Origin of the sequence: Serratia sp. FS14 (assembly GCF_000695995.1) — a bacterium.
GTDB lineage: Bacteria > Pseudomonadota > Gammaproteobacteria > Enterobacterales > Enterobacteriaceae > Serratia > Serratia nematodiphila.
This window is the reverse complement of record NZ_CP005927.1, coordinates 286,388-513,948: the sequence shown is the minus strand read 5'-3', so window position 1 is coordinate 513,948 and position 227,561 is coordinate 286,388. Positions and strand designations below refer to the sequence as shown.

213 protein-coding genes, 6 tRNA genes and 4 pseudogenes (2 of these 223 running past the window's edge) are annotated in these 227,561 nt (G+C 59.4%); 124 read left to right on the top strand and 99 right to left on the bottom strand.

From position 1 onward, the window contains the following. Nucleotides 1–928, bottom strand: the 5' portion of a protein-coding gene (locus tag L085_RS02375; protein WP_044029908.1) for an anaerobic C4-dicarboxylate transporter. The gene continues 374 nt to the left of window position 1, outside the view; 928 of the gene's 1,302 nt are visible here — the first part of the coding sequence; it begins with the start codon at nt 926–928; its stop codon lies beyond the left edge, outside the window. A 249-nt stretch (nt 929–1,177) separates the two neighbouring features. Next, the gene (aspA, locus tag L085_RS02370; protein ID WP_004929659.1) at nt 1,178–2,614 is read right to left on the bottom strand and encodes an aspartate ammonia-lyase; all 1,437 of its coding nucleotides are present in this window, start codon (nt 2,612–2,614) and stop codon (nt 1,178–1,180) included. Between the two features lie 369 nt (nt 2,615–2,983). On the opposite strand from aspA, the gene L085_RS02365 reads away from it, so the two are divergent. From L085_RS02365 to L085_RS02345, 5 genes are all read left to right on the top strand, one after another. After that, complete coding sequence (locus L085_RS02365) at nt 2,984–3,472, top strand: FxsA family protein (RefSeq protein WP_044029906.1); 489 nt, start codon at nt 2,984–2,986, stop codon at nt 3,470–3,472. A 189-nt stretch (nt 3,473–3,661) separates the two neighbouring features. After that, a complete protein-coding gene (locus L085_RS02360) occupies nt 3,662–3,955 on the top strand; it encodes a co-chaperone GroES (RefSeq protein WP_004929661.1) in 294 nt (97 codons plus the stop codon). Nucleotides 3,956–3,999: 44 nt separating this feature from the next. After that, nucleotides 4,000–5,646: a chaperonin GroEL gene (gene groL / locus L085_RS02355; RefSeq protein ID WP_004929662.1), complete on the top strand. Its 1,647-nt coding sequence runs from the start codon at nt 4,000–4,002 to the stop codon at nt 5,644–5,646. Between the two features lie 224 nt (nt 5,647–5,870). After that, the gene (locus tag L085_RS02350) at nt 5,871–7,496 is read left to right on the top strand and encodes a methyl-accepting chemotaxis protein (protein ID WP_044029904.1); all 1,626 of its coding nucleotides are present in this window, start codon (nt 5,871–5,873) and stop codon (nt 7,494–7,496) included. A 178-nt stretch (nt 7,497–7,674) separates the two neighbouring features. Further along, the gene (locus L085_RS02345) at nt 7,675–8,019 is read left to right on the top strand and encodes a DUF4156 domain-containing protein (RefSeq protein WP_025305007.1); all 345 of its coding nucleotides are present in this window, start codon (nt 7,675–7,677) and stop codon (nt 8,017–8,019) included. Nucleotides 8,020–8,107: 88 nt separating this feature from the next. On the opposite strand, the gene epmB is transcribed toward L085_RS02345, so the two are convergent. After that, nucleotides 8,108–9,136 carry an EF-P beta-lysylation protein EpmB gene (gene epmB, locus L085_RS02340; RefSeq protein ID WP_004929665.1) on the bottom strand — a complete coding sequence of 343 codons (1,029 nt, stop codon included), beginning with the start codon at nt 9,134–9,136 and terminating at the stop codon, nt 8,108–8,110. A gap of 42 nt (nt 9,137–9,178) precedes the next feature. On the opposite strand from epmB, the gene efp reads away from it, so the two are divergent. The 4 genes from efp to sugE all read left to right on the top strand — a co-directional run bounded on the left by efp (nt 9,179) and on the right by sugE (nt 10,709). Then, a complete protein-coding gene (gene efp, locus L085_RS02335) occupies nt 9,179–9,745 on the top strand; it encodes an elongation factor P (RefSeq protein WP_004929666.1) in 567 nt (188 codons plus the stop codon). A 70-nt stretch (nt 9,746–9,815) separates the two neighbouring features. After that, complete coding sequence (locus L085_RS02330; protein ID WP_004929667.1) at nt 9,816–9,947, top strand: entericidin A/B family lipoprotein; 132 nt, start codon at nt 9,816–9,818, stop codon at nt 9,945–9,947. Between the two features lie 120 nt (nt 9,948–10,067). Continuing rightward, a complete protein-coding gene (locus L085_RS02325) occupies nt 10,068–10,199 on the top strand; it encodes an entericidin A/B family lipoprotein (protein WP_004929668.1) in 132 nt (43 codons plus the stop codon). Nucleotides 10,200–10,391: 192 nt separating this feature from the next. After that, a complete protein-coding gene (gene sugE, locus L085_RS02320) occupies nt 10,392–10,709 on the top strand; it encodes a quaternary ammonium compound efflux SMR transporter SugE (protein ID WP_004929669.1) in 318 nt (105 codons plus the stop codon). Here the strand turns inward: sugE and blc are convergent. The 5 genes from blc to frdA form a co-directional block, all read right to left on the bottom strand. After that, nucleotides 10,703–11,236: an outer membrane lipoprotein Blc gene (blc, locus tag L085_RS02315; RefSeq protein ID WP_044029902.1), complete on the bottom strand. Its 534-nt coding sequence runs from the start codon at nt 11,234–11,236 to the stop codon at nt 10,703–10,705. The genes sugE and blc overlap by 7 nt on opposite strands. An 84-nt stretch (nt 11,237–11,320) precedes the next feature. Further along, complete coding sequence (gene frdD, locus L085_RS02310) at nt 11,321–11,680, bottom strand: fumarate reductase subunit FrdD (protein ID WP_004929672.1); 360 nt, start codon at nt 11,678–11,680, stop codon at nt 11,321–11,323. Between the two features lie 12 nt (nt 11,681–11,692). Beyond that, nucleotides 11,693–12,085 carry a fumarate reductase subunit FrdC gene (frdC, locus tag L085_RS02305; protein ID WP_044029900.1) on the bottom strand — a complete coding sequence of 131 codons (393 nt, stop codon included), beginning with the start codon at nt 12,083–12,085 and terminating at the stop codon, nt 11,693–11,695. A gap of 15 nt (nt 12,086–12,100) precedes the next feature. Beyond that, nucleotides 12,101–12,835 carry a succinate dehydrogenase/fumarate reductase iron-sulfur subunit gene (locus tag L085_RS02300; RefSeq protein ID WP_004929676.1) on the bottom strand — a complete coding sequence of 245 codons (735 nt, stop codon included), beginning with the start codon at nt 12,833–12,835 and terminating at the stop codon, nt 12,101–12,103. Then, nucleotides 12,828–14,624 (bottom strand): fumarate reductase (quinol) flavoprotein subunit, encoded by a 1,797-nt coding sequence (gene frdA / locus L085_RS02295; RefSeq protein WP_044029898.1) that lies wholly within the window; start codon nt 14,622–14,624, stop codon nt 12,828–12,830. Before frdA ends, L085_RS02300 begins: the two co-directional genes overlap by 8 nt. 385 nt (nt 14,625–15,009) lie before the next feature. Between frdA and epmA the strand changes: the two genes are divergently transcribed. Further along, nucleotides 15,010–15,987 carry an elongation factor P--(R)-beta-lysine ligase gene (gene epmA, locus L085_RS02290; protein ID WP_044029896.1) on the top strand — a complete coding sequence of 326 codons (978 nt, stop codon included), beginning with the start codon at nt 15,010–15,012 and terminating at the stop codon, nt 15,985–15,987. Between the two features lie 68 nt (nt 15,988–16,055). Here epmA and mscM read toward each other — a convergent pair whose 3' ends face one another. From mscM to rsgA, 3 genes are all read right to left on the bottom strand, one after another. Continuing rightward, nucleotides 16,056–19,403, bottom strand: coding sequence for a miniconductance mechanosensitive channel MscM (mscM, locus tag L085_RS02285; protein ID WP_044029894.1), 3,348 nt, complete (start codon nt 19,401–19,403; stop codon nt 16,056–16,058). 13 nt (nt 19,404–19,416) lie between these two features. Then, on the bottom strand, nt 19,417–20,310 hold the full coding sequence (asd, locus tag L085_RS02280) for an archaetidylserine decarboxylase (RefSeq protein ID WP_015376384.1): 894 nt from the start codon (nt 20,308–20,310) through the stop codon (nt 19,417–19,419). Nucleotides 20,311–20,386: 76 nt separating this feature from the next. Continuing rightward, nucleotides 20,387–21,436, bottom strand: a complete 1,050-nt coding sequence (gene rsgA, locus L085_RS02275) for a small ribosomal subunit biogenesis GTPase RsgA (RefSeq protein ID WP_021504946.1) — start codon at nt 21,434–21,436, stop codon at nt 20,387–20,389. Between the two features lie 244 nt (nt 21,437–21,680). Between rsgA and orn the strand changes: the two genes are divergently transcribed. From orn to L085_RS02255, 4 genes are all read left to right on the top strand, one after another. After that, nucleotides 21,681–22,226 carry an oligoribonuclease gene (gene orn / locus L085_RS02270; RefSeq protein WP_004929689.1) on the top strand — a complete coding sequence of 182 codons (546 nt, stop codon included), beginning with the start codon at nt 21,681–21,683 and terminating at the stop codon, nt 22,224–22,226. A 192-nt stretch (nt 22,227–22,418) separates the two neighbouring features. Next, nucleotides 22,419–22,494 (top strand) — tRNA-Gly (locus tag L085_RS02265). Between the two features lie 66 nt (nt 22,495–22,560). Then, nucleotides 22,561–22,636, top strand: a tRNA-Gly gene (locus tag L085_RS02260). A gap of 54 nt (nt 22,637–22,690) precedes the next feature. Further along, nucleotides 22,691–22,766, top strand: a tRNA-Gly gene (locus L085_RS02255). Nucleotides 22,767–23,077: 311 nt separating this feature from the next. Here L085_RS02255 and queG read toward each other — a convergent pair. Next, nucleotides 23,078–24,217, bottom strand: a complete 1,140-nt coding sequence (gene queG, locus L085_RS02250) for a tRNA epoxyqueuosine(34) reductase QueG (RefSeq protein WP_015376385.1) — start codon at nt 24,215–24,217, stop codon at nt 23,078–23,080. Between queG and nnr the strand changes: the two genes are divergently transcribed. The 16 genes and pseudogenes from nnr to L085_RS02170 all read left to right on the top strand — a co-directional run bounded on the left by nnr (nt 24,216) and on the right by L085_RS02170 (nt 42,843). After that, nucleotides 24,216–25,730 carry a bifunctional ADP-dependent NAD(P)H-hydrate dehydratase/NAD(P)H-hydrate epimerase gene (gene nnr, locus L085_RS02245; protein WP_044029889.1) on the top strand — a complete coding sequence of 505 codons (1,515 nt, stop codon included), beginning with the start codon at nt 24,216–24,218 and terminating at the stop codon, nt 25,728–25,730. The two genes, queG and nnr, sit on opposite strands and share 2 nt — an antisense overlap. A 10-nt stretch (nt 25,731–25,740) precedes the next feature. Next, a complete protein-coding gene (gene tsaE / locus L085_RS02240) occupies nt 25,741–26,211 on the top strand; it encodes a tRNA (adenosine(37)-N6)-threonylcarbamoyltransferase complex ATPase subunit type 1 TsaE (protein WP_015376387.1) in 471 nt (156 codons plus the stop codon). Nucleotides 26,212–26,218: 7 nt separating this feature from the next. After that, nucleotides 26,219–28,015 (top strand): N-acetylmuramoyl-L-alanine amidase AmiB, encoded by a 1,797-nt coding sequence (gene amiB / locus L085_RS02235; protein ID WP_044029887.1) that lies wholly within the window; start codon nt 26,219–26,221, stop codon nt 28,013–28,015. A 22-nt stretch (nt 28,016–28,037) separates the two neighbouring features. Then, entirely contained in the window at nt 28,038–29,921 is a 1,884-nt protein-coding gene (mutL, locus tag L085_RS02230; protein WP_044029886.1) for a DNA mismatch repair endonuclease MutL, read from the top strand. Next, a pseudogene (gene miaA, locus L085_RS02225) lies at nt 29,914–30,854 on the top strand (tRNA (adenosine(37)-N6)-dimethylallyltransferase MiaA). Before mutL ends, miaA begins: the two are co-directional and overlap by 8 nt. 114 nt (nt 30,855–30,968) lie before the next feature. Further along, the gene (gene hfq, locus L085_RS02220; RefSeq protein WP_004933678.1) at nt 30,969–31,277 is read left to right on the top strand and encodes an RNA chaperone Hfq; all 309 of its coding nucleotides are present in this window, start codon (nt 30,969–30,971) and stop codon (nt 31,275–31,277) included. 98 nt (nt 31,278–31,375) lie between these two features. Continuing rightward, nucleotides 31,376–32,656, top strand: a complete 1,281-nt coding sequence (gene hflX / locus L085_RS02215; protein ID WP_004933675.1) for a ribosome rescue GTPase HflX — start codon at nt 31,376–31,378, stop codon at nt 32,654–32,656. A 68-nt stretch (nt 32,657–32,724) separates the two neighbouring features. Then, complete coding sequence (hflK, locus tag L085_RS02210) at nt 32,725–33,978, top strand: FtsH protease activity modulator HflK (RefSeq protein WP_015376390.1); 1,254 nt, start codon at nt 32,725–32,727, stop codon at nt 33,976–33,978. Nucleotides 33,979–33,981: 3 nt separating this feature from the next. After that, complete coding sequence (gene hflC / locus L085_RS02205; RefSeq protein WP_004933669.1) at nt 33,982–34,986, top strand: protease modulator HflC; 1,005 nt, start codon at nt 33,982–33,984, stop codon at nt 34,984–34,986. Between the two features lie 63 nt (nt 34,987–35,049). Next, nucleotides 35,050–35,250, top strand: a complete 201-nt coding sequence (locus L085_RS02200; protein WP_004933666.1) for a DUF2065 domain-containing protein — start codon at nt 35,050–35,052, stop codon at nt 35,248–35,250. Nucleotides 35,251–35,348: 98 nt separating this feature from the next. Further along, nucleotides 35,349–36,647: an adenylosuccinate synthase gene (locus L085_RS02195; protein WP_025159583.1), complete on the top strand. Its 1,299-nt coding sequence runs from the start codon at nt 35,349–35,351 to the stop codon at nt 36,645–36,647. A gap of 233 nt (nt 36,648–36,880) precedes the next feature. Then, nucleotides 36,881–37,306 carry a nitric oxide-sensing transcriptional repressor NsrR gene (gene nsrR, locus L085_RS02190; RefSeq protein ID WP_004933660.1) on the top strand — a complete coding sequence of 142 codons (426 nt, stop codon included), beginning with the start codon at nt 36,881–36,883 and terminating at the stop codon, nt 37,304–37,306. A 59-nt stretch (nt 37,307–37,365) separates the two neighbouring features. Next, nucleotides 37,366–39,840, top strand: a complete 2,475-nt coding sequence (rnr, locus tag L085_RS02185; protein WP_015376392.1) for a ribonuclease R — start codon at nt 37,366–37,368, stop codon at nt 39,838–39,840. Nucleotides 39,841–39,901: 61 nt separating this feature from the next. Beyond that, a complete protein-coding gene (rlmB, locus tag L085_RS02180) occupies nt 39,902–40,633 on the top strand; it encodes a 23S rRNA (guanosine(2251)-2'-O)-methyltransferase RlmB (RefSeq protein WP_004933653.1) in 732 nt (243 codons plus the stop codon). Nucleotides 40,634–40,749: 116 nt separating this feature from the next. Further along, the gene (locus tag L085_RS02175) at nt 40,750–42,378 is read left to right on the top strand and encodes an isovaleryl-CoA dehydrogenase (protein WP_044029883.1); all 1,629 of its coding nucleotides are present in this window, start codon (nt 40,750–40,752) and stop codon (nt 42,376–42,378) included. Nucleotides 42,379–42,444: 66 nt separating this feature from the next. After that, nucleotides 42,445–42,843: a DUF350 domain-containing protein gene (locus tag L085_RS02170; protein ID WP_016929354.1), complete on the top strand. Its 399-nt coding sequence runs from the start codon at nt 42,445–42,447 to the stop codon at nt 42,841–42,843. Here L085_RS02170 and L085_RS02165 read toward each other — a convergent pair. After that, nucleotides 42,840–43,115 (bottom strand): DUF1471 domain-containing protein, encoded by a 276-nt coding sequence (locus tag L085_RS02165; RefSeq protein WP_028127568.1) that lies wholly within the window; start codon nt 43,113–43,115, stop codon nt 42,840–42,842. The genes L085_RS02170 and L085_RS02165 overlap by 4 nt on opposite strands. A gap of 122 nt (nt 43,116–43,237) precedes the next feature. Beyond that, nucleotides 43,238–43,546, bottom strand: a complete 309-nt coding sequence (bsmA, locus tag L085_RS02160; protein WP_004933642.1) for a biofilm peroxide resistance protein BsmA — start codon at nt 43,544–43,546, stop codon at nt 43,238–43,240. Nucleotides 43,547–43,673: 127 nt separating this feature from the next. Between bsmA and yjfP the strand changes: the two are divergent. Then, nucleotides 43,674–44,411 (top strand): annotated as a pseudogene (gene yjfP / locus L085_RS25925) (esterase); the annotation flags it as partial. Between the two features lie 597 nt (nt 44,412–45,008). Here yjfP and L085_RS02150 read toward each other — a convergent pair. After that, on the bottom strand, nt 45,009–45,275 hold the full coding sequence (locus tag L085_RS02150) for a DUF1471 domain-containing protein (protein ID WP_004933636.1): 267 nt from the start codon (nt 45,273–45,275) through the stop codon (nt 45,009–45,011). Nucleotides 45,276–45,728: 453 nt separating this feature from the next. On the opposite strand from L085_RS02150, the gene rpsF reads away from it, so the two are divergent. The 5 genes from rpsF to L085_RS02130 all read left to right on the top strand — a co-directional run bounded on the left by rpsF (nt 45,729) and on the right by L085_RS02130 (nt 47,641). Continuing rightward, the gene (gene rpsF, locus L085_RS02145) at nt 45,729–46,127 is read left to right on the top strand and encodes a 30S ribosomal protein S6 (RefSeq protein WP_004933634.1); all 399 of its coding nucleotides are present in this window, start codon (nt 45,729–45,731) and stop codon (nt 46,125–46,127) included. A gap of 8 nt (nt 46,128–46,135) precedes the next feature. Further along, entirely contained in the window at nt 46,136–46,453 is a 318-nt protein-coding gene (priB, locus tag L085_RS24285; protein ID WP_004933632.1) for a primosomal replication protein N, read from the top strand. A 4-nt stretch (nt 46,454–46,457) separates the two neighbouring features. Further along, nucleotides 46,458–46,685, top strand: coding sequence for a 30S ribosomal protein S18 (gene rpsR / locus L085_RS02140; protein WP_000135199.1), 228 nt, complete (start codon nt 46,458–46,460; stop codon nt 46,683–46,685). 39 nt (nt 46,686–46,724) lie between these two features. Continuing rightward, entirely contained in the window at nt 46,725–47,177 is a 453-nt protein-coding gene (rplI, locus tag L085_RS02135) for a 50S ribosomal protein L9 (protein ID WP_004933629.1), read from the top strand. Between the two features lie 110 nt (nt 47,178–47,287). Further along, nucleotides 47,288–47,641 carry a DUF488 family protein gene (locus tag L085_RS02130; RefSeq protein WP_015376398.1) on the top strand — a complete coding sequence of 118 codons (354 nt, stop codon included), beginning with the start codon at nt 47,288–47,290 and terminating at the stop codon, nt 47,639–47,641. Between the two features lie 3 nt (nt 47,642–47,644). Here the strand turns inward: L085_RS02130 and L085_RS02125 are convergent, their stop codons facing one another. Continuing rightward, complete coding sequence (locus L085_RS02125; protein ID WP_016929348.1) at nt 47,645–48,319, bottom strand: LysM-like peptidoglycan-binding domain-containing protein; 675 nt, start codon at nt 48,317–48,319, stop codon at nt 47,645–47,647. A gap of 267 nt (nt 48,320–48,586) precedes the next feature. Between L085_RS02125 and fklB the strand changes: the two genes are divergently transcribed. After that, nucleotides 48,587–49,207, top strand: coding sequence for an FKBP-type peptidyl-prolyl cis-trans isomerase (fklB, locus tag L085_RS02120; RefSeq protein WP_004933618.1), 621 nt, complete (start codon nt 48,587–48,589; stop codon nt 49,205–49,207). Nucleotides 49,208–49,305: 98 nt separating this feature from the next. Here the strand turns inward: fklB and L085_RS02115 are convergent, their stop codons facing one another. Beyond that, complete coding sequence (locus tag L085_RS02115; protein WP_044029881.1) at nt 49,306–51,258, bottom strand: bifunctional 2',3'-cyclic-nucleotide 2'-phosphodiesterase/3'-nucleotidase; 1,953 nt, start codon at nt 51,256–51,258, stop codon at nt 49,306–49,308. 255 nt (nt 51,259–51,513) lie between these two features. On the opposite strand from L085_RS02115, the gene cysQ reads away from it, so the two are divergent. Continuing rightward, complete coding sequence (gene cysQ, locus L085_RS02110; protein ID WP_031300142.1) at nt 51,514–52,254, top strand: 3'(2'),5'-bisphosphate nucleotidase CysQ; 741 nt, start codon at nt 51,514–51,516, stop codon at nt 52,252–52,254. Nucleotide 52,255: 1 nt separating this feature from the next. Here cysQ and L085_RS02105 read toward each other — a convergent pair whose 3' ends face one another. Continuing rightward, nucleotides 52,256–52,813, bottom strand: coding sequence for a YtfJ family protein (locus tag L085_RS02105; protein ID WP_025159587.1), 558 nt, complete (start codon nt 52,811–52,813; stop codon nt 52,256–52,258). Between the two features lie 330 nt (nt 52,814–53,143). Here L085_RS02105 and L085_RS02100 point away from each other — a divergent pair, with 330 nt between their 5' ends. After that, on the top strand, nt 53,144–53,350 hold the full coding sequence (locus L085_RS02100; protein WP_004933604.1) for a DUF1107 domain-containing protein: 207 nt from the start codon (nt 53,144–53,146) through the stop codon (nt 53,348–53,350). Nucleotides 53,351–53,420: 70 nt separating this feature from the next. On the opposite strand, the gene L085_RS02095 is transcribed toward L085_RS02100, so the two are convergent. Then, the gene (locus L085_RS02095; RefSeq protein WP_004933603.1) at nt 53,421–54,752 is read right to left on the bottom strand and encodes a hemolysin family protein; all 1,332 of its coding nucleotides are present in this window, start codon (nt 54,750–54,752) and stop codon (nt 53,421–53,423) included. Between the two features lie 180 nt (nt 54,753–54,932). Then, entirely contained in the window at nt 54,933–55,571 is a 639-nt protein-coding gene (gene msrA / locus L085_RS02090; protein ID WP_144240713.1) for a peptide-methionine (S)-S-oxide reductase MsrA, read from the bottom strand. A gap of 289 nt (nt 55,572–55,860) precedes the next feature. On the opposite strand from msrA, the gene L085_RS02085 reads away from it, so the two are divergent. The 3 genes from L085_RS02085 to L085_RS02075 are packed head-to-tail and all read left to right on the top strand — an operon-like array spanning nt 55,861 to nt 61,762. Then, complete coding sequence (locus L085_RS02085) at nt 55,861–57,597, top strand: autotransporter assembly complex family protein (RefSeq protein ID WP_028127570.1); 1,737 nt, start codon at nt 55,861–55,863, stop codon at nt 57,595–57,597. After that, entirely contained in the window at nt 57,594–61,412 is a 3,819-nt protein-coding gene (locus L085_RS02080; protein ID WP_044029877.1) for a translocation/assembly module TamB domain-containing protein, read from the top strand. The genes L085_RS02085 and L085_RS02080 overlap by 4 nt, the downstream gene beginning before the upstream one ends. Before the next feature lie 2 nt (nt 61,413–61,414). Continuing rightward, the gene (locus L085_RS02075; RefSeq protein ID WP_004933596.1) at nt 61,415–61,762 is read left to right on the top strand and encodes a gamma-glutamylcyclotransferase; all 348 of its coding nucleotides are present in this window, start codon (nt 61,415–61,417) and stop codon (nt 61,760–61,762) included. A 52-nt stretch (nt 61,763–61,814) separates the two neighbouring features. On the opposite strand, the gene ppa is transcribed toward L085_RS02075, so the two are convergent. Next, nucleotides 61,815–62,345, bottom strand: a complete 531-nt coding sequence (gene ppa, locus L085_RS02070) for an inorganic diphosphatase (RefSeq protein ID WP_004933594.1) — start codon at nt 62,343–62,345, stop codon at nt 61,815–61,817. Between the two features lie 260 nt (nt 62,346–62,605). On the opposite strand from ppa, the gene L085_RS02065 reads away from it, so the two are divergent. Further along, on the top strand, nt 62,606–64,159 hold the full coding sequence (locus L085_RS02065) for a methyl-accepting chemotaxis protein (RefSeq protein ID WP_021504930.1): 1,554 nt from the start codon (nt 62,606–62,608) through the stop codon (nt 64,157–64,159). 45 nt (nt 64,160–64,204) lie between these two features. Here the strand turns inward: L085_RS02065 and fbp are convergent, their stop codons facing one another. Next, nucleotides 64,205–65,209 (bottom strand): class 1 fructose-bisphosphatase, encoded by a 1,005-nt coding sequence (gene fbp / locus L085_RS02060; RefSeq protein ID WP_004933587.1) that lies wholly within the window; start codon nt 65,207–65,209, stop codon nt 64,205–64,207. A gap of 169 nt (nt 65,210–65,378) precedes the next feature. Here fbp and mpl point away from each other — a divergent pair, with 169 nt between their 5' ends. Then, a complete protein-coding gene (mpl, locus tag L085_RS02055) occupies nt 65,379–66,758 on the top strand; it encodes a UDP-N-acetylmuramate:L-alanyl-gamma-D-glutamyl-meso-diaminopimelate ligase (protein ID WP_044029874.1) in 1,380 nt (459 codons plus the stop codon). Between the two features lie 197 nt (nt 66,759–66,955). On the opposite strand, the gene yhcN (L085_RS02050) is transcribed toward mpl, so the two are convergent. The 3 genes from yhcN (L085_RS02050) to argR all read right to left on the bottom strand — a co-directional run bounded on the left by yhcN (L085_RS02050) (nt 66,956) and on the right by argR (nt 68,477). Next, complete coding sequence (gene yhcN / locus L085_RS02050) at nt 66,956–67,219, bottom strand: peroxide/acid stress response protein YhcN (protein ID WP_004933578.1); 264 nt, start codon at nt 67,217–67,219, stop codon at nt 66,956–66,958. Nucleotides 67,220–67,339: 120 nt separating this feature from the next. Further along, nucleotides 67,340–67,603 (bottom strand): peroxide/acid stress response protein YhcN, encoded by a 264-nt coding sequence (gene yhcN, locus L085_RS02045; RefSeq protein WP_004933574.1) that lies wholly within the window; start codon nt 67,601–67,603, stop codon nt 67,340–67,342. A 403-nt stretch (nt 67,604–68,006) separates the two neighbouring features. Beyond that, nucleotides 68,007–68,477 carry a transcriptional regulator ArgR gene (argR, locus tag L085_RS02040; protein ID WP_004933572.1) on the bottom strand — a complete coding sequence of 157 codons (471 nt, stop codon included), beginning with the start codon at nt 68,475–68,477 and terminating at the stop codon, nt 68,007–68,009. A 464-nt stretch (nt 68,478–68,941) separates the two neighbouring features. Here argR and mdh point away from each other — a divergent pair, with 464 nt between their 5' ends. Then, on the top strand, nt 68,942–69,880 hold the full coding sequence (mdh, locus tag L085_RS02035; protein ID WP_004933569.1) for a malate dehydrogenase: 939 nt from the start codon (nt 68,942–68,944) through the stop codon (nt 69,878–69,880). Between the two features lie 66 nt (nt 69,881–69,946). On the opposite strand, the gene L085_RS02030 is transcribed toward mdh, so the two are convergent. Further along, nucleotides 69,947–70,207, bottom strand: coding sequence for a helix-turn-helix transcriptional regulator (locus L085_RS02030; protein ID WP_004933567.1), 261 nt, complete (start codon nt 70,205–70,207; stop codon nt 69,947–69,949). A gap of 181 nt (nt 70,208–70,388) precedes the next feature. Between L085_RS02030 and L085_RS02025 the strand changes: the two genes are divergently transcribed. Then, the gene (locus L085_RS02025; protein WP_015376406.1) at nt 70,389–70,745 is read left to right on the top strand and encodes a DNA-binding protein; all 357 of its coding nucleotides are present in this window, start codon (nt 70,389–70,391) and stop codon (nt 70,743–70,745) included. 50 nt (nt 70,746–70,795) lie between these two features. Here the strand turns inward: L085_RS02025 and ispB are convergent, their stop codons facing one another. Further along, nucleotides 70,796–71,767, bottom strand: coding sequence for an octaprenyl diphosphate synthase (gene ispB, locus L085_RS02020; RefSeq protein ID WP_016929331.1), 972 nt, complete (start codon nt 71,765–71,767; stop codon nt 70,796–70,798). 269 nt (nt 71,768–72,036) lie between these two features. On the opposite strand from ispB, the gene rplU reads away from it, so the two are divergent. The 4 genes from rplU (at nt 72,037) to cgtA (ending at nt 74,889) form a co-directional block, all read left to right on the top strand. Beyond that, entirely contained in the window at nt 72,037–72,348 is a 312-nt protein-coding gene (gene rplU / locus L085_RS02015; RefSeq protein WP_004933561.1) for a 50S ribosomal protein L21, read from the top strand. Between the two features lie 17 nt (nt 72,349–72,365). Further along, a complete protein-coding gene (gene rpmA, locus L085_RS02010; RefSeq protein WP_004933559.1) occupies nt 72,366–72,623 on the top strand; it encodes a 50S ribosomal protein L27 in 258 nt (85 codons plus the stop codon). Nucleotides 72,624–72,728: 105 nt separating this feature from the next. Beyond that, complete coding sequence (locus tag L085_RS02005) at nt 72,729–73,700, top strand: DMT family transporter (protein ID WP_016929330.1); 972 nt, start codon at nt 72,729–72,731, stop codon at nt 73,698–73,700. 16 nt (nt 73,701–73,716) lie between these two features. After that, the gene (cgtA, locus tag L085_RS02000; protein WP_004933553.1) at nt 73,717–74,889 is read left to right on the top strand and encodes an Obg family GTPase CgtA; all 1,173 of its coding nucleotides are present in this window, start codon (nt 73,717–73,719) and stop codon (nt 74,887–74,889) included. A 36-nt stretch (nt 74,890–74,925) separates the two neighbouring features. Here the strand turns inward: cgtA and pmrB are convergent, their stop codons facing one another. Genes pmrB through dacB form a run of 3 tightly spaced genes read right to left on the bottom strand, consistent with a single transcriptional unit; the run spans nt 74,926 to nt 78,088 of the window. Beyond that, a complete protein-coding gene (gene pmrB / locus L085_RS01995; protein ID WP_021504259.1) occupies nt 74,926–75,987 on the bottom strand; it encodes a two-component system sensor histidine kinase PmrB in 1,062 nt (353 codons plus the stop codon). After that, nucleotides 75,984–76,646 carry a two-component system response regulator PmrA gene (pmrA, locus tag L085_RS01990; protein WP_019453348.1) on the bottom strand — a complete coding sequence of 221 codons (663 nt, stop codon included), beginning with the start codon at nt 76,644–76,646 and terminating at the stop codon, nt 75,984–75,986. Before pmrA ends, pmrB begins: the two co-directional genes overlap by 4 nt. Before the next feature lie 8 nt (nt 76,647–76,654). Next, complete coding sequence (gene dacB / locus L085_RS01985; protein ID WP_025159591.1) at nt 76,655–78,088, bottom strand: serine-type D-Ala-D-Ala carboxypeptidase; 1,434 nt, start codon at nt 78,086–78,088, stop codon at nt 76,655–76,657. 256 nt (nt 78,089–78,344) lie between these two features. Here dacB and greA point away from each other — a divergent pair, with 256 nt between their 5' ends. Continuing rightward, nucleotides 78,345–78,821, top strand: a complete 477-nt coding sequence (gene greA, locus L085_RS01980; RefSeq protein ID WP_004933539.1) for a transcription elongation factor GreA — start codon at nt 78,345–78,347, stop codon at nt 78,819–78,821. Nucleotides 78,822–78,933: 112 nt separating this feature from the next. On the opposite strand, the gene yhbY is transcribed toward greA, so the two are convergent. After that, nucleotides 78,934–79,227, bottom strand: a complete 294-nt coding sequence (gene yhbY / locus L085_RS01975) for a ribosome assembly RNA-binding protein YhbY (RefSeq protein ID WP_004933536.1) — start codon at nt 79,225–79,227, stop codon at nt 78,934–78,936. A gap of 143 nt (nt 79,228–79,370) precedes the next feature. Here yhbY and rlmE point away from each other — a divergent pair, with 143 nt between their 5' ends. The 18 genes and pseudogenes from rlmE (at nt 79,371) to yedF (ending at nt 98,921) form a co-directional block, all read left to right on the top strand. After that, complete coding sequence (rlmE, locus tag L085_RS01970) at nt 79,371–80,000, top strand: 23S rRNA (uridine(2552)-2'-O)-methyltransferase RlmE (protein WP_004933533.1); 630 nt, start codon at nt 79,371–79,373, stop codon at nt 79,998–80,000. A gap of 56 nt (nt 80,001–80,056) precedes the next feature. Beyond that, nucleotides 80,057–81,988, top strand: coding sequence for an ATP-dependent zinc metalloprotease FtsH (ftsH, locus tag L085_RS01965; RefSeq protein ID WP_004933529.1), 1,932 nt, complete (start codon nt 80,057–80,059; stop codon nt 81,986–81,988). 92 nt (nt 81,989–82,080) lie between these two features. Continuing rightward, nucleotides 82,081–82,917 carry a dihydropteroate synthase gene (gene folP / locus L085_RS01960; RefSeq protein ID WP_044029873.1) on the top strand — a complete coding sequence of 279 codons (837 nt, stop codon included), beginning with the start codon at nt 82,081–82,083 and terminating at the stop codon, nt 82,915–82,917. 4 nt (nt 82,918–82,921) lie between these two features. Next, entirely contained in the window at nt 82,922–84,259 is a 1,338-nt protein-coding gene (gene glmM / locus L085_RS01955; RefSeq protein ID WP_004933522.1) for a phosphoglucosamine mutase, read from the top strand. A gap of 220 nt (nt 84,260–84,479) precedes the next feature. Beyond that, entirely contained in the window at nt 84,480–84,815 is a 336-nt protein-coding gene (gene secG, locus L085_RS01950; RefSeq protein WP_004933519.1) for a preprotein translocase subunit SecG, read from the top strand. Nucleotides 84,816–84,884: 69 nt separating this feature from the next. Beyond that, a tRNA-Leu gene (locus tag L085_RS01945) sits at nt 84,885–84,971 on the top strand. A 60-nt stretch (nt 84,972–85,031) separates the two neighbouring features. Further along, nucleotides 85,032–85,108, top strand: a tRNA-Met gene (locus tag L085_RS01940). Between the two features lie 217 nt (nt 85,109–85,325). Further along, nucleotides 85,326–85,778, top strand: coding sequence for a ribosome maturation factor RimP (rimP, locus tag L085_RS01935; RefSeq protein WP_004933515.1), 453 nt, complete (start codon nt 85,326–85,328; stop codon nt 85,776–85,778). Nucleotides 85,779–85,799: 21 nt separating this feature from the next. Then, nucleotides 85,800–87,308 (top strand): transcription termination factor NusA, encoded by a 1,509-nt coding sequence (gene nusA, locus L085_RS01930; protein ID WP_004933514.1) that lies wholly within the window; start codon nt 85,800–85,802, stop codon nt 87,306–87,308. A 23-nt stretch (nt 87,309–87,331) separates the two neighbouring features. After that, nucleotides 87,332–90,018, top strand: a pseudogene (gene infB, locus L085_RS01925) (translation initiation factor IF-2). Nucleotides 90,019–90,088: 70 nt separating this feature from the next. Continuing rightward, on the top strand, nt 90,089–90,499 hold the full coding sequence (rbfA, locus tag L085_RS01920; RefSeq protein ID WP_004933508.1) for a 30S ribosome-binding factor RbfA: 411 nt from the start codon (nt 90,089–90,091) through the stop codon (nt 90,497–90,499). Beyond that, on the top strand, nt 90,499–91,443 hold the full coding sequence (truB, locus tag L085_RS01915) for a tRNA pseudouridine(55) synthase TruB (protein WP_044029872.1): 945 nt from the start codon (nt 90,499–90,501) through the stop codon (nt 91,441–91,443). Before rbfA ends, truB begins: the two co-directional genes overlap by 1 nt. 124 nt (nt 91,444–91,567) lie before the next feature. After that, complete coding sequence (gene rpsO, locus L085_RS01910; RefSeq protein WP_004933502.1) at nt 91,568–91,837, top strand: 30S ribosomal protein S15; 270 nt, start codon at nt 91,568–91,570, stop codon at nt 91,835–91,837. A gap of 256 nt (nt 91,838–92,093) precedes the next feature. Further along, nucleotides 92,094–94,211: a polyribonucleotide nucleotidyltransferase gene (gene pnp, locus L085_RS01905; RefSeq protein ID WP_016929321.1), complete on the top strand. Its 2,118-nt coding sequence runs from the start codon at nt 92,094–92,096 to the stop codon at nt 94,209–94,211. A 128-nt stretch (nt 94,212–94,339) separates the two neighbouring features. Further along, complete coding sequence (gene nlpI, locus L085_RS01900; protein ID WP_004933495.1) at nt 94,340–95,224, top strand: lipoprotein NlpI; 885 nt, start codon at nt 94,340–94,342, stop codon at nt 95,222–95,224. 186 nt (nt 95,225–95,410) lie between these two features. Further along, complete coding sequence (locus L085_RS01895) at nt 95,411–97,324, top strand: DEAD/DEAH family ATP-dependent RNA helicase (protein WP_033638901.1); 1,914 nt, start codon at nt 95,411–95,413, stop codon at nt 97,322–97,324. A 146-nt stretch (nt 97,325–97,470) separates the two neighbouring features. Then, nucleotides 97,471–98,685 carry a selenium metabolism membrane protein YedE/FdhT gene (yedE, locus tag L085_RS01890; RefSeq protein WP_004933488.1) on the top strand — a complete coding sequence of 405 codons (1,215 nt, stop codon included), beginning with the start codon at nt 97,471–97,473 and terminating at the stop codon, nt 98,683–98,685. After that, complete coding sequence (gene yedF, locus L085_RS01885) at nt 98,682–98,921, top strand: sulfurtransferase-like selenium metabolism protein YedF (RefSeq protein ID WP_004933486.1); 240 nt, start codon at nt 98,682–98,684, stop codon at nt 98,919–98,921. Before yedE ends, yedF begins: the two co-directional genes overlap by 4 nt. 37 nt (nt 98,922–98,958) lie before the next feature. On the opposite strand, the gene L085_RS01880 is transcribed toward yedF, so the two are convergent. After that, nucleotides 98,959–99,972 (bottom strand): LLM class flavin-dependent oxidoreductase, encoded by a 1,014-nt coding sequence (locus tag L085_RS01880; RefSeq protein WP_033633542.1) that lies wholly within the window; start codon nt 99,970–99,972, stop codon nt 98,959–98,961. A gap of 231 nt (nt 99,973–100,203) precedes the next feature. On the opposite strand from L085_RS01880, the gene L085_RS01875 reads away from it, so the two are divergent. From L085_RS01875 to L085_RS01860, 4 genes are all read left to right on the top strand, one after another. Continuing rightward, nucleotides 100,204–101,175 (top strand): efflux RND transporter periplasmic adaptor subunit, encoded by a 972-nt coding sequence (locus L085_RS01875; RefSeq protein WP_033638900.1) that lies wholly within the window; start codon nt 100,204–100,206, stop codon nt 101,173–101,175. Continuing rightward, nucleotides 101,157–102,311 carry an ABC transporter permease gene (locus L085_RS01870; protein WP_044029869.1) on the top strand — a complete coding sequence of 385 codons (1,155 nt, stop codon included), beginning with the start codon at nt 101,157–101,159 and terminating at the stop codon, nt 102,309–102,311. Before L085_RS01875 ends, L085_RS01870 begins: the two co-directional genes overlap by 19 nt. After that, entirely contained in the window at nt 102,308–103,447 is a 1,140-nt protein-coding gene (locus L085_RS01865) for an ABC transporter permease (protein ID WP_044029868.1), read from the top strand. The genes L085_RS01870 and L085_RS01865 overlap by 4 nt, the downstream gene beginning before the upstream one ends. A 109-nt stretch (nt 103,448–103,556) precedes the next feature. Continuing rightward, nucleotides 103,557–103,976, top strand: coding sequence for a hypothetical protein (locus tag L085_RS01860; RefSeq protein ID WP_044029867.1), 420 nt, complete (start codon nt 103,557–103,559; stop codon nt 103,974–103,976). Between the two features lie 307 nt (nt 103,977–104,283). Here the strand turns inward: L085_RS01860 and L085_RS01855 are convergent, their stop codons facing one another. Together L085_RS01855 and L085_RS01850 are read right to left on the bottom strand one after the other, a co-directional pair. Beyond that, nucleotides 104,284–105,162 carry a U32 family peptidase gene (locus L085_RS01855; RefSeq protein ID WP_044029866.1) on the bottom strand — a complete coding sequence of 293 codons (879 nt, stop codon included), beginning with the start codon at nt 105,160–105,162 and terminating at the stop codon, nt 104,284–104,286. An 11-nt stretch (nt 105,163–105,173) separates the two neighbouring features. Then, nucleotides 105,174–106,169, bottom strand: a complete 996-nt coding sequence (locus L085_RS01850; protein ID WP_015376422.1) for a peptidase U32 family protein — start codon at nt 106,167–106,169, stop codon at nt 105,174–105,176. A 252-nt stretch (nt 106,170–106,421) separates the two neighbouring features. On the opposite strand from L085_RS01850, the gene L085_RS01845 reads away from it, so the two are divergent. Both L085_RS01845 and L085_RS01840 read left to right on the top strand, forming a co-directional pair. Next, nucleotides 106,422–106,949 (top strand): SCP2 domain-containing protein, encoded by a 528-nt coding sequence (locus L085_RS01845; protein WP_193378775.1) that lies wholly within the window; start codon nt 106,422–106,424, stop codon nt 106,947–106,949. Continuing rightward, nucleotides 106,943–107,446 (top strand): N-acetyltransferase, encoded by a 504-nt coding sequence (locus tag L085_RS01840; RefSeq protein WP_033648656.1) that lies wholly within the window; start codon nt 106,943–106,945, stop codon nt 107,444–107,446. Before L085_RS01845 ends, L085_RS01840 begins: the two co-directional genes overlap by 7 nt. On the opposite strand, the gene L085_RS01835 is transcribed toward L085_RS01840, so the two are convergent. The 5 genes from L085_RS01835 to speFL form a co-directional block, all read right to left on the bottom strand. Beyond that, the gene (locus L085_RS01835; protein ID WP_044029861.1) at nt 107,433–107,729 is read right to left on the bottom strand and encodes a GIY-YIG nuclease family protein; all 297 of its coding nucleotides are present in this window, start codon (nt 107,727–107,729) and stop codon (nt 107,433–107,435) included. The two genes, L085_RS01840 and L085_RS01835, sit on opposite strands and share 14 nt — an antisense overlap. A 136-nt stretch (nt 107,730–107,865) precedes the next feature. After that, entirely contained in the window at nt 107,866–108,384 is a 519-nt protein-coding gene (locus tag L085_RS01830) for a nuclear transport factor 2 family protein (protein ID WP_004933453.1), read from the bottom strand. Nucleotides 108,385–108,886: 502 nt separating this feature from the next. After that, entirely contained in the window at nt 108,887–110,203 is a 1,317-nt protein-coding gene (gene potE / locus L085_RS01825; RefSeq protein ID WP_044031912.1) for a putrescine-ornithine antiporter, read from the bottom strand. Between the two features lie 62 nt (nt 110,204–110,265). Next, entirely contained in the window at nt 110,266–112,428 is a 2,163-nt protein-coding gene (gene speF / locus L085_RS01820; protein WP_044029859.1) for an ornithine decarboxylase SpeF, read from the bottom strand. A gap of 273 nt (nt 112,429–112,701) precedes the next feature. After that, nucleotides 112,702–112,806, bottom strand: coding sequence for a leader peptide SpeFL (gene speFL / locus L085_RS24975; protein ID WP_004933443.1), 105 nt, complete (start codon nt 112,804–112,806; stop codon nt 112,702–112,704). Between the two features lie 432 nt (nt 112,807–113,238). Here speFL and L085_RS01815 point away from each other — a divergent pair, with 432 nt between their 5' ends. Together L085_RS01815 and L085_RS01810 are read left to right on the top strand one after the other, a co-directional pair. Further along, a complete protein-coding gene (locus L085_RS01815) occupies nt 113,239–113,679 on the top strand; it encodes a YhbP family protein (RefSeq protein WP_044029857.1) in 441 nt (146 codons plus the stop codon). Between the two features lie 30 nt (nt 113,680–113,709). Next, nucleotides 113,710–114,342 (top strand): NAD(P)H-binding protein, encoded by a 633-nt coding sequence (locus tag L085_RS01810; protein ID WP_044029856.1) that lies wholly within the window; start codon nt 113,710–113,712, stop codon nt 114,340–114,342. Here L085_RS01810 and phnP read toward each other — a convergent pair. The 11 genes from phnP to phnF are packed head-to-tail and all read right to left on the bottom strand — an operon-like array spanning nt 114,299 to nt 122,603. Beyond that, nucleotides 114,299–115,081: a phosphonate metabolism protein PhnP gene (gene phnP, locus L085_RS01805; RefSeq protein WP_044029855.1), complete on the bottom strand. Its 783-nt coding sequence runs from the start codon at nt 115,079–115,081 to the stop codon at nt 114,299–114,301. The genes L085_RS01810 and phnP overlap by 44 nt on opposite strands. Nucleotides 115,082–115,094: 13 nt before the next feature. Further along, nucleotides 115,095–115,697, bottom strand: coding sequence for a DapH/DapD/GlmU-related protein (locus L085_RS01800; RefSeq protein WP_044029854.1), 603 nt, complete (start codon nt 115,695–115,697; stop codon nt 115,095–115,097). Then, complete coding sequence (gene phnN / locus L085_RS01795; protein ID WP_044029853.1) at nt 115,694–116,263, bottom strand: ribose 1,5-bisphosphokinase; 570 nt, start codon at nt 116,261–116,263, stop codon at nt 115,694–115,696. The genes L085_RS01800 and phnN overlap by 4 nt, the downstream gene beginning before the upstream one ends. Continuing rightward, entirely contained in the window at nt 116,263–117,399 is a 1,137-nt protein-coding gene (gene phnM, locus L085_RS01790) for an alpha-D-ribose 1-methylphosphonate 5-triphosphate diphosphatase (RefSeq protein ID WP_044029852.1), read from the bottom strand. Before phnM ends, phnN begins: the two co-directional genes overlap by 1 nt. After that, nucleotides 117,399–118,103: a phosphonate C-P lyase system protein PhnL gene (gene phnL / locus L085_RS01785; protein ID WP_019453319.1), complete on the bottom strand. Its 705-nt coding sequence runs from the start codon at nt 118,101–118,103 to the stop codon at nt 117,399–117,401. Before phnL ends, phnM begins: the two co-directional genes overlap by 1 nt. Before the next feature lie 16 nt (nt 118,104–118,119). Next, the gene (phnK, locus tag L085_RS01780) at nt 118,120–118,908 is read right to left on the bottom strand and encodes a phosphonate C-P lyase system protein PhnK (RefSeq protein ID WP_044029851.1); all 789 of its coding nucleotides are present in this window, start codon (nt 118,906–118,908) and stop codon (nt 118,120–118,122) included. Further along, the gene (locus L085_RS01775; RefSeq protein WP_044029850.1) at nt 118,908–119,768 is read right to left on the bottom strand and encodes an alpha-D-ribose 1-methylphosphonate 5-phosphate C-P-lyase PhnJ; all 861 of its coding nucleotides are present in this window, start codon (nt 119,766–119,768) and stop codon (nt 118,908–118,910) included. The genes phnK and L085_RS01775 overlap by 1 nt, the downstream gene beginning before the upstream one ends. Beyond that, nucleotides 119,761–120,846 (bottom strand): carbon-phosphorus lyase complex subunit PhnI, encoded by a 1,086-nt coding sequence (locus L085_RS01770; RefSeq protein WP_044029848.1) that lies wholly within the window; start codon nt 120,844–120,846, stop codon nt 119,761–119,763. Before L085_RS01770 ends, L085_RS01775 begins: the two co-directional genes overlap by 8 nt. Then, nucleotides 120,846–121,427, bottom strand: a complete 582-nt coding sequence (phnH, locus tag L085_RS01765) for a phosphonate C-P lyase system protein PhnH (RefSeq protein WP_044029847.1) — start codon at nt 121,425–121,427, stop codon at nt 120,846–120,848. The genes L085_RS01770 and phnH overlap by 1 nt, the downstream gene beginning before the upstream one ends. Before the next feature lie 3 nt (nt 121,428–121,430). Continuing rightward, complete coding sequence (gene phnG, locus L085_RS01760; protein WP_044029846.1) at nt 121,431–121,874, bottom strand: phosphonate C-P lyase system protein PhnG; 444 nt, start codon at nt 121,872–121,874, stop codon at nt 121,431–121,433. Next, the gene (phnF, locus tag L085_RS01755) at nt 121,875–122,603 is read right to left on the bottom strand and encodes a phosphonate metabolism transcriptional regulator PhnF (RefSeq protein WP_044029844.1); all 729 of its coding nucleotides are present in this window, start codon (nt 122,601–122,603) and stop codon (nt 121,875–121,877) included. A gap of 227 nt (nt 122,604–122,830) precedes the next feature. On the opposite strand from phnF, the gene L085_RS01750 reads away from it, so the two are divergent. The 3 genes from L085_RS01750 to L085_RS01745 all read left to right on the top strand — a co-directional run bounded on the left by L085_RS01750 (nt 122,831) and on the right by L085_RS01745 (nt 126,014). After that, entirely contained in the window at nt 122,831–123,886 is a 1,056-nt protein-coding gene (locus tag L085_RS01750) for a permease (RefSeq protein ID WP_044029843.1), read from the top strand. Between the two features lie 45 nt (nt 123,887–123,931). Continuing rightward, a complete protein-coding gene (locus L085_RS25495; protein WP_158499079.1) occupies nt 123,932–124,096 on the top strand; it encodes a hypothetical protein in 165 nt (54 codons plus the stop codon). Nucleotides 124,097–124,586: 490 nt separating this feature from the next. Further along, complete coding sequence (locus L085_RS01745; protein WP_044029842.1) at nt 124,587–126,014, top strand: hypothetical protein; 1,428 nt, start codon at nt 124,587–124,589, stop codon at nt 126,012–126,014. Nucleotides 126,015–126,467: 453 nt separating this feature from the next. Here L085_RS01745 and nrdG read toward each other — a convergent pair whose 3' ends face one another. The 3 genes from nrdG to L085_RS01730 all read right to left on the bottom strand — a co-directional run bounded on the left by nrdG (nt 126,468) and on the right by L085_RS01730 (nt 130,277). Beyond that, a complete protein-coding gene (gene nrdG, locus L085_RS01740; protein WP_033636852.1) occupies nt 126,468–126,932 on the bottom strand; it encodes an anaerobic ribonucleoside-triphosphate reductase-activating protein in 465 nt (154 codons plus the stop codon). A 47-nt stretch (nt 126,933–126,979) separates the two neighbouring features. After that, complete coding sequence (gene nrdD / locus L085_RS01735) at nt 126,980–129,118, bottom strand: anaerobic ribonucleoside-triphosphate reductase (protein WP_044029841.1); 2,139 nt, start codon at nt 129,116–129,118, stop codon at nt 126,980–126,982. Between the two features lie 244 nt (nt 129,119–129,362). Beyond that, the gene (locus L085_RS01730; protein ID WP_044029840.1) at nt 129,363–130,277 is read right to left on the bottom strand and encodes a LysR family transcriptional regulator; all 915 of its coding nucleotides are present in this window, start codon (nt 130,275–130,277) and stop codon (nt 129,363–129,365) included. Nucleotides 130,278–130,382: 105 nt separating this feature from the next. Here L085_RS01730 and L085_RS01725 point away from each other — a divergent pair, with 105 nt between their 5' ends. Further along, on the top strand, nt 130,383–130,907 hold the full coding sequence (locus L085_RS01725) for an NAD(P)H-dependent oxidoreductase (protein WP_044029839.1): 525 nt from the start codon (nt 130,383–130,385) through the stop codon (nt 130,905–130,907). Between the two features lie 28 nt (nt 130,908–130,935). Here L085_RS01725 and treC read toward each other — a convergent pair whose 3' ends face one another. The 3 genes from treC to treR all read right to left on the bottom strand — a co-directional run bounded on the left by treC (nt 130,936) and on the right by treR (nt 135,168). Then, nucleotides 130,936–132,600: an alpha,alpha-phosphotrehalase gene (gene treC, locus L085_RS01720; RefSeq protein WP_044029838.1), complete on the bottom strand. Its 1,665-nt coding sequence runs from the start codon at nt 132,598–132,600 to the stop codon at nt 130,936–130,938. Nucleotides 132,601–132,667: 67 nt separating this feature from the next. After that, nucleotides 132,668–134,083 carry a PTS trehalose transporter subunit IIBC gene (gene treB, locus L085_RS01715; RefSeq protein WP_019453304.1) on the bottom strand — a complete coding sequence of 472 codons (1,416 nt, stop codon included), beginning with the start codon at nt 134,081–134,083 and terminating at the stop codon, nt 132,668–132,670. Nucleotides 134,084–134,220: 137 nt separating this feature from the next. Then, the gene (gene treR, locus L085_RS01710; protein ID WP_015376450.1) at nt 134,221–135,168 is read right to left on the bottom strand and encodes a trehalose operon repressor TreR; all 948 of its coding nucleotides are present in this window, start codon (nt 135,166–135,168) and stop codon (nt 134,221–134,223) included. Nucleotides 135,169–135,592: 424 nt separating this feature from the next. On the opposite strand from treR, the gene mgtA reads away from it, so the two are divergent. Together mgtA and L085_RS01700 are read left to right on the top strand one after the other, a co-directional pair. Further along, nucleotides 135,593–138,301 (top strand): magnesium-translocating P-type ATPase, encoded by a 2,709-nt coding sequence (mgtA, locus tag L085_RS01705; protein WP_044029837.1) that lies wholly within the window; start codon nt 135,593–135,595, stop codon nt 138,299–138,301. Between the two features lie 266 nt (nt 138,302–138,567). Further along, the gene (locus L085_RS01700) at nt 138,568–140,958 is read left to right on the top strand and encodes a family 20 glycosylhydrolase (protein ID WP_044029836.1); all 2,391 of its coding nucleotides are present in this window, start codon (nt 138,568–138,570) and stop codon (nt 140,956–140,958) included. Between the two features lie 29 nt (nt 140,959–140,987). Here the strand turns inward: L085_RS01700 and L085_RS01695 are convergent, their stop codons facing one another. The 9 genes from L085_RS01695 to argF form a co-directional block, all read right to left on the bottom strand. Beyond that, nucleotides 140,988–141,716 (bottom strand): proteasome-type protease, encoded by a 729-nt coding sequence (locus L085_RS01695; RefSeq protein WP_015376453.1) that lies wholly within the window; start codon nt 141,714–141,716, stop codon nt 140,988–140,990. Nucleotides 141,717–141,791: 75 nt separating this feature from the next. Continuing rightward, a complete protein-coding gene (locus L085_RS01690; RefSeq protein WP_004933384.1) occupies nt 141,792–142,586 on the bottom strand; it encodes a transglutaminase family protein in 795 nt (264 codons plus the stop codon). Then, a complete protein-coding gene (locus L085_RS01685; RefSeq protein WP_004933382.1) occupies nt 142,583–143,509 on the bottom strand; it encodes an alpha-E domain-containing protein in 927 nt (308 codons plus the stop codon). Before L085_RS01685 ends, L085_RS01690 begins: the two co-directional genes overlap by 4 nt. Then, nucleotides 143,503–144,939: a circularly permuted type 2 ATP-grasp protein gene (locus tag L085_RS01680; RefSeq protein WP_044029835.1), complete on the bottom strand. Its 1,437-nt coding sequence runs from the start codon at nt 144,937–144,939 to the stop codon at nt 143,503–143,505. Before L085_RS01680 ends, L085_RS01685 begins: the two co-directional genes overlap by 7 nt. A 260-nt stretch (nt 144,940–145,199) precedes the next feature. Then, nucleotides 145,200–145,586: a 2-iminobutanoate/2-iminopropanoate deaminase gene (ridA, locus tag L085_RS01675; protein ID WP_015376455.1), complete on the bottom strand. Its 387-nt coding sequence runs from the start codon at nt 145,584–145,586 to the stop codon at nt 145,200–145,202. Nucleotides 145,587–145,684: 98 nt separating this feature from the next. Next, on the bottom strand, nt 145,685–146,149 hold the full coding sequence (gene pyrI, locus L085_RS01670; RefSeq protein ID WP_004933377.1) for an aspartate carbamoyltransferase regulatory subunit: 465 nt from the start codon (nt 146,147–146,149) through the stop codon (nt 145,685–145,687). A 12-nt stretch (nt 146,150–146,161) separates the two neighbouring features. Continuing rightward, nucleotides 146,162–147,097 (bottom strand): aspartate carbamoyltransferase, encoded by a 936-nt coding sequence (gene pyrB / locus L085_RS01665; RefSeq protein WP_019453297.1) that lies wholly within the window; start codon nt 147,095–147,097, stop codon nt 146,162–146,164. A 289-nt stretch (nt 147,098–147,386) separates the two neighbouring features. Continuing rightward, on the bottom strand, nt 147,387–148,955 hold the full coding sequence (locus L085_RS01660) for an ABC transporter substrate-binding protein (RefSeq protein ID WP_044029834.1): 1,569 nt from the start codon (nt 148,953–148,955) through the stop codon (nt 147,387–147,389). Between the two features lie 196 nt (nt 148,956–149,151). Next, nucleotides 149,152–150,171 (bottom strand): ornithine carbamoyltransferase, encoded by a 1,020-nt coding sequence (gene argF, locus L085_RS01655; RefSeq protein ID WP_044029833.1) that lies wholly within the window; start codon nt 150,169–150,171, stop codon nt 149,152–149,154. 162 nt (nt 150,172–150,333) lie between these two features. Here argF and rraB point away from each other — a divergent pair, with 162 nt between their 5' ends. Together rraB and miaE are read left to right on the top strand one after the other, a co-directional pair. Further along, nucleotides 150,334–150,759: a ribonuclease E inhibitor RraB gene (gene rraB / locus L085_RS01650; protein WP_004933365.1), complete on the top strand. Its 426-nt coding sequence runs from the start codon at nt 150,334–150,336 to the stop codon at nt 150,757–150,759. Between the two features lie 178 nt (nt 150,760–150,937). After that, on the top strand, nt 150,938–151,699 hold the full coding sequence (gene miaE, locus L085_RS01645; protein ID WP_044029832.1) for a tRNA isopentenyl-2-thiomethyl-A-37 hydroxylase MiaE: 762 nt from the start codon (nt 150,938–150,940) through the stop codon (nt 151,697–151,699). Nucleotides 151,700–151,714: 15 nt separating this feature from the next. Here miaE and L085_RS01640 read toward each other — a convergent pair whose 3' ends face one another. The 5 genes from L085_RS01640 to pepA all read right to left on the bottom strand — a co-directional run bounded on the left by L085_RS01640 (nt 151,715) and on the right by pepA (nt 159,336). Next, nucleotides 151,715–153,322 (bottom strand): GMC family oxidoreductase N-terminal domain-containing protein, encoded by a 1,608-nt coding sequence (locus L085_RS01640; protein WP_044029831.1) that lies wholly within the window; start codon nt 153,320–153,322, stop codon nt 151,715–151,717. A 228-nt stretch (nt 153,323–153,550) separates the two neighbouring features. Further along, on the bottom strand, nt 153,551–154,054 hold the full coding sequence (locus tag L085_RS01635; protein WP_033636872.1) for a GNAT family N-acetyltransferase: 504 nt from the start codon (nt 154,052–154,054) through the stop codon (nt 153,551–153,553). 200 nt (nt 154,055–154,254) lie between these two features. Then, complete coding sequence (locus tag L085_RS01630) at nt 154,255–157,131, bottom strand: valine--tRNA ligase (RefSeq protein ID WP_044029830.1); 2,877 nt, start codon at nt 157,129–157,131, stop codon at nt 154,255–154,257. Between the two features lie 12 nt (nt 157,132–157,143). After that, on the bottom strand, nt 157,144–157,593 hold the full coding sequence (locus tag L085_RS01625) for a DNA polymerase III subunit chi (protein WP_004933353.1): 450 nt from the start codon (nt 157,591–157,593) through the stop codon (nt 157,144–157,146). Between the two features lie 231 nt (nt 157,594–157,824). Beyond that, a complete protein-coding gene (pepA, locus tag L085_RS01620; RefSeq protein ID WP_004933352.1) occupies nt 157,825–159,336 on the bottom strand; it encodes a leucyl aminopeptidase in 1,512 nt (503 codons plus the stop codon). 282 nt (nt 159,337–159,618) lie between these two features. Between pepA and lptF the strand changes: the two genes are divergently transcribed. From lptF to L085_RS24970, 8 genes are all read left to right on the top strand, one after another. Then, nucleotides 159,619–160,713 carry an LPS export ABC transporter permease LptF gene (gene lptF, locus L085_RS01615; RefSeq protein ID WP_044029829.1) on the top strand — a complete coding sequence of 365 codons (1,095 nt, stop codon included), beginning with the start codon at nt 159,619–159,621 and terminating at the stop codon, nt 160,711–160,713. Beyond that, a complete protein-coding gene (gene lptG, locus L085_RS01610; RefSeq protein WP_004933350.1) occupies nt 160,713–161,783 on the top strand; it encodes an LPS export ABC transporter permease LptG in 1,071 nt (356 codons plus the stop codon). The genes lptF and lptG overlap by 1 nt, the downstream gene beginning before the upstream one ends. 124 nt (nt 161,784–161,907) lie before the next feature. Beyond that, on the top strand, nt 161,908–162,627 hold the full coding sequence (locus tag L085_RS01605) for a LuxR family transcriptional regulator (RefSeq protein ID WP_044029828.1): 720 nt from the start codon (nt 161,908–161,910) through the stop codon (nt 162,625–162,627). Between the two features lie 1,072 nt (nt 162,628–163,699). After that, nucleotides 163,700–163,784, top strand: a tRNA-Leu gene (locus tag L085_RS01595). Nucleotides 163,785–163,948: 164 nt separating this feature from the next. After that, nucleotides 163,949–165,226: an integrase arm-type DNA-binding domain-containing protein gene (locus L085_RS01590; RefSeq protein ID WP_044029826.1), complete on the top strand. Its 1,278-nt coding sequence runs from the start codon at nt 163,949–163,951 to the stop codon at nt 165,224–165,226. 170 nt (nt 165,227–165,396) lie between these two features. Continuing rightward, nucleotides 165,397–166,245: a sce7726 family protein gene (locus L085_RS01585; protein ID WP_044029825.1), complete on the top strand. Its 849-nt coding sequence runs from the start codon at nt 165,397–165,399 to the stop codon at nt 166,243–166,245. 18 nt (nt 166,246–166,263) lie between these two features. Beyond that, nucleotides 166,264–166,515 carry a sce7725 family protein gene (locus L085_RS25840; RefSeq protein WP_255347234.1) on the top strand — a complete coding sequence of 84 codons (252 nt, stop codon included), beginning with the start codon at nt 166,264–166,266 and terminating at the stop codon, nt 166,513–166,515. After that, complete coding sequence (locus L085_RS24970; RefSeq protein WP_343309676.1) at nt 166,491–167,174, top strand: sce7725 family protein; 684 nt, start codon at nt 166,491–166,493, stop codon at nt 167,172–167,174. The genes L085_RS25840 and L085_RS24970 overlap by 25 nt, the downstream gene beginning before the upstream one ends. A 506-nt stretch (nt 167,175–167,680) precedes the next feature. Here the strand turns inward: L085_RS24970 and L085_RS01580 are convergent. Continuing rightward, nucleotides 167,681–167,935, bottom strand: a complete 255-nt coding sequence (locus L085_RS01580; protein WP_044029824.1) for an ogr/Delta-like zinc finger family protein — start codon at nt 167,933–167,935, stop codon at nt 167,681–167,683. Continuing rightward, nucleotides 167,932–168,657, bottom strand: a complete 726-nt coding sequence (locus L085_RS01575; RefSeq protein ID WP_044031911.1) for a hypothetical protein — start codon at nt 168,655–168,657, stop codon at nt 167,932–167,934. Before L085_RS01575 ends, L085_RS01580 begins: the two co-directional genes overlap by 4 nt. Nucleotides 168,658–169,113: 456 nt before the next feature. Between L085_RS01575 and L085_RS25655 the strand changes: the two genes are divergently transcribed. Both L085_RS25655 and L085_RS25650 read left to right on the top strand, forming a co-directional pair. Then, nucleotides 169,114–169,509: a hypothetical protein gene (locus L085_RS25655; RefSeq protein ID WP_226988564.1), complete on the top strand. Its 396-nt coding sequence runs from the start codon at nt 169,114–169,116 to the stop codon at nt 169,507–169,509. 80 nt (nt 169,510–169,589) lie between these two features. Continuing rightward, nucleotides 169,590–169,973 (top strand): hypothetical protein, encoded by a 384-nt coding sequence (locus tag L085_RS25650; protein ID WP_226988563.1) that lies wholly within the window; start codon nt 169,590–169,592, stop codon nt 169,971–169,973. Nucleotides 169,974–170,219: 246 nt separating this feature from the next. Here the strand turns inward: L085_RS25650 and L085_RS01570 are convergent, their stop codons facing one another. The 4 genes from L085_RS01570 to L085_RS24275 all read right to left on the bottom strand — a co-directional run bounded on the left by L085_RS01570 (nt 170,220) and on the right by L085_RS24275 (nt 173,151). Beyond that, nucleotides 170,220–171,191: a 5'-nucleotidase gene (locus L085_RS01570; protein WP_044029823.1), complete on the bottom strand. Its 972-nt coding sequence runs from the start codon at nt 171,189–171,191 to the stop codon at nt 170,220–170,222. A gap of 166 nt (nt 171,192–171,357) precedes the next feature. Then, the gene (locus L085_RS01565) at nt 171,358–172,476 is read right to left on the bottom strand and encodes an HNH endonuclease signature motif containing protein (protein ID WP_044029822.1); all 1,119 of its coding nucleotides are present in this window, start codon (nt 172,474–172,476) and stop codon (nt 171,358–171,360) included. A 229-nt stretch (nt 172,477–172,705) separates the two neighbouring features. Continuing rightward, nucleotides 172,706–173,014 (bottom strand): hypothetical protein, encoded by a 309-nt coding sequence (locus L085_RS01560; RefSeq protein WP_044029821.1) that lies wholly within the window; start codon nt 173,012–173,014, stop codon nt 172,706–172,708. Further along, a complete protein-coding gene (locus tag L085_RS24275) occupies nt 172,909–173,151 on the bottom strand; it encodes an ash family protein (RefSeq protein WP_071841594.1) in 243 nt (80 codons plus the stop codon). Before L085_RS24275 ends, L085_RS01560 begins: the two co-directional genes overlap by 106 nt. Nucleotides 173,152–173,565: 414 nt before the next feature. Between L085_RS24275 and L085_RS01555 the strand changes: the two genes are divergently transcribed. Both L085_RS01555 and L085_RS01550 read left to right on the top strand, forming a co-directional pair. After that, a complete protein-coding gene (locus L085_RS01555; protein WP_044029820.1) occupies nt 173,566–174,123 on the top strand; it encodes a hypothetical protein in 558 nt (185 codons plus the stop codon). Between the two features lie 2 nt (nt 174,124–174,125). Continuing rightward, nucleotides 174,126–174,545, top strand: a complete 420-nt coding sequence (locus L085_RS01550) for a putative T6SS immunity periplasmic lipoprotein (RefSeq protein WP_044029819.1) — start codon at nt 174,126–174,128, stop codon at nt 174,543–174,545. A 15-nt stretch (nt 174,546–174,560) separates the two neighbouring features. Here the strand turns inward: L085_RS01550 and L085_RS01545 are convergent, their stop codons facing one another. Next, the gene (locus L085_RS01545; RefSeq protein ID WP_044029818.1) at nt 174,561–175,991 is read right to left on the bottom strand and encodes a 6-phospho-beta-glucosidase; all 1,431 of its coding nucleotides are present in this window, start codon (nt 175,989–175,991) and stop codon (nt 174,561–174,563) included. 144 nt (nt 175,992–176,135) lie between these two features. Continuing rightward, nucleotides 176,136–177,578, bottom strand: a complete 1,443-nt coding sequence (gene ascF, locus L085_RS01540) for a PTS cellobiose/arbutin/salicin transporter subunit IIBC (protein ID WP_044029817.1) — start codon at nt 177,576–177,578, stop codon at nt 176,136–176,138. Between the two features lie 284 nt (nt 177,579–177,862). Here ascF and L085_RS01535 point away from each other — a divergent pair, with 284 nt between their 5' ends. From L085_RS01535 to L085_RS01510, 6 genes are all read left to right on the top strand, one after another. After that, a complete protein-coding gene (locus tag L085_RS01535; protein WP_144240643.1) occupies nt 177,863–178,882 on the top strand; it encodes a LacI family DNA-binding transcriptional regulator in 1,020 nt (339 codons plus the stop codon). 642 nt (nt 178,883–179,524) lie between these two features. Next, nucleotides 179,525–180,589 carry a dTDP-glucose 4,6-dehydratase gene (gene rffG / locus L085_RS01530; RefSeq protein WP_015376481.1) on the top strand — a complete coding sequence of 355 codons (1,065 nt, stop codon included), beginning with the start codon at nt 179,525–179,527 and terminating at the stop codon, nt 180,587–180,589. Nucleotides 180,590–180,609: 20 nt separating this feature from the next. Beyond that, a complete protein-coding gene (gene rfbA / locus L085_RS01525) occupies nt 180,610–181,479 on the top strand; it encodes a glucose-1-phosphate thymidylyltransferase RfbA (RefSeq protein ID WP_015376482.1) in 870 nt (289 codons plus the stop codon). 70 nt (nt 181,480–181,549) lie between these two features. After that, nucleotides 181,550–182,599 carry a TDP-N-acetylfucosamine:lipid II N-acetylfucosaminyltransferase gene (locus tag L085_RS01520; RefSeq protein ID WP_081835495.1) on the top strand — a complete coding sequence of 350 codons (1,050 nt, stop codon included), beginning with the start codon at nt 181,550–181,552 and terminating at the stop codon, nt 182,597–182,599. A gap of 54 nt (nt 182,600–182,653) precedes the next feature. Then, the gene (rffA, locus tag L085_RS01515; RefSeq protein ID WP_015376484.1) at nt 182,654–183,784 is read left to right on the top strand and encodes a dTDP-4-amino-4,6-dideoxygalactose transaminase; all 1,131 of its coding nucleotides are present in this window, start codon (nt 182,654–182,656) and stop codon (nt 183,782–183,784) included. Beyond that, nucleotides 183,781–185,178 carry an oligosaccharide flippase family protein gene (locus L085_RS01510; protein ID WP_044029810.1) on the top strand — a complete coding sequence of 466 codons (1,398 nt, stop codon included), beginning with the start codon at nt 183,781–183,783 and terminating at the stop codon, nt 185,176–185,178. Before rffA ends, L085_RS01510 begins: the two co-directional genes overlap by 4 nt. A gap of 95 nt (nt 185,179–185,273) precedes the next feature. On the opposite strand, the gene yjiA is transcribed toward L085_RS01510, so the two are convergent. From yjiA to L085_RS01495, 3 genes are all read right to left on the bottom strand, one after another. Further along, nucleotides 185,274–186,227, bottom strand: coding sequence for a GTPase (gene yjiA, locus L085_RS01505; protein WP_044029808.1), 954 nt, complete (start codon nt 186,225–186,227; stop codon nt 185,274–185,276). 21 nt (nt 186,228–186,248) lie between these two features. Beyond that, nucleotides 186,249–186,452, bottom strand: coding sequence for a YbdD/YjiX family protein (locus L085_RS01500; RefSeq protein WP_004953088.1), 204 nt, complete (start codon nt 186,450–186,452; stop codon nt 186,249–186,251). A 214-nt stretch (nt 186,453–186,666) separates the two neighbouring features. Then, nucleotides 186,667–188,847, bottom strand: coding sequence for a carbon starvation CstA family protein (locus L085_RS01495; protein WP_044029804.1), 2,181 nt, complete (start codon nt 188,845–188,847; stop codon nt 186,667–186,669). 436 nt (nt 188,848–189,283) lie between these two features. On the opposite strand from L085_RS01495, the gene sfnG reads away from it, so the two are divergent. Next, a complete protein-coding gene (sfnG, locus tag L085_RS01490; protein ID WP_044029803.1) occupies nt 189,284–190,378 on the top strand; it encodes a dimethylsulfone monooxygenase SfnG in 1,095 nt (364 codons plus the stop codon). Nucleotides 190,379–190,381: 3 nt separating this feature from the next. Here sfnG and L085_RS01485 read toward each other — a convergent pair whose 3' ends face one another. From L085_RS01485 to L085_RS01445, 9 genes are all read right to left on the bottom strand, one after another. Then, a complete protein-coding gene (locus L085_RS01485) occupies nt 190,382–191,266 on the bottom strand; it encodes a LysR family transcriptional regulator (RefSeq protein WP_044029801.1) in 885 nt (294 codons plus the stop codon). Nucleotides 191,267–191,293: 27 nt separating this feature from the next. Beyond that, nucleotides 191,294–191,986, bottom strand: coding sequence for an MgtC/SapB family protein (locus L085_RS01480; RefSeq protein ID WP_019453282.1), 693 nt, complete (start codon nt 191,984–191,986; stop codon nt 191,294–191,296). Nucleotides 191,987–192,097: 111 nt separating this feature from the next. Next, nucleotides 192,098–192,877 (bottom strand): ABC transporter ATP-binding protein, encoded by a 780-nt coding sequence (locus tag L085_RS01475; protein WP_044029797.1) that lies wholly within the window; start codon nt 192,875–192,877, stop codon nt 192,098–192,100. Between the two features lie 583 nt (nt 192,878–193,460). Then, nucleotides 193,461–194,543, bottom strand: a complete 1,083-nt coding sequence (locus tag L085_RS01470; RefSeq protein ID WP_044029796.1) for a porin — start codon at nt 194,541–194,543, stop codon at nt 193,461–193,463. 31 nt (nt 194,544–194,574) lie between these two features. After that, nucleotides 194,575–195,366 (bottom strand): ABC transporter ATP-binding protein, encoded by a 792-nt coding sequence (locus L085_RS01465; RefSeq protein ID WP_044029794.1) that lies wholly within the window; start codon nt 195,364–195,366, stop codon nt 194,575–194,577. 15 nt (nt 195,367–195,381) lie between these two features. Next, the gene (locus tag L085_RS01460) at nt 195,382–197,103 is read right to left on the bottom strand and encodes an ABC transporter permease subunit (RefSeq protein ID WP_033641724.1); all 1,722 of its coding nucleotides are present in this window, start codon (nt 197,101–197,103) and stop codon (nt 195,382–195,384) included. Between the two features lie 484 nt (nt 197,104–197,587). Next, nucleotides 197,588–198,277, bottom strand: a complete 690-nt coding sequence (locus tag L085_RS01455) for a trehalose-6-phosphate synthase (protein WP_044029792.1) — start codon at nt 198,275–198,277, stop codon at nt 197,588–197,590. Nucleotides 198,278–198,290: 13 nt separating this feature from the next. Beyond that, complete coding sequence (locus L085_RS01450) at nt 198,291–198,701, bottom strand: GNAT family N-acetyltransferase (RefSeq protein WP_044029790.1); 411 nt, start codon at nt 198,699–198,701, stop codon at nt 198,291–198,293. Nucleotides 198,702–198,733: 32 nt separating this feature from the next. Next, nucleotides 198,734–200,104, bottom strand: coding sequence for a glutamine synthetase family protein (locus L085_RS01445; RefSeq protein ID WP_044029788.1), 1,371 nt, complete (start codon nt 200,102–200,104; stop codon nt 198,734–198,736). Nucleotides 200,105–200,340: 236 nt separating this feature from the next. Between L085_RS01445 and L085_RS01440 the strand changes: the two genes are divergently transcribed. Beyond that, on the top strand, nt 200,341–200,658 hold the full coding sequence (locus L085_RS01440; protein WP_044029786.1) for a hypothetical protein: 318 nt from the start codon (nt 200,341–200,343) through the stop codon (nt 200,656–200,658). 160 nt (nt 200,659–200,818) lie between these two features. Here L085_RS01440 and L085_RS25920 read toward each other — a convergent pair whose 3' ends face one another. The 3 genes from L085_RS25920 to L085_RS01425 form a co-directional block, all read right to left on the bottom strand. Continuing rightward, the gene (locus L085_RS25920) at nt 200,819–201,046 is read right to left on the bottom strand and encodes a hypothetical protein (RefSeq protein ID WP_331309266.1); all 228 of its coding nucleotides are present in this window, start codon (nt 201,044–201,046) and stop codon (nt 200,819–200,821) included. Continuing rightward, entirely contained in the window at nt 201,043–202,047 is a 1,005-nt protein-coding gene (locus L085_RS01430; RefSeq protein WP_044029785.1) for a hypothetical protein, read from the bottom strand. Before L085_RS01430 ends, L085_RS25920 begins: the two co-directional genes overlap by 4 nt. Before the next feature lie 108 nt (nt 202,048–202,155). Next, entirely contained in the window at nt 202,156–203,055 is a 900-nt protein-coding gene (locus L085_RS01425; protein WP_044029783.1) for a LysR family transcriptional regulator, read from the bottom strand. A 168-nt stretch (nt 203,056–203,223) separates the two neighbouring features. Between L085_RS01425 and L085_RS01420 the strand changes: the two genes are divergently transcribed. From L085_RS01420 to L085_RS01390, 7 genes are all read left to right on the top strand, one after another. Further along, the gene (locus L085_RS01420; protein ID WP_044029782.1) at nt 203,224–203,922 is read left to right on the top strand and encodes a CoA transferase subunit A; all 699 of its coding nucleotides are present in this window, start codon (nt 203,224–203,226) and stop codon (nt 203,920–203,922) included. Nucleotides 203,923–203,933: 11 nt separating this feature from the next. Beyond that, a complete protein-coding gene (locus L085_RS01415; protein WP_044029781.1) occupies nt 203,934–204,587 on the top strand; it encodes a CoA transferase subunit B in 654 nt (217 codons plus the stop codon). Between the two features lie 14 nt (nt 204,588–204,601). Next, complete coding sequence (locus L085_RS01410) at nt 204,602–205,786, top strand: acetyl-CoA C-acetyltransferase (RefSeq protein ID WP_044029779.1); 1,185 nt, start codon at nt 204,602–204,604, stop codon at nt 205,784–205,786. 18 nt (nt 205,787–205,804) lie between these two features. Next, a complete protein-coding gene (locus L085_RS01405; RefSeq protein ID WP_044029778.1) occupies nt 205,805–206,728 on the top strand; it encodes a 3-hydroxyacyl-CoA dehydrogenase family protein in 924 nt (307 codons plus the stop codon). Between the two features lie 45 nt (nt 206,729–206,773). Then, nucleotides 206,774–208,165, top strand: a complete 1,392-nt coding sequence (locus L085_RS01400) for a GntP family permease (protein ID WP_044029777.1) — start codon at nt 206,774–206,776, stop codon at nt 208,163–208,165. A gap of 12 nt (nt 208,166–208,177) precedes the next feature. Continuing rightward, nucleotides 208,178–208,948, top strand: a complete 771-nt coding sequence (locus tag L085_RS01395; RefSeq protein WP_021504185.1) for a 3-hydroxybutyrate dehydrogenase — start codon at nt 208,178–208,180, stop codon at nt 208,946–208,948. A 369-nt stretch (nt 208,949–209,317) separates the two neighbouring features. Next, complete coding sequence (locus L085_RS01390) at nt 209,318–210,454, top strand: porin (protein WP_044029772.1); 1,137 nt, start codon at nt 209,318–209,320, stop codon at nt 210,452–210,454. A gap of 38 nt (nt 210,455–210,492) precedes the next feature. Here L085_RS01390 and L085_RS01385 read toward each other — a convergent pair whose 3' ends face one another. Beyond that, complete coding sequence (locus L085_RS01385; protein ID WP_049870629.1) at nt 210,493–211,314, bottom strand: helix-turn-helix transcriptional regulator; 822 nt, start codon at nt 211,312–211,314, stop codon at nt 210,493–210,495. A gap of 120 nt (nt 211,315–211,434) precedes the next feature. Here L085_RS01385 and L085_RS01380 point away from each other — a divergent pair, with 120 nt between their 5' ends. The 3 genes and pseudogenes from L085_RS01380 to L085_RS01370 all read left to right on the top strand — a co-directional run. Then, entirely contained in the window at nt 211,435–211,812 is a 378-nt protein-coding gene (locus L085_RS01380; RefSeq protein ID WP_044029771.1) for a hypothetical protein, read from the top strand. 10 nt (nt 211,813–211,822) lie between these two features. Further along, nucleotides 211,823–212,698 (top strand): helix-turn-helix domain-containing protein, encoded by an 876-nt coding sequence (locus tag L085_RS01375; protein ID WP_033631697.1) that lies wholly within the window; start codon nt 211,823–211,825, stop codon nt 212,696–212,698. Between the two features lie 231 nt (nt 212,699–212,929). After that, nucleotides 212,930–213,847: pseudogene (locus L085_RS01370) on the top strand (L,D-transpeptidase family protein); the annotation flags it as partial. Between the two features lie 90 nt (nt 213,848–213,937). On the opposite strand, the gene L085_RS01365 reads toward L085_RS01370, so the two are convergent. Continuing rightward, the gene (locus L085_RS01365) at nt 213,938–214,354 is read right to left on the bottom strand and encodes a MarR family winged helix-turn-helix transcriptional regulator (protein WP_044029770.1); all 417 of its coding nucleotides are present in this window, start codon (nt 214,352–214,354) and stop codon (nt 213,938–213,940) included. A 181-nt stretch (nt 214,355–214,535) separates the two neighbouring features. Between L085_RS01365 and L085_RS01360 the strand changes: the two genes are divergently transcribed. From L085_RS01360 to idi, 4 genes are read left to right on the top strand one after another with little or no spacing between them, the layout of a single operon-like run. Further along, complete coding sequence (locus L085_RS01360) at nt 214,536–215,135, top strand: non-oxidative hydroxyarylic acid decarboxylases subunit B (protein ID WP_015376504.1); 600 nt, start codon at nt 214,536–214,538, stop codon at nt 215,133–215,135. Nucleotides 215,136–215,137: 2 nt separating this feature from the next. Then, the gene (locus L085_RS01355; RefSeq protein WP_015376505.1) at nt 215,138–216,565 is read left to right on the top strand and encodes a non-oxidative hydroxyarylic acid decarboxylases subunit C; all 1,428 of its coding nucleotides are present in this window, start codon (nt 215,138–215,140) and stop codon (nt 216,563–216,565) included. Between the two features lie 9 nt (nt 216,566–216,574). Continuing rightward, on the top strand, nt 216,575–216,802 hold the full coding sequence (locus L085_RS24270; RefSeq protein WP_071841592.1) for a non-oxidative hydroxyarylic acid decarboxylases subunit D: 228 nt from the start codon (nt 216,575–216,577) through the stop codon (nt 216,800–216,802). Nucleotides 216,803–216,844: 42 nt separating this feature from the next. Next, nucleotides 216,845–217,444: an isopentenyl-diphosphate Delta-isomerase gene (gene idi, locus L085_RS01350; RefSeq protein ID WP_015376506.1), complete on the top strand. Its 600-nt coding sequence runs from the start codon at nt 216,845–216,847 to the stop codon at nt 217,442–217,444. A 37-nt stretch (nt 217,445–217,481) separates the two neighbouring features. Here idi and L085_RS01345 read toward each other — a convergent pair whose 3' ends face one another. Further along, entirely contained in the window at nt 217,482–217,784 is a 303-nt protein-coding gene (locus L085_RS01345; RefSeq protein ID WP_004933246.1) for a hypothetical protein, read from the bottom strand. A 491-nt stretch (nt 217,785–218,275) separates the two neighbouring features. Between L085_RS01345 and L085_RS01340 the strand changes: the two genes are divergently transcribed. From L085_RS01340 to L085_RS01320, 5 genes are read left to right on the top strand one after another with little or no spacing between them, the layout of a single operon-like run. After that, entirely contained in the window at nt 218,276–218,683 is a 408-nt protein-coding gene (locus L085_RS01340) for a biopolymer transporter ExbD (RefSeq protein ID WP_004933244.1), read from the top strand. Between the two features lies 1 nt (nt 218,684). Then, on the top strand, nt 218,685–219,431 hold the full coding sequence (locus L085_RS01335) for an energy transducer TonB (RefSeq protein WP_044029768.1): 747 nt from the start codon (nt 218,685–218,687) through the stop codon (nt 219,429–219,431). A 39-nt stretch (nt 219,432–219,470) separates the two neighbouring features. Next, entirely contained in the window at nt 219,471–221,714 is a 2,244-nt protein-coding gene (locus L085_RS01330; RefSeq protein WP_044029767.1) for a TonB-dependent receptor, read from the top strand. A gap of 46 nt (nt 221,715–221,760) precedes the next feature. Beyond that, nucleotides 221,761–222,411: a MotA/TolQ/ExbB proton channel family protein gene (locus tag L085_RS01325; RefSeq protein ID WP_044029766.1), complete on the top strand. Its 651-nt coding sequence runs from the start codon at nt 221,761–221,763 to the stop codon at nt 222,409–222,411. Further along, nucleotides 222,404–223,654 carry a phospholipase D-like domain-containing protein gene (locus L085_RS01320; RefSeq protein WP_044029764.1) on the top strand — a complete coding sequence of 417 codons (1,251 nt, stop codon included), beginning with the start codon at nt 222,404–222,406 and terminating at the stop codon, nt 223,652–223,654. The genes L085_RS01325 and L085_RS01320 overlap by 8 nt, the downstream gene beginning before the upstream one ends. Nucleotides 223,655–223,688: 34 nt before the next feature. On the opposite strand, the gene L085_RS01315 is transcribed toward L085_RS01320, so the two are convergent. The 3 genes from L085_RS01315 to L085_RS01305 all read right to left on the bottom strand — a co-directional run. After that, entirely contained in the window at nt 223,689–224,798 is a 1,110-nt protein-coding gene (locus tag L085_RS01315) for a P1 family peptidase (protein ID WP_044029763.1), read from the bottom strand. Nucleotides 224,799–224,800: 2 nt separating this feature from the next. Then, nucleotides 224,801–226,177, bottom strand: coding sequence for an amino acid permease (locus L085_RS01310; protein ID WP_015376511.1), 1,377 nt, complete (start codon nt 226,175–226,177; stop codon nt 224,801–224,803). Between the two features lie 125 nt (nt 226,178–226,302). Then, nucleotides 226,303–227,561: the 3' portion of a CoA-acylating methylmalonate-semialdehyde dehydrogenase gene (locus L085_RS01305; RefSeq protein ID WP_044029762.1), read on the bottom strand. It continues 250 nt past the right edge of the window; only the last 1,259 of its 1,509 coding nucleotides appear in the window; its start codon lies beyond the right edge, outside the window; the stop codon is at nt 226,303–226,305.

Below are 227,561 nucleotides of genomic sequence, written 5' to 3'. Positions count from 1 at the left end.
AAGTATCGCCCAGCCAGGCGACGCCGAGGATACAGATACAGGCGCTCATGCCGGCCTTGAAGGTGCTGGAGTTCAGCACCATGTCGGTGTCGACGCGGCACAGCAGGGTGGTCAGCGTGGCGACGCTCAGCATGATGATCAGAATGGCGTTGGTGGTGTTCATCAGCGGCTTGGTCACCAGGCCCAGGCCCGGGCTGTTGATGATGGCGTAGGCGACCACGCACAGCACGCCGAGCAGGAACAGCAGCACCGAGGTTTTGGCGCGCGGTTTGATCGCCAGCGCGTTGTTGCCGCGCAGGGTAATCAGGCCCTCCTCCAGGCGTTTCAGGTACACCGGATCGTTAGACAGCCTGGAGTCGAACAGCCAGGTCACCAGCAGCGACATCAACAGCACCGCGCAGAAGGTGGACGGGATCACCACCATCAGCAGGTGCAGGTAGCTGACGCCGTGGCCTTCCATCACCGAAGACATGTACACCACCGCGGCGGAGATCGGCGAGGCGGTGATGGCGATCTGGGCGGAGACCACGGCGGTCGACAACGGGCGGCAAGGCTTGATGCCCTGCTCTTTCGCCACCTCGGCGATCACCGGCAGCGCCGAGAGCGAGATATTGCCGGTGCCGGCGAAGATGGTCAGAAAGTAGGTGACGATAGGGGCGAGAATGGTGATGTGCTTGGGGTTCTTGCGCAGCAGTTTTTCGGTCTGCTGCACCAGGTAGTCCATCCCCCCGGCGACCTGCATGGCGGAGATCGCCGCAATCACCGCCATGATGATGGAGATGACGTCGAAGGGAATGTTGCCCGGTTTGACGCCGATCAGCGCCAGCGCCAATACGCCCAGTCCCCCCGCGAACCCGATACCGATACCGCCCAATCTGGCCCCTAAAAAGATGGCCAGCAGAACGATAACCAATTCCAAGGCTAGCATAGTGTTTACTCCTTAAAATGAGATTTCCCGTCATCCTTGAAACTGCATCGGTGTTGGCTGCGAGCACTCACCCCAGTCACTTACTTGAGTAAGCTCCTGGGGACTTGCGCTCTTGCCGCCTTGATGCAGTCCCAATGATTTAGGGTGTAAATTGAAAATAAAACGTTAAAATTTTGTGGGCGCCTAAAAGTAAAAAGGCACGCTATCCAGAGGATTTAGCGTGCCTTTCAGGGCTACCGGGTAGGTCTGTTATTGTTCATTTTCATCCGTATAGCGTTTGGCTTTATAGGCCGGGTGCATCAGGTTCTCCACGGAGAAGATGTCATCCAGCTCAGCTTCGGTCAGCAGGCCGCGTTCCAGCACCACTTCGCGCACGCTCTTGCCGGTTTCGGCGCAGATCTTCCCGACGATGTCACCGTTATGGTGGCCGATGAACGGGTTCAGATAGGTGACGATACCGATCGAGTTGAAGACGTAGTGTTCGCAGACTTCTTTATTCGCGGTGATGCCGTTAATGCATTTTTCCAGCAGGTTGTAGCAGGCGTTGGTCAGGATGTGGATCGACTCGAACATCGCCTGGCCGATCACCGGCTCCATCACGTTCAGCTGCAGCTGGCCCGCTTCGGCCGCCATGGTAACGCAAGTGTCGTTGCCAATCACCTTGAAACACACCTGATTGACCACTTCCGGCACCACCGGGTTCACTTTGGCCGGCATGATGGACGATCCCGCCTGCAGCTCCGGCAGGTTGATTTCGTTCAGGCCGGCGCGCGGGCCGGAGGAGAGCAGGCGCAGGTCGTTACAGATTTTGGACAGTTTTACCGCCAGGCGTTTGAGCGCGCTGTGCACCATCACGTAGGCGCCGCAGTCGGAGGTGGCTTCGATCAGGTCTTCCGCCGGCACCACCGGCAGGCCGCTGACTTCCGCCAGTTTTTGCACCGCCAGCGGCTGGTAGCCTTCCGGGGTGTTGAGCGCGGTACCGATGGCGGTGGCGCCGAGGTTCACTTCCAGCAGCAGCTCCGCGGTGCGGTGCAGGTTGCGGGTCTCTTCGTTCAGCAGCACGCTGAAGGCGTGGAACTCCTGGCCGAGGGTCATTGGCACCGCGTCCTGCAGCTGGGTGCGGCCCATTTTCAGGATGGTTTCGAACTCTTTCGCCTTGCGATCGAAGCCTTCGCGCAGCTGGTTGATGGCGTCGATCAGTTTCTGGTTGGAGGCGTACACCGCGATGCGGAACCCGGTCGGGTAGGCGTCGTTGGTGGACTGACACTTATTGAGGTGATCGTTCGGGTTCAGGTACTGGTATTCGCCTTTTTGATGGCCCATCAGCTCCAGACCGATGTTCGCCAGCACTTCGTTGGTGTTCATGTTCAGCGAGGTGCCCGCGCCGCCCTGGAACACGTCCACCGGGAACTGATCCATGCACTTGCCTTTATCCAGCACCTCGTCGCAGGCCTGGATGATCACGTCTGCGATTTTGCGCGGGATGGTTTTGAGTTCTTTGTTGGCCATCGCCGCGGCCTTTTTCACCATCACCATGCCGCGAACGAACTCGGGGACATCGCTGATTTTGCTGTTGCTGATGTAGAAGTTTTCAATCGCACGCAGAGTGTGAACTCCGTAGTAAGCGTCTGCGGGGACTTCACGTGTTCCTAACAGGTCTTCTTCGATACGAATGTTGTTTGACATGAGAACCTTCTCTATGTGTTGCTGCCGAATTAATAATTTGTCAGGTCAAGGCTAGTAAGGGCGCAGCCTAAATTAATGTTGCCGAAGGCTTGGGGCGTGAAACGATTAACCAAATCACCCGTAGCTGCCCAGATCATATGCTGGTTGGTAAGAAATGACTGAATCCAGATCACCTTATGGTGTTTAAGGATATGCCCTTTTTCGGTTCTGTGACTTCTTTCACGTTTGCGAACTTTAGCAATTAAAACCGGCTCTCGGTTGAAATGGTGGGGGGATGCCCTCATTGTAATAGTGTCGGCCGTTTACGGCCTCTTTTTTCGCGCCGTCGCCCCGTGGCGGCCGTGCCTTACCTACCGATAGGAGAACCAGGTGCGCTGGTTACCGCTACTGCTGATATTTCTGCTGGCTTACATAGAAATATCCATCTTTATTAAAGTCGCCGCCGTGCTCGGCGTGGCTGTCACCCTGCTGCTGGTGGTGTTCAGCTCCTGCGTCGGCATTTCGCTGGTGCGCAATCAGGGCATGAAAACCTTCGTGCAGATGCAGCAAAAGCTGGCGGCCGGCGAAAGCCCGGCGGCGGAAATGGTGAAAAGCGTTTCGCTGGTGCTGGCGGGCTTCCTGCTGCTGATACCGGGCTTCTTCACCGATTTCCTCGGTCTGTTGCTGCTGCTGCCGCCGGTGCAAAAATCGCTGACGCTGAAGCTGATGCCGCACCTGTCGGTGTATCGCCCCGGCGGTTGGACGGGCGGCGACGCCGCCAACGGCAATACCTTCGACGGCGAATTCCAGCGCAAGGACGACGAACACCCGGTGCTGGAACACCGCCCGGACGAGGATCGCAAACCTCACGATCGTTAAGCAAACGCGGCTAAGGCCGCGTTTTTCATCTCTGCGGCACTCGTCGGACCAAAAATGCGAAATTTTTTTTGTTCGCCCCCTTGAAGGGGGCTGGAACGCCCCCATCTCAAATGCCACGAGGCCGGTAATAACAACCATCCGGTGTACAACCCTAAATCTGATAGAGACCTTCTTACAGGAGAGCGTTCAATGAGTATTCGTCCATTGCATGACCGCGTTATCGTCAAGCGCAAAGAAGTTGAATCAAAATCTGCTGGCGGCATCGTCCTGACTGGCTCTGCTGCGGGTAAATCCACTCGCGGTGAAGTGGTTGCAGTGGGTAAAGGGCGTGTGCTGGAAAACGGCAACATCCAACCGCTGGATGTGAAAGTTGGCGATATCGTGATTTTCAACGACGGCTACGGCGTGAAAGCAGAGAAGATCGACAATGAAGAAGTGTTGATCATGTCCGAAAGCGACATTCTGGCAATTGTTGAAGCGTAATTGCGCTTTATCTTCTGAACTGAACGAGTTGAAGGGAAATACCAATGGCAGCTAAAGACGTAAAATTCGGCAATGACGCTCGCGTGAAAATGCTCCGCGGCGTGAATGTTCTCGCTGATGCAGTAAAAGTGACCCTGGGCCCGAAAGGCCGCAACGTAGTGCTGGATAAATCTTTCGGCGCACCGACCATCACCAAAGATGGTGTTTCCGTTGCGCGTGAAATCGAACTGGAAGACAAGTTCGAGAACATGGGCGCGCAGATGGTGAAAGAAGTGGCTTCCAAAGCGAACGACGCGGCGGGCGACGGCACCACCACGGCAACCGTACTGGCTCAATCCATCATCACCGAAGGCCTGAAAGCGGTTGCTGCAGGCATGAACCCGATGGATCTGAAGCGCGGCATCGACAAAGCGGTTGTCGCTGCGGTTGAAGAACTGAAAAAACTGTCCGTACCTTGCTCTGACTCCAAAGCTATCGCTCAGGTCGGCACCATCTCCGCCAACTCCGACGAAACCGTGGGTAAACTGATCGCGGAAGCGATGGAGAAAGTGGGCAAAGAAGGCGTTATCACCGTTGAAGAAGGCACCGGCCTGCAAGACGAGCTGGACGTGGTTGAAGGTATGCAGTTCGACCGCGGTTACCTGTCCCCATACTTCATCAACAAGCCGGAAACCGGTTCTGTTGAGCTGGAAAGTCCGTTCATCCTGCTGGCTGACAAGAAGATCTCCAACATCCGCGAAATGCTGCCGGTGCTGGAAGCCGTTGCCAAAGCAGGCAAACCGCTGCTGATCATCGCTGAAGACGTTGAAGGTGAAGCGCTGGCGACCCTGGTGGTCAACACCATGCGCGGCATCGTGAAAGTGGCTGCCGTTAAGGCGCCTGGCTTCGGCGACCGTCGTAAAGCCATGCTGCAGGACATCGCGACCCTGACTGCCGGTACCGTTATCTCTGAAGAGATCGGTCTGGAGCTGGAAAAAGCCACCCTGGAAGACCTGGGTCAGGCGAAACGCGTTGTCATCAACAAAGACACCACCATCATCATCGATGGCGTGGGCGACGAAGCGACCATCCAGGGCCGCGTTGCTCAGATCCGTCAGCAGATCGAAGAAGCGACCTCTGACTACGATCGTGAAAAACTGCAGGAGCGCGTAGCGAAACTGGCCGGCGGCGTTGCCGTTATCAAGGTTGGCGCAGCGACTGAAGTTGAAATGAAAGAGAAGAAAGCCCGCGTTGAAGACGCCCTGCACGCCACCCGCGCTGCAGTGGAAGAAGGCGTGGTTGCCGGCGGCGGCGTCGCGCTGATCCGCGTTGCAGGCAAAATCGCCGCGCTGAAAGGCGACAACGAAGACCAGAACGTGGGTATCAAAGTTGCGCTGCGCGCAATGGAAGCCCCTCTGCGTCAGATCGTGGTTAACGCCGGTGAAGAAGCTTCCGTTATCGCCAACCAGGTGAAAGCGGGCGAAGGCAGCTACGGCTACAACGCTTACTCTGAAGAATACGGCGACATGATCGCGATGGGTATCCTGGATCCAACCAAAGTGACCCGTTCTGCTCTGCAGTACGCGGCTTCCGTGGCTGGCCTGATGATCACCACCGAATGCATGGTCACCGACCTGCCGAAGGCTGACGCACCGGATCTGGGCGCAGCAGGCGGCATGGGTGGCATGGGCGGTATGGGCGGCATGATGTAATCATCCCCCACACGCTTGTGTACTGAGAACCCCGGTCAAATGGCCGGGGTTTTTTTATCTTAAAAATCAATAAAAAGAATGTTTATTTAGCTTGTTATTAGTTAACTGAATGAATTATTGCATTATTTTGCTTTTACCCTAAACCGTTGCCGTTTCGTACCGATATAGCCCCTACCAGGCGGGGAATTTTCCCTCGCCGGTGTGACTGTCAACGGAGACGACTTATGCTGAAAAATATGAAAATAGCCACCTGGCTGATGTTGATGCTGTTGCTGTTGGGCTTGATGCCCATGGGAACCGGCGCCATCGCCTTCTATTTCATGCAGCAAAACGGCCACAGCATCGGCAGAATGAGCACTTTCTCCGACGAGGAAGCGGCGCTTAACCGCAGCTGGCGTTCCTTGCTGCAAACGCAGACGCTGATCGACAACATGGCGTTCGAGCGCTGGGCGCAGGTCAGCAGAGCCGATATTCAGCAGGGTATCGATGAGGCGCGCGGCGAGCTGCGCAGCGCCGATGTCGCTTTCAACCTGTTCTGGGATACGCCGGGCCTGACGGTATCGCGCCCGGAGCTGGGCGAGGCGATGAAAAAGGTCTACCTGGCGCAGCAGAGCGTGCTGAAGCAAGAGCTGACGCTGTTGGCCGACACGCCGCAGGCGGCGCTGATCGAGCGGCTGCACGCTATGGCGGCCGAGAAACGCCAGGTGCGCCAGCGGCTGGACAGCCAGTTTGCCGACTACATGCGGGCCACGGTCGCTGCCCACCGTCTGGCGGTGGAAGAGGCGGAGCAGACCCAAAAAGTCTTCGCACGCCTGCTGAGCGGCACCCTGGCGGCGATCTTGCTGCTGCTGGTCGCCGTGCAGCGTGATTTCCGTCGGCGCCTGATCCTGCCGTTGCGTCAGATTGCCGAGCATCTGAAAAAAGTCGGGCGCGGCGATCTGCGCAGCAAGATCGTGGCGCGCAGCAACGATGAGATCGGCATGCTGTTCGCCGGTCTGCGAACGATGCAGCAGGAGCTGGGAGCCACCGTGCAGCAGGTGCGTGACGGCGTGGAGTCGATCAACCACGGCACGCATGAGATCGCCGTCGGCAACGCCGATCTCTCCAGCCGCACCGAAGAACAAGCCAGCGCGCTGACGGAAACCGCCGCCAGCATGGAGCAGATCACCGCCACGGTGCGGCAAAACGCCGATAACGCCAATCAGGCCGCCGGAATGGTCAATCAGACCGCCGCCATCGCCCGCAACGGCGAAACGCTGATGGCCAGCGCGGTCGATAAGATGCGGGCGATCAGCGACAGTGCGCGTCAGGTGGGGGATATCACCAGCGTGATCGACGGCATCGCCTTCCAGACCAACATTCTGGCGCTGAACGCCGCCGTCGAGGCTGCGCGTGCCGGGGAGCAGGGGCGGGGTTTTGCGGTGGTGGCCGGCGAAGTGCGCAATCTGGCGCAGCGCTGCGCGACTTCGGCCAAGGAGATCAGCAGCCTGGTCGACGGCGTCACCTGCGATATCGCCGCCGGCGTGCGGCTGGTGGAACAGGCGGGCGAGACGATGAATGCCATCGTCGGCTCGGTGAACCAGGTGACGTCGCTGATGGATAACATCTCCTATGCGTCGGAAGAGCAAAGCAAAGGCGTCGAGCAGGTCGGGGTGGCGGTGACCCAGATGGATCAGGTGACTCAGCAGAACGCTGCGCTGGTGGAAGAGGTGGCCACCACCGCCGTCGGCGTGGAGGAACAGGCGGCCTTGCTGGCGCAGGCGGTGGCGGTATTCAAACTGGCGGAGGGGGAATCGCGCCAGGGCGACGTGGAGGCGCAGGCATCGGCGGCCGTTGCCGGTTGGGTATAACGCCGCCGCACTGTATTTGATGATATTTTTGCCGCCCGGGGCGATTTAGCTGGTAAACTGGTAAGTCATCAGCTGTCGCTCAAGACGTTGGCTCGCTCGCGCGGCAACGGATGCTTAAGAGATGGCATCGCTTTCTGATAAGCTTTTGCGTAATTCTCAACATCGAATGGGGAACAAGATGCGGATTAAAGCCTTACTGGGTCTTTCGGCAGCGATGCTGCTGGCGGGTTGCAGCACCACTCATGAACTGACCGCTGCGGGTCAGCAGATCAAGTTCACCGACAGCAAGCCGGCGGCGGAATGCCAGCTGCTGGGGGAAGTGACCGGCACCCAGAGCAACTGGCTGTCCGGCAACGGCGGTGAAGGCAGCTCCATGCGTGGTGCGGCCAACGATCTGCGCAACAAGGCAGCGGCGATGGGCGGCAACGTCATTTACGGCGCCAACAGCCCAAGCCAGAACCTGCTCTCCAGCTTCGCGCCGCTGGACAGCAAAATGGTCGGCCAGGTTTACAAGTGCCCGTAAGGCGCTGAGGCCAAACGCCGCACAGAGATAAAAAAAGAGGAATGCTACGGCATTCCTCTTTTCGTTCCATCAGGCCATGTGGCGCGCATCACTCCTGCATCAGACGCAGGTCGATCGGTGTTTTGCTCGGTTCGCCGCCCACTTCACGCGTCAGGCGCGGCACCAGATAACCGGACACCTTGCTCAGCAGCGCCTGCATGATGACGCGAGCTTCATCGTCGCTGACCATGAAGTGCGCCGCGCCCTGCACCTTGTCCAGCACGTGAATGTAGTAGGGCAGGATGCCGGCGTCGAACAGCGCGTTGCTGAGCGCGGCCAGTGTGTCGGCGTCATCGTTGACGTCGCGCAGCAGCACGCTTTGATTGAGCAGCGTGACGCCGGCGAGGCGCAGCTGAGCCATGGCACTCTGCAGCTCGCGGTCGATTTCGTTGGCGTGGTTGATATGCGTAACCATCAGCACCTGCAGGCGCGAGGCCGACAGCAGGCGGCACAGCGCCGGCGTAATGCGCGCCGGGATCACCACCGGCAGACGGGTGTGAATGCGCAGGCGTTTCAGGTGCGGGATGGTCTCCAGTTCGCCGACCAGCCACTCCAGCTCGCTGTCTTTGGCCATCAGCGGATCGCCGCCGGAAAAAATGATCTCGTCGAGTTCCGGGTGTTGGCGGATATAATCCAGCGCCTGCCGCCAGTTGTTCTTGTTGCCCTGATTATCCTGATAGGGGAAGTGGCGGCGGAAGCAGTAACGGCAGTTGACCGCACAGCCGCCTTTGACCAGCAGCAGCGCGCGATTGCGGTATTTGTGCAGCAGGCCCGGCACCACGCTGCGCTGCTCATCGAGCGGATCGGTGGTGAACCCTGGGGCGTTGATGAACTCCTCTCTGGCGGTCAGCACCTGGCGCAGCAATGGGTCGTTGGCATCGCCGGGGCGCATGCGCGCAGCGAAGGCGCGCGGCACGCGCAGGGCAAACAGCCGGCGGGCATCGCGCCCCTGCGGCAGTTCCGGGTGCGTATTCAGTGACAAAAGCTGCAGTAATTCATCGGGATCGGTAATAACATCGGCGAGTTGATGCAACCAATCTTCTCTATGTGCCGTACTTTGGGTTATAATGTGTGCCATTTTTTTGGCTAAGCTACCAGTTCAAATATTCAGAGGGCCATCATGGCGACTTATTCTAGCAACGATTTCCGTCCGGGTCTTAAAATCATGTTCGAGGGCGAACCTTACGCCGTTGAAGCCAGTGAGTTCGTTAAGCCGGGCAAAGGCCAGGCATTTGCGCGCGTGAAAATGCGCCGTCTGCTGACCGGCACCCGCGTGGAAAAAACCTTCAAGTCTACCGATTCTTGCGAAGGCGCAGACGTGATGGACACCAACATGAACTACCTGTACAGCGACGGTGAGTTCTACCACTTCATGCACCCTGAGTCTTTCGAACAGCATCAGGTTGACGGCAAAACCGTCGGCGACGCGGCCAAATGGCTGCAGGATAACGCAGAGTGCATCATCACCCTGTGGGATGGCCGTCCAATCGCCGTTCAGCCGCCGAACTTCATCGAAGCGGAAATCACCGATACCGATCCTGGCCTGAAAGGCGATACCGCAGGGACTGGCGGCAAGCCGGCGACCCTGAGCACCGGCGCCGTAGTAAAAGTGCCGTTGTTCGTCCAGATCGGCGAAGTGATCAAAGTTGACACTCGCTCTGGCGAATACGTCTCTCGCGTTAAGTAAGTTTCAAAACAGAGGAACCCCCGCGGTTCCTCTGTTTTATCCCATCCTCGTTCGTTGGCAGAAAATCCGCATGTTCAAGAAAACGCTGTTGGCCGTGCTCTCCCTGTTGTTCCTTTTCTCCCTCAGCAGTTGCAATACGTTTCGCGGTTTCGGCGAAGACGTTCAGCATCTCGGCGGCGCCATCTCCCGCACGGCCAGCTGATCCTGCCTTTAACCCGATGTATTTGCGCCACAAAGCCGGTCACGATCCCACACCCTCCGTCAATTTTGACTACGCTTAGAAAGCCGTACTTTTTCATCAACGACAAATAAGGACTTTCTTATGCTGAAGAAAAGTATTATCGCGATCTTCTCTTTGATGATTTTGAGCTCGCTGACCGCCTGCAATACCACCCGCGGTGTGGGTGAAGACATTCAGGCCGGCGGCAAGGCTATTCAGCGCAGCGCGGAATAATCCGCATTCCACCCGGCGGCGTTCCGGCTGCGGAGAGCCGCCACATTTCTATCCCTTGCCTGAGCGTTAACGCTGCTGCTATCCTGCCGCAGTGCGGGTGAGGTTACCCGTCATGCATCACCTCGCTGAACGGGACGACCCGTTTACGCGTCATTTTATCGGGGACGACCCCAGTGGTAGGGAGGCCGTCTCATGGCCTGGATTATTCTGCTTATCGCCGGTTTGCTCGAAGTGGTTTGGGCTATCGGTCTGAAATACACCCACGGTTTTACCCGGCTGACGCCGAGCATCATCACCATCGCCGCGATGGTGGTCAGCATGTTGCTGTTGGCCAACGCCATGAAAACGCTGCCCGCCGGCACCGCCTACGCGGTGTGGACCGGCATCGGCGCGGTGGGCGCGGCCATCATGGGCATGGTGCTGTTGGGCGAATCGACCAATATCGCGCGCATCATCAGCCTGTGCCTGATCGTGGTCGGCATACTCGGGCTGAAGTTCAGCAGTCACTGATCGGCGGACTGCTGCACCCAGATCAGCTTGTCGGTGGCGAAACCGTAGCCTTTGGCTGTCTGCAATAAACGGTCGCGCACGGCGGCGTCAAGCGTCGGCGTGCGCGACAGGATCCACAGATAGTCGCGGTTCGGGCCGCAAACCAGCGCGTAGCCATACGCCGGATCCAGGGCAATCACGTTGTAGCCGCCATAGAAAGGGCCGAAGAACGACACTTTCAGCGCCGCGACCTGCGGTGAACCGATAAAGTAGGCTTTGCCTTCGCTTTCTTGCCATTGCTGTTTTTGCGGATTGAAGCCGCGATTGATGACTTTCAGTCCGCCGTCGGCGCGCGGGCTGTAATGGGCGGTCACCTGCTGCAAACCGCGTTCAAAACGATGATCCAGACGTGCGATCTCATACCAGGTGCCGAGATAGCGCTGGCTGTCGAAATTGTTCACGACCTTGATGTCTTTAGGCGGAGAGACGCTGCAGGCGACGGAGAGCAGGGCGGAAAGCATGACGCAAAGCTTTGACCATAAACGCATCGGTGACTCCTGTTTACCGGGGGCGAGTAGACAGTGTAGCCGATGAGAAAAGGGCGGCCAACGGGCGTTGGCCACCCGAGCGGTTTACAGAGTGACGACGCCGATGACGGTGACGACGCTGAGGATTGCCGCCAGACCGTAGAACACCCACTTGCCGGCCGGCACGTGGATCTTCAGATCGTGCATCGCATGGTGGATGCGGTGCAGGCCGCACCACAGCGGCAGAATGATCATCAACAGCAGGAACAGGCGGCCGATCAGGCTCTGGCAGAACGCCAGCACGCGCTCGTAACCCAGCGCTTCACCGGGGAACAGCCCCAGCGGCAGCAGGATGCCGACCAGCAGCACGATAGCCGGCGCGACGATCGCGCCCCACATGCCGCCGGCGCCGAACAATCCCCAGAAAACCGGCTCATCGGAGCGTTTAGGTGCTTGATTTATCATGTTTCCTCCGGATTAGAACAGGGCCACGGCCAGGATGACCACGCTGACGACGATGGTGACGGCCCACAGCCCTTTCACGATGGGGCCCGGTCCCATTTTCTCGCTGTTGACCACGATATTGGCGGCCTTCGGCGCCAGATCGAACCAGGTTTTGGTGTGCAGCGCCGCCGCCAGCAATGCGACGACGTTGATGAACAGCACCAGCGGATTCTGCAAGAAACCGACGAAGCCGGCCCAGCTCTCGGCGCCGCCCTTCAGCGCGAACACGCCGTAGAGCAGCACGATGCTGAACCAGACCGCCAGCACCGAGGTGCCTTCGCGCAGCATGTAGAAACGGTAGAAGCCGAGCTTTTGCCACCAGGTGGGCGTCATGGTGCGCACATAGGGCTTACGTTGAGTTGTCATGGCAATTTTTCTCCCTTATTGCGGCTTCAGCATGGCGATCATGAAGTCTTTGGCGCTCTCCACCTTGCCCTGCTGGATGGCGGCGGCGGGATCGACGTGTTTCGGGCAGACTTCAGAGCAATAGCCGACGAAGGTGCAGCTCCAGACGCCGTTTTGGCCGTTGAGCTGCGGCATGCGCTGTTTCTTGCCGTGGTCGCGGTTGTCCAGGTTATAGCGGTGCGCCAACGTGATCGCCGCCGGGCCGATAAACTCGGGGTTGAGGCCGAACTGCGGGCACGCGGCGTAGCACAGGCCGCAGTTGATGCAGCCGGAGAACTGGTGGTATTTGGCCATCTGCGCCGGGGTCTGCACGTTCGGGCCATCCTCCGGTTTGCGATCGTTGCCGATGATGTACGGTTTGATCGCCTCCAGGCTTTCGATGAAGTGGGTCATGTCGACCACCAGATCGCGCTCGATCGGGAAGTTGCCCAGCGCTTCGACCTTCATGCCGCCGACGTAGTCGCGCAGGAAGGTTTTGCACGCCAGCTTCGGCACGCGGTTGACCATCATGCCGCAGGAGCCGCAGATCGCCATGCGGCACGACCAGCGGTAGGAGAGGTCCGGCGCCAGGTTATCCTTGATGTAGCCCAGCGCATCGAGCAGCGAGGTCTGTTCATCATAAGGCACGGCGTAAGTGACGAAATGCGGCTCGGCGTCACTTTCCGGGTTATAGCGCATGACGTCGATCTTCAGGGTTTGCATCTCAGCCATTTGCCTGCTCCTTATTCTTTTTCTCCTGCGCTTCGGCTTCTGCGCCGTAGACGCGTTTGGCCGGCGGCAGCTTGGTGATTTTCACGTCGCTGTATTCGAGACGCGGTGCGCCCTGCGGGTTGTGGAACGCCAGCGTATGCTTGAGGAAGTTGACGTCGTCACGCTCGGTGCAGCCTTCGTCCAGGCGCTGGTGGGCGCCGCGCGACTCTTTGCGGTTAAATGCGGAGTGCGCCATGCATTCGGCGACGTCCAGGCCGTAGCCCAGCTCGATGGTGTACAGCAGATCGGTATTGAACACGCTGGTGTTGTCGGTGATTTTGACGCGTTTGAAGCGCTCTTTCAGCTCGGCCAGCTTATCGATGGTTTTTTGCATCAGCTCCGGCGTGCGGTAGATGCCGCAGCCTTCTTCCATCGACAGCCCCATTTCGTCGCGGATCTTCGCCCAGTTTTCGTTGCCTTCCTGCTTCATCAGGTTGCCCAGGCGGGTTTCGACGTCGCGGGTTTGCGCATCCAGCACGGCGCCGTTGGCCGGCGCGGTTTCCAGCGCGCGGCGCGCCGCGTGCTCACCGGCGACGCGGCCGAATACCACCAGTTCCGCCAGCGAGTTGGAGCCGAGACGGTTGGCGCCGTGCAGGCCGACGGAGGAACATTCGCCGACCGCGAACAGCCCCTTGATGCGGGTTTCGCAGTTCTGGTCGGTTTCAATGCCGCCCATGGTGTAGTGCGCGGTAGGGCGCACCGGGATCGGATCCTTCACCGGATCGACGCCGACGTAGGCTTTGGCCAGTTCACAGATGAACGGCAGCCGCTCCAGCAGCTTTTTCTCGCCCAGATGGCGCAGATCGAGGTAGACCACGTCGCCGCGCGGGGTGGCGATGGTGCGGCCGGCGCGCCATTCGTGCCAGAAAGCCTGCGACACTTTATCGCGCGGGCCCAGCTCCATGTATTTGTTTTTCGGCTCGCCCAGCGGGGTTTCCGGGCCCATGCCGTAGTCTTGCAGGTAGCGGTAGCCATCCTTGTTCACCAGAATGCCGCCTTCGCCGCGGCAGCCCTCGGTCATCAGGATGCCGGAACCGGGCAGGCCGGTCGGGTGATACTGCACGAACTCCATGTCGCGCAGCGGTACGCCGTGGTGGAACGCCATGCCCATGCCGTCGCCGGTGACGATGCCGCCGTTGGTGTTGTAGCGGTAAACGCGCCCGGCGCCGCCGGTGGCCATCACCACCGCGTTGGCGCGGATCTGCACGCGGGTACCTTCCATCATGTTGAGCGCCACCAGGCCGCGCGCCTGGCCGTCATCCACCAGGATATCCAGTACGAAGTGCTCGTCGAAGCGTTGAATTTGCGGGTATTTCAGCGAGGTCTGGAACAGGGTGTGCAGCATGTGGAAGCCGGTCTTGTCGGCGGCGAACCAGGTGCGTTCGATCTTCATGCCGCCGAAACGCCGCACGTTGACCGAACCGTCCGGTTTGCGGCTCCACGGGCAGCCCCACTGCTCGAGCTGGGTCATCTCGCGCGGACACTGATGCACGAAGTGATCGACCACGTCCTGCTCGCACAGCCAGTCGCCGCCGGCGACGGTGTCGTGGAAGTGGTAGTCGAAGGTATCGTGATCCTGAGTGACGGCGGCGGAGCCCCCCTCGGCGGCGACCGTGTGGCTGCGCATCGGGTAGACCTTCGAGATCAGCGCGATTTTCAGTTGGGGATTGGCTTCCGCTGCGGCTATTGCTGCACGTAAACCAGCGCCCCCGGCCCCAATAATGGCAAGATCGGCGTTAAAGGTTTGCACTGCATTCCTCCAATGTTCTTGTTAAGAACGGCAAGTTAAATATCTATGCTTAAAATTTAGCGAACTCTTCGGGTGCTAACTAATTGAACCGATTAATGTTGCTTAAAGGTTAAGGATAGATATCTCCCACCAATAATGGGGAATTAACTATACCTAAAGTTAAGTAGTCGAAATTTGATGTGATCGATTGTTTTGTCGATTAACGCTTGCCCAACAGGCTTGCCTGCCTTTTCGCGCGTTCGGCGTGCTTTACCCTTTTTAACGCGCTTTTGCCGCCTATTTATCGGAAATTGGCGTTATGGCCGGTTGCGCATCGTGAAGAATTTGTTTGGCTGCAAGGATGCGAGTAGACTGCATCCCCTGTTTGATTTCGGAGTTAATTACCATGAGCGAAACGGCAAGCTGGCAGCCTACTGCACCCATCGCCAATTTGTTGAAACGCGCAGCGATTCTGGCTGAGATCCGGCGTTTCTTCGCCGATCGTGGCGTGCTGGAAGTTGAGACGCCCACCATGAGCCAGGCGACGGTCACCGACGTTCACCTGTTCCCGTTCGAGACGCGTTTCGTCGGGCCGGGGGCGGCAGAGGGCCTGACGCTATACATGATGACCAGCCCGGAATATCACATGAAGCGCCTGCTGGCGGCGGGCAGCGGCCCGATCTACCAAATGGGGCGCAGCTTCCGCAATGAAGAGGCCGGGCGGCACCATAACCCCGAATTCACCATGCTGGAGTGGTACCGTCCGCACTACGACATGTACCGCCTGATGAATGAGGTGGACGATCTGCTGCAACAGGTGCTGGACTGCGAGAGCGCGGAGACCCTGTCTTATCAGCAGGCGTTCCTGCGCCATCTGGACATCGATCCACTGTCGGCGGAGAAGACGCAGCTGCGCGAAGCGGCGGCCAAACTCGATCTGAGCAACATCGCCGATACCGAAGAAGATCGCGATACGCTGCTGCAGCTGCTGTTCACCGTGGGCGTGGAACCGCATATCGGCCGTGAAAAGCCGGCGTTCGTTTACCACTTCCCGGCCAGCCAGGCGGCGTTGGCGGAGATCAGCACCGAAGACCACCGCGTGGCGGAGCGTTTCGAGGTGTACTTCAAGGGCATCGAGCTGGCGAACGGTTTCCGCGAGCTGACCGACGGCCGTGAACAACAGCAGCGCTTCGAGCAGGACAACCGCAAACGCGCGGAGCGCGGTCTGCCGCAGCAGCCGATCGACTATCACCTGTTGGCGGCGTTGCAGCACGGCATGCCGGAATGTTCCGGCGTGGCGCTGGGCGTGGATCGTCTGGTGATGCTGGCGCTGGGCGCCGAGAGCCTGAGCGACGTGTTGGCCTTCCCGGTCGGGATCGCCTGACGTTTCAGGCGGTGAAAAAAGCAAAAAGGGTCGGCATTTGCCGACCCTTTTTTTATCGCGAGAAGCGCTTACAACCCCCCGGCGTCGCGTTTGGTGTTCGGCGCCGGCGTAGACGGCGGCGTACGGCCGTTGTTGGTCAACCGCGACAGCGTCTCGGTGCGCACCTGGAACGGCGGGTACGGCAGCGTGATGCCGTGCTCGCGATAGCCCGCCAGGATCAGCTGGTGGATCTCGTGGCGCAGCGGCATGCGGTGGCCCATCTCGGCGGCGTAAATACGCATCTCGAAGATCTGGATGCCCTGTTGCAGATCGACCAGGTAAACCTCCGGCGCCGGATTATCCAGCACCAGCGAGCAGCGTTCGGCGGCGTTCATCAGGATTTTGGTCACCTCCTCGCTGTTGGCTTCGCCCGGCGCCGGTACGGTCAGCACCACACGGGTCAGGGTGTCCGACAGCGACCAGTTGACGAACTGTTCGGTGATGAACGCTTTGTTCGGCACGATGATCTCTTTGCGGTCCCAGTCCGAGATGGTGGTGGCGCGGGTATTGATCTTGGTGACGGTGCCGGTCAGGTTGCGGATCGTCACGGTGTCGCCGATGCGGATCGGTTTCTCGAACAGGATGATCAGGCCGGAGATGAAGTTAGAGAAGATCTCCTGCATGCCGAAGCCCAACCCCAGACTGAGCGCGGTAACCACCCACTGCAGTTTTGACCATTCGATGCCGATCCAGGCGAAGCTGAGCACCGCACCGAACAGCAGCAGCAAGTACTTGGTGATGGTGGTGATGGCGTAGCCGGTGCCCGGCGACAGATCCAAGTGCTGCAGCACCGCCAGCTCCAGCAGCGCCGGCAGGTTGCGCACCAGCTGCATGGTGATGATCAGCACCAGAATAGCGATCAGAACCGCGCCGAGGGTGATCGGATGGGCGGTCTCTACGCCGTTGACCGTCGAAGTCACGTCCCACAGCGAGATGTTTTCCAGGAAGGCGAACGCGGAGTGGATCTCGGACCACAGCACGATCACCGACACCAGCGCGATCAGCGTCAGGATCGACCGCACCAGCCGCAGCGACTGGGCGCTGATGGTGTCCAGATCGAAGTCCGAATCGTCCGGATCGATGGCGCCTTCGGTGCTGTTCGGGGCGTGCGAGGTTTCGTCTTCGCCGCGGGCGCGCTGGGCCAGGATGTCGGCGCGGCGCTGTTTGGCGCGATCGAAGGCGATGCGCCGCCGTTGGATCAGCATCCAGCGGCGGATGATGTGGTAGATGACCAGCAACAGGAACCAGATCGCCACCGAGGTTTCCAGACGTGCCAACAGCGCCTGAGCGGTGGTGAGGTAACCGACGGTCGAGGCCAGCGCCGCCAGCAGCGGCGCCGACAGCAGCAGCCCCCAGAAGGCGCTGTTGAGCATGTTGTCGCCGGAGCCGTTTTTATCCAGATACAGCGGAATGCCGGCGCGTTTCAGGCTGTGGGTGACCAGCGCCAGCGCCAGACACAGCAGGATGAAGCACAGCCGTCCCAGCGTGTTGGCGAACTCACGTTCTTTCAGGCTATCGAAGGTGATCAGCGCCATGATCAGCGGCACGATCAGCCAGATCGACATCTTGTAGTAGCGCATGGCGCGCGAGACCTGCTTCGCCGGCCAGCGGAAGTGCACGATGAACAGCCCCTGCGGGTGGGCGAAGGCGGCGCAGATCATGCAGATCCACAGGATCGGCAGCGTGGCGGTCACCCCTTTGCCGATCGCTTCTGCCACCGGGTAGTTCCAGGCGCTCTGCAGGCCGTAACCGAGCGCGGCCCACAGCACCGGCAGCGGCATCGCCACCAGAATCGACCAGAACACGGTGCGCACCGTGAGGAAGAATTCGTCCTGCGTCACCTTGCCGACGCGGCTGCTGGCGCGCTCGAGGAAGGCGTGATAGTGCTTGCGTGAACTGATGCTGAAAATCACCAGCAGCAGGGCGCCGAAGATCGGGATCAGCGTTTCGCGGCTGGTCACCATCATCATGAAGGCGCCGCCGAGCTGCGACAGCGTGTCCAGCGACAGGACGCGCGTCAGATCGTGCGCCACGTTGAGCGGATAAGAGAAGTTGATCGGATTGACGTCCGGCACCCAGAACAGATAGCGGTGGGTGGCGTCGCGAATTTCGTTCAACGCTTCGATCAGTTGGGTGTTGGCCACCTTCAGCTTGGTCAGCTCGAGGATTTGGGTGTCGCAACCGGACAGCAGCGAGTTGAGCAGCTCGCGCTGGGTGCGCAGCTGGGCATCGACGATGCGCTGCTCCTGGCTGGTCAGCGCGCTGCCGTCGTCGCGCTTGAATTCGCGCTGCGACAGCTTTTCCAGCTGATTTTCAAACTGCAGGCGCTGCACGCGCAGCTGGGCCATGTCGCCGTCCAGCTGTTGCGGCTTGGGCATTTCCGGCAGCGTCGCCACTTGGGCGCGCAGGGTTTCCCCCAGCGCCGACGACGAGCCGAGCCACTGGGCCTGTTCGATGATGGTGCTCAGCGCCTGGCGCACCTGCAGCGTCTGCGCCGCCGCCTGCCGCTGCTGCGACGAAATCAGATCCATGCGCTGCGCCTGGCTGTTCAGCGCGGCGGACAGTTCGCGGTTGATCTGCAACTGCTGGCTGATGCTTTTTGGCAAATCGCCGTTCTGCTCGGCCAATTGCTCGGTTTTTTCCAGCGCCAGCTCCGCTTCGCGTTGGCGTTGGGCGTTGAGGTTGTTGCGCAGCGCCTGCAGCTGAACGTCTATTTTCTCGTGGCGCTTTTTATAGACCTCGGCGCGCATGCGCGCCAGCTCCTGCCGGTTGTTGGCCGACAGCTGCGCCAGCTCCAGCTCGTCCACTTTGGCTTTGCGCGCCGCCGCTTCGGTCTGCAGCAGGGCCAGGGCGGCCTGCGCGTACGGCGTGGTCGGGTTGGCGGGCTGCGCCTGCAGGCGGCGCTGCACTTCCGTCAGCGCACGGCGGGCGTCGGTCTGCTGCTGCGGCAACTGGCCGAGCGAATCGCTGATCTCCCGCGTGCGATCCTGTTCTTGCTGCAGCAGGCGCGCCTGTTCCAGCAGCAGGCTGCTGGTTTGCAGGATCTGCTGTTCCAGCTCGGCGGCCGGCAAATCGTCGCCGTTCGGCAGGATCTTGTTGCTTTCCAGCACCAACTGACGGCGCAGCTCCTGCGTCATCTTCGGAAAATCGTCGATCACCCTCTGATACTGCTCGGAGCGAGTCTGCGACTCTTTGCGCTCCGTCAGCCAGTTGAGGGCGCTTTGCAGCGCCTCGGTGGTTTCCGCCTGATTCGGCGCGTTTTTGCTGCTTTCCGCCTGCTTCAGCTCCTGTTTGAGCTGGCTCTCGGTTGGCACGGGGGCGGCCAGCGCCGGTTGCCACAACAGGCAACCGAGCAAAAGCGTGATGAAAAGGCGCACGGCGTCGATTCCTTTAGATCGGGGTCTGTGGTGTTTCAGCGGCGGCCGGGATTTCGGCGAAGGCTTCACCCATGCGGGTGACGGTGCCGTTATGCAGCTGCGGCGCAAACTGCACGCTGCCTGCGGTAAACAGGTTGATCACCGTGGAGCCGAGTTTGAAACGGCCCATCTCGGCGCCTTTTTCCAATGTGATGGCGCCTTCTTCGCCGGCGGCCGGGTAGGTCCAGCGCTTGATAATGCCTTCGCGCGGCGGCGTGACGGTGCCGGCCCAGACGGTTTCAATGCTGCCGACGATGGTGGCGCCGACCAGGATTTGCACCATCGGCCCGATGTCGGTGTCGAAGACGCAGATCACGCGCTCGTTGCGTGCGAACAGGTTAGGCACGTTGGCGGCGGTGAGCGGGTTGACCGAGAACAGATCGCCCGGCACATAGATCATTTCGCGCAGCACGCCGGCGCACGGCATGTGGACGCGGTGATAGTCGCGCGGCGCCAGGTAGGTGGTGGCGAACAGGCCGTTGCGGAACGGCTCGGCCAACAGATAGTTGCCGGCCAGCAGCGCTTCCAGGCTGTAGTGGTGGCCTTTGGCCTGGAAGATTTGATCCTCGCGGATCGGGCCGAGCTGGCTGATGGCGCCATCGGCGGGCAGCGCCAGCCAGTTGGCGTCGGCGATGATCGGGCGCGCACCATCGCGCAGCGGGCGCACGAAGAAGTCGTTGAAGGTGGCGTAAGACGCCAGGTCCGGGTTTTGCGCTTCCTGCATGTCCACGCGGTAGTAGCGAGCGAAGGTTTTGACCACCAGTTGGGTCAGCCAGCCGGCCCGTTTGTCGGCGCCCCAGCCCGCCAGGCGGGTCAGCGCCAGCTTCGGCAGCCAATATTGCAGTTTAATCTTGATGCTATCCAGCACGTTAACCTCGTGAATCAGGGTAAAGGGCGCGCATTGTAACGAGGGCTCCGCCGTCGTCAATGCCCGCTCGTCAGTGTCAGTCTGCGGCGTCCGTGAAGTTCTTGCGAACCTTCACCTGCGCCATGCTTTCCAGAATGCGGTGGTAGTTGTCGAAACGCTCTTGCGCGATATCGCCTTTCTCCATCGCCGCGCGGATAGCGCAGCCGGGATCGGTATCGTGGCGGCAGTCGCGGAATTTGCAACCGCCTAAATAATCACGGAATTCGACAAAGCCGCGGGTAATTTGTTCCGGCTCCAGGTGCCACAGGCCAAACTCGCGCACTCCGGGGGAGTCGATCACGTCGCCGCCGTGCTGGAAGTGGTACAGCCGCGCGGCGGTGGTGGTATGTTGCCCGAGGCCCGAGACGTCGGAAACCTGATTTACCAGAATTTGCTCTTCAGACGGCGGCAGCAGCGCGTTCAGCAGGCTGGATTTGCCGACCCCCGACTGGCCGGCGAAGATGCTGATGCGCCCGGCCAGCGCCTGTTCGAACTCCGCCATGCCTTCCCGCGTCTGGCTGGAGACTTCCAGCACCCGGTAGCCAATCTTGCGATAGATATCCATCATGCCGTCGACCAGCTTGCGCGCTTCGGCGTCCAGCAGGTCAATTTTGTTGAGCACGATCAGCGGCTCGACTTCGAGCGTTTCGCAGGCCACCAGATAGCGGTCGATGATGTTCAGCGACAGCTCGGGCAGGATCGCCGACACGATGACGATCTGATTGATATTGGCGGCGATCGGCTTCACGCCGTCGTAGAAGTCCGGGCGCGTCAGCACCGAGGTGCGCTCGTGCACCGCTTCCACGATGCCCTTCACCCCTTCATGGGTGCCCAGGCCGGGGCGCCACACCACGCGATCGCCGGTGACCAGCGAACGCAGCGTGCGGCGGATGTTGCAGCGGTGCTGAGTGCCATCCGGCGCCTCAACGTCGGCGTGCATGCCGAAACGGCTGATGACGACGCCTTCCTGCGGCTCGCCCAGTTGGGAATCATCCGGTTCCGGTTTGTTATCGGCGCGCTTCAAACGGCGCTGATGGTTCGCCTGCACGCGGCGTTGCTGACCTTTGGACAGTTTGTTCTTACTCACTGCGCCTCACTTGAATCGGTTTTATACCTTTACGTATATGCACAGCCGCGGCGGGGAGTTGCCCCCGGCGCAGCCTTGAACCCGTCAGGGTATATGTCGCCCAAGGCGACCAAAAAGACTATGATACACGCTATTTTATATTAAATAACCGTTGTTAGCCGCCGGCTGCGGCGCGTCGCCACCGGCGGCGCCCGTCGTCTCGTCCGCACAGCGTTTTTCTCTCGGCTTTTAGGCAGGAAACATCATGACAGGAAACGAAAATAACCTGATTTGGATCGATTTGGAGATGACTGGGCTGGATCCCGAGCGTGACCGCATTATCGAGATCGCCACGCTGGTCACCGACGCCAACCTGAACATCCTGGCCGAAGGGCCGGTGATCGCTGTGCACCAATCCGACGAGCAGCTGGCCTTGATGGACGAGTGGAACGTGCGCACCCATACCGGCAGCGGGCTGGTGGAGCGGGTGAAAGCCAGCCGCCAGGACGATCGCGCCGCCGAGCTGGAAACCATCGCCTTCCTGCAGCAATGGGTGCCGGCCGGCAAATCGCCGATCTGCGGCAACAGCGTGGGCCAGGATCGCCGTTTCCTGTTCCGCTACATGCCGGAGCTGGAGGCCTACTTCCATTACCGCTACCTGGACGTCAGCACGCTGAAGGAACTGGCACGCCGTTGGAAGCCGGAAATTCTCGGCGGCTTTAAGAAGCAGGGCACCCATCAGGCGCTGGATGACATCCGCGAATCGGTGGCCGAACTGGCTTATTACCGCGAACATTTCATTCAGCTTTAAGGCGATGGCGGCCCCTGCGGGGAAAAAACGCTGTTTTTAGCCGCTTAATTCGCCAATCTGGCGCTTTAATCGGCAATCAAACAAAAATCGCGTTTTTTTGCTTTCAGGGGCTTGCGGCAAAAAGGATTTCTCGTATAATGCGCACCCCGTACCGATGAAGAATTTCGTAACGTTCCACCATCGATACGCCGGGCGGGAATAGCTCAGTTGGTAGAGCACGACCTTGCCAAGGTCGGGGTCGCGAGTTCGAGTCTCGTTTCCCGCTCCAAATTCAACAATGTCGCGATGCGGCATGATGAATAAATAAAGCAGTATCAAGCAGTACCTATGCGACGCGGGAATAGCTCAGTTGGTAGAGCGCAACCTTGCCAAGGTTGAGGTCGCGAGTTCGAGCCTCGTTTCCCGCTCCAAAAATTCAAAGGTCACGCCAGTGTTTGGTGACCGGATGCCAAAAGCATCTCTATGCGGGAATAGCTCAGTTGGTAGAGCACGACCTTGCCAAGGTCGGGGTCGCGAGTTCGAGTCTCGTTTCCCGCTCCAATTTTCTCTTCGTTTCAAATTCAAGTCCAACGCCTTATCCGGCGCGGATTTTTGTCCCGTTTTACACGCCCGGTAAAAATGTTGTGAACAGAGTTATCCACAGCCTCTGCACATAAACTCGCCTGCCTGAAAAATCAACGTCATACAAATTAAATATTTATCTATTTGATTTATATGCTTATTTATTTATCCCAAAACGTTATGCCGATCACTTGCTCTTTTTGTTGCAGTTGAAAGACAACGTGTTTTTATTTTTATGCACAAATCCACAGAGTAAGGATGCCGGTGATGCGGCCGCGCGGCGCACGCCGTCAGGCGTCCCTCGGTAAACCTTTTTCCACAGCCCGTATCAGCCGTTTTTTCTGTGCCGTCTGCACCTCTATGCCCTGCGCTTCACGGCGAGCAAGCTGTTGCGCCAGCGCCCAGTGGATATGTTCGTCCAGCATGCTGTCCTGGCCCAAACGCGTGCGCAGCGCGAGCACGACGCCGTCCTCATAAGGCGCATTGCCCAGCGCCACGGCGATATTGCGCAACCAGCGCAGGTGGCCGATGCGGCGTATCGCCGAGCCTTCGGTGATGCGCAGGAATTTTTCTTCTGTCCAGTTGAACAGATCGATCAGCTGCGGCGCATGCAGTGCGGCGCGCGGGCTGAAATCGTCTTCGTCAGTGAGCTGCGAAAAGCGATTCCACGGGCAGATCAGCTGGCAGTCGTCGCAGCCGTAGATGCGGTTGCCGAGCAGCGGGCGAAATTCTTCCGGGATCGCGCCTTCCAGCTCGATGGTGAGGTAGGAGATGCAGCGCCGGGCGTCGACAGTATAGGGGGCGACGATGGCGCCGGTCGGGCAAGTGGTGATGCAGGCGACGCAGCGGCCGCACTGCTCTTCCTGCGGCCGATCCACCGGCAGCGGCAGATCGATCAGCAACTCGCCGAGGAAAAACCACGACCCGGCTTCACGGTTGAGAATTAGTGAGTGTTTACCAACCCAGCCGATGCCCGCCTTGGCGGCCAGCGCGCGCTCCATCACCGGCGCAGAATCGACAAAGGGGCGGAAATTCAACTCGCCGCAGTATTCCTGGATCTGATCGCCCAGTTTTTTCAGGCGCTGGCGCAACAGCTTGTGATAGTCACGCCCCAGAGCGTAGCGGCTGACGTAGCCCAGTTGCGAATTCTGCAAGGTGCTGGCGAACGCCGCCTTGGCCGGCAGGTAGTTCATGCGTACGCTGATCACTCGCAGCGTGCCCGGCAACAGTTCGTGAGGGCGTGCGCGCAACATGCCGTGGCGCGCCATCCATTCCATCTCGCCGTGGTACTGCTTGTCGAGCCAGGCCTGCAGCTTCGGCTCTTCAAGGCTCAGATCGGTATCGCAGATGCCAACCTGCTGGAATCCTAGCGATTGCCCCCATTGCTTGATATGTTGGGCGAGTTGATGAAGATCGAGGGGGTGCGTCATGACGGGCCACAGTGAAAAAGCATACGCTGACAGTTTACCACACTCTGTCTGGCCTGCGGATTGGATCCGTCGTTCGGAACCCGCGGCGGCGGCCTCGCTCGGTATTTCTCTTTACGATTTGATGCAGCGCGCCGGTCAGGCGGCCTACGCGCTGGCTCGCAACGCGTACCCCTCCCGTGACCACTGGCTGGTGCTGTGTGGCCACGGCAACAACGGCGGCGACGGCTATGTGGTGGCGCGCCTGGCGAAGGCGGCGGGCGTGCAGGTGACGCTGATCGCCTGCGAAGGCGCACGCCCTTTGCCACCGGAAGCCGCAGCGGCTCGCGAGGCCTGGCAAGCTGCAGGCGGCGACATTCTGCCGGCGAACAGCCGCTGGCCGGCGTCTGTTTCGCTCATTATCGACGGCTTGCTGGGCACTGGCCTGGGCAGCGCGCCGCGTGCGCCTTACGATGCGCTGATTGAGGCCGCCAACCGCCATTCGGCGCCGGTGGTGGCGCTCGATATCCCGTCCGGCCTGCTGGCGGAAAGCGGCGCGGCGCCGGGCGCGGTGGTGCGTGCCGCGCATACCGTCACGTTCATCGGCCTCAAGCCGGGTTTGCTGACCGGGCAGGCGCGCGACTGGGTCGGGCAACTTCATCAGAATGCGCTAGGCTTATCGGATTGGTTGGCGAAGCAACCGGAGCAGATTCAGCGGCTTACCGCCGAGGCGTTGCCGCGCTGGCTGCATCCGCGGCGCCCCTGCGCCCATAAGGGCGAACATGGTCGTCTGCTGCTGGTGGGCGGCGACCGCGGATTCGGCGGCGCCATTCGCATGGCGGCGGAAGCGGCGCTGCGCAGCGGGGCTGGATTGGTGCGAGTGCTTACTCACATTGATCATGTTGCGCCGCTGCTGGCGGCCAGGCCGGAGCTGATGGCGCAGGCGCTGGACGATGCGACGCTGCGGCAGGCGATGCAATGGGCGGATGTGCTGGTGATTGGCCCGGGGCTGGGCCAGGCTGAGTGGGGCAAAAACGCCTTGAGCGTGCTGCAAACCAGCGATAAACCGGCCTTGTGGGACGCCGATGCGCTGAACTTGCTGGCATTAAATCCCGAGAAACGGCAGAATCGCGTGATGACTCCGCATCCCGGAGAGGCGGCGCGGCTGTTGAGCTGCAGCACTGCCGACATCGAGAGTGATCGCTTACTTGCCGTGCGCAAGCTGACGGCGCGCTACGGCGGCGTGGCGGTGCTGAAAGGCGCCGGTACGCTGATCGCCGATGAGCAGGGGCAGATGGCGATCGCCGACGTCGGCAACGCCGGCATGGCCTCCGGCGGCATGGGTGATGTGCTGTCGGGCATCATCGGCGGTTTGCTGGCGCAAAAGCTCCCGCTGTATGATGCCGCCTGTGCGGGCTGCGTCGTGCATGGCGCGGCCGGCGATCGCGTAGCGGAAAGACAAGGAACAAGAGGCATGTTGGCGACCGATTTACTGCCGGACATCCTTCATTTCGTTAACCCTGAGTGGGCAAAATAGACTTTATCGAATGAAAGAACTCGTTTTACCTCTGCCGGACGAGGCAGCGACTGTCGCTTTGGGCACCACTTTGGCCAAGGCCTGCGATCGCGCCAGCGTCATCTATCTCTACGGCGACCTGGGCGCCGGTAAAACCACCTTCAGCCGTGGTTTCCTGCAGGCGTTGGGGCATCAGGGCAACGTCAAAAGCCCGACCTACACGCTGGTGGAACCCTATGCCTTGCAGCCGCTGGCGGTGTATCACTTCGATCTGTATCGCCTGGCCGATCCGGAAGAGCTTGAATTCATGGGCATTCGCGATTACTTCGCGCAAGACGCCATCTGCCTGGTCGAATGGCCGCAGCAGGGCACCGGCGTGCTGCCGGAGCCGGACCTGGCGCTGCACCTCGGCTATCAGGGCGAGGGACGAGAGGCGAAGATCGAGGCGATTTCTGCTTACGGCAGCCAGCTGTTAGACCGCATTCATGGATCACAGGGATGATGCTGCAATGACGCAGGTGTTGAAAAAATTTGCGGTCATCATGCTGATCGCCGTGCTGGGGCCGCTCGGCGCGTTGAACGCGCTGGCGGCGTCCTCGCTGTCCGATATCAAAGTGTCGAACGCCCAACGCGAAGCGACGGTGTCGGTGAGCTTCAATGGCCCGCCGGACTATGCGTTTTTCCCGCTGCACGGCCCGGAACGGGTGGTGCTGGACGTTAACCAGAAGGGCAAAGTCGGCGGCCTGCCGCTCAACTTTAGCGGGCAAAACCTGGTAAAGAGCATTCGCTCCAGCGCGCCGAAAGACGCTCAGAGCGTGCGTCTGGTGTTTGATCTGACCCAGCGCGCCAAAACCCGCGTTTCCACTCGCCAGAACGGCGGCGTGCATACCGTGGTGTTCACCATTTCGGCTGAAGGCGGCGCCAATATCGTGGCGCGTAAAGCGCCGGTGCAAACGCCTCCGCCGGTCGCCGTCAGTCAACCGCCGCGTCAGGCGCCGGTTGCGGTGCGTGAAGCGCCGGAGCCGCCGCTGCGCAAAGCGCCGACGGGATCGAATCCCTTTACCCAAAAACAGACTGTGGTCGCAGGCACCGCCACTGAGGTCACGCCGCGCAGCAGCCGCGTTTCCGCCGGTTCCGGCGATCGGGTGGTGGTGGCGATCGACGCCGGCCACGGCGGCCAGGATCCGGGCGCCATCGGCCCGAGCGGGTTGAAAGAAAAGAATGTCACCATCGCCATCGCGCGCCGCCTGCAGGCGATGCTGGACGCCGATCCGCAGTTCAAACCGGTGCTGACGCGTAACGGCGATTATTTTATCTCGGTGATGGGGCGTTCCGACGTTGCGCGCAAACAGGGCGCCAACGTGCTGGTCTCCATCCACGCCGATGCCGCGCCAAACCGCAGCGCCAGCGGCGCTTCCGTCTGGGTGCTGTCTAACCGCCGCGCCAACAGCGAAATGGCCGGCTGGCTGGAACAGCATGAGAAGCAGTCTGAGCTGCTCGGCGGCGCCGGCGATTTGCTGGCCAACAGCCAGGCCGACCCTTATCTGAGCCAGGCGGTGCTGGATCTGCAGTTCGGCCACTCGCAGCGCGTCGGGTACGATGTGGCGGTGAAGGTGCTGCAGCAGCTGCAGAGCGTCGGATCGTTGCATAAACGTCGGCCGGAACACGCCAGCCTGGGCGTGCTGCGTTCGCCGGATATTCCATCGCTGCTGGTGGAAACAGGATTTATCAGTAATAGCACGGAGGAGCGGCTGCTGGGCAGTAGCGCGTATCAGGAGAAGATTGCCAAGGCCATTCATAACGGCCTGCGCAGCTACTTCCTGGCGCATCCGCTGCAAGCCGACCCAAAGGTGGAAAACCGACCGCTGGACGTCGCAGCGGCGGTTAACACCTCAACACCAGACGTGCGCCAGCCGGAGCCTATCGTCAGCTCGGCCGGCGCGAGCCGCAGCGTTAGCGGCAAGACCCAGATCCACGTGGTGAAGCGGGCGGAGACGCTGTCCGGCATCGCCGACAGCTACGGCACCACCATGGCGGCCCTGCGGGATCTGAACAAACTGAAGAAAGACGGCGTGTGGGTCGGGCGACGCCTGAAGGTGCCGGCGGGGAAAACCGCCGCCGTCACCGCCGTCGCCAAGGCGAAAACGCCGGCGAAGAAGCCGTCTAAACATAAAGTGGCCCGTGGGGACACGCTGTCCTCTATCGCTTCTCGTTATGGGGTCAGCGTCGGCGATCTGAAACGGGTCAATAATCTGAAGTCGGACGTCGCGCCGCTGGATCGGACGCTGACCATTCCGCAGGCCTAGCGCCACCGCTACAGGAGTCAGCATGCCTATCCAGGTGTTACCGCCACAGCTCGCCAACCAGATCGCCGCCGGAGAGGTGGTTGAACGCCCCGCGTCGGTGGTCAAAGAGCTGGTGGAAAACAGTCTGGATGCCGGTGCGACGCGCATCGATATCGATATCGAACGCGGCGGTGCCAAGCTGATCCGCATTCGCGATAACGGCTGCGGCATCGGCAAGGACGATTTGGCGCTGGCGCTGGCGCGACACGCTACCAGTAAAATCAGCACGCTCGACGACCTGGAAGCGATCGTCAGCCTCGGTTTTCGCGGCGAAGCGCTGGCCAGTATCAGTTCGGTGTCCCGTTTGACCCTGACGTCGCGCACCGCCGAACAAAGCGAGGCGTGGCAAGCCTATGCCGAAGGGCGCGAGCAGGCGGTGACGGTCAAACCCGCTGCACACCCGGTCGGCAGCACGCTGGAAGTGCTGGATCTGTTTTACAACACGCCGGCGCGCCGCAAGTTCATGCGCACCGAGAAAACCGAATTTGGCCATATCGATGAAGTGGTGCGGCGCATCGCGCTGGCGCGTTTCGATGTGGCGATCAACCTCAGCCACAACGGCAAACTGATCCGTCAATACCGGGCGGCGAAGGAAGAGAGCCAGCACGAGCGCCGTTTGGGCAGCATCTGCGGCCCGGCGTTTTTACAGCATGCGCTGAGCATCGACTGGCAGCACGGCGATCTGAGCATCCGCGGTTGGGTGGCGGATCCGGCCGGGGCACGCCAACTGGGTGAAATGCAGTATTGTTACGTCAACTGTCGCATGATGCGCGATCGTTTGATCAATCACGCCATTCGTCAGGCCTATCAGGATCAGTTGAAGGACGATCAGCAGCCCGCTTACGTGCTGTATCTGGAGGTCGATCCGCACCAGGTGGATGTCAACGTTCATCCCGCCAAGCACGAGGTGCGTTTCCATCAGGCGCGGCTGGTGCACGATTTTATCTACCAGGCGGTGACCACCGTGCTGCAACAGGCCGGGCAGACGCCGTCGCTGCCGCTGGCGGAAACGCCGGACGAAGCGCCCGCGCCGGTCTGGCAGCAGGAAAACCGCGTCGCCGCCGGCGGCAACCATTTTTCTTTGCCGGCGTCGCGTCGTGAAACGCCGTCATCGCCCGGCGCCGCCCGCGAGCGCGCGCCGCAGCCCGGTTGGCAAACGGCGGGCGGTTACCAAAAACGCGAAGGCGAGCTGTACGGTAAACTGATGCAGCCCGCCGCCGAGCCGCCGGTCGAGGCCGCGCCGGAAACCCCGAGCAAGCCGCCGCTGTTCCCGCCGGCGAAAGCCGCAGCGGAAACACCGTTGGCGAGCGGGCAACACAGCTTTGGCCGGGTGCTGATGATCCATCCGCCGTGTTATGCGTTGATTGAACAGTGCCAGCAGCCGGCGTTGCTCAATCTGACGGTGGCGGAACGCTGGCTGCGCCAGGCGCAGCTCAACCCGCCGGCAGAAGGGCTGCGGCCGCAGCCGCTGCTGATCCCAGTCAAGCTGACGTTGGAGAAGAGCGAAGCGGCGGCCATCGCGCGGCATCAGGCGCTGCTGACGATGATGGGGCTGGATCTGCAGGCGGATCACGGCCGTGTGACGCTGCGCGCAGTGCCTTTACCATTACGCCAACAAAATTTACAAAAACTGATACCCGAACTGTTAGGCTATCTGGCCGAACATCAGGAGATGTCGCCCGCGGTGCTGGCTACCTGGCTCGCTCGTCGCCTTGGCAGCGAACATGAACAGTGGAACACCTCGCAAGCGATACAATTGCTGACCGACGTTGAACGACTTTGCCCGCAGCTGGTCAAATCGCCACCGAGCGGACTTTTACAACCCGTTGATTTACAGGCCGCACTGGCGGCCCTCAAGCATGACTGACACTGAAATGACACCACGTCCCCCGGCTATTTTCATCATGGGGCCAACCGCCTCGGGCAAGACCGCGCTGGCGATCGCGCTGCGCGAACGCCTGCCGGTGGAACTGATCAGCGTCGATTCCGCGCTGATTTACCGCGGCATGGATATCGGCACCGCCAAGCCGAGCGCCGAAGAATTGGCGCAGGCGCCGCACCGGCTGATCGATATCCGCGATCCCGCCGAAGCTTACTCGGCCGCGGAGTTTCGCGCCGATGCGTTGAAAGAGATGGCCGACATCACCGCCGCCGGTCGCATTCCGCTGTTGGTGGGCGGCACCATGTTGTATTTCAAGGCGTTACTGGAAGGATTGTCGCCGTTGCCGTCCGCCGATCCCGCGGTGCGCGAGCGCATCGAACGGCAAGCGGCGGAGCAGGGCTGGGAGGCGTTGCACCGTCAGTTACAGGCGATCGATCCGGTCGCGGCATTGAGAATTCATCCGAATGATCCGCAGAGACTGTCCAGAGCACTGGAAGTTTTTTTATTTCGGGTAAAACTTTAACGGAACTGACTAAAATTTCGGGTGAATCGTTGCCGTATCAAGTTCACCAATTTGCGATAGCGCCGACCAGCCGTGAGTTGATCCATCAACGCATCGAGCTGCGGTACCATCAAATGTTGGCGGCGGGTTTTGAGACGGAAGCGCGTGCACTTTTCGCACGGGGTGATTTGCATACGGACTTGCCCTCCATTCGCTGTGTCGGTTACCGCCAGATGTGGTCATACTTGTCTGGTGAAATTAGTTACGATGAGATGGTTTATCGTGGTATTTGCGCAACACGTCAGTTGGCTAAACGCCAGATGACCTGGTTACGGGGTTGGGAGTCGGTCCATTGGTTGGACAGTGAAAAGCCGGGAGAGGCTTTGGACTCGGTGACACAGGTTGTTAGTGCATAGGTTGGGTGATTGTGTACAATTGCTGAGTATTCAGCGCGCAAATTTTTTACGTCGTTTATTTTAGAGCCGACAGGTTCTTAGTTACAAACAACAAGCAAATAAGGAAAAGATAGAATGGCTAAGGGGCAATCTTTGCAAGATCCGTTCCTGAACGCATTGCGTCGTGAACGTGTTCCGGTTTCTATTTATTTGGTGAATGGTATTAAGCTGCAAGGCCAGATTGAGTCTTTTGACCAGTTTGTCATCCTGTTGAAGAACACGGTTAGCCAGATGGTGTACAAGCACGCTATCTCTACCGTTGTCCCGTCACGCCCGGTTTCGCATCACAGCAACAACCCGAGCGGCGGTTCAAGCAACTATCACCATGGCAACAATCCGTCTGCGCAGCAACAGCCGCAGCAGGAAAGCGATGACGCTGAATAAAGCGCGTTGCAAGTCAACCATGACGGGGAGCATAAGCAGCCGCGGGCTGTTTATGTCCCCCAAACTCACGGTGAGTGTCCGTTTGAGAGGTTGCACGCTTGTTTGACCGTTATGAAGCCGGTGAGCAGGCCGTACTGGTTCATATCTATTTCTCGCAAGACAAAGATACGGAAGACCTCAACGAGTTCGAATCGCTGGTCTCCTCAGCCGGTGTCGAAGCTTTGCAAGTGGTGACTGGTAGCCGCAAAGCCCCGCATCCGAAGTACTTTGTCGGCGAAGGAAAGGCCGAAGAAATTGCAGATGCGGTGAAAGCCAGCGGCGCGTCTGTTGTCCTGTTTGATCATTCCCTTTCCCCGGCGCAGGAAAGAAACCTCGAGCGCCTGTGCGAATGCCGGGTGATCGATCGCACCGGGTTGATTTTAGACATCTTTGCCCAGCGTGCCCGCACCCATGAAGGTAAGCTGCAGGTGGAGCTGGCGCAGTTGCGTCACATCGCCACGCGCCTGGTACGCGGCTGGACGCACCTGGAGCGGCAAAAAGGGGGGATTGGCCTGCGTGGGCCGGGGGAAACCCAGCTTGAGACCGACCGTCGCCTGTTGCGCGATCGCATCAGCTTGATTCTGCGCCGCCTGGAGCGGGTAGAAAAGCAGCGTGAACAAGGCCGACGCGCGCGGACCCGCGCCGATGTGCCGACCGTATCGCTGGTGGGCTACACCAACGCCGGCAAATCCACCCTGTTTAACCGAATAACGTCTGCCGAGGTGTATGCGGCGGACCAGCTATTTGCCACCCTGGATCCTACGTTGCGGCGCATTGACGTGCCGGACGTGGGGGATACCGTGTTGGCGGATACCGTAGGCTTTATCCGGCACCTGCCGCACGATCTGGTGGCCGCCTTCAAGGCGACGCTGCAGGAAACGCGCCAGGCATCTCTGCTGCTGCACGTCATCGATGCCGCAGATCCGCGCGTCGATGAGAACATCGAAGCGGTGAACACCGTGCTGGCGGAGATAGACTCGGATGAAATTCCTACACTGTTAGTGATGAACAAAATAGATATGCTGGACGATTTTGTGCCGCGTATCGACCGCAACGACGAAAACCTGCCGATCCGGGTGTGGCTGTCCGCCGCCAGCGGAGAGGGTATTCCGTTGCTGTATCAGGCGTTGACGGAGCGCTTATCGGGGGAGATCGCGCATTACGAATTGCGCTTACCGCCACGGGCAGGCCGTCTTCGCAGCCGTTTTTACCAGCTTCAGGCGATTGAAAAAGAGTGGAACGAAGAAGACGGCAGCATTGGCGTGGTGGTGCGAATGCCGATCGTCGAATGGCGTCGTCTCTGCAAGCAAGAACAGGACCTGATTGACTTTATCGTATGATCATATCCTGTTACATTTATGCTTCGCGAAAGCCTGAAGTACCCAATCACAGAATATGGAGCTAAAACATGGCGTGGAATCAGCCCGGTAATAACGGACAGGACCGCGACCCGTGGGGGAGCAGCAATAACAATGGCGGCAACTCTGGCGGTAACAACAAAGGCGGTCGTGATCAAGGGCCACCTGATTTGGACGATATCTTCCGCAAACTGAGCAAGAAATTGAGCGGTTTCGGCGGGGGCAAAGGCTCCAACAGCAATAGCGGCGGCACCGGCACCTCTGGTCCGGGCTTCAGCGGCCGCATTATCGGTATCGCGGCGGTCGCCGTGGTGGTGATCTGGGCCGCCAGCGGCTTCTACACCATCAAGGAAGCCGAGCGCGGCGTCGTGACGCGTTTCGGTAAGTTCAGCCATCTGGTGCAGCCGGGCCTGAACTGGAAGCCGACCTTCATCGACGACGTGCGTCCGGTGAACGTGGAGTCCGTGCGCGAATTGGCAGCGTCCGGCGTGATGCTGACCTCCGATGAAAACGTGGTGCGCGTGGAAATGAACGTGCAGTACCGCGTGACCAACCCGGAAGCGTACCTGTTCAGCGTCGTCAATGCCGACGACAGCCTGAGCCAGGCGACCGACAGCGCCCTGCGCGGCGTGATCGGCAAATACTCGATGGATCGCATCCTGACCGAAGGCCGTACCGTGGTGCGTAACGATACGCAGCGCATGCTGGAAGAGACCATTCGTCCTTACAACATGGGCATCACGCTGCTGGACGTCAACTTCCAGGCGGCGCGTCCGCCGGAAGAGGTGAAGGCGTCGTTCGACGATGCGATCGCCGCGCGTGAGAACGAGCAGCAATACATCCGTGAAGCGGAAGCTTACGCCAACGAAGTTCAGCCGCGTGCGAACGGCCAGGCGCAGCGTCTGCTGGAAGACTCCAAGGCTTATAAGGACCGCACCGTCCTGGAAGCTCAGGGTGAGGTGGCGCGCTTTGCCAAGCTGTTGCCGGAATACAAGTCCGCACCGCAGATCACCCGCGAGCGTCTGTATATCGAAACCATGGAAAAAGTGCTGGGCCATACCCGTAAGGTGTTGGTGAGCGACAAAGGCAACAACCTGATGGTGCTGCCGCTGGATCAGATGCTGCGCGGCCAAGGCGCGGCGACGGAGAGCGGCAATAATAAGGATACCAGCCTGATTCGCCTCAATCCGAATCCTGCGCCGGCTGCCAACAGCAGCACTCCGCGCACCAGCGGCGGATCGGTTATGGATCAGCGCCGGGCGAATGCGCAGCGTGACGACACCACTCGCGTAGGGAGAGAGTAATCAATGCGTAAGTCTTTTGTAGTTATTGTCCTCGCGGTGCTGGTGGTGCTGTACGCTTCGCTGTTCGTGGTGCAGGAAGGCCAGCGCGGCATCGTGCTGCGCTTCGGCAAGGTTCTGCGCGATGGCGAAAACAAGCCGCTGGTGTATGCGCCGGGTCTGCACCTCAAGATCCCGTTCATTGAGACCGTGAAGAACCTGGATGCGCGTATCCAGACCATGGACAACCAGGCCGATCGCTTCGTGACCAGCGAGAAGAAAGACCTGATCGTCGACTCCTATCTGAAATGGCGCATCAGCGATTTCAGCCGTTACTATCTGGCGACCGGCGGCGGCGACGTCTCCCAGGCCGAAGTGCTGCTGAAACGCAAGTTCAGCGACCGTCTGCGTTCCGAAATCGGCCGCCTGGACGTGAAAGACATCGTGACCGACTCGCGCGGCAAACTGATGTCTGACGTGCGTGACGCGCTGAACACCGGCACAGTGGGCGACGGCGAAGAAGTGGCGACCACCGAAGCCGATGACGCTATCGCCTCTGCGGCGGCGCGCGTTGAGCGGGAAACCACCGGCAAACAGCCGCAGGTGAACCCGAACAGCATGGCGGCGCTGGGCATCGAAGTGATCGACGTGCGTATCAAGCAGATCAACCTGCCAGCCGAAGTGTCCGACGCCATCTACCAGCGTATGCGCGCCGAGCGTGAAGCGGTAGCCCGTCGTCTGCGCTCGCAGGGCCAGGAAGAAGCCGAGAAGCTGCGCGCCAGCGCGGATTACGAAGTGACCCGTACCCTGGCGGAAGCAGAGCGTCAGGCGCGTATCACCCGCGGTGAAGGCGATGCCGAAGCAGCCAAGCTGTTCGCCAACGCGTTCAGCCAGGATCCGGACTTCTATGCCTTTATCCGCAGCCTGCGTGCCTATGAAGCCAGCTTCAAGGACAATCAGGACGTGCTGGTACTGAGCCCGGACAGCGATTTCTTCCGCTACATGAAGTCGCCTGATACCCTGCGCAAATAAGCGCGGGAGGCAATCTGATCGAGGGCCCGTTTACGCGGGCCCTTTCTCGTTTTTGGGGGATGCATGAACTCAACGATTTGGCTGGCGCTCGGGCTGGTTCTGGTGCTGGAAGGATTGGGGCCGATGCTGTTTCCGCAGGCCTGGCGCAAAATGATTGTGGCGATGTCGCAGTTGCCGGACGCGACGCTGCGGCGATTTGGCGGTGGAATAGTGGTTGCGGGCTGCGTGATCTACTACATGTTGAGCGGCCGCACGGGTCTTTAAAGTCTAGCCCAAAATTTATGCAATCGTATGCTAAAAGTGCTGAAAATCGAAAATTACGGTGGTAGAATCCATTTTTAAGCAATCGGTGATTTTGAAAAATGGGTAAGAACGTCGTCGTACTGGGCACCCAATGGGGTGACGAAGGTAAAGGCAAGGTTGTAGACCTGCTGACTGAACGGGCTCAATATGTTGTGCGCTACCAAGGTGGCCATAACGCTGGCCATACTCTGGTAATCAACGGTGAAAAAACCGTTCTTCATTTAATTCCTTCAGGTATTCTGCGTGAAAACGTCACCAGCATCATCGGCAACGGTGTTGTTCTGGCGCCGGACGCGTTGATGAAAGAAATGGGTGAACTCGAAGCGCGTGGCATCCCGGTACGCGAACGTCTGTTGCTCTCTGAAGCTTGCCCGTTGATCCTGCCTTACCACGTTGCGTTGGATAACGCGCGTGAGAAAGCGCGCGGCGCGAAAGCGATCGGCACCACCGGTCGCGGCATCGGCCCGGCTTACGAAGATAAAGTGGCTCGTCGCGGCCTGCGCGTCGGCGATCTGTTCAACAAAGAAACCTTCGCCGTTAAGCTGAAAGAGATCGTCGATTACCACAACTTCCAGCTGGTCAACTACTACAAAGTTGAAGCCGTCGATTATCAGGCGACGCTGGACTATGTGCTGTCTATCGCCGACATCCTGACCGCCATGGTGGTTGACGTTTCCGAACTGCTGGACGGCGCGCGCAAGCGTGGCGACCTGATCATGTTCGAAGGCGCTCAGGGCACCCTGCTGGATATCGACCACGGTACTTACCCGTACGTCACCTCTTCCAACACCACCGCCGGCGGCGTGGCTACCGGTTCCGGCATCGGCCCGCGTTATGTGGACTACGTGCTGGGCATCGTGAAAGCCTACTCCACTCGCGTGGGTGCAGGTCCGTTCCCAACCGAACTGTTCGATGAAACCGGCGAGTACCTGTGCAAGCAAGGTAACGAGTTCGGCGCCACCACCGGCCGTCGTCGTCGTACCGGCTGGCTGGACGCGGTAGCGGTGCGCCGCGCCGTGCAGATCAACTCCCTGTCCGGCTTCTGCCTGACCAAACTGGACGTCCTGGACGGCCTGAAAGAAGTGAAGATCTGCGTGGGCTACCGCATGCCGGACGGCCGCGAAGTGGACACCACTCCGCTGGCGGCTGAAGGCTGGGAAGGCATCGAGCCTATCTACGAAACCATGCCGGGCTGGAGCGAAACCACCTTTGGCGTGAAAGAGCACAGCAAGCTGCCTCAGGCTGCGCTGAACTACATCAAGCGCATCGAAGAAGTGACCGGCGTACCGGTAGACATCATCTCTACCGGCCCGGATCGCAGCGAAACCATGATCCTGCGCGACCCGTTCGACGCATAATCAGGCTTTGCGGCATTAAACAAACCGGGCGCGTCCCGGTTTGTTTTTATCCTGACTCCCTCCGATTGCGGTTTCACGTCAAAAAATCCTTTCATAAACCCGCCTTAGGGCGCGGGATTCGCTAAATAATTAGCGACGAACTCTCCGGCTGGTTTATTATCCAATGAGTAATCTTTTGAATAGCGCCGAAAAGCGGCGTATCAGACGGGTAAAGTGATACCCAGAGGTAAGATGTGCAGTTAACAAGTTTTACTGATTATGGCCTGCGGGCGTTGATCTACATGGCCTCGTTGCCGCAGGACAAGATGACCAGCATCTCGGAAGTGACCGAGGTTTATGGCGTGTCTCGCAACCATATGGTGAAGATCATCAATCAGTTGAGCCGGGTGGGTTTTGTCACGGCGGTGCGCGGCAAGCATGGCGGCATCCGTTTGGGCAAACCGGCCGAGAGCATTCGCCTCGGCGACGTGGTGCGGGCGCTGGAGCCGCTCGCGCTGGTTAACTGCAGCAGCGAGTTTTGCCACATCACCCCTGCCTGCCGATTGAAGCAGGTGCTCCACCAGGGCGTACAGAATTTCCTTGAAGAGCTGGATAAGCATACGTTGGCCGACATGGTCGAAGACAATCCGCCGCTCTACAAGCTATTGCTTGTCGAATAAAACGACGTTGAGAAGACAAGGCTCAACGTCATCCTGCTGATGACAACGGAGGAACCGCAATGTCACAAGATCCATTCCTGGAACGAGAAGCAGAAAAATACGAATCCCCTATCCCCAGCCGTGAATATATCCTGGCCCATTTGGCGAAAAGAGAAACGCCGGCCAGCCGCGAAGAACTGGGCAACGAATTGGGTCTCAGCGGTGAAGAACAGCTGGAAGCGCTGCGCCGCCGCCTGCGCGCCATGGAGCGCGATGGACAGTTAGTGTTTACCCGCCGCCAGTGCTACGCGCTGCCGGAACGTTTGGATCTGCTGCGCGGCACGGTGATCGGCCACCGTGACGGCTACGGCTTCCTGCGCGTTGAAGGCAGCAAAGACGACCTGTACCTGTCCGCCGAACAGATGAAAATGGCGATCCACGGTGACGTGGTGCTGGCGCAGGCGCTGGGCGCGGATCGCAAAGGGCGCCGCGAAGCGCGCATCGTGCGCGTGCTGGTGCCGAAAACCAGCCAGATCGTCGGCCGCTTCTTCATGGATGCCGGTACCGGCTTCGTGGTGCCGGACGACAGCCGTCTGAGCTTCGATATTCTGATCCCGGCGGACAGCGTCAGCGGCGCGCGCATGGGCTTTATGGTGGTGGTGGAGCTGACTCAGCGTCCGACCCGCCGCACCAAGGCGGTTGGCAAGATCGTTGAGATCCTCGGCGACAAGATGGGCACCAGCATGGCGGTGGACATCGCGCTGCGCACCCATGAGATCCCGCATACCTGGCCGCCGCAGGTGGAAAAACAGGTGGCCGATCTCAGCGAACAGGTGCCGGAAGCGGCCAAGAAGGGCCGCGTCGATCTGCGCAAGCTGCCGTTGGTCACCATCGATGGTGAAGACGCGCGCGACTTCGATGACGCCGTGTACTGCGAGAAAAAACGCGGCGGCGGTTGGCGCCTGTGGGTGGCGATCGCCGACGTCAGCTACTACGTGCGTCCGCGCACCGCGCTGGACGATGAAGCGCGCAGCCGCGGCAACTCGGTGTATTTCCCGTCGCAGGTGATCCCGATGCTGCCGGAAGTGCTGTCCAACGGGCTGTGCTCCCTGAACCCGCAGGTCGATCGCCTGTGCATGGTGTGCGAGATGACCATCTCCGCCCAGGGGCGCCTGTCCACGGCCAAGTTCTACGAGGCGGTAATGAGCTCTCACGCCCGCCTGACCTACAACAAGGTGTGGCACATTCTGCAGGGCGATCAGGAGCTGCGCGAGCATTACCATCCGCTGGTCAAGCACCTGGAAGAGCTGCACGCCATGTACAAGGTGCTGGATAAGGCGCGCGCCGAGCGCGGCGGCATCGCGTTCGAAACCGAAGAAGCCAAATTCATCTTCAACGCCGAGCGTCGCATCGAGCGCGTAGAGCCGACGGTGCGCAACGACGCCCACAAGCTGATCGAAGAGTGCATGATCATGGCCAACGTGGCGGCCGCGCGCTTCGTCGAGAAACGCAACGAGCCGGCGCTGTACCGCGTGCACGATCGTCCAAGCGACGATCACATCTCCGCACTGCGCAGCGTGCTGAGCGAACTGGGGCTGACGCTGGGCGGCGGCAATAAGCCGCAGCCGAAGGACTATGCGGTGCTGATGGATGAAGTGTCCGAGCGCCCTGACCACGAAATGCTGCAAACCATGTTGCTGCGCTCGATGAAACAGGCGATTTACGATCCGGAAAACCGCGGCCACTTCGGCCTGGCGCTGGCGTCTTACGGCCACTTCACCTCGCCGATCCGCCGTTATCCGGATCTGGCGCTGCACCGCGCGATCAAATATCAGCTGGCCAAAGAACACGGCGAGCCGAAAGAGCGCTGGACGCCGACCGGCGGCTGGCACAGCGAATTTGAAGAGATGCTGCAGCTGGGCGAACACTGCTCGATGACCGAGCGTCGCGCGGACGAAGCGACGCGCAACGTCGCCGACTGGCTGAAGTGCGACTTCATGCAGGATCACGTCGGTGAAGTGTTCAGCGGCATCATCTCCAGCGTGACCGGCTTCGGCTTCTTCGTGCGCCTGAACGATCTGTTTATCGACGGGCTGGTGCACGTATCAACGCTGGATAATGATTACTATCGCTACGATAATATCGGCCAGCGCCTGATCGGCGAGTCTTCCGGCACGGTCTATCGCCTGGGGGATACGGTGGAGATCCGCGTGGACGCGGTGCATATGGACGAGCGCAAGATCGACTTCGCGCTGGTGTCCAGCACCCGCAAAGCGCGCGGTGAAGGCAAAACCGAGCGCGATCGCGCCAAGAAAGGCGGCCAGCGTACGCTGCGCGACAACGGTAGCGCAGGGCGCGGCAAACGCCGCGGCGGCAAACCGCCGGCCAACTTCGAGCCGGACAGCGCCTTCCGCAAGCAGGATGACGCCAAGCCTGCGGACAACGTGAAGAAGGCGAAAAAGAAAGCCAAGAAAGCGTCCGACAAAACGCGGAAAATCGCGGCGGCGACCAAAGCCAAACGCGCAGCCAAGAAGAAAGGTGCCGAGCAGGCCTAACCTGCCGCACATCGTTATCATCGGCCGGTTATCGCCGGCCGCACGAATTTAAAAGAGCATCATGAGCGAAATTATTTACGGCATCCACGCCGTCAAAGCCCTGTTAGAGCGCGACCCGCAACGCTTCCTGGAAGTGTTTATCCTGAAAGGCCGCGAAGATCGCCGCCTGCAACCGCTGATCGCCGAGCTGGAAGCGACCGGCATCGTGATCCAGGTGGCGAACCGCCAATGGCTGGATGACAAGGTTGAAGGCGCGGTGCACCAGGGGATCATCGCCCGGGTGCGCGAAGGGCGTCAGTATCAGGAGAACGATCTGCCAGGCCTGCTGGAAAGCGTGGAGACGCCGTTCCTGCTGGTGCTGGACGGCGTGACCGACCCGCACAACCTCGGTGCCTGCCTGCGCAGCGCCGACGCTGCCGGCGTGCACGCGGTGATCGTGCCGCGCGACCGTTCCGCCCAGCTGAACGCCACCGCCAAGAAAGTGGCCTGCGGCGCGGCTGAAAACGTGCCGCTGATCCGCGTGACCAACCTGGCGCGTACGCTGCGTCTGCTGCAAGAGATGAATGTCTGGGTGGTGGGCACCGCCGGCGAAGCCGACCATACGCTGTATCAAAGCAAAATGACCGGCCCGATGGCGCTGGTGATGGGCGCGGAAGGCGAAGGCATGCGCCGCCTGACCCGCGAACACTGCGACGAGCTGATCAGCATCCCGATGGCCGGTACCGTCTCTTCGCTGAACGTGTCGGTCGCCACCGGCATCTGCCTGTTCGAAGCGGTGCGTCAGCGCGGCTGATTCTCCTGACGGGGGCGCAGTGCCCCCGTTAATTCCCCCTCTTGTGATCCCGCCTGCGGCAGAAATCCCTGCGCCGACCATACTTACTCCTGACGCTTTTTTCAGGGAGCACTCTCATGGTCTGGACTACGCACACCGTTTTTAACCAACCCAAGCCGCTGGGTAACAGCAACCTGTTTCTTTCCGATACGCCGCTGCGCGAAGCGTTGCAGCGCGAGCAAGGTGGTTGGGACGCCGAGGTATTGGCTTCGCTGGGCCAGCAGCTCGGCACGCAGGAGTCGCTGGAGCTGGGGCGGCTGGCCAACGCCAACCCGCCGGAGCTGCTGCGCTACGACGCCACCGGCCAGCGACTGGACGACGTCCGCTTTCACCCGGCCTGGCATATCCTGATGCAGGGGCTGATCGCCAACCGGGTGCACAACCTGCCCTGGCAGGAGGATGCGCGCATCGGTTCCTTCGTGGCGCGCGCCGCGCGCTTTATGCTGCATGCGCAGGTTGAGGCTGGCACGCTGTGCCCGGTGACCATGACCTTCGGCGCCACACCGCTGCTGCAGCAGGCGTTACCGGCCGAGTTTCGCTCCTGGCTGACGCCGCTGCTGTCGGATCGTTATGATGCTCACCTGCTGCCTGGCGGGCAAAAGCGCGGTCTGCTGATCGGCATGGGCATGACGGAGAAGCAGGGCGGCTCCGACGTATTGAGCAATACCACCACCGCCGTGCCGCTCGGCGCGCGTGGGCCGGGCGAAGCCTACCGGCTGGTGGGGCACAAGTGGTTCTTCTCGGTGCCGCAGAGCGATGCGCACCTGGTGCTGGCGCAGGCCGAAGGCGGGCTGTCCTGCTTCTTCCTGCCGCGCATTTTGCCGGACGGCAGCCGCAACGCCATTCGCCTGGAACGGCTGAAAGACAAGCTGGGCAACCGCTCCAACGCCAGCAGCGAGGTGGAGTTTCAGGATGCCACCGCCTGGCTGCTGGGCGATGAAGGCGACGGCGTGCGCCATATCCTGAAAATGGGCGGCCTGACCCGTTTCGACTGCTCGCTGGGCAGCCACGGCCTGATGCGCCGCGGGCTGTCGGTGGCGCTGTATCATGCGCTGCAGCGGCAGGCATTCGGTAAGCTGTTGATCGAACAACCGCTGATGCGTCAGGTTCTGGCGCGCATGGCGCTGCGGCTGGAAGGGCATACCGCGTTGCTGTTCCGGCTGGCCCGCGCCTGGGAAAGCCGCAGCAATGAGGGCGAGCTGATCTACAGCCGCCTGCTGACCCCGGCGGCCAAATACAGCATCTGCCGCCAGGGCATGCCGTTCATCGCCGAGGCGATGGAGGTGCTGGGCGGCATCGGCTACTGCGAAGAGAGCGAGCTGCCGCGCCTGTACCGTGAAATGCCGGTGAACAGCATCTGGGAAGGTTCCGGCAACATCATGTGCCTGGACGTGTTGCGCAGCCTGCACAAATTGCCGGGCGCGCTTGAAATGCTGCAGTTCGAGCTGCAGCCGGTGCGCGGCCAGAATCGGTTGTTCGATCGCGCCTGGCGGCAGTGGCAGCAGCGCGCCCGGCAACCGAGTGAGGAGATGGGGCGGCTGCTCACTCAACAGTTGTTCGACCTGTGCTGCGCCGCGCAGCTGCTGCAGCACGCCAGCCCGCAGATCGCCGATGCCTGGTGTCATCTGACGCTGGATCATCGCGGCGAGAGCCTGCTGTCGGCCGAGGTGTGCGAACTGCTGCTGAACCGCGCCATCGGCGGTTAGGGAAAAGGGTGGCGCGCGGCGGCGAAAACCTTTTTAATTCAGCCTCACTCTGACAGGAAAATGCACATGGATATTCTCAGCGCGTTGGCGGCGTTCGCCTCTTACTTCTTCAGCGGCTTCGCCATGATTTTGGTGTTTCTGTTCGTCTATACCCGCATCACCCCGCATGACGAATGGGCGTTGATCAAGGCCGATAATCAATCCGCCGCCTTTGCCTTTATCGGCGCTTGCCTGGGGTATGTGATCCCGCTGGCCAGCGCGGCGATCAACTCGATCAGCCTGCTGGATTACCTGCTGTGGGGCGTAGTGGCGCTGGTGGTGCAACTGCTGCTGTTCGCGGCCGTGAAGATCTACATGCCGCGCATCAGCGAAAAGATCGAAGCGAATCACCTGGCCGCCGGGATTTTCCTGGGGGGCGTCTCCGTTAGCGGCGGCGTGTTGAATGCGGCTTGCATGAGCTACTAAAGGTATAAGATGGCCGAGGCGCGCCAGCCAAGCGGGTGCGCCTGCTCTTCCATCCGCAGGATGCGGTAATAGCTGGCGCCGTGTTGGTCGGCGGTGCGGGCGATGGCCAGTTCCGCTTCCTGCGGCGAGCCGGGCAGATCGCTGAAGGTGATCTCGGCGATTTCACTGAGCGGCGTCACGCGATCGGCGGGCGCCAGCTCGGCGGACTGTGCGCCGGTGCTGAGCAACCCCATGGAAAGCAAGAGGGAGGTGAGTGCGGTGGAGCGTTTCATGGCGTTCCCCTTCGTCAGATCCTGAATCGCACCCGCAACATGCGGCATGCTGTCCCTCAGTGTGCAACACCCTGCTTCAGCCTGTGCAAAGCCAGTGTAAATCTGCTTAAAAAATCCCCGCCTTAGCGATACAGGATCGCCTGGGAATACCATTGGCCCGGCACGACGGTTTCGCTGTTCATGATGATCACATAATAACGGGCGCCGGCGGCGGTGGCCTTGCGCTGGATCTCCGCTTCCACGTCCATCGGGCTGCCGCGCACCACGGCGGTGACGGTGCCGATTTTCACCAGCTCGGCGGTCTGCGCGCGAACGATCTCCTGCGCCTGCGTGGTGGGCGGCGGCGGCGGTTTCGGCGTGGTGGTCATGATGCCGCAGGCGGAAAGCTGTGCGGCCAGCGTCAGGGCGATGAGTGTGCGGACAAACGTCATGGGAACCTCGAGAGAGCCGGTGCGATGGCTTCAGTGTAACGCAATATAAGCTGGAACAGATTGAGCTAACGCTGGCTGGCGCAAGTTTGTCATGATGAATGCCAACAGGTGAGTTGAGGATGAACGGATGATCGAAATTCATGACGAGCGGGCGGGCGATATTGCGGTGATCCATGCGGTGCCGGCGGGGCAGTATCATCGGCCGTTGCCGACGGTGTTCTTCTGCCATGGTTATACCTCGTCGAAAGAGGTTTACGCCTACTTCGCCTATGCGCTGGCGCGCGCCGGTTTTCGGGCGGTGCTGCCGGATGCCGATCGGCACGGCGAGCGGTTCGACGGCGATGAGACGCGGCGCCTGGCGGCGTTCTGGGAGATCCTGCGCAGCAATATCGACGAGCTGCCGCAGATCAAGGCACATTTTGAGCAGCTTGGCCTGATTGCCGACGGACGCATCGGCGTTGCCGGCGCCTCAATGGGCGGCATGACCGCGCTTGGCGCCTTCGCGCGCTTCCCGTGGATCCGGGCGGCCGCCAGTCTGATGGGCTCCGGCTATTACCGTTCACTGGCGCAAACGCTGTATCCGCCGTTGGGCGAAGAGGGCGAGGTGCTCTCGCCGGCGGCGTTTGCCGCGCGCACCGCCGTGCTGGCGGAATATGAGCTGGAAGGGCGTTTGGCGCAGATCTCCGGGCGGCCGTTGTTGCTGTGGCACGGCGAGACGGACGACGTGGTGCCGGCGGCGGACAGCCTGCGTTTGGCGGCCGAACTGCGGCGGCAAGGCGCGGATGGCCGTTTGACGTCGCTCGTCGAGCCGGGGGTGAAGCACCGCATCACGCCGTTGGCGCTGTCCGCCACGGCCGACTTTTTTCCGCCGCGAGCTGTGATGCGCCGCCGGGCACGATGCATGGAATTGCAGCGCTCTGTGCCTGCTGTTTCGGCCATCGTTTGGCCGAATGAAGGGGAGAATGTCAGCGTGAATTCTTTCTGGGGCAGCAAGGAGCAGGGCATGATAAAGGGTATCAGCAAGACGGCCGACGCCGATCGCAGTTTGATGGGAACGATGAAAGCGCGCGCCGAGCTTAACTCAGCGGCCTTCAGCGAGATGCTGGAGGCAGCCGACGGCAAGGTGCATCCGCTGTCGCGCATTACCGCGCATACGGTGCAAAACATGACGGCACTGTTCTCTTTCGCGCCGAAAGCGGCGGCCACTCACACTGCGGCGCCGGGAGCACTCTCGTTCGAACAGCGGGCGACCCTGGCGGAAAGTGCCGATCTGCTGCAAATGCGCACCCACTATCTGCGGATGGCGTTGCAGTTGCACAATCCGGGCAAGGCGCTCAATGCGCCGGCGTTGCTCAAGCTCTGATTGGCGGGGGAAGCGGAGCGCCCAACGGGCGGCGCTCCGGTGCGGACTGAACGGGCTTTCTGATGAAGCCCTGGGATTTCCCTGGCGTGGTGCGTCTCTTTAGCGGTACAGCTCGGCGCTGACGTGCATCGTGCTGTTGTCGCCCGGTTCGTGCAGGGCGATGATGCGATAAGAGCTTGCGCCGCGTTGGTCGGCGATTTTACTGACCTGGCTGCTGGCGTCGTCCGGCGAAACCACATTCTGGTTCAGGGTGACGAAGCCGACGCTTTGGCGTTGATCGGCCTGGTGCGAGGTGATCTCCGTCGCGGCCATCACATTGGCGGAGAACAGGGCGGCCAGCGCCGTCGCGAGAATAATGCGTTTCATAGTGCCTCTCTTACTTTTTGCCGTTACGGCCTGACAGCGAGTGTCGCTGCGGCAAAAAGTCATTTATCTGCATTGAATAACCTGGGATCTTTTTCGTCGCGCTGTCTGCGGCGGATATGGTTAATTTTAGTCCGTTGCCGGCGATTAAAAAGCGGGGTGTTTTGAAGGCGTCTTTCAAAAAAAGTGAAATAGATTTGTGACTCAACGCTGATTTCATTGAAAGATTTTTGAAACTGATGGATCGGCGTACATAGGTTCACTCACGAGCAAATCGTGCTATTTCCCATAGCGCCTCGCATTAACGCGAATAAAACCCACGCAGTCCTTGAGTTTCCCGCCCTGCGTCAGTATGATTACGCGTCATTTTTCAGCCGCACACTAAACACGTTCCTTGCTTCCATGGGCCGCGGTTGACCCTGACAGGAGGCTGAATAATCCGTAAGGAGCAATTCGATGCGTCATTACGAAATCGTTTTTATGGTCCATCCTGACCAAAGCGAACAGGTTCCGGGCATGATCGAGCGTTACAGTGCTACCATCACTAACGCGCAAGGTCAGATTCACCGTCTGGAAGACTGGGGCCGCCGTCAGCTGGCTTATCCGATCAACAAACTGCACAAAGCTCACTACGTTCTGCTGAACGTTGAAGCGCCGCAGGAAGCGATCGATGAGCTGGAAACTAACTTCCGCTTCAACGACGCCGTTATCCGCAGCATGGTTATGCGCGTTAAGCACGCGGTAACCGAAGCATCTCCGATGGTTAAAGCGAAAGACGAACGTCGTGGCGATCGCCGCGAAGACTTCGCTAACGAAACCGCAGATGATGCAGATGCTGGGGATTCTGAAGAGTAATTGCCGCCGTGACGGCTAATCGTCTGGTTTTGTCGGGCACTGTGTGCAAGGCGCCGGTTCGAAAAGTGAGTCCTTCCGGGATACCGCACTGCCAATTTGTGCTAGAGCACCGTTCGCAGCAGACGGAAGCCGGATTCAGCAGACAAGCATGGTGCCGAATGCCCGTGGTTGTCAGCGGACAACAGTCACAAGCACTAACTCAAAGATTAACGGTCGGCAGTCAGATTACCGTGCAAGGCTTTGTAAGCTGCCATCAAGGGCGCAACGGGTTGAGCAAATTGGTTCTGCATGCCGAGCAGATTGAATTGATAGATTCTGGAGACTAGCCAAATGGCACGTTATTTCCGTCGTCGCAAGTTCTGCCGTTTCACCGCGGAAGGCGTTCAAGAGATTGACTATAAAGACATCGCTACGCTGAAAAACTACATCACCGAAAGTGGTAAAATTGTACCGAGCCGTATCACCGGTACTCGTGCAAAATATCAGCGCCAGCTGGCCCGTGCTATCAAGCGCGCGCGCTACCTGTCTTTGTTGCCGTACACTGATCGTCATCAGTAATCGGCCACTGTCCATTAACGACTTTGAGAGGATAAGGTAATGCAAGTTATTCTGCTTGATAAAGTAGCAAACCTGGGCAGCCTGGGTGATCAAGTTAACGTTAAAGCGGGCTACGCTCGTAACTTCCTGGTACCACAGGGCAAAGCTGTTCCTGCTACCAAGAAAAACGTTGAGTTCTTCGAAGCACGCCGTGCTGAACTGGAAGCCAAACTGGCTGACGTTCTGGCTGCTGCTGAAGCTCGCGCAACCAAGATCAACGAACTGGGTTCAGTCACCATCGCTTCCAAATCTGGCGACGAAGGTAAACTGTTCGGCTCTATCGGCACCCGCGACATCGCTGACGCAGTGACTGCGGCAGGCGTTGAAGTTGCCAAGAGCGAAGTTCGTCTGCCGAACGGCGTTCTGCGTACCACTGGCGAGCACGAAGTGCACTTCCAGGTACACAGCGACGTGTTCGCACAGCTGAATGTAGTTGTGGTTGCAGAAGCGTAATTTACGCTGCTGTTAACCGGTTAAAACGCCAGCCTCGCGCTGGCGTTTTGCTTTTCTGCGTCCGGCAAAACGCGCTACGCTTGAAGACGGGATGAAAAGGAGAGCGTGCGATGGCAACGATTACGCTACAGCGGGTTTACGATTTCAGCGCGCCGGCGCCGGAACACTGTTATCTGATAGACCGGCTATGGCCGCGCGGCATCAGCAAAGAGCGGTTGACGGGCGTGCAGTGGTTGAAACAGGTGGCGCCGGATGACGAGCTGCGCAAGTGGTTCCATCAGCATACCGACCAGTGGGAAGCCTTTGAGACGCGCTATCGCCAACAGCTGGCGGCCAACGACGCCTGGCAGCCGCTGGTGGCGCTGTTACGGCAGGGGCAAACGCTGACGTTGCTGTATGGCAGCAAAGATACCGAGCACAATCAGGGCGTGGTGCTGCGCGAGTTTCTGCTGGCGCAGCTGTAGAGATTAGCGTTCCCGGCGGTAGCTGCCGTCGGCCTGGCGGCGGAACAGCGCCTGGCTGTTGTCTGCCGTGGTGACCGACAGCGCGCTAATCACACCGTTGGCGTCGCGTTCGATGCGCACTTCCTGGCCGGCTTTCATGTTGCTCAGCGGCTTGTCGCCGCCTTCCACCTGTGCCATGGCGAACACTTCATTCACCGGCAGATTGTTGTCGCGAAACAGTTGGGCCAGGGTCTGGCCGGGCTGGATCTGATAACGCTGCCAGTTGCCCGCCGGCGTCGGTTCGTTGGCAGGCGTGGCGGCGCTACCGCCGTTTTGCAGCTCGGCCTGCAGCGGCACGCTGGTTTCCTGCTGAGAGACCGGGAACGGCTGTCTTTCGGGCGAATAGGGCCACAGCAACGCCAGCAGCAGAATGATGCCGAAGATCAGCACCCAGCGGCGATGAAAGTAGGGCAGCGGTTCCATCCAATGGAAACCGTCCGGCAGATGCCAGACTTTAATCAGCAGCGCTTTGACCCGCTGCATTTTGTCGTTGGCCGACGGCGGCTCCGATGGCGGTTCCGCGCCTTCAGCCGTGGGTGCGGCGCCTGGTTTCAGGCGCTGGCTGATGTTCAGCCAGGTGCGCAGCAGCGGCTGGTAGATGCGGGTGGTTTTCCTTCTCCTGGGCGCGATTCTGCCCATGGTGACCTCTCTTCGACGGCGTAATAATCAGTGCGGCGCGGCAAACGCGTCGCCTGCCCGATATCCTGCTTTCAGTATAGTCCGCTAACTGATTGAAGTGAAAGGCGGCTGAGCGGCAGAGCCGGGGTTTGCGGCTGCGGGCGTTAACAGAAGGTTATTGTTTCTTTTTCTACGACAAAAGTCATCATTCTCCACACAAGATTTTACCCGGCATTGACGCGCTGTTATGCTGCGCTTTCGACTTTTTACAGACTTAAGGAAAACCCCATGACAACCCCTTCTTTTGACAGCGTTGAAGCGCAAGCAAGTTACGGGATTGGTTTACAGGTCGGCCAGCAGCTGCAAGAGTCCGGGCTGGAAGGTTTGCAACCGGAAGCTTTGCTGGCGGGTTTGCGTGACGCGCTGGAAGGGAATGCCCCGGCGGTTCCGGTAGACGTGGTGCACCGTGCGCTGCGTGAAATCCACGAGCGTGCGGATGCGGTGCGCCGCGAGCGCCAGCAGGCGATGGCGGTTGAAGGCCAGAAATTCCTGGACGACAACGCCAAGCGCGATGACGTGACGCTGACCGAGTCTGGCCTGCAGTTCTCCGTACTGGAGCAGGGCAACGGCCCAATTCCGTCCCGTCAGGATCGCGTGCGCGTGCACTACACCGGCCGTCTGATCAACGGCGACGTGTTCGACAGCTCGGTTGAACGCGGCCAGCCGGCGGAATTCCCGGTCAGCGGCGTGATCCCAGGCTGGATCGAAGCGCTGACCCTGATGCCGGTCGGCTCCAAATGGCAGCTGTATATCCCGCACAACCTGGCCTACGGCGAGCGTGGCGCAGGCGCGTCCATCCCGCCGTTCAGCGCGCTGGTGTTCGACGTCGAGCTGCTGGAAATCCTGTAATCCCACCGAGGATTGTTCTGGGCGCCCTCGTGGCGCCCTTATTTTATGCGCCGCGCAGACGGGCGATGAATGGCCGGGCGCGCCGGCCATAAACCGTGTTACTTACCGCTTAAATCGATGCGATAAACCGCGAAGCCGATGCTGTCGCTGCCTGCGGCGCTCATCGGATATTGGGCGTGCTCTTTGATAAACCTTGTCGCTTTGTCCGAAGGCGAGGTCTCGAAGCGGATATCCAGCGGCTGCTGGCTGCTGAAGTTCGCCAAACGCCAGTTGTTGTCCGCCTGCGGGCGCACCGCGCCATGCCGCTGGGTTTCGGCGCTGATGTAGGCCGCCAGCACCGAGCGGTTTTCATCCGGCGAAGCGAAGGCGATATGTTTGTCGCCGGTGCCGGCAAATTTGCCGCCGTAGGCGCGGTAGTTGTTGGTGGCGACCAGGAAGGTGGCGTTCGGATCGATCGGCTTGCCGTTGAAGGTCAGCTGCTTGATACGCTCCGCCTTGTCGTTGATCAGTTGGCATTCGCCGTCGTAGCGCGCCGGCTGGCTGACGTCGATCTGGTAGTTGACGCCGTCGATCACGTCGAAGTTATAGGTGCGGAAGCCGTCCCAGTTGATCAAGCCCTGCGGCTTGGCGCTGTTGACGTCGATCTGGTTGAACTGACCGGCGGAGCACTCCAGCCACTCTTTCACCTCTTTGCCGCTCGCCTTCACCACCACCAACGTATTGGGGTAGAGATAGAGATCGGCGGCGTTGCGGAAGGTGAGCTGGCCTTTTTCCACTTCGACGAAGCTGGCGGGATCGTTCTTGCGGCCGCCGACCTTGAACGGGGCCGCCGCCGACAGCACCGGCAGATCGGCCAGGTCCGGATCGCCCTGGATGTAATGTTCGACGTAGGCTTTCTGCGCATTGTTGACGATCTGCACCGTCGGATCGTCCTGCACCAGCGCCAGGTAGCTGTACATGTTGCCGTCGGATTTACCGATCGGCTGGCTGACGAACTCGCGCGTGCCCTTGTGATCGTCCGCCAACACTTTCACCAGCGCGGCGTCTTCCGCCGCCAGCGATTTCTTGTTCTCTTTGTCGTAGATCGGCCGTGCTTCCGCGTTGGCGGCGGTCACTTTCCAGCTGCCGCCATCGTTGTTGAGCTGCAGGTCGACCACGCCGAGATGATCGCCCCATTGGCCCGGCATCACCGCCGGCACGCCGTTCAGCAGGCCTTTGTCGATATCCGCGCCTTTGATGTTGGCAAAGTCCTTGCTCGGGAACACCGCATGGGCGTGGCCGAACATGATGGCGTCGATGCCCGGCACCTGGCTGAGGTAATAGACCGAGTTTTCCGCCATCGCCTTGTAAGGCTCGCTGGACAGCCCGGAATGCGGGATCGCCACCACCAGATCGGCGCCCTCTTTACGCATCTGCGGCACGTAGCGCTTGGCGGTGGCGGTGATGTCGTCCACCGTCACTTTGCCCTGCAGGTTGGCTTTGTCCCACACCAGGATCTGTGGCGGCACGAAGCCGATGTAGCCGATGCGCAGCGTATGCGCCTTGCCGTCGCGATCTTTCACCGGCGTATCGACGATGATGTACGGCGTGAACAGCGGTTTTTGCGTTTTGGCGTCGATGACGTTGGCGTTGATATACGGGAATTTGGCGCCCGCGATAGCGTTCTTCAGGTAGTCCAGCCCATAGTTGAACTCATGGTTGCCGATGTTGCCGACGACGTAGTCCAGCGTGTTCATCGCCTTATAGACCGGGTGCACGTCGCCCGGTTTCAGCCCCTTGGCCGCCATGTAGTCGCCGAGCGGGCTGCCCTGAATGATGTCACCGTTGTCCACCAACACCGCGTTGGCGGCCTGCTGGCGCGCCTGTTGGATCAGGCTGGCGGTGCGCACCAGGCCGAACTTGTCGGTCGGCGTGTCCTTGTAGTAATCGAAGTCCATCATGTTGCTGTGCAGATCGGTGGTTTCCAGCACGCGCAGATCGATGGTGGCCGCTTGCGCGGAGGCGCACACCAGCAGCGCAAGCGCGGACAGCGTCAGTGGATGCTTCATCATTTGGGATTCTCTCCATTCCATTATTCGAGTGTTATCGCAGAGGGAAATGTAATTAACATTGCTTGCCACAGTAAACTGTGAAGTGTGGCAGAAAATGGCGGCGGGTAACGCGGGGAAGTTCACAGTTGTGCCCAACAAGAAATGAGGAATTCCCGAGGCTTAGGCGGTTGAGATGGATATTCGGCGTAAAAAAAACTAGTCTGCTAGCAGAGACAGGGGGAAATTTCCCACGGAGATGCGGAGTTGAGGTGCATGATGTTAGAGCGAATTTGCCAACTGTCCCGCGAGGCGGGGGCGGCGATCATGGCGGTGTACGATGGTGAACAACCGCTTGATGTCGCACAGAAAAAAGATGATTCACCGGTGACGGCGGCCGATCTGGCGGCGCACCATATCATCAAGCGCGGCCTGGCGGCGCTGACGCCGGAGGTGCCGCTGCTGTCGGAAGAGGATCCGCCGGCGTGGGAAGAGCGCCGCGGCTGGACGCGCTACTGGCTGGTCGATCCGTTGGACGGCACCAAAGAGTTTTTACATCGCAATGGCGAGTTCACGGTCAATATCGCCCTGATTGAAGATGGGCAGGCGGTGATGGGGGTGGTGTATGCCCCGGCGATCGACGTGTTGTATCTGGCGGAGCGCGGTAAGGCCTGGAAAGAAGAGAAGGGCGTGCGGCAGGCGATCGGCGTCAGCAACGCGCATCCGCCGCTGGTGGTGGTGAGCCGCTCGCATATCGATGACGAACTGAAAGATTATTTGCAGCAGTTGGGCGAGCACCAGACCGTGTCAGTCGGTTCCTCGCTGAAGTTCTGTCTGGTGGCGGAAGGCAAGGCGCAGCTCTATCCGCGCTTCGGGCCGACCAACATTTGGGATACCGCCGCAGGGCATGCGGTGGCGGTGGCCGCCGGGGCGCAAATTCACGATTGGCAGGGTAAGCCATTGCTCTATACCCCGCGTGAATCTTTCCTCAACCCCGGCTTCCGGGTGTCGCTGTTCTGAATTAGTTCGCCAACAGCTGGTGCAGCTTGGACATCACCTGCTGCACCTCTTCCGGCGTCAGCGCGCCGTCTTTGGCGAACTGGATGCGCCCTTGCTTATCCAGCACCACGATGGCGGATCCTTTCGGCTGCAGATCCCAGGCTTTGCGAACGTTGCCGTCGCTGTCGACGATAAACTGCGACCATGGGAACTCCTTCTTGCTGTCTTCAATACTGCTGCGCACGAACATCGCGGTGCCCATCAGGGCATCGTCGGTGTTGACGATTGTCGTCGTTTGGTAACGATCGTGTGGTAGCTTCGCCTTCTTGATCGCTTCAATCAGTGGGTCGTTCATGTCTTTGGCGGAGCTGCGGCCGGCAATATGTTGTATCACTCGCACTTTTCCACTGAGCTGCGCGCTGTTCCAGTTCTGGTAGCTAAAATTACCGTCAGCGTAATTGAGCTCTCCTTTGTCGCTGACGCCGACCGGCGCCACGCGCTGCTGGAGCTGGAAGTTGTGCGCGGAAGCGAAAAGCGGGGCGAGCAGCAGGGATACCATCAGCATGCGACTTGTTTTCATGCTTTCTCCTTGTAATGGGGGGAATTTGTGCGACAGCACTTCGACAGCCTAAAGCATAGGATGTGATAAGAGGTCTGTCCTGTTAACCGGATCGCAGATTTTCCCTTGGTTCGCTAATCATCAGATTTTGAAGGGATATCCTGAAAACGTTATAAATTATCATATACAATTCTGTCAAAAAGTGTAAATCCAGCGTAGATATTCGGGCAGAAGTGAACGTTCTGGTCTTTACTGGGTCTACTACATGCAATCAAGTTGCGTTCTGAATTTCGAGGCTGCCACCTTTGGCGGCTCGCTGAGCGCATGGATCAACGGGAGGAGCGTAAAAGAATGAGAATCTTCCAGCGTTATAACCCTTTGAAAGTGGCAAAGTACGTTAAGACCCTGTTTCGCGGAAGGCTGTATATCAAGGACGTGGGCGCATTTGAATTCGACGAGGGGAAAATCCTGCCGCCGAAGATTCGCGACAAGCGCCATTTCAGCGTGATGTCTGAAGTGAACCGTCAGGTGCTGCTGTTGCAGACCGAGATGGGGTGAGCACCTCGCTGACAGCGGTAAAAAAAATGCGGCCCCGATGGGGCCGCTGATGTTTTTGTCCTTCGCGTCGTCAGGCCGCAGGCGTGTCGTCCGGCGCTTTCGGCAGCACCGCCGCCGGCTTGTCGCTCAGCCGGGTGACCAGCAGCTGGTCTATCTTGTAGCTGTCGATATCCACCACTTCGAACTTGTAGCCGGCGTATTTGACGAAGTCGGTGCGTTTCGGGATCTTGCGCAGCATATACATCATAAAGCCGCCGATGGTCTCGTAGTTGCCCGCCTGCGGGAACTCGTCGATATCCAGCACGCGCATCACGTCGTCGATCGGCGTGCCGCCTTCAATCAGCCATGAGCTTTCGTCGCGCGCCACGATCTGCTCTTCCTGGCCCTGGCCGACCAGATCGCCCATCAGCGTGGTCATCACGTCGTTAAGGGTGATGATGCCCACCACCAACGCATATTCATTGAGGATCACCGCGAAGTCTTCGCCGGCGGTTTTGAAGCTTTCCAGCGCTTCGGACAGCGTCAGCGTGTCCGGCACGATCAGCGCCGAGCGGATCTGCACGCCACTGCTCAGCACCAGGCTTTGGTTGCCCAGCACGCGGTTCAGCAGGTCTTTGGAATCGACGTAGCCGACCACCTGATCGATATGGCCGTCGCACACCAGGAACTTGGAGTGCGGGTGAGTCGAGACCTTCTCCTTGATGCTCTCTTCGCTTTCGCGCAGATCGAAGTACACCACGCTTTCGCGCGAGGTCATCGAAGACGGCACGGTGCGCGATTCCAGTTCGAACACGTTTTCAATCAGCTCGTGCTCCTGCTTGCGCAGCACGCCCGCCAGGGCGCCGGCTTCCACCACCGCATAGATGTCATCGGAGGTGATGTCGTCTTTACGCACCATCGGCAGCTTGAACATGCGGAAGATCAGGTTGGCCATGCCGTTGAAGAACCACACCAGCGGGCGGAAGATCATGATGGAGAAACGCATCGGGTTGATGATCCGGACGGCGACCGTCTCTGGTGCAATCATACCGATGCGCTTCGGGGTCAAATCGGCGAACAGGATAAACAGGCTGGTCACCAGCACGAAAGAGCAGATGAAACTGACCTGTTCCGCCAATTCGGGCGACAGGAAACGATCGAACAACACCTTGAAAGTGGGCGAGAAAGCCGCGTCGCCGACGATACCGCCGAGGATGGCCACGGCGTTCAGGCCGATCTGCACCACGGTGAAAAAGATGCCAGGGGTTTCTTGCAGCTTGAGCACTCTGGCGGCGTTGACGTTACCTTCGTCAGCCATCAGCTTCAGTTTGATCTTGCGCGAGGCGGCCAGAGAGATTTCCGACAGTGAGAAGAACGCACTCACCGCGATCAGAAAAAGAATCAGTAAAATACTGTTTAACATAATCTATCCATACGTGCCGACGGGATGCCGGCGCTCTTGAGGAAGGGTAGTACATAGTAAAAAAAGCAGCGATAACAACCAGAAGGGAAGCTATCGGGCCGCAGAAGCGGCCCGCATAGTATAGCAGTTGCCCCACAGGGGCCGCCAGCGGTTAAAAAAGTGCCGCCGGCCGGCATCAAATCAGCCCTGCGGCGGCAGGCAAACGCCGATGCCGCCCAGCCCGCAGTAGCCTTCCGGGTTTTTGAACAGGTACTGCTGGTGATCGTCTTCCGCATAGTAGAACGGCAGCGCCGGTGCGATCTCGGTGGTGATGGCGCGCTTATCGCCCGCCGCATCCATCGCCTGCTGGAAGCGTTGCAGGCTGCTTTCCGCCTCGGCCTGCTGCTCTGGGTTCAGCGTGTAAATCGCCGAGCGGTACTGCGTGCCGACGTCGCCGCCCTGGCGCATACCCTGCGCCGGATCGTGATTTTCCCAGAACACCTGCAGCAGCTGCTTGTAGCTGACGACCTGCGGATCGAACACCACGCGCACCACTTCGGCGTGGCCGGTCTGGCCGCTGCACACTTCGCGGTAGGTCGGGTTCGGCGTGTAGCCGCCGCTGTAGCCGGCGGCGGTGCTGTAGACGCCCGGCTGTTGCCAGAACAGACGCTCAACGCCCCAGAAACAGCCCATGGCGAAGATCGCCACTTCCATGCCGGCCGGCACCTGAGTCATCGAGTGTTCGGTGACGACGTTGAGCGTTGCGACAGGCATTGGCGTGGTGCGGCCAGGCAGCGCGCTTGCCTTATCGACGGTTTGTGATTTATCAAAAAATGGCACCACGGTTGACTCCTGTTGTCACAGTAAGAATTGACCCTACATGGCGGCGGTTCGGTTGTATCTCACCGCGTCTTTGCCCACAATAAGCGGCAAGTGGGATTTTGTATAAGCTTAACGCAGTATTTTGAGCGCCAAAAGTGAAGAATTCGCCTGTTGCGCGGCGGTGGCAAAGCGCGGCGGGCGGCGTCCGGAAGAAGGTTGAAGAGGGCTGCCGTCATGATAGCGCGGAGTCTGCCCTGGCCCCGGAGCGAACACCATAACAGGACAGTAAAATCAATAAGGAGAACACGTGCCAAAGTACCCGGTCATGTGCTTGATATCTGTGTTGCTTGCGGCACCTGCAGCCTATGCGGCGAACGTGCGGCTGCAGGTGGAGGGGTTAAGCGGAGAGTTGGAAAAAAACGTCCGGGTGCGGCTGTCGTCGATCACGCCTGAAGAGGTCGGCACCGACGGCCGCTTCCGCGCACGGGTGGACGAGGCGGTGCGCCAGGGGCTGCGCGCGCTCGGCTATTACCAGCCGACCATCGAGTTTACGCTGGACGATCGGCCGGGGATGTCGCGCCCGGTGCTGCATGCCAAGGTCAATCCGGGCGAGCCGGTGCGCATCGCCGGCGCCAACATCGTGCTGGAAGGCGGCGCAAAGACCGATGAGGACTACCTGACGCTGGTAAAGAAGGGACGGCCGACCATCGGCGAGATCCTCAACCACGGCAAGTATGACAGTTTCAAAGGCTCGCTGACCGGCCTGGCGCTGCGCAAAGGCTACTTCGACGCCGACATGACCAAAAGCCAGCTCGGCGTGGCCGAAGATCTGCACAAGGCATTTTGGGATATCGATTTCAACAGCGGCGAACGTTACCGCTTTGGCAAGGTGAAATTCACCGGTTCGCAAATCCGCGAAGACTATCTGCAAAATCTGGTGCCCTTTCATCAGGGGGATTACTACAGTTCGGAGGATTTGGCCGAGCTGAACCGCCGTTTGTCCGCCACCAACTGGTTCAACTCGGTGGTGGTGTCCCCTGATTTCAACGATGCCAAAGAGAACAAGATTTTGCCGTTGGACGCGCTGGTGACGCCGCGCACGCGCAACACCGTCGAAACCGGTATCGGTTATTCCACCGACGTCGGCCCGCGGGTGAAAGGCACCTGGAAAAAGCCCTGGCTCAACGATCGCGGGCATAGCCTGGAAACCAGCGCCAGCGTGTCGGCGCCGGAGCAGCAGCTGGATCTGACTTACAAGATCCCACTGCTCAAGAACCCGCTGGAGCAGTATTACCTGCTGCAGGGCGGGCTCAAGAACGTCGATCTTAACGACACCAAATCCGTGACCTCCAAAGTGGTGGCCTCGCGCAACTGGGATCTCTCCAGCGGCTGGCAGCGGGCGATCAACCTGACCTGGCGCTGGGATAACTTTACCCAGGGCAACGTCAGCAACACCACCATGCTGCTGTACCCCGGCGTCAGCTTCAACCGCACCCGTTCGCGCGGCGGGCTGATGCCGACCTGGGGCGACAGCCAACGCTATTCCATCGACGTGTCCGACACTTCCTGGGGCTCCGGCGTGGACTTCGCGCTGATGCAGGCGCAGAACGTCTGGATCCGCACCCTGGCCGACAAGCATCGCTTTGTAGCGCGCGGGCAGGTGGGCTGGATCGAAACCAACGACTTCGACAAGGTGCCGCCGGATCTGCGCTTCTTCGCCGGCGGTGACCGCAGCATTCGCGGCTACAAGTACAAAGACATTTCGCCGCGCGGCGACGACGGCAAGCTGACCGGCGCCTCCAAGATGCTGACCGGCTCGCTGGAGTATCAATACAACGTGACCGGCAAATGGTGGGGGGCGATGTTCGTCGATTCCGGTGAAGCGGTGAACGATATCAAGCAGAGCAACTTCAAGACCGGCGCCGGCGTAGGCGTGCGCTGGCAGTCGCCGGTGGGGCCGGTGAAGCTGGATATCGCCGCGCCCGTGGGGGACAAGGACACCCACGGGATGCAGTTCTACATCGGTTTGGGGCCTGAACTATGAGCCTGGTTAAAAAGATTTGCCTCGGATTTCTGGTCATTCTGCTGTTGCTGATCGGCGGCCTGGCCTTCCTGGTGGGGACCACCACCGGTTTGCATATGGTCATCAACGGCGCGGCGCGCTGGGTGCCGGGGCTGGAGATCGCCGGCGTCAGCGGCGGCTGGCGCGATCTGACGCTGAAGGGCGTGAAGTATCAGATGCCGGGCGTGACGGTCAACGCCGGGCAGTTCCATCTCTCCCTCGATCTCTCCTGCTTTAAACGCAGCTCGCTGTGCGTCAACGCCTTGACCGCTCAGGACGTGGACGTGGCGGTGAACACCAAAGAGATGGCGCCCTCCGCGCCGGTGGAGGAGAGCAGTGAACCGACCACCAATCTCAGCACCCCTTATCCGATCACCCTGCGCCTGTTGGCGCTGAATAACGTCAAGGTCACCGTCGACGACACCGCCATTTCTCTGGCCGAGTTCCGCACCGGCGCGCAGTGGCAAGAGCGCGCGCTGACGCTGATGCCGACCAAGATCGGCTCGTTGCTGATCGCCTTGCCGAAAACGCCGCAAAATCCGTTGCCGGAAGCGGTGCAACCGGCGGTCGAGGTGGCGAAAAAGGTCGGTGAGCAGGTTACCGACGCGGCGAAACTGGCGCCGCAGCCGGAGGAGAAGCCGCTCGGCGAAACGCTGAAGGAACTGTTCGCCAAACCGCTGTTGCCGGATCTGCCGGACATCCGCCTGCCGCTGGATATCACCGTGAAAGAGATCAGCGGCGAACAGCTGCGCTTGACCGGCGATACCGACGTGCTGATCACAAGCCTGTTGCTGCAGGCCAGCACGCAGGATCAGCATATCCAGCTGGACAACTTCGACGTGAAGTCGCCGCAGGGCACGCTGTCGGTGCAGGGGCAGGCGACCCTGACCGGCGACTGGCCGGTGGCCCTGACCGCCAACAGCGCGTTGAACATCGACCCGTTGAAGGGCGAGAAGGTGAAGCTGAACATCGGCGGCGGGTTGCGTGATGAGCTGAAGGTGGCGCTGAACCTGTCCGGCCCGGTCGGCGCCCAGCTCGATGTGCAAACCCGGCTGGCCGAAGCCGGCCTGCCGCTGGCGCTGACGCTGCAGAGCAAACAGCTGAAATGGCCGCTGAGCGGCGAGGCACAGTACCAGGTTAACGATTTCCGCCTGCGCTTTAACGGCAAGGCGACCGACTATGCGCTGTCGACGCGCGCCAATCTGAAAGGCCAGGATCTGCCGCCGGCGGTGCTGACGCTGGACGGCAAAGGCAACGTCGAGCAGTTCAAGCTGGAGCGCCTGCGGCTGGCGGCGCTGCAGGGCAATACCGATCTCACCGCGCTGGTGGACTGGAGCAAGGCCATCAGCTGGACCTCGCAATTGACGCTGAGCGGCATCAATACCGCCAAGCAGTGGCCGGAATGGCCGGCGAAACTCGACGGCAAGATCACCACGCGCGGCAGCCTGCACGGCGGCAGCTGGCAGCTGCAGGTGCCGGTGCTGCAGCTGGACGGCAACGTGAAGCAGAACAAGGTCACGGCGCGCGGCACGCTGAGCGGCAACGCCGCCGGGCAGTGGAAAATCCCCGGCATCGATCTGACGCTGGGGCGCAACCAGCTGAACGTCAAAGGACAGCTGGACGAGAAGAACTGGAACCTGGACGCCAATATCGACGCGCCGCGTCTGGACGGCGCGCTGCCGGGCCTCGGCGGCACCGCCAAAGGGCTGCTGAAGCTGCGCGGCAATCTGCAGGCGCCTCAGCTGCTGGCGGATTTGACCGCCTCCGGTTTGCAGTGGCAGGCGCTGCGCATCAACCGCGTGAAGATCGACGGCGACGTGCGCTCCACGGATCAGATCCAGGGGCAGCTGGCGGTACGCGTCGAGCAGCTGAAGCAGGACGCGCTGGAGGTCAGCCTGCTGACCCTCGACGCCAAAGGCAGCGAGAAGCAGCATCAGCTGCAGTTGAAGATCGACGGCAAACCGGTCTCCGGCCAGCTGGCGCTGCAGGGCAGCTTCGATCGTCAGCAGCAGCGCTGGCGCGGCAATCTGAACAATACCCGCTTCGATACGCCGGTGGGGGAGTGGCGCCTGACGCGCGCCATTGCGCTGGACTACCTGAACACCGCGCAGAAGATCAGCGTCGGGCCGCACTGCTGGCAGAACCCGAACGCCGAGCTGTGCGTGCCGAAGACCATCGAAGCCGGCCAGAGCGGCCAGGCCAGCGTGGTGCTCAACCGCTTCGATCTGGCGATGATCAAGCCGTTCCTCGGCCCGGAGACCGCCCTGAGCGGCGTGTTCACCGGCCGGGCCGACGTCAGCTGGAAACCGGGCGGCGCGCTGCCAGAGGCGAAGGTCACGTTGGCCGGCAACGGCGTCAAGGTGGTGCAGCAGGTGCAGGGCAACGCGCTGCCGATCGCCTTCGATACGCTGACCCTCAACGCCGGCCTGAACAACGGCCGCGCGCAGGCCGACTGGCGGATCAAACTGACCAACAACGGCCAGTTCGACGGCAATATCCAGGTGGCGGATCCGCAGGTGCGGCGCACCATCAGCGGCAACGTCAATATCACCAACATTTCGTTGGCGCTGATTAACCCGGCGCTGATGAAGGGCGAAAGCGCGGCGGGCATGCTGAACGCCAACCTGCGTCTGGGCGGCAGCGCGCAGAAGCCGCTGGTGTTCGGCCGTCTGGCGTTGGATCGGGCGAAGGTGCAGGGGCACTGGATGCCGTTCGATATGACCGACGCGCGGCTGGCGGTGAATTTCAACGGCATGACCTCGACGCTGGAAGGGCTGCTCAGCACCACGCGCGGCCAGCTGAATCTGGCGGGCGATGCCGACTGGCGTGACATCAACGCCTGGCGCGCGCGCATCGCCGCCAAGGGCGACAAGCTGCGGGTGACGGTGCCGCCGATGATCCGCATCGACGTGTCGCCGGATCTGGTGTTCGAAGCCACGCCGCAGCTGTTCTCGCTCAACGGCAAGGTCGACATCCCTTGGGCGCGCATCACGGTGCAGGAACTGCCGGAAAGCGCGGTGGGCGTCTCTTCCGACGAGGTGATGCTGGACGATCAGCTGAAGCCGATTCAACCGAAGACCGCCTCGATCCCGATCAACAGCAACCTGATGATCCACGTCGGCAACGACGTACGGCTGGACGCCTTCGGCCTGAAAGCCCGCCTGAAGGGCGATTTGAAAGTGGTGCAGGACAAGAAAGGGTTGGGCCTCAATGGCCAGATTGACATCCCTTCCGGTCGCTTCCATGCTTATGGTCAGGATTTGATCGTGCGTAAAGGGCAGCTGATGTTCTCCGGCCCGCCGGATCAGCCGCTGCTCAATATCGAGGCGATCCGCAACCCGGAATCCACCGAGGACGACGTGACCGCCGGCGTGCGCGTGACCGGCCTGGCGGATGCGCCGAAGCTGGAAGTGTTCTCCGATCCGGCCAAATCGCAACAGGAAGCCCTGTCTTATCTGCTGCGCGGTCAGGGCTTAAGCAGTTCCGGCGCCGACGGCAACGCCATGACGTCGATGTTAATCGGCATGGGGGTTGCACAAAGTGGTCAACTTGTGGGTAAAATCGGCGAGGCATTCGGCGTGAGTAATTTGGCTCTGGACACTCAAGGGGTTGGCGACAATTCCCAGGTTGTCGTGAGCGGCTATGTCCTCCCAGGCTTACAAGTAAAATATGGGGTGGGCATTTTCGACTCGCTGGCCACGCTGACGTTGCGTTATCGCCTGATGCCTAAGTTGTATCTTGAAGCGGTGTCTGGTCTCGACCAGGCATTAGATTTGCTCTATCAGTTTGAGTTTTAGCGATGCGAATAATTGTCTACGGCAGTTTACGGCGCAAACAGGGAAACAGCCATTGGATGACCAACGCCCAATGGCTCGGCGAGCACGAGCTCGAAGGCTATCAGATTTATAATCTGGGCCATTACCCGGCGGCGATCCCTGGAGAGGGCACGATACATTGCGAAGTGTATCGTATTAACTCATCGATTCTGGCAGAGCTGGACGAACTGAAAAGCAACACCAAGGACTATAAGCGCGAGCTGATTCAGACGCCTTATGGGAGTGCGTGGATCTACCTGTATAAACACAGCGTGGACGGTTACCCGCGAATTACCAGCGGTGACTGGCTGAAACGCCTCGAAGATCAGTAATAAAAAAACACCGCTCAATGAGCGGTGTTTTTTCATCGGACGGCGGCGAAAATTACTTCTTGGCGGCGCGTTCGAAGGAGGCGATGATTTCCGCTTTAGCTGCGGCAGCGTCTGCCCAGCCTTCCACTTTCACCCATTTGCCTTTTTCCAGATCTTTGTAGTGCTCGAAGAAGTGAGCGATCTGGGCTTTCAGCAGTTCCGGCAGGTCGTTCACGTCTTTCACGTGATCATACTCTTTGGTCAGCTTGCTGTGCGGTACCGCAACCAGCTTGGCGTCTTCACCGGCTTCGTCGGTCATTTTCAGCACGCCAACCGGACGGCAGCGGATCACGGAGCCCGGCTGCAGCGGATATGGGGTTGGGACCAGCACGTCAACCGGATCACCATCCAGAGACAGAGTGTGGTTGATGTAGCCGTAGTTGCATGGGTAGAACATCGCGGTGGACATGAAACGGTCAACGAACAGCGCGCCGGTTTCTTTGTCGATTTCGTATTTGATTGGATCGGCGTTGGCCGGGATTTCGATTACTACGTAGATGTCTTCCGGCAGGTCTTTGCCAGCTGGGACCAGATTCAAGCTCATGTCGGTTTCCTTTAATCATCAAACCAGAAATGGAGTGGCGGCTATTATAGCGGACTCTTTTGCGATTTCCTGCCCTTTTCATCGTCGAAAACCCAGTGTCTCTGCGCGCGGAGAATTTCCAGATTAATCCCGCCGCGGCATGAAGTTTTGCCTCCGCCTGCCGATAACTTCAACAAACAATAATGAGCCAGCAAAGCTGGCTCCGCGTTTTGCCACCCCTACTACGTCTGATCTCACTATTCTGAAGCCGGGAAGAACTCATGCTAAAAAAGATTACGGTGAAGGCTGGGCTGATCGCCCTGCTGAGCCTGATGACCATGCTGCTGATCATGGTCAGCGTTATTGGCGTCAACGCGATTAACGAAGGATCGCGCTCGATCCATACCTTGAACCAGATCCTCGGCGAAGAGCTGGGCTCGCTGGCCAACAGCTCCAACCTGACGCTGCGCGCCCGAACCGCCGCTTCGCTGGCGGTGCGCCAACGGGAGATCGGCCAAACTGATGTCTCCGACGCCACCGTCGGCCGCATCTACGGCTACCTCGAGCAGTCGAACAAGGAAATGGCGCGCTTTGTCGGCGTCGGCACCGTGACCGAGCGCGGCCGCGAACTCTCCAACCGCCTGCAAAACAGCTATCGCGCCTATCTGGAGCAGGGCGTGAAGCCGATGGCCGCCGCCATCAAGGCCGGCAAGATCGATGAGTACTACCATATTCAGGAGACCCGTATCTCTGCGTTGAGCATCGCGTTTGAAAAGGATCTCAGCGATTTCCGCAGCTTCGCCATGAAGCTCGGCGAGAAGCAGGTGTATGACGCGGAAAGCAACGCCAGCACCAAGATCTCGCTGATCGTGGTGGCGGGCCTGCTCAGCGTGCTGCTGGCGGTGCTGGCCTGGTTTGCGTTGCGGGTGATCATTTTGCGTCCGCTGGATGAGTCCATCGCGCAGCTGGAATACATCGCCGGCGGCGATCTGACCCATGAGATCCGCGGCGAGGGCGATACCGAAATGGGCCGCCTGGTGCGGGCGATGCAGCGCATGCAGCGGGCGCTGGCCAATTCGGTCAGCAAAGTGCGTGACGCCAGCAGCCAGATCGACACCGGTTCACGCGAACTGGCGGCCGGTAACCTGCATCTGGCGCAGCGCACCGAAGAATCGGCCGCTTCGCTGGAAGAGACTGCCGCCAGCATGGAACAGCTGACCTCGACGGTGAAAATGAACGCCGAGAACTGCGAGCAGGCCAATCAGCTGGCGCTGAGTGTGTCCGATATCGCCAACCAGGGCAGCGACGTGGTCAGTCAGGTCATGAGCAAGATGCAGGCGATCACCGACAGTTCACGCCGCATCGCCGATATCATCAGCGTGATGGACGGCATCGCCTTCCAGACCAATATCCTGGCGCTGAACGCGGCGGTGGAAGCGGCGCGCGCCGGTGAACAGGGCCGCGGTTTCGCGGTGGTGGCCGGCGAAGTACGCAATTTGGCGCAGCGTAGCGCCCAGTCGGCGAAAGAGATCAAAGGGTTGATCGAAGCGTCGCAGAACCGGGTGCAGGAAGGCGAGCAGATGGTGGAGTCGGCGGCGCAGACCATGAGCGGTATCACCGGTGAAGTGGGCCGGGTGACGGCGTTGATGCGTGAGATCTCGGCGGCGACGCGCGAACAAAGCAGCGGTATCGAACAGGTGAACCTGGCGGTGGCGCAGATGGATCAGGTGGCGCAGCAGAATGCGGCGCTGGTGGAAGAGTCGGCGGCGGCGACGCGCTCGCTGGAAGATCAGGCTCAGCTGCTGGCGCAGAGCATGGCGGCGTTCAAGCTGTAAGGCGATAAGGGTTCGGCGCGGCGCCGAACCCTTGCCAGTAACGCGTTACTCGTCCGGGTTTTCGGCGATGAAGCGTTCTGCGTCTTCTACCATCGACTTAGTGCCGACGAAGAATGGCGCGCGCTGGTGCAGTTTCACCGGCGTGATGTCCAGAATGCGATTTTTGCCGTCGCTGGCCTTACCGCCGGCCTGTTCGGCCAGGAACGCCATCGGGTTGCATTCGTACAGCAGGCGCAGCTTGCCTTGCGGGTGGCTGGCGGTGCTTGGGTAGATGTAGATGCCGCCTTTCAGCAGGTTGCGGTGGAAATCCGCCACCAGAGAACCGATGTAGCGCGAGGTATAAGGGCGCTGCGTCGCTTCGTCCTGCTCCTGGCAGTACTTGATGTATTTCTTCACGCCGAGAGGGAACTTGATGTAGTTGCCTTCGTTGATGGAATACATGTTGCCGCTCGCCGGGAAGCGCACTTTCTCGTGAGAGAGACAGAACACGCCCAGAGACGGATCGTACGTGAAGGCGTGGACGCCGTAACCGGTGGTGTACACCAGCATGGTGGACGAGCCGTAAACCACGTAACCCGCTGCGACCTGGGCGCTGCCCGGCTGCAGGAAGTCTTCTTCGGTCACCGGCGTGCCGACCGGCGTGATGCGACGATAGATAGAGAAAATCGTACCGACCGAGACGTTGACATCGATGTTGGACGAACCGTCCAACGGATCCATCAATACGACATACTTGGCATTTTCAGCTCGCTCGCCGTCGAATATCACGATTTCATCTTCTTCTTCGGAAGCGATACCCGCAACTTCACCACGCGCTTTCAACGCCGCTTTCAGTTTTTCGTTCGCGTACAGGTCCAGTTTCATCTGAACTTCGCCCTGTACGTTGGACACCCCGCTGGTCCCCAGAATATCAACCAGGCCGGCCTTGTTGATGTCGCGGTGGATGATTTTGGCGCCCAGTTTAATTGCAGAAAGTAACGCGGTCAGCTCGCCGGTGGCGTGAGAGAAGTCGTGCTGTTTCTCGACGATAAATTCGCCTAACGTTTTCATGACACAATCCCTGAATCTACGGATGGATAGCGGCCTGTTAACAAACCGCCAACGTTTTCGCGTGCAGTGTAGCCCAAAGATGCGCGCCATTCATAGGCAAATCCATTTCTTCTGGACGATTCTGAGCGTTAGAATATGCCGACATTCGATGCACTCACATGAGAAACCTATGCGCATTCACATTCTTGGGATCTGTGGCACCTTTATGGGCGGGCTGGCGATGCTGGCGCGCTCACTGGGGCATGACGTCACCGGTTCGGACGCCAACGTCTATCCGCCGATGAGCACGCTGCTGGAGAACCAGGGGATCGATCTGATTCAGGGTTATGATCCCGCCCAGCTGGATCCGGCGCCGGATCTGGTGATCATCGGCAACGCCATGACGCGCGGCAACCCGTGCGTGGAGGCGGTGCTGGAGCGCGGTATCCCTTACGTTTCCGGCCCGCAGTGGCTGCACGACGCCGTGTTGCGCGATCGCTGGGTACTGGCGGTCGCCGGCACCCACGGCAAAACCACCACCGCCGGCATGGCGACCTGGATCCTCGAAGCCTGCGGCTACCAGCCGGGCTTCGTCATCGGCGGCGTGCCGGGCAACTTCGACGTCTCGGCTCGCCTCGGCGGCAGCCCGTTCTTCGTGATCGAGGCCGACGAGTATGACTGCGCGTTCTTCGACAAGCGCTCCAAGTTCGTGCACTACAGCCCGCGCACGCTGATCATGAACAACCTGGAGTTCGACCACGCCGATATCTTCGACGATCTGAAAGCCATTCAGAAACAATTCCACCACCTGGTGCGTCTGGTGCCGGGCAAAGGCAAGATCATCCTGCCGGACAACGACAGCCACCTGAAGCAGGTGATGGCGATGGGCTGCTGGAGCGAGCAGGAGCTGGTGGGCGAAGAGGGCGCCTGGCGCGCGCAGAAGCTGACGCCGGACGCCAGCCATTACGCGGTGTTCCTCGACGGTGAGCAGGTCGGCGAAGTGAAGTGGGCGCTGGTGGGCGAGCACAACATGCATAACGGCCTGATGGCTATCGCCGCGACCCGTCACGTCGGCGTGCAGCCGGCGGACGCCTGCCGCGCGTTGGGCGATTTCATCAACGCCCGCCGCCGTCTGGAGCTGCGTGGCGAAGCCAACGGCGTCACGGTTTACGACGATTTCGCGCACCACCCGACGGCGATCCTGGCCACTCTGGCCGCGCTGCGCGGCAAGGTCGGCGGTACGGCGCGCATTCTGGCGGTGCTGGAACCGCGATCCAACACCATGAAAATGGGCATCAGCAAAAACGATCTGGCGCCTTCGCTCGGCCGTGCCGACGAAGTGTTCCTGTTCCAGCCGCACCACATTCCGTGGCAGGTCGCGGAAGTGGCGGATGCCTGCGTGCAGCCGGCGCATTGGAGCGCGGATCTCGACACGCTGGTGGAGATGGTGGTGAAAACCGCACAGCCGGGCGACCACATTCTGGTGATGAGCAACGGCGGTTTCGGCGGCATTCACGATCGCCTGTTGGACGCGCTGGCGAAAAAGCAGGAACCGAAGGTGACCTACTGATCGCTTAGCCGCATAAGCCAACCTAAGGGCCGCATTCGCGGCCTTTTTTACGCCCATAAAAAAGCCCTCGCGAGCGAGGGCAACGGGGTTCGTCGGATAGGACGACGAGAGGGTCTCTGGGAAATCGGCGTTTGCGTCAGAACTCGGCAGTGGCAGTGACGAGGGTAATCAGCTCTGCAAAGCCGTTCCCAGAGTTGTTATTTGTAAATCTCGGCGGTGGCGTGGTAGTTGCCTTCGTTACGGGCTTCGATCACGCGGTAGGCGGTCGCGCCTTTCGCGTCGGCTTTCTCCGACAACGCCTGGCGAATGTCGGTCGGCGCGCCGTCGATGCCGCTGACGGTAATGGTGCCGATAGATTGCAGATTGGCGGTCTGATCGTTAGTCACCAACTGGGCGGCAGACGCACCGAAGGAGATGACGGACAGCAAACCGAGTGCAGCAACAGTAGTTTTCATGTTCATGATAGCGATCCTTGGTCATAACAGCCTGGAAGGGCTTGGCAGCGATTTTTATTCTTGAAGGCCGTTATGACAGCGTTTGATTCCAGAGATGTATTGCCCGTTGCCGGGTAATGCCGTTACTTATTTGTAGATTTCAGCGGTCGCGTGGAAGTTGCCGTCGTTGCGCGCTTCGATCACGCGGTAAGCGGTCGCCCCTTTGGCGTCGGCTTTGTCGGACAGTGCCTGGCGAATGTCGGAAGGCGCAGCGGCGACGCCGCTCACGGTGATCACACCGGCGGGCTGCAGTTTTGCGGCCTGGGTTGCATCAACAGATTGTGCTGCGAATGCACCAAAGGAAAGCATGGACAGAACGCTCAGGGTTGCAACGGTAGCTTTAATTTTCATCATCTCACCTCATCGTATTCTTTTATCAGTTCCAACGAACTGTGATTCAGTTCACGAAAATGAGTATACAGCTAGTAACGCGAAAAATTAATAGTTCGCTAACAGTTGCTAGTGAAACTTTAACCTCATGATCCTTATTTTTTATAACCGTAAGGAATAAAAAACGCTCATAAAACGATCTTTTGATGTTAAATTTATGTAATTTCAATAAGGTAAGTGATTTTGACCAAAAGTGCGGAAGATCACAGTGGGTACTGCTGGTTACATGGAGATGTCATGGAAATGTGTTGTTGCGGGATAAAAAAGCAGTGTTAAACGCGGTTGAAGGCTGGGAAGGTAACGCGAGGGTTAAAGAAGCGCTAACAAAATGCGGTTTACAGCCGCACTTTGTTAGCGCCAGGTTTCACAGCTCTTGTTCGAACACGCCCAGGATCGCTTCATGCAGCTTCTGAGCGGTAAAGCCGTTGGACGGGGTGACGAAAATCGTGTCGTCGCCGGCAATTGTGCCGAGGATACCCTGGGATTTACCCAGTGAGTCGAGCAGGCGGGCGATCAGCTGTGCGGCGCCCGGGCTGGTGTGGATCACCACGACGGCATCGTTATGGTCGACGTCGAGCACCAGATTCTTCAATGGGCTGGTGGTGGTCGGCACGCCGAGTTCGGCAGGAAGGCAATACACCATTTCCATTTTGGCATTGCGCGTACGTACCGCGCCGAACTTGGTCAGCATGCGCGATACTTTGGATTGGTTAATGTTTTCGAAGCCTTCTTCTTGCAGCGCCAAAACGATCTCGCCTTGAGAACTGAATTTTTCTTCTTTCAATAACGCTTTGAACGTCTTGATCAGATCTTCCTGTTTTGCGGGATTACGCATTTTGCACCGTGGAATGTTGATAGTGGAAGTCATGATTATGCATATAGATGAATTTTTATGCAACAAAGGCCGCCCCAAAGAAAATAAAAATGACCGGACGGCGAGGAAAGGGCGGCATTTTAACAAAATCCGGCCGCGATGAATATGCCCTTTTGACGACGGAAAATCGGCCTGCGGTGGTAAATAAAATGTTATTAAAATGATGTTGTTCTGATGTTGCGTAAGGGTGTAATGTAACGGCCGGTTAACTTGCTCGTGAATAACCTCGCACTATTTTTGATTAGTGTGCGCTATGCCCTTCATGCGTAAGCGATTTAATCTAAAATGGGCGCGACAGCGGCCGTTTTATTATACCTGCAGGCAAGAATTGGCTAATTTATTGTTTTGAAAGGTGTAATAACGTAAGGTCCGTAACCAACACATTCACGGCGCTTTATATATTTAAGATAATAAAGGAGTATAGGATGAAAGTTGCAGTTCTCGGTGCTGCTGGCGGTATCGGCCAGGCCCTCGCCCTTCTACTCAAAACCCAGCTTCCTTCAGGTTCTGAACTCTCTCTCTACGACATTGCCCCTGTTACCCCAGGCGTTGCCGTCGACTTAAGCCACATCCCAACCGCAGTTAAAATCAAAGGCTTCAGCGGCGAAGACGCGACTCCGGCTCTGCACGGTGCGGACGTGGTGCTGATTTCCGCCGGCGTGGCCCGTAAGCCAGGCATGGATCGCTCTGACCTGTTCAACGTTAACGCCGGCATCGTGCGTAACCTGATTGAGCAAGTGGCGAAAACCTGCCCGAAAGCCTGCATCGGCATCATCACCAACCCGGTTAACACCACGGTCGCCATCGCGGCGGAAGTGCTGAAAAAAGCCGGCGTTTACGACAAGAACAAACTGTTCGGCGTGACTTCGCTGGATATCATCCGTTCCAATACCTTCGTGGCCGAGCTGAAAGGCAAGCAGCCTGAAGAACTGAACGTGCCGGTGATCGGCGGCCACTCTGGCGTGACCATCCTGCCTCTGCTGTCGCAGATCCCTGGCGTGAGCTTCACCGATCAGGAAGTGGCGGATCTGACCAAACGTATTCAGAACGCCGGCACTGAAGTGGTGGAAGCCAAAGCCGGCGGCGGGTCTGCAACGCTGTCCATGGGCCAGGCGGCCGCCCGTTTCGGTCTGTCTCTGGTGCGTGCGCTGCAGGGCGAGAAAGGCGTTGTGGAATGCGCTTACGTTGAAGGCGACGGCAAATACGCTCGCTTCTTCGCGCAGCCGCTGGTGCTGGGCAAGAACGGCGTTGAAGAACGCAAAGATATCGGCACCCTGAGCGCCTTCGAGCAGAAAGCACTGAACGAGATGCTGGACGTGCTGCATAAAGATATCGAACTGGGCGAGAAGTTCATCAATAACTGATCGACACCGATAGTCAGCCGATAAACGCCGCCGGACGCTGTTCCGGCGGTTTTTTTTGCTCCGCGTTCACGATTTGATGCGTGCTTTGCGATCCAGCAGGCAATCGCTGTGCGGATCGTAATAGCGGCTTGGCCAGATCTCCGAAGGGTGGATGCCTATCGCTTCGGCGATCAGCCATTCCCCCTTTGGCCACGGGCGCGACAGCGCATTGGCCAGCGTCGATGAGCTTAATCCGGCCTTGCGCGACACTGCCGCCAGCGTGGTGCCCTGCTTGCGTAGCGCCGCGATGATATCTGCCGGATGCCAATCTGGGTTCCTTGAATTCATGTTTACATTCCTTTTCTGATTAGCCAAAGTTGCGTTAGTGGTATAACTAACGGGTCATGGTTAAGCGTTTGAACAACGTGAAACGCTTATTCGGAAACAAGAATACCATTAAATTTCCTAAAAAATACCCAAGTAATTTCCAAAAACCGACATTGCCCACTATTGCCCAGAGATGATGGCTATGAAAAACGAGTGGTTTGCCGCCAAGGAACTGACAGGCATCGCAGGATTACCTTCCTCACCACAGGGAATCAATCTGATGGCCCGACGCGAAGGCTGGATCAGCCGCAGGCGTAAAGGCGTGCAGGGAAAAGCGTTGGAGTACCATATCGACAGCCTGCCTCCAGGCGTGCGTAACCTGCTGGCGCTGAAAGAAGACGGGGCGACATATGACGTAGAACGCCAGGATCCGTTGGCGGTCTGGATCGAGTATTACTACCATTTGACGGAGAGCGAGCGCGAGAAAATGGTGGCTTTCCTGATGCGGGAAGGGATTGGCGGCCTGCTGGCGCGTATCGACGAAGAGAGCAATACCTAGGCAGGCCCGCGTGGGCGGGCCTGATGAATGTATTGCGAAATTAAAATTTCTTAAAAATCGCGTTGTACCGCCAAATGGGCCAGGCCCTCCAGCGCTGTACGGTGCTCTGATGCCGGCAAGACCTGCAGCGCGGCGATCGCCTTGTCGGCTTCTTCCTCGGCGCGTTTGCGGGTGTATTCCAGCGAACCGCATTGCTGCATCGCCTGCAGCACCGGCTCCAGCAGGTGGCGGCCGTTGCCTTGCTCAATTGCGCCGCGGATCATGTCACGCTGGGCGTCGTCGCCGTTGTGCATCGCGTGCAGCAGCGGCAGGGTCGGTTTCCCTTCGTTCAGATCGTCGCCGGTGTTTTTGCCCAGCGTGCTGCCGTCGGCGCTGTAGTCGAGCAGATCGTCGATCAGCTGGAAAGCGGTGCCGAGGTAGCGGCCATAATCTTGCAGCGCCTGTTCTTGCTCAGCGCTGGCGCCGGACAGGATCGCCGACGATTGCGCCGCCGCTTCAAACAGACGGGCGGTTTTGCTGTAGATCACCCGCATATAACTTTCTTCGCTGATGTCGGGATCGTGCACGTTCATCAACTGCAGCACTTCACCTTCGGCGATGACGTTGACGGCCTCCGACATCAGCGCCAGCACGCGCAGGGATTCCAGGCTGGTCATCATCTGAAAGGCGCGGGTATAGATAAAGTCGCCGACCAGCACGCTGGCGGCGTTGCCGAACGCCGCGTTGGCGGTGGCTTTGCCGCGGCGCATGTCCGATTCGTCGACGACGTCGTCATGCAACAACGTGGCGGTATGAATGAATTCGATCAGGGCGGCTACGGTGACGTGCTTGTTGCCTTCGTAGCCCAACGCCCGCGCCGCCAGGACGGCGATCATCGGCCGGATGCGCTTACCGCCACCGCTGATAATGTAATAGCCAAGCTGATTGATGAGCGTGACATCGGAATTCAGCTGTTCGAGAATTGTTGCGTTCACGGCCGCCATATCTTGCGCGGTTAACTCGGTAATTTGCTCTAGGTTCATTGTGTTTTTTTCAGCTGTGTTTCTCTTCACCGCGTTGAGATCGCTGCTCACATCGGTACATGGCGGTAACTGTCCCTATGATTGTACTTGAAAAACGGTTCAGATAAACGCCACGAAAGAAACTGCGCTTTTTTCTTCTTTTTTCTCCTTCTGGTCTTATTCTGCTCTTGTCATGCGCCGCTTTTTTGCGTAGAATTCGCGCCCTATTGTGAATATTTATAGCGCGCTCTGAACTAACACAGTCGGGCACGCGGAAAGCGGAGTTTTATATGTACGCGGTTTTCCAAAGTGGTGGTAAACAACACCGAGTAAGCGAAGGTCAGACCGTTCGCTTGGAAAAGCTGGACATCGCAACTGGTGAAGCGGTTGAGTTTGACCAGATTCTGATGATCGCTAATGGCGAAGATATCAAAATCGGCGTTCCTTTCGTCGATGGCGGCAAGATCAAAGCTGAAGTCGTTGCTCACGGTCGTGGCGAGAAAATTAAAATCGTTAAGTTTCGTCGTCGTAAACACCACCGTAAGCAGCAGGGCCACCGTCAGTGGTTCACTGACGTTAAAATCACCGGCATCAGCGCTTAAGTTAGGAGAGCGGATTAATGGCACACAAAAAGGCTGGCGGCTCGACTCGTAACGGTCGCGATTCAGAAGCTAAACGTCTGGGCGTAAAACGCTTTGGCGGCGAAGCAGTACTGGCAGGCAGCATCATCGTTCGTCAGCGCGGCACCAAATTCCACGCTGGTACCAACGTGGGTTGCGGCAAAGACCACACTCTGTTTGCTTTGAAAGACGGTAAAGTCAAATTCGAAGTTAAAGGCCCGAGCAATCGTAAATTCATCAGCATCGAAGCTGAATAATTTTTCGAGCCTTACGAAATAGATGTAAGCCCCGCAATTCGTTGCGGGGCTTTTTACATTTATGGGTTGCCTGAGGGCAGGCCCGTCAGCGTTGGCGAAGGTGATATGGATACGAAGCAGCAGGTCGGCGTTGGTATTTCTTTGGCGTTAACCACGGCGGTTTGCTGGGGCGCGTTGCCGATCGCGATGAAAGAAGTGTTGGTGGTGATGGAGCCGTTTACCGTTGTCTGGTATCGCTTTACCATGGCCGCCATCGGTTTGGGCCTGATCCTTGCGGTGCGCGGCAAGCTGCCGCCGCTGACGATGTTCCGCCAGCCGCGTTGGCTGCTGCTGTTGGCGATCGCGACGGCGGGGCTGCTGGGCAACTTTGTGTTCTTCAGCTCCTCGCTGCAATACCTGAGCCCGACGGCGTCGCAGGTGATTGGCCAGCTGTCGCCAGTCGGTATGATGTTCGCCAGCGTGCTGATTTTAAAAGAGCGCATGCGCATCACCCAGGTCATTGGCGCCCTGATGCTGATTTGCGGGCTGATGCTGTTTTTCAACGTCAGTCTGATAGAGATCTTCACCCGGCTGACGGACTACACGCTGGGCGTCATGCTGGGCGTGTGTGCGGCGATGGTCTGGGTGAGCTATGGCGTGGCGCAGAAGGTGTTGCTGCGCCGGCTGGCTTCGCCGCAGATCCTGGTTATGTTGTACACTTTATGTGCGATTGCGTTGTTCCCTCTGGCCAAACCCGAGGTGATTTTCCAGCTTAGCGGCTGGCAATTGGCGTGCCTGCTGTTTTGCGGCGCCAACACGCTGATCGGCTATGGCGCGCTGGCAGAAGCGATGGCGCGCTGGCAGGCGGCGCAGGTGAGCGCGTTGGTTACGCTGACCCCGCTGTTTACCCTGCTGTTTTCAGATTTATTGGCGCTGGCTTGGCCCCAGGCATTCGCCATGCCGACGCTGAACATCGTCGGCTATGTCGGTGCGTTTGTGGTTGTGGCGGGCGCCATGTTTTCCGCAATTGGTCACCGGTGGTGGCCGCGACGGGCAGACCCCCCCCTGGTTGCTCCTTTGAAGCAGCCCGGTGAATGATTTACGGAGACGGTAAATGAAGTTTGTAGATGAAGCAGCGATTCTGGTCGTTGCAGGCGACGGCGGCAACGGGTGCGTCAGCTTCCGCCGCGAAAAATATATCCCGAACGGTGGGCCTGACGGCGGTGACGGCGGCGACGGCGGCGACGTCTACCTGCTGGCGGACGAGAACCTTAACACCCTGATCGACTACCGCTTTGAGAAGTCTTTCCGCGCCGAACGCGGCCAGAATGGTCAGAGCCGCGACTGTACCGGCAAACGCGGTAAAGACGTCATCATCAAGGTGCCGGTCGGCACGCGCGTGAAGGATCAGGGCACCGGCGAGATCCTCGGCGACATGACCCGCCACGAGCAGAAGCTGATGGTCGCCAAAGGCGGCTGGCACGGTCTGGGCAACACCCGTTTCAAATCTTCGGTCAACCGCGCGCCGCGTCAGAAGACGCTGGGTACCGCCGGCGAAGCGCGTGACCTGTTGCTGGAGCTGTTGCTGCTGGCCGATGTGGGCATGCTGGGGCTGCCGAACGCCGGCAAATCGACCTTCATCCGCGCGGTGTCCGCCGCCAAGCCGAAGGTGGCCGATTATCCGTTTACCACGCTGGTGCCGAGCCTGGGCGTGGTGCGCATGGATCACGAGCAGAGCTTTGTGGTCGCCGACATTCCGGGGCTGATCGAGGGCGCCTCCGAAGGCGCCGGCCTGGGTATTCGTTTCCTGAAACACCTGGAGCGTTGCCGCGTGCTGCTGCACCTGGTGGACATCGCGCCGATCGACGAATCCGATCCGGTGGAAAACGCCAAAGTCATCATTAACGAGTTGAACCAATACAGCGAAAATCTGGCGCAGAAGCCGCGCTGGCTGGTGTTCAACAAAATTGATGTGATTGGTGAGGAAGAAGCCGCCGAACGCGCCAAGGCGATTGTGGAAGGCATGGGCTGGGAAGGGAAGTACTACATGATCTCTGCCGCCAACCGCGAAGGCGTCAACGCGCTGTGCTGGGACGTGATGAACTTCATCAACACCCAGCCGAAAGCGATGGCGATCGAAGAAAGCGCACCGGAAAAAGTCGAATTCATGTGGGATGACTACCACCGCGAGCAAATCGCGGAAGTGGAAGCCGAAGCGGAAGATGACTGGGATGACGACTGGGACGAAGACGACGACGAAGGCGTCGAAATCATTTACCAGAAGTAATTCGGTGATAAAGGGCTCAGCAACGCTGGGCCCTTATTATTTGAGCGCCTTTTCCGGCAGCCAGCACTGGGCATTCAGGCCGCGCGCATCGCGGCGGTTTTCCAGCGTCAAACGCCCCTGGTGCAGTTGCGCGATGCGGATCACGATATTCAGGCCCAGTCCGCTGCCGCCGTAGCGTTGATCCATGCGGCGAAACGCCTGCGTCAGCTCCCCGACCATTTCTTCCTTGATTCCCGGGCCATCGTCGATGACCTGCAGCAGATAGCCGTTGTCTTGCGGCGTTAACCGCACCTGTATCGCGCCGCCTTCCGGGCCGTAACGGTGAGCGTTTTCGACCAGGTTGCGCAGCAGAAGCCGCAGCAGCACCGGATCGCCGTTCACTGTGGCAGCAGCCGGCAATTGCCAGCCCAGCGTCTGCCCGCGTTGGGCGGCCATTTCGTCGAGCTCTTCGCGCAGCGGCTGGATCACATCGGCCACCCAATCGAAATGCTGATAATGGCCGCTGGCGAAGTCTTGCCCGGCGCGCGACAGCATCAGCAACTGCTCGACGGTATGCATCAGCTGATCGATGCGGGCGATCAGCGCCTGGCTGCCCTTGACGCCTTGTTTTTCCATCAATTCCAGATGCAGGCGGATGCCGGCCAGCGGCGTGCGCAGTTCGTGGGCGGCGTCGGCGGTGAACAGGCGTTCCTGTTGAATGGTGTTGTCCAACCGTGAGAACAGCTGATTGAGCGCATTGGTGACGGCCACCATTTCCTGGCTATCGCTGGTGATCGGCAGCGGCGTCAGGTTATCGGCAGAGCGCTTTTCCAGCCGCTGTTGCAGTTGGTTGAGTGGGCGGATGATCCAGCTGATAGCCCAGAATGACGCCAACAGGGTGACGATCATCATGATCAGCGAAGGGGCCAACAGCGATGCGATGGCCTCGGCGATCTCGGTATCGACGCGTTCGGTACGCACTTTGGCGGACAGGGTTTCGTCCACCAGGAAGCTGATCTGCTCCTGGCTTTCGTGCCACAGCCAGAAGGCGCTGATGAGTTGCGTGACCAGCAGGATCAGCGCCAGCATCAGCAGCAGGCGGCGGCGCATGCTGATCATGACGAGGGTTCCAGGCGGTAGCCGATGCCGCGCACGGTGCGAATGCGATCCTTGCCCAGTTTGCGGCGCAGGTTGTGAATATGCACTTCCAGGGTGTTGGAACCTAAATCGTCTTGCCAGGTGTAGAGATCCTGCTGCAGGAGTTCGCGGTTGACCGTCTGCCCGGCACGCATGATCAGGCGCGCCAGAATGGCGAACTCTTTCGGCGTGACCTCCACCGGCTGCTGTTGCAGATAGACCTGCTGGCTGGAGAGATTCAACTGCAGGTCATCCACCTGCATCAGATTGTCGCTGTGGCCCTGGTAGCGCCGCAGGAGAGCGCGCACGCGCGCCTGCAGCTCAACCAGCGCGAAGGGTTTGACCAGGTAGTCGTCGGCGCCGGCGTCCAGCCCGTCGACGCGATCTTCCAGGGCGTCGCGGGCGGTCAGGATCAGCACCGGCAGATCGATCTGCTGGCGGCGCCACTGCCGCAGCAGCGCCGCGCCGTCCATGTCCGGCAGGCCGAGATCCAGGATCACCATGCTGTATTGGCTGGTGATGAGCAGGCTGTTGGCCTCCGCCGCCGTGGCGGCGCAGTCGCAGACGTAACCCTCGCCGGTCAGCGCCAACGCCAGCCCCTGTTGCAGCAGTTCATCATCTTCAACGACCAGCAGCTTCATGACGACCCTCAGTTGTTTTGGTAAATATCCCGATACAGGCGGCTTTCGAAGCGCACCAGCGGCGCGCGGCGCTGTTTCTGATCTTCCGGCGGCACGGCGTAGCCGGAGAGATACTGCACGAAGGCCATGCGCTGGCCGCTGGCGGTCGTGATGAAGCCTGCCAGGTTGTAGACGCCCTGCAGCGCGCCGGTCTTGGCCGACACCTTGCCGTCGACGCCGGCTTCATGCAGGCCGCCGCGGTAGCGCAGGGTGCCGTCATAGCCGGACAGCGGCAGCATCGAGATAAAGTTCAGCTCGTTGTCGTGCTGCGCGATGTACTGCAGTGCCTGCATCATGGTCGCCGGGGCCAGCAGGTTGTGGCGCGACAGGCCGGAACCGTCGGCGATGATGGTATTGCCCAGATCGATGCCGGCCTTTTGGCGCAGTACCTGGCGCACCGCATCGGAGCCCGCTCGCCAGGTGCCCGGCACGCCGAAGCGCTCATGGCCGATGGTGCGGAAGACGGTATCGGCAATCATGTTGTCCGACTTCTTCAGCATGATCTTCAACAGATCGTGCAGCGGTGCCGACTGGGTTTGCGCGATCACCGTGCCGGTAATGCCGGGACGCGTCTGGCGTTTCAAATGCCCGTCGATCTGGATGCCGGCCTGCGTCAGCTCGTCTTTCAAGATGGCGCCCGCATAGCTGGCGCCGTCCTGGATGGCGAAGGCCAGCGGCAACGGTTCGCTGCGCTGCGTCAGGCAGCCGGTCAGGGTAAAGCGGTTCAGCTCGCCCGGCACCACGTCCAGCTCGCAGTACTGCGCGTCTGCGGAGCCGCGCGCCAGGGTGCGCACCTGGCTAAACATATTAACCGGATAATAGGAGGCGACGCGGATAAACGCCATGTCGCCCGGATTCGGCGCGCTGTACAGCGAGACCGAGAAACAGTTGCGATCGACGATGGCGGCGGCCGGCGGCGCGCTGAAGCACTGCGTCAGATCGTTCCACGGCCAACCGGGCGCTTTGTCATGGCTGGCGAAGACTGAGGTATCGACCAGCACGTCGCCGCTGATTTGGCGCACGCCCTGCTTTTTCAGGACGGCCACCATATTGCGCAGGCTCTGGCGTTTGAAGGTCGGATCGCCGCTGAAGCGAGCGATCAGGTTGCCGCGCAGCACGCCGTCGCGGATATCGCCCTGGCTCTCCAGCGTGGTGGTGAAACGGTAATCGGGCCCGAGTTGCAGCAATGCCGCCAGCGCCGTCAGCACTTTTTGGGTACTGGCCGGCAGCGCCATTTGCTGAGAGTGGTAATCGATCGTCGGCGAGCCGGCGCCGATCTTCTGAACGACCAGGGCAAGGTTGGCCCCATCAGGCAGATATTGTGTGTACTCTTCAACCGGGGCCGCATTCGCATTCAGAACAAATGCGCAAGCCAATGCACTGACAATTCGTGAAAAACGCATAATCTCGGGATAACAGCTGGATAACGTGCCGTCATACTACGGTGCAATCAGGGAAAAAGTAAACGATGACCCTCAAGGAACTCTAGGCTAAAATGCGTATCAAAATGCAAAACCGATCTTGGCTTGGGCTCCGTTCCGAGTCAGGTTTCTTTTGTTTGTCGCCTGGAGGCGGGGGGCGGTATGCCAACCGTGTTTTCATACGAATACGTCAGGATGACGGTTATTTGAACAGGAAAGATTTAGAGGTATTTATACGATGAACCAAATTCCGATGACCTTGTTTGGCGCTGAAAAACTGCGCGAAGAGCTCGAATATCTTAAAAGCGTGCGCCGCCCGAAAATCATTGCGGATATCGCTGAAGCGCGTGAACACGGCGACTTGAAAGAAAATGCCGAGTACCATGCCGCCCGCGAACAGCAGGGTTTCTGTGAAGGCCGCATTCAGGAAATCGAAGCCAAGCTGTCCAATGCTCAGGTGATCGACATCACCAAGATGCCGAACACCGGTCGGGTGATCTTCGGCGCCACCGTATCGGTGATGAATCTGGATAGCGAAGAAGAAGTGACTTACCGCATCGTTGGCGACGATGAGGCCGATTTCAAGAAAAATCTGATTTCGGTAAACTCGCCGATGGCGCGCGGCCTGATCGGCAAAGAGCAAGACGATGTGGTGGTGATCAAAACCCCAGGCGGCGACGTGGAATACGAGATCCTGAAGGTCGAGTATCTCTGATCGGGACCGTTGGTCATTAATGCGCCAACGTTTTGTAAAGATAGGAAAAAGGCCGCAAGCGGCCTTTTATCTTGGTCAGGCGCATGGCACCTTTTCGTTAACCTGATGGTTATTAACGCGGTAGACTGATCTTGCGCTCTTTCGACGGGCGGTAAAGAATAAGCGTACTGCCGATAACTTGCACATTGCAGGCGCCCGTTTCACGCACGATAGCGTCGGCGATCAGGGTCTTGGTTTCGCGATCTTCAGCGGCGATTTTTACCTTGATCAGCTCATGATGCTCCAGAGCCTGTTCAATTTCAGCCAGCACCCCTTCGGTAAGACCGTTATTGCCCAGCATCACCACCGGTTTTAACGGATGCGCCAGGCCTTTCAGGTGCTGTTTTTGTTTATTATTCAGATTCATTGTCTTTTTTGCTTAAGTTGGGATTGAAAACGGTACATTCTACCGCCATCTCATGTATATCACCAAATCGGTCTTCACCGGTGTGAGTCTACGTGAGCAGCGACCCTGACATAAGACTCTTTTTATGATAGTTGGAAAACGAGATGGCTAATAAAAAGCGTTCGGCTAGCTCCAGTCGCTGGTTACAAGAACACTTTAGCGATAAATATGTACAGCAGGCGCAGAAAAAGGGACTGCGTTCCCGTGCCTGGTTTAAACTTGATGAAATACAGCAGAGCGACAAACTGTTCAAACCGGGCATGACCGTGGTTGACCTGGGCGCCGCACCGGGCGGCTGGTCGCAGTATGTGGTCACCCAAATCGGCGGTACCGGGCGCATCATCGCCTGTGATATTTTGCCAATGGATCCTATCGTTGGCGTCGATTTCCTTCAGGGCGATTTTCGTGATGAACTGGTGCTGAAGGCACTGTTGGAACGAGTAGGCGAGAGTAAGGTTCAGGTGGTCATGTCCGATATGGCCCCGAATATGAGTGGCACCCCGGCGGTCGATATTCCAAGGTCGATGTATCTGGTGGAGTTGGCGCTGGATATGTGTCGTGATGTCCTCGCACCAGGCGGAAGTTTCCTGGTGAAGGTGTTCCAGGGAGATGGCTTTGACGAGTACCTACGGGAAATTCGCTCCCTGTTTACGAAGGTTAAGATTCGTAAGCCAGACGCTTCCCGCGCCCGTTCGCGCGAAGTGTACATTGTAGCGACAGGGCGCAAACTGTAGTACCCTAACGCTGTTTGTTAACACAGTTGTAAGATGAGGTTAATCCCTTGAGTGACATGGCGAAAAACCTAATTCTCTGGTTAGTCATCGCGGTAGTGTTGATGTCTGTATTCCAGAGCTTTGGGCCCAGCGAGTCGAATGGCCGTAGGGTGGATTACTCTACCTTCATGTCCGAACTGACCCAGGACCAGGTTCGCGAAGCGCGAATCAACGGACGTGAAATTAACGTTACCAAGAAAGACAGTAACAAATACACGACCTACATCCCTGTCAACGATCCTAAGTTGCTGGATACGTTGTTAACGAAGAATGTGAAAGTTGTCGGCGAGCCGCCTGAAGAGCCGAGCCTGCTGGCTTCTATCTTTATCTCTTGGTTCCCGATGCTGTTGCTGATCGGGGTCTGGATCTTCTTTATGCGGCAAATGCAGGGCGGCGGCGGCAAGGGCGCGATGTCCTTCGGCAAGAGCAAGGCCCGCATGCTGACGGAAGACCAGATCAAGACCACTTTCGCCGATGTCGCCGGGTGTGACGAAGCGAAAGAAGAGGTGAGCGAACTGGTGGAATACCTGCGCGAACCGAGCCGTTTCCAGAAGCTGGGCGGCAAGATCCCGAAAGGCGTGCTGATGGTTGGCCCGCCGGGGACCGGTAAAACGCTGTTGGCGAAAGCGATCGCCGGCGAAGCGAAGGTACCGTTCTTCACAATTTCCGGTTCCGACTTCGTCGAAATGTTCGTCGGCGTGGGTGCATCCCGCGTGCGCGACATGTTCGAACAAGCGAAGAAAGCCGCGCCGTGCATCATCTTCATCGATGAAATCGACGCCGTCGGTCGCCAGCGTGGCGCCGGCCTGGGTGGCGGTCACGATGAGCGCGAGCAGACCCTGAACCAGATGCTGGTTGAGATGGACGGTTTCGAAGGCAACGAGGGCATCATCGTCATCGCGGCCACCAACCGTCCGGACGTGCTTGACCCCGCGCTGTTGCGCCCGGGCCGTTTCGACCGTCAGGTCGTGGTCGGGCTGCCGGATGTGCGTGGCCGTGAGCAGATCCTGAAGGTGCACATGCGCCGCGTGCCGTTGGCTGCCGACATCGACGCCTCCGTCATTGCGCGCGGTACGCCGGGCTTCTCCGGTGCCGATCTGGCCAACCTGGTCAACGAAGCGGCGCTGTTCGCCGCCCGCGGCAACAAGCGCGTGGTGTCGATGGTGGAGTTCGAGAAAGCCAAAGACAAGATCATGATGGGTGCGGAACGCCGCTCCATGGTAATGACCGAAGCGCAGAAAGAGTCGACCGCGTATCACGAAGCGGGCCACGCCATCATTGGCCGCCTGGTTCCTGAACATGATCCGGTACATAAAGTGACGATCATTCCTCGTGGCCGTGCGCTCGGCGTGACCTTCTTCCTGCCGGAAGGGGATGCGATCAGCGCCAGCCGTCAGAAGCTGGAGAGCCAAATCTCCACCCTGTACGGCGGCCGTCTGGCGGAAGAGATCATCTACGGGCCGGAAAAAGTCTCTACCGGTGCGTCGAACGACATCAAAGTGGCGACCTCCATCGCCCGCAACATGGTGACCCAATGGGGCTTCTCCGAGAAGCTGGGGCCGCTGCTGTATGCGGAAGAAGAGGGTGAAGTGTTCCTGGGCCGCTCCGTGGCCAAGGCGAAGCACATGTCGGATGAAACCGCGCGTATCATCGACCAGGAAGTGAAGTCGCTGATCGAACGCAACTACACGCGTGCTCGCTCGCTGCTGATGGAAAACATGGACATCCTGCACTCGATGAAGGATGCGCTGATGAAGTATGAAACCATCGATGCGCCGCAGATCGACGATCTGATGAACCGCAAAGACGTGCGTCCGCCGGCGGGCTGGGACGATGCGAACAAAGGCAACAGCTCCGACAACGGCGGCACCCCGAAAGCCCCGACGCCGGTAGATGAGCCGCGCACCCCAACGCCGGGCAACACCATGTCCGAACAGCTCGACAAGTAACAACGGCTGTGTAATAACATCAAACCCCGGTACGCCGGGGTTTTTTTTTGCCCGGCGGGCAGTGAACCAGGCAACAGTAAGGTGGACCAACCATGCAGTTAACCGTGCGCGACATGACGCTCAATCTCTCCCATCCACAGGTGATGGGCATCCTCAACGTGACACCGGATTCGTTTTCCGACGGCGGCCGCCACAACACCCTGAACCAGGCGCTGATGCATGCGCATGCGCTGATTTCGGCCGGCGCCACGATGATTGATATCGGCGGCGAATCGACAAGGCCGGGGGCGGCGGAGGTGAGTGAAGAGGAAGAATTGGAACGGGTCGTGCCGGTGGTGGAAGCGCTGGCGCAGCGCTTCGAGGTCTTTATCTCGGTCGATACCTCGAAGGCGGGCGTGATCCGCGAATCGGCGCAGGCCGGCGCCCATCTGATCAACGACATTCGTTCGCTGCAGGAGCCGGGTGCCCTGGCGGCGGCGGCGGAAAGCGGCCTGCCGGTCTGTCTGATGCACATGCAGGGGCAGCCGCGCACCATGCAGCAGGCGCCGCACTACGACGATCTGATCGCCGACGTTCAGGCGTTTTTCGAACACCATATCCGGCGCTGTAACGAGGCGGGGATAACAAATCAGAAATTGCTGCTCGACCCCGGCTTCGGTTTCGGTAAAAATTTGTCGCACAACTATCAGCTTCTGGCTCGGTTGTCGGAGTTTCATCGTTTTGGTTTGCCGCTGTTGGTCGGCATGTCGCGCAAATCGATGATTGGACAACTGCTGAACGTGCCGCCGGATCAACGGGTTATCGGCAGCGTGGCCTGCGCAGTGATCGCGGCGATGCAGGGTGCGCAGATTGTCAGAGTGCATGACGTTAAAGAAACCGTCGAGGCGATGCGTGTCGTCGAGGCAACACTTTCAGCTAAGGGACAGTAGAGACATGAGCGAGCGCAAATATTTTGGCACCGACGGCATCCGTGGCAAGGTCGGGGACAGCCCCATTACGCCGGACTTCGTGCTGAAGCTGGGCTGGGCGGCCGGTAAAGTGCTGGCGCGTCACGGTTCCCGCAAGATCATCATCGGTAAGGATACGCGCATCTCCGGCTATATGCTGGAGTCCGCTCTGGAAGCCGGTCTGGCGGCCGCCGGATTGTCCGCCTCTTTCACCGGGCCGATGCCCACGCCGGCGGTAGCCTATCTGACGCGCACCTTCCGCGCCGAAGCGGGCATTGTCATTTCCGCTTCGCATAACCCGTTCTATGACAACGGCATCAAGTTTTTCTCGATCGACGGCGCCAAGCTGCCGGACAATGTCGAAGAAGCGATCGAGGCCGAGATGGAAAAGCCGCTGACCTGCGTGGAGTCCTCGGAACTGGGTAAAGCCAGCCGCATCATCGACGCCGCCGGTCGCTATATCGAATTCTGCAAAGGCACCTTCCCGAGCGAGCTGAGCCTGAAAGGGCTGAAAATCGTGGTCGACTGCGCCAACGGCGCGACTTACCACATCGCGCCGAGCGTGCTGCGCGAGCTGGGCGCTACGGTGATCGCCATCGGCGTTGAGCCGGACGGCATGAACATCAACGAGAAATGCGGTGCTACCGATGTGCGTCAGTTGCAGGAGCGCGTGCTGCAGGAAAAAGCGCACGTTGGCCTGGCGTTCGACGGCGACGGCGACCGCGTGATGATGGTGGATCACCTGGGCAATAAGGTGGACGGCGATCAGATCCTGTACATCATCGCCCGCGAAGGCCTGCGCCAGGGTCAGCTGCGCGGCGGCGCGGTCGGCACCCTGATGAGCAATATGGGGCTGGAGCTGGCGCTGAAACAGCTGGGCATTCCGTTCGCTCGCGCCAAAGTGGGCGACCGTTACGTGCTGGAGAAGCTGCAGGAGCTGGGCTGGCGCATCGGTGCGGAAAACTCCGGCCATGTGATCTTGCTGGACAAAACCACCACCGGCGACGGCATCGTGGCCGGGTTGCAGGTGCTGACTGCCATGGTGCGTAACCACATGAGCCTGCATGACCTGTGCAGCGGCATGAAGCTGTTGCCGCAGATCCTGGTCAACGTGCGTTTCGCCGGCGATCACAATCCGCTGGAGTCCGAAGCGGTGCGCAAGGTCACCGAACAGGTGGAAGCCGAGCTGGCCGGTCGCGGCCGGGTGCTGCTGCGCAAATCGGGCACTGAACCGCTGATCCGCGTGATGGTGGAGGGTGAGGACGAGCAGCAGGTGACCGCGCTGGCGCATCGCATCGCCGATGCGGTGAAATCCGCAGGTTAAAACAGACAGTTAGCCGCCGGGCTTGGCATCGCTGAGCCCGAACAGGCGATTGTTGGCGTTTTTTTCCGCAAACGCGCCGACGGCTGCAAATTGCCCTTGCGCGGGTTGGCGGCTTTGGTTAGTATTCACACCCGCTTCAGTAGGCAGTTTATAAACACGCCTGCTTGATGAGTGTGAAGCATTTGGCATGCGGTGAGGCCGCAAGGATACGGGTACTACTATGTACGAAGCTCTTCTGGTAATTTTCCTGCTGATTTCAATCGGGCTGGTTGCTCTGATTATGTTGCAGCAAGGTAAAGGCGCTGATATGGGAGCCTCTTTCGGAGCAGGTGCATCAGGCACGTTGTTCGGTTCGAGTGGTTCCGGTAACTTTATGACCCGCATGACTGCTGTATTGGCGACGCTGTTCTTCGTCATCAGCCTGATTCTGGGCAACCTCAGCAGCAACCAAAGCAAGAAAGGCAGCGAGTGGGAAAACCTCGGTCAGCCGGTGAAAACTGAGCAGACAACCGCGCCGGCAGCACCTGCCAAGCCGAGCAGCGACATCCCGCAGTAAGTCGCAAAAAGTTTGTAAACGGTGGTTGTGAACTCGAAAGAACAACGGCCGTTAGCAGTAAGAATCAGTACCGAGGTGGTGGAATTGGTAGACACGCTACCTTGAGGTGGTAGTGCCCTAACGGGCTTGTGGGTTCGAGTCCCATCCTCGGTACCAAATCCCAGAGATAACTTGCAATTTTGCGATTATCGGCGTAGTATTTGCCACGTTTTCGGACGCGGGGTGGAGCAGCCTGGTAGCTCGTCGGGCTCATAACCCGAAGGTCGTCGGTTCAAATCCGGCCCCCGCAACCACTTTCCTTTAAGTGTTTATTTTCAAATACACTTTTCGATTGAAATCCGCTTTTCTCGATCAACATTTGAAAATGACACTTGCTCGAAAGTTGTACCGAGGCCGCCTAGCGGCAAACAGGGTCCAGTTGCATAAAGCCCCGATTTTTCGGGGTTTTTTGTTATTTGGCAACAGAATCACTGGGCTATTTAGCCCTTTTTTTATGTCTTGGGGGTGGGCTTGTCCACATTAGAGCAACAGTTAACAGAGATGCTTTCGGCACCCGTAGAAGCGTTGGGCTTTGAGCTTGTAGGCATCGAATTCATTCGTGCGCGCCAATCGACGCTCCGCATCTATATTGATAGTGACAACGGCATCAATGTTGATGATTGCGCTGATGTCAGCCACCAGGTCAGCGCTGTATTGGACGTCGAAGATCCAATCACGGTCGCTTACAACTTGGAAGTCTCCTCTCCTGGCCTTGATCGCCCGATGTTCACCGCAGAGCACTATACGCGTTACCTCGGTGAAGAAGTCAGCCTGGTCCTGCGCATGGCGGTACAGAACCGTCGCAAGTGGCAGGGTATTATCAAGTCTGTCGAAGGCGAGATGATCACGGTTACTGTGGAAGGGAAAGATGAAGTGTTCGCGCTGAGCAACATCCAGAAAGCGAACCTGGTACCCCACTTTTAAAGTTTGGAAGAGGCAACTAGGATGAACAAAGAGATTCTGGCTGTTGTTGAAGCAGTTTCCAATGAAAAATCCCTTCCGCGCGAGAAGATTTTCGAAGCGCTGGAAACTGCATTAGCCACCGCAACCAAGAAAAAATACGAGCAGGAAATCGACGTGCGCGTCAGCATTGACCGCAGAACCGGCGATTTCGATACCTTCCGCCGTTGGGTCGCCGTAGACGAAGTGACTCAGCCAACGCGTGAAATCACGCTGGAAGCCGCTCAGTTTGAAGATCCGAGCATCGAGCTCGGCGGCTACGTCGAAGATCAGATCGAATCCGTGACCTTCGACCGTATCACCACCCAAACCGCCAAGCAGGTTATCGTGCAGAAAGTGCGCGAGGCCGAGCGCGCGATGGTGGTTGACGCTTTCCGTGAACATGAAGGCGAGATCGTCACCGGCGTGGTGAAGAAAGTGAACCGTGACAGCATTGCGCTGGATCTGGGCAACAACGCCGAAGCGGTGATTGGCCGTGAAGACATGTTGCCGCGCGAAAACTTCCGTCCGGGCGACCGCATTCGCGGCGTACTGTACGCCGTGCGTCCTGAAGCCCGCGGCGCGCAGCTGTTCGTCAGCCGTTCCAGCCCGGAAATGCTGAAAGAACTGTTCCGCATCGAAGTGCCGGAAATCGGCGAAGAAGTGATTGAAATTAAAGCGGCAGCCCGCGATCCTGGCTCCCGTGCGAAAATTGCAGTGAAAACCAACGACAAGCGCATCGACCCGGTCGGCGCCTGCGTAGGTATGCGCGGTGCGCGCGTTCAGGCCGTGTCGAGCGAGCTCGGCGGCGAACGCATCGACATCATCCTGTGGGATGATAATCCAGCGCAATTCGTCATCAACGCCATGGCGCCGGCCGACGTCGCGTCGATCGTGGTAGATGAAGATAACTGCACCATGGATATCGCCGTTGAAGCCAGCAACCTGGCACAGGCGATCGGCCGTAACGGCCAAAACGTGCGTTTGGCTTCCCAGCTGCTGAAACAACACCGCGGCGACGATCGTTGGGAACTGAACGTGATGACGGCGGACGACCTGCAGGCCAAGCACCAGGCCGAGGCTCATGCCGCTATTGATACCTTCACCAAGTATCTTGATATCGACGAAGATTTCGCCACCGTACTGGTTGAAGAAGGCTTCTCCACGCTGGAAGAGCTGGCCTACGTGCCGATCAAAGAGCTGTTGGAAATCGACGGTCTGGATGAAGATACGGTTGAAGCATTGCGCGAACGCGCCAAAGCTGCATTGACCACGCTGGCCCTGGCACAAGAAGAAAGCCTGGGCGACAACAAACCGGCCGACGATTTGCTCAACCTGCCGGGTCTTGAGCGCAGCATGGCCTTTAAACTGGCCGCGCGTGGGGTTTGTACGCTGGAAGATCTTGCCGAGCAGGGTGTTGACGATCTGGCTGATATTGAAGGGCTTAGCGACGAGCAAGCCGGCGAGCTGATCATGGCTGCGCGCAATATCTGTTGGTTTGGCGACAACGCGTAATAACTGTAGCAGGAAGGAACAGCATGACGACAGATGTAACCGTAAAATCGCTGGCAGCAGAGATTCAGACTCCGGTTGATCGCCTGGTACAGCAGTTTGCTGATGCAGGGATCAACAAGTCCGAGTCGGACTCTGTTACCCAGCAAGAAAAAGAAACATTGCTGGCGCACCTGAACCGTGAACACGGCAGCGCGCCGGGTAAACTCACTTTGCAGCGCAAAACGCGCAGCACCTTGAATATCCCGAGCACCGGCGGTAAAAGTAAATCGGTGCAAATTGAGGTCCGCAAGAAACGCACTTATGTAAATCGCGATACGCAGGAAGCCCAGTTGGCTGAAGCGGCAGAGCAGGCACAGCGTGAAGCGGAAGAGCAGGCACGGCGCGAAGCGGAAGAGCTCGCAAAACGCGAAGCGGAAGCGAAGCGCGCAGCCGAAGAGCAAGCCAAACGTGAGGCCGCGGAGATTGCTAAGCGTAATTCAGCGGAAAAAGAAAAGTGACCAATCAACATACCGACGAAATGACCAAGCCAGCTCAGGCGGAAAAAGCACGCCGTGAAGCCGAAGCCGCTGAACTGAAACGCAAAGCGGAAGAGGAAGTGCGCCGCAAGGTTGAAGAGGAAGCCAAGCGCGTGGCGGAAGAAGCCCGTCGCATGGCCGAAGAGAACGGCGAGAAGTGGGCCCAGGCAGACGCGGCAAGCGCCGCGGTTGAAAGCGCCGACTATCACGTGACCACCTCTCAGCACGCCCGTGCCGCGGAAGATGAAAACGACGCCAAAGTTGAAGGCGATCGTCGCAGCCGCACCCGCGGCGGCAAAGCCACCAAGCAGAAGAAAGGCAACAAGCTGTCCGAATCCAAAGCGGATCGCGAAGAAGCGCGCGCCGTTACCCGTGGCGGTAAAGGCAAACGCAAGCCTAGCGCTCTGCAGCAGGGCTTCAACAAGCCGGCGCAGGTGGTTAACCGCGACGTGGTGATCGGTGAAACCATCACCGTGGCCGAGCTGGCCAACAAGATGGCGGTAAAAGGTTCTCAGGTCATCAAAGTGATGATGAAGCTGGGCGCCATGGCCACCATCAACCAGGTTATCGACCAGGAAACCGCGCAGCTGGTTGCCGAAGAGATGGGCCACAAAGTTATCCTGCGTCGTGAAAACGAGCTGGAAGAAGCGCTGATGAGCGACCGTGATACGGGTGCTGCGGCCGAGCCGCGCGCGCCGGTCGTGACCATCATGGGCCACGTTGACCACGGTAAAACCTCTCTGCTGGACTACATCCGCTCCACCAAAGTGGCGGCGGGCGAAGCCGGCGGCATTACCCAGCACATCGGTGCCTACCACGTAGAAACCGAGAACGGCATGATCACCTTCCTGGACACCCCGGGCCACGCCGCGTTTACCTCGATGCGTGCTCGCGGTGCTCAGGCGACTGACATCGTGGTTCTGGTGGTGGCGGCCGACGACGGCGTGATGCCACAAACCATCGAAGCTATCCAGCACGCGAAAGCGGCGCAGGTGCCATTGGTGGTTGCGGTGAACAAAATCGACAAACCGGAAGCCGATCCGGACCGCGTTAAGCAGGAACTGTCCCAGTACGGCGTGATGCCGGAAGAGTGGGGCGGCGAAGCGCAGTTCGTCCACGTGTCCGCGAAAGCCGGTACCGGTATCGACGAGCTGCTGCAGGCCATCCTGCTGCAGGCCGAAGTTCTGGAGCTGAAAGCGGTTCGCAGCGGCATGGCGAGCGGCGTAGTGATCGAGTCCTTCCTGGATAAAGGCCGTGGCCCGGTGGCTACCGTGCTGGTTCAGGAAGGTACGCTGAACAAGGGCGATATCGTCCTGTGCGGCTTCGAATACGGCCGCGTGCGTGCGATGCGTGACGAATTGGGCCGTGAAGTGACCTCCGCCGGTCCGTCCATCCCTGTGGAAATCCTGGGTCTGTCCAGCGTGCCTGCAGCGGGTGACGAAGCGACCGTGGTGCGTGACGAAAAGAAAGCGCGTGAAGTGGCGCTGTATCGTCAGGGCAAGTTCCGCGAAGTCAAACTGGCGCGTCAGCAGAAGTCCAAGCTGGAAAACATGTTCGCCAACATGACCGACGGCGAAGTGTCCGAGCTGAACATCGTACTGAAATCCGACGTACAGGGTTCTTGCGAAGCGATCAGCGACTCGCTGCTGAAACTCTCCACCGACGAAGTGAAGGTGAAGATTGTCGGCTCCGGCGTAGGTGGTATCACCGAAACCGACGCGACGCTGGCAGCGGCTTCCAACGCCATCATCCTGGGCTTCAACGTGCGTGCCGACGCTTCTGCGCGCCGCGTGATCGAAGCGGAAAGCCTGGATCTGCGTTACTACTCCGTGATCTATAACCTGATCGACGAAGTGAAGCAGGCGATGAGCGGCATGCTGGCGCCGGAATACAAGCAGCAGATCATCGGCCTGGCCGAAGTGCGCGACGTGTTCAAATCGCCTAAGTTCGGCGCTATCGCCGGCTGTATGGTTACCGAAGGGACCATCAAGCGTCACAACCCAATCCGCGTACTGCGCGACAACGTGGTTATCTATGAAGGCGAGCTGGAATCCCTGCGTCGCTTCAAAGATGACGTTAACGAAGTCCGTAACGGCATGGAATGTGGTATCGGCGTTAAGAACTATAACGACGTGCGCGTCGGCGACATGATCGAAGTGTTCGAAATCATTGAGATCCAACGCACCATCGCTTAACGATTGCACATCTGCTTATATCTGTTTACGGGGGGCCTTTGTGCCCCCCGATTTGTCTGGAGAATCCAAAATGGCAAAAGAATTCAGCCGCGGTCAACGCGTGGCGCAAGAGATGCAGAAAGAGATTGCGATCATTCTGCAGCGTGAAGTGAAAGATCCGCGCGTCGGCATGGCGACCGTTTCCGGCGTGGAAGTGTCCCGCGACCTGGCGTACGCCAAGGTTTACGTCACCTTCCTGAACGTGCTGACCGAGAACCACGATCCGGATCTGGTCACCAACGGCATCAAAGCGTTGCAGGACGCTTCCGGTTACATCCGCACTCTGCTGGGCAAAGCGATGCGTCTGCGCGTGGTGCCGGAGCTGACCTTCGCCTACGACAACTCCCTGGTGGAAGGCATGCGCATGTCCAACCTGGTGACCAACGTGGTGAAGAACGACGCCGAGCGCCGTTCCGCCTCAGGCGATGACAAGGAGGACTGATGAGTCGCCCTCGTCGCCGCGGCCGTGATATCCACGGCGTGCTGTTGCTGGACAAGCCGCAGGGTTTGTCGTCCAACGATGCGCTGCAAAAAGTAAAGCGCCTGTACAACGCCAACCGGGCGGGCCATACCGGCGCGCTCGATCCGTTGGCGACCGGCATGCTGCCTATCTGCCTGGGCGAAGCGACCAAGTTTTCGCAATATCTGCTCGATTCCGACAAGCGTTATCGGGTGATCGCCAAACTGGGGCAGCGTACCGATACCTCGGACGCCGACGGTCAGATCGTGCAGGAGCGCCCGGTGAACTTTACCCAGGCGCAGCTCGACGCGGCGCTGGACACCTTCCGCGGTGACATCCAGCAGGTGCCGTCGATGTATTCGGCGCTGAAATACCAGGGCAAGAAACTCTACGAGTATGCGCGCCAGGGGATTGAAGTGCCGCGCGAAGCGCGCAGCATCACGGTGTACGAGCTGCAGTTTATCCGCTGGGAAGGGGATGAGCTGGAGCTGGAGATCCACTGCTCGAAAGGTACCTACATCCGCACCATCACCGACGATCTCGGCGAGCTGCTGGGCTGCGGCGCGCACGTGATCTATCTGCGCCGCCTGCAGGTGGCGACTTACCCGATCGCGCGCATGGTGACGCTGGAACAGCTGAACGCCAAGCTGGCGCAGGCGCAGGAACAGGCGATCGCGCCCGGCGAGCTGCTCGATCCGCTGCTGATGCCGATGGACAGCCCGGTTGAGAACTATCCGGAAGTGAATTTGCTGCCGGTGGTGGCGGGCTACGTCAAGCAGGGGCAGCCGGTGCAGGTGGCCGGCGCGCCGGCTTCCGGCATGGTGCGTATCACCGAGGGTGAAGAGCGGAAATTCATCGGCGTTGGCGACATCGCCGAGGATGGTCGCGTGGCGCCGCGCCGCCTGGTGGTCGAACATTTCGACTGACGGCGGGGCACTGCGTCGCCTTGCGATCGCACTGCGCTAAGAGTAGAATGGCGCAGCTTATGCATTGGGTTGCTGAATTAGAGATCGGCGCCTGTTTTTATTATCTATAATCTGGAGTATTACAATGTCTCTAAGTGTTGAAGCTAAAGCTCAAATCGTAGCTGATTTCGGTCGTGGTACTAACGACAGCGGTTCTACCGAAGTTCAGGTTGCCCTGCTGACTGCGCAGATCAACCATCTGCAAGGCCACTTCTCCGAGCACAAAAAAGATCACCACAGCCGTCGTGGTCTGCTGCGTATGGTTTCTCAGCGTCGTAAGCTGCTGGACTACCTGAAGCGTAAAGATGTAGCACGTTACACCAGCCTGATCGAGCGTCTGGGTCTGCGTCGCTAATCTAGCAAGTTTCAGTGGAAAGGGGCCTATTTTGGCCCCTTTCTTCTAGGAAGCATAAGCAAATCAGGTTAATGTATTACTGATGTTTCCAAACAGGTTCTTCCGTTACAGAGGTTCGCGCGGCTAATGAGAGGCTTTATCTCCCGCCTGAGATAAGGATTGTCATTAGTCGCGAGGATGTAGTGAGAAGGCAAATCGAGTCACAGGCGTGTCGAGTCGTCAATGCGATTGCGCGCCGCTAATCAAGGATATAATTTTGCTGACACCGATCATTCGCAAATTCCAGTATGGCCAGCATACCGTCACCATCGAAACCGGTATGATGGCTCGTCAGGCCACTGCCGCCGTTATGGTGAGCATGGATGACACCGCCGTATTCGTTACCGTCGTTGGCCAGAAAAAAGCCAAGCCGGGCCAGAGCTTCTTCCCGCTGACCGTTAACTACCAAGAGCGTACCTACGCCGCCGGCCGCATCCCGGGCAGCTTCTTCCGTCGCGAAGGCCGTCCGAGCGAAGGCGAGACCCTGACTTCCCGTCTGATCGACCGCCCGATCCGCCCACTGTTCCCGGACAGCTTCCTGAACGAAGTTCAGGTGATCGCGACCGTGGTTTCCGTTAACCCGCAGGTGAACCCGGACATCGTTGCGATGATCGGTGCTTCCGCGGCCCTGAGCCTGTCCGGTATTCCGTTCAACGGCCCAATCGGCGCAGCGCGCGTAGGTTACATCAACGATCAGTATGTGCTGAACCCGACGACCGACGAGCTGAAAGAAAGCCGTCTGGATCTGGTGGTTGCCGGTACTGCCGGTGCGGTGCTGATGGTTGAATCCGAAGCGGACGTGCTGAGCGAAGATCAGATGCTGGGCGCCGTGGTGTTCGGCCACGACCAGCAGCAAGTGGTTATCGAAAATATCAACGCGCTGGTTGCCGAAGCGGGCAAACCGAAGTGGGATTGGCAGGCGCCTGCGGTCAACGAAGCGCTGCACGCGCGCGTGGCTGAACTGGCCGAAGCTCGCCTGGGCGACGCTTACCACATCACCGAAAAACAAGAGCGTTACGCTCAGGTTGACGCGATCAAAGACAGCGTGGTTGAAACCCTGCTGGCGCAGGACGAAACGCTGGACGCCGGTGAGATCCAGGACATCCTGGGCACCGTCGAGAAAAACGTGGTGCGCAGCCGCGTACTGCGTGGCGAGCCGCGTATCGACGGCCGTGAAAAAGACATGATCCGTGGCCTGGACGTGCGCACCGGCGTACTGCCGCGCACCCACGGTTCCGCGCTGTTCACCCGTGGCGAAACTCAGGCGCTGGTTACCGCGACCCTGGGCACCGCGCGCGACGCCCAGAACCTGGACGAGCTGATGGGCGAGAAGACCGACAGCTTCCTGTTCCACTACAACTTCCCTCCGTACTCCGTAGGCGAAACCGGCATGGTCGGTTCTCCTAAGCGTCGTGAAATCGGTCACGGTCGCCTGGCGAAACGCGGCGTATTGGCTATGATGCCTAAACCGGAAGATTTCCCGTACACGGTTCGCGTGGTGTCTGAAATCACCGAATCCAACGGTTCTTCTTCCATGGCTTCCGTGTGCGGCGCGTCTCTGGCGCTGATGGACGCCGGTGTGCCAATCAAGGCTGCCGTTGCGGGTATCGCGATGGGCCTGGTGAAAGAAGCCGACAACTACGTGGTTCTGTCCGACATTCTGGGTGACGAAGATCACCTGGGCGACATGGACTTCAAAGTGGCCGGTAGCCGCGACGGTATCACCGCGCTGCAGATGGACATCAAAATCGAAGGCATCACCCGCGAAATCATGCAGGTGGCTCTGAACCAGGCCAAGGGCGCGCGTCTGCACATCCTGGGCGTAATGGAACAGGCTATCAGCACTCCGCGAGGCGATATCTCCGAATTCGCACCGCGTATTCATACTATCCGCATCAACCCGGATAAAATCAAAGACGTGATCGGTAAGGGCGGTTCCGTTATCCGCGCGCTGACCGAAGAGACTGGCACTACCATCGAAATCGAAGATGATGGTACAGTTAAAATCGCTGCGACCGACGGTGAGAAAGCGAAATTCGCTATCCGTCGCATCGAAGAGATCACGGCAGAGATCGAAGTGGGCCGTATCTACCAGGGTAAAGTGACCCGTATCGTTGATTTCGGCGCATTCGTCGCTATCGGCGGTGGTAAAGAAGGTCTGGTGCACATTTCTCAGATCGCCGACAAGCGCGTTGAGAAAGTGACCGACTATCTGCAGATGGGTCAGGAAGTGCCGGTTAAGGTACTGGAAGTTGACCGTCAGGGCCGCGTGCGTCTGAGCATCAAAGAAGCGATGGCGCCGGAAGCGGGTTCACCTGCGCCTGAAGCAGAATAACTGTATAGATAGTTTTACAGCTCCCCGCCACGGGGTTGGGGGCTGTTCGTATCGCGCGGGTAGGATGCCCGCGTTTTAGCAAACGGAGGACAGGACGTTCATCCAATGTTTGTCTTCGGGAGTGGGAAATGAAGCCTTTCTTGCGCTGGTGTTACGTTGCGACAGCACTCATGCTGGCAGGATGCAGCAACCATGATTGGCGTAAAGACGAAGTTTTGGCAATCCCGTTGCAGCCTACGTTGCAGCAGGAAGTGATCCTGGCGCGCATGGAACAAATTCTTGCCAGCCGGGCACTGACGGATGACGAACGCGCACAGCTTTTATATGAGCGCGGTGTGCTGTATGATAGCCTCGGGTTACGTGCATTAGCGCGCAATGATTTCTCGCAGGCGCTGGCGATACGTCCCGACATGCCGGAAGTTTTCAACTACCTGGGCATTTACTTAACGCAGGCAGGCAATTTTGATGCTGCCTATGAAGCGTTTGATTCTGTACTAGAGCTTGATCCAACTTACAATTACGCGCGTTTAAACCGGGGCATCGCACTGTATTATGGCGGCCGCTTCCCGTTGGCGCAGGATGATCTGCAGGCGTTTTATCAAGACGACCCAAACGATCCCTTCCGTTCGTTATGGCTGTATCTGGTGGAGCGAGAAATCGATCCCAAGAAGGCCGAGGTAGCGCTTCAGCAGCGCTATGACAAAGCGGACAGAGGGCAATGGGGATGGAATATTGTCGAATTCTACCTGGGCAAGATCAGCGAAAAAACGCTGATGGAACGCCTCAAGGCAGATGCAACGGATAACACTTCGCTCGCTGAGCATCTCAGTGAAACTGACTTCTATTTGGGTAAACACTACCTGAGTCTGGGGGACAAGGACACCGCTTCGGCGCTGTTCAAACTGACGGTGTCTAACAACGTTCACAACTTCGTTGAGCACCGCTATGCATTGTTGGAATTGGCGCTTTTGGGCCAAGAGCAAGACGACCTATCGGAATCGGACCAGCAATAGCTGACGAACACCTATCAGCCTGATGGACATTGGTTTTTAACCAAAGTTATCGCCTTAACGGGCGAGGGCTTTTTTGTTCGTTTTATAATCTAATTTGAGCCGGTTCACACTTTTCAATGAAAATGACTGAAAATTTTCTCGACGAGTTATGTAGACTGGCTGCCATTATTAATGAGGCACGTGTACATGACGACTGAGTTTGAAACCTCTTTTGCCGATCTGGGGCTGTCTGCTCCAATCATTTCCGCCCTGAACGATCTGGGCTATGAAAAACCATCTCCGATCCAGGCTGAGTGTATTCCTCACCTGTTGAACGGCCGCGACGTGCTGGGCATGGCGCAGACCGGTAGTGGTAAAACTGCAGCGTTCTCGCTGCCGCTGCTGCACAACCTGCAGGCAGACCTGAAAGCACCTCAGATCCTGGTGCTGGCGCCGACCCGCGAACTGGCGGTTCAGGTTGCTGAAGCGATGACCGATTTCTCCAAACACATGAACGGCGTCAACGTGGTAGCCCTGTACGGCGGCCAGCGTTACGACGTACAGCTGCGCGCTCTGCGCCAGGGCCCGCAAATCGTTGTGGGCACCCCAGGCCGCCTGCTGGATCACCTGAAGCGCGGCACCCTGAACCTCTCTAACCTGAGCGGTCTGGTGCTGGATGAAGCCGACGAAATGCTGCGCATGGGCTTTATCGAAGACGTAGAAACCATCATGGCTGAGATCCCGGCTGAACATCAGACCGCGCTGTTCTCCGCCACCATGCCGGAAGCGATCCGTCGCATTACCCGCCGCTTCATGAAAGAGCCGCAGGAAGTGCGCATCCAATCCAGCGTCACCACCCGTCCGGACATCAGCCAGAGCTACTGGTCGGTCTACGGCATGCGTAAAAACGAAGCGCTGGTGCGTTTCCTGGAAGCCGAAGACTTTGACGCGGCGATCATCTTCGTCCGTACCAAGAACGCGACCCTGGAAGTGGCCGAAGCGCTGGAGCGCAGCGGTTACAGCAGCGCCGCGCTGAACGGCGACATGAACCAGGCGCTGCGTGAGCAGACTCTGGAGCGTCTGAAAGATGGTCGTCTGGATATCCTGATCGCGACCGACGTTGCGGCCCGTGGCCTGGACGTTGAGCGCATCAGCCTGGTTGTCAACTACGACATCCCGATGGACTCCGAGTCTTACGTTCACCGTATCGGCCGTACCGGTCGTGCGGGCCGCGCCGGCCGCGCGCTGCTGTTCGTGGAAAACCGCGAACGCCGCCTGCTGCGCAACATCGAACGCACCATGAAGCTGACCATCCCGGAAGTGGAGCTGCCGAACGCAGAACTGCTGGGCGAGCGTCGTCTGGCCAAGTTCGCCGCGAAAGTTCAGCAGCAGCTGGAAAGCAGCGATCTGGACCTGTACCGCGCACTGCTGACCAAACTGCAGCCGGAAGAAGAGCTGGATATGGAAACCCTGGCCGCCGCGCTGCTGAAAATGGCTCAGGGCGAACGTCCGCTGATCCTGCCGCCGGATCCGGTCTTCAAGCCGCGTCAGCGCCGCGAGTTCAACGACCGTGACGATCGTCGTGGCGACCGTCGTGACAGCCGTGACGGCGATCGTCCGCGTCGCGAACGTCGTGACGTTGGCGAAATGCAGCTGTACCGCATCGAAGTGGGTCGTGACGATGGCGTAGAAGTGCGTCACATCGTTGGCGCTATCGCTAACGAAGGCGACATCAGCAGCCGTTACATCGGCAACATCAAGCTGTTCGCTTCCCACTCCACCATCGAGCTGCCAAAAGGCATGCCGGGCGAGATCCTGAATCACTTCACTCGCACCCGCATCCTGAACAAGCCGATGAACATGCAGCTGCTGGGCGATGCACAGCCGTTCGAACGTCGCGAGCGTCGTGACGGTGGCAACGGTGGCGAGCGTCGCGGCAACGGTCGTCCGTTCAACGGCGAACGTCGCGAAGGCGGCCCACGTCGCTCCTTCGGCGAACGTCGTGAAGGCGGCAACGGCGGCGAGCGTCGTGGCGGTAACTACAACCGTGACGGCAAGCCGGCGCCACGCCGTGATGACGGCGCACCGGCGGCACCACGTCGTCGTTTCGGCGACGCGTAATCGCTGATTCGCCGTTCGCGGTGAAGCGCTCTGAAAAACCAGCCTGCGGGCTGGTTTTTTTATGCCTGAAAGTTGCCGTCAAACGCCCCTGAATGGCGTATCATTCATAAGGTTTTTTCTTACGAATGATATGCACGGGAGATGCCATGAGTTGGCAGCAGTTTAAATCTCAATACCTGGTGCGCTTTTGGGCGCCGCTGCCGGCGGTGATCGCCGCCGGGATCCTTTCTACCTACTACTTCGGCATGACCGGCACCTTCTGGGCGGTGACCGGCGAATTCACCCGCTGGGGCGGCCATGTGCTGCAGTGGTTCGGCCTGCACCCCGAGCAGTGGGGCTATTTCAAGGTCATCGGCCTGCAGGGCACGCCGCTGGAGCGCATCGACGGGCGCATGATCATCGGCATGTTCGCCGGCTGCATCGCCGCCGCGCTGTGGGCCAACAACATCAAACTGCGTCAACCGCAGCACCGCATTCGCATCGTGCAGGCGCTGCTGGGGGGCATCATCGCCGGCTTCGGCGCACGCCTGGCGATGGGCTGCAACCTGGCGGCGTTCTTCACCGGCATTCCGCAGTTCTCGTTGCACGCCTGGTTCTTCGCGCTGGCGACCGCCGCCGGCTCCTACTTCGGCGCCAAATTCACGCTGCTGCCGATGTTCCGCATTCCGGTCAAATTGCAAAAGGTGAAGGCCGCCGCGCCGCTGACGCAGAAGCCTGAGCAGGCGCGCCGCCGCTTCCGGTTGGGCATGGCGATCTTCGGCCTGGCGGTGGCCTGGTCGCTGTGGACGCTGTTCGATGCGCCGAAGCTCGGCATCGCCATGCTGTTCGGCATCGGCTTTGGCCTGCTGATCGAGCGCGCGCAGATCTGCTTCACTTCGGCGTTCCGCGATCTGTGGATCACCGGCCGCACCCACATGGCGAAAGCCATCATCATCGGCATGGCGGTGAGCGCCATCGGCATCTTCAGCTATGTGCAGCTCGGCGTGGCGCCGAAGATCATGTGGGCCGGCCCGAATGCGGTGCTGGGCGGTTTGCTGTTTGGCTTCGGCATCGTGCTGGCCGGCGGCTGCGAGACCGGTTGGATGTACCGCGCCGTGGAAGGGCAGGTGCACTACTGGTGGGTGGGGCTGGGCAATATCATCGGCGCTACGCTGCTGGCCTATTACTGGGACGACCTGGCGCCGGCGCTGGCGACCGACTACGACAAGATCAACCTGCTCGACACCTTCGGCCCGATCGGCGGCCTGCTGGTGACTTACCTGCTGCTTGCGCTGGCCTTCGCCGCCATGCTGTGGTGGGAGAAACGCTTTTTCCGCGCCCGGCCTGAGGCGCAGGTGGTGAATTTGAGGAGCATGCCATGAAAGAGACGACGATAGTGCCTGACTACCGGCTGGACATGCTGGGTGAGCCTTGCCCGTACCCGGCGGTGGCGACGCTGGAGGCGATGCCGCAGCTGAAGCCGGGGGAGATCCTGGAGGTGATCAGTGATTGCCCGCAGTCGATCAACAACATCCCGCTCGATGCGCGCAACCACGGCTACAAGGTGCTGGATATCCAGCAGGACGGGCCGACCATCCGCTATCTGATCCAGCGTTAATGCCGAGGCGGTGGGGTTCCCACCGCCTTTTCGCTTTTTAGCCCTTCACGATGTCGCCCTTCACGCCGGCGACGATCTCGAACGAACGCAGCCGCGCCTGATGATCGAAGATCTGGCCGTTGACCATGATCTCGTCGGCATCGGTTTCACGCAGCAGCGTTTGCAGCCCGTGACGCACCGTTTTTTCATCGCCGACGATCGACATCCGCAGCGCCTGTTCGACGCCGTATTGCTCACCGGCGGTCCACAGCGCGTGGATGTTATCCACCGGCGGCGGCAGCGGGCCGGGCGAACCGCGGCGCAGATTGATGAACTGCTGCTGCATCGAGCTGAACAGGAAGCGCGCGTCGCGGTCGCTGTCGGCGGCGATCACGTTGACGCACACCATGGCGTGCGGCTGCGCCAGCTGTTTGGAGGGTTTGAAGTTCTCGCGGTACAGCTGCAGCGCCTGAAACAGCATATCCGGAGCGAAGTGCGAAGCGAAGGCGAACGGCAGGCCGAGCTGCGCCGCCAGCTGCGCGCTGTAGAGGCTGGAGCCGAGCAGCCAGAGCGGCACATGCAGCCCCTGGCCCGGCACCGCCTGCACCGGCTGGCCGGGCTGCGCGTCGCAGAAGTAGTTTTGCAGTTCCTGCACGTCGCGCGGGAAGGTATCCACATCGCCGGACAGGTGGCGGCGCAGCGCCATCATGGTGCGCTGATCGGTGCCGGGCGCGCGGCCCAGCCCCAGATCGATGCGGCCGGGGTAGAGCGATTCCAGCGTGCCGAACTGCTCAGCGATCACCAGCGGCGCATGGTTCGGCAGCATTACGCCGCCGGAGCCGAGGCGAATGCTCTGGGTGCCGGCGGCCAGATAGCCCAGCAGCACCGAGGTGGCGGCGCTGCCGATGCCGGTCATATTGTGGTGCTCGGCCAGCCAGTAGCGCTGGTAGCCCCAGCGTTCGGCGTGTTGCGCCAGATCCAGCGAACAGTGGAAAGCGTCGCGCGCCTTGGCCCCTTGCGGGATTGGCGATAAATCCAGTACCGAAAGCGGTACGGCAGTGTGTTCAGTCATGACATCGTCCATCAGAGAGTGGATCGCTTAAAGGGCGATTGCAGGAATCTGCATACTAAAAGGCCGAAAAAAGATGCTTTTTAGTGTTAAAAGCATAATCCAATTTATAGTTATAAAAGAGGAGATATGTGCTTGTGATATCCTCATGAGTGCAATGGTGTTTTTTGGAGCAATTTGAAACATGGAAATGATGATCCCCGCCCGCCGCTTACCGTTCCGGGAGCCGATATAATGAAAAAAAAGACGCTGTTTACCCTGTTGCTGATGTTGGCGGCGATCGCATTGGCGATCCTGTTCCGCGCGCACAATCAGGATCTGTTACTGCAGGGTGAAGTGGATGCCCCCGAAGTGATCGTTGCATCCAAGGCGAAAGGCCGGGTCGTTGAACGCCTGATTGAACGCGGCGACGACGTGAAAAGCGGCCAGCTGATCATCCAACTCGACAGCCCCGAACTGATGGCGCAGCTGCGTTCCGCGCAGGCGACGCGCGACGAGGCCAAAGCGCAGCTCGAGCTGTCGCTGCACGGCACCCGTGAAGAGAGCATCCGCAACCTGCGCGCCAACCTGGCGCAGGCCGAGGCGCAGTACCGCAATGCGCAAAACGACTACAACCGTAACCTGAGCGTGGCCGGCAAGGGCTATATCTCGAAGTCCGAGCTGGACGCTTCGCGCCGGTCGCGCGACACCGCCTTCCAGCAGGTGCAGGCCGCCAAGGCCAACCTGGATGAAGGCATCAACGGCGACCGCGTCGAGCAGCGGCAGCAATATGCGGCGGCGCTGCGGGCGGCGGAAGAGAACCTGCTGCAGATCCAGGCGCAGAGCGACGATCTGCAGGTGAAAGCGCCGGTGGACGGCGAAGTGGGGCCGATCCCGGCCGAAGTGGGCGAATTGCTGAACGCCGGCAGCCCGCTGGTGACGTTGATCCGGGTGCCGGACGCTTACTTCGTGTTTAACCTGCGTGAAGACATCCTGGCCCACGTGCGCAAAGGCGACAAGGTCAAGCTGCGGGTGCCGGCGCTGAAGGACAAAATGATCGACACCGAGGTGCGTTACATCGCGCCGCTGGGGGACTACGCCACCAAACGCGCCACCCGCGCCACCGGCGACTTCGACCTGAAAACCTTCGAAGTGCGCCTGTATCCGTCACAGCCGGTGGACGGCCTGCGTCCGGGGATGAGCACCTTATGGCAATGGAAAGAGTAAGGGCCGGCTGGCGCTGCTTCAGTCACGCGTTCGACAAAGAGTGTCGCGTCGCCTTTCGCAGCCCGGTGGTGCACTGGCTGAGCTGGATCTTTCCGCTGATCCTGTTTGCGCTGATCAGCAGCAACTTCTCCGAAGGCACGCTGCTCGATCTGCCGGTCTCGGTGGTGGACAGCGATCACAGCCCGCTGTCCAAATCGCTGACGCGCCGGCTGGACGCCGGGTCGCACGCCCACGTCGAGGCATACGGCGGCGGGCTGCCGGAGTCGCTGAGCCGCCTGCGCAGCGCGCAGGATTACGCGTTGCTGTATATCCCGCCGGACTTTGAGGCCAATGCGCTGTCGGGCAAACAGCCGAGCGTGGTGATGTACTACAATGCGCTGTTTTACGGCGCCGGGCTGTACTCCACCCAGGACTTCGGCGGCCTGATGAACGAAATCAACGCCAGCACCCGCAGCATCATCGCCACCGAGATGGGCAAAACGTTGCCGCCGTTGGCGGACGTGACGCTCTCCTACGGCAGCCTGTTCAACGCCAGCGGCAGCTATATCTATTACCAGCAGTTCGCCGCCACCATCCACCTGCTGCAGCTGTTCGCGGTGACCTGCATGATCTATGTGCTGGCGCGCAGCAAGTCGCTGCTGCAGGCCAAGCCGTTCAGCCTGGCGCTGCTCGGCAAGCTGGCGCCATACACGCTGTGTTTCACCACCCTGCTGATGGTGGAGATCGCGGCGCTGGTGGGCATCTTTGACGCCCGCGTCAGCGGCAACCCGCTGTTTATGCTGATGATCGGCCTGTTCTATGTGATGGCGGCGCAGAGCATCGGCCTGCTGCTGTACACCTTTACCGGCAGCACCATCACCGCCTACAGCCTGATCGGTATTTTGGTCAGTATCGCGATGACCTTCTCCGGCATGGCGGTGCCTGAGCTGTCGATGCCGCTGCCGGCGCGCATCATTTCCAACATCGAACCGCTGACCCACGCGCTGTACGCGATGTTTGACGTGTTCCTGCGGCAGGTGCACGCCAGTGCCATCTTCAGCGTGTGCGCGCTGCTGGCGGTCTATCCGCTGGTGGCCGCGCTGCTGGTGCGCAATCGCCTGCCGGCGCGGCTGGCAAAAGAGGGGAACGCCGGATGAAGCTCTATTGGCAAACCTTCGTTAAAGTGTTGCTCGGCATGCTGGAGCGGCCGGTGTGGCTGATGCTGATCCTGTCGCTGTGCATCATGAGCCTGGTGTACGCCAACCGCACGGTGTGGGATCTGCCGGTGGGGGTGATAGATCAGGATCACAGCACCGCCAGTCGGCAGCTGATCCGCCAACTGGACGCTACCTCCAAGATCGCGATTGAAACCTACGACAGCCTGGAACAGGCACAGCGCGATCTCAGCTGGCGCAAGCTGTTTGCGGTGATCATCATGCCGGTGGATCTGGAGAAGAAAATTCTCAGCGGGCAGAACATCGTGGTGCCGATGTACGGCGACGCCACCAACCGCCTGGCCAACGGCCAGATCCAGCAGGACGTGGTGGCGGCCTATCAGCAGCTGCTGACGCAATACAACAACGGGCTGCTGCTGCGCAGCGGCTTCAGCGAACGGCAGGCGCAGATACTGCTGACGCCGATACTGGGGCAAACGCTGGACGTGTTCAACCCCGGCATCAGCTTTGCTGCGATCATCTTCCCCGGCCTGCTGGTGATGCTGTTGCAGCACTCGCTGCTGATCGCCTGTATCCGCGTCAATATCGCCATGAAGAGCATGCCCGGCGGCAAGGCGCCGCTGGCGGCGCACCTCGGCGGGCTGACGGCGCTGCTGCCGATCTGGCTGTTCCTGTCGATCGTGCTGTTCGTGCTGTGGCCGTGGGTATTGGGCTATAGGCAGACGGCGAACATCGCCGAACTGCTGCTGCTGACCTTCCCGTTCCTGCTGGCGGTATTGGGGCTGGGCAAGCTGGTGACAGAATGTCTGCGCAGCGTCGAGATGATCTACCTGACGCTGGCGTTCATCACCACGCCGATCTTCTACCTGTCCGGCACCATCTGGCCGCTGCAGTCGATGCCGGCCTGGGTGCGCGCCATCTCGTACAGCATTCCCTCCACCTGGGGCACCAAGGCGATCGCCGGCGTCAACCAGATGGGGCTGTCGCTGAATGAGGTGTGGGGCGACGTCGCCATGATGCTGGTGCTCGGCGTGGTCTATACCCTGCTGGGCTTCGGCGTCGGCTTCTTGCGCAACAGCGTGGCGCTGCGCGGGATGTTCAGGAGGCGGCGGGCGTAGGGGATAAATAAAGGCGCCATTTTCGGCGCCTTTATTATTTCGTATTATTGATATGTTTAAGGTGATTTATTTAGCGGGACGTCTACTCTTATTTTTAATTTGATTTGTTATGTTGATTTTGGTAGTTGTAATTATCGACCTGCTTAGGGAATTAATGGTTGGCGTTGACTTTATCTATAACATGTTATTTAAAGGATGGAATAACATGTCAACAATAAGATCGCTTGATTTTGATGAGATGAAATTGATTGGCGGTTGTGGCGATGGAAATAACGGCGGCGATCGTGACAGGCCAAGCAGAGGTGCGTCAAACTCTTGTGCCAATCAGGTTGGAATGGGCATTATCATTGGCGCATTTACCGGTTTTTCCGGCGACCCGCCAGGGATGATAGATATGACCGTTGCCGGTGGCTTAATGGGGGCGGTCTCTTGCGCAGATAACAGCCCTGCCGGGAATAATAAGAATAACGGTGGTGCCTTGGGTGGGAATAAAAACGCCAATAGCGCTAATGGGCAATGTCGCTGGTGATGAGTAAATCGCTTTTAGAGTGTCAAAAATAGAGGGTGGGTTATGGTTAACAGACGTCTTTTAAACCCGCTGTGTAATATGATTGCGCTAACGTTGAGTATGTTACTTGTCTCGCTCTCCTCACTGAGTATTATTTCATACGGAGAACATTTGGTAGATGCGGCCATCGCGGTTTTCACTTATTTTGGTATCAGAAGCTGCTGCCTGATGTGTGTAAGTTTATTCCATTGGTTCCACGGTGGAGATGAGCGCATTAATCTTGATAAATAAACAGTGCCGGCAGCGCCCGCTGCCGGCACTGTCCTCGTTAAGACACCAACTCCAGCCCCGCCACCCGGCGCCAGTAGCCGTTGCAGTCGGCGCGCTCAGTCAAGGCCAGCGGCTGCTCGCCGTGCTCATTGGCGCGGAAGGCGTCGATCTGCGCCAGCGTCTCGGCGCCCTGCGGCGACAGCCGCACGATGTCCACCAGCCCCTGCATGCTCGGCAGCTCGTTGCCGAGGTTGTAGCAGTAACCGCTCATGGTCTGGATGCCGTTGAGCACGAACACCTGCTGTTGTTCCTGAGAGCGCATCATGCGGCCCTGCGGATACTTGATGCAGCAGGTTTCGCACTCGTCCTTGCCGCGGTTCTCCGAGCGGGCGGTGAAGCAGCGCGCCGAATAGGCCAGCGGCAGGTGGCCGTAGCTCAACACCTCCACTTCGAAGTCGTGGCGGAAGCCCAGCTCGTCGCACTGCGTCAGCAGATTGGCCAGCCAGTCGCGCGACAGTTCGACCGGCATGCACCAACGCACCATGCCCTGGCGGCGCAGCAGGCGCAGGGTATAGGCGTTGTAGCAGTTCAGCGCATGGCCGGCGACGAACGGCAAACCGCGTTCCGCCGCCATGTTCACCGCGCCCAGATCGTTGGCTTCCAGCAGGAACTCGCCGTTCTCCACATAGCGTTTCAGCTCATTCAGCTCGGACGGCGCCTGCAGCAGCGCCAGCGTGGAGATCACCACCTGTTTGCCGCTGTGGGCGATCTCGCGCGCCAGAGCCAGCCAATCGCCAACCTTCATCTCGCGCCGTTTGGTGCAGACGCTCTCGCCGAGGTAAATGATGTCGGCGCTGCTCTCTACCGCCTGTTGATAGAACGCCGCGATGTCGGTTTTCGGCCAGTAGTAGAGTACCGGCCCCAGTGCGTATTTCATGTTTCCTCCGGCTACTGCCATTTGCGGTGATAGGCGCCCAGCGTGGTCTGGGTGCCTTCGGACATCGCGCCCAGCGTCTCCATCCAGGCGGCGTCGGCGCGATAGGCGGCCGGATCGGCCTGGCAACGGTCGATCGCCTGGCGCCAGACGCGCGCCACCTGGCTGACGTAAGCCGGGCTGCGCTGGCGGCCTTCGATCTTCACCGAGGCGATGTTGGCGGCCAGCAGCTCCGGCAGCAGCTCCAGCGTATTGAGGCTGGTGGGCTCTTCCAGCGCATGGTAGCGCACGTCGTCCACCAGATAGCGGCCCTTGCACAGCGTCGGGTAACCGGCGTTTTCGTGGTCCTGGTAGCGGTCGATCAGCACGTCGTTCAGGCGCGACTCCATGCCCTGCGGGGTTTGCTGCCAGCGCACGAAGCGCGCCGGCGAGCAGGCGCCGACGGTGTTCGGCGACTCGCCGGTCAGGTAGGAGGAGAGGTAGCAGCGTCCTTCGGCCATGATGCACAGGCTGCCGAAGGCGAACACTTCCAGCGGCACCGGGCTGGTACGCGCCAGCTGCTTCACCTGGTGCATCGACAGCACGCGCGGCAGCACCACCCGGCCCACCTCGAAGTTGCGCTGGTAGAAACGGATCGCTTCCTCGTTGGTGGCGGAAGCCTGCACCGAAACGTGGCGCTCCAGCTGTGGGTAGCGCTGGGCGGCGTATTCCAGCATCGCCAGATCCGCCAGAATCAGCGCGTCGGCGCCCAGCTGGGCAGCCATATCCACCGCGCGCTGCCAGCGGGCGTAGCCGTCGGGATGGGCGAAGGTGTTGATGGCGATATGCAGTTTGCGGCCGTGGCGATGCACGTAATCGACCGCTTCCTGCAGCTTTTTCTCGGTGAAGTTAAGGCCGGCGAAGTGGCGCGCGTTGGTATCGTCTTTCAGACCGATGTAAACGGCGTCGGCGCCGTTATCCACCGCGGCCTTCAGGGCCGGCAGGTTGCCGGCGGGGCAAAGCAGCTCCATAGATTTATCCTGGCTTAGCCGTGCGCCCGGCCGGGCGCACGCTGTCTTTAAAGATTGCCGGCGGCGGTGTTCCGCCGGCAAACGCGAATCGGGGAGGCCATTTTAGGCAAAGGGGCGCACACAGGTTTTGATTTGGGGCAGCTTATGGCGTATTGATAAACATGGCGGTGAAATGCACTATTTGTTGATATAGACCGCTGAAGCCGCGCGCCAGTGTGGCAAAATAGCGGTAGTCCGTATTGAAAGGAGTGGATGACCGTGTTGGAACAACTACGAGCACGCCTTGTGCGCCAGGGGCCGTCGCTGCTGCGCATCCCGCTGAAATTCACGCCGTTCGCCCTGCAGCGCCAGCTGCTGCAGCAGGTGCTGAGCTGGCAGTTCCGCCAGGCGTTGGCGGATGGCGAGCTGGAATTTCTCGAATCGCGCTGGTTAAAGATCGAAGTTCGCGATCTGGCGCTACACTGGTTTATGACGGTAGAAAACGACAAACTGGTGGTCAGCCAGCACGCCGAAGCGGACGTCAGCTTCAGCGGCGACGCCAACGATCTGATCCTGATCGCGGCGCGCAAGCAAGATCCGGATACGCTGTTCTTTCAGCGTCGGCTGCAGATTGAAGGGGATACCGAATTGGGCCTGTATGTGAAAAATTTGATGGACGCCATTGAGCTGGAAAGCATGCCTGCGCCGCTGCGCATGGGGCTGCTGCAGTTGGCTGATTTTGTCGAAGCAGGGCTGCAGGAGGGCACGGCGTCGGCTTCCCGTGTGGCGGCATCATGCTGATCCGCGTAGAGATCCCGGTAGACGCGGCGGGCATCGACGCCTTGCTGCGCCGCGCCTTTGGCCGCGACGACGAAGCCGACCTGGTGCAGCAGCTGCGCGAAGACGGCCTGCTGACGCTGGGCGTGGTCGCCACCGACGACGAAGGCGGGGTGGTGGGGTACGCCGCGTTCAGCCCGGTAGACGTGGCCGGCGAAGACCGCCAATGGGTGGCGCTGGCGCCGCTGGCGGTTGACGAAAGCCTGCGCCGTCAGGGGCTGGCTGAAAAGCTGGTGTACGAGGGGTTGGATTCGCTGAACGAATTCAGCTACGCCGCGGTGGTGGTGCTGGGCGATCCGGCCTATTACGGCCGCTTCGGTTTCAAACCGGCCGCCGCCTATGGTCTGAATTGTCGCTGGCCGGACACGGAAAGCGCGTTCCAGGTGTATCCGCTGGCGGAAGACGCCCTGAATGGCGTCAGCGGCGAAGTGGCTTTTTCGGCGCCGTTTAATCGCTTTTAACGACCGGCAATAGATACTCCAACGACAGCGGCGGGTGATTCACCAGCCGCTCTTTTTGTATTTTGCTCAGCTGTTTGACGCGGTATTCCAGCTTCAACGCCGTTGAGCGATCCCCCACCTGGCAGTGAAACGCCAGCGTCAATTCCCCTTTGCCGCGCAGCGCCTTGGCGCCTTTGCCGGATTGATGTTGCGCCAGGCGGCGCGCCACGTCGGTGGTGATGCCGGTATACAGCATGCCGCTCGGTAAACGCAGCATATAGAGATACCAGTGGGGTAAGTCCATCATTGGGGTCCTGTGCAAGGGTAGAGATGACATCAGGCCGCCATAGCTAAGCGCGGCATCTCTATTTTGTCACGATTTAACGATGGATTTCACCACTGGCGGAACGGTTTGTTTATTCCGTCTTGACGATAAGGGATTATTTTACACCCACGGTAAATTTGTTTTCCTCCCCTTTATGATGCTGAATTGTCCACTCGCCACTGACGCGGAATGAAGCCGCGGAAGCATAGGTGTCTTCCATAAACTGGAAATAAACGATTTTTCCGTCTTTGACCTGCGCTTTTATTGCGAAAGGAGAGGTGAACTGATGGCCTAACGCTACTGAGGTATAGGTGAATTGACCAAATACGGCCACGGTGCCTCCGTCGGCAAGAATGTCACCGATCGTGAAGTCGTTTATTTCCCAGTAAGTTCCGACATTTGAAAAGGTATCGATGTAAACCTGTCGCCCTTGAGAAGTGCCCGCCCAGGGCTCGATCTGTTTGAGCTCTTTGTTTTCAAAGTTCAGGGAAGTATAAACCGCGTTTTCATCGATAAGACGCATGGCGGCATTGGTGACGTCTTCCTTTGCCGTGTTCATCAAGAATGCATAAACCACATCTTTTGGCAGTTGAGTCTCTTCAGCTTTCACAATGAGTTTTTCATTGTTTTTCATATAAACCTCGTCACGTGACTTCCGGGGTGAATAATTGGCCGTTTATTCCGATGATGAGCCGGTGATTGGTTGTAAATCAACGGTGATCATAGCACCGCCGGAAAGCAGAGCAGATGATAGAAAGTGCTTAGGCGTTCGGGAAATAAAGTCCCTGCAAAACGGCATTAATCATCATAACGACATATTAAATAAGGGGTTTTATTCATGGTAAAGGCGTTGGCGCACATGGGATGACGAAGCGAGAACGCTGTTTTAAATGGATTTATATAAGCGGTATCAATGATGTTTTGATGCTTTTTATTTATGAATGGCGGTAGTGAACAGGAATTATGCTTGGTGGCTTGGATTTACTGATAATAAAGCCCGAGAGTAAGAAAGAGAGTGAGTCATTCCAGTCACTAGAGCGGCGTGGGCGACAGAGAGCGTCGGCTGGCCAGGGTTGCGATGAGGTGATATTGCGCCCCATCACAATCCCACCCCCGGCCGCCGGTGCTTTACCGCTTTACCCCTTTTTTCCCGCCAGCTCGAAGCGCGGCGAGACGATGCCGTACAGCGTCCAGCCGAGGAAGGTGGCGATGGCGCCCCACATCATCGCTTCCTCACCGGAGCTGTAAAGCGCATAGAAGCTGTACAGCGCGCCGATGCCGGCGATGATATTGGCGATGCGCGCCTTGTTGTCCGGCACCTTCGCCACTTTCTGAATAATGACCAACGCCGCCATCGACAGGATGTACGGGATGATGTTGGTCACCACCGCCAGGTTCACCAGCACGTTGAACTGCTTGTTCAGCGACGGGCTGATAGTCATCAGAGACAGGCCGCTCTGGATGACGACGATGGTCAGCATGCCTTTAACCGGCGCGTCGGCCTTGCTCAGCCTGGAGAAGATTTTCGGGAAGAAGCCGCTGTCGGCGGAGGATTTGAACACCTGAGCGATGGTGAACTGCCAGCCGAGCAGCGAGCCGACGCAGGACATGACCATCAACGCCATGATGATCTTGCCGACCGTCGGGTTGAACATGTGGGAGAACGCCAGCCCGAACGGGGCGGTGGAGTTGGCCAGATCCATGTTCGGCACGATGCCGGCGATCACGTTGGTCGAAACGATATAGATCACCGCCGCGCTGAGGGTGCCGCCCAGTACGGCGATCGGCACGTTGCGCTCCGGGTTTTCCACCACGTCGGTGTTGGCGCAGGCGGATTCCAGCCCCAGGAATGCCCACAAGGTCATCGAGATCGAGGCGCCGATGGCTTCGAAGGTCGGCACCTGATGCGGGTTCCAGGCGGCGACGTAGGCGCTGCCGCTGAACCAGTACCAGCCGATGACCGAGATGCCCACCACCGGAATGATCACGCCCCAGACGGTGATGCCGCTGATTTTGCCGGTGATGCGCGCACCGCCGAAGTTGGCGACGGTCGCAAGCCACAGCACGCCGATGGTGGCGATACAGATCCCTAGCGGGCTGAGCGTAGCGCCAAACAGCTCGGTGCCGTAGCCGACGGCGGAAATGGCGATGGCGATGTTGGCGATCAGCAGCGAAACGCCATAGGTGTAGTTCGCCATAAAGTTGCCTGATTTACCGAAGGCGTATTCGGCGTAGCCGCCCATGCCGCCGGATTTACGGCTGAACATGCCGCATTTGGCGAACGCGTAGGCCAACGCCATCGAGCCGACGGCGGTCACCAGCCAGGAAACGATCGAAATCGTGCCCACTTCGGCCAACTTGGTCGGCAGCATAATTATGCCGGAACCCATCATGTTCACGGCGGTCAGGATCGTTAATTGCACGACCCCCATTTTATTGTTGGACTTACTCATGATCATTTTCTCTTTTAGGATGCGATCCGGGCGGCGAAAATAATCGCCGCCCCGTAAGGTGATTAATTTTTCATGACGTAGCCGTAAGCGCGGTTCCAGCCGTCCTCATCCTGTTGGATATAAACGCCCTGCAATTCCGGTGCGAATCCCGGCAATAAATTGATCCCTTCTTCCAGTGCCAGGAAATAACGCTGCGCGGCGCCGCCCCAAATTTCGCCGGGCACCACGCACAGCACGCCAGGAGGGTAAGGCAGGGCGCCTTCGGCGGCGATGCGGCCCTCGGCCTTGGCCAGCGAGACTAATTCCACGTTGCCGCGCACGAACTCGGTATTGGCGTCCTGCGGGTTCATCACCACGCGTGGGAAATAGCTTTTGCGGAACATCTCTTTTTGCAGTTCTTTAACGTCATAGCTGACGTAAAGGTCGTGCATTTCCTGGCACAGCTGGCGGATGGTGTAGTTTTTGTAGCGCTGCTGGTGGTTTTTATAGACCGCAGGCAGCACCTCGCTGAGCAATGAGTTTTGCTCGATGTGCTTCTCGAAGCGGGCGATCAGGGCCACCAGATGCTGCATCTTGGCGATGTCTTCCGCCGGCGTCAGCAGGAACAGGATCGAGTTGAGATCGCATTTTTCCGGCACGATGCCGTTTTCACGCAGGTAGTTGGCCAGAATGGTCGCCGGGATGCCGAACTCGCTGTAGCTGCCGGTCGCGGTATCGATGCCCGGCGTGGTGAGCAGCAGTTTGCACGGATCGACGAAGTACTGCGACTCGGCATAGCCCTCAAAGGCGTGCCACTTCTCGCCGGGCACGAAGTTGAAGAAGCGCAGATCGTTGGCCATCGCCGCGGTGTCATAGGCCTGCCAAGGCTTGCCGTCGATCTGATCCGGCACGAACGGTTTGATCATCGTGCAGGTATCCAGCAGCATTTTGCGCGCTTCGATGCCCACGCGCACGCACTCCTGCCACAGGCGCTGGCCGCTTTTGCCCTCGTGCATCTTGGCGTTGACGTCCAGCGCGGCGAACAGCGGGTAGAACGGGCTGGTGGAGGCGTGCAGCATAAAGGCGTTGTTGAAGCGCTTATGGTTGCAGTAGCGGCTCTGCCCCTTGATGTGCTTGTCTTTTTTGTGGATCTGCGAGGTCTGCGAGAAACCGGCCTGCTGTTTGTGCACCGACTGGGTGACGATGATGCCGGGATCGTTTTCGTTCAGTTCCAGCAGCAGCGGCGAGCAGTCTTTCATCATCGGAATGAACTGCTCATAGCCCACCCAGGCGGAGTCGAACAGGATGTAGTCGCACAGGTGGCCAATTTTGTCGACCACCTGACGGGCGTTGTAGATGGTGCCGTCGTAGGTGCCGAGCTGGATGATCGCCAGGCGGAACGGGCGAGCCTCGTTGGCGCGTTCCGGCGCCACTTCGCGGATCTGCTGGCGCAGGTAGCGTTCGTCGAAGCAGTGCGCGTCGATGCCGCCGATAAAGCCGAACGGGTTGCGCGCGGTTTCCAGATAAACTGGCGTAGCGCCGGCCTGGATCAACGCGCCGTGGTGGTTGGATTTATGGTTGTTGCGGTCGAACAGCACCAGGTCGCCGCGCGTCAGCAGGGCGTTGGTCGCCACCTTGTTCGAGGCCGAGGTGCCGTTGAGCACGAAGTAGGTCTTGTCAGCGTTGAACACCTTGGCGGCGTGCTGCTGCGCCGCGCAAGGCGCGCCTTCGTGGATCAACAGATCGCCCAGTTTGACGTCGGCGTTGCACATGTCGGAGCGGAAAATCGTTTCGCCGTAGAAGTCGAAGAACTGGCGGCCCGCCGGGTGTTTGCGGAAGAACTCGCCGCCCTGGTGGCCGGGGCAGGCGAAAGTGGCGTTGCCCATTTCCACGTACTGCGTCAGCGTGTTGAAGAATGGCGGCAGCAGCTCGCTCTCATATTTGGCGGCGGCGGCCTCCAGCTGTTTGCCGTAGAACTGGGTATTCTTGCCGCACAGCTCAAACACGCCGTGCAGCGCCGGCAAGACGGCATTATCCAGCTCTTCTTCGCAGCAGACGGCGACGAACAGCGGAATGTTCAGGCCGTGTTCTTCGATGCGCGCCACCATGCCTTGCGCGACGTCGTCTACCGACAGCACGATGGCGGCGACGTCATTGAAATCGCTGTGATGCACATCGACGATGTCGCGTTCAGTTTCAAAGCAGCCGAGGGTTTGGGTGTTGGCGGCAATTTTTAATTTTTTCATTTTTCTCATTCTTCAGGCAAAGGCATTCCGCCGGCAAATAATTCCATTTGCCGTTAACGCCTTCACGAAAATAAAGGTGTGCGAGAACCCAGTGATGCCGAAAGGCATTAACTGTGTTCGCTGTTTTATTTATCCTGGATGCGCTTGGCCGAAATTAAAAATGTGTTGCGTGTCCTTCCCGCTTAGCGAGAAAAAGACATTATCACCGGAGTGCGGAGAATAAAGTGAAACGCAAAGACACTCTTATCAACGGCGTAAGAGCGAAGGGGAGGGTTATCTGTAGTTGAAGAATGCGAAGCTAAAGCAGCTGCGATGAGCCATCATCATAATATGGGTTGTACGCCTGATGTGCGCCATTTTTCGGTTATTGTTTTCCATTTTCTAATCCACCTTGCTGAGTGAAAAGATGGCGCTATTTTAACGCAAGATGGGCAGAAAATCGTGACTCTCATCACATAAATGCCGGTGTTTATAAATAACTATTCATTGATTATGCAGTGAGTTGCATAAACTGCGGCCAGGCAGACAAATGAGCATGTAAATAAATTGCTAATCTGCGCCGGGCAGACGCGCTAAATTTGCGTGCCGTCAGGATGGGAATAAAAGAATGGCGCAATTAATCGGTTGCCTAACGATCAAATAAATCCGGTTTGTTTTTTTATGTTATAAACCCGCTCGATGCTGAAATGAGTAAAAATACAGATATTGTGATTTTATATTCGCATGGGGTTTTTGGTGATTATCGTTATTTGTGACTCGCTTCAACAACGCAGGGTAAGATGAAGTGAGTGAACAGGGAGGCGAGTAACCTTGAATACCCCAGAACAACGGCAGCAGATTGCGGATTTTATCGGTAAACAACACGTCTTGACGCTGTGCGCCGGCGACGGCCTCGACATGTGGTGTGCCAACTGTTTTTACGTGTTCGACGCCGCGACGATGGCGCTGTGGCTGATGACCGAACCGCACACCCGCCACGGCGGGCTGATGCTGAACAACGGCCGGGTGGTCGGCACCATCGCGCCGAAGCCGAAAAGCATCGCGCTGATCCGCGGCGTGCAGTACCGCGCCGAGGCGGTGCTGCTGAGCGGCGAAGAGGCCGAGGCGGCGCGCGCGCGTTACTGCAAGCGCTTCCCGATCGCCAGGGCGATGAAGGCCTCGGTATGGCGGCTGGATCTGCACGAGGTGAAGATGACCGACAACACCCTCGGCTTCGGCAAGAAGCTGCATTGGACGCGGTCTATACTTTAAGTCGACGTATTGATTACAACGGGAGATCGCATGGCGCGAGCACTGTTAGTCGGCGCAACCGGGCTGGTGGGGCGCGAGTTGTTGCAGCGGTTGCAAAGCGATCCGCAGATAACGGCCATCGTGGCGCCGACGCGCACGCCGTTGCCGCCGCACGGCAAGCTGACCAACCCGGTCGGCGATGCGCTGTTCGAGCTGCTGAGCAGCCTGCAACAGCCGGTCGATCTGGTGTTCTGCTGCCTGGGCACTACCCGCCAGGCAGCGGGCAGCGCCGATGCCTTCCGCTACGTCGATTACCAGTTGGTGGTGGAGAGCGCGCTGACCGGCCGCCGGTTGCGGGCGCAGCACTGTCTGGTGGTGAGCGCGTTGGGTGCCAACGCGGATTCCACCTTCCTGTATAACCGCACCAAAGGCGAGATGGAGCAGGCGCTGCGCGAACAGCGCTGGCCGCGCCTGACGCTGGTGCGGCCTTCCATGCTGGTGGGGGATCGCCCTGCGCCGCGCCTGATGGAGCGCCTCACGTTGCCGCTGTTCAGGTTGCTGCCCGGCAAATGGCGCGCCGTCTCCGCCAAAGACGTGGCGCAAACGCTGCTGCAGCAGGCGTTCACGCCGGGCGAAGGGGTCAGGGTGCTGGAGTCGGACCGGCTGCACTGTTACCGAGGCTGACGCTGAGGTGGTCGAACGCCAGCTCCAGCCCGGCGGGCAGTTCGTGGTCTAGCAGCCACCGATCGAGATGATGGCTGATGTGCGTCAGCAGCGTGCGTTTGGGCTGCAGCAACCGCTGCGTCTCCTGCGCGCGGGTCAGATCGTTGTGGTTGCGCGGCGCCTGCGGTTGAGGCGGCAGGCTGCAATCGAGCACCAGCAGATCCAGCGCCACATTCTGCAGATAGTCGGCGGTGGCCGGCGGCAGGCCGACGGTGTCGGTCAGGTAGGCCAGCGCAGCGCCCGCCGCCTGGATCAGATAACCGTGGGTCAGTTTGGAGTGTTGCAGCGGCAGCGGGGTGATGCGCATGCCGCCCAGTTCGACGGTGGTGAAGGGCGCCAGCGGCGGCTGAAACGCCAGAATGCCGGGGTGTTTGAACAGGTCGTCGCAGCCCTGTTCATCCGGCGGGCCATATACCGGAATGGAATTTCCGCACCCCCAACGCAAAGGAAATAACCCCTGAACGTGATCCATGTGGTAATGTGTCAGTAAAAAACGTTGAATTTGCCCCGCCGAAAATCGCCGCTCCAAAGCCGGCAATCCCGCATCCAATAAGGTCGTTTCCCCCTGATAGTTGAGCATGGCGCTGCACGCGCGCCGCCGAAATGCCGGCTCGCGCCGCGCCCGTTGGCAGATAGGGCAGTCGCAGCCGAACACCGGCACCTGCTGCGCGCCGCCGGTGCCGAGAAAGGTCAGTTGCATCGGCTCCCCTCCGTTAAAGGTACTTCTGCGCAAAGCGGTTGATGTCGCGAAAATCCGCCAGCCGCGCCTGCAGCGTAGCGTGATCCCAGTGCCACCACTGGCTGCGTTCGATACGCTCTATCAGCGCGTCGTCAAAGCGCATGCCGATCTTTTTGGCCGCCACGCCGGCGACGATGCTGTAAGGCTCCACGTCCTTGGTGACTACCGCCGCGCTGCCGATCACCGCGCCGTTGCCGACGCTGACGCCCGGCATCAGGATGGCGTTATGGCCGATCCACACGTCGTGGCCGACGGTGACGTGGTGCTCGCGCCGCCAGTCGAAGAACGCCGCGTCGTCTTCCCCCAGCCCGTATTCGGAAGCGCGGTAGGTGAAGTGGTGCTGCGCAATGCGCTGGTAGGTCGGGTGGTTGCCGGGATTGATGCGCGCATAGGAGGCGATGGAGACGAACTTGCCGATAGTGGCGTAAAAGATCTGGTTGTGCCCGGCGGTGTAGGAGTAATCCCCCATCTCCACCTCTTCCAGGATCGCATCGTCGGCCAGGTGCACATACTGGCCGAGCCGGGTGCAGTTAAGGGTCACGTTGTCGCCGATTTTCGGCTGGGCAAAGTCGTTCATGGCGTCGCATCCTGAGCTTGTCGGATAGAGGTGGGCAGCAGCGCCAGCAGCGCCGCCAGGGTGTCGTCGAGTGGGCCGTCGTTGTGCAGCACCCGGCAGCCGGCGGGCAGGCTCTGCTGATATTCCGCCGCTCGCGCCAGCCGCTGCTCGATCTGTTCGGCGCTTTCCCGCCCGCGATCCTGCAGGCGCTGGCGCAGGATCGCGGCGCTGACCTGCAGGCACACCGGCAGCAGCTGCGCCCCGTAGCGCTGCTGCGCCTGCGGCAGGTGGGCACGTGAACCGTTGACCGCCACGTCGATCCCCTGCAGCAGCCAAAGATCCACTTCGATCCCGAACGCGTAGCGCTGCTGGTGGGCCTGCCAGTCGAGCGCGAACAGCCCCTTGGCGCGGCGGCGCAGAAATTCGGGTTCGCTCAGCGCGATGTGATTCTCGCAGCCGGCGTCCGCCGGCCGGGTGATGTAGCGGTGCGCCACCAGCGGCGCGCGGTCGGCGTCGGCCCGCAGCGCGGCCAGCAGGCTGTCCTTGCCTGCGCCGGAAGGCCCCATCAGATAGATGAGCCGCGCCATCAGAACACCTGCCTGCCCTGACGCCACACGTTCTGCACGTAAACGTGCTCGCCGTGCGGCCGCGCCAGCACCAGATCCGCCCGCAATCCTTCGGCGATGGTGCCGCGATCCTGCAGATCCAGCGCCCGCGCCGGGTTGCGGGTGATCATACGCACCGCTTGGGGCAGATCGTAGGCGTTGCGCTCGTCCGCCGCGAGGCGAAACGCCGCGTCCAGCAGGCTGGCCGGGTAATAATCGGAAGAGAGAATATCCAGCACCCCCAGCGCCGCCAGGTGGTGCGCCGCCACGTTGCCGGAGTGGGAACCGCCGCGCACGATGTTTGGCGCGCCCATCAGCACCTGCAGGCCCTGCTGGTGCGAGGCGCGGGCGGCCGCCTCGGTGGTGGGGAACTCGGCGATGGCGCTGCCCAGCGCGCAGGATTCGGCCACGTGCGCGGCGGTGGCGTCGTCATGGCTGGCCAGCGAGATGCGGCGCGCGCGGCAGTGGGCGGCGATCGCCTCGCGGTTCGGCGCGGCCCAGCGGGCGGACAGGGCGACCTGCTGCTCCTCGTACTCGCTCATCTGCTGGTCGTTGAGGTGGTATTTGCCCTGATAATATTCGCGATACTTTTCGCGTGAGGCGAACTGGCGCTGGCCCGGCGAATGGTCCATCAGCGACACCAGCGATACGCCCGGCTTGTCCATCAGCTGTTCGAACAGCGGTAGCGTGCTCTCGTGCGGCAGCTCGCAGCGCAGGTGCAGCCGGTGCTCGGCGCGGTTCACTCCGACGCGCTGGCTGTGGATCACCGCGTCGATCATCTTCTGCAGGTTTTCCAGCCGGTGGCCGCCGTCGCGCACGTCGCCGATCGCCACTGCGTCCAGCACCGTGGTGATGCCGTTGGCCACCATCAGCGCGTCGTGGCTGCTCATCGCCGAATGGGCCGGCCAGTCGACGTTCGGGCGCGGGGTGAAAAACTTGTCCAGATTGTCGGTATGCAGCTCGATCAGCCCCGGCAGCAGCCAGCCGCCGTCGCCGTCCAGCGCCTGCGGCAGCCGGCTCGGGCCGTCGGCGAAGCTGCGGATCACGCCGTCCTGCATCTCCAGCGAGCCTTGCACCACCTGGTCATCCAGCACCAGCTTAACGTTATTGACGATCATCAGAGGGCCTCCAGCGCCTGTGGCGCCTGCATGTCATAAAGCCGGTCGGCGACCTGTCGGCGGACGCCTTCATCGTGAAAAATGCCGACGATCGCCGCGCCGCGCGCCTTGGCGCGTTCGATAAGCTGCACCACCGCCGCGCTGTTGCGGCTGTCGAGCGAGGCGGTCGGTTCGTCCAGCAACAGGATGGGATAATCGACGATAAAGCCGCGCGCGATGTTTACCCGCTGCTGCTCGCCGCCGGAGAAGGTGGACGGCGCCAGCGGCCACAGACGCTGCGGCACGTTGAGCGCGGCGAGCAGCGCTTCGGCGCGTTCGCGGCATTCGGCGCGCTCGACGCCCTGTTCCAGCAGCGGCTGCATCACCACCTCCAGCGCGCTGATGCGCGGGATCACCCGCAGGAACTGGCTGACCCAGCCCAGCGTATGGCGGCGCACCGCCAGAATCTGGCGCGCGTCGGCGCTGACCATGTCCAGCCAGTCGCCCTGGTGGTTGATCCAGATATGGCCGCTGTCCGGCAGGTAGTTGGCGTACAGCGAGCGCAGCAGGGTGGACTTGCCGCTGCCGGAGTGGCCGTGCAGCACCACGCATTCGCCGCCGTGGACCGTCAGGTTGGCGTCGTGCAGCACCGGCAGGCGGGTGCCGTACTGCTGATGCAGCACAAAGGTTTTACTGAGATGTTCAACTCGGATTTGCATAGTCATCTGTTATCGCCTTGGGTTACGACAGCACCGAAGAAACCAGCAGCTGGGTGTAGGGGTGGTGCGGATCGTCCAGCACCCGATCGGTCAGGCCGCTCTCCACCACTTCGCCCTGTTTCATCACCAGCAGGCGGTGGGCCAGCAGCCGCGCCACGCCGAGATCGTGAGTGACGATCACCGCCGCCAGCTGCATCTCCACCACCAGGTTGCGCAGCAGATCGAGCAGGCGCGCCTGCACCGACACGTCCAGCCCGCCGGTTGGCTCATCCATAAACACCAGCTTGGGGTGGGTGACCAGATTGCGGGCGATCTGCAGCCGCTGCTGCATGCCGCCGGAGAAGGTGGTCGGCAGATCGTCGAGGCGCGACAGCGGGATTTCGACGTCTTCCAGCCACTGGCCGGCCTGGCGGCGAATGTCGCCATAGTGGCGCTGGCCGATGGCCATCAGCCGCTCGCCGATATTGCCGCCGGCGGAGACCTGCGGCCGCAGCCCGTCGAGCGGGTGCTGGTGCACCACGCCCCAGTCGGTGCGCAGCAGGCGGCGGCGATCGCTCTCCGCCATGGCGTACAGATCGTGTTCCTGGCCCGCCTGCGGGCGGTAAAGGATCTGCCCGCGCTGCGGCGCCAGCCGCGCCGAGATCGACTTCAGCAGCGTGGTTTTGCCGGAGCCGGATTCGCCGACGATGCCCAGCACTTCACCGGGGTAGATGTCGAACGACACGTCGCTGAAGCCCTTGCCGGGGGCGTACAGGTGGGTGAGCCGGTTCACCGACAGCAGCGGGGTGGTGCTCAAAGGGGGGGAAGTCATCAGTGCTGCGCCTCTTGCGAAGATTGCGCCAGCTGCTGCCGGCAGTAGTCGGTGTCCGAACAGACGAACATGCGGTTGCCCCGATCGTCGAGCACCACCTCGTCCAGGTAGCTGTGGCGCGAGCCGCACAGCGCGCAGGGTTCGTCCCACTGCTGCACGCTGAACGGATGGTCGTCGAAGTCCAGGCTCTCCACCTTGGTGAACGGCGGCAGGGCGTAGATGCGTTTCTCGCGCCCGGCGCCGAACAGCTGCAGCGCCGGCATCATGTGCATTTTCGGGTTGTCGAATTTCGGGATCGGCGACGGATCCATCACGTAGCGATCGTTGACCTTCACCGGGTAGGCGTAGGTGGTGGCGATATGGCCGTAGCGCGCGATGTCTTCATACAGCTTCACCTGCATCACGCCGTACTCCTCCAGCGCGTGCATCTTGCGGGTCTCGGTTTCGCGCGGTTCGATAAAGCGCAGCGGCTCCGGGATCGGCACCTGATAGATCAGGATCTGGTCTTCGCGCAGCGCGGTTTCCGGAATGCGGTGACGGGTTTGGATCAGCGTGGCCTCCGGCGTGCGTTCGGTGGTTTCCACCCCGGCGACGCGCTGGAAGAAGCGGCGGATCGACACCGCGTTGGTGGTGTCGTCGGCCCCTTGGTCTATCACCTTCAGCACGTCGGCGCGGCCAATGACGCTGGCGGTGAGCTGAATGCCGCCGGTGCCCCAGCCGTAGGGCATCGGCATATCGCGGCCGCCGAACGGCACCTGGTAGCCGGGGATCGCTACCGCCTTGAGGATGGCGCGGCGGATCATGCGCTTGGTCTGCTCGTCCAGATAACCGAGGTTATAGCCGGTCAATACTTCACTCATCGCGGGCCTCCTGGCGCTCGCTGTATTCCTGCCGCAGCCGCTTGAGCAGTTCCAGTTCAGCCTGGAAGTCGACGTAGTGCGGCAGCTTGAGATGGGAGACGAAGCCGGCGGCCTCGACGTTGTCGGCGTGGGCCAGCACGAACTCTTCGTCCTGCGCCGGGCCGGCGACGCCTTCGCCGTAGTCCGGGCTCTGCAATGCGCGATCCACCAACGCCATCGCCATCGCCTTACGCTCGGCGCGGCCGAACACCAGCCCGTAACCGCGGGTGAAGTGCGGCGGGTGGTCCTTGGGATCGACGAAGCCGTTGACCATTTCGCACTCGGTCAGCAGGATTTCGCCGATATCGATGGCGAAACCCAGCTCTTCAGGCACGATCTCCACCGAAACGTGGCCGGTGCGGATCTCGCCGGCGAACGGGTGGTTGCGGCCGTAACCGCGCTGGGTGGCGTAGCCGAGCGCCAGCAGAAAACCTTCGTCGCCGCGCACCAGCTGCTGCAGGCGCGCCGAGCGCGAGCAGGGGTAAACCGGCGGATTGCGGGTGATGTCGTCCGGCGCGCTGCCGTCGTCCTGTTCCTCCCGCGCCAGCTGCTGGCGACACAACAGATCAAACACGTGGCCGCAGTTGTCCGGCAGCGGTTCGTCGGCCTGCGGCGCGCGCGGCGCCTCGCCTTCCGCCAGCAGCGCGAAGTCCAGCAGCCGGTGGGTGTAGTCGTAGGTCGGTCCCAGCACCTGCCCGCCGGGCAAGTCCTTGTAAACCGCCGAGATGCGCCGCTCCAGCCGCATGCTTTCGCTGGCCAGCGGCTCGCTGACCGCCAGGCGCGGTAGGGTGGTGCGATAGGCACGCAGCAGGAAGATCGCCTCTACCAGATCGCCGCTGGCCTGTTTGATGGCCAGCGCCGCCAGCTCGCGATCGTAGATGCCGCCTTCGGTCATCACCCGATCCACCGCCAGCCCCAGCTGCTGTTCGATTTGTTCCGCGCCGAGCGCCGGCAGCGCCTCGTCGCCGCGCCGCAGCTGTTCCTGCAGCTGATGGGCGGCCTCAATGGCTTTTTCGCCCCCTTTTACCGCTACGTACATCAGCACACCTCCACGCGGGTGGTCCGCGGGATCGCCAGCAGGCGATCGCCGCAGGTCAGCAAGATATCCAGCCCGAGCGGGAAGCGCTGCGGACGGTTGACGAGATAATCCAGCAGCGCCGGCGGCAGGCGCGGCGCTATCAGGCGTTGGCTCTCGATGCCGGGGCCAGTCAGGCGCAGCGCGGCGCCGTTCTCCAGCTCAGCGAGCTGCACGATGACCGTAGCGCCGAACTCCGGCGAGATTTCGCTGCCGTGCGGCAACGCCTGCAGATCGGCGGCCTGCACGTGCTCATCGAACAGGGCAAAGCAGACCTCCTGCGCCGTGGCGGCCAGCGGCGCGCCGCTGTGAAAACGAATGTTGGTTAGCACTTGCTCACTTTTAAGCGCCGCACACAGCTGCAGCGGCGTTTCCTGATCGGCCAGCGTCAGCAGCGCGGCGGTGCTGGCGGCGTTCAGCGGCGCCCAGGCCGGGCCGTTCGGCAGCGTCACCCGGTGGCCCGGTTCGCTCAAGGCTTTAAGAATCAAACGGAAAGCGTGCTGCGATTGGTCTATCGGTTGTTCAAAACCGGTTAATAAACTCATGGCTTAATCCCCTCGCACCAGCGTAAAGAAGTCCACCCGGCTGGCGGCGATCGCCCGGGCGCGCAGCTGGCGCTGTTCGTGCTGCAGCGCGGCCAGCGGCGCGATCAGCTGTTGTTGCAGGCGTTCGCCGTGCTCCGGCTGTTGCAGCAGCGCATCGGCCAGCGCGCACAGCTCGGCGTGCGCCTTGTCGCGCCCGGCGATGTAGCTGTAGCCGTAGCCGCCGTTGTCCAGCTGCACCACCGCGCGGGTGACCGTCATGTCCCCCAGCACGAAGCGGCGGCCGGTGGCGCCCATGCGCCCCTGCAGCTGGGCCAGGCCGATCTCCGGCGCGCGGATGCTGCGGTAACCCGGGCTGAGGTTCAGCGCCTGCCAGTGGCTGCGCAGCTGCTCGGGCCGGCTGTGCGCCAGCACCGACATCCAGCGTTGTCTCGACTCTAAGGTGTGCATTCAGTGCTCCATCGTCAGTTCAATCATGTCGGCGCGGGCCAGGCTGACGGAGTATTCCGCCACGTCTTCGCCGCCGCTGCGGACGTTAAGGGTGCGCACGCACAGCAGCGGCGCGTGGGTGGCGATCTCCAGCAGCCGGCTCTCTTTGGCCTGCGCGCGGCGCGCGCTGATGCGCGTCTGGCGGCGGGCCAGCGGCTGCCGGAGGTGCTGTTCGATAAACTGGTGCAGCGAACCGCTGTGGAACTGCTGCAGCGCCGGCCACCAGTCCAGATCGGGCAGATAGTGGTCGATCACGCTCATCGGCACGCCGTTGACCCGGCGCAGGGTGCGCAGGTGGATCACCATTTCGCCTTCTTCACGCGAGAGCGCGCTGGCGACATGCCCATTGCACGGGCGCAAGACAGCGAGTAAGCGCTCACTGGTGGGGTGGCTGCCCTGCTCGAACAGGTTCTGGCTGAAGCGGGTGTTGGCGTGCAGCGGGTAGTCGTAAGGCCGCATCAGCACCAGAATGCCGACGCCGTGGCGGCGCTGCAGCCAGCCGCGCTCCACCAGCTGATCCACCGCGCGGCGCAGGGTGTGGCGATTGACCTGATAGCGCTCGGCCAACTGCTGTTCTGAAGGCAGGTAGTCGCCGCAGCGGTATTGCGTGCGCAGCTCCTGTTCCAGCTGCGCGGCGATCTGCTGATAGCGGGTGGGGTAAGTGGTCGGATGTCTAGATAACTCCATCATAATAAAAACCTCGTCATACCGATGGCTGTGCGATGAAGGCGGAAGCGGTGCGTTTCATCGGGCGTCTACCCTGTGGTTTTCAAGTTGGCATCATGGTGACGGGCGCAGATGACAATCGCGTTACGCCTCGGTGGCGAACAGATGAACTATTTAGGACAGCCCGAACGTGCACGAGCGGCGGCGGCGCGCTATGCTGGCGCCACTGTTGACTGACTCTGGCCGCTACCATGCCGCAATCTCTGAATGCCCCTGAACCCGCCCCACGCGCCTGGCCGCTGTGGAAACCGATCCTGTTTCTGCTGGTGGTGGCCGTCGGCCTCTACTACGTCAAATGGCAGCCTTACTACGGCAAGGCGTTCGTGGCGGCGGACAGCCACTCGATCGGCAAATCGATCCTGGCCGACGGCGCCGCAAGCCCCTGGCTGGCGGCCTGGCAGTACGCGCTGGTCTACTTCACCGCGGTGTGGAAGGCGGCGCTGCTCGGGGTGCTGTTAGGCTCGCTGGTACAGGTGCTGATCCCACGCGACTGGCTGGCGCGCACGCTTGGCCACCGGCGTTTTTCCGGCACCGTGCTGGGGGCGCTGATCGCGCTGCCGGGCATGATGTGCACCTGCTGCGCCGCACCGGTTGCCGCCGGCATGCGCCGCCAGTCGGTGTCCAGCGGCGCCGCGCTGGCCTTTTGGCTCGCCAACCCGGTATTGAACCCGGCGACGCTGGTGTTTATGGGGTTTGTGCTCGGTTGGCCGTTCGCTGCCATCCGCCTGGTGGCGGGTGTAGTGATGGTGCTGGGCATCGCCTGGCTGGTACAGCGCGTGACCGCCAACGACCCGCAGCCCGCCGCGCCGCTACCGCCGGTGATGACGGCGCAGAGCGATGAGCGGCCGTTCCTCGTCCGCTGGGGCAAAGCGCTGTGGGCGCTGTTTTGGTCGACCATCCCGATCTACGTGTTGGCGGTGCTGGCGCTGGGGGCGGCGCGGGTCTGGCTGTTCCCGCACGCCGACGGCGCCGTCGACAATAGCCTGCTGTGGATCATCGGCCTGGCGATCGTCGGCTGCCTGTTCGTTATCCCCACCGCGGCGGAAATCCCGATCGTACAGACCATGATGCTGGCGGGCATGGGCGCAGGCCCGGCGCTGGCGCTGCTGATGACCCTGCCGGCAGTCAGCCTGCCTTCGCTGCTGATGCTCAACAAGGCCTTCTCCGCCCGGGCGTTGTGCCTGACGGCGGCGCTGGTGGCGCTGTGCGGCGTACTGACCGGCGTGGTGGGGATGGGGTTGGTGTAACTTGCCGTTGCTGATGAGTGACCCCGTGCTGTCTCAAAGGAGGAGATGGAAATGGAACAGCGGAATAAACCTGAAAGGGACGTAGAGGCGATGTTGCTGGAGCAAGCGCTGTGTGAGAGGGTGAATGCCGCCCTTGAACGTTTAAGAAACGGCACCGCGGTTTATATAAGCCATTCGGAGGCAGAAAAACGAATGGCTTTATTTAATTAAAGCGAGAATCCGGGGCGTTATCGCTGAGTGTGTTGAGGGGGATTCATTCAGAGCTGTGCTGGTGGTTACTGCGGGTAGCTCCTGACAGTCGGTTTTGAGTGAGGAGCGGACATTGCTAACATCGCGGTATATTAATCATTGGGAAGCAGCTCTCAGGAAGTGGCCAGGCGCGTAACAGAGCATTTATGGCCCCGCCAACCTTGATAGCTTAATGTCTATCGATATCTGTATTTATTGAATGATTGTTCTTATGTGTTAAAGTTCTCGAGAGCTTTTTTAACGAGTTCATTACTCACACTGCGGATGGGTGACAGAATGAAAATCGATAAGCGTTCCGAGCTAAACCTGTTGTAAATCCTACCCACCCCCCCTTTTTGATGCATAATATTTTCACTCTGTTACTGACTAAAGGTCATAGAAGTTAACAACCCCTTGTTAGTCAGAGCATGGATTATCACTTAAGTGAATATGGAATAAATAAGGTTTACGAATGACGGTTCCAAACTCCGCAAGCTATCCCATTCCTGCTGATTGGCAAAATTTTGAGAGACTCTGCATCACTTTGATGAGCGAAATCTATGGTTGCAAGTTTCAGGCCTATGGCCGTAGCGGGCAGCGGCAGAACGGCGTAGATGCGCTAGGCATTCTTCCAAATGGAGATGTCATCGCAGTTCAGTGCAAAGGTAGGGATCAAGGTTATGGTAGTAGACTTAAGCCAAAGGATATTCATACCGCAGTTAGAGAAACTAAGAATTTCAAGAATAGAATCGCTCACTTCTACATTCTGTCGACCTGCCCAAATGATGTCGCTCTTGAAGATGAAGCCGTGCAGATTACCCAGTCGCATTTGCTTCAAGGACGCTTTCCGGTAACGTTTTGGGGGTGGCAGACACTTGAAAATCAAATTAGGAGGTATGAGTCTGTACAGCGGGAACATTTTGGGTATTGGTTCAAGCGTCCATCCACTCTACAGTGGGCAATACGAATTGCTATTGGATGTCTGTTGATTATTAGCAGTATTTATGTAGTTCATCAGTATCTGACTTATCACAATGCTCAGGTTGATCTCAGAGAGAACACGGATAAAGACATTTCTCAGTTTTTAACTCTAACCAATAAACTGGATCATGCATACAGCACATGTCTGAAGACCCTTGATGAAAAACCATTTTTATCATCATGGGAACTGGATACATTCTGTGCAAAACCAGTGTCAACATCACTGGGGAAAATTGAATCTCAAGTGAAAGAAACTGGGTTAAATATAGACGCGCGTGCTTTTGATAATCTGTCAGCTATTTTGAAGATATTTCGTGAAGATTATAGGCAAGTGCTGATTGCGTCTGACAGAACCCGTTCATTTGAAAAAAATGTGCTGCGTAATATGAAGGCTCTTTGTCCGCCATTCAAGGATAAAGGGATAATGGATCGTATGTTCATAGAGCTAAGAGAGCCTGCAGAAGCTGCACAAATAAGCCAGCTTGAGTTTTACTTTGTTCTCAGAGATTTCATAATGCCAAGTTTAGATGCGGTAAGGGCACAGGTTCTTGTCTCTACCAGGTATATAAATAACCAGCAGATACCACAAACCCTTATGGAAGAAGCAAAAAGACTGAACCAACTTATCAATGAAAGAAATAATTATAATATCGAACCACCACAGGTTCCATTTAGTCTGGCAGTAGTTAAGTCAATGAGCTCGCGGGCAATAACAATGACTGGAGAGATGCCAGACCAAGTAGAGGAGGCTCGTTGGGCCGATTTGATGTTAGGAAGTATGGCTCTTGCAATGGAGGGCAACCCAAAAGAGGTTGACGAATTGGTTCAGTGCGGGTTTTATAAATCAGAAACACCTAGTGTTATAAAAAATAGGAATCAAGAGAGGATTCTAAAATCACAAATTCAACAATTGGAATGAGAAGTAAAATATATTTTATTTTGAGGGTTATGCATTGCAAATAAAAGCCCCACAAGGAGCTAACATGTCTGGATCAAAATTATATATAAGTTTGAAGTAAGAGGTTGATGAGGTTGCCGAAAAGGCGATTGAAGTATTTTAATTATCTTATCAAAAACTGATCATTCAAGTCTTCATGACCCATTAATTAGATGGTGTGATTTTATTAATTCCGACCGTCGCTGTGCATTGGACCACATTCCCTCGCCTATGCTGGCAAGGCTGTAACAAGCACCTTCGGTGGTCATGTCAGCGCTCCGAATTGGGTCGGAATATGCACTTAATGTTTACGATTTGTGATCTGCTCACTAGTGATTACTACAAAATACTGTAACAACCTCAGCTCTGGCACAAAGCGGCCCACCAGATTAACTCCATACCGTAGCGCTGCCAGATCGAGTCTGTGCAGCTAGCTCATCGCAACCTATGCACTACCTGGTTGCTGCTGCCGCGCCAAATCAGCGCCGGGTCTTTCAAATCCTGCACGAACTTGCCGTCGATCAGCACGTTGATCCTGTCCACCACCTGCATTTGCTGTGCGTCCAGCTCCGCCAGCCGGTAGCCGGTCCACAGCCAGATATCCTTGCCGGGGCACTCGGCGCGCACCCGTTTCACCAGCGTTAAGATGCTCGGCACGTTGGCCGGGTGCAGCGGATCGCCGCCGGAGAGCGACAGCCCCTGGCGCGGCACGCGCGTATCGTTCAGATCGGCAATGATGCGGTCTTCCAGCGCCGGGGTAAACGGCTGACCGGAGTTGAGCCGCCAGGTGCTTTTGTTGTAGCAACCGGGGCACTGGTGCACGCAGCCGGCGACAAACAGCGTGCAGCGGGTGCCGGGGCCGTTGACCACGTCGATTGGATAGTACTGGTGATAGTTCATCGTTCGTCTTCTGGCTGGAGGGCCCGGCAAGCCGAGCCCTGAGCGGATTAACCAAGCTGCCCATTACCGAGGTGTTTCACCCGGCGTTTCACCTCTTCCTGTTTGCCAGCGTTGAACGGCCGGGCATCGGGGCTGCCGAGATAGCCGCACACCCGGCGGGTGACCGAGACCTTGGCCGAGTCGTGGTTGCCGCATTTCGGGCAGGTGAAGCCTTTGCTGGTGCAGGAGAATTCACCGGTGAAGCCGCATGCGTAGCACTCGTCGATCGGCGTGTTGGTGCCGTAGTAAGGCACCCGGGTGTAGCTGTAGTCCCATACATCTTCCAGCGCCTTCAGGTTGTGCTGCAGGTTCGGGTATTCGCCGTAGCAGATGAAGCCGCCGCTGGCCAACGGCGGGTAGGGCGCTTCGAAGTCCAGCTTGTCGTACGGATTGACCTTCTTCTCCACGTCGAGGTGGAAGCTGTTGGTGTAATAGCCCTTGTCGGTGACGCCCGGCACCACGCCGAAATCGGCGGTGTCCAGCCGGCAGAAGCGATCGCACAGGTTCTCGCTCGGCGTGCTGTAGAGGCTGAAGCCGTAGCCGGTCTCGTCTTTCCAGGCGTCGACGGCGGCGCGCAGCCGTGCGACGATCGCCACCGCTTTGGCGCGCAGCGCCTCGTCGTCATACACGTGGTTTTCGCCGCCGAACAGCGCGTTGATGGTCTCGTGCAGGCCGATATAGCCCAGCGAAATTGAAGCGCGGCCGTGCTTGAAGATATCGGCGATGTTGTCGTCGGCCTTGAGCCGCACGCCGCAGGCGCCTTCCATGTACAAGATTGGCGCCACCCGCGCCTTGATGCCTTCCAGCCGGGCGATGCGCGTCATCAGCGCCTTTTTCGCCAGCTGCAGGCGCTGATCCAGCAGCGTCCAGAAGCGCGACTCATCGCCCATCGCCTCCAGCGCGATGCGCGGCAGGTTGAGGCTGATGACGCCGATGTTGTTGCGGCCGTCGTGCACCAGTTCGCCGTCCTGCTCGTAGGTGCCGAGGAAGCTGCGGCAGCCCATCGGCGTTTTGAACGAGCCGGTGACTTTAACCACCTGATCGTAGTTGAGGATATCCGGGTACATGCGCTTGCTGGCGCACTCCAGCGCCAGCTGTTTGATGTCGTAGTTCGGATCGCCGTACTGGTGGTTGAGGCCGTCGCGGATGGCGAACACCAGTTTGGGGAACACGGCGGTCTTGCGGTTTTTGCCCAGCCCGGCGATGCGGTTTTTCAGGATCGAGCGCTGGATCAGGCGCGACTCCCAGCTGGTGCCGAGGCCGAAGCCGAAGGTGACGAACGGCGTCTGGCCGTTGGCGGTGTGCAGGGTGTTGACCTCGTACTCCAGCGATTGGAAGGCGTCGTAACACTCTTTCTCGGTGCGCGCCATGGCATAGCCTTTGGCGTCCGGGATCTGCCACTCTTCCGCCACCTGCAGGTGTTTGCGGAAGCTCTCGTCGACGAACGGCGCCAGAATTTCATCGATGCGGTTGATGGTGGTGCCGCCATAGATATGGCTGGCGACCTGGGCGATGATCTGTGCGGTCACGGCGGTGGCGGTGGAGATCGACTTCGGCGGCTCGATTTCGGCGTTGCCCATCTTGAAGCCGTTGGTCAGCATGCCTTTCAGATCGATCAGCATGCAGTTGAACATCGGGAAGAACGGCGAGTAGTCGAGATCGTGGTAGTGAATTTCGCCGCGTTCATGGGCCAGCACCACGTCGCGCGGCAGGATGTGCTGCTTGGCGTAGTGTTTGGCGACGATGCCCGCCAGCAGGTCGCGCTGGGTGGGGATCACCTTGCTGTCCTTGTTGGCGTTTTCGTTCAGCAGCGCGCGGTTGCTCTGCTCGACCAGGCCGCGAATTTCCTGGTTCAGGCGGCCGCGCAGCTCGCGCGCCACGTCGCGATCGTGGCGGTATTCGATATAGGCGCGCGCCAGCTGCTTGTATTCGCCGGCCATCAGCTGGTTTTCCACCGCCTGCTGGATCTCGTGGATATCGACGCGTGGCTGCTGCTCCATGCGCTGAGCGACCACGCGGGCGACGGTGGCGCAGTAGTCGGCGTCGACCACGCCCACCGCCAGCGCGGCGCGCTCGATGGCCTGCGCAATGCGCGCTTCGTCAAAAGGTACCTGGCAACCGTCCCGCTTAATCACTACTGGTTTCACGTTGTACTCCTTGTTCCCCGAGGGAGCGTTGATACCCGCCTGACGCGGCGAGCAACCGTCAAATTTCGCTTATCCACAGGGCAAAGCCGCAGCGCGCAAGGGCTGTGGCGGCGTGTGGATGATTTTGTGGATAACTACTATATATAGGTGTTCGTAATTCTTTATGCACTATATATAGATATTGGCGCGATTCTTTTGATGTAGAACAAGGAAAACGGAAGAGCGTGCGCAAGCTGAACAGTCGTCAATCGCCCGTCGGCCGATCGCGAAAATGTTCCAGTAGAAAATCGACCCAAACGCGCACCCGCGGCGGCAGATCCGCCGAAGCGTAATAGAGCCACAGCTGCACCGGGCGCGGCCAGCATTGCGCCAGCACCGGCCGCAGTGTGCCTTGCTCGAAGTGCTTTTCAACGTACCAGCGCGCCAGGTTGACGATACCGAGCCCGGCCAGCGCCGCATCCAGCAACATCTCCGGCCGGCTGGCCACCAGCCGGCCGTTCAGATCCAGCGCCAGCGTTTCGCCCTGATGGCGCAGCTGCCATTTGACGTGGCGGCCGTTGGCCGGGTTGCGGTGCAGCAGGCAGTCGTGGCGCAGCAGATCGTGCGGCGTTTGCGGTTCACCGCACCGTGCCAGATAGTCCGGCGACGCCGCCAGCACCATGTGCATCGGGTAGAGCGGGCGGGCCACCAGCCGGCTGTCGGGATCGACCCGGCTGCCGATGCCGACGTCGAAGCCTTCGCCCACCAGATTTACCACCCGGGCATCCAGCGACAGATCGAGATCGATCTGCGGATAGCGCGCCAGAAATTGCGGGATCAACGGCATCAGCATCCGGCGGCCGAAGCCGGGGATCATCGTGACGCGCACCACCCCGGCCGGCGCCTGCCGTTCGCCGCCGGCGCTCTCCAGCGTCGCCGCCAATGCCTGCCACAGCGGCGCTACCTGCGCCAGCAGCGCTTTGCCCTCGTCGGTCAGCAGCACGTTGTGGGTGTTGCGCTGAAACAGCCGCAGCGCCAGCTTCTCTTCCAGCGCGCGGATGTTTTTGCTGACCGCCGCCGGCGTCACGCCCAGCTGGCGGGCGGCGGCGGAGAAATTTTGCGCCTGCGCGGCGGCGAGGAAGGCCGGCAACAGGCGGTGTACGTCAAAGGGCAGCGACATAGTGGTTGATACTTTCAGTTGAAATTGAAGTGACCTCTAACAGCCTACACCCGCCGCGGCGGAAATGGAAAAATGCCTCATCTTCTTATGACCGAGGAATCATGTATGTCGCGCATTTTAGTGTTAACCGCCCACCGCACCCCCGACGAGTCGCGCATCAACAAAGCGCTGATCGCGGCGCTGAGCTCGTTGCCCAACGTTACCGTTCACGAACTGATCCGCGCTTACCCGGATTACCGCATCGACGTGGCGCGCGAGCAGGAACTGCTGCAGAGCCATGATGCGGTAGTGATGTTGTTCCCGTTTTACTGGTACAGCTCGCCGGCGATCCTCAGCGAATGGCAGGATGCGGTATTAACCTACGGTTTCGCCTACGGCAGCGAAGGCACCCAACTGCACGGCAAACCGCTGCAGCTGGTGGTGAGCACCGGCGGCAACGCGCAGGCCTATACGGCGGAAGGATATAACCGTTATCCGGTGCAGGATCTGCTGCTGCCGTTCCACGCCATGGCCAACCTGACCGGCATGGATTATCTGCCGCCGCATCTGGTGCAGGGCGTGTTCGACATGAGCGATGAACGCCTGGCGCAAGAGGCCGCCGGGGTGGTAGCGCTGCTGGGGAAATGGTAGGGCGCAGCGCTCGCCGCGCCCTGCGGGGTCAGTCTTCGAGCAGCCACCACACCGCTTCGAACGGCCGCAGCGTCAGCGCCTGCGGCTGGTCTGCCGAGTCGCTGTAGTTGCTCATCAGCGGGCGCCACTGGGCGGAAGGCTCCACGCCCGCCGCCGCCCAGGCCTGCGGCTCGCGGCTCAGGTTGGCCGCTACCAGCAGGCGCTGGCCGTTCCAGCTGCGCTGATAGCACCACAGCGCCGGGTGTTCCGGCGCCAGATCCTGATAGTCGCCGTGGGTCAGCAGCGGGTACTGCTTGCGCAGGGTGATCAGCTGGCGGTAGGCGTAAAACACCGAGTCGAGGTCGGCCAGCGCCGCTTCGGCGTTGATCTGCGGGTAGTTCTCTGCGCAGCCGATCCACGGCGTGCCGGTGGTGAAACCGGCGTGCGGCGCGGCGCTCCACTGCATCGGCGTACGGCCGTTGTCGCGCGATTTGTCGGCCAGGATTGCCAGCAGTTCGGCGTCGCTGCGGCCCTGAGCGCGCAGTTCAGCGTACATGTTCAGGCTTTCCACGTCGCGATACTGTTCAATGGCGCGGAAGCCGGGGTTGGTCATGCCAATCTCTTCACCCTGGTAGATATAAGGCGTGCCCTGCATGCCGTGCAGCACCATCGCCAGCATTTTGGCGGCTGGCAGCCGCAGTGCGCCTTCATCGCCGAAGCGTGACACGATGCGCGGCTGATCGTGGTTGCACCAGAACAGCGCGTTCCAGGCGCGGTTATGCATTCCTTGCTGCCAGTGGCGGAAGATCTGCTTCAGCTCCACGTAATCCGGCGCCGCCCGCGTCCATTTTTCGCCGCCGGCGTAGTCCACCTTCAGATGGTGGAAGTTGAAGGTCATCGACAGCTCTTCGCCGCTCTGCGCAGCGTATTGCTGGCAATGCTCGAGCGTGGTGGAGGACATCTCGCCCACCGTCATCAGGCCGCGCGGCTGGAACACGTCGCGGCTCATCTCCTGCAGGAACTCGTGGATGCGCGGGCCGTCGGTGTAGAAGCGGCGGCCGTCGCCCTGGCTGTCGGACGGGAAATCCTGCTGTTTGGACACCAGGTTGATCACGTCGAGGCGCAGGCCGTCGACGCCTTTGTCCGCCCAGAACTGACAAACTTTCTTCAGCTCTTCGCGCACCGGCGGGTGTTCCCAGTTGAGATCCGCCTGCTCGGCGGCGAACAGGTGCAGGTAGTACTGGCCGCTGTCGGCGTGCCACTGCCAGGCGTTGCCGCCGAACTTGGAACGCCAGTTGTTCGGCGGCGTATCGCCTTCGCCGTCGCGCCAGACGTAGAACTGGCGATACGGGCTGTGGCGATCCTGCGCGGCCTTGAACCACGGGTGCTCGGTCGAGGTGTGGTTGAACACCATGTCCATCACGATGCGGATGCCGCGCTGGTGGGCGGCGGCGACCAACTGCTCGAAGTCCGCCATCGTGCCGTAAGCCGGATCGATGGCGCAGTAGTCCGCCACGTCATAGCCATTGTCCACCTGCGGCGATACGTAGACCGGCGTCAGCCAGATGGCGTCGACGCCCAGCTCCTGCAGATAGTCCAGCCGCCGGGTCACGCCGGCCAAATCGCCGTAGCCGTTGCCGGTGCTGTCCTGAAAACTCTTCGGATAAATTTGGTAGATGACGCCGTTCTGCCACCAGGGGGTTGGGTTGCTCATAGATCAATACCTTTGAATCGTGACAACGAGCCTGCGCGAGCAGGCTCCTACATTCATCTTGCGTGAATCAAACCGGCAGCTCGCCGCGGGCGGCCTTGCGTTTGTAGACCATGATGGTCAGCACCAGCGGGATGACGATCGCCACCAGAATCGCCAGCGAGTAAATCAGCCAGAACTGCGGTTTGATAGACAGAATGCCCGGCAGGCCGCCGACGCCGATGCCGTTGGCCATCACGCCGTCCAGGCCGCAGATAAGGCCCGCGATCGCGGAGCCGATCATCGCGCACAGCATCGGGAAGCGGTATTTGAGGTTGATGCCGTACATCGCCGGTTCGGTTACGCCGAGGTAGGCGGAGATCGCCGCCGGCACCGAGATTTCACGTTCGTTGGCCTTTCGGCTGATGATGATGATGCCGAGCACCGCCGAGGCCTGCGCGATGTTGGACAGCGCAATCAGCGGCCATACCGGGGTGCCGCCCATGCTCTGGATCATCTGCATGTCGATAGCCAGCGTGGTCTGGTGCACGCCGGTGATCACCAGCGGCGCATACAGGAAGCCGAACAGCGCGGCGCCCACCGGGGCGAAGCTGCCGGTCATCACCGCTTTCACTGCCCAGGCGACGCCGTCGCCGATCATGCGGCCGAACGGCCCGATCAGCGCGTGGGCCAGGAACACCGCCAGCAGCAGCGAGACCACCGGCACCACCACCAGATAGAGATAGTCGGGGACGATCTTTTTCAGCCGGGTTTCGATCCAGCCCAGCGCCATCCCCGCCAGGATTGACGGGATCACCTGCGCCTGATAACCCACTTTCTGGATCACGAACCAGCCGAAGTTCCACACTTCCGGCGTTTGCTGGCCGAGCAGGTAGGAGTTCATCAGCTGCGGTGACACCAGGGTGACGCCCAGCACGATGCCGAGCACCGGGGTGCCGCCCATCTTTTTCACCGTCGACCAACAGATGGCCACCGGCAGGAACATGAAGATCGCTTCACCGAGCAGCCACAGGAAGTCGTAAACGGTTTTCCACGCCGGGTGCATCTGCGCCAGCGTTTGGCCGCCGGACATCGGGATGTCGCCGATCACGTTGCGGAAGCCGAGGATCAGACCGCCGCTGATCAGCGCCGGCAGCAGCGGGAAGAAGATCTCGGCGAAGTGGGAGATGGTGCGCTCGGTCCAGGTCATGTTCTGGCGGGCGGCTACCTTGGCCTGCTCCTTGTCGGCCTCGTTGACGCCGGTGCTGGCGATCAGCGCCTGATAGTAGTCGCCGACGTCGGTGCCGATCACCACCTGGAACTGCCCGGCGTTGGTGAAGCAGCCTTTGACCATCGGCAGCTCTTCGATTTCCTTTGGGCTGGCCTTGCTGGGGTCATTGAGGACGAAACGCAGCCGGGTGATGCAATGGCTGACGGTGGCGATGTTCTCGCGGCCGCCGACCAAAACAATCAGGCGATCAATATCCTGCTGTTTTACTTTGCTCATTATGGGATACCTGCAGAGGTGTTGACTGAGTAATGATCAAAGCTTAGCCACTCGGCATTTTGAATGAAATGGGAACGTTCCCGGTTTGGGGCGAGGATCACAAAATGGCAAAAAATGGTCAACTTCTAATCAGGGAGTCAGGAAAGTTTGCTGGGCACCACCAGGCGGCGGATCCCTTGTTCGCCGCTGAGCTGCGCCAGCAGCTGCTGCGCGGCCAGCAGGCCGGCGCTGCCGTAGCCGAACTCCACCGACAGAGTGTCGGGGAACAAGAAGCTGAGCAGCGGGGTGTTGCCGATGGCGCACACCTGAATGGCGCGCGCCGGCTGCTGCTGCAGGTACTTGATCGCGCCGAGGGCGATGCTGTCGGAGGCGCAGATCAGCGCGCTGGTGTGCGCATCGATCACTTCGGCGGCGTGCTGGAAACCGCTCTGGTAACTCAGCTCGCCCAGCGTGGCGCGCGGCGTGAGCGTGAGGCGTTCACAGGCGTCGAGATAGGCCTGGTAGCGGCGCTGGCCGGTGGTGGCGTCGCTGAGCTGCACCCCCAGATAGCCGATATGCCGATGCCCCTGCCGGTACAGACGATCCATCAACAGGTTCACCGCGCCGGCGTCGTCGTAGCAGACGGACGAGAAGCCGTCGTATTCGCGCACCATCACCACCATTTTTTCCTGCCACGGTTTGAGCATCGCTGCGGTCAGGCCGGTGAAGCCGAACAGGATCACGCCGTCGACGTTGCGCTGGCGCAGTACGTGCAGATGCTCCTGCACCAGGCGGGTTTCGAACTGGCTCTCCATCACGATCGGGTCGAAGCCCTGTTGGTACAGCAGCGGCAGCATGGTGCGCACCGCCTGGTTCTCCGACGGCGAATCGAGACGGGAAACGATGATGCCCACCACTTTGTCGCTTTGGCCGCGCATGGCGCGCGCCGACTTGGAGGGGGTAAACCCTTGCTGACGGATCACCGCTTCCACCCGTTCGCGGGTCTGCGGGCTCACGCTGCCTTCATTGTTCAACACGCGTGAGACGGTGGATTTGCCTACGCCGCTCAGGCGCGCGATGTCCTTGATGGTCAGCCGGTTTTGCATGGTTTACTTTTCGTTGAGGTGGACAGGCGTAACATAATGGCCTGTAAAACAATGCCCGTCAGCATAGCTCATTTTCCCACGCGGATCTTGATGCAAAACGGGATTGTTGCACTGCGCTGAACGGCCGCTCCTGCCGCTCTGTTTTTCCCTTTACCGGAGGTTATACCCCATATGGACCCCGACCCGACTGCTTTAGACACTCACTCGGTTCTCCGGTAAAACCTCTCCGCCTGGCGCTGCTGTTTTACCGGTGAAGTACATCACGGTAACCGGTAGCGCGCGCTTCGTCGTTCGCTCCTGCTGCTGAAAAAAAGAATAAGGATCTGCGTTGGCAGAGGCTTTTTGGCGCATCCGCCATTCGCCCGGCCGATGACGATCCCCGTTTACCCGCTGCCGTGAGGCACCGGGCGACGAGGTGCGAACCATGAAACTGAAAAAACTCCCCCGTCAGCTGCTGGGCCTGTTCGCCCGCGGCCTCCCGCGCCGTTTGGTGCGCCGCGACAGCCTGCTGGACGGCGTCAGCGGCGCTGCGCGCGATATGCCGGCCGGCCTGGCGCAGCAGCGGCTGGAATGCGCCGCCGCAGAGACAATGCAGCTGTTTGAGCGTTTTCACAGCCACCCGGAAGGCATCACTGCCCATGAGGCGGAGCAGGTGCGCCGGCGCTGCGGCGAGAACGTCATCGACGATCAGCAGAAAGAGGCCTGGTGGCAACACCTCTGGCACTGCTACCGCAACCCGTTCAACCTGCTGCTGACCGCGCTCGGCATGATCTCTTACGCCACCGAAGATCTCACCGGCGCGTTGGTGATCGCGCTGATGGTGCTGATCTCCACGCTGCTGAACTTCATCCAGGAGGCGCGCTCCAACCGGGCGGCCGACGCGCTGAAAGCGATGGTGAGCAACACCGCCACGGTGATCCGCAGCGATGCGCTCACCGGCAGGAGCGAGCATGTGGAGCTGCCGATCGCGCAGCTGGTGCCGGGCGACATCATCAAGCTGGCGGCCGGCGACATGATCCCGGCGGATCTGCGCGTGCTGTCGGCCAAGGATCTGTTCATCAGCCAGGCGGCGCTGACCGGCGAATCGCTGCCGGTGGAAAAATCCGCAGCGCCGCAGTTGCCGGCGGCCGATCCGCTCGACTGCCGGAACCTGTGCTTCATGGGCACCAATGTGGTCAGCGGCACCGCGCTGGCGATGGTGATCGGCACCGGCGGCAGCACCTATTTCGGCCAGCTGGCGCAGCGCGTCACCAGCCAGGATGAACAGCCGAACGCCTTCCAGAGCGGCATCAGCAAGGTCAGCTGGCTGCTGATCCGCTTTATGCTGGTGATGACGCCGATCGTGCTGCTGATCAACGGCTACACCAAGGGCGACTGGTGGGAAGCGGCGCTGTTCGCGCTGTCGGTGGCGGTCGGGCTGACGCCGGAAATGCTGCCGATGATCGTCACCTCGACGCTGGCCAAAGGGGCGGTGAAACTGTCGCGCCAGAAGGTGATCGTCAAACGGCTGGACGCCATCCAGAACTTCGGCGCCATGGACATTCTGTGCACCGACAAGACCGGCACCCTGACCCAGGACAAGATCGTGCTGGAGCGCCACACCGATGCGTTCGGCGCCGGCAGCGAGCGGGTATTGCGCTACGCCTGGCTGAACAGCTTCTACCAGACCGGGCTGAAAAACCTGCTCGACGTGGCGGTGCTGAGCTGCGCGGAGCAGAATCGGCAGCCGGAGGCGCTGCAAAACTACCGCAAGGTGGATGAGATCCCGTTCGATTTCGTGCGCCGCCGCATGTCGGTGGTGGTGGCCAAAGACAACGAGTATCACGAGCTGGTGTGCAAGGGTGCGCTGGAAGAGATGCTGGCGATTTGCAGCCACGTGCGCCACGAAGACGAGGTGATCCCGCTCAGCGCGGCGTTGCTGGCGCGCATTCGCCGCATCACCGACGATCTCAACCAGCAGGGGTTGCGGGTGGTGGCGGTGGCCAACAAGATCCTGCCGGCGCAAACCCATGAATACGGCGTGGCGGATGAATCGGATCTGATCCTCGAAGGCTACGTCGCCTTCCTCGATCCGCCGAAGGAAAGCACCGCACCGGCGCTGGCTGCGCTGAAACAGAACGGCGTCACGGTGAAGATCCTCACCGGCGACAACGAGCTGGTGGCGGCCAAAGTGTGCCGAGACGTCGGGCTCGAGGCCGATCATCTGCTGCGCGGCAGCGAGATCGAGCAGATGGACGACGAGCAGCTGGCGCAGGCGGCGGCGCGCACCACGGTGTTCGCCAAGCTGACGCCGCTGCACAAGGAGCGCATCGTCAAACTGCTGCGCCGCCAGGGGCACGTGGTAGGCTTTATGGGCGACGGCATCAATGACGCGCCGGCGCTGCGCGCGGCCGATATCGGCATCTCCGTCGATTCGGCGGTGGACATCGCCAAGGAAGCGGCGGACATCATCCTGCTGGAAAAAAGCCTGATGGTGCTGGAGCAGGGGGTAATCGAAGGGCGCCGCACCTTCGCCAACATGCTGAAATACATTAAGATGACCGCCAGCTCCAACTTCGGCAACGTGTTCAGCGTGCTGATCGCCAGCGCCTTCCTGCCGTTCCTGCCGATGTTGCCGCTGCACCTGTTGATTCAGAACCTGATGTACGACATCTCGCAGATCGCCATCCCGTTCGATAACGTCGACGACGATCAGATCACCCAGCCGCAGCGCTGGAACTCCGCCGATCTGGGGCGGTTTATGGTGTTCTTTGGGCCGATCAGTTCGATCTTCGACGTGCTGACCTTCAGCCTGATGTGGTGGGTATTCAAGGCTAACACGCCGGAAATGCAGACGCTGTTCCAGTCCGGCTGGTTCGTGGAAGGGCTGCTGTCGCAAACGCTGATCGTGCACATGATCCGCACGCGCAAAATTCCGTTTATCCAGAGCCGCCCGTCCTGGCCGCTGTGCATCATGACGCTGGCGGTGATCGCCACCGGCATCGGCCTGGTGTTCTCGCCGCTGGCCGGCTTCCTGCAGCTGCAGGCGCTGCCGCTCGCCTACTTCCCGTGGCTGGTGCTGATCCTCGCCGGTTACATGGTGCTGACCCAGTGCGTGAAAGGCTGGTTCGTGCGCCGCTACGGCTGGCAATAACCCGTTCGCCCCCTCCGGCCGGGAGGGGGCAACTGTGATCCCGTCCGCTTTTTCACCGCAACGGTTGGACATCTGTTCTGTGCTGAGTCTTTATCTACAGCGTTGGCTGTTTTCCCCTGCGCCTTTCAAGCCACCGCGTTGTTGGCTGTACGCCCGCCCCCCAGTTACTTAGCAGACCTAAGCGCCTGGGGATGCGGGCGCTTGCCACCTAGCGGTGGTTTGAAATTCATTGGGGATATTTTGTTTTTTCCTCTGAGGAATTTCCGATGCACAGACCTTTCCGTTATACGCTACTGGCTTCATCGTTATGGTTTTCTTGCGGCGCGCTGGCGCAGCCGGCGGGTGATTTGCCGCTGATGCCCTGGCCGCAGCAGGTTGAAGTAACGCAACCGGCGGGCAAACTGATTTTGGATCACCGGCTGTCGTTAAGCCTCCGGGGCGATGATTTGGGCGACGCGCTGCCGCGCTGGCGCCAGCGCATCGAACTGCAGACCGGCTGGACGCTGGCGCCGAGGGAAGAAGCAAACGGCGCGGCGATCAAGGTGGTGATCAAGGAGCGGGTGGCGGCGCAGCCGCTGCCGGGCAGCGATGAGAGTTACCGGCTGGCGGTCACGCCGCAGGGCGCCACGCTGACCGCCAACACCCGCTTCGGCGCGCTGCGCGGCATGGAGACCCTGCTGCAACTGCTGCAGACCGACGGGCAAAACACTTTCCTGCCATTGGTGGATATTCGCGACGTGCCGCGTTTTCCGTGGCGCGGCGTGCTGCTGGATTCGGCGCGCCATTTCCTGCCGCTGCCGGACATTCTGCGCCAGCTTGACGGCATGGCGGCGGCCAAGCTCAACGTATTCCACTGGCACCTGACCGACGATCAGGGCTGGCGCTTCGCCTCCGAGCATTACCCCAAATTGCAGCAGCAGGCCAGCGACGGCCTGTTTTACACCCGTGAGCAAATGCGGCAGGTGGTGGCTTACGCCACGGCGCGCGGCATTCGCGTGGTGCCGGAGATAGACATGCCGGGGCACGCCTCCAGCATCGCGGTGGCCTATCCCGAGCTGATGAGCGCGCCGGGGCCGTATCGCATGGAGCGCGAGTGGGGCGTGCATAAGCCGACGCTAGACCCGACCCGCGACGAGGTTTATCAGTTTGTCGACACGATCGTCGGTGAATTGGCACAGATCTTCCCCGATCCCTACCTGCACATCGGCGGTGACGAAGTGGACGCCAGCCAGTGGCGGGCGTCGCCGTCGATACAGGCGTTTATGCAGCAGAACGGGCTGGCGGATACCCATGCGCTGCAGGCCTACTTCAACCAGAAGCTGGAAAAGATCCTCGAGAATCACCAGCGGCAGATGGTCGGCTGGGACGAGATCTATCACCCGTCGCTGCCGCGCTCGATCGTCATCCAGTCCTGGCAGGGTCAAGACTCGCTGGGCGCCAGCGCGCAGGATGGCTATCAGGGCATTCTCTCCACCGGTTTCTATCTCGATCAGCCACAAAGCACCGCCTATCACTACCGCAATGAAATTCTGCCGCAGCCGCTGGGGGTCGAGACGGCGGTGCAGCCCGGCGAGCAGGCGCAAAGCTGGCGTTTCAGCATGCCGCGCCTGAAGGGCAGCGCGGTGGAAGGCAGCTTCACGCTGATCGAGGGCAAGCAGGGTTGGCGCGGCTTTATCGATTTCAACGGCAAGTCGCGCCGCGCGGTGCACGACATCGTCTGGCGCACGCCGCAGCAGGTGACGTTCCGCGTCGATACCTGGATGGGCGACACACGGCCGGTGTTTACGCTGCAACAGGACAAGCTCAGCGGCTATACGCTGGTCGGCAACGTGCGTTACCCCACCAGCGGCGACAAGCTGGCGGCGGCGCCGGCGGGCAAGATGCCGGTGGTGCCGGACGAGAAGGGGCAGGCCAACATTCTCGGCGGCGAAGCGGCGCTGTGGGCGGAAAACGTGCGCGCGCCGCTGCTCGATCTCAAGCTGTGGCCGCGCGCCTTCGCGGTGGCGGAGCGGCTGTGGTCGGCGCAGGACGTCACCGATGAAAGCAACATGTACCGGCGGCTGGCGGCGATCGACGCCTGGTCGGTGGTGTCGGTCGGCCTGCAGCAGCACGTGGAAACGGCGCGCGAATTCACCCGCCTGAGCAACAGCGTGCAGATCGCGCCGCTGCAGATCCTGGCCGAGGCGGTGGAACCGGCGCAGTATTACACCCGCCAGCACCTGAAGTTCCAGGCCGGCAACTATCACCAGTTCGAACCGCTGAACCGCTTTGCCGATGCGCTGCCGCCGGAAAGTGGCGCGGTGCGCGAGATGCATGTGCAGGTCGCGGCTTTGCTGAAGGATAAGCGCGATAAGGCGGCGGCGCAGGCGCTGCGCGAACGGTTGCAGCGCTGGCAGGCGAACGGTGCGGCGCTGCAGACGGCGATCGCGGGCAACCGTGCGCTGCGGGAGCTGGCGCCGGTGGCGCAGGACGTCGATGCCCTGGCCGCATTGGGCTTAACGCTGCTGGAGCGCCATCAGCAGGACAAACCGCTGAGCCGAGCAGAGGCCGAACAAGCGCAGCGCCGGCTGGATGCGGCGGCGCAGACGCGCGACGAAGTGGTGATTGCGGCGGTGTACCCGCTGGAGGCATTGCTGCGGGGGCTCCAGCCGCAATGAAGCGGACGGGCTCGTGTGAGCCCGGATCCCTACAGCTGCAGCGGCGGCAACTGGGTAAAAATGCTGACCAGCCCTTCGCCCCAGCCCTTGCGGATGGCGCTGAAGTACGGATGATCTTCGGTAATGCGGTATTGCCGGGCATGACTGAAGCTGTCGCGCGGGTAGATCATCACGTCGAGCGGCAGCCCGACGGACAGGTTGCTGCGTAAGGTTGAATCCAGTGAAATCAGCGCGCATTGCATCGCTTGTTCCAGCGGCGTGTCGTAGTGCAGTACCCGGTCGATGATCGGTTTGCCGTATTTGCTTTCGCCTATCTGAAAATAGGGCGTGTCGCGGGTGGCTTCGATAAAATTGCCTTGCGGGTAGATATGGAACAGCCGCATCTCTTCCCCGCTAATTTGGCCGCCGAGCAGCAGGTTGCAGCTGAAGTCGGTGGTGCTGCCGCTTTGCTGCGCCTCACTGTCGCGCTGGATCACCTCGCGCACCGTTTCCCCCACCAGCGTGGCGGCGTCGTAGAGGCTGGGAGCGTTGAGCAGGTTGGGGCGTTCGGCGTCCTTGCTGCGGTGCAACAGCAAACTGATGATGCTCTGAGTGGTCGCCAGGTTGCCGGCGCTTTGCAGCACCAGCGTGCGATCGCCGTCCTGTTGGAACACGTGCAGTTTGCGGAAGGTGGAAATATGATCCACCCCGGCGTTGGTGCGCGAATCGGACGCAAAGACCAGCCCGGACGACAAACGCATGGCCACACAGTAGGTCATACTACAATCCCTCAAAACAAGACCGGCACGCCGCCAACGCGCAGCGTGCCCGAAACATTTGCCATCGGCAAGCGGCTACTGGCCGGTTGGCATCATTTGTACGGCGGCGATGGCGCTCATGTCTTCGCAGCCGCCGCCCAACCGCATGCCGCGCACCGGGCAGGCGTCCAGATAATCGATGCCAACCGCCAGCTTAAGGTGCTGATTTGGCATGCGCGTATTGTTGGTCACGTCGAAGCTGTGCCAGCGTTCCTCCACCCACACTTCCGCCCAGGCATGGGTGGCGACATGGGTCGAGTCTTCGCTGTACAGGTAGCCGCTGACGTAGCGCGCCGGGATGTTCAGGCTGCGGCAGCAGCTCAGGAAGACATGCGTATGATCCTGACACACGCCGCTGCCGGCGGCGAACGCCTCGGCGGCGCTGTCGGTCACGCGCGTGGAGCCTGGGCTGTAAGGCATCTTCAGCAGCAGCTCGCCCATCAGATGTTCCAGGCCGCTCAGCACCGCCTGCGGTTGGTGATAACGCAGGGCGAAGGCCTGAATGGCGTCATCGGGCTGGGTCAGCGGGCTATGGCGCAGAAATACCAGCGGCGACAGATGCCCGAGCGCCCGATCTTCGACGCCGTCTTCAATTTCCACTTCCCCGAGCACCCGAATGGTGATGGCCTGATGCGGTTCATCGAGCGTCAGCACGTGCAATACGTTGCCGAAGGCGTCGGTGGTGCGCACCGCGTCATCCGGCAACGACAGTTGCCAGGAGAGGATGCGCTGATGCGGCGAATCCTGCGGCGTCAGCCGCAGATATTGGGTGCTGCGCTGCACCGGCTGGGCGTAGCGATAATGGGTGTTGTGCTCAATATTCAGTTTCATTGCGCCTCCAGATAAGTGTGATGGATGCTTTCGGCGATGCCGTTCACCTGGCCGAGAAAGGCGCTCAACCACTCGCCCAGGCCGATCTTGTTCAGGTCCTTCATGCTGCTGAAGCGCAGCTCGGCATGCAGGGTGTGCGCCAGACGTCGCGGTTGGTTGGCGCCGCCGCCGATCAGTTCCAATTGCTGCACCATGTCGCCGACGCAGGCCAGCAGTGAACGCGGGATTTCATTGCGCAGAATCATCAGTTCGGCGATGGTCTCGCGGCTCAACGGCTGCTTGTAGATGCTGTGGTAGGCTTCGCGCGCGCTCACCGCCCGCAGCAGCGTGTCCATGCGGTAATATTCGCGCACCGGGTCGCCGTCGATGTCCATCAGCGTGTTCTTCACCTCCAGCAGACGGGCGGTGCCGTCGGCCCGCTCCAGCAGGGTGCCGAGACGGATAAAGCGCATGGCGTCGCTGCGCAGCAGCGTGCCGAACATGGCGCCGCGAAACAGATGGGCGCGCTCCTTCACCCAGTCGAAGAAGGCATCGGCACCCACCGAGCCGATGCCCTGGCGGCGGATCAGTTTCATCTCTATCCAGGTGGCGTTGATGCACTCCCAGACTTCGGACGACAGGCTGCCGCGCACCGCGTGGGCGTTGTTCCAGCCCATTTGCAGGCAGCTGAAGATGCTGCTGTGGTTGCGGTTGTCGAGCGCGAAGAAACTGACCAGATTCGGCATCGTCAATTCCGGGTAGGCGGCGGCATACAGCTGGCCGGTGCCGGTCAGATTGAGCGGCACCTGCAGATCCTGATCGCCGCCGTCGCGGATCGGCATCATCGACAGCTTGTTGGTGACGTCCAGCACCCGGGCGATGCTTTCCGCCCGCTCCAGATAGCGGGCCATCCAATAGAGTTCACTGGCGGTGCGGCTCAGCATAGGTCGTCCTCCAATACCCAGGTGTCCTTGGTGCCGCCGCCCTGCGACGAGTTCACCACCAGCGAACCTTCCGCCAACGCCACCCGGGTCAGGCCGCCGGGCACCAGGCGGATCTCCGCGCCGCTGAGGGCGAATGGCCGCAGATCGATATGCCGCGGCGCCAGACCGTCGTTGACGAAGGTCGGGCAGGTGGACAGCGCCAGCGTGTTTTGCGCAATGTAATTCTGCGGGCGAGACAGCAGCAGAGCGCGGAAGCGGGCGAGCTCGTCCTTGCTCGCCGTGGGGCCGATCAACATGCCGTAGCCGCCGGCGCCGTGCACCTCTTTCACGACCATCTGTTCGAGGTTGGCCAGCACATACGACAGTTCGTTTTTATGTCGGCACTGCCAGGTTGGCACGTTGTTGAGGATCGGTTCCTCTTGCAGGTAGAAGCGCACCATATCCGGCACGTAGGGGTAGATCGATTTGTCGTCGGCCACGCCGGTGCCGATGGCGTTGGCCAGCACCACATTGCCGGCGCGATACACCGACAGCAGCCCCGGTACGCCGAGCATCGAGTCCGGCCGAAACGCCAGCGGATCGAGGAAGGCGTCGTCCACCCGACGATAGATCACGTCCACTTTGCACGGCCCGGCGGTGGTGCGCATGAACACCGCGCCGTCCTTGACGAACAGATCGGCGCTTTCGACCAGCTCCACCCCCATCTGCTGCGCCAGGAAACTGTGCTCAAAATAGGCGCTGTTGAAGCGGCCTGGCGTCAGCACTACCACGGTGGGATCGTTGATGGGCGAGCTTTCGCGCAGCGTTTGCAGCAGGTGCGACGGGTAGCGCTCCACCGGTGCGATGCGTTGCCGGGCGAACAGTTCCGGATAGAGACGCATCATCATTTTGCGGTTTTCCAGCATGTAAGAGACGCCGGACGGGGTGCGCAAGTTATCTTCCAGCACATAGTATTGGCCATCGCTGTTGCGGACCATGTCCACGCCGACGATATGCGCATAGATATCGCGATGCAGATCAACGCCTTGCATACAGGGTTGATACTGATCGTTGGCCAGTACCTGCTCCGCCGGAATGAGGCCGGCCTTCAGAATATGCTGCTGGTGGTAAATGTCATGCAGGAAGGCATTGAGCGCCAGTACGCGCTGGCGAATGCCGCGATCGAGCATCGCCCATTCGGCGGCCGGAATAATGCGCGGCACGCTGTCGAACGGGATCAACCGCTCGGCGCCGTCATCGTCGCCGTAGACGTTGAAGGTGATGCCCACCCGGTGAAACAGCAGCGCAGCCTCTTCCCGCTTGCGTTGCACGGCCTGGTGATCGGCCTGCTGCAGCCATTGCCAGTAGGCGTCGTAGTGGCCACGGTGTTTTCCCTCAGCCAGAAGCATCTCATCAAAAAACGGTGAAGCGGAAAGATTGATATTCAGCATCGTCACCTCGTCGACATTGCAGGCTGTCAATCAATCGAGCATAAAACGTGCCAAGGCGATAACGGGCGAAAATGGCGCAGAACGGGGCTGCCGCGGCGAAAAACGCCCGTTTGCGGTGCAGGTGCGGCGTGACGACGCCTTAATATAGGGCGAAATGGCGGTGGCGGTGAGCGCTGAAGGCGCAGGGACGGCAGGCTGTCGGGGCAGAGCAGAAATAAAAACGGCCAGCCGAAGCTGGCCGTCATTCGCGTGCGCGTCGATTAACGACGCACGGCGATGGCTTCGATTTCGATCTTCACGTCTTTCGGCAGACGCGCCACTTCCACGCAGGAGCGGGCCGGGAACGGCGCGCTGTGTTCGGTGAAGAAGGCTTCGTACGCGGCGTTGACGGTGGCGAAGTCGTTCAGGTCTTTCACGAACACGGTGGTTTTCACGATGTCGGCAACGCTCAGGCCGGCGGCTTCGACGATCGCCTTGACGTTTTCCAGCGACTGGCGCGCCTGAGCGGCGACGTCGTCGGCGACGGCGCCGGTTTTCGGATCGACCGGGATCTGGCCGGAAGTGATGATCATGCTGCCCAGATCAACGCCCTGCACGTAAGGACCAATGGCTGCCGGGGCGAGTTCAGTGCTGATGTTACGTGACATGTTTTCTCCTGATAAACGAGGATTGTTCTATCCAGAAATCCCATTATAGGGCGTCACCGGGAGAATAACAGCGCCATCTCCCGGCACCCATACCGGGCTTAGTCGGCCTGCAGCACCACCTGGTGCTCGAACTCTTTTTCGCAGTAGCGGCACTTCAGGTGCACTTCGCCGCCGCGCGATTTGACGCTGAAGCTCGACGCCACTGGCTCGCTGCGGCTGATGCAGTTGCCATTCGGGCAGGTCAGCACGCCGTCGATGTGGTCCGGCAGGCTAAGGGTCAGTTTGCGCACCACTTCATAGTTGTCGATGCGGTTCACCGTGGCCTTCGGCGCGTACATCGCCAGCTGGTTGGCCTGCTGCTCGGTCAGGAAGGTGTTCTCGATCTTGATCAGATCCTTGCGGCCCAGCTCGTTGGAAGGCAGGTTCAGGCCGATGGTGATGCGCTGGTCGGTGGCGGTCAGCTTGAACAGCGTCAGCAGTTTGAAACCGATCTGCGCCGGAATGTGGTCGATCACCGTGCCGCATTTGATCGCTTCGACCTGCAGTTTGTTGTCGTGAGTCATGGCGGTTCCCCCTTAAAGAGCCAAATCTGCGTTGAGCACCAGCGCCAGCAGCGCCTGGCGGGCGAAGATGCCGTTGCCCGCCTGCTGGAAGTAGTAAGCGTGCGGCGTTTTATCCACGTCGGTGGCGATCTCGTCGATGCGCGGCAGCGGGTGCAGCACCTTGAGGTTGGCGCGCGCGCCGGCCAGATCCGCGGCGCGCAGCACGAACTGCGCCTTCACGTTGGCGTACTCGGACGGATCGAGGCGCTCTTTCTGCACCCGGGTCATATAGAGAATATCCAGCTCCGGCACCACTTCTTCAATGCTGCCGTGCAGGCTGTACTCGATGCCTTTCTCGTCCAGCATTTTCAGGATGTAGGCCGGCATCGCCAGCGCGTCCGGGGCGATGAAGTAGAAGCGGTTGCCTTCGAACTTGGCCAGCGCCTGAGTGAGCGAGTGCACGGTGCGGCCGTACTTCAGGTCGCCGACCATGGCGATGCTGAGGTTGCTCAGGCGGCCCTGGGTTTCCTGGATGGTGAACAGATCCAGCAGGGTCTGGGTCGGGTGCTGGTTGGCGCCGTCGCCGGCGTTGAGCACCGGCACGTTGCCGGAGAACTCCGAGGCCATGCGCGCCGCGCCTTCCTGCGGGTGGCGCATCACGATGGCGTCCACGTAGGTGCTGATCACCGAGATGGTGTCGGCCAGGGTTTCGCCTTTCTTGCCAAGCGAGGTGTTGCTGCCGTCGGCGAAACCGACCACCGAGGCGCCGAGGCGGTGCATCGAAGTTTCGAACGACAGGCGGGTACGGGTCGAGGCTTCAAAGAAGCAGCTGGCGATCACCTTGTGTTTCAACAGCTCCGGCTGCGGGTTGGCTTTCAGACCGGCGGCGGTGCGCAGCACCAGCTCCAGATCCTCGCGGCTGAGATCGTTAATAGAGATGATGTGTTTGTGATACAGCGGGTTGGCCATTTTTCACTCCTCCTCGACGCGTGCCCGTGGCGCGGGACTTTTTAAGGCAAAAAAAAGCCCCTCAATGAGGGGCTTGAAACGATCGGTTTAGCAACAGGAGAAACAACGGCAGCTGGCCGCCGATAGGCAGTCGGTTTTGTCGATTGCGGCTAACAAAACAAACGTCGTTTTTCATGCTTTCTCCTGGCAAATTGTGGCGCATTATACTCGCGCTTTTCGCCACTGCAAGCGTTAAAACGCCGTTTTTTGCCGCCCCGCAATCGATTGGCCGGCGATGGCCGCCCGCCGGCTATTTGCTGACGCGATCGTAGTAGACCATGTCGGCGTTCAGCCCTTGTTGATAGCCTTTGACGTTGTCGCGCAGCACCACTTCGGTTTTGGCCTGATCGATAAACACGTACGGCGAACTGCGCTGCAACTCCTGCTGCATGGCGGTGTACAGCGCGCGGCGCTTGGCCGGATCGGCTTCGGCCAGCGCCGCCAGCGTCTGCTGGTTCAACTGCGGGATCTGCCAGCCGTTCAGCCCGGCCACCGTGCTGCTCTTGCCGTCGTTGTAGGCGAAGGCGCTGGCGTTGGAGTGGGCGTCGAAGTAATCCGGGATCCACAGGCGGATCGCCGCCTGATGCTGCCTGGCGCGCACGCGGGAGTAAACCTGGCTGCCCGCGGCCGGCAGCAGCTCGATCTTCACGCCGGCGGCGGCGAAGCTGCTCTGCAGCGCCTGCGCGATGGTGATGAACGGCGGTTTGTTCTCCACGTCCAGCGTAAAGGCGGCGTGGGTGATGCCCGCCTTGGTCAGGATGGCTTTCGCCCTGGCCGGATCGTAGCTGAACGGGTTGGTCTCCAGCGCGCCAGGCAGCCCGACCGGCAGGAAGCTCTGGTGCACGAAGTATTGGCCCTTCAGCAGATCCTTCGTGATGCCCTGATAATCCACCAGATAGCGCGCCGCCTCCCAGAAGGCCGGGTTGCTCAGCAGCGGATTGGCGCCGTTGCCGGTGTTGAATACCAGGTAGTTTTGCTCGGCGGACGGGATCTCCAGCACCTTAACCCCCGGCTGGTTCTTCAGCGTGTCGGTCTGGTCGGCGCCCAGTTCGCGGGCGATATCGGCGTCGCCCTGCTGGAGCAGCAGGCGGCGGGTGGCCGGATCCGGCACGTTTTTAATGATGATGTTTTTCAGCTGCGGCTTGTCGCCCGGCGAGGTGGGGTTGGCGTCCAGCACGATCGCCTGATGCGGCTGATAGACGCGCATCTTGAACGGGCCGCTGCCGGCGGAGTGCATCTTCAGCCAGGCGTTGCCGAAGTCGCCGTCTTTGACGTTGGCCAGCGCCGCCTTGCTGTCGACGATCGAGGCGATCGGCGTCGAGAGGATATTCAGCGCCACCGCCGGGCTGACGTCCGCCGTCCAGCGCAGCTGCACGGTATGTTCGTCGATCTTCTTGAGCTGCGCGTCGATGTTGTCCGGCTGCCAACCGAGCACGTTGAGGATGAACGCCGGCGATTTGTTCATCTTGACCGCGCGGCTGTAGGAGAAGATCACGTCGTCGGCGGTCAGCGGGTTGCCGGAGGCGAACGCCGCCTGCGGCCGCAGTTTCACCGTCAGCGTTTTGGCCGCCGCATCGCTCTGCCAGCTTTCCGCCAGCACCGGCGCCACCTTGGCCGGATCGTCGCGATCCGCCTGCACCAGCCGCTGATACAGGCTGGGCACCGTCTGGATGCTGGAGAGTTCGTTGGCTTCCGCCGGATCGAGGCTGACGATGTCATCCAGCGATTGCACCACCACCAGCGTATTCGGCGGCGTGGCGGCTAACGCGGCGGCGGGCAGGGCGGCGAGCAGGAACAGCGGCAAGAGTTTGGCTTTCATCGGTGTATATCCCCTGAAGGCGCCGCAATGCGGCGCTGAGAACGGTTTGTTATCGTTGGTTTTTACGGCGCGGGCGCCGTCGGCCTGTCACGGTAAAACCTTTACCGGTGGTGGGCAAAGGTCAATGCGCTATTTGATATTCCTGGAATATATTAGCCGCCCTGGCCGGGGGCGCCAGGGCGGTGGAGGAGGATTGTCAGAGGGTTTCGCTCAGCGTGGCGACCAGCACCGCCTTGATGGTATGCAGCCGGTTTTCCGCCTGATCGAACACCACGCTGTGCGCCGACTCGAACACCTCGTCGGTCACTTCCATGCCGCCGTGCAGATCGTACTGTTGCGCCATCTGCTTGCCGAGCGTGGTTTGGTCGTCGTGGAACGCCGGCAGGCAGTGCAGGAACTTCACGTTTGGGTTGCCGGTCAGTTTCAGCATCGCCATGTTGACCTGATACGGCCGCAGCAGCGCAATACGCTCCTGCCAGGTCTCTTTCGGTTCGCCCATCGACACCCACACGTCGGTGTAGAGGAAGTCGGCGTCTTGCACCCCTTCGGCGATGTCTTCGGTCAGGGTGAGCTTCGCGCCGGTTTGCTGCGCCAGCGCCTGGCACTCGGCCACCAGCTCCGGCTGCGGCCAGCAGGCCTTCGGCGCCACCAGCCGCAGATCCATGCCCGCCAGCGCGGCGGCTTCCAGCAGCGTGTTGCCCATGTTGTTGCGTGCGTCGCCGACGTACGCCAGTTTCACCTCGCTCAGCGCCTTGCCCGGCAGATGCTCTTGCACGGTGAGCAGATCCGCCAGCAACTGAGTTGGGTGGAACTCGTCGGTCAGGCCGTTCCACACCGGCACGCCGGCGTGTTGTGCCAGGGTTTCCACCAGCGCCTGGCCGTAGCCGCGATACTGAATACCGTCGTACAGGCGGCCCAGCACCCGGGCGGTGTCTTTCATCGACTCTTTATGGCCGATCTGGCTGCCGCTTGGGCCGAGATAGGTCACCTGCGCGCCCTGATCGAATGCGGCAACTTCGAAAGAGCATCGCGTGCGGGTCGAGTCTTTTTCGAAGATGAGCGCAATGTTTTTGCCCTGCAGCCGGCGCTGTTCCCGCCCCTGCTTCTTGGCCTGTTTCAGATCGGCCGAAAGCTGCAGCAGCGCCTGCAGTTCGGCGGGGGTGAAATCCATTAACCTCAGAAAGTGACGTTGGTAGAACGCATTGCCGGTGCTCATAGTCCGATTCCCTGATTGTGTAATTGAATTAAAATTCACTTTATATGTATGAATATTCAATTTCAACCCCGGCGAGGAAATCTTTCACGTTTATCGTGGAAGCAATGTCGGCGGTGTGTGAAAATAGAAGGAATGAAGGCCATTTGACTTGAGGATATAGGCATGGCAAACCGCGAATTGCTGGAAGAACAACGTGAAGAGACCCGCCTGATCATCGAAGAGCTGCTGGAAGACGGCAGCGATCCGGACGCGCTCTACACCATCGAGCACCATCTGTCCGCCGAGAAATTTGAGGTTCTGGAGCAGGCCGCCGTTGAAGCCTTCAAGCTGGGCTACGAAGTGACCGACGCCGAAGAGCTGGAAGTGGAAGACGGTTCGCTGGTGATGTGCTGCGACGTGATCAGCGAAGTCGGCCTGAACGCCGAACTGATCGACGCCCAGGTCGAGCAGCTGGTGGCGCTGGCGGAACGCTGCGGCGTCAACTACGACGGCTGGGGCACCTACTTCGAAGATCCGAACGGTGAAGACGGTGAGGATGACGAAGACGGCGACTACATCGACGAAGACGACGACGGCAAACGCCACTAATTAACCCCGCTTATTCACATGGGCCGGCTCTCGTCGGCCCCTGATATCCCCGTCGTCTTTCAAGCTGCAGCGTTGTTGGCTGCACTCTCTCACCCCAGTCACTTACCTGAGTAAGCTCCTGGGGATGAGTGAGCTGGCCGCCTAGCTGCAACTTGAAATACATAGGGCAATGAAGCCGATGACATACCAATCCCTGTTAGCCCCGATTTTAAGCTTCCTGCACTGTGAAACCCCCGACGCCTGGATCGACGCCGCGCGCCGTCCGGAAAACCTGCAGCTATTGCTGACCGACCACCTGGTGTGCGAGCTGAAAGCCGCGCAGACCGGCATGTGGCTGATCCGCCGTTACGTGGCGGACAAAGAGAGCGGCGACGCGCTGTTGGCGCTACTGCGGCCCTACGAGGCGTTTCTGCACGAGGCGCAGGGTGCGCCGGACACGCTGTTCCGCCAGGGCCAGTTCACCCGCAAGATCCTGCCGAAAAACGGCTCGGCCTACGGCCAGGATCTGGCGGATCGCATGGTGCTGTTGATCAAGGAAGAGCTGCATCACTTCTCGCAGGTGCTGGAGATCATGCAGGCGCGCGGGATCCCGTATCGCAAGATCACCGCCAGCCGCTACGCCAAGGGCATGATCCGCGAGATCCGTACCCACGATCCGGCGACGTTGATCGACAAACTGATCTGTGGCGCCTACATCGAAGCGCGATCCTGCGAACGCTTCGCCAAGCTGGCGCCGCACCTGGACGATGAGCTGAACCGCTTTTACGTCTCGCTGCTGCGATCCGAAGCGCGCCATTATCAGGACTACCTGACATTGGCCGAGCAGATCGCCGGCGGCGACATCAGCGAACGGGTGGCGCATTTCGGCCGCCTCGAAGCTGAGCTGATTCTGTCGCCGGACAGCGAACTGCGCTTCCACAGCGGCGTGCCCGCCGCCTGAGGTTGAGGCGCGCCCTTACTGCGGTGCGCCCAGCAACAGATCCACCGCCTTTTCCGCCAGCATGATGGTCGGCGCATTGGTGTTGCCGCTGGTGAGCTGCGGCATCACCGAGCCGTCGATCACCCGCAGCCGTTCAAAACCGTGCACCCGCAGCTGCGGATCGGTCACCGCGTCCTGCGGCGACGGCCCCATGCGGCAACTGCCCACCGGGTGATACACCGTCTTGCAGAAGTTGCGCACGAACTCCTCCAGCTGCGCGTCGTCGCGTGCCCACTCCGGCTGCGGCATCAGCAGATCTTTGATCAGCGGCTTCAGCGCCGCGGTTTGCAGGAAATCCAGGCCGAACTTCACCGCGCGCACGCTGCCGGCCAGATCGTCCGGGTGGCCGAGGTAGTTGGCGTGCAGCTTGACCGGATCGCGCGGGTTGCTGCTGCGCAGCAGCACTTCGCCGCGCGCCTTCGGCTGCAGGTAACCGACCTTGAGCGTGAAGCCGTGAATGTTCGGCAGCGGCTCGCCGGGCACGTCGTCCCAGCTGTCCAGCAGCGGCAGGAAGTGGATCTGCACGTCCGGCCGGCCGTCGCCCTGGCTGTCGGTGAAGGCGGCGCCTTCCAGCACGTTGGACGAGAGTACCCCGCTGCGAAACGCCAGCCACTGCGCGCCGTGGCTCAGCGCCTGCAGGCCGCGATCGGCGCCGAACAGGCTGATCGGCTCGCGGGTGCTGACGTTGATCGACATGTGCAGGTGGTCGTGGAAGTTTTTGCCCACCGGCAGATCTGCCCGCACCTCGATGCCCAGCTGCTGCAGGTGGTCGCGCGGGCCGATGCCGGACAGCATCAGCAGCTTCGGCGATCCGACCGCGCCGGCGCTGACGATCACCTCTTTGGTGGCGCGGGCGGTCATTTCCGCGCCGCCGTTCTGGCTGTAAACCACGCCGGTGGCGACGTTGCCCTCGAAGGTCAGCCGATGCACCAGGGCGTTCAGTTTCACCACCAGCCGCCGTTCGTCGCGCACCGCCTTCAGGTAGGTGCGGGCGGTGCTGGCGCGCTCGCCGTTGTGGGTGGTGGTTTGGTAGAAGCCGACGCCGTGCTGGCTGTCGCCGTTGAAGTCGTTGCGATAGGGCAGGTTCAACTCCTGGCCAGCGCGGATAAACGCCATGCTCAGCGGATGGCGGTAGCGATTCTCGCTGACCGGCAGCAGCCCGTCGGCGCCGTGGTAGTCGTCGGACAGGCTTTCATTGGCCTCGGCGCGTTTGAAATAGGGCAGCACCTCCCGGTAGCTCCAGCCGGTGCAGCCGTAGCGTTCGGCCCAGTCGTCGTAGTCTTGCGGCTGGCCGCGCAGGTAGATCATGCCGTTCACCGAACTGCTGCCGCCCAGCACCTTGCCCTGCGCGATCTGCATGCGGCGGTTATTGGCGTGCGGTTCCGGCTCCGTCTCATAAGGCCAGCTCTTTTTGGCGATGATCTTGGCCACCCCGGCCGGCATCTTGATGAACAGGTTATTGTCGTCGCCGCCGGCTTCCAGCAGCAGCACCCGCGCCTGGGTGCGGCGGATCAGCTGCGCCGCCAGCACGCAGCCGGCGGAACCGGCGCCGACGATGATGTAATCAAAGGTATTTTCCGACATGACAGCTCTCCGTGCGCGATTGGGATACTGGCAGAGTAGCGCGGGGGAGCAAGCGGTCAATTTACGATCGTTAATTTATTAACGAACTTCACATTAAATTTACATCGCGGTTTTTAACGTCAGTTTATCTGCTTGAAAAGCAGTGTTATAGCGAGTTTTACTGATTGATTGCGATATTAATAAAAAAGGGCGCAGCCGGCTGCGCCCTGATGGAGAGGCGGGGGGCGATTACAGCGTTTTCAGCATGGTGACTTCGCAATCGACGTGGCCGGTGGCGCCCATCGCGTGGTCGATGTGTTCGAAGCCCAGGTGCTCGTACAGCGCAACGGCCTGCGTCAGGCTGGCGGTGGTCTCGAGATAACAACAGCGGAAGCCGTGCCGGCGGGCGAAATCCAGCGCCTGCAGCGCGAGGCGTTTCGCCAATCCCTTGCCGCGCAACACCGGCAGGAAATACATCTTCTGCAATTCGCAAATATCGTCTGCACCACCCTGCAGCGGCGCGATGCCGCCGCCGCCGGCGACCTGGCCGTCCACCTCGATCACCCAGTAAGCGCTGCGCGGCAGGCTGTAGAGTTGATACAGGGCGTCCAGATTGGGATCGGAGACGGTATAGCCTTTATCCGCCGTCAGGCCGTGCTCGGCGGAGACTTCGCGAATGACGTGAGCAATGGCGGCATTGTCTTCCGCCGTGATGGGGCGCACCAGCAGGCGCGCCGGGGTTGCTGTTGTCATGTTTACACTCGCCATTGAAAGAGACCACGTTCGTTTTTCGTTTTTATCGCAGCGCGAAACGCGCCGGAGGTTATTTCCCGGCGGCGTCCCTGCGGCAGTAATATCTTGTAATAACATCTAACCCGGCCCGGATGCAACGGCGATAAAAAAACAGCGGGGAAGACCCCGCTGTTTTTCAGGCGTTGGCGTGAGCCGGTGGATTACAGCGCGGCGATGGTCGCCTGCTGTTCCTGCAGCTTCACTTTGCCTTCTTTGCAGGCCGCCAGGCGATCGCGTTCTTTGGCGACCACCGCTTCCGGCGCGCGTGCCACGAAGCCTTCGTTCGCCAGCTTGCCTTCGATCGCGGCGATTTCCGCATCCAGCTTGCCCATCTCTTTGGCCAGACGCGCGATCTCGGCGTCCTTGTCGATGAAACCGGCCATCGGGATCAGCAGCTCGGCGCCGTCCACCAGCTTGGTGACGGAGACCGGGCCTTTCTCACCGGCCGGCAGCAGCGCGATGGATTCCAGGCGCGCCAGGCGGGCGATAAAGCTTTGGTTCTCCTGCACACGGCGCTGGGCGTCGGCGCTGCAGTTGCGCAGCAGCACGTCGAGCGCTTTGCTTGGCGCGATGTTCATCTCGGCGCGGATGTTGCGCACGGCGATGATGGTTTGCTTGATCCACTCCAGATCGTTCAGCGCCTGCTCGTCTTCCAGCGCGGCGTCGTAGGCCGGGAACGGCTGCAGCATGATGGTGTCTGCGGTCGTGCCGGTCAGCGGCTTCACGCGCTGCCAGATGGTTTCGGTGATGAACGGAATGATCGGGTGCGCCAGGCGCAGCAGCGCTTCCAGCACGGTGATCAGCGTGTGGCGGGTGCCGCGTTGTTCCGCTTCGCTGCCGTTGCTCACCACCGGCTTGGTCAGCTCCAGATACCAGTCGCAGAACTGGTTCCAGGTGAATTCGTACAGGATGTTGGCCGCCAGATCGAAGCGGTAGGTATCCAGCGCTTCGCGGTAGGCTTTCACCGTGCGGTTGAATTCGGCCAGGATCCAGCGATCCGCCAGCGACAGCACTTTCTCGCCGCCGTTGAAGCCGCAGTCGTGCGCTTCGGTGTTCATCAGCACGAAGCGGCTGGCGTTCCACAGCTTGTTACAGAAGTTGCGGTAGCCTTCCAGGCGCTTCATGTCCCAGTTGATGTCGCGGCCGGTCGAGGCCAGCGCCGCCAGGGTGAAGCGCAGGGCGTCGGTGCCGTGCGGCTCGATGCCGTTCGGGAACTGCTTCTCGGTGCGCTTGCGGATCTTCTCCGCCAGCTGCGGCTGCATCATGTTGCCGGTGCGTTTTTCCAGCAGATCTTCCAGCGAGATGCCGTCGACCATGTCCAGCGGATCGATTACGTTGCCTTTCGACTTGGACATCTTCTGGCCTTCGTCGTCGCGGATAAGACCGGTCATGTAGACGGTCTTGAACGGCACCTGCGGCTTGCCGTTTTCATCCTTGATGAAGTGCATGGTCAGCATGATCATGCGCGCGATCCAGAAGAAGATGATGTCGAAGCCGCTGACCATCACGCTGGTCGGGTGGAAGGTTTTCAGCGCGTCGGTCTGCTCCGGCCAGCCCAGGGTGGAGAAGGTCCACAGGCCGGACGAGAACCAGGTGTCCAGCACGTCTTCGTCCTGGGTCAGCACCACGTCGGCGCCCAGGTTGTTCTCGCTGCGCACTTCTTCTTCGCTGCGGCCCACGTAGACTTTGCCGTTCACGTCGTACCAGGCCGGGATGCGGTGGCCCCACCACAGCTGACGCGAGATGCACCAGTCCTGAATGTCGCGCATCCAGCTGAAGTACATGTTTTCGTACTGCTTCGGCACGAACTCGATTTGGCCCTGTTCGACCGCTTCCACCGCCACTTTGGCCAGCGGCGCGGTGCGCACGTACCATTGGTCGGTCAGCATCGGCTCGATCACCACGCCGCCGCGGTCGCCGTAAGGCACCGTCAGGTCGTGCGGTTTGATCTCGTCCAGCAGGCCCAGATTTTCGAAGGCGGCAACCACCGCTTTACGCGCCGCGAAGCGCTCCAGGCCGCGGAACTCGGCCGGGATCTCGTTGCAGTAGTCGGTGCAGACTTCGCCCAGGGTGTTGAACACTTCCGCTTCCTGACGGATGTCGCCGTCGAAGGTCAGAATGTTGATCATCGGCAGGCCGTGGCGTTTGCCGACTTCGTAGTCGTTGAAATCGTGCGCCGGGGTGATCTTCACGCAGCCGGTGCCTTTTTCCATATCGGCGTGTTCGTCGCCGACGATGCGGATGCGGCGGCCGACCAGCGGCAGAATGATCTCTTTGCCGATCAGATCCTTATAGCGTGGATCTTCCGGGTTGACCGCCACGCCGGTATCGCCCAGCACGGTTTCCGGACGGGTGGTGGCGACCACCAGGTAGTCTTTTCCCTCGGCGGTCTTCGCGCCGTCGGCCAGCGGGTAGCGCAGGTGCCACATGGAACCTTTGGATTCGCGGTTTTCCACTTCCAGATCGGAGATGGCGGTGCGCAGCTTCGGATCCCAGTTCACCAGGCGCTTGCCGCGGTAGATCAGATCTTCTTTGTGCAGACGGACAAACACTTCGCGCACCGCGTTCGACAGGCCTTCGTCCATGGTGAAGCGCTCGCGCTCCCAGTCCACGGAGTTGCCCAGACGGCGCATCTGGCGGGTGATGGTGCCGCCGGATTCCGCCTTCCACTGCCAGATCTTGTCGATGAACGCGTCACGGCCGTAGTCGTGGCGGGTTTTGCCTTCTTCTGCGGCGATCTTGCGCTCCACCACCATTTGGGTGGCGATGCCGGCGTGGTCGGTACCCGCCTGCCACAGGGTGTTTTTACCCTGCATGCGCTGATAGCGAATCATGGTGTCCATGATGGTCTGCTGGAACGCGTGGCCCATGTGCAGGCTGCCGGTGACGTTCGGCGGCGGGATCATGATGCAGAAGCTTTCCTGGCTGGTATCGCCGTTCGGCTTGAAGTAACCCTGATTCTCCCAGTGATCGTACAGCTTCTGTTCGATCTGTTTTGGGTCGTATGCGGTATCGAGCTGACTGTTTGTCTTTTCCATTCTTTATCGTATTCAGTGAGTTGGCGGCGTAGCCGTGGTCAAATGGAAGCCGACGCTGCGATAGGCCTTGTAACGGTCGCGCGCCAACTGTTTCAGAGTGTCTTCGTAAGGAACGAAGTCTACCACTTCATGGAAAGCGGTAGCAAAATCGGCAAACTGCGGCAGCAGGGCGATCAGCAGATCGCGCGGGGCGTTGCCGCGCTTGCCGGGCCAGCACAGTTCCACCGGCGCGCCGTAGTGCGGCCCTTCGCCGGCCAGGTTGTGCGGCACGAATTCATGCGGCTCGCGCTGCCACAGCGCTTCGTCCAGCCGCTGGGCCTGCTCCTGGCTCTCGCAGGCGATCAGCACCCGCTTGCCGGCGCGGAAGCCGTTGGCGGCAACGGCGCAGGCCACGGCCTCATGGGCGCTGAGCGCGCCTGACGGTTCCGCGTTGTCGAGCAAATAAAACGTCGCCTGTTTCATTAAGGATCCACCGCTGCCGATAAAAAAACAGGGCACAACATGTAGGTTGCGCCCTTTTTGGGAACGGAGCAGATAACTCTACCCCTTCGCTGCTGAGAGGATTATATACCCAATAGATTTCAAGTTGCAGCTAGGCGGCAAGTTCGTTCATCCCCAGGAGCTGACATCAAGTCAGTGACTGGGGTGAACGAATGCGGCCAACAACGCTGCGGCTTGAAAGATGAAGGGTATTTAATCGTCGCCGTTCAGGCCTGCACGGTTGAGCAAGAACTGCGACAGCAGCGCCACCGGGCGGCCGGTCGCGCCCTTGGCTTTACCGGAGCGCCAGGCGGTGCCGGCGATATCCAGGTGCGCCCAGGTGTACTTGCGGGTGAAGCGCGACAGGAAGCAGGCGGCGGTGATGGCGCCGCCAGGGCGGCCACCGATGTTCGCCATGTCGGCGAAGTTGGAGTCCAACTGCTCGTAGTACTCGTCGGCCATCGGCAGGCGCCAGGCGCGGTCGCCGGCCTGCTCGGAAGCGCCCAGCAGCTCGTGCGCCAGCGGGTTGTGGTTCGACATCAGGCCGGTGATGTGGTGGCCCAGGGCGATCACGCAGGCGCCGGTCAGGGTGGCGATGTCGATCACCAGCTCCGGCTCGAAGCGCTCGACGTAGGTCAGGGTGTCGCACAGCACCAGACGGCCTTCGGCGTCGGTGTTGAGCACCTCGACGGTCTGGCCGGACATGGTGGTCAGCACGTCGCCCGGACGGTACGCCCGGCCGCCCGGCATGTTTTCACAGCCGGCCAGCACGCCGATCACGTTCAGCGGCAGGTTCAGCTCCGCCACCACGCGCATCACGCCGTACACGGTCGCCGCGCCGCACATGTCGTATTTCATCTCGTCCATGCCGTCGGCCGGTTTGATCGAGATGCCGCCGGAGTCGAAGGTCAGCCCTTTGCCTACCAGCACGATCGGCTTAGCGTCCGGATTTGGGTTGCCCTTATATTCCATCACCGACATCAATGATTCGTTCTGCGAACCGGCGCCGACCGCCAGATAGGCGTTCATGCCCAGCTCTTTCATCTGCTGTTCGCCGATGACGCGGGTGGTGATGTTGGTGCTGAAGGCGTCCGCCAGCTGACGGGCCTGCGAGGCCAGGTAGCCGGCGTTACAGATGTTCGGCGGCATGTTGCCGAGATCTTTGGCCGCCTTGATGCCGGAAGCCACCGCCAGGCCGTGCTGAATCGCGCGCTCGCCGCTGGTGAGCTCACGGCGGGTCGGCACGTTGAACACCATTTTGCGCAGCGGACGACGCGGCTCCACCTTGTTGCTTTTCAGCTGATCGAAGGTGTAGAGCGTCTCTTTGGCGGTTTCTACCGCCTGACGCACTTTCCAGTAGGTGTTGCGGCCTTTCACGTGCAGTTCGGTCAGGAAGCAGACCGCTTCCATTGAGCCGGTGTCGTTGAGGGTATTGATGGTTTTCTGGATCACCTGCTTGTATTGGCGCTCATCGAGCTCGCGCTCTTTGCCGCAGCCGATCAGCAGGATGCGCTCGGAGAGAATGTTGGGCACATGGTGCAGTAGCAGCGTCTGCCCGACCTTGCCTTCCAGTTCGCCGCGGCGCAGCAATGCGCTGATATAACCATCACTGATTTTGTCGAGTTGTTCTGCGATAGGGGACAGGCGGCGCGGTTCGAAAACGCCGACTACAATACAGGCACTGCGCTGTTTTTCCGGGCTACCGCTTTTTACACTGAACTCCATGCACTCTCCTGAATCTTAAAGACAAAGGCGGACGCTACGGCTAGAATAATCGACTCCGTAACGATCTCCCGCCATTTGAGTTAACGGATTATGTTAACCTGAACGGCGTAAATTGCTCTGTTTTGGCGACTATAAGCAAGTTCCTATAGGACACCCAAACGGCTTGATGTTGTAATACTATTTTAGCTGTGAAGGTTGCCATATGATGAGAATAAATGGCGGATTAGCGATGAAATTATCGATTTTCCTGCAAAAAGACAAGTTTTCACAGGCGTAATAAGCGTGATCATCATAAGATATCTGGTACGGGAAACGCTCAAGAGCCAAATCGCCATCCTGTTCATCCTGCTTCTGATCTTCTTTTGTCAGAACCTGGTCAGGGTGTTGGGCGACGCGGTGGACGGCAATATCCCGACAAACTTAGTACTCTCTCTGCTCGCTCTGGGCGTGCCGAAGATGGCGCAGCTCATCCTGCCTTTGAGCCTGTTTCTCGGCTTGTTGATGACGCTTGGGCGGTTGTATACCGAGAGCGAAATCACCGTCATGCACGCCTGCGGGCTGGGCAAGCGCACCCTGATTATCGCCGCCATGATCCTGGCGCTGCTCACCTCTGCGGTCGCGGCGGTGAACGTATTTTGGGCCGGCCCCTGGGCCTCGCGCTATCAGGATGTGGTGGTGAACGAAGCCAAGGCCAACCCGAGCATCGCCGGGCTGGCGGAAGGGCAGTTCAAACCATCGCAAGACGGCAACGCGGTGCTGTTTATCGGCAACGTGAAGGGCAGCACCTTCAACGACGTGTTCCTGGCGCAGCTGCGGCCGAACGGCAACCAACGCCCGTCGGTGGTGGTGGCCGAGCACGGCAACATCGTGCAGCAGAAAGACGGCTCGCAGGTGGTGACGCTCGACAAGGGCACCCGTTTTGAAGGCACCGCGCTGCTGCGCGACTTCCGCATTACCGACTTCACCGACTACAAGGCGGTGATTGGCCACCGCACCGTGGCGGCGGACAACACCGAATCCGAACAGATGTCGATGCAGACGCTGTGGGAATCCGACGATCCGGACGCGCGCGCCGAGTTCCACTGGCGCCTGACGCTGGTGGTGTCGGTGGCGCTGATGGCGCTGCTGGTGGTGCCGCTCAGCGTGGTGAACCCGCGCCAGGGCCGCGTGCTGAGCATGCTGCCGGCCATCCTGCTGTATCTGATCTTCTTCCTGCTGCAGACCTCGCTGCGCTCCAACGCCGGCAAGGGCAAGCTGGATCCGATGCTGTGGCTGTGGCTGGTTAACGGCGTTTACTTCGCGATCGCGCTGGCGCTGAACCTGTGGGATACCGTGCCGATGCGCAAGCTGCGCGCACGCCTGAGAGGAGCGGCCTGATGTTTGGCGTATTAGACCGGTATATCGGTAAAACGATTTTCAACACCATCATCATGACGCTGTTCATGCTGGTGTCGCTGTCCGGCATCATCAAGTTCGTCGATCAGCTGCGCAAGGTCGGCCAGGGCGAATACACCGCGCTGAGCGCCGGCATGTATACCCTGCTGAGCGTGCCGAAAGACATCGAGATCTTCTTCCCGATGGCGGCGCTGCTCGGCGCGCTGCTCGGCCTGGGCCAACTGGCGACGCGCAGCGAACTGGTGGTGATGCAGGCTTCCGGCTTCACCCGCCTGCAGATCGCCGGCTCGGTGATGAAAACCGCCATTCCGCTGGTGCTGCTGACCATGGCGATCGGCGAGTGGGTGGCGCCGCAGGGCGAGCAGATGGCGCGCAACTACCGCGCCCAGCAGATGTACGGCGGCTCGCTGCTCTCCACCAAGAGCGGGCTGTGGGCAAAGGACGGCAACGACTTCATCTACATCGAGCGCGTCTCCGGCGATAAAGAACTCTCCGGCGTGAACATCTACCACTTCAACGATCAGCGTCGCCTGGAAACGGTGCGCTATGCGGCTACCGCCAGCTTCGAGAACGGCCTGTGGCAGCTTTCGCAGGTGGACACCTCGGATCTGACCAACCCGAAACAGGTGACCGGCACCCAGACGCTGACCGGCGAATGGAAAACCAACCTGACCCCGGACAAGCTGGGCGTGGTGGCGCTGGATCCGGATTCGCTCTCCATCAGCGGGCTGCACAACTACGTGAAGTACCTGAAGCAGAGCGGCCAGGAAGCCAGCCGTTACCAGCTCAACATGTGGAGCAAAATCTTCTCGCCGCTGTCGGTGGCGGTGATGATGTTGATGGCGCTGTCGTTCATCTTCGGCCCGCTGCGCAGCGTGCCGATGGGCATCCGCGTGGTGACCGGCATCAGCTTCGGCTTCCTGTTCTACGTGCTGGATCAGATTTTCGGCCCGCTGAGCCTGGTGTACAGCATGCCGCCGGTGCTGGGCGCGCTGCTGCCGAGCATGCTATTCCTGCTGATCAGCGTGTATATGCTGCTCAAACGCAAGTAGCGGGGCGAACGGTAGTGAAGAAAGGCGGCCGCGCCTTTTTTGTTGGGGGGGCATGCCCCCGCCTGCGGTTTTTGTCGTGTTATAGTCACTTCAGCGGCAGGTAGGGAGAGGGAGCAGGCAGCCAATGGAAGACGAATATAATCTCAGCAACATTATCGGCAAGCGCCTGGAAGCAGCACTAGGGGAGTTGGGCAATCTCCTGTGGGCGTATGTGGTGTTATCCAAAAAAGACATTGCCTGCATCTTTGGCGTCACCAACTACCCGAGTGAATGGGTAAAAAAGTATCAAGAGCAGGGATTGCAGTACATTGATCCGGTGGTGCTTACCGCCCGCAACCGCTTGACCCCCTTCGCCTGGGACGAGCAAATCATGGCGGACGCGGGGCTGCACTTTCCCGAACTGTTCGAACAGGCCCGCGAGTTTGGCGTGACGCACGGCTATACCTTCGTGTTGCACGATTACAACGACAATCTCGTCACGCTTTCCTTTGCCTTCAACCTTGAACAGAGAGCGGAAGCCATCCAGGCGCTCACCGAGCGTAAAGGCGATATTTCGGTATTGCTGGCCTCAATCCATGAGTCGTACCTGGCGCTCTCCCCACTGTCAGCAAAAAACGCCGCAGCGCTGGAGAGAAACGCCCGCTTTACCGACAGAGAAAACGAGATCCTCTATTGGGCCAGCGTGGGTAAAACCTACCAGGAAACGGCGATGATCCTGGGCATCAAGACCGGCACCATCAAGTTTCATATGTCCAACGTCGTCAAAAAGTTGGGGGTCACGAATGCCCGACATGCCGTGCGCCTGGGGATGGAGCTGCGGCTGATTAAACCGGTGGATGGATAGACTGCCAGCGCCCCGTGAATACTGCGCTGGCGGCAGCGCAAAGCTAAATAAGCCGGTAGACGTCTAGAGGTAAAAAGTATCGGCTAGCGAATAGAGCCTTTCGATTCGGGAAATGAGGGGCGTTAACCGGTATTGATTTGGCTCCGTGACGATTAACGTGAAGGCCGCAATAGCATACCGGCCCCGATCTCTGCGATATGAAATAATCACCACACTGAACTTATAAAGGTCTAGTAAGGGACTGTACTTTAGTCTAACTAGTTTCTCATCCCTTGAGTCGATACACTTTCCCAGTAATGTTTTGATAAAAAATACAAAAAAAACCTGACCGCGTAGGGCCAGGTTGCCAATATTGGCCAACACCAGGGAAAATTTTCTTGCACCATCTTAAAGCTATTAACTCCGCAGAGGCAAGCGATCTCAGCTGGTTTTTAGGCATTAACCAGCCATTTTGTTAGGTATGTGCGCTATTTTATGGTGATTTTAGTTCGAAGCCTATCCAACCGAAAATACCGTCTCTTTTTTGATGGCGTTATTCCTCTCTTTATATTTTCCGTCTGATATTTACCAATGAAAAAATAGTGTTCTCGGAATGTTACGCAACCTCATTCTTTATTGGCTGACACATTGTTATGCAATTATTTGCAGCGTTGTCATTGCGGCTGGGGATTATTTTGTTTTTGATAGGCGCTGGGTGAGGCCGTGGTTGATGGGAGAGGCTGGTGCTACCTTCCGCGTGGCGGGTTCCTGAACCTGTTTCGTTAGTTGGGCGAGCGGCTCTGGCTAGCGGGAGAGAGTGACGTACGGCACAGGAGCCATCATTGCTCTGTGCAACGACGTTGGAAACAGCAATCGGACGGCATTGCGTGAGTGTGGCGCTTTATCTTGGATGCTCGTTGCAACAGCCTGCTCACCATTAACAGGGTTGTGAAGGGCGTGGAGCGAGAAGACGGGGCGGGCAAACGCGCGTGGCGGCGGTTTTTTCGACACTTAACTCATTGAACAACGGATAAGTGTTGCGTGCTGGTCGCGGGAAGGTATAATTCACCCGTTTTCCGCATACTACTTCAGTGCCGAAGTGGCGAAATCGGTAGACGCAGTTGATTCAAAATCAACCGTAGAGATACGTGCCGGTTCGAGTCCGGCCTTCGGCACCATTCCACCTTCCGTAGTCGTCCGACGAAGTCCAAAAAATCCTTTAAAATCAATAATAGTAGCCTTTCTGGCGTCCGCCATTGTCCGAGACCGTCCGTTGAAATCCAGGGGGCACTGGGGGCATAATTGGGGGCATCTCCACTTCGATAGAAAATGTGCCCCCAAAATGAAGCTAAACGCCCGCCAGGTCGAGACCGCAAAGCCCAAAGATAAAACCTACAAAATGGCCGATGGCGGCGGTTTGTATCTCGAGGTTACGACGAAAGGTTCCAAGTATTGGCGAATGAAGTACCGCCGTCCTAACGATAAAAAAGAGGATCGGCTTGCTTTTGGTGTTTGGCCGACGGTCAGTCTTGCCGAGGCACGTGGCAAAAGGGACGAAGCCAAAAAGCTGTTGGTACAAGGATTGGATCCAAAAGCAGAAGAAAGGGAAGCTCAGGCTGAAACTGCGGGCGCATATACGTTCGAGACGATTGCCCGAGAATGGCATGGCAACAACAAACGCTGGAGTGAAGATCACCGGGCGAGAGTGCTTCGTTATTTGGAACTGTATATTTTCCCTCACATTGGTGCCGCTGATATTCGTGGGCTTAAAACCAGCCATCTTTTGGCACCGATTAAAGCTGTTGATGCCAGTGGCAAGCATGATGTTGCGCAGCGCTTACAGCAACGTGTTACGGCCATTATGCGTTATGCAGTTCAGAGCGATTACATTGATTCTAATCCTGCCAGCGACATGGTCGGAGCATTGGCAACAACCAAAGCTCGGCATTATCCGGCATTGCCGCCTCATCGTTTCCCTGAGTTTCTCGCACGGCTTGCAGCTTATCGGGGACGTCTCATGACACGCATCGCCGTAGAGCTTTCATTACTCACCTTTGTGCGTTCTAGTGAGCTGCGTTTCGCCCGCTGGGATGAGTTCGATTTTGATAAAGCTTGTTGGCGCATACCGGCACAGCGTGAAGAAATCAAAGGTGTACGCTACTCACACCGTGGCATGAAGATGAAAGAAGAGCATATCGTCCCGCTAAGCCGCCAAGCGTTGGTTTTGTTGGAGAAGCTAAGGACTTTGAGCGGAGAAAACAAGCGGTTGTTCCCTGGCGATCATGATCCCGATAAAGTCATGAGCGAAAATACTGTGAATAATGCACTACGTGCAATGGGCTACGACACCAAAACAGAAGTCTGTGGGCACGGTTTTAGGACGATGGCGCGCGGTGCTTTGGGAGAGTCCGGGTTGTGGAGCGATGATGCAATAGAACGTCAGCTAAGCCATTCTGAGCGTAATAATGTACGTGCAGCTTACATCCATACCTCTGAGCATTTGGATGAGTGTCGGTTGATGGTGCAATGGTGGGCGGATTACCTTGATGCTAATCATGATGAAGGTATCCTTGCGTATGAATATGCAAAACTTCATGCAAAGAGCGAGGCACTAACTTGATTTAGTTAGAAAATTATTTTTGTGACCAGCTTAACGTGATGCGGAAATAGTTTTGGTTAATAATTTTTTATATTGATTTTTAGTTAGTTATGTTATAGAACTCAATCAATCCTTTTAAATAGGCATTACAATAAATTGGAAAGTGCTTAAGGATAAAAGTAGGAAGAAGTATGGATTATCAAACTATTAGCAGGATATTTAGTCGGCCGGTCGTCTTGGAGCTTGCTCAGAAGAACAGGGCTGATTTATTTAAAGAAATTTTAAGGGGAAGTTATCCAGCTAGTATGTTGGAAGATAAGCCTATATTCTTTATCTATGATGAAATTTATCGGCTGTTGCAAAAAAAATATCGAAATGAGTATATTTATAAAAATGAAATTGCAAAGAAAATAATTAAAGGTTGTCATAGGTATAATAATGTTAGTTATGTAAATGAGTTCAAGGTAAATGGTTGCATTGCAGATGTTGCAATTTTTAATGGAACGTCAACTGCATATGAAATAAAAACAGAATTAGATTCTTTTGACCGTCTTCAAGAACAGTTAAGTGTATATAAAGAAGTTTTTGAATTCGTGCATCTGGTTATTCCAGCTCATAAACTTACTCAGGCATTAGACTTGGTTGATGAAAATACGGGGGTTATAATATTAAAGGAAAATAACGTTTTAAAATATGAAAGACTTGCCAAGTCAAATATGGATGTTCTATCTAAAGATAAAATATTTAATTGTTTTAGGCCTACAGAGTATATATCACTGCATGAAGATATAACTGGAAGTAAGCCTTTAGGGCGTGCAGCTGATGTTAAGCATGAATGTAGGCGTGTTTTCCTTGATCTGAACACTGAGCATGCACATGCTGAAATGTTAAAGATCTTGAGAAAGAGATCTCTCGAAAATTTCGAAAAAGAAAACTTCCGAGCTTTGCCTCAGTCGCTTTTGGCTACCCTTTTAAATTTGAGGTTAAACCATAAGTCTTTGATTAGTTTGAGAGAGAATATAAGAGAAACAATATGCTAAATGGAAAGGAGACGCAGCATGTATCATTGTTATCTAAGAGGAAAGCAATATGAGTTGCTAGCAGTTAGAGCAAGTCTTTCAAAGATGGTCCAAAAAGATATGGTTGCGATTATAGAGCCAGTAAGGGAAAGTGCTCGTGACCTATATAGTTGCCTTAGAGATGTCCATAAGGAACGTGCGAGAGTAATTTTAATAATAAATCCTAAATGTGGAGAGCTTGAAAATAACCATAGAGCCTTGGATGAATTACTCCAAGGAGCTATCGAATAGCTCCAGATATAGAGCTTGGTTTTATTGTTGATGATAAAACAAGTTCGACGGATTTAGCTGGTTTCTTTAGTTCCTACCCGCAAAACTTTAAATCCATAATTCATTATGGAAGTTATTCTAATGCTTCTCATTTGTTGAGCATTCAATTAAGTGAGCCATTGTTCCGCTCTAATATATTTATTGATGGAAAATGTGGTGGTCATTATATTTCTGTATTTAACTCGACAAACAAGGTTTTGATTATCGACGGGTTGAATAGGGCGTCAACAAATGCAGGGTATGCGAATAATATTGTTGAGTTTTTTTCTGATTTACACACAAATTATATTGCTAATGGTTTTCAAGGATTCGGTGATTTTTCTATCGTGGGTGATCATTTTGCTGAAGGAGGTGGGCAGGCCGTCACCGCAGCTATACATATCACATACGATAATTTGAATGTGCCGGAAATATTAATCCACCACTTTTTATCTGATCCAAGAATTGGATATGAAGATGTTGCAATTCTAATCGATGAAGCGCTGGAAAAATTAGATGATTTTGTCAAAAATACTAGGCCTGATATATTGGCATGGTCAACTGCTTGTAGTGAACTGATTTCCATATACAATACTCCTGGAAATAGTACGAATCTTGCCTATATTAAAAAATGTCTATAAAACATCACTTTGAACTAATGAATTATTTGCTGTGATTAAATTGGAGAGGTGCGAAAAGCACCTCTATATGATTTTATACGTGTCATTTTCTTGTTTTTTTACTCTATTCATCTTCCCCATTCATGCATCAAAAATAAGCGCACTCAGCGGCCTGTCACGGCACGATAGTGACTGCCCCTTGCTCAGTTAAATCTCAATAAATGGACGCCTCAACGAAGTGCTGACGCGTTAAACGAAAAGACGCTCAAACCTCTGCGCGCGCAATACTCCCCCCGCCTCGCCTGCGCACTTCATGTGTCGCTTTTCATGCAGTTGCATGAACGGCCGTAGGCCGCGCCAGTACTGGTGCGGCAGGGGATGAAAAGTGCATTTTCTTGCATGCAAAATCATGCACCCTATGCATGCACGCGCAATTTGAGGCTGGCTAGCCAGGAAAAAGGCTGTTTTGAGCAAGGCGAAAGGGGAATGCCCCACGATGCTGTCGAGAGCGGCGGGGCGGAGAATGCTTAGTGCAGGGTAGGATTGCTGTTGTAACGGCGATAGCGGTTCAACGTCCGTTTCTCCGGCGGTGGAAAGGCGTTCTCATCGACCGGCTGCGCTTGTATCGGCTGGCACAGGATTTTATCGACGCTTTCCACCGTCTTGAATGTGCAAGAACAGGTAAGGCTCTGACATTGGTAATACGCCTCTTTCGTCCGCTCCGTGATATAGCGACTGGTGCGGGTATAGGACGCATGAGTGCACAGCGGGCAGCGCATCATGATTTGGCCCCCTTCTGCTGCAAGCGTTGACGTTTTTCCTTCAGTTCTGAGATAGCCCGCATGCGCTTGGCAGGACTGCTTTGCAGTTCCGGCAATGCGCCGGTTTCTTGCGGTATCGTCAGACCAATCTCATTAAGCACCGGGCGGTCGATATTTTGCGTAGCCATGGTAGCGCGAATGCGGCCTTGTAGCGCGCCCAGTACCTGTTGCTCAATCATTCTCATCGAATTGTCCGCATAGACGCCGTAAGCCCGTGAAGCCAGTGCGCGCGCCTTGATAACGTCTGGGTAGATAAGCGCCTTGCTCAGCGCATCCACTGCCTGATGCATCGCGTGAGCTGCAAAGCTCGTGAGAGCGTCTTTATGCGTGTCGACCACCTTCTGGACTGTACCGCCGCAGCTGAGGTGAAGCTGCATTTTGCCCAGCTCCATCTCCTCAATCAGGCCGTCGAACTCCTTCGCCAGCTCCCGCTTGGAAATCCGACTGCGGTGCTGCGCTTGCAGTTCCGGCGTCATTTCCCCACGCAATTTGCGAAACAGGGTGCGCCACTGGCTTTCTGCCTCCTGGCTCTGCACTTCGGTGTCTTTCTTCTGTTGGTGGCAGCGAGCAATGCCTGTCACGACGTCGGTCAACGCCTGATAGTTTTTGTCGTGGGCGGCGCGAGCGTCACGCAGGGCTTGCAGTTTATCAGTGATGTATTTCGGTAAGGCGGCGCTGCTCATGGTCGTGTCTCCGGTGTCAGTCAATGTGAAGCTATTCTGCTGACCGCCGTACAACATCACCATTCATCCCGGTTTGGCCATCCGTGGGACAATAGTCCCAGAACTAACTGTAAAACTATCAATGAAGTTTTAGTTCTTATAAAAACTATTCTCTACTGTTCATCCAAATAAAAATATAGTTAAATTAGTAAATAAGAGAGTGAGCGGTTTCCTGTAAACGCTTATGCGGAAGGTTTTTGATCTATTACAGTACTGTATAGAACATGGCTGGCGCATTTTTCAAGCGATCAGTGCACTTGGTTCATCTAATCTATCAACAATGCTGATACACGCTATCAAGAGCAAATTCTTATAATCGCTTCTCCCAATAACTTGAACTGGATCATACCATCTAACTAAATTTTATTTATAAGTAATGGTAGTATTATACTAGGTAGCTTGAACGAGGGGAACGTAGTGGATAAAGCTTTCTGTACTATTGATGAAAAAGAATGGAGCGCGGATGCATTTTACGCATTGCCACTTAGTGAGATCCAACTAAAGAGACGGAGTTTGCTATGTATCGAATGTAAGGGTGATGCATGGTTCAGGCGATCGAGTTACGGAAATGACTCGCCGCATTTTTGTGCACATCACCAGGAAAACTGCCCACTGGGGACCTCATATGAAGCTGTGGGGGAAGGGGATGAAAATAAAGGTTTACCAGCATCAGACGCTGACAGTGGCATAGTATTGGATTTGGGATTAACGCAAAGCTATAACATTGATGTCAAACCAATAGTGGATGATTCAGATACTACCCCTCATGGGCAAAAGTTTTCTGGTGAGAAAAAATTAATGGTGGAAATTTAAAATATCCGGCGCATTTTACTTTAAAAAACCTACTTTACAAATTGGTGAAGTCAAAAGGGTTATGTTATACCGATAAAAAGGTGGGGTTTAAAGAGGGGGATTTTAACGATTTACCGGAACGTGGAGCTGAACTGTTTGTCGAGTTTGTCAATGTTGAACCATGGATGGACGGTGCTCGTAGAATCTTTTGGGGTTTCATTAGTGATGTTGGGCAGACAAAAGATGGCAAAATTTGGTTAAATGCAGGTAATATAAAATCTGGGTTAAGTATCTGTATTAATAAGGATGTTTCAGATGATTTCAAAGAGCAGTTTAGGGTTGAAAAGAGTCTGGATGAATTAGATGGATGTCATGCACTGATTATTGGTACTTGCGCATATGCTACAACAGGTAAACCAATTCTGTGGTGTGGTGATCTTAGTTATATTGTACTTAGAAGGTACAAATCTGATCAAAGTTTATAATTTCTGCCTGTAGGAGAGCGTGTCAATATGTATGCGCGTTTTACCAGAAAAAATAGATGGTATGCTAAAGTGGTTAGCGATATCATGAAATCCTAAATAACCTGATGTCAGATGAATGCCGGATGTCTCAAAATGCACTAAACTAAAAAATATATTTACAAAAGGACGATTATGTTGCCCCAGATGTTGGGGCCCCAGCTATGTATAATTTACTAGCGGCTAACAGCTTGGTGAGCAATTACAATATCAACTCTTCTTATCTGCAGCTAAATAGAGTCCAGAATTTCTTGCATAAGGCACTTTACCTGAAGGCACAAGCTTTGCTGCTGCATCCAAATGAACATCTTGATCATCAAAGAAAATGTGTGGTCTGAACGCTTTTAAAACTTTATCTTTTCCAACTCCACCGAGAAAAAACGCTTCGTCAACATAAACGCCCCAGTTACGTAGCGTTTTAATCACTCTCATTTCTGATGGGGAATTTCTTGCTGTGACTAAAGCAATACGGATTGGGGAGTATTCCACTCTTATTGGTAGACGCTCTTGAAGTTTTGCCAATTTCTTGAGCAATGTAGCATACGGACCTTCCCCCATAGGAATATCTTGCTGTGCATTCTCTTGAGCGTGGAATGCTTCCATCCCTTGTTTTTTATAGACCAATTCACTCTCGTCTGAAAAAAGTACGGCATCCCCATCAAAGGCAATTCTGACCTGGCCGTCAGGGATCTCTGGAGAATCTGCAGGAGGATCTTTCAAAATAGCTGCCGCACAGAAACAAGAGTCAATTACCTTCTGCGCATCAGCAACATTTGTAGTCAGAAAGAGGTCCACATCAAATGCATCTAAATAATCTGCAACCGTTTCTCCAGCTGTGAATGCCGAGCGTGAGATGTCCAGCTTATCGTGGCGGATGGTGTTTAATACGCGAATACCTGTCTCTGGGCTATTACGAGACATAACAACGACTTCTACTAACGGTGATTTATCCTCGGCCTGTTTATACTGGTTTAGCCCGAGTAATGCTTTGATTAGTGGATAGCCAGTCCCAGGTTTAAGTGGTTCATTTTCGTGCTTTAGCATATAGGCACGATATTGCTCAATTGCACTGTCGGGGTCTGTTAGCGATGTCTCTTGAAACATACGATCTGATTCACTCATATCAAACAGTGCGGTAGCACTTATACCAATAACCAAAGTATTACTCAGATCTAATGCCATTTTACTCTCCTATTAAAATCCACTCATGCCATTAACAAAGGTATCGTTCACACTGCGGATTTTTTCATACGTACGAGAACGAAATGTTCTGCGTTCAAGAATTCTAGACTCATCTCTTTAAATATCACCTTCGAAACACCCCTAGTCGGATGGTTTTTAACGATAGCTATTTAAAATTGACCTCTTTCAACTCCAACTTCACCATCAGTTGCTTATTCACCTCTTTCCCATCCACCCCACTATGAATCCGCCGATGGCAAGTTGGGCAGATGGCGCCCACCCACTGCGGGTGATCGGGGCCTTCGTCGGCTAGGCGCTTGGTGTGATGGGGTTCAAGGTAGGGCTCGCCGTTCCTTTTCTTGAATGGTGCCGGCTGATCGCAGGCTTCGCAGATGCCATTGGCGCGCTTGAGCACGTATTTTTTTACGTCTTCGCTGCGTTTGAACCAGGATTTTTTGCTGTCGCTCTGTTGGCGCTGGCCTGATATCTCTGAAGACTTTATAGCCTTTGCGCGCAACTGTTCTAAACTCTCCTCCTTCTGGCCTACTTCAGATGAGATAATCTCATGAGCAGAATCTTGAGCAGAAGATACACGGAATAGATTGAAAATTATCCCTTGCCTCATGTTTTCTTGGGTATCTTTACATTCAGCGTAGTTCCATGAATCACACTCAAATAGCCCAGCAAATTTCACGCCCGTACGTTTTTTGTTATATTCAAATAAAAGTATATCCTTACCATTCTCTTTATGGTCGCGGATATCTTTATTGCCTTTGGTAAACTGCATGTTACCTTTCTGGCCTTCTCCCGTGTAGGAGAAGTGGTCGTTGTTAGACCATCCATCTTTGTACCCATGAGTTTCGCCAGTCTCGCCGGTGAAAATGAAGATCACGGGGAATTCTATAGGTGTCGATATTCCGCCCTGTTCTTGCCCTCCATAGAGGTCGTGGAGGTATTTACGTTTATAAACTTCGTCTTTTTCCAGTATCTCAAAAGGATGCGGTGTTTCGACGATCTCAAAACCGAAGTCTTTGAGAAATTGGATGGCTTTTTCCGTTCCGCTATCGGCGTTGATTCCCTTAAACGGATAACCATGCTGCTTATTGTATGCTCTAGCGGCAATGCCTCGGATGTCGTACTTTTCGCCATTATAATGAAGGGTGAATTTTCTAAATCGCTTAATTTTATGTTGTTTTAAGAATTCATCTCGGCCAAATTTTTTATATTCTTCGATGGCTTTTAAAACGGATTCTTTTGAAGATAACGCCTCTATTGCAGTTGCCAAAACCACTCCCTCACATTGCCGAGTAGCCTCTGAGCAATGTGCTTGCTGACGAGAGCAGTATGCATCAATACCCAGCAGTTAACTCATCGATTTACCGAATGCGTTAACTATGCCAGGTAGGGGAGGAAATGCCTACCTTGATGAATGTTTTTGTTGTGATATGTCAGTCAGATCTATTGGAAATCGTGGGTGGGAAGGGCGATGAGCATCGCCCTGATTGCCATTTACGTTAGCCGCAGGCTTCCATCTCCCGCAACGCCCGCCCATAAAGATTACACAGCGCAGGAACCTGATGCGCTGTGGCGTTGAGATAGTGATTAATTTGCTCCCAGTCTTGGGCATCCAGCTGTGGGTGTTTTTGCAGCAAGTGGCCGAACAGCATTAGGCCGTGGCACAGACCTTCCGCTTGCTCGGCAGAGAGTGCGGCCAGGTCTAAGAGTTCTGAGGGATTAAAAGCGCTGAGATCGAGGTGGTTAAACAGTTGGCGATAGAGGGTAAGGGTACTTGTGGTGTTTTCGGTGATGGCGACATTTTCCATGTGTCTTTATCCTTAGTGTGTAGTATGCGTACTACCACATGAGACGCTAAACCCATGGTGGTAGCCCAAGCGGAGTTAGCGTTACCGGACACGAAGGAAACCGGCGCTTCTTGCGAAGCCCCCACTTGGGCCACCATAATTCTGGATGTTTAAAGCCCCAACATTATATACATAATGCTGCCTTGTGTAAGTGTTCGGAACGCTAACTCCGGCTGCGGATTTTGCCGCAGCAGGAAAACTATAGCGTTATCAGTAAAAGGAACAAATAACCTGTATGGAATTACAGGCTATTTCATGTCTAATATGGAATGAGTATCGCAGTTAATTAGTTGTACAATTTAACTATTGATTCTATGAATGCTCATCTTATTTATATTCTCTTGTTCTGAATGTCTTTATTTGAATTATTATTTCAAGGGTGGTAAATAAATTCAAGAAGTGAATTTGTCATGAGGTTTTTCATTGTTTTATAAATAAGTAAATATAATCTAGACTGGCTGAGAAGTAGTCGCTAAGATTTCGATTTAAAATGGTCATAGGGAATTTGGCTCATGCTTACGAAAGAACAGAAAGGCCAACAAGTGAAAGAGGGAACATTACGGCTTATGACGTTGGGTGAAATAGCCATGGCTCGACGTGTTTTCGGTAAGTCGATCGTCTACAACCGTGTATGGATTCGTTGCGATAGTTACTTACCCTTTGGTTTACAAGGTAAGCATGTTGGTATGTCGCCCAACGGCGAGATATATTTCCGAGAGGAGGAATACCTGGCTGATTTCTCTAAGGTAAATAATTACGCAAAACAACATTTCTTTATTCATGAGCTTGCCCATGTTTGGCAGCATCAGCATGGGCAGTGGGTCCGCCTCAGAGGTGCCTTTAGTTGGGCAGCTAATTACACTTATAGGTTGGACGCTAATAAGACGCTCACAAAGTACTCTTTGGAACAACAAGCTTGTATCGTTGCCGATTATTGGTTGTTAATACAATATGGCTATGATGCTTGGGCATATGGTATTGGGCGTTTTGTGAATTACACGGGTCCCCAAAACAATAGAATTCGTCTACAGTACGAGCAGGTTTTAGCCGAGTTTTTACGTCAGAGGTAATCATGAAACGGATCTTCCCCCTCGCATTTCCCTTCCTGCTCGCAGGCTGTCCGTCGATAGGCGATCGTATCCCCGTAGACTATCCCGCCACCGCCAACCTGCGTGAGGGCAAAGTATGCATCACCGTTCAGCCGCAGGGAGACGAAAAGCTCGCAGGCATCTCGATCTACCGATTGAATGAGGCGCAGAGCCGCACGTTCAAATTCTTCGAGCCGCTGCGGGATATTGCCCCCAATCAGTGCGTTCCTGATGAGGGCTATGTATTTACGCCGGGGCAGCAATACCATTTCTCCGCGAAGCTGGTCTCCATCAAGAAACAGCAGGCGGGCGAGTTTCCCTCTGCGCGTGAATTCGTCGCCGAATTCGTTGTGCTGCAGGAAGGCAATCAACTTAGGTTGGAAGCCCTCCGCATCCCACGCTAACCCCACCGCCCCAACCTACCCCAAATCCCCCCCATTGCTGGCAATCACTTTCTTATACCACCAGAACGATTTCTTGCGGGTGCGGGCGAGGGTGCCGTTGCCCTGGTCGTCGCGGTCGACGTAGACAAAGCCGTAGCGCTTGCTCATTTCGCCGGTCGAGGCGGCCACCAGGTCGATGCAGCCCCAGGTGGTGTAACCCAGCACCGGCACGCCGTCGGCGATGGCGTCGGCCATGGCGCGGATGTGTTCGCGCAGGTAGCTGATGCGGTAGTCGTCCTCAATCTCGCCTGCTGCATTGAACTCGTCGTGTGCGCCCAGGCCGTTTTCCACCAGGAACAGCGGCTTTTGGTAGCGGTCGTACATCATGTTCATGGTGATGCGCAGCCCCAGCGGATCGATGCCCCAGCCCCAGTCGCTGCGCGGCAGGTGCGGGTTCGCCAGCGATTTCACCACGTTGGCGGCGCTGCTGTTGTTGTCGTTCATGTCGGCGGAGGCGCAGCGCGAGGCGTAGTAGCTAAAGGAGACGAAGTCGACGGTGTGCTTCAGGATGTCGGCGTCTTCCGGTTCCATGACGATGCTGACGTCTTTCTCACGGAAGACGCGGGCAGCGTAGGAGGGGTAAGCGCCGCGCGCCTGCACGTCGATAAAGAACAGGTTCTCGCGGTCTTTCTCCAGCGCGGCCCACACGTCTTCCGGCTTGCTGGACCACGGGTAGAAGTTGCCGCCGGCCAGCATGCAGCCTACCTGGTTGGCGGGGTTCACTTCATGGGCGATGCGCGTCGCCAGCGCGCTGGCCACCAGTTCGTGGTGCGCGGCCTGGTATTTCACCTGTTCGGGGTTTTCGTCCGCTTCAAACACCAGCCCGGCGCCGGAGAACGGGCTGTGCAGCAGGATGTTGATCTCGTTGAAGGTCAGCCAGTATTTCACCAGCCCGTCGAAGGCCTCGAAGCAAGTGCGGGCGTAGCGGGTGAAGAACTCCACCATCCTGCGGCTGCGCCAGGAGCCGTATTCGGTCACCAGGTGCATCGGCACGTCGAAATGGCACAGGGTCACCAGCGGCTCGATGCCGTATTGGCGGCACTCTTCGAACAGGCTGCGGTAGAAGGCGATGCCTTCGGCGTTGGGCGTCAGCTCGTCGCCGTTGGGGTAGATGCGGCTCCAGGCGATGGAGGTGCGGAACACGGTAAAGCCCATCTCCGCCATCAGCGCGATGTCGTCGCGGTAGCGGTGGTAGAAATCGATGGCGTCATGGCTGGGATAAAATTCGTCGTCGCGCAGGCTAAAGCGCTTCTCCAGCCCGAGTTTGACCGCCATGCGGTTGGCGCCGTGCGGGATCATATCGACGGTGGTCAGCCCTTTGCCGCCCTCGCGATAGCCGCCTTCCGCCTGGTTGGCGGCTAAAGCGCCGCCCCATAAAAATCCTTTAGGGAATGTTGAATCGGACATGCAATCCTCAATACCCGTCATACTTGAAGCTGCATCCGTGTTGGCTGCGTTCACTCACCCGAATCACTTACTTGTGTAAGCTCATCGGGATTCGCTCTCTTGCCGCCTTGATGCCGCTCCAATTATTTAGGGTATAAATATACGTTAATGCGTTGCACCGGCGGCGTTCGCCGCCGGTGCGGTTTGGCCGGGCGCGGCGGCGTTTTCCGGCAGATCCTCGAAGCCCAGCATCAGCGTGAGCGCGAACGACAGCACCACCGAGAGCGCCATCACCGCCACCACCCACACGATGCTCATCGGGTTGGCCGGATCGAAGAACTGCACGCTGGTGAACAGCCCGGGCGAGGCCATCGAATGGCTGGCCAGCCCGCCGATGCCGGCGACCGCGCCGCAGACGAAGCCGCTGATCAGGCTGGCGACCAGCGGCCGCTTCAGGCGCACCGCCACGCCGTACAGCGCCGGTTCGGAAATCCCCGCCACGATGGCGGAGGCGGCGGCGGCCAGCGCGGTCTGGCGCAGCTCGCGGTTCTTGGTTTTCAGCGCCACCGCCAGCGAAGCGCCGCCGAGCGACAGATTGGCGCCGATCTCCGAAGGCATCACCATGCCCTCTTTGCCGGTCTCGGCGATGGTCTGGATGATGGTCGGGGTAAATACCCGGTGCATGCCGGTGATCACCAGCAGCGGCCAAATCGCCCCCATGATGGCCACGGAAAGCCAGCCCAGGTAGCCGTGCACGGTGTACACCAGCGCAGAGATGCCGCTGCCGATCCAGATGCCGAGCGGCCCGATAAGCAGAATGGCGATCGGCGCGGCGATCAGCACGATCAGCATCGGCTTGAGGAAGTTCTTGGTCACCGCCGGGGTGATGCGATCCACCCCGCGTTCGATGTGCGACAGGATCCAGGTCATCACCAGCGCCGGGATCACCGTGTAGGTGTATTTCACCGCCGTCACCGGGATGAAGGCGAATTCCACCGTCTGGCCCTGCGCCGCCTTGGCCATCAGATCGATAAAGTTGGGATGCACCAGCACCCCGGCGATGGCGATCGCCAATGACATGTTGGTTTTGAACTTCAGCGCCGCCGAGGCGGCGACCATCACCGGCAGGAAGAAGAACGCGCCGTCGCCGATCACGTTGAGGATGACGAGGGTCGAGGAGCCTTTCTCGAATACCCCGGCCATGTCCAGGATCATCGCCAGCAGCTTCACCATCGAGCCGCCGATGATGGCGGGGATCAGGGGCGACATGGTGCCCACCAGCGCGTCGAGAATGCCGGCGCCGATGCCCTTCAGGGTGAGCTTGCGTTTCTCCGGGGCGGCGGGGGATGCTGCGCCCGGCATGCCGAGCGCCAGCACCGCCTGATAGGCCTTGGCCACCTCGTTGCCGATGATCACCTGGCACTGCTCGCCGCTGAGCACCACGCCCAGCACGCCGTTGATGGCCTTCAGCGCCGGCGTGTCGATCCGCGCTTTGTCTTTCACCACGAATCTCAGGCGGGTCATGCAGTGGGTCACGGCCTCGATATTGCCCGTGCCGCCCAGGGCGGCCACGATGGCGTGCGAGATCTCTGCGTAGTTCTTCGGCATGGCGTGTCGTCTCTCAGATAGCAATTCGGATAGCCCAAAGGCGAATATTTACTGCCTGGGCGATCCGTCGTTCCATTCGTATGAAACGCCCATAAGAAACCGGTTTCACAAAATCATGTATTGGCTTTTTGTAGTTGGCAAGAACTACGATTTTTGGCGTTTCGTTTTCGTGATCTGGATCGTCAGGGATAAGTGAGTGCCAACGCGCAGGGGCGCGAAAGCGTTCCAAACGCCGGGCGTCTTGGGTAGACTGCGCTGAACCCATGGATTTTGGCGGCGCACAGATGGCAACGATACTCGAGGTGGCGAAAAAGGCCGGCGTTTCAAAGGCGACGGTGTCGCGCGTTTTGTCCGGCAGCGGCTATGTCAGCGAGGAGAAACGCGCGTTGGTGGATAAAGCCATCGCGGAAACCGGCTATCGGCCCAACCTGCTGGCGCGCAGCCTGGCGACCAACACCACCCAAACCCTCGGCCTGGTGGTCACCAATACCCTCTACAGCGGTAACTATTTCAGCGAACTGATGGCGCAGTCGGCGCGCATCATGGAGGCGAACGGCCGCCAACTGATCCTGGCGGACGGCAAGCACACCGCCGAAGAGGAGCGGGCCGCCATTCAGTTTTTGCTGGATCTGCGCTGCGACGGGGTGATCATCTATCCGCGTTTTCTGTCGATCGCGGAAATGGACGAGATCGTCTCCCAACACCGCCAGCCGATTCTGGTGATCAACCGGCGGCTGCGGCTGAACGACAGCTACTGCATCTTCAGCGATCAGCACGCCGCCGGCGCGGCGGCGGTGGCGCACCTGATCGCGCGCGGCCATCGCGACATCGCCTTTATCACCGGCTCGCTCGATTCCCCCACCGGGCTGGAGCGGCTTTCCGGCTACAAATCCGCGCTGGTGCAGCAGGGCATTGTGGTTAACGAGGCATTGATCGTTGAAGGGAAATGGCACGCGCAAAGCGGCGTGGCGGCGGTCGATGCGCTGCTGGCCGGCGGGCAGCCGTTCAGCGCCATCGTCGCCGGCAACGACGAAATGGCCATCGGCGCGATGAAGCGGCTGGCGGAGCGCGGCGTGGCAGTGCCGGAGGCGGTATCGGTCATCGGCTTCGACGACATCCCGCTGGCGCCCTATACCGTGCCGTCGCTGTCGAGCATGAAGATGCCGGTCACCGAGATGATCCAGGAGACCATCAATCGCCTGCTGTCGATGCTGGACGGCGGCGAACTGAGCAAGCGCCCCAGCTTCCCGGCCAGCCTGATCGAGCGTGAGTCGGTGGCGGCGGGGCCGTACGAGCGAAGTTGAGCTCGGCAATGCGTCCATGTGGTTTGTGAAGGCGTAGGTTGGCCGTACAAGCCGTTATCACCCGGCGCAGCGCCGTCACCCCATAGCCATGACTTTTCGCGACGGCGTGTCAGTCGCTCCCCTTACCACCCTGAGTAATAATCTGAAAGAGCGCCCCAAGACTGCTCTTTCGAGCCGCTATACGTTATGTTATCCCCCGAAAGTTTGGCCGTTCCCACCCGCCTTTAGCGGTTGAAAGCATCGCGCTTTCTTCTGTCTCGGCATGGCTTCCGGCGTTGCGTCGGTGAACGGTTTCACTGGCCAGCCTTGCGGCCCTGCGGATGAATGGCCTGAGCATGTCGCCGTCCGGCGGCAATACCCGAGCGACCACCAGAGATTGGCGTCTGTGAGCCAAGGGCGGTAGCGTAGCCATCCGACGTTTCCGGCGACAATATCCGAACACGACGGTTGCGTGCCGACCTAAAACCAACAGAGCTGCGATGCAGCTCTGTTGGTTTTAGGGGCTTGCTCGCGGCGGCGTGGTGGGAATGTTGTTATTCGATTACCGGCAGGGTGTTTACCCAGGAAAAAGCCTTTAGCCGTTTTATGCGCATGTAAAACAATGTGGCGATGAAATGACCACGGCGTATTTTAGAGGATTCTATGAAAATTATCGTTACCGGCGGTGCCGGGTTTATTGGCTCGGCCGTTGCCCGCCATATTATCAATGATACCGCTGATCACATTTTGGTGCTGGATAGCCTGACCTATGCCGGTAACCTCGAATCCCTGGCGCCGATCGCCGATAGCGATCGTTACTCCTTCGAGCAGGTCGATATTTGCGACCGTCAGGCGTTGGATCGCGTGTTCGCCGCCTTTCAGCCCGATGCGGTGATGCACCTGGCCGCCGAAAGCCACGTCGATCGTTCTATTGACGGCCCGGCCGCCTTTATCGAAACCAACATCGTCGGCACCTACACCTTACTGGAGGCGGCTCGCCAGTATTGGCACGCCTTGGACGCCGAGCGCAAGCAGGCGTTCCGTTTCCATCACATCTCCACCGACGAGGTGTACGGCGATCTGCACGGCACCGACGATCTGTTTACCGAAACTACGCCTTATGCGCCAAGCAGCCCGTATTCCGCCTCCAAAGCGGCCAGCGATCACCTGGTGCGCGCCTGGTTGCGCACCTACGGTTTACCGACCGTTGTCACCAATTGTTCGAACAACTATGGCCCTTACCATTTCCCGGAAAAGCTGATCCCGCTGACGATCCTGAACGCGCTGGAAGGCAAGCCGCTGCCGGTATACGGCAACGGCGCGCAGGTGCGCGACTGGTTATATGTAGAAGATCATGCGCGGGCGCTGTATAAGGTGGTCACCGAAGGCGCGGTGGGGGAAACCTATAATATCGGTGGTCACAACGAGCGCAAAAATATCGAAGTGGTGCAAACCATTTGCGCACTGCTGGATGAGCTGGTGCCGCACAAACCGGGTGATATCGCGCATTATGCGGATCTCATCACCTTTGTGACCGATCGCCCGGGCCACGATATGCGCTATGCGATCGACGCCGCCAAGATCGATGCGGAGTTGGGGTGGAAGCCGCAAGAGACCTTTGAAAGCGGCATTCGCAAAACCGTGGAATGGTATCTGGCGAACGAAGCCTGGTGGAGCCGGGTGAAAGACGGCTCCTATGCCGGCGAGCGTCTGGGTTTGACCCGTTAATCGATTTTTAAGGAAGAAGAATGAAAGGCATTGTTTTAGCGGGCGGTTCCGGCACGCGTCTCTATCCCATCACGCGCGGCGTTTCCAAGCAGTTGCTGCCGATTTACGATAAGCCGATGGTCTATTACCCGATCTCGGTGCTGATGCTGGCGGGCATTCGGGATATCCTGATCATCTCCACTCCGGAAGATATGCCCTCCTTCAAGCGCTTGCTGGGTGACGGCAGCCGTTTCGGCATCAATCTGAGTTATGAAATTCAGCCGAGCCCGGACGGCCTGGCGCAGGCCTTCCTCATTGGCGAAGCGTTCATCGGCGGTGACAGCTGCGCACTGGTGCTTGGCGACAACATTCACTTCGGCCAGGGCTTCGGCAACAAGCTGGAGTCGGTGGTGAAGCGCAGCGAAGGGGCGACGGTTTTCGGCTATCAGGTGATGGACCCTGAACGTTTCGGCGTGGTGGAGTTCGACGATAACTTCCGCGCGTTGTCGCTGGAAGAAAAACCGGCCGTGCCGAAATCCAACTGGGCGGTCACCGGGCTTTATTTCTATGACCATCACGTGGTTGAGATGGCCAAGCAGGTGAAGCCGTCGGCGCGCGGTGAGCTGGAAATCACCACGCTCAACCAGATGTATCTGGAGCGCGGCACGCTGAACGTCGAGCTGCTGGGGCGCGGTTTCGCCTGGCTGGACACCGGCACGCACGACAGTTTGATCGAGGCCTCTCAGTTTATACACACTATTGAGAAACGTCAGGGCTTCAAGGTCGCTTGTCTGGAAGAGATCGCCTACCGAAAAGGCTGGTTGACGCGTGAGCAACTGGCCACCGAAGCCAAGCTGCTCGGCAAAACGCTGTATGGCCAGTATCTGTCGCAGCTGATCGCGGAAAAATAACCCCGGCCCGCCGTGCTTTGAACACCCGGAGCGTGGCGGGGCACTGGACGAACCTGCATATAGAGCGGATATGAGCACTGTACATATTTGTCCTCTGGATAAATTTATTCCTTCATTCATTGAATTTGTGAATGAGAAATTCGATCCCGATGAACACACGTTTTGGGTCTATGGCGATAAGGTGCGTTTCGCTTTGCCGCCGGCGGATAACGTTCACTATCTCGGGGCGGATCTGTTTGGTAACGTCAAGCCGACGTTGAAGTTGATGAAGGCCATTCAACGTCACGATCGGGTGATTCTGCACAGCTTCCACGGCATCAAGATGGCGCTGTTGCTGCTGTTGACCCCTTGGGTATTAAAAAAGTGCTATTGGTTCATATGGGGTGGTGACCTTTACCAATACCAAATCGGCAAGCGTAACTTCAAATGGCGCCTGACAGAGCTTCTCCGCCGCCCGGCCATTAAGCGTATGGGCAACTTTGTCACTTACATCAAGGGCGATTACGAGTTGGCTAAAAAGTGGTACGGCTGCGCCGGCCGGTGGCATGAGTGCCTGCTGTATACCAGCAACGTATACAAGAAAAACGTCATCGATGAACGTGCGGCGGGCGAGGACGGTAAAACCACCATTCTGCTGGGTAATTCTGCCGATCCAACCAACAATCATTTTTCCGCGTTTGATATATTGGAAACGTACAAAAACGAGAATATTGAGCTCGTCGTACCGCTCTCCTACGGCAATAAACGCTATGCGGCAGAAGTGGTGGCCGAAGGCACGCGGCGCTTTGGCGAGAAATTTGTACCATTAACCGACTTTATGCCTTTCCAACACTACCTGGCACTGCTGGGGAAAGTGGATATCGCGGTGTTCAACCATCATCGCCAACAGGCGATGGGTAACACCATTTCCCTGCTGGGGCTGAAAAAAACGGTGTTTTTGAATCCAGGCACCACGCAGTGGGACTTCTTTCAAGAAAAGAATATCCAGGTATTGGATCTTCAAACGTTTTCGCTACGCAGCCTGAGCGCGGCGGAAAAGCATGACAACGAGCAAAAAATCGAAGCCTATTTCTCCGCTGAGAACCTTACCGCGCAGTTAAAGGCCGTCTTTACTTCCTGATGCCGCACGGCACATCGCCCCGGCATGCATTCAGAATCGACAACAAGGGATAACATGATACCGTTCAACAAACCACCGGTAACCGGCAACGAAATTCAATATATCAATGCGGCGTTGGAGAATGGGAAATTGTCGGGCGACGGCCCGTTCGGCAAACAGTGCCAGAAATGGTTTGAAAGCAAGCTGGGGTGCAAACACGCGCTGTTGACCCCATCTTGTACCGCCGCGCTGGAGATCGCCGCGCTGCTGGTCGATATCCAGCCGGGCGACGAAGTTATCATGCCAAGCTACACCTTCGTCAGTACCGCCAATGCCTTCGTGTTGCGCGGCGCGAAAATCAAATTCGTCGATATCCACCCTGAAACCATGAATATGGATGCAGCGCTGGTGGCTGCGGCGATCACCGATAAAACCAAAGCCATTGTGCCCGTGCATTACGCCGGCGTCTCCTGCGATATGGATGCGATCATGCGCCTGGCCGACCAGCATAACCTGCTGGTGGTCGAAGACGCCGCGCAGGGCGTCATGAGCAAATACAAAGGCGATTTCGTTGGCGTTAAAGGTCACCTGGCGGCTTTCAGCTTCCATGAAACCAAAAACTACACCAGCGGCGGTGAAGGCGGCGCGTTGGTGATCAATGACGAACGCTTTATCAAACGCGCCGAAATTCTGCGTGAGAAGGGCACCGACCGCAGCCAGTTCCTGCGCGGCCAGGTGGACAAATATACCTGGGTCGATTTCGGCAGCAGCTTCCTGCCGGGTGAACTGCAGTCGGCTTGCCTGTGGGGGCAGTTGGAACTGGCTGATGAGATTAACGATAACCGACTGGCGACCTGGCACAAGTACTATGCGAGCTTTGCGCCGCTGGCGGAGAAAGGGCTGCTGACGTTGCCGACCATCCCGGCGGACTGCGAGCATAATGCGCATATGTTCTATGTGAAGCTGAAGGATATCGAGCAAAGAACGCAGTTCATCGCTCACCTGAAGGCCTGTGGCGTGATGGCGGTATTCCATTATATTCCGCTGCACTCGGCGCCGGCGGGCAAGGTCTTCGGCACCTTCATTGGCGAAGACAACTACACCACCCGCGAAAGCGAGAGACTGGTTCGCCTGCCGCTGTACTACAAAATGACCGATGCCGATCAGAATAAAGTTATTGAAAGCGTAGTGAGGTTCTTTGAGTGAACGCCCGCAAGATCCTGGCGTTCGCCATCGGGCCGATCGGTAATGCCGCGCTGGGGTTGTTGACCCTGCCGGTCATTACCTGGCTGTTTTCGGCGGACGACGTAGGCCGAATCAGCATGCTGAATGTGGCCGTGTCTTTCTGCGTGCTGTTTTTCAGTTTGGGGCTTGATCAGGCTTACGTTCGGGAATACCACGGTGAAACCGATCGCGGGCAGCTGTTGAAGAACGTCGCTTTCCCCGGCTTGCTGATGATCGTAGTCATCAGTGCGGCGTTCCTGCTGTTCCCCGGCAGTTTGTCCGCGTTGCTGTTCGAACAGAAAGACACGGCGATAAGCTGGCTTATCATGTTGATTCTTTTGGCGTCGTTCATCAACCGTTTCTTGTCCCTGATACTCAGGATGCAGGAGAAGGGGATGGCGTTTTCGCTCAGCCAACTGATGCCCAAGCTGATGACGCTGATCGTCATCGGCCTGTGCTATGTTCTGTTTACCCAGCATACGCTGATGCAGTTGGTGGTGGCGAACGCCGTCGGTTTTATCGCCGTATCGCTGATGCTGATGTGGTCTTCCCGGGCGGATTGGATAGCCGCGCTGCGCAGTTCGCTGGACTACGGCAAACTGAAAGCGATGCTCAAGTTCGGCTATCCGCTGATCTTGGGCGGGTTGGCGTTTTGGGGGTTAACCACTGTCGATAGGATGTTCGTGCGAGCCTATTCCGGCTTTGAACAGCTGGCGATCTTCTCGGTGGCGGTTAGCTTCGCCGGCGTGGCGAGCATCCTGCAAAGTGTGTTCTCTACCGTTTGGGCGCCGATGGTGTACAAGCTGGCGGAGTCTAACGAAGGCGGCGAACAGCAGATGGTAACCAAGGTCACGCAGTGCATGCTGATTGCCGTGGTTTGCCTGTTCAGCCTGGGCGGGCTTTTTTCCTGGCTGGTTGACTTTGTCTTGCCCGCTAATTACGTGAATGTGAAATATATTCTGGTTGCGAGTCTGGGTTTCCCTTTGTTGTTCACACTGTCGGAAACGACGGCGGTCGGCATCGGCCTGAGCAGAAAGACCGCTTACACCATGCTGGCTTCCTTGAGCGCGTTGCTCATCAACGTGGTGGCTAATGCATTGCTGGTGCCACGTTTCGGCGCCGGTGGCGCGGCGGTAAGCACCTGTCTGGCCTTCTGGGCATTTCTGATCCTGAGAACGGAGTTCTCGATTATCAGCTGGAAGACCATGCCACGTTTTGAAATGTATTTCTTCACTTTCCTCTGTCTGGCGGGGGCGTCGGTTTCAGCGCTGGCAGGCGAGAAAATGAAATATGAGCTGTTTGTCTATTGGGGTGTCTTACTGGCCGTGGTGCTGGTGAGGAACCTCAGGTTCCTTAAGTCGTTCGCCAAACGATAACGCTTTCGGTCAGGCAACCCGTTGCGGGTTGCCGCCGTTTTCCCCATTTCTTCTTCTCATCATGACAGCGCGATCTCGCTGACGTCTCCTCTTGCTCAACGCAGCCGCCCCCGAATCTCCTCCTCCGGCAGATCCACGCCGATAAACACCAGCGTACTCTTGCGCTCTTCCTCTGGCAGCCATTCCCGATCCCAGTCGGCGTTATACAGCCGCTGTACGCCCTGGAACAGCAGGCGGCGCGGCTCGTCTTCGATGGACAGAATGCCTTTGTAGCGCAGCAGGTTGTCGGTGTATTCCAGCAGCAGGCCTTCCATCACTTCGGAGATTTGCATCAGCGGCAGCGGCCGTTCCAGCGTCACCACGATCGAGCGGATGTCGCTCTGCGGCTGCGGGATGCGGTGGAACAGCGGGGCGGGCGGCGTCAGATTCAGCTTGTCGTTCAGCGTAAAGCCTTCGATGTCGAACAGCACACTCAGATCGATATCGCCGTGCGTCACCTGGTAGAGCGGCGCGCGGGCGTTCATCCGCTGCAGCCGTTGGATCAGCGCCTCGCAGTCCGGCGCCACGTCGGTTTTGGTCAACAGGATGCGGTCGGCGTAGCCCACCTGCGCCTGGGCGATGCTGAACTGGCTCAGCTGCTGCTCGGCGTGCGCCGCGTCCACCAGGGTGATGATGCCGTCCAGCAGGAAGCGCTCGCACAGGATCTCGTGCGAGAAAAAGGTCTGGGTAATCGGGCCGGGATCGGCCATGCCGGTGCATTCGATGATCAGCCGATCGAACGTCAGCTGGCCGCTGTCGACGCCGTCCAGCAGATCCAGCAGCGCGTCCGCCAATTCGTTGGACTTGCTGCAGCAGATGCAGCCGTTGCTCAACGTGGTGATGCGGCTGGCGCGATCGCCGATCAGCGCGTCGTCGATCGGCACTTCGCCGAACTCGTTCTCGATGACCGCGATTTTATAGCCGTGTTCGGCGTTCAGGATGTGGCGCAGCAGGGTGGTTTTGCCGGCGCCCAAAAAGCCGGTCAGGATGGTGACTGCAATGGGTTTCATACGGGTCCTTGTGACTGCGGGTTAACAGCAGCGCATGCCGCCTTTGCCGTCGCCGCCGTAGCGCGCTTGCTGGCGCTCGCGGAAAAATTCTTTATAGGTCATCACCGGCTTGTCCGGGTGGTTGTCTTTCATGTGCTGGACGTAGGTATCGTAGTCAGGCACGCCCACCAACATGCGCGCCGCCTGCCCGAGGTACTTTCCCGCCTGGCCAAGATTTCCGAACATAGTTTCTTACTCCCAAATACCCTGCTTACCCTTCGTCTTTCGAACCGCAGCGGTGTTGGCTGCACTCCCGAACCCCAGTCACTTACTTGAGTAAGCTCCTGGGGATTCGCTCACTTGCCGCCTTGCTGCGGCCCGAAATCCTTTGGGTACCGGTTAACTTTCATGTCGGTACTGCATAACTGATTTTATTATGCAGGGTATCCGTTAAATCACATCAATGCTGGGTCGAAACTTTGACCTCCCCCTCAGTTACGCCGTCGGCGGGCGCGGCCTGCGGCACCGGCACGTAAGGCGTTTCCTGGTCGGTGCGTTTCGGGTTCTTGTGCGCCGCCAGCGCGGTTTTCACCCCGTAGAAGATGATGCTGTACACCACCAGCAGGAACAGAATGCTCAGCCCGGCGTTGGTGTAGTTGTTCACCACGATGTGGTTCATGTTGGCGATCTGCTGGGCGCTCAGCTCGGCGCCGCCCTCGGCGATTTTGCGTTTGTACTCGCCGGCCAGGAAGAAGAAGCCTTCCAGCTGCGGGTTGTCGCTGAACAGCTTCAGGCCCAGCGCGTAGGTGGTGCAGATCAGCAGCCACACCGCCGGCAGCACGGTCACCCAGATGTATTGCGCGCGCTTCATCTTAATCAGCACCACGGTGCCCAACACCAGCGCCACGGCGGCCAGCATCTGGTTGGAGATGCCGAACAGCGGCCACAGGCTCTTCACGCCGCCGAGCGGATCCACCACGCCCTGATACAGCAGGTAGCCCCACAGCCCGACGCAGCCGGCGGTGCCGATGATGCCGGCCACCAGCGAGTCGGTTTTCTTCAGGAACGGCACGAAGTTGCCGAGCAGATCTTGCAGCATAAAGCGGCCGGAACGGGTGCCGGCGTCCAGCGCGGTCAGGATGAACAGCGCCTCGAACAGAATGCCGAAGTGGTACCAGAAGCCCATGTTGGCGCCCGGAATGATCTGGTGGAACACGTGGGCGATGCCCACCGCCAGCGTTGGCGCGCCGCCGGCGCGGTTCAGCACCGAAGGTTCGCCGATGTCGGTGGCGGTCTGCAGGATCTGTTCCGGGCTGATGACGAAGCCCCAGGAGCTGACCGCCGCCGCCGCGTGCACGGTCACGTCCTTCAGCGAAGCCATGATCATCGGCGCGTCTTCGGTGCCCAGGCGGTGCAGATCCGGCATGGTGATGCCCAGCGCCGCCGGCGGGGTGTTCATGGCGAAGTACAGGCCCGGCTCGATGATGGAAGCCGCCACCAGCGCCATGATGGCGACGAAGGACTCCATCAGCATCGCGCCGTAGCCGATAAAGCGCGCGTCGGTCTCATTGGCCAGCAGCTTCGGCGTGGTGCCGGAGGCGATCAGCGCGTGGAAGCCGGAGACCGCGCCGCAGGCGATGGTGATGAACAGGAACGGGAACAGGGTGCCTTTCCACACCGGGCCGGTGCCGTCGACGAACTGGGTCACCGCCGGCATTTTCAGCTCAGGGTTGAGGATCACGATGCCGATCGCCAGCCCGACGATCACGCCGATTTTCAGGAAGGTGGCCAGGTAGTCGCGCGGTGCCAGGATCAGCCATACCGGCAGCAGGGCGGAGACAAAGGCGTAGCCGATCAGCGTGAAGGTGATGGTGGTGTCTTTAAAGGTCAGCGCCGGGCCCCAGTACGGGTCGTGTGCCACCACGCCGCCGAACCAGATGGCGGCTACCAGCAGCACGATGCCGATGATTGACACTTCACCTACGCGGCCGGGGCGCAGGTAGCGCATGTAGATGCCCATAAACAGCGCGATCGGCACGGTGGAGCAGACGGTGAACACGCCCCACGGGCTTTCCGCCAGCGCTTTCACCACGATCAGCGCCAGCACCGCCAGGATGATGATCATGATCAGGAAGCAGCCGAACAGCGCGATGGTGCCCGGTATCGGCCCCATCTCTTTTTTGATGATCTCACCGAGCGAGGCGCCGTTGCGGCGCGAGGAGATGAACAGCACCATAAAGTCCTGCACCGCCCCCGCCAGCACCACGCCGCCCAGCAGCCACAGCGTGCCGGGCAGGTAGCCGACCTGCGCGGCCAGCACCGGCCCCACCAGCGGCCCGGCGCCGGCGATGGCGGCGAAGTGGTGGCCGAACAGCACGTTCTTGTTGGTCGGCACGTAGTTGAGGCCGTCGTTGTTGACCACCGCCGGTGTGGCGCGGCCGGCGTCCAGCTTCATCACCCTGGTGGCGATGTACAGGCTGTAGTAGCGGTAGGCCACCAGATACACCGCCACCGAAGCGACGACGATCCACAGCGCGCTGATGTGTTCGCCGCGGCGCAGCGCCACCACGCCGAGGCAGGCTGCGCCGAGTATCCCCAGCAGCATCCACGGAGTGTGCTTTAAAATCCCCTCTCGTTTCATGAGGTATCCTTAATTCCAGTCTGCAAAATATGAATGAACTCATCCGCTTGTAAGAGATGTCAGAGTGGCGCGGTGAGCCGTAGCGTCTTTCCCGAGGTAAGGCGGGTTTAGGAACAGCTCATCATCGCCGGGGGTAAGGGGGGAAGACAGGCGTATTTCGCTCAGCGGTCAGATCCGCCGGGTGAACGGTTGGATTGGCGGGGTGAGCGGTTTGTTGCATAACCAACAGCCGCCCGTCAGCCGCTGTTGCCAATGCAGCACCCGCCCGCACCCGCCGGCTTTAAACGCCCGGTTTTTCAGCCAGATGCCTTAACGCGGCGGTTGGCACGCATCCTGCTATCGGTTTTATAACCAAAACAAGGTTTTCAATATTTGTAAATCAATAATGGTTATATGCGCGCCGCATAACGGCGCCGACGGTCAGAGGGAGAGAAGCATGTCAGCAGCAAACCACTCGCAGCAGCCGATTCAGTTCGCCTACTGGGTGCCGAACGTTTCCGGCGGCCTGGTGATCAGCAATATCCCGCAGCGCACCGGTTGGGACATCGGTTATAACCGCAAGCTGGCGCAGATCGCCGAGCGCGCCGGTTTCGACTACGCGCTTACCCAGATCCGCTTCACCGCCGGTTACGGCGCGGAGAACCAGCACGAATCGGTGTCGTTCTCACAGGCGCTGCTGGATTCCACCGAGAAGCTGAAAGTGATCGCCGCACTGCTGCCGGGGCCGTGGAACCCCACGCTGGCGGCCAAACAGATCGCCACCATCAGCCATCTTTCCAACGCGCGCATCGCGGTGAACATTGTCAGCGGCTGGTTCCGCGGCGAGTTCAAGGCCATCGGCGAGCCTTGGCTGGATCATGAGGAGCGCTACCTGCGCTCGGAAGAGTTTATCCGCTGCCTGCGCGGCATCTGGACTGAGCCCAGCTTCACCTTCGCCGGCGATTTCTACCGTTTCCGCGACTACTCGCTGAAGCCGAAGCCGCTGGCGCCGTTGCCGGAAATTTTCCAGGGCGGCAGCTCACGCGCGGCGCGCGACATGGCGGCGCGGGTCTCGGACTGGTATTTCACCAACGGCAACAGCGTGGAGGGCATTCGCCGGCAGGTGGAGGACATCCAGAGCAAGGCGCAGGCCAATCACCATCGGGTGAAGGTGGGGGTGAACGGTTTTGTCATCGCCCGCGAGAGCGAACAGGCGGCGCAGGCGGTGTTGCAGGAGATCATCGATCACGCCAACCCGGAGGCGGTGCAGGGCTTCGGGCACGAGGTGAAAAACGCCGGGGCGGCCTCGCCCGAGGGCGAGGGCAACTGGGCCAAGTCCACCTTCGAAGATTTGGTGCAGTATAACGACGGCTTTAAAACCAACCTGATCGGCACGCCGCAGCAGATCGCCGAGCGCATCATTGCGTTGAAAGACGCCGGGGTGGATCTGCTGTTGCTGGCGTTTCTGCACTTCCAGGAAGAGGTGGAGTACTTCGGCCGCGAAGTGATCCCGCTGGTGCGCGAACTGGAGCGCCAGCGGGCGGCGGCCTGAGCGTTAACCCGTTTGCAGGGTTTGCAGCAGGTGGATAAAGGCGGCGCTGAGCGGCGGCGTGGCCGGCTCATGGCGGGTAAAGATATAAAAGCGCGCGCTGATGTCGATCCCCTGCGTCGGGATTTTCTGCAGGTGCAGCTGCGGGGCGTAGTGCGCGACGACCCGATCGCTCAGCAGCGCGATATAGCCCTGCTGCCTGACCAGGCACCAGGTCGCCAGAAAGGAGTCGGTCTCGACGATCTGGCCGTGCGGCGTGTAACGCTCGGCGATCTCGCGGATGGCGGCGTGCCCCACCGAGCAGGAGCGCGGCACCACCCATTTGGCTTCGGCCGGCGGCTGCCCGGCGGCGCTCAGGTCGCCCCCTTGATAGAGCGAGAAGCGCTCGTTCTTCAGCGCCTGCATGGTCAGATCGGCACCGCCCGCCGCGCCGTTCAGGCTGCTGACCGCCAAATCCAGCTCGCAGTTTCTCAGCCGGGCGAGCAGGCCTTCCGGGCCGTCTTCCACCACCGTCACCCGGGTATGCGGGTAGCGGCGGTTGAAGCCTTCGAGCACCTGAGGCAGGTAGCACAGCAGCGGATCGACGCTCATCCCCACCCGCAGGCGCTTCTCGCCGCCGGCGCTCATGCCGCGCAGCTCGTCAAACGCGCTGAGCAACTGATTGGTGGCGGCGTCTATCCGCCGGTAAAACAACTCGCCGACCGCCGTCAGGCGCACGCCGCGGTTGCTGCGCTCCAGCAACCGCGCGCCGATGGACATTTCCAGCTCTTTGAGCACCCGGCTGAGCGTCGGTTGCGAGACGGCCAGTTTTTTCGCGGCATCGTGCAAACTTCCGCAGTGAACGATGTCTTTGAACATCGTCAGATGAGCCAGTTTCGGCATGGTTTTCATGGTGGATCTCCCTGGAAGTGAAAGGCATTAGCCGGAGCCGGCGATGCGGCTGTAATAGGCCTGTTTCATCATGCTGTCGTTCAGCAGTTTATTGATGGTCTGGTCGAGCACCGGCGTGGTGACGGAGGCCGGCATCAGCGTGGCGGTGATCTCCACGTCGTCGTCGCCAAAGGGTTCGATATCCAGATGCGAGATAAAGCAGTTTTCTCCTTGCAGCACCTGTTTGAATTTGGCCAGCGCTTCACGCTGCTCATGCTCAAAGGCAATGACGCAAATCTGGTAGGTGGATTCGCCGTTAACGTCATTGAAGGGTTGTTTGTTGACCATATTGACCAGCGGGCGCAACAGGGTGTTGGCGGCGAGCACGAACAGCGTGGCGGCCAGCGCATCGCCGTACAGGCCGCAGCCGGCGCAGGCGCCGACCGCCGCGGAGCCCCAGAGCGTGGCGGCGGTGTTCAGGCCGCGGATGTTCATCCCTTCTTTCATGATGGCCCCGGCGCCGAGAAAGCCGACGCCGGAGACCACGTAGGAGATGACGCGCACCGCGCCGCCGCTGCCGTCGATGGTCATGGCCAGGTGGACGAAGATCGCCGCGCTGGTGGCCACCAGCGTATTGGTGCGCAGCCCGGCGGTGCGCTGGCGGAATTGTCTTTCGTAGCCGATGGCGGCGCCCAGGACGGACGCGGTCAGCAGCGTCAGCAGTGTATGAATGAAATGCATGATAATAACTCGATGTATTATCCGCTTATCATGAGCCACCCGTGGCGGGGTGACTCTTGATAAACAGGTAGTTAAGTTGGCGGGATCCGTCCCGCCAGGTCAGGGCGGCGCTCAGTGCGCGGCGGCGATCTGCCGGCTGAGCGTCTCGCTGATTTTGTCCGTCAGCGGCTGCATCCCCTCGCGGGTGCGCGTCTCGCGGCGCTGCGCGATGTGATAGCAGCCGTCGAGGGTGCCGGCGCCCAGCAGGAAGATGCGATCAGACATCATCACCGCCTCCTCTACGCTGTGGGTCACCAGCACGATGGAGCGGGTTTTGATCTGGCGCGTGCTCCAGATGCGCAGCAGATCGCTGCGCAGGTGTTCGCCGGTATAGACGTCCAGCGCGGAAAACGGCTCGTCCAGCAACAGCAGCATCGGTTCTACCGCCAGCGCGCGCGCAAAGCCGACCCGCTGGCGCATGCCGCCGGAAAGCTCGCGCGGGTAGGCGTCGCGGTAGGGCGCGAGCCCGACCAGATCGAGCATTTTCAGCGTCTGGGCTTCGACCACCTGCGGCGGCAGATCCTGCGCCTGCAGCCCGAAGGCGATATTTTGATAGACGTTCAGCCACGGGAAAATGGCGAAGGTCTGGAACACCATGTTGATCTGCGGATTCGGCCCCGAGACTTTTTTATCCCCCAGCATCACGGTGCCCAGATCTGGCGCGATCAGGCCGGAAAGTATGCGCAGCAGGGTGGATTTGCCCGAGCCGGACTGCCCCAAAATGCTGACGACCTCGTTATCGTAGAGGCGCAGGTTGATTTCATTCAGCACCAGGCGTTTTTCTTTACCGGTAGGCTGAACGCTTTTGCTGACGTTATTAACCGTCAGCAGTGTGGTTTTTTTTACCATCATGATGTTTCTCCACTCAATTAAAAATATGAGCATGGAAAAATGGCCGATAGTTATCGCCGCGCAGGGGTAAAATAAATGCGAGCGCAAATAAGCCTGAGCGTTATCGGACTGTTAATAAGCGTATGCTGGAAGGATTAGCCTGTCAGGCGCGCCGGAGCGGCGTGCGCGGAGGCCATGCGCTGAAGGGGTAAAGCGAAGGGATGTGGTAACTGACGCATATCCTGACACTTTCAGGATGCAATGGGATGACTATTGCTCCTGTGACCTCAGCGATTCCAACAATAAAATAAACAACCAACTGTCGCCGTCCATATCATTTCCCCGTTATTTTTCGTGTGGCCATAATACGCGTGATATTGCCTGTGATTCAATGTGGTTAGGCGGAATTATCGCGGCAAAATGTAATTTAATATGAATGGGGAAGTTTTTCTTTATTTATTAAACGGGGTGTCAACGAAAATCATGAGAATGAATATAGGCGCTATTTTATGGAAATATAAACCTGAATTAAACGATAGAATAACAGGGCGGGCGCAAGACAAATAATGAACCGGCCGCAGAGCGCGCTGCGGCCGGTATCGGGTCAGAACTGATACATGATGCCGGTTTCGACAATGTCGTCGGCGCCAGCGCCGACGGCGTTCTGCCGTTGCAGCAGGTTGAGCTTGTACTCCACGTAGGTCGACATATTGGCGTTGAAGCTGTAGTTCAGCGCCAGATCCAGGTATTTGACCAGATCGGCGTCGCCGATGCCGGGCAGGTTACGGCCGCGCGTTTGCAGGTAGGCCACCGAGGGCGTGACGCCGGAATCGAAGTGATACTGCGCGACCGCCTCGACGGCGTCCGCGCGGGGGGCGAAGCCGGCGTAGCGATCGCCGTCGACATAGGTCATGTTTTCGGTGCGCGCATAGCTGGCCGCCAGGTAGAGGTTGTCCAGATCGTATTTCAGCCCCAGCGTCCAGGCCCGGGCGCGATCGCCGTCAGCCAGGCCGAAGCGCTGCTGCGCCAGGGTGCGCGCAGAGTTGGCGTAGGCGGCGCCAAAGTTTAGCCCCGCGCCGGTGTCGTAGGTGGCGGAAAAGGCGTAGCCATCGCCGTTTTGCGTCTGAATATCCTTCGCCCGCAGAGCGTCGTCCCCCCGATTCCTCCCCTGATATTGCAGGCCGAGATCCAGACCGTCCAACAGCCCGCCCAGGCTGCGGTTGTGGTAGGTCAGCAGGCCGTTGGCGCGGCCGGTCATGAAGTTGTCGGCCGCTTCGTAGCTGTCGTTGCCGAATTCGGGCAGCACGTCCGTCCAGCCGGCCACGTCATACAGCAGGCCGTAGTTGCGGCCGTAGTCCAGGCTGCCCCAGCGGCCGAACGTCAGCCCGGCGAAGCCCAGCCGGGTATAGCTATTGCCCGGCCCGGCGCTTTCCGGCTGATCGAGCCCCGCCTGATATTCCCATTGGCCATACCCTGTCAGCCCGTCGGCGATCTGCGTCTCGCCTTTGAAACCGAAACGGGTGTAGGAGCGATCGCCGTTATTGTCGGCATCGCTGCTGAAGTAATGCACCCCGTTCAGTTGGCCGTACAGATCCAGTTTATTGCCGTCTTTGTTGACGATTTCTGCCCCGGCGGCGGCCGCCGGCATCAGGATGACCAGCGCCATCAGTAAGCTTTTATGTTTCATTTCACTACCCTGAGTTAACGAAAATGCGGCCTTATCCGGCCGGTTGCGCCTGCGCGATTTTTTTGTACAGGCAGCTGCGGATCCGATCGGTGAGGTGCCGCAGGCTGTCCCGGTTGCGCGCCGCGCGGGGAATATTGATGCTGAATTCGTCATCGATCCGTTTGCTGGTCGCGTCCAGGATCAGCACCCGATCGGACATCAGCACCGCCTCTTCGACGTCGTGCGTCACCATCACCATGGCGCGCGTGCGCAGGCGGTTGTCTCCCCACAGCACCAGCAGATCGCTGCGCAGTTTTTGCGCGGTAAAGATATCGAGGGCGGAGAAGGGCTCGTCCAGCAGCAAGACATCGGGCTCTACCGCCAACGCCCGGGCGAAGCCCACGCGCTGGCGCATGCCGCCCGACAGCTCGCGCGGCCAGGCGTGCTCATAGCCGGTCAGCCCCACCAGGCGCAGCAGCGCCTCCAGCCGCTCGGCGATCGTCTGCGGCGGCAGCTTTTGCGCCAGCAGGCCGAAGGCAATGTTGTCGTACACCGTCAGCCAGGGGTAGAGCGCGTAGGATTGAAACACCATGCCGGCGTTGGCGCTCGGGCCGTCGACCGGCTTGCCCGCCAGGGTGAGCGTGCCGCTGTCCGGTGGGATCAGCCCGGCCAGCATGCGCAGCAGCGTGGACTTGCCCGAACCGGATTGCCCCAGAATGGTGACGAACTCGCCGGCGTGCACGGTCAGCGACACGTCGCGCAGCACGGGTTTGGGGCATTTGTTTTCGCCGATAAACGTTTTGTTCAGCCGGCGGGCGCTAATAATCACGTCTTGAGTCACCATGTGGTTCCCCCTTGATCAGTCATATTTGAATTTGGTTTCCGCGATGCGATACAGCGGTTGCCAGACGAAGATGATGCACAGCGCCACCAGCGCGCACATCGCGGCGCAGCCCAGCGCGGACTCCGGGTTTTTGCCGGCGTCGGTGACGACAGAAATGAACGCGCCCAGCCCGGTGGCGCTGAGGGTTGTGCTGCCCCACTGGATCACTTCGGCGGCGATGGCGCTGTTCCAGGCGCCGCCGGCGGCGGAGATGATGCCGGTCACGATGTAGGGGAAGATCGCCGGCAGCATGTAGTAGCGCCACCAGCGGAAACGGCGCAGCCCGAAGGTTTCGCTGACTTCGGTGATCTGCGTCGGAATGGCGGAAACGCCTGCGATCACGTTGAACAATACGTACCACTGGGTGCCCAGCATGATCATCGGAATGGCCCACCAGCCGAGATCCTGATGATAAATGGCGATGAAGGCGGCGATCAGCGGGTAGAAAATGTTGGGCGGAATGGCCGCGAGGATCTGGATGATCGGCTGGAAGATCTTCACCAGGCGCGGATTCAGGCCGATCCACACCCCCAGCGGCGTGAAGATCGCCACGCTGAGCAGCATGGCCGCGGCCACGCGCGCGGTGGTGAGCAGCATCCACTCCGGCAGCATGGCGAAGTACTGTTTGGGGAAGTATTCCCACAGCCGGTAACCGAACCACACGCAGGCCAACACCACGCCGAGATACCACAGGCTGCGCCACAGCCAATTGCCTTTGGCGGCGAGCCTGAACAGGCGGTGCAGACCGAGGGCGTACCACAGCCGCGGCAGCTTGAACAGCCACAGGTCAGCCAGCGCGCGCAGCGTGCGGCCGAGCGCCGCGCCGACGTGCGAGAAGGCCAGGCTGTTATAAAACCACGGATTGCCGAGCGCCCGATTGGCGGTGACGTCTTCGTATTTGAAGCGGGCGGTGTAACGCACCAGCGGGCGGAACACCAGCTGATCGAGCAGCACGATGTTGGCGGCCAGCGCGACGATCGCATACAGGATCGCCGGCACGTTCTGCTGCGCCAGCGCTTCGGCGATATAGGAGCCGACGCCGGGCAGTTCGACCGAGCGATCGCCGACCGGAATGGCTTCGGAGGCCACCAGGGCGAACCAGGCGGCGGATTGCGACACCATGGCGTTCCACAGCAGGCCCGGCACTGAATAGATGAATTCCAGCCGCCAGAAGCGTTGCCACGGGTTGTAATTGAAGCTGCGGGCGGCTTCGTCCAGCTCCTTGGGCACGATGCGCAGCGTCTGATACAGCGTCAGCATCATGTTCCAGGCCTGGCCGGTAAACACCGCGAAGATGGCGGTGCACTCCAGCCCCATCACGCTGTGTGGGTAGAGGTTGAGAAAGTACACGGTCGTGAAGGTCAGGAACCCCACCAGCGGCACCGACTCCATAAAGTTGACGAAGGGCAGGATCACCCGGCGCAGCGGCGCATAGCGCGCGGCCAGCACGGCGAACACCACAGAAAACAGCAACGACCAGGCCATGCCGAGGAGAAAACGCATGCTGGTTCTGAGCGAATAATAAAGCAGGTTCCAGGCATCGAGACTAATGGCAGAGACGTTTTGTTCATTGAAGTCGCCGTGCATGTCGCCCCATGCGCGAATAAAAAAGGCAATGAAGAAAACGCCGATGGCGATAACGATAAAGTCATTTAAATAAGACTTTCTGAAAACAGATGTACCCCGGTTATTTTGCATAACGCAATACCTTATTTTTCCCATAAGAAATCCGTCGGCGCTCGGGGAATAGGCCCGGCGACATCAGATAAATACCGCCACAGCGGTTGAGACAAACGTTGTTTTCGCAGCGGGGCGATGGGCGGGCAGGCAGAGCGGGAAAGGCCGTCAGAAGGGGAGCAGTTGCCGCATTCCGTATCTTTCAGAATGCAACGTGGATGGCATTACTGAAAGGTGCCCAATAGCATTAGCGTAAAACTAAAACTTTCATCGCCCATAGGGCCCTCCTCGGTTTAAATATGGCATGGAGAGGGTAATGTGTTTTGCTAATAAAAAGCAATTGGCGGCGCGCGGTTTTTACGGTTGATATGTAACAGGATGAATATTCATTTTTTAATTGCTATATTCAGAAAATAAAATAACCTATTTTGATGGCGGTAAATGTGCTGGAAATAAATCGCAGCGAAATAAAACGACGCGCCTGAATACCGCGCGCGCCGTAACATTAATAAACCTGCCTGCCGTTGATGCCGGCGGGGAAAATGCCGGTGGCGAAGAGATGCCCGTTGGCCTGGATCTGGTCGTCGGGCAGCATCTCCAGCGGAAACTCGGCCGCCAGGCAGTTGAGAAAGGCGTTGCGATCGTCCGTGGTGGTAAAGCCGATCAGATCGTAGAACAGCAGCGAAGCGATCAGCTGGCGATGTTCCGGGATGCGCCGCAGCAGCGCCGCCGACGGGAACGGCAGGTGGAAGAAGAACGCGCAGGCATTCAGCAGCCCCTGCTCCTTCAACGCCTGGGCGCAGGGCAGCAGCTGGTAGTCGTCGATACAGACGATGTCGCCCGGGCACAGGTGCTCGCAGGCGATATCGGCGAAACGGCAGTTCAGCTGCCGGTAGGCGCGGTAGTTTTCCGGCGTGAAGTGCGCCTTCTCCGGCTGGTTGTGGAACACCGGCCACAGGCCGTCGTGGTAGTAGCCCTGATAGTGGCGGCGAAACTCCTCGATCGACAGCGGGAAGGTCACCTGATCGTAACCGGCGCGTTGGCGGCAACTGATCGGGCGCTGCGCGAAATTCTGCACGTCGCCGTTCCAGCCGAGCCACAGCCCCGGTTCGGCGTCGGCCGCCAACGTCCGGCCGGCGCAGGCCAGATCCTTGCCGTCGCATTGTTTGTTGGAAATCAGCACCAAACGAGACATCGGACTCTCCTTATCAGTGCAGGGCGCGCGGGGCGTGCACCGAACCATCGGCGCGCCAGGGCGCTTGCAGCGCGGGCAGCGTGACGCGCAGGCCGCGCAATGCCGGGTGCGCCAGGCAGCAGCGCGTCAGCCAACTTCCCAGCCCGACGCCGCGGTATTCGGCGCTGACGAACAGCTCACTCACCGAGGCGAAGGTGGCGTAATCGGTCACCAGGCGGGCGAAGCCGAGCTGGTGGCGTTTGCGGTACAGGCCAAAGCACAGGCCGTGGCGCGCCAGGCGTTCCGCCGCCGCCCGATCCGGCAGGCTGAGGAAACGCTGGATCGCCTCGATATCCAACAACTGCCGATCGGTGCTGATATGAAAAACGCCTTTGCGCCAGCAGAGCAGCGGCTGTGCGGTGGCCCGTTGCGGTTGCATGTTCATGATTATCCTTAAGTTAACGAATCAGTGGACGGTTACAGCATCCAGCCGAGTTCGACGGCGGTGACCTGTTCCTCGAAGCGGCGCAGTTCGGCGCTTTTGCAGGTGTGCCACAGGGTGCAGAACGCCGGGCCGAGCAGCTCGCGCAGCGGATCGCTGTGGCGGAACAGCGCCAGCGCCTCCTGCTGGCCGAGCGGCAAGGGCGCGGCGTTGTCGCTTTCGCAGCCGTTGGCGGCGGGCGGCAGCGGCAGCGGGTGTTCCAGCCCGTGCAGCAGGCCGCCGAGCATCACCGCCAGCGCCAGATAGGGGTTGGCGTCGGCGCCGGCCAGGCGGTATTCGATGCGCTGGTTGGCGCTGTCGGCGCAGGGCAGGCGCAGCGCCACCGTGCGATTGTTGTGGCCCCAGGAGGCGCGCAGCGGCACGTGCATGCCGGGGCGGAAGCGGCGAAACGCGTTGATGTTGGGCGCCAGGATCGCCATCGATGCCGGCATCAGCGCCAGCATGCCCGCCATCGCCTGCTGCATGTTGTCGCTCAGTTCACCCGGCGCGCCGGTCAGCAGGTTCTCGCCGTGCTCGTTCTGCAGGCTGATGTGAAAATGCAGCCCGCTGCCGGCGGCATGGGCGCAGGGCTTGGCCATAAAGCAGGCGTGCTGGTGATGTTGCTCGGCAATCTGCCGCGTCAGGCGCTTCAGCGCCATGATCTGGTCGCAGGCTTCCAGCACGCGCCGGCTGTGATGCAGGTTCAGCTCGTACTGGCCGGAAGCGGCTTCGGCCACCACGCCGGTCAGCGGCAGGCTTTGCAGCCGCGCGTGCCGTTCGATGTCGCTCAGCAGCGCATGGTGGCGCTCGGGCGCATCCACCGCGAAGCTCTGCGTCGGGCAGGCTTCCGCCTCGGCGGGGCGCTGCGGATCCTGCAGGTAGAACTCCAGTTCGGCCGCCACCACCGGGAAGCAGTTACGCTCGTGCAGGCGCTTCAGCACCCGTTGCAGCACCACTCGCGGCTCCAGCTCGCAGGCGTCGCCGTCGGCGTTTTGCATCGTCAGCAGCAGCTGGGCGTGGCGTTCGGGATCGCGCGCGCAGGGGCGCAGCGTGCCGGGCACCGGCAGGCACAGCCGATCCGGCTCGCCCGCCCGCTGCCCCAGCTCGCTTTCTTCTATCACCCGGCCGTGCAGATCCAGGGCGTAGATCGACAGCGGGAAGTAGCAGCCTTTTTCCAGGCCAAAGGCTTCGGCGATCGGCAGGCGCTTGCCGCGCAGCTGGCCGTTCAGATCGTGCAGATAAATATCCAGCTGTTCGGTATCCGGATAGCGCTGCAGGTAGTGTTCCAGCTCTTTGCGGAAGGTGCGCGTCGGCGATGCGGGCAGCTCCGCCAGCAGAGGATTGAACCCGATGATATTAGAATGCATGGCGCGCTCCAGAACGAAGACCGGTCACGGCCAGAGGCAGGGATAAACGCATGAGACAACTCTCTTGTGAGGCCATAGCGGCGATGTGAAAAGGGTATCTGCGGCGGCAAAAACTGTCTGTAAAAACGCCGTAACGTTAACGGGGCGCGGAATAAAAATGCCGTAAAGAGCGCTGCGGGTTGGCCGCGCCGGCACGGTCTATACTGGCGAGACGGGCCGTGGAAGGAGTGATAACGATGAAGAGAATAGGGCTGCTTATCGCCGCGCTGGCCACGTTCAACGCCACCGCGTCTTCCCCACAGGCGTGGGCCGAGAGCGAATGGGCGATGCGCGCCGCCTGCCTGAAGGCCAGCGGGCTAAAAAACGCCAGGGTGGAAGGGGAGATTATTCACTACGGTGACGACGTCGGCTATTCGGCGCTGTTTATCGGCGGGCGCTACCCGCAGCCGTTTATGAAAAACCAGCCGGGCAAGGAGCTGTGCTTATATCAGCGCGCCACGCAGAAGGCGGCGGTGCAGGCGGTGGAGGGGAGCAGTGCGTCTGCTCAACCTTGATGTTTGATGAGATAAATAAAAATACAGCCCACGGTGGTAATAATGGCTTCTACGAGCAAAAGTCTAAAGTCCATCGCCAGCCACTTCTGTAGCTCAGGAGAGGCGTTTTTTTGCACGAAATCGTAGGTTTTCGCATCGAGCCAAACTTGATCCCTTATTTTTATTTTTTCCTTTTCAGAATCCAAAGAAACCACTGTGCTTTCAATGAGGTTCCAAGCATGCCGAGGCTATCGGCAAAGGCGACGTAGGGCGGAATAAAATGTCCGCTGCCGGCGTAACGTTGATAGAAAGCATCAAACTCTTTTTTATGGCGACGGTAACCAATGAACTGGATGAAGGCGCTTAAAACCAGCAATATCAAACACGATATGACGATAAATTTCATCATTCACCTACCACTAACGTCGTCAAATAATCGGAACCCATGCCACCCAGTGTGGATCCTGCTGCGCCGCCTATAGCGGCTCCAGCGATACCACAAACGATCACACCTGTTCCTGCTGTTGCTGCACCCAACACAATTGAACAAGCTGCAATCGCAAGACCTGCACCTGCATTCCCTGCCCAAATCCCCGCCGCAGTACTTGCCGCAAAATGACTGTATCCCTTCACCGCGATCTTAGCGCACTCCTGTTCGCGACCGGTGGTGCAGGCGTTGTAGACGTCGTTGGTGGTATTCAGCCCACTCAATCCGATGCCGATCCAGCCGCCGGCTTTCATAAACTTGGCCGCCCGGCTGGCGCTGTCGACGTAGTTCGAATAACCCTTGATGGCGCCGACGCCGGCGGTGCTCCATTCATGCACCAGCGATTTACTGGAGAGCCCTAGCGCGTGTTTGATTTGCGCATACTCTTTCATATTGAGTTGAGCACGAGTAAGGCGATTCAGTAACGGTTTTAATGTACCGAACAGCCGCGCTCGTTCCACCTGAAACTGGGTGCCAATCAACGCGCCACTCGTGCGGAACTGATTTTGGTAGGTTTTTTCAATCTCAACCAGGATATTCTTGATCTGGCTGAAGTAGCGTTCTCCGGCATCCGAAGCCAGCCCGACGACCGTTTCCCCATAGCTGGTGAAGGCGGCGATAGCGGCGTAATTGCGGTGCAAGAAGGTGGAGAAATCGCTGTCACCGGCTTTCACCGCTTTGCTGGTGCGGCTCTTGGCCTGCATCAGGGCGGCGATCTGCGTAGATTGATTATGATTGCGCGGATCGGCGACGATCAGCATTTGCCCCGGTTGAACCAGCGGCGTATCGGCATTGAGCTGCATAAAAAAACGTGCCGCTTCCGATGGCCTGCCTCCGAACAGGTAGTTGGCGTGGAAGGCGAGCGGGCCGGTTTGTTGGGCGATGCAATAGCCCGGTGCGATGCTGCTGGACTTCTGTTCCATGTCGAAAAGCCTCCTTATTTTTAGGAAACTTAACATTTTCTACAAGGTGGTAACAGGTTCTGGCTCACGCTCTCGATCGGAGAATCATCTGAAAATACCGGTGCCGCCTTACCCGCCACTTCCCGCCATCTCCCGTTCGATTACCGTCGCCAGCGCCTGCGCGGCGGAAGAGAGCTGATGCTGCGCCAGGCGGATCAGGCCCACGCGCCGTTCGATGATCGGGCCGATCAGCGGCACGCACACCGCTCCCAGCTCATCCATCTGTTGCTCGCACAGCGCCGGCACCGCGCTGGCGCCGAGGCCGTTGGCCACCATGCGCCCGACCGTCACCAGCTGGTGGCTCTCAAACGCCACCTCCAGCGTTCGCCCGCTGCGGGCCAGCTCCTGCTCCAGCAGCAGCCGCACCGCTGATGGCCGCTGCAGGGTGATGAAATCCAGCGTCAACAGCTCCTTCCAGCTCACCTGCGCCCTGCGTGCCAGCGCCGAATCCTTCGGCACCACCGCCAGAAAGCGATCGCGGCACAGCGGGGTGAAGTGCAGGGTGTCGCTCGGCTCCGGCTCGAAGGCGATGCCCATCTCCACCCGGCCTTCGCGGATCATTTCAAACACCTGCTCGTTGATAACGTCGTGCACCGCCACGTTGATGCCGGCGTAACGATCGCGAAACGCCTTGAGGATCGGCGGCAGCGGGTTGCCGGCGAACGACGGCATGGCGGCGATCGCCACCTTGCCCATCTGCAGGGTGAAGCGTTGACGCATCGCCTCTTCCGCGTTATCCCAATCCGCCAGCAGCTGGCGCGCCATCGGGAAGAAGGTTTCTCCTTCCGGCGTCAGCGTCACCCGGCGGGTGGTGCGCAGCAGCAGCGGCCCGCCCAGCGCGTCTTCCAGCCCACGGATCGCCAGGCTGAGCGCCGGCTGAGAAATATTCAGCCGCTCGCTGGCCTGGGCGAAATTCAGAGTGTGAGCTACCGCTAAAAACGCGCGTAACTGTTTGATGCTCATTTTCATTTTGGTTGGCGTTAACTCTTTGTTAATTGTCAGTTAACGAGTGATTAATAAAAATTCTAAATGAATACGGCATAAAAACAAAATTAACAAATCATTTTTGTGACCTGAAGATGCCCTCACGCAAGCCAGGGCATTTCGCCCTGCGCCGCAACATGCAGGGGCAACGATATGGCAGGGCTCGACAAACGCGTCGGCAGCTACCAGGAAGCGCTGGCAGGCCTGACGGACAACATGACGGTGCTGGCGGGCGGCTTTGGCCTGTGCGGCATCCCGGAAAACCTGATCGAAGAGATCCGCCGGCGCGGCGTGCGCGGGTTGACGGTGGTCTCCAACAACTGCGGCGTCGACGGGTTCGGCCTCGGGCGGCTGCTGGAAACCCATCAGATCCGCAAGGTGGTGGGATCGTACGTCGGCGAAAACGCGCTGTTCGAGCAGCAGGCGCTCAGCGGCGAGCTGGAGGTGGATCTTACGCCGCAGGGCACGCTGGCGGAGAAGATCCGCGCCGGCGGCGCCGGCATCCCGGCGTTCTTCACCGCCACCGGTTACGGCACGCCGATCGCCGAAGGCAAAGAGGTGCGCGAGTTCAACGGCCGCACCTACATCATGGAAACCGCCATCACCGGCGATTTCGCCATCGTGAAAGGCTGGAAGGCCGATCACTTCGGCAACGTCATCTACCGCCACACCGCGCAGAACTTCAATCCGCTGATGGCGACCGCCGGGCGCATCACGGTGGTGGAAGTGGAAGAGATCGTCGCGCCGGGCGAGCTGGATCCGGCGGCGATCCATACCCCCGGCATCTACGTCGATCGGCTGATCCAGGGCACCTTCGAGAAGCGTATCGAACAACGCACCCTGCGGGCATAAGGAGAATTCGCATGCTTACCCGTGAACAAATGGCGCAGCGCGTGGCGCAAGAGCTGAGGGACGGTTACTACGTCAACCTGGGCATCGGTATTCCGACGCTGGTGGCCAACTATGTGCCGGTGGGCATGGACTTGATGCTGCAGTCGGAAAACGGCCTGCTGGGGATGGGCGAGTTCCCGACCGAGCAGCAGCTGGACGCCGACATGATCAACGCCGGCAAGCAGACGGTCACCGCGCGCCTCGGCGCGTCTATTTTCGATTCGGCGCAGTCGTTCGCCATGATCCGCGGCGGCCATGTCGATCTGACCGTGCTGGGGGCGTTTGAAGTGGACGTCGAGGGCAACATCGCCTCGTGGATGATCCCCGGCAAGATGGTCAAGGGCATGGGCGGCGCGATGGATCTGGTGGCGGGGGCGGAGAACATCATCGTGGTGATGACCCACGCCGCGAAGGGCGGCGAGTCCAAGCTGCTGCCGCGCTGCACGCTGCCGCTGACCGGCGCCAACTGCATCCGCAAGGTATTGACCGATCTGGCCTACCTGGAAATTGAAGACGGCGCCTTCGTGCTGCGCGAACGCGCGCCGGGCGTCAGCGTGGCGGAGATTGTCGCCAAAACCGCCGGCCGGCTGATCGTGCCGGATCAAGTGCCGGAAATGCGTTTCTGAGACGGGAGGTGAATGTGCAACAACGTGAAGTGGTGATCGTGGCGGCGACGCGCACGCCGGTCGGCAGTTTTCACGGCGCGCTGGCGCCGCTGACGGCGGTGGAACTGGGCACGGCGGCGGTGCAGGGGCTGCTGGCGCAAAGCGGCGTGGCGCCGCAGCAGATCGATGAAGTGATCCTCGGCCAGGTGCTGACCGCCGGCTGCGGGCAGAATCCGGCGCGCCAGACCGCGCTGAACGCCGGACTGCCGTTTACGACGCCGGCGCTGACCATCAACAAGGTGTGCGGCTCCGGTTTGAAGGCGGTGCATCTGGCGGTGCAGGCGATCCGCAGCGGTGACGCCGACGCGGTGATCGCCGGCGGCCAGGAGAGCATGAGCCGGTCGCCTTACCTGATGGCCGGCGCGCGCGCCGGCCTGCGCCTCGGTCACGCGCAGATGGTGGACAGCGTGATCCACGATGGCCTGTGGGACGCGTTCAACGACTACCACATGGGCATCACCGCCGAGAACCTGGCGGAGAAATACGCCATCAGCAGAGAAGAACAAGACAGGTTCGCGCTGCGCTCGCAGCAGAAGGCGCAGGCGGCGCAGCAGGCCGGGCGTTTCGCGCAGGAGATCACGCCGGTGACGGTGCCGCAGCCCAAGGGCGAAGCGCTGCGCGTCGAGCGCGACGAACAGCCGCGCGACACCAGTCTGGAGGCGCTGGCGCGGCTGCGCCCGGCGTTTCGTAAAGAGGGCACGGTGACCGCCGGCAACGCCTCGTCGCTCAACGACGGCGCCGCCGTGGTGCTGCTGATGAGCGCGGAAAAAGCCGCCGCGCTGCGTTTGCCGGTGCTGGCGCGCATCGCCGGTTACGCCTCGTCGGGCGTCGATCCGGCGATCATGGGCATCGGCCCGGCGCCGGCCGCGCGCCGCTGCCTGGAAAAAGCCGGTTGGCGGCTGGAGGAGGTCGATCTGATCGAAGCCAACGAAGCCTTCGCCGCGCAGGCGCTGGCGGTGGGTAAAGAACTGGGCTGGGAGGCGGAGCGGGTCAACGTCAACGGCGGAGCGATCGCGCTGGGGCATCCGATCGGCGCGTCCGGCTGTCGCATTTTGGTGTCGCTGCTGTTCGAAATGCAGCGCCGCGGGGTGAACAAGGGGCTGGCGATGCTGTGCATCGGCGGCGGGCAGGGGGTGGCGCTGGCGGTAGAGCGCCCGTAAACAACCGAGGAGGGCACCATGCAGTCATCTGACTATGCGGTACTGGGCGCCGGGCTGATGGGGGTGGGCATCGCCACCCACTTTATTCGCCACGGCCATGAGGTGCTGCTGTATGACCCGGATCCGCAGCGGCGGGTGGAAGCGCCGGCGGTGGCGAGCGGCATTCTGGCCGAGCTGAGCGACGTCGGGCAGTTTGATAACGATGAGCGCGAAGCGGCGCTGGCGCGTCTGCGCGTGACCGGCGATCTGAACGCGGTGGCGCGCGCCCGGCTGCTTATTGAGGCGATCCCGGAACGGCTCGAGCTGAAGCATGCGCTGTATGAGCAGTTGGAAGGGCTGATCGCCGACGACGCGGTGATCGCCAGCAACACCAGCGGCCTGCCGCCGGATGAGCTGGCGGCGCGCATGACTCATCCGCAGCGCCTATTGATCGCCCATTTCTGGCACCCGCCGCACCTGATCCCGCTGGTGGAGATCGTGCCTGGCAGCGCCACCGAACCGCGTCATCTGGCGGCGGTGCAGGCGCTGCTCGGCGAGATGGATCTTGAGGCGGTGCTGCTGGAACGCGCCGCGCCGGGGTTTGTCGGCAACCGGCTGCAGTTTGCGGTGCTGCGCGAGGCGCTGCACATCGTCCACAGCGGCATCGCCAGCGCCGAGGTGGTGGATCAGGTGATGCGCGCCTCGCTGGGGCGGCGCTACGCCATGGTCGGCCCGCTGGAGGCCGCCGACATGACCGGGCTCCCAACGGTGGCGGACATCGCCCGCCACCTGTTCCCGGAACTGGCGACCGGCGACGAGATGATGGCGCTGGTGGAACAGCGGCTGCAGCGCGGCGATAGCGGCCAGCGCAGCGGCCGGGGATTTTATCTGTGGGACGAAGCACGCAGGGAACGCATCCAACGGCGACGGGCGCATCAGCTGCGCTTTGCGCTGAAACCGTAATTTCGCACGCCGTACCTGACAATAACAACGATAGCGAGGTGTCCGATGAGCGTTTTGATTGCCCTGGCAGCACTGGGATTACTGATGCTGGCCGCCTACCGCGGCTACAGCGTGATTTTGTTCGCCCCGATCGCCGCGCTGGGCGCGGTGCTGTTGACCGACCCCGGCGCGGTGGCGCCGACCTTCACCGGGCTGTTTATGGAGAAGATGGTCGGCTTCGTGAAGCTCTATTTCCCGGTGTTCCTGCTGGGGGCGGTATTCGGCAAGCTGATCGAACTGTCCGGTTTTTCCCGTTCGATCGTCGCGGCGGCGATCCGCATTCTCGGCCGGCGCCACGCCATTCCGGTGATCGTGCTGGTGTGCGCGCTGCTGACCTACGGCGGGGTGTCGCTGTTTGTGGTGGCGTTCGCGGTTTATCCGTTCGCCGCCGAGCTGTTCCGCCAGAGCGGCATCCCCAAGCGGCTGATCCCGGCCACCGTGGCGCTCGGCGCCTTCTCCTTCACCATGGACGCCTTGCCCGGCACGCCGCAGATCCAAAACATCATCCCGACCAGCTTCTTCGGCACCAACGCCTGGGCCGCGCCCTGGCTGGGGCTGATCGGCTCGCTGTTCATCATCGCGGTCGGCCTGCTGTATCTTGAACGCCAGCGGCGCAAGGCGCAGTTGAAGGGGGAGGGTTACGGCACCGAGCTGCTGAACGAACCGGAAACCCCGGACGATATCAACCTGCCGAATCCGCTGATCGCCATCCTGCCGTTGATTCTGGTCGGGGTATTCAACCTTGCCTTCACCCATTGGATCCCGCAGTGGTACGGCGCCAGCCACGAGCTGACGCTGCCGGGGCTGGCCAAGCCCATCACCACCGATGTGGCGAAGATCACCGCCATCTGGGCGGTGGAAGCGGCGTTGGTGTCGGGTATTCTACTGGTGGTGGCGTTCGGCTTTGGCAATATTCGCGGCCGGCTGGCGGAAGGCAGCAAGACGGCGGTCGGCGGCGCAATTCTGGCGGCGATGAACACCGCCTCCGAATACGGCTTCGGCGCGGTGATCGCCGCGCTGCCGGGCTTTTTGGTGCTGTCGCAGGCGCTGTCGGCGATCCCCAATCCGCTGCTGAACGAAGCGATCAGCGTCACCCTGCTGGCCGGCATCACCGGCTCGGCCTCCGGCGGCATGAGCATCGCGCTGGCGGCGATGGCCGATAACTTCGTGGCCGCCGCCCACGCCGCGCATATCCCGCTGGAAGTGCTGCACCGGGTGGCCTCGATGGCCAGCGGCGGCATGGACACCTTGCCGCACAACGGCGCGGTGATCACCCTGCTGGCGATCACCGGCCTCAGCCACCGGCAGGCCTATGGCGGCATCTTCGCCATCACCCTGATCAAAAGCGCCGCGGTGCTGTTCGTGATTGGCGTGTTCTACCTGACCGGCATTGTTTAAAGGAGCGATACAATGAGTGTACAAGGCAAAACCGCGCTGGTGACCGGCTCGACCAGCGGCATCGGCCTCGGAATAGCGTCCGTGCTGGCCGCCGCCGGCGCGCGCGTGATCCTCAACGGCTTCGGTGAGGTGGAGCAGGCGCAAGCGCAGGTTGCCCGGCTGGGCGCCGCGCCGGGGTATCACGGCGCCGATCTCGGCGATGCGGCCCAGATAGCGGACATGATGCACTATGCCGAACGCGAGTTCGGCGGCGTGGACATTCTGGTGAACAACGCCGGCATTCAGCACGTGGCGCCGCTGGATCAGTTCCCGGTGGATAAATGGAACGCCATCCTCGCTATCAACCTGTCGGCGGTGTTCCACACTTGCCGGTTGGCGCTGCCGGGGATGCGCGAGCGCCACTGGGGGCGCATCATCAACGTAGCGTCGGTGCACGGGCTGGTGGCGTCGAAAGACAAGTCGGCCTATGTGGCGGCCAAGCACGGCGTGGTGGGGCTGACCAAGACGCTGGCGCTGGAAACCGCCCGCACGCCCGTCACCTGCAACGCCATCTGCCCCGGCTGGGTGCTGACGCCGCTGGTGCAGCAGCAGATCGACAAACGCATCGCCGCCGGTACCGATCCGCAGCGGGCGCGCGATGAGCTGTTGGCGGAGAAGCAGCCTTCGCAAGAGTTCGTCACGCCAGAGCAGCTCGGTGAGCTGGCGCTGTTCCTGTGCAGCGATGCGGCGGCGCAGGTGCGCGGCGCCGCCTGGAACATGGACGGCGGCTGGCTGGCGCAGTAGTGATATCTTCCCCGGAGCGCGCAATGCGCTCCGTCGTTATTTCCCGCCTTTAATTAATTCCCTCGCGTGACGGTTTACCTGCGGCAATAATATTTATTTGTTATTTGCTATCTTTATTCCCAGATAATCACGAAGGGTTATTTTGGGTGAAACGTGCGGATTGGTTTATTTCGTGCTGCGGTTATTACATTGTTTTTCTCCGTGTTACAGGTGAACACGTTTTTGCTGAAATTAAATCCAACCTGAAATAATGGCAGGTTATGGCGTGAATTTTTATATCTTGCGTGCGCTGTTCACATCGGTTAATTATTTCTGCGTGGCTTAAGACCACCGCGTTTATAACAATAATTTTTTCGGGCAGGGGTAATAATGAGAAAAAATACAACGCCAATATTCATTGGCGGCGTCTTGCTGTCGGCGATTTCCGCCGGCGCGCAGGCCGAGATCACCATTCTGGATAAAAACCCGCAGAGCAATGTGTTGCTGGCGCCGCTCAGTTTAAAGGTGGGCGGCAGCATTCGCCCCGAGTGGATCTTCAATAACGGCCCGGAGCCGGGCTATGACAAAAACGGCCACGACGGCGGTACGCGTTTTCGCTTCAGCGGCGACTATGCGCTGACGCAGGACACTACGATCATCGGCTATTACGAGTGGGGCGTCGATCTGGCGCACGCGCTCAGCTGGGACGGGCACTATAACGAAGACGGCAAGCGCGACTATCAGCGCCAGCTGTACGCCGGTTTTAAAGACGATCGTTACGGCACCCTGACCTATGGCCACCAGTACGGCATCTATTATTCGGTGGTCGGCATTAAAAGCGACGTCTGGGATAACGATGGCCATGCGGGCGGCACCGGCATCGGTATTTCCGGCGACTATGACGGCGGCAATAAACCGAAAAACAGCATCAAATACACCAATGATTTCGGGCCGGTCACGCTGTACGCCAACTATTTATTGCCGGAAGACGATCTGCACACCGCGGATAACCTGATTTATCGCCGCAAAGGCGGCGGCGGGCTGGGCTTCGATTACAAGGTGACGAAAGACTTCACCTTCAGCGCCGCCTACAGTTATACCGATGCGAAGATCAAAGATAATCTGTACAGCGAAAAAGATTATCACCAGCAGTTGTCCGGCACCGCGTTAACCTGGCAGCCGAACAACTGGTATATCGTCGGCACCGCCAGCTACTACAAAGATTATGTGCCGAGCACCCGCCAGCGCACGCTGTCGCACTTCTTCGCCGGTGACGGCTACGGGCTGGAAGGCTTCGTCGGTTACACCTTCAATATCGACAAGCCGTTTCTCAAATCCGTCCAGCCTTATGTGGCGGCGGACTCGCTGCGGCTGAAGGGAGACGAGGCGTATCACGCCAACCACGTCTATCTTGGCGCGGGCACCACCATCGGTTACGGTCTGTCGGTGTATGTGGAGCGCACGCTGGCCAACAGCAGCGACAACGAGCCGGATTCCACCTGGATAACGGTGTTCTACGACTTCTGATTTTCACCTGCTCCAAGCCGGCGCCTGCGCCGGCTTTTTTACATGGTAATTGCGCCGCCCAGGGTCTCTCCAGAGGCGTTGCGCTCCGCCAGGTAGCGCGCCGGCGGTTTGCCCACCGCCTTTCTGAACATGGTGACGAAGCCGCTGGCGCTCTCGTAGCCCAAATCCAGCGCCACCGTCTGTACGCTCTCGCCCTGCGTCAAGCGCTGCAGCGCCAGCATTACGTGCAGCTGGCGCCGCCAGTGGCCGAAGCTCATGCCCATCTGCTGTTGCAAGGTGCGGCTGAGGGAGCGCTCGCTCATGCCGATGCGCTGCGCCCACTGCCCGAGGGTGGATTTGTCCGCCGGGCTGCTCAGCATGCCTTCGGTCAACTGCCGGATGCGCGCGTCGTCGGACACCGGCAGATGCAGATTCTCGATCGGCGCGGCCGCCAACTGATCCAGCAATACCGCCGTCAGACGCCCCTCGGCGCCCTGTTCGTCGTAAAGCGGCTTAAAGGTGCTGGCCTGCAGCAGCAGCTCGCGCAGCAGCGGCGAGACCGACAGCGTGCAGCAGCTTTGCGGCAGGCCGACGGCGGCATGTTGATCGACGAACAGGCAGTAGGCCTCGGTGGAGCCGGCGCCCTGGGCGTTGTGCAACACGTTGCCCGGCATCCACAGCGCGCACTGCGGCGGCACCAGCCACAGCCCGTTTTCCACTTCGCAGCGGATCATGCCGCGCACGGTGTAGATCAGTTGCGCCTTCCGGTGGCGGTGCGGCTCGACTTCCCAATCCTGCTCGAGAGTCGAACCTTGCAGGGCAAACAGCGGGCGCGGCACCTGATCGATATCCAGACAGTGGCGGGGGATCTGTACTTTCATGAGAATAGTTCTCAATTTGGCGGAATTGAAAAGTATTATGTCCTGATTGCGCAATGCGGTCTAGCGCCGGTGCCGATAAAGTAAGCGCCAGTTCTAAACCCTTTCGCGAGGAAACTGATTATGTCATTGGATACCGCCGACTTTCCGCTGGTGTGGATGCGCCGAAACGGGCGCGATACCAAGGCCGAGCTGGCCGAATTCAGCGCGCTGCTGGCGCGCGCCGAGCCTTTTGTTCTGCTCACCGACCGCAGCGTCGGCGATGAAGAACAAGAACATGACCGCGATGCTCGCACCCAGGTGGCGCTGTGGAAACGTGATAACCGCGAGGCGCTGAAGCGGTGGGTGAAAGGCATGATCATGCTGGAGCCGGACGACGCCAAACGCGCGGCGGCGGAAGAATTCGCCGAATACGGCGCCAAATTCTGGGGCTATCCGGTACTGGTGGCCGCCGATGAAGCCGCAGGCCGGGTATTGGCGCAGACGTTATTGTTAAAATAAGGGGAACACCATGCACCAGCAACAGGTGATTGAACAGCTGCTGGCCTGGATCGAGCAGAGCCTGGATCAGCCGCTGACGCTGGACGACATCGCCGCCAAGTCCGGCTACTCCAAATGGCATTTGCAGCGGATGTTCAAGCAGCATACCGGCCATATTCTCGGCACCTACGCGCGCCGCAGAAGGCTGACCGCCGCCGCGCGTGAACTGCGCCTGACCGGCACCAGCGTGGCCTGCATCGCCGATACTTACCAGTTCGATTCGCAGCAGACCTTCACCCGTTGCTTCCGCAAGCAGTTCGGTCTGCCGCCGGCCAGCTATCGTCGCAGCCAGGATTGGTCGAGCTATGGGCTGCAGCCGCCGCTGCGCCTGACCGAAGCGCCATTGCCGCAGGCCGATATCGTGACGCTGCCCGCCATGCAGTTGGTGGGCCATACCCAGCGCCGCAGTTTTACGCTGGGGCAACTGGCGGCCTCCAAGTGTGAGCTGCGCCGCCACGCCTGGCGGCAGTTGCTGCAGCCGCAGGCGCTGCCGGAGGTGGTATACGGCCTCACCAGTCTGGAAGTTGACCGGCGCCGCCGGGGCAGCCCGCGCATGGCCTACACCGCCGCTCTGCCGGACGAAGGGGCGCCGGGAGAGCGGGTGACTATCGAGCAGGGCGAGTATGCCCGTTTCACCTACCAGGGACAGGCGGAAGGGTTACAAAACTTTATTGTCCGGCTGTATGACACCGCCATGCCGCAGATGAACGCCATTCGCCGGCCAGGGCAGGATATCGAGCGTTTCTACCCGGCGCAGGAGGGCAGTTGCCCGCTCGGCGGCGCGGCGATCCGCTGTGAATATCTGATTCCGATACGGCGGGAGGAAGCGTTGGCCGCTGCCAGCTAGGCGGCGGTTCTCGCAAAAAATCGCCTTCGTGGCGCGTCAGGTTACAAAAAATTGCGATATTACATCGGTAATGGTTCACACTTTGATTGATGTGCACATATAATGCGCATCCGGTCAAATCCCCCCTGGTTTTTCAGGCCGCAGCGCTTGGCTGCCGGCTGAAACTCATCGGGGTGAAGAGGCCGTAGAAACCGATATCCCTAATCGCCAGTGGCCTTGACCAACACGAAGATGAAAATGAGCATTCGCGCGTTATTAACCCTGTTTACGGCACTGGTTGCATTCAGCCAGGCTGCCTTCGCCGTCGTTTACCCGCTGCCGCCAAAAGACAGCCGTTTGGTGGGCGAAAATATCCAAATCACCGTACCGGAAGACAGCAAACTGCCGCTGGAAAGCTTCGCCGCCCAGTATCAGATGGGGCTGAGTAACATGCTGGAGGCCAACCCGGGCGTGGATCCGTTCCTGCCGAAGGCCGGCAGCACCCTGACTATCCCGCAGCAGCTGATCCTGCCGGACGCGCCGCGTGAAGGCATCATCATCAACAGCGCCGAAATGCGTCTGTACTACTACCCGAAAGGCTCCAACACCGTGGTGGTGCTGCCGATCGGCATCGGCCAGCTGGGTAAAGACACCCCGCTGAACTGGACCACCACCGTGCAGCGCAAGAAAGACGGCCCAACCTGGACGCCGACCGCCAAGATGCGCGCCGAATACGCGGCTGACGGCGAGATCCTGCCTGCGGTGTTCCCGGCCGGCCCGGATAACCCGATGGGGCTGTATGCGCTGTATGTTGGCCGTCTGTATGCCATTCACGGCACCAACGCCAACTTCGGCATCGGCCTGCGCGTGAGCCACGGCTGCGTGCGTCTGCGCGCCGACGACATCAAGTACCTGTTCCAGAACGTGCCGGTAGGCACCCGCGTGCAGTTCATCAACGAACCGATGAAGGCCACCGTCGAACCGGACGGCTCGCGCTACGTGGAAGTGCACAACCCGCTGTCGGCCAACGAAGAGCAGTTGCAATCCAAGGATCCGGTGCCGTTGACCATCTCCGCGCCGGTCGGCAAAGTGCTGATGGACGCCGGCGTCAACCAGAGCGAAGTGGACGCGGCGATCAAGGCCCGTTCCGGCATGCCGGTGAAAGTGAACTGATTGCCCAGAGCTTCAGTGAACGCGATAAAAAAGACGCCTGCGGGCGTCTTTTTTTATGCTTTCAGCTTCCGCTGTTGGCGCGGTGAATTATTGCTTCCCTATCATCGTCTTTAAAACGAAAAGCGCCGACTCATGTTGGTCTTTATTGACTCGTTCGAGATACATATTATCAATCGCGTCGGCGATGGGGCGGCTGGCTTCGAACAGCGCCTGCCCAGCAGGCGTCAGGTAAATAAATCGGCGGCGCCTATCATGCTCGCCGGCTTCCCGTTTTAATAGACCTTTTCCTTCCATGCGGCCTAGCAATTCGGCCAGCGCGGCTTTACTGCTGATCGCCGCTTCCATTAATTCGATTTGTTCAATGCCCGGCGTTTCTGAAACGGTGGCCAGAATGGAATATTGTTGTTTGCTGAGTTCAGGAAGCGATTTTTGCCATTGAGCACTATGATCCTGAAGCAGTTCGCGAATGAGGTGGAAAAAAGTATTGGCCAGCGTTCTGTTCATACATTATTCCCTGAAAGGAAAAAAGCTAACAATAATATCAATATAACAAAATAAGCCGATAAGGGATACCTGTCCGGAAAGTTGTTCGTTTACGAACGGTTACATATTGCCCACTTGTTTTATCGCTATCTCAGGACTAGATTTGATAAATCGTTCGCATACGAACTTTGTGGGGTGTTGCATGAAATTAGTGATCGCGATGACGGGCGCGACCGGGGCGCCGCTGGGTACGGCGCTGCTTCAGGCGCTAAAAGACATGGAGGGCATAGAGACGCATTTGATCTTGAGTAAGTGGGCCAAAACGACCATTGAACTCGAAACAAATTTCACCGTGCATGACGTGATGGCGATGGCCGACGTGACGCACAGTTCTGCCGATCAGGCCGCCACGATCTCTTCAGGTTCTTTTCATACGGACGGCATGATCATTATTCCCTGCAGTATGAAAACGTTGGCGGGTATTCGAGCCGGTTATGCTGAAGGGCTTATTGGCAGAGCGGCGGATGTGATTATCAAAGAAGGGCGGAAGTTGGTGTTGGTTCCCAGAGAAACGCCGTTGAGTACTATTCACTTGGAAAATATGCTCGCGCTCTCGAAATTGGGGGTGTCATTGGTTCCCCCCATGCCCGCTTATTATAACCACCCCACTCATATCGATGACGTTACCGATCATATTGTCGCACGCGTGCTGGATCAATTTGGTCTTGATCATCGCCGGGCAAAGCGCTGGGCAGGACTAAAAGAAAATAGCAAAAAAACCACTGACACCGAGGAAGGTTAAATATGGCTTATGACGATCTGCGAAGTTATTTAGCGGCGCTGGATGAGGCCGGACAATTACTCGATATTACCGAGGAGGTTCAGGCGGAACCGGATATCGCCGCGGCAGCCAACGCCACAGGCAGAATGGGTGAGGGCGCCCCCGCCATTGCATTCAGGAACATTAAAGGCTTTGAACACGCGCATGTGGTCATGAATACCATCGGGTCATGGCAGAATCACGCCATAGCCCTGGGGCTCCCGCCGGCCACGCCGGTGAAGCAGCAAATCGATGAGTATATTCGCCGCTGGGATCATTTTCCCGTCTCTGCGGAACGTCGCGATAATCCGCCCTGGGCCGAGAACGAGGTCAACGGTGAGGAGATTAATCTGTTTGAGATCCTGCCGCTGTTTCGCTTAAACGACGGCGACGGTGGATTCTACCTGGATAAGGCCTGCGTGGTTTCCCGCGATCCTGAAGATCCGACCCACTTCGGCAAGCAAAACGTCGGCATTTATCGCATGGAGGTGAAGGGCAAGCGTAAGCTGGGCCTGCAGCCCGTGCCGATGCACGACATCGCGCTGCATCTGCATAAAGCAGAAGAGCGCGGCGAGGATCTGCCTATCGCCATTACGCTGGGCAATGACCCGATCATTACGCTGATGGGGGCGACGCCGCTCAAATACGATCAGTCGGAGTATGAAATGGCCGGCGCCCTGCGTGAAAGCCCGTACCCGATAGCGACGGCCCCCTTGACCGGCTTTGATGTGCCCTGGGGTTCCGAAGTCATCATTGAAGGGGTGATTGAAGGCCGCAAGCGCGAGATTGAAGGCCCGTTCGGCGAATTTACGGGGCACTATTCCGGCGGTCGCAACATGACGGTGGTGCGCATCGATAAGGTTTCTTACCGCTCGCGGCCGATTTTCGAATCCCTGTATCTGGGCATGCCCTGGACAGAAATCGACTACCTGATGGGGCCGGCCACCTGTGTGCCGCTGTATCAGCAGTTGAAAGCCGAGTTTCCGGAAGTGCAGGCGGTTAATGCGATGTATACCCACGGGTTGCTCGTCATCATTTCCACTAAAAAGCGTTACGGCGGTTTCGCGCGCGCGGTGGGGATGCGGGCGATGACCACGCCGCATGGGCTGGGCTATGTGAAAATGGTGATCATGGTCGATGAGGATGTCGATCCCTTCAACCTGCCGCAGGTTATGTGGGCGCTGTCCGCCAAGGTCAATCCGGCCGGCGATTTGGTGCAATTGCCGAATATGTCGGTGCTGGAGTTGGATCCCGGCTCCAGCCCGGCGGGGATCACGGACAAACTCATCATTGACGCGACCACGCCGGTGGCTCCGGATACGCGCGGCCACTACAGCCAGCCGGTCAAGGATTTACCCGAAACTGCCCTGTGGGTGGATAAATTAACCGCCATGCTGGCTAACCGTCATTAAGGAGTTCCTATGATTTGTCCTCGTTGTGCCGATAAACAGATAGACGTCATGGCGCATTCACCGATCAAGGGCGTGTGGACGGTATACCAGTGTCAACACTGCCTTTATACCTGGCGTAATACCGAACCTGCTCGCAGAACGGAACGGGAGCATTATCCGCCCGAGTTTCGCATGACTCAGCAGGATATCGATAATGCGCCGGAAGTGCCGACCATTCCTCCTCTTCTGAGGAAATGAAACCGCAGGCGGGGAAAAGCCCGCCTTTTCATGGAAATAACAATGATGAAAAATGAAGACGTCGTTCTGCTTGACGCCGCCTGGCAGCCCTGCGGGACGACGCCCAAAGATCAGGTCCACACGCGGCATACGCCGCTGCATCTGGCTTTTTCATGCTACCTGTTTACTGTCGAGGGTGCAGTGTTGGTCACCCGGCGCGCGTTGAGCAAAACCGCCTGGCCGGGGGTCTGGACCAATTCTTTTTGTGGGCATCCCCTGCCGCAAGAGGCGCTGGCGCAGGCCGTTATACGTCGCGCTCAGGTTGAATTGGGCACGGAAGTCGAGCAGATAACGCTGCTGAGCGACGCCTTCAGTTATCAGGCGACCGACGTGTCCGGCATCATGGAGAATGAGGTTTGCCCGGTATTTGCCGCGTATTGTAAAGGCGCTCTCTGTGCTAATCCGGATGAAGTGGCGGATTATGTGTGGGTCGATCTCAATAACTTAATGGCGGCGGTAAAATTAACGCCATTCGCTTTCAGCCCGTGGATGGTTTCTCAATTGAATACCGGTGCGATAACATCAGGTTTGAAAAAATACAGGGATGCCATAACCATAAAGAGCGCTGCGCGCGACATTAGGGACGGTGCTGTAATAAAATAAATAGTCACCGTAAGGGTGACTATTTATTCATTCATGTTTACAGGCTGCCGCCGACCGAGGTCGAGGTGGAGCCGATAGTCTCGCGGAAATGTTTCGCGTAGTCGGCCACTTCCTGCTGCGTATGCGTCAGGCCATAAAGACCCAGCCCCACACCGCCTGCAACGCCGCCGATGATGGTGCCGACCAATTGGCCGACCGCACCGGCAATAAAGCCGCCTGCGCCTGCGGATTTACCTGCAATCAGCGCGCCGGTCATGGCGCCGTCCAACAGCCCATCCCAGGCCGCGTTCAGATCGCCACCGCTAACGTACTGTTCTTCATATTGACTAAGTACTTTCATATACAATCCTTATAAATAAAAGGGTGACTTAGTGGGTTTAATTAAATTCTAAAATAACACCGTAGCGCTATTTCACTTTAAAAATATAACGGCTGCCATTTGATTGGCAATATTCCATTCAACGAAGGGTGTTATTTGGTTAAATATAGTCGCATTTATTTTTGGCGAGTGTTTTAAAGAGGGGGATTGGGAATTTTCTTGGGAAAAATAGCAGATATCGCTGGGAGGTGAGAAGCAAAGCCGCCACCGGTTGGCGCAGCTTGTCACTATTTTCACATTTATTGTCTCGTCATTCGCATGGCGTTAGGCCCACATTGCAATTATTCCATTAAAAACTATAGCTAATTAATGAGTTATATATCCGCATTTATTGCCCGCCATTGAAAAAATTCTCGCAAAAAATCTCCGCTGTGAAAATAAGATCACACAAGCGTAACAAAAGGTAAACAAACCCCTCCTATATTGGCTGCTTCGCTTTTGGAGGGAGTGTCATGCGTAACTGGAACGAACCGAAAAAGAACAAAGCGCACATCGAACTGATCCCGATGATCGACGTGATGATGTTTTTATTGGTGTTTTTCGTCTTGATCAGCCTGAACGTCATTCCGGCGCTCGGGCTGAAAACGCAGTTGCCGTCCGCCGGCAGCGCGCAACAGCTGAAACCGCAGAAGAAAGCGATCATCACGCTGGGGGCCGACGAACAGCTGCAGCTGGATGGCCAGCCGATCGCGCTCGACGCGTTGGTCAACACGCTCAAGCAACAGCAGCAGGCCAACCAGACCACCACCATCATCGTCAACAGCGATAAAGGTGTGGCGGTCGAGCGGCTGGTGGCGGTCATGGACAACCTGCGCCAGGGCGGCTTCTTCTCCGTCTCCATCGCGACACGGAAGCTGTGACATGTATCTGCTCTATCGCTCACGTCATCTTTTCAGCTGGTTGCCGGCGCTGATTGTCGCCGGTTGCCTGCTGTTCGCCAGCCAACAGGCGGCGCTGAAGATCCAGCCGCGCTACGACGAAACCGCCATTGAACTGGCGCTGGTGGAACCTGAACCGGCGCCGGAACCCCAACCGGAAACGCCGCCGGAGCCTCAGCCCGAACCGCCGCCGCCCGAGCCGGAGCCGATCCCCGAACCGGTGGTGCCAGCGCCGGAACCGATCGTGGAAGCCAAGCCGGTGCCGAAGCCACAGCCAAAGCCCAAACCCAAACCGGTGAAAGAGAAAGCCAAACCGGTAGAGAAACCTAAACCGACGCCGGCGCCCGCCGCACCGCGCGCGCTGGTCAGCAAGCCGGCGGCGCAGCCCGCACCGGCCGCCCCCGCGGCGCCGAAGGTGAACGCGCAGGCGATAGAAAACGGCTACCTGCTGACCTTGCGCCGTGAGCTGGAACAGCGCAAGCGCTACCCGAGCGGGCGGCAGGCCTCGCTCGAGCGCCCGCAGGGCAACGTCGAGGTGTGGCTGGAGGTCGATCGCAGCGGGCGGGTGCTCTCTTCCGGCATCGCCAACAAGGCCGCCAGCATGCTGCTGAATCGCGCGGCGATGAGCAGCCTGCAAAGCATCAGTTCAGTGAAGCCGTTCCCGAGCGAGGCGTTCGCCGGGCAAACAACCAAAAGATTTACCGCGACGTTCAATTATCAGGCGCCTTAGCGCAAGGGTTAATCGTTTGATTTTTAAGGGATGCACACCATGAAATCGTTTAATCGTTCTGGGATCTATCTGGCGGTGATGTCGGCGGTGCTGCCGGGCGCCGCGCTGGCGGCCGACGCCACCGATGTCGGCACCATCAGCGTCAAGGGGCAGTCGCTCGGCGGCGGCATGATGGTGCAGGATGACAGCGCCAAGGCGCGCTCCACCGTCACCAAAGAGGCGATGGACAAAATGCCGTCGGCGGCCAACGCCATCGATAAACTGAAATACACGCCGGGCCTGAACGTCAACAGCAACGACGCCAGCGGCCTGAGCGGCGTGGACTACACCATGCGCGGCATGAACTCGGATCAGATCGGCCTGTCGATGGACGGCATCCCGATCAACGACTCCGGCAACTACGCGGTCTACCCGAACCTGCTGGGCGACGCGGAAAACCTGGAGGAGGTGTTCGTCACCCAGGGGTCTTCCGAAGCGGACGGCCCGCACATCGGCTCCAGCGGCGGCAACATCGGCCTGGTGACGCGCCGCCCGGCGAAAGACTTCGGCGGTTTCGTCAAGCAGACGCTGGGCAGCAACAGCCTGAGCAAAACCTTCGCCCGCCTGGAGACCGGCGAGTACAACGGCTTCAGCAACTGGCTCTCCTATTCGCACACCGAGGCGAAGAAATGGCGCGGCGAGGGGCGGCTGTACTCCGACAAGTTCGAGATGAACTCGCTGTATGAAGACGGCAACGGCAACAGCAGCAATCTGGTGATGAAGTACAACCGCCAGAACAACACCAACTACAACACCTTGAGCAAGGCGCAGTTCCAAAACGACGGCCGTGACACCGATTATGTCACCTCGCCGGAGTACAACAGCAAAGGGCAGTTGAACAAGTATTACAAGATTGAACGCAACCCGTTCGAGAACTTCACGCTGTCGTTCACCCAGAAGCTGCAGCTGCGCGACAACCTGTCGCTGACCCTGCAACCGTATTACTACTGGGGCAACGGCGGCAGCTTCAACGGCCAGACGGCGTCGGTATTGTCCAGCACGTCGGACAGAGCCGGGCAGTACGATCTCAGCAACCTGAAATCCAACACCTACTACCGCCCGTCGTGGACGCAGACCTGGCGGCCGGGCATCACCACCAAGCTGAAGTGGGACATCAACGATCAGCACAGTCTGGATATCGGTTACTGGTATGAACGCGCGCGCCAGCTGCAGACCCAGCCGTTCATCAGCATCAAGGGCGACGGCAACCCGTCGCAGATTTGGGGGCCGCCGGGCGGTTCCGATCAGGTGAAGGACGCCAACGGCAACACCGTTCAGGGGCGCAACCAGTACACCATCACCCCGGCACAGAAAGTGTGGCTGCAGGATACCTGGTTTGCCACACCGGACTGGACCTTCGTCGGCGGCCTGGCCTATCAGTACGTGGAGCGTAAAGGGGACAACCGCGGCAGCCTGTACAACGTGCCGGAGAAGCGCAAAGCCACCTATCACGAATTCCTGCCGAACTTCAGCGCCAGCTATAAGGTGAACCAGGAAAACCAGGTGTTCTACAACCTGACGCGCAACATGCGCACGCCGCCCAACTACGTGCTGTACAATGTCGGCGACTCGCTCAGCACCAAGCCGGAGCTGAGCTGGAACCACGAACTGGGCTGGCGTTTCCAGCAAGAGGACATGCTGCTGAGCGCCACGCTGTTCTACATGCGCTACAGCGATCGCCAGATCTCCACCACCAACGCGGCCGGCGACTACGAAATGATGAACATCGGCAACGTGGAGAACAAAGGGCTGGAGCTGGAGTGGAGCGGCCAACTGCCGCATAACTTCAATTACTACACCTCTTATACCTATACCCAATCGAAGCAGAAGAGCGACATCGTCAGCAACGGCGGGCAGCCGCTGCCGACCTCCGGCAAAGAGGTGCCGAACGTGCCGAAAAACCTGCTGAACATGACGTTGGGTTATGACGACGGGCTGTATTACGGCAGCGTCAGCGGCAAGTACGTCAGCGCGTTCTATGGCGATCTGACCAACGACGAGAAGATCGGCGGGCGCACGGTGTTCGATCTGGCGGCGGGGGTGCATCTGCCGGTGGACAAGAAAATCGTCAAAAGCGCCGCGCTGCGTTTTGGCATCAGCAACCTGTTTGACAAGGAATACCTGACCTCGGTGCGCACCACCACCTTCAACGCGGCGCCCTACGGCGGCGTGAAGGCCAGCACCCCGTATTACAACGTCGGCGAAGAACGCACCTTCAGCGTCTCGCTGGAAGCCACCTTTTAACTGAACGCCCAGCCGCCTGCCGGGCGGCGGGGAAGAGGAGCCCTGTATGGACGCCAATCTGTTGCACGACATTATTTTCTACGTGATGTACGCCGCGCTGGCGATTGCGCTGGTGATCATCATCGAACGCACGCTGTACTTCGCCTATACCCAGCGCCAGGCGCGCCGGCTGGAGCAGGCGCTGACGCCGGACGTACGCCGCGCCGCCGATCTGCCGGACGCGCTGACCCAGCGCAACAGCCTGCCGATGGCGGTGATCGCGCCGGTGCTGGCGCAGAAACACCGCGCCGGCGATCGCGAGGCGATCGGCGATCTGATCGACGCCCAGTACCTGCTGAGCAAGCCGCCGATGGCGCGCGGCCTGTGGCTGCTGGAAACCGTGGTCACCGCCGCGCCGTTGCTGGGGCTGCTCGGCACGGTGATGGGGATCATCGAAACCTTCAAGGCGCTGGCCGCCTCGGGGGTGTCCGAGCCGAGCCTGGTGTCGGCCGGGATGGGCACCGCGCTGTACGCCACTGGCCTCGGCATCGCCATCGCGCTGCTGTGCCTAGTGGCCAACAACTTCCTGCAGAGCCGCATGGAGCGCATCAACGAGCTGCTGAAGGTGCTGCTGATCCGCGCCGGTCAACCGGCCAGCCGCCCGGAGAGCGGCAGCGGCGAACAATGGGTTGACAGCGGGGCGCCGCGCTATGCCTAATGGCCATCCAACACGGCGGCCGTTCGGCCGCCTTTATACGGCATTGTGGGGCGGTTGTTTGTTGATGTTGAGCCAGAGCGCTGCGGCGCGTTTTGCGATTCCCGGTTACGAGCTGGTGTATACCGCACCGGTAGAAACCGCGCTGCAGGCCGACGACCTGCGCAACACCGCCGAGGTGTGGCGCGAGATGTTCGACGCGGCGAAAACCCGCATCGACCTGGGGCAGTTTTACGTAGCGAATCAGGACGGTTCGCTGCTGGACGGCGTGCTGCAGCGCCTGAAGGCGGCCGGTGAGCGCGGGGTGAAAATCCGCTTCCTGCTGGAGGAGAAAGGCATCCGCAACTCCACCGCCGAGACGCTGGAGCAGCTGAAGGCGATCCCCAATCTGGAGCTGCGCATCATTCCTTACCAGAAGCTGAGCGGCGGCATCCTGCACGCCAAGTATCTGCTGGTGGACGGCGAACAGGCGTTTGTCGGCAGCCAGAACTTCGACTGGCGCGCGCTGGAGCATATTCACGAAACCGGGCTGCGCATCAGCGACGCCAAGGTGGTGGGGCAAATTCAGGCGATCTTCGAACAGGACTGGCAGGCGCAGGCGCTGCTGGCGCAGGATAAGCCGGTGCCGGCGCTGCCCGATTCGCCGCCGACCGCGCCCCCGCAGGGCAACTATCTGGTGGCCAGCCCGCGCGCCTACAACCCGGCGGGCGTGCTCGATTCGCAGGCCGAGCTGCCGCGCCTGCTGGCCGACGCCAAACGGCGGGTGCGGGTGCAGGTGATGGATTACGCGCCGCTGTCGTTTGGCCCGGAGCGCAGCCGCCCCTTCTATGCGGTGATCGACAATGCGCTGCGCAGCGCAGCGGCGCGCGGCGTGCAGATCGAGCTGATGGTGGCCAACTGGAACACCAAAAAGCCGGATATCGCCTGGCTGAAGAGCCTGGCGCTGGTGCCGAACGTGCAGATCAAGGTGGTGACCATTCCGCCGGCCAGCAGCGGCTTCATTCCGTTTGCCCGGGTGATCCACAGCAAGCTGATGACCATCGATGATGAGATTGCCTGGGTGGGCACCAGCAACTGGACCGGCGGCTATCTGGACAACTCGCGCAATCTGGAGTTGGTGCTGCACAGCGCGGCGATGAGCGGGCGGTTGGACAGGCTGTACCAACAGCTGTGGGACAGCGTCTACGCCGAGCCGTTGAAGCTGGATTACGATTACCCGACGCCCAAACCGGGCGGCGAATCCTGACGGTCAGGGCGCGTTAACCCGCGCCCCGCGTTGTTTACCGCCGCCAGCCGGCCTTCTCCAGCGCCGTCACCAGCTGTTCGGCGCTCAACCCTTCCGCCCGATGGCCGTTGCCGCTGACGGTATTGGCCGCCAGCAGCGCATTGACGATCGCCTCTTCCACCGCTTCCGCCGCCGCCGCGAACAGCGCCGAAATGTAGTCGTTGTTCACCATGCGCAGCGGCGTGGTGAAAGCGCCTTTATTGGCGTAGTCGGCGGGCGGCAGGCCGTCGTTGCCGGTGGCGAAGGCGATAAAGATATCGCCGCTCGAATCCTCGGTGCCGCCGCCGGTGCGGGCGATGCCGATGCTTGCGCGCTGCGCCAGCCGCGCGCACTGGTGCGGCAGCAGCGGCGCGTCGGTCGCCAGCGCCACCACGATGGAGCCCATGCCGGGATGCGGCAACTGCGGCGTGAACGGCGAGGGGATATGCCCCAGGTGGCGGCCCACCGGGTAACCACCGACCAGCAGCGACTCGCGTTTGCCGTGGTTGGCCTGCACGATGGCGCCCACCGTCCAGCCGCCTTGATCGGCGGGCAAGCGGCGCGATGCGGTGCCGCTGCCGCCCTTGAACTCATGACAGATCATGCCGCTGCCGCCGCCGACCGCGCCTTCCTGCGGCAAGCCGCCTCGGGCCGACTGCTGCGCCTGGCGCACGTGCTCGGCCTTGACGTGAAAGCCGTTGATGTCGTTGAGCAGGCCATCGAAGGTTTCCATCACCACCGGCATATTCCAGTACACCGCGTTGTCGCTCGCGGGCAGCGCTTCGCGTTCCAGCGCGATCAGCGCATCGCGCACGACCCCCACGCTGTGGGTGTTGGTGAAGGCGATCGGGCTGGTCAGCAGCCCCGCTTCGCGCACCCATTCCAGGCCGGTGGCGTCGCCGTTGCCGTTCAACACGTGCACGCCGGCAAAGCAGGGGGCGTGGCGGGCGGAGCCGGGGCGCGGTTCGATCACCGTCACGCCGGTGCGCACGCTGCGCCCGTCCGCCAAATCGGCATGAAGGCTGGCATGGCCGACGCGCACGCCGGGCACGTCGGTGATGGCGTTCAGCGGGCCGGGCGTGCCCTGGCCGATGGTGATGCCCAGATCCTGAGCGCGCTGCGTCATGGTTATTCTCCTTCTATTGAGGGGGCGGCGAGGGGCGCCGTCTGGCGGCCGCGCAGATGGTTCAGCGCCAGCCCGAAGCCGATGATGCCGGCAATGATAATAAAGTCTTTCAGGCTGCTGGCGATCAAAATCGTCCACAGCACGTACAGGCAGCACAGCAGCGCCGCCAGCACCGGCAGCGGCCACAGCGGCATCAGGTACGGGTGATGGAAGTGGCGGCGACGGCGGCTGATCAGCGCCGCCACCGCCATGATGATGTACACCAGCAGCAGCAGGATCACGGTGAACGAGGTCAGCGATTCGAGATCGGAGCAAAATGCCAGCAGCGCCGAGGGCACGCCGAACAGCAGGGTGGCGATCCAGGGGGTGCCGAAGCGCGGGTGGATGATTTTCAGCGCCCGGTTGAACGCCGGCAGCCAGAAACCGTCGCGCCCGCTGGCGAACATCATGCGGCTGAACTGCGCCACGATGGCGATAATGGCGTTGAACACCGACAGATAAATCGCGCCGCTCACCACCCGCGCCAGCGTCGGGCCGCCGAGCTGGGTGACCACATAGCCGACCGGGTCGGCCTGTTTGGCCATCTCCGCCAGCGACGGCGAGCCGATCAGCAGGGCGGTGAACGGCACCAGTTCCACCAGCACCACGATGACCAGCGTCAGCATGATCGCGACCGCCATCGGTTTGCCCTGCTCGCGCATATCTTCCGCCATGTACACCGCCGCGCCGTAGCCGTTGTAGGAGAACAGCGCGACCCCGACCATGGCGACGATCAGCGGCAGCGACACCGGCGCTAGGCTGCCCTGCGCGTCCAGCATCACCGGCGCGGTGAGGATCTCCGCGCTTTGATGCGGATGGCTGAAACCGAGCCAGGCGATCAGCGCCAGCACCGCCACTTCCACCACCAGAAAGGCGCCGGTCAGCAGGGCGTTGGCCTTGATGTTGAAAATGGCGCAGGCGCCGCCGATCAGCACGGTGATCATGCCGGCGGTGGAGGCGTCGAATGAGGTGCCCAGCGCGGTATTCAGATAGGGCACGGCGCCGGTGGCCAGCACCGCCGGCACGAACAGCGCGGCGCTGAGAATAAACAGATAGGTCTGCAACCCGCACAGGGTGCCGAACAGGCGTTTGATGATGCTGTATTCGCCGCCGGCGCTGGGGTGCGCGGCGCCGAGCTCGGCATAGCACAGCGCGATGGTGGCGGCGACGCAGGCGGCGATCAGAAATGACAGAAAGGCGCCGCTGCCGGCGCTGGCGATCGCCAGCGGCGCGATGACGAAGATCGAACTGGCCGGCGTCACGCCGGACGCGGTAATCATCACCACGTCGAGGACGCTGAGATTGCCTTTGAAAGTGTGTTCAGGGGCGGACTCTTGCATGGTTAACGACTCCATTAACGTGTGAGTGAATTATTGTTTTGCTGCACAGGCTGTACGCAGAAATCAAATGGAGCGCGCGAAATGCCGGGGAGCTGTGCTCCCCGGAAGTTTATTGTTCTTATGTGTTACCCCTGCCCCGACGGGAAGCTGAAGCTGGCGCGCCGGGCGTCGCCGGAGGCCGGCCAGCGCTGGGTCACGGTCTTGCGTTTGGTGTAGAACCTGACCGCGTCCGGGCCGTAGGCGTGCAGATCGCCAAACAGCGAGCGCTTCCAGCCGCCGAACGAGTGGTAGGCCACCGGCACCGGCAACGCCACGTTGATCCCCACCATGCCGACCTGAATGCGGCTGGAGAAGTAACGCGCCGCTTCGCCGTCGCGGGTGAACAGGCAGGTGCCGTTGCCGTATTCGTGGGCGTCGATCAAGGCCATCGCCTCTTGCAGCGACGCCGCGCGTACCACGCCAAGCACCGGGCCGAAGATCTCCTCCTGATAGATGCGCATGCCGGGCGTCACGCGGTCGAACAGCGTTGGGCCGAGGAAATACCCCTGGCTGGGGCGGCCGTCGGCGCCGATCACGCGCAGTTCGCGGCCGTCCACCAGCAGCTCGGCGCCTTCGGCCACGCCCTGATCGATATAGCCTTTCACCTTCTGATAATGCTGTTGAGTCACCAGCGGCCCCATGTCGTTGCGGTTGTCGCTGCCGGGGCCGACGCGCATGGCGGCCATCTGTTGCCTCAGCCCGGCGATCAGCGCTTCAGCGGTGCCGTCGCCCACCGCCACCACCAGCGGGATGGCCATGCAGCGCTGGCCGCAGGAGCCGAAGGCGGCGCCCATCAGCGCGCCGACCGCGCCGGGGATATCGGCGTCCGGCAGCACCACCGCGTGGTTTTTGGCGCCGCCCAGCGCCTGCACCCGTTTGTTCTGGCCGCAGCCGGTGTGATAGATGTGTTCCGCGACCGGCGTCGAACCGACGAAGCTTATCGCCTTCACGCGCCCGTCATGCAGCAGTGTCTCCACCGCTTCGCGATCGCCGTTGACCACGTTGAGCACCCCCGGCGGCAGCCCGGCCTCCGCCGCCAGCCGCGCGATATACAGCGCGGCGGAAGGGACGCGCTCGGAAGGCTTCAGCACGAAGGTATTGCCGCAGGCGACCGCCATCGGCCACATCCACAGCGGCACCATCGCCGGGAAGTTGAACGGGGTGATGCCCGCCACCACCCCGAGCGGTTGAAACTCGCTCCAGCTGTCGATGCCCGGGCCCGCCTCTTTGCTGTGTTCGCCTTTCAGCAGTTCCGGCACATAGCCGGCGTATTCGATATTCTCGATGCCGCGCTGCAATTCGCCCAAGGCGTCGCTGAGCACCTTGCCGTGCTCGGCGGTGATCA

Bases quoted from the DNA above. Each gene is read 5' to 3' on its own strand.
- yhcN (WP_004933578.1), bottom strand. From the start codon at position 67,219: ATGAACATGAAAACTACTGTTGCTGCACTCGGTTTGCTGTCCGTCATC.
- pyrB (WP_019453297.1), bottom strand. From the start codon at position 147,097: ATGGCCAACCCGCTGTATCACAAACACATCATCTCTATTAACGATCTC.
- phnH (WP_044029847.1), bottom strand. From the start codon at position 121,427: ATGAGTTTATTAACCGGTTTTGAACAACCGATAGACCAATCGCAGCAC.
- L085_RS02195 (WP_025159583.1), top strand. From the start codon at position 35,349: ATGGGTAAGAACGTCGTCGTACTGGGCACCCAATGGGGTGACGAAGGT.
- L085_RS01560 (WP_044029821.1), bottom strand. From the start codon at position 173,014: ATGGAAAATGTCGCCATCACCGAAAACACCACAAGTACCCTTACCCTC.
- argF (WP_044029833.1), bottom strand. From the start codon at position 150,171: ATGAGCACCGGCAATGCGTTCTACCAACGTCACTTTCTGAGGTTAATG.
- L085_RS25840 (WP_255347234.1), top strand. From the start codon at position 166,264: ATGTATCATTGTTATCTAAGAGGAAAGCAATATGAGTTGCTAGCAGTT.
- L085_RS02100 (WP_004933604.1), top strand. From the start codon at position 53,144: ATGAGAATCTTCCAGCGTTATAACCCTTTGAAAGTGGCAAAGTACGTT.
- L085_RS01840 (WP_033648656.1), top strand. From the start codon at position 106,943: ATGCTGATCCGCGTAGAGATCCCGGTAGACGCGGCGGGCATCGACGCC.
- L085_RS01750 (WP_044029843.1), top strand. From the start codon at position 122,831: ATGCCGCAATCTCTGAATGCCCCTGAACCCGCCCCACGCGCCTGGCCG.
- L085_RS01850 (WP_015376422.1), bottom strand. From the start codon at position 106,169: ATGGAGCTGCTTTGCCCCGCCGGCAACCTGCCGGCCCTGAAGGCCGCG.
- rffA (WP_015376484.1), top strand. From the start codon at position 182,654: ATGATACCGTTCAACAAACCACCGGTAACCGGCAACGAAATTCAATAT.
- L085_RS01630 (WP_044029830.1), bottom strand. From the start codon at position 157,131: ATGGAAAAGACAAACAGTCAGCTCGATACCGCATACGACCCAAAACAG.
- L085_RS25495 (WP_158499079.1), top strand. From the start codon at position 123,932: ATGGAAATGGAACAGCGGAATAAACCTGAAAGGGACGTAGAGGCGATG.
- L085_RS01700 (WP_044029836.1), top strand. From the start codon at position 138,568: ATGCACAGACCTTTCCGTTATACGCTACTGGCTTCATCGTTATGGTTT.
- L085_RS01575 (WP_044031911.1), bottom strand. From the start codon at position 168,657: ATGAGCAGCGCCGCCTTACCGAAATACATCACTGATAAACTGCAAGCC.
- rplU (WP_004933561.1), top strand. From the start codon at position 72,037: ATGTACGCGGTTTTCCAAAGTGGTGGTAAACAACACCGAGTAAGCGAA.
- L085_RS01395 (WP_021504185.1), top strand. From the start codon at position 208,178: ATGAGTGTACAAGGCAAAACCGCGCTGGTGACCGGCTCGACCAGCGGC.
- L085_RS02175 (WP_044029883.1), top strand. From the start codon at position 40,750: ATGGTCTGGACTACGCACACCGTTTTTAACCAACCCAAGCCGCTGGGT.
- L085_RS01635 (WP_033636872.1), bottom strand. From the start codon at position 154,054: ATGACAACAGCAACCCCGGCGCGCCTGCTGGTGCGCCCCATCACGGCG.
- L085_RS01425 (WP_044029783.1), bottom strand. From the start codon at position 203,055: ATGAAAATGAGCATCAAACAGTTACGCGCGTTTTTAGCGGTAGCTCAC.
- L085_RS01500 (WP_004953088.1), bottom strand. From the start codon at position 186,452: ATGTTCGGAAATCTTGGCCAGGCGGGAAAGTACCTCGGGCAGGCGGCG.
- dacB (WP_025159591.1), bottom strand. From the start codon at position 78,088: ATGCGTTTTTCACGAATTGTCAGTGCATTGGCTTGCGCATTTGTTCTG.
- yhcN (WP_004933574.1), bottom strand. From the start codon at position 67,603: ATGAAAATTAAAGCTACCGTTGCAACCCTGAGCGTTCTGTCCATGCTT.
- pmrA (WP_019453348.1), bottom strand. From the start codon at position 76,646: ATGAAGCTGCTGGTCGTTGAAGATGATGAACTGCTGCAACAGGGGCTG.
- L085_RS02075 (WP_004933596.1), top strand. From the start codon at position 61,415: ATGCGAATAATTGTCTACGGCAGTTTACGGCGCAAACAGGGAAACAGC.
- hflC (WP_004933669.1), top strand. From the start codon at position 33,982: ATGCGTAAGTCTTTTGTAGTTATTGTCCTCGCGGTGCTGGTGGTGCTG.
- nlpI (WP_004933495.1), top strand. From the start codon at position 94,340: ATGAAGCCTTTCTTGCGCTGGTGTTACGTTGCGACAGCACTCATGCTG.
- groL (WP_004929662.1), top strand. From the start codon at position 4,000: ATGGCAGCTAAAGACGTAAAATTCGGCAATGACGCTCGCGTGAAAATG.
- mutL (WP_044029886.1), top strand. From the start codon at position 28,038: ATGCCTATCCAGGTGTTACCGCCACAGCTCGCCAACCAGATCGCCGCC.
- L085_RS02095 (WP_004933603.1), bottom strand. From the start codon at position 54,752: ATGTTAAACAGTATTTTACTGATTCTTTTTCTGATCGCGGTGAGTGCG.
- phnP (WP_044029855.1), bottom strand. From the start codon at position 115,081: ATGCAACTGACCTTTCTCGGCACCGGCGGCGCGCAGCAGGTGCCGGTG.
- L085_RS01860 (WP_044029867.1), top strand. From the start codon at position 103,557: ATGTTGATTTTGGTAGTTGTAATTATCGACCTGCTTAGGGAATTAATG.
- L085_RS02130 (WP_015376398.1), top strand. From the start codon at position 47,288: ATGGCAACGATTACGCTACAGCGGGTTTACGATTTCAGCGCGCCGGCG.
- L085_RS01550 (WP_044029819.1), top strand. From the start codon at position 174,126: ATGAAACGGATCTTCCCCCTCGCATTTCCCTTCCTGCTCGCAGGCTGT.
- L085_RS01695 (WP_015376453.1), bottom strand. From the start codon at position 141,716: ATGACCTACTGTGTGGCCATGCGTTTGTCGTCCGGGCTGGTCTTTGCG.
- rffG (WP_015376481.1), top strand. From the start codon at position 179,525: ATGAAAATTATCGTTACCGGCGGTGCCGGGTTTATTGGCTCGGCCGTT.
- L085_RS01325 (WP_044029766.1), top strand. From the start codon at position 221,761: ATGGACGCCAATCTGTTGCACGACATTATTTTCTACGTGATGTACGCC.
- lptG (WP_004933350.1), top strand. From the start codon at position 160,713: ATGTTTGGCGTATTAGACCGGTATATCGGTAAAACGATTTTCAACACC.
- treC (WP_044029838.1), bottom strand. From the start codon at position 132,600: ATGAGCAACCCAACCCCCTGGTGGCAGAACGGCGTCATCTACCAAATT.
- L085_RS01590 (WP_044029826.1), top strand. From the start codon at position 163,949: ATGAAGCTAAACGCCCGCCAGGTCGAGACCGCAAAGCCCAAAGATAAA.
- L085_RS01730 (WP_044029840.1), bottom strand. From the start codon at position 130,277: ATGTCGCTGCCCTTTGACGTACACCGCCTGTTGCCGGCCTTCCTCGCC.
- epmB (WP_004929665.1), bottom strand. From the start codon at position 9,136: ATGGCACACATTATAACCCAAAGTACGGCACATAGAGAAGATTGGTTG.
- L085_RS01895 (WP_033638901.1), top strand. From the start codon at position 95,411: ATGACGACTGAGTTTGAAACCTCTTTTGCCGATCTGGGGCTGTCTGCT.
- L085_RS01810 (WP_044029856.1), top strand. From the start codon at position 113,710: ATGGCGCGAGCACTGTTAGTCGGCGCAACCGGGCTGGTGGGGCGCGAG.
- yedE (WP_004933488.1), top strand. From the start codon at position 97,471: ATGAGTTGGCAGCAGTTTAAATCTCAATACCTGGTGCGCTTTTGGGCG.
- folP (WP_044029873.1), top strand. From the start codon at position 82,081: ATGCAGTTAACCGTGCGCGACATGACGCTCAATCTCTCCCATCCACAG.
- L085_RS01775 (WP_044029850.1), bottom strand. From the start codon at position 119,768: ATGAGTGAAGTATTGACCGGCTATAACCTCGGTTATCTGGACGAGCAG.
- blc (WP_044029902.1), bottom strand. From the start codon at position 11,236: ATGCGTTTATGGTCAAAGCTTTGCGTCATGCTTTCCGCCCTGCTCTCC.
- nrdG (WP_033636852.1), bottom strand. From the start codon at position 126,932: ATGAACTATCACCAGTACTATCCAATCGACGTGGTCAACGGCCCCGGC.
- L085_RS01835 (WP_044029861.1), bottom strand. From the start codon at position 107,729: ATGGACTTACCCCACTGGTATCTCTATATGCTGCGTTTACCGAGCGGC.
- nnr (WP_044029889.1), top strand. From the start codon at position 24,216: ATGACGGGCCACAGTGAAAAAGCATACGCTGACAGTTTACCACACTCT.
- L085_RS01685 (WP_004933382.1), bottom strand. From the start codon at position 143,509: ATGCTGAGCCGCACCGCCAGTGAACTCTATTGGATGGCCCGCTATCTG.
- L085_RS01415 (WP_044029781.1), top strand. From the start codon at position 203,934: ATGCTTACCCGTGAACAAATGGCGCAGCGCGTGGCGCAAGAGCTGAGG.
- L085_RS01800 (WP_044029854.1), bottom strand. From the start codon at position 115,697: ATGAACGACTTTGCCCAGCCGAAAATCGGCGACAACGTGACCCTTAAC.
- L085_RS01430 (WP_044029785.1), bottom strand. From the start codon at position 202,047: ATGGAACAGAAGTCCAGCAGCATCGCACCGGGCTATTGCATCGCCCAA.
- L085_RS01340 (WP_004933244.1), top strand. From the start codon at position 218,276: ATGCGTAACTGGAACGAACCGAAAAAGAACAAAGCGCACATCGAACTG.
- L085_RS01390 (WP_044029772.1), top strand. From the start codon at position 209,318: ATGAGAAAAAATACAACGCCAATATTCATTGGCGGCGTCTTGCTGTCG.
- yedF (WP_004933486.1), top strand. From the start codon at position 98,682: ATGAAAGAGACGACGATAGTGCCTGACTACCGGCTGGACATGCTGGGT.
- L085_RS01405 (WP_044029778.1), top strand. From the start codon at position 205,805: ATGCAGTCATCTGACTATGCGGTACTGGGCGCCGGGCTGATGGGGGTG.
- L085_RS01485 (WP_044029801.1), bottom strand. From the start codon at position 191,266: ATGAAAACCATGCCGAAACTGGCTCATCTGACGATGTTCAAAGACATC.
- L085_RS01455 (WP_044029792.1), bottom strand. From the start codon at position 198,277: ATGTCTCGTTTGGTGCTGATTTCCAACAAACAATGCGACGGCAAGGAT.
- L085_RS01680 (WP_044029835.1), bottom strand. From the start codon at position 144,939: ATGCTGAATATCAATCTTTCCGCTTCACCGTTTTTTGATGAGATGCTT.
- L085_RS01855 (WP_044029866.1), bottom strand. From the start codon at position 105,162: ATGAAATACGCACTGGGGCCGGTACTCTACTACTGGCCGAAAACCGAC.
- L085_RS01580 (WP_044029824.1), bottom strand. From the start codon at position 167,935: ATGATGCGCTGCCCGCTGTGCACTCATGCGTCCTATACCCGCACCAGT.
- L085_RS01355 (WP_015376505.1), top strand. From the start codon at position 215,138: ATGGCTTATGACGATCTGCGAAGTTATTTAGCGGCGCTGGATGAGGCC.
- greA (WP_004933539.1), top strand. From the start codon at position 78,345: ATGAACCAAATTCCGATGACCTTGTTTGGCGCTGAAAAACTGCGCGAA.
- rpsF (WP_004933634.1), top strand. From the start codon at position 45,729: ATGCGTCATTACGAAATCGTTTTTATGGTCCATCCTGACCAAAGCGAA.
- sfnG (WP_044029803.1), top strand. From the start codon at position 189,284: ATGTCAGCAGCAAACCACTCGCAGCAGCCGATTCAGTTCGCCTACTGG.
- L085_RS01555 (WP_044029820.1), top strand. From the start codon at position 173,566: ATGCTTACGAAAGAACAGAAAGGCCAACAAGTGAAAGAGGGAACATTA.
- L085_RS02200 (WP_004933666.1), top strand. From the start codon at position 35,050: ATGAACTCAACGATTTGGCTGGCGCTCGGGCTGGTTCTGGTGCTGGAA.
- orn (WP_004929689.1), top strand. From the start codon at position 21,681: ATGACAGGAAACGAAAATAACCTGATTTGGATCGATTTGGAGATGACT.
- L085_RS02330 (WP_004929667.1), top strand. From the start codon at position 9,816: ATGTTCAAGAAAACGCTGTTGGCCGTGCTCTCCCTGTTGTTCCTTTTC.
- nusA (WP_004933514.1), top strand. From the start codon at position 85,800: ATGAACAAAGAGATTCTGGCTGTTGTTGAAGCAGTTTCCAATGAAAAA.
- L085_RS01315 (WP_044029763.1), bottom strand. From the start codon at position 224,798: ATGACGCAGCGCGCTCAGGATCTGGGCATCACCATCGGCCAGGGCACG.
- aspA (WP_004929659.1), bottom strand. From the start codon at position 2,614: ATGTCAAACAACATTCGTATCGAAGAAGACCTGTTAGGAACACGTGAA.
- rpsO (WP_004933502.1), top strand. From the start codon at position 91,568: ATGTCTCTAAGTGTTGAAGCTAAAGCTCAAATCGTAGCTGATTTCGGT.
- L085_RS01400 (WP_044029777.1), top strand. From the start codon at position 206,774: ATGAGCGTTTTGATTGCCCTGGCAGCACTGGGATTACTGATGCTGGCC.
- L085_RS01445 (WP_044029788.1), bottom strand. From the start codon at position 200,104: ATGCATTCTAATATCATCGGGTTCAATCCTCTGCTGGCGGAGCTGCCC.
- phnN (WP_044029853.1), bottom strand. From the start codon at position 116,263: ATGGCGCGGCTCATCTATCTGATGGGGCCTTCCGGCGCAGGCAAGGAC.
- fbp (WP_004933587.1), bottom strand. From the start codon at position 65,209: ATGAAAACGTTAGGCGAATTTATCGTCGAGAAACAGCACGACTTCTCT.
- L085_RS01360 (WP_015376504.1), top strand. From the start codon at position 214,536: ATGAAATTAGTGATCGCGATGACGGGCGCGACCGGGGCGCCGCTGGGT.
- potE (WP_044031912.1), bottom strand. From the start codon at position 110,203: ATGAGTAAGTCCAACAATAAAATGGGGGTCGTGCAATTAACGATCCTG.
- idi (WP_015376506.1), top strand. From the start codon at position 216,845: ATGATGAAAAATGAAGACGTCGTTCTGCTTGACGCCGCCTGGCAGCCC.
- L085_RS02025 (WP_015376406.1), top strand. From the start codon at position 70,389: ATGAAAAACGAGTGGTTTGCCGCCAAGGAACTGACAGGCATCGCAGGA.
- yjiA (WP_044029808.1), bottom strand. From the start codon at position 186,227: ATGAAACCCATTGCAGTCACCATCCTGACCGGCTTTTTGGGCGCCGGC.
- epmA (WP_044029896.1), top strand. From the start codon at position 15,010: ATGAGCGAAACGGCAAGCTGGCAGCCTACTGCACCCATCGCCAATTTG.
- rpsR (WP_000135199.1), top strand. From the start codon at position 46,458: ATGGCACGTTATTTCCGTCGTCGCAAGTTCTGCCGTTTCACCGCGGAA.
- rlmB (WP_004933653.1), top strand. From the start codon at position 39,902: ATGAGCGAAATTATTTACGGCATCCACGCCGTCAAAGCCCTGTTAGAG.
- mpl (WP_044029874.1), top strand. From the start codon at position 65,379: ATGCGCATTCACATTCTTGGGATCTGTGGCACCTTTATGGGCGGGCTG.
- L085_RS01875 (WP_033638900.1), top strand. From the start codon at position 100,204: ATGAAAAAAAAGACGCTGTTTACCCTGTTGCTGATGTTGGCGGCGATC.
- L085_RS02300 (WP_004929676.1), bottom strand. From the start codon at position 12,835: ATGGCTGAGATGCAAACCCTGAAGATCGACGTCATGCGCTATAACCCG.
- frdD (WP_004929672.1), bottom strand. From the start codon at position 11,680: ATGATAAATCAAGCACCTAAACGCTCCGATGAGCCGGTTTTCTGGGGA.
- L085_RS01570 (WP_044029823.1), bottom strand. From the start codon at position 171,191: ATGGCATTAGATCTGAGTAATACTTTGGTTATTGGTATAAGTGCTACC.
- L085_RS01520 (WP_081835495.1), top strand. From the start codon at position 181,550: ATGAGCACTGTACATATTTGTCCTCTGGATAAATTTATTCCTTCATTC.
- L085_RS01460 (WP_033641724.1), bottom strand. From the start codon at position 197,103: ATGCAAAATAACCGGGGTACATCTGTTTTCAGAAAGTCTTATTTAAAT.
- L085_RS02105 (WP_025159587.1), bottom strand. From the start codon at position 52,813: ATGAAAACAAGTCGCATGCTGATGGTATCCCTGCTGCTCGCCCCGCTT.
- L085_RS02030 (WP_004933567.1), bottom strand. From the start codon at position 70,207: ATGAATTCAAGGAACCCAGATTGGCATCCGGCAGATATCATCGCGGCG.
- L085_RS01450 (WP_044029790.1), bottom strand. From the start codon at position 198,701: ATGAACATGCAACCGCAACGGGCCACCGCACAGCCGCTGCTCTGCTGG.
- ascF (WP_044029817.1), bottom strand. From the start codon at position 177,578: ATGCCGAAGAACTACGCAGAGATCTCGCACGCCATCGTGGCCGCCCTG.
- rfbA (WP_015376482.1), top strand. From the start codon at position 180,610: ATGAAAGGCATTGTTTTAGCGGGCGGTTCCGGCACGCGTCTCTATCCC.
- L085_RS02345 (WP_025305007.1), top strand. From the start codon at position 7,675: ATGCGGATTAAAGCCTTACTGGGTCTTTCGGCAGCGATGCTGCTGGCG.
- L085_RS01440 (WP_044029786.1), top strand. From the start codon at position 200,341: ATGAAGAGAATAGGGCTGCTTATCGCCGCGCTGGCCACGTTCAACGCC.
- L085_RS01420 (WP_044029782.1), top strand. From the start codon at position 203,224: ATGGCAGGGCTCGACAAACGCGTCGGCAGCTACCAGGAAGCGCTGGCA.
- L085_RS01745 (WP_044029842.1), top strand. From the start codon at position 124,587: ATGACGGTTCCAAACTCCGCAAGCTATCCCATTCCTGCTGATTGGCAA.
- L085_RS24275 (WP_071841594.1), bottom strand. From the start codon at position 173,151: ATGGTGGCCCAAGTGGGGGCTTCGCAAGAAGCGCCGGTTTCCTTCGTG.
- phnK (WP_044029851.1), bottom strand. From the start codon at position 118,908: ATGACTTCCCCCCCTTTGAGCACCACCCCGCTGCTGTCGGTGAACCGG.
- L085_RS02165 (WP_028127568.1), bottom strand. From the start codon at position 43,115: ATGAAACGCTCCACCGCACTCACCTCCCTCTTGCTTTCCATGGGGTTG.
- efp (WP_004929666.1), top strand. From the start codon at position 9,179: ATGGCGACTTATTCTAGCAACGATTTCCGTCCGGGTCTTAAAATCATG.
- yhbY (WP_004933536.1), bottom strand. From the start codon at position 79,227: ATGAATCTGAATAATAAACAAAAACAGCACCTGAAAGGCCTGGCGCAT.
- L085_RS01870 (WP_044029869.1), top strand. From the start codon at position 101,157: ATGGCAATGGAAAGAGTAAGGGCCGGCTGGCGCTGCTTCAGTCACGCG.
- L085_RS01545 (WP_044029818.1), bottom strand. From the start codon at position 175,991: ATGTCCGATTCAACATTCCCTAAAGGATTTTTATGGGGCGGCGCTTTA.
- rbfA (WP_004933508.1), top strand. From the start codon at position 90,089: ATGGCAAAAGAATTCAGCCGCGGTCAACGCGTGGCGCAAGAGATGCAG.
- L085_RS01865 (WP_044029868.1), top strand. From the start codon at position 102,308: ATGAAGCTCTATTGGCAAACCTTCGTTAAAGTGTTGCTCGGCATGCTG.
- ftsH (WP_004933529.1), top strand. From the start codon at position 80,057: ATGGCGAAAAACCTAATTCTCTGGTTAGTCATCGCGGTAGTGTTGATG.
- bsmA (WP_004933642.1), bottom strand. From the start codon at position 43,546: ATGACGTTTGTCCGCACACTCATCGCCCTGACGCTGGCCGCACAGCTT.
- pepA (WP_004933352.1), bottom strand. From the start codon at position 159,336: ATGGAGTTCAGTGTAAAAAGCGGTAGCCCGGAAAAACAGCGCAGTGCC.
- L085_RS01470 (WP_044029796.1), bottom strand. From the start codon at position 194,543: ATGAAACATAAAAGCTTACTGATGGCGCTGGTCATCCTGATGCCGGCG.
- L085_RS01690 (WP_004933384.1), bottom strand. From the start codon at position 142,586: ATGAAACTGAATATTGAGCACAACACCCATTATCGCTACGCCCAGCCG.
- L085_RS24270 (WP_071841592.1), top strand. From the start codon at position 216,575: ATGATTTGTCCTCGTTGTGCCGATAAACAGATAGACGTCATGGCGCAT.
- rnr (WP_015376392.1), top strand. From the start codon at position 37,366: ATGTCACAAGATCCATTCCTGGAACGAGAAGCAGAAAAATACGAATCC.
- rplI (WP_004933629.1), top strand. From the start codon at position 46,725: ATGCAAGTTATTCTGCTTGATAAAGTAGCAAACCTGGGCAGCCTGGGT.
- L085_RS01640 (WP_044029831.1), bottom strand. From the start codon at position 153,322: ATGTCGGAAAATACCTTTGATTACATCATCGTCGGCGCCGGTTCCGCC.
- L085_RS01660 (WP_044029834.1), bottom strand. From the start codon at position 148,955: ATGAAAGCCAAACTCTTGCCGCTGTTCCTGCTCGCCGCCCTGCCCGCC.
- fklB (WP_004933618.1), top strand. From the start codon at position 48,587: ATGACAACCCCTTCTTTTGACAGCGTTGAAGCGCAAGCAAGTTACGGG.
- L085_RS01770 (WP_044029848.1), bottom strand. From the start codon at position 120,846: ATGTACGTAGCGGTAAAAGGGGGCGAAAAAGCCATTGAGGCCGCCCAT.
- phnG (WP_044029846.1), bottom strand. From the start codon at position 121,874: ATGCACACCTTAGAGTCGAGACAACGCTGGATGTCGGTGCTGGCGCAC.
- L085_RS01310 (WP_015376511.1), bottom strand. From the start codon at position 226,177: ATGCAAGAGTCCGCCCCTGAACACACTTTCAAAGGCAATCTCAGCGTC.
- speF (WP_044029859.1), bottom strand. From the start codon at position 112,428: ATGAAAAAATTAAAAATTGCCGCCAACACCCAAACCCTCGGCTGCTTT.
- L085_RS02360 (WP_004929661.1), top strand. From the start codon at position 3,662: ATGAGTATTCGTCCATTGCATGACCGCGTTATCGTCAAGCGCAAAGAA.
- tsaE (WP_015376387.1), top strand. From the start codon at position 25,741: ATGAAAGAACTCGTTTTACCTCTGCCGGACGAGGCAGCGACTGTCGCT.
- L085_RS02065 (WP_021504930.1), top strand. From the start codon at position 62,606: ATGCTAAAAAAGATTACGGTGAAGGCTGGGCTGATCGCCCTGCTGAGC.
- L085_RS01880 (WP_033633542.1), bottom strand. From the start codon at position 99,972: ATGACTGAACACACTGCCGTACCGCTTTCGGTACTGGATTTATCGCCA.
- L085_RS01385 (WP_049870629.1), bottom strand. From the start codon at position 211,314: ATGAAAGTACAGATCCCCCGCCACTGTCTGGATATCGATCAGGTGCCG.
- mgtA (WP_044029837.1), top strand. From the start codon at position 135,593: ATGAAACTGAAAAAACTCCCCCGTCAGCTGCTGGGCCTGTTCGCCCGC.
- cysQ (WP_031300142.1), top strand. From the start codon at position 51,514: ATGTTAGAGCGAATTTGCCAACTGTCCCGCGAGGCGGGGGCGGCGATC.
- L085_RS01345 (WP_004933246.1), bottom strand. From the start codon at position 217,784: ATGAAAGTACTTAGTCAATATGAAGAACAGTACGTTAGCGGTGGCGAT.
- ispB (WP_016929331.1), bottom strand. From the start codon at position 71,767: ATGAACCTAGAGCAAATTACCGAGTTAACCGCGCAAGATATGGCGGCC.
- ppa (WP_004933594.1), bottom strand. From the start codon at position 62,345: ATGAGCTTGAATCTGGTCCCAGCTGGCAAAGACCTGCCGGAAGACATC.
- truB (WP_044029872.1), top strand. From the start codon at position 90,499: ATGAGTCGCCCTCGTCGCCGCGGCCGTGATATCCACGGCGTGCTGTTG.
- L085_RS25920 (WP_331309266.1), bottom strand. From the start codon at position 201,046: ATGATGAAATTTATCGTCATATCGTGTTTGATATTGCTGGTTTTAAGC.
- treR (WP_015376450.1), bottom strand. From the start codon at position 135,168: ATGCAAAACCGGCTGACCATCAAGGACATCGCGCGCCTGAGCGGCGTA.
- phnF (WP_044029844.1), bottom strand. From the start codon at position 122,603: ATGATGGAGTTATCTAGACATCCGACCACTTACCCCACCCGCTATCAG.
- L085_RS01585 (WP_044029825.1), top strand. From the start codon at position 165,397: ATGGATTATCAAACTATTAGCAGGATATTTAGTCGGCCGGTCGTCTTG.
- sugE (WP_004929669.1), top strand. From the start codon at position 10,392: ATGGCCTGGATTATTCTGCTTATCGCCGGTTTGCTCGAAGTGGTTTGG.
- L085_RS02170 (WP_016929354.1), top strand. From the start codon at position 42,445: ATGGATATTCTCAGCGCGTTGGCGGCGTTCGCCTCTTACTTCTTCAGC.
- cgtA (WP_004933553.1), top strand. From the start codon at position 73,717: ATGAAGTTTGTAGATGAAGCAGCGATTCTGGTCGTTGCAGGCGACGGC.
- L085_RS01465 (WP_044029794.1), bottom strand. From the start codon at position 195,366: ATGGTGACTCAAGACGTGATTATTAGCGCCCGCCGGCTGAACAAAACG.
- treB (WP_019453304.1), bottom strand. From the start codon at position 134,083: ATGAGCAAAGTAAAACAGCAGGATATTGATCGCCTGATTGTTTTGGTC.
- amiB (WP_044029887.1), top strand. From the start codon at position 26,219: ATGACGCAGGTGTTGAAAAAATTTGCGGTCATCATGCTGATCGCCGTG.
- queG (WP_015376385.1), bottom strand. From the start codon at position 24,217: ATGACGCACCCCCTCGATCTTCATCAACTCGCCCAACATATCAAGCAA.
- argR (WP_004933572.1), bottom strand. From the start codon at position 68,477: ATGCGTAATCCCGCAAAACAGGAAGATCTGATCAAGACGTTCAAAGCG.
- miaE (WP_044029832.1), top strand. From the start codon at position 150,938: ATGACATACCAATCCCTGTTAGCCCCGATTTTAAGCTTCCTGCACTGT.
- L085_RS01625 (WP_004933353.1), bottom strand. From the start codon at position 157,593: ATGAAACAGGCGACGTTTTATTTGCTCGACAACGCGGAACCGTCAGGC.
- L085_RS01335 (WP_044029768.1), top strand. From the start codon at position 218,685: ATGTATCTGCTCTATCGCTCACGTCATCTTTTCAGCTGGTTGCCGGCG.
- L085_RS01330 (WP_044029767.1), top strand. From the start codon at position 219,471: ATGAAATCGTTTAATCGTTCTGGGATCTATCTGGCGGTGATGTCGGCG.
- L085_RS02005 (WP_016929330.1), top strand. From the start codon at position 72,729: ATGGATACGAAGCAGCAGGTCGGCGTTGGTATTTCTTTGGCGTTAACC.
- ridA (WP_015376455.1), bottom strand. From the start codon at position 145,586: ATGTCACGTAACATCAGCACTGAACTCGCCCCGGCAGCCATTGGTCCT.
- L085_RS02125 (WP_016929348.1), bottom strand. From the start codon at position 48,319: ATGGGCAGAATCGCGCCCAGGAGAAGGAAAACCACCCGCATCTACCAG.
- phnM (WP_044029852.1), bottom strand. From the start codon at position 117,399: ATGATCGTCAATAACGTTAAGCTGGTGCTGGATGACCAGGTGGTGCAA.
- secG (WP_004933519.1), top strand. From the start codon at position 84,480: ATGTACGAAGCTCTTCTGGTAATTTTCCTGCTGATTTCAATCGGGCTG.
- hflK (WP_015376390.1), top strand. From the start codon at position 32,725: ATGGCGTGGAATCAGCCCGGTAATAACGGACAGGACCGCGACCCGTGG.
- L085_RS02150 (WP_004933636.1), bottom strand. From the start codon at position 45,275: ATGAAACGCATTATTCTCGCGACGGCGCTGGCCGCCCTGTTCTCCGCC.
- L085_RS01320 (WP_044029764.1), top strand. From the start codon at position 222,404: ATGCCTAATGGCCATCCAACACGGCGGCCGTTCGGCCGCCTTTATACG.
- L085_RS02325 (WP_004929668.1), top strand. From the start codon at position 10,068: ATGCTGAAGAAAAGTATTATCGCGATCTTCTCTTTGATGATTTTGAGC.
- L085_RS02080 (WP_044029877.1), top strand. From the start codon at position 57,594: ATGAGCCTGGTTAAAAAGATTTGCCTCGGATTTCTGGTCATTCTGCTG.
- phnL (WP_019453319.1), bottom strand. From the start codon at position 118,103: ATGACTATGCAAATCCGAGTTGAACATCTCAGTAAAACCTTTGTGCTG.
- frdC (WP_044029900.1), bottom strand. From the start codon at position 12,085: ATGACAACTCAACGTAAGCCCTATGTGCGCACCATGACGCCCACCTGG.
- pmrB (WP_021504259.1), bottom strand. From the start codon at position 75,987: ATGATCAGCATGCGCCGCCGCCTGCTGCTGATGCTGGCGCTGATCCTG.
- L085_RS01830 (WP_004933453.1), bottom strand. From the start codon at position 108,384: ATGAAAAACAATGAAAAACTCATTGTGAAAGCTGAAGAGACTCAACTG.
- rlmE (WP_004933533.1), top strand. From the start codon at position 79,371: ATGGCTAATAAAAAGCGTTCGGCTAGCTCCAGTCGCTGGTTACAAGAA.
- L085_RS01380 (WP_044029771.1), top strand. From the start codon at position 211,435: ATGTCATTGGATACCGCCGACTTTCCGCTGGTGTGGATGCGCCGAAAC.
- L085_RS02115 (WP_044029881.1), bottom strand. From the start codon at position 51,258: ATGATGAAGCATCCACTGACGCTGTCCGCGCTTGCGCTGCTGGTGTGC.
- pyrI (WP_004933377.1), bottom strand. From the start codon at position 146,149: ATGACTCACGACAACAAACTGCAGGTCGAAGCGATCAAATGCGGCACG.
- speFL (WP_004933443.1), bottom strand. From the start codon at position 112,806: ATGGAAAACAATAACCGAAAAATGGCGCACATCAGGCGTACAACCCAT.
- hfq (WP_004933678.1), top strand. From the start codon at position 30,969: ATGGCTAAGGGGCAATCTTTGCAAGATCCGTTCCTGAACGCATTGCGT.
- L085_RS01375 (WP_033631697.1), top strand. From the start codon at position 211,823: ATGCACCAGCAACAGGTGATTGAACAGCTGCTGGCCTGGATCGAGCAG.
- L085_RS01495 (WP_044029804.1), bottom strand. From the start codon at position 188,847: ATGAAACGAGAGGGGATTTTAAAGCACACTCCGTGGATGCTGCTGGGG.
- mdh (WP_004933569.1), top strand. From the start codon at position 68,942: ATGAAAGTTGCAGTTCTCGGTGCTGCTGGCGGTATCGGCCAGGCCCTC.
- L085_RS01725 (WP_044029839.1), top strand. From the start codon at position 130,383: ATGTCGCGCATTTTAGTGTTAACCGCCCACCGCACCCCCGACGAGTCG.
- L085_RS01365 (WP_044029770.1), bottom strand. From the start codon at position 214,354: ATGAACAGAACGCTGGCCAATACTTTTTTCCACCTCATTCGCGAACTG.
- L085_RS01535 (WP_144240643.1), top strand. From the start codon at position 177,863: ATGGCAACGATACTCGAGGTGGCGAAAAAGGCCGGCGTTTCAAAGGCG.
- rraB (WP_004933365.1), top strand. From the start codon at position 150,334: ATGGCAAACCGCGAATTGCTGGAAGAACAACGTGAAGAGACCCGCCTG.
- rpmA (WP_004933559.1), top strand. From the start codon at position 72,366: ATGGCACACAAAAAGGCTGGCGGCTCGACTCGTAACGGTCGCGATTCA.
- L085_RS02350 (WP_044029904.1), top strand. From the start codon at position 5,871: ATGCTGAAAAATATGAAAATAGCCACCTGGCTGATGTTGATGCTGTTG.
- L085_RS01475 (WP_044029797.1), bottom strand. From the start codon at position 192,877: ATGATGGTAAAAAAAACCACACTGCTGACGGTTAATAACGTCAGCAAA.
- glmM (WP_004933522.1), top strand. From the start codon at position 82,922: ATGAGCGAGCGCAAATATTTTGGCACCGACGGCATCCGTGGCAAGGTC.
- L085_RS01845 (WP_193378775.1), top strand. From the start codon at position 106,422: ATGACCGTGTTGGAACAACTACGAGCACGCCTTGTGCGCCAGGGGCCG.
- L085_RS01605 (WP_044029828.1), top strand. From the start codon at position 161,908: ATGGAAGACGAATATAATCTCAGCAACATTATCGGCAAGCGCCTGGAA.
- L085_RS01480 (WP_019453282.1), bottom strand. From the start codon at position 191,986: ATGCATTTCATTCATACACTGCTGACGCTGCTGACCGCGTCCGTCCTG.